The organism is Pseudomonas moorei, assembly GCF_042846945.1.
GTDB lineage: Bacteria > Pseudomonadota > Gammaproteobacteria > Pseudomonadales > Pseudomonadaceae > Aquipseudomonas > Aquipseudomonas moorei.
This window is the reverse complement of sequence record NZ_AP035776.1, coordinates 1082476-1306450: the sequence shown is the minus strand read 5'-3', so window position 1 is coordinate 1306450 and position 223975 is coordinate 1082476. Positions and strand designations below refer to the sequence as shown.

Here is a 223975-nt window from a genome sequence, read left to right as displayed (position 1 = left end):
GGTATTCACCGCCCCGGCCCGTTGGGCCCGCGCCGTCAGGCTGTCGGCGAGACGAAAAGCCTCTTCCTTGAACGGCACAGTGACATTCGCCCCACGACCTTCGAGGAAAAACGCCCGGGCACAGCCGGAAAAATCGTCGAGCGGCACCAGCGAGGTGCTGTAGTCGAGTTTCTGGGCGGTCTGCTCGGCAAACAGGCGATGGATCAGCGGCGACTTGCTGTGACCAATCGGGTTGCCGAATACGACATAACGGTCCATCAGGATTCCTCGTTCAGGCCTTGGCCAACCAATCGCGATCTTGCAGGAAGTATTCGGTCAGGCGCGCTTCTTCGCTGCCCGGTTCGGCCTTCCAGTCATAGCCCCAGCGCACTTGCGGCGGCAGGGACATGAGGATCGACTCGGTACGCCCACCCGATTGCAGGCCGAACAAGGTGCCACGGTCGTAAACCAGGTTGAACTCGACGTAGCGCCCACGGCGGAACTCCTGGAATTCGCGCTGTTTGGCGGTGAACGCATCGTTCTTGCGGCGTTGCACGATCGGCAGATAAGCCTCGATATAGGCATCGCCGATGGCGCGCATGAAGGCGAAACTGGTGTCGAAGTCCCACTCGTTCAGGTCATCGAAAAACAGGCCGCCGATGCCCCGTGGCTCGTGGCGATGCTTGATGTGGAAGTAGCTGTCGCACCAGGCCTTGTAGCGCGAGTAGACATCCGGACCGAACGGCGCGCAGGCCTGCTCGGCGATACGATGCCAGTGCACGCAGTCTTCTTCATTGCCGTAGTAAGGGGTCAGGTCGAAGCCGCCGCCGAACCACCAGACCGGCTCTTCGCCTTCTTTTTCGGCGATGAAAAAGCGCACGTTGGCGTGGGAAGTTGGCACATGCGGGTTGTGCGGGTGGATCACCAGGGACACGCCCAGGGCTTCGAAACCGCGCCCGGCCAGTTCCGGCCGATGGGCACTGGCGGACGGTGGCAGACCGCTGCCGAAGACGTGGGAAAAATTGACGCCGCCCTTTTCGATCACCGCGCCGTTTTCGATCACCCGCGTACGTCCACCGCCACCGGCGGGCCGGGTCCAGGCGTCTTCGACGAAGCGCGTGCCACCGTCTTCGGCTTCCAGGGCAGCGCAAATGCGGTCTTGCAGGTCGAGCAGGTAGGCTTTTACGGCCTCGGTGCGGGTAGTCATGGCATCACCTTGGATCGGGCAAAGCTACGCGGCGCTCCATTGGAGCTCAGCCGGCGCAAATGGGCGCGTAGCATACCACCGCCGATGCGCTCGTCGCAGTTGACGAAGATCAAGCTTAGGAGTCCGATAGGACGCTTTGGTAGAAACGATCTCAGGAGAGTGCAGATGGCAAAGCGTATCCAGTTCCGTGCCCACGGTGGCCCCGAAGTGCTCGAGTATGTGGATTACCAACCCGCCGAGCCCGGCCCGCAACAGGTCCGCGTAAGCAACAAGGCCATCGGCCTGAACTTCATCGATACCTATTACCGCAGCGGCCTCTATTCGCCGCCGTCCCTGCCATCGGGCGTGGGTGCCGAAGGGGCGGGCGTGGTCGAGGCGGTCGGCAGCGAAGTCACCCGATTCAAGGTCGGTGATCGCGTGGCCTATGGCAGCGGGCCATTAGGCGCCTACAGTGACGTGCATGTATTGCCCGCGGCCAACCTGGTGCATCTGCCGGACGCCATCAGCTTCGAACAAGCCGCCGGGGTCATGCTCAAAGGCCTGACCGTGCAATACCTGTTGCGTCAGACCTACGAACTCAAGGGCGGCGAAACCATCTTGTTCCACGCGGCGGCCGGTGGCGTGGGTTCACTGGCTTGCCAATGGGCCAAGGCACTGGGTGTGAAGTTGATCGGCACTGTGAGTTCAGCGGAGAAAGCCGCGCTGGCCAAGGCCAACGGCGCTTGGGCGACCATCGACTACAGCCATGAAAACGTCGCACAGCGCGTACTGGAATTGACTGACGGCAAAAAGGTCCCGGTGGTGTATGACGGCGTCGGCAAGGACACCTGGCTGACTTCGCTCGACAGCGTGGCGCCCCGGGGGCTGGTGGTGAGTTTCGGCAATGCGTCCGGTGCGGTAGACGGGGTGAACCTGGGGATTCTGGCGGCAAAGGGTTCGCTGTACGTGACCCGCCCGACACTGGCGACCTACGCCAACAACGCCGAAAACCTGCAAAGAATGGCCGATGAACTGTTCGAGATGATCATCAGCGGCAAGCTGAAGGTCGATATCAGCCAGCGTTACCCACTGGCTGAAGCGGCGAAGGCCCAGACCGAGTTGTCGGCGCGGCGCACAACGGGGTCAGTGGTGTTGTTGCCTTAACATTTTCAGCGCCTGCCTCGGCCTCATCGCGAGCAAGCCCGCTCCCACAAGGACTGGCTGTGAACACATATTTTGTGAACACCAGGAGCCACTGTGGTAACGGGCTTGCCCGCGATTGAGGTCACCTCGGTCTTAACCCGCGCGCATCACCTGACCGGTCGCCAGATCGCGAATCACGCTCGGATTCTTGCGCCCGCCCAGATTCCCGCCCAGCACCAGATCAAGCTGCCCACGGAAATACTGCTCCACGCGAATCCGCGTGCGCGCCGCCGGCCGGCCCTGTGGGTTGGCGGACGTCGATACCAGCGGCCCGACCAACGAGCACAAGTCCCGCACCAGCGGGTGATCGCTGACCCGCAGGGCCACGGTTTCATGCACGCCGGTAATCCACTGCGGCAACATGTTCTGATGCGGCACCAGCCAGGTGTTCGGCCCCGGCCAGGTACTGGCCATGCGATCCATCCACAACTCCGGGAAGTCGTCGAAAAGGAAGTCGAACTGACGGATGTTGTCGGCGACCAGAATCAGGCCTTTATCCACAGACCGGCCCTTGAGCAGCAACAGCCGCTCCACGGCCTCTTCGTCCCACGGGTCGCAACCCAGACCCCAGACAGCTTCGGTTGGGTAGGCAATCACCGCCCCGGCGCGAATTGCTTGCGCGGCTTGTTGCACACGCCAACTGTTGACCATGAAAAACACTCCAGAATAAGGCTCTGCGCAGTTTACCGATCTTGTTTATAAAACCTAGCTCACCCGTGCAAACCAGCGGCCGTTTTCGCAGACTGCGCGGCCCTCCATCTCCAGTTCCGTCAACGCCCCCAACACTTTGGGCAAGGCCCAGCCGCTGGCATCGGCCAGTGCTTCACTGGAGAGCGGCGCGGCGTGAAGCAGGGTCAGCAATGGGTGGGGCGCCGCCATCTCGGGCGCTTCTGTGGAAAACGGCAGCTGTTGCCAGCCGCGCAGGGCTTCGAGGATATGCTCGATGGTTTCCACCAGCACGGCGCCGTCGCGGATCAGCTGATGGCAACCGCGGGCGCCGGGATGATGGATCGATCCCGGAATCGCATACACCTCGCGCCCCTGTTCCGCCGCCAGCCTCGCGGTGATCAACGAACCGCTGGCAACGCTGGCCTCCACCACCAGCACACCGAGGGACAAACCGCTGATGATCCGGTTGCGTCGCGGAAAGTTGCTGGCGGTCGGTCCGGCGTCCAGCGGGAACTCCGAAAGTACCGCGCTACCCGAGGCGATCATCGTGTCGGCCAGTCGTCGATTGCGCTGTGGATAAAATTTTTCAAGACCCGTGCCAAGTACCCCGACCGTTTGCCCGCCAATGTCCAACGCCGCCTGATGAGCGGCCGCGTCGATGCCCAGGGCCAGACCGCTGGTAACGACAAACCCGGCGCCGGCCAGGCTGCGGGAAAAAGCCGCGGCGGTGTCCATGCCCGGCCTTGATGCACGCCGACTGCCCACCATCGCCAACTGCGGTTTTTCCAGAATGCCGGGGTCGCCGGCGACAAATAACAGCGGCGGCGCATCGCTGATTTGCGCCAGCAGTGAAGGGTAGTCGGGTTGGTCCCACATCAGTAAATGCTGGCCAGGACGCTCTAGCCAAGCCAAAGCGTGGCTGGCGCCATCGCGGATTTCAGCGCATCGCCTGGCCTCGGAACAGGCCAGCGGCAAACCCAGCGCACGCCAGGCACTGGCGGGTGCGCTGATGGCTTTGGACGCCGAACCGAAAGCCTCCAGCAGTTTCTTGAAACGCGCCGGACCCAATTCAGGTAGACGGTGCAGACGTAAACGAGCTTCCAGTTCCGCAGGGGAAACCGGTGTAAAGGCAGGCATCGACATGGATCATCCTTGATCGTTATGAGCACCCGTACAAACGGGAATAAGCTGTGGATAACTCTGTTGGTAACTTGTGAAGCACGCTTACGGATTTCGTACCTTGTCCATCACCGCCAGCGAGCGCGATGCCTTGAGTACCAGCCCGTAGCTGAGCTTGTCGTAGGTGCGGAAGACCATCAGCAGTCCGGCGCGTTCATCGGGGATTTTCAGTGGCTGGCCGGTGATCCGGTCGCGCACGGTTTCGCCGGTCTTCATCACTTCCAGGACATTGCCTTCGGCCAAGCCATCGCGTTGGCCCTTGTTCAGGGTGACCACGTCGAGCGCACCGATCTGGGTGACGCCGCGCGGCACATCGATAATCAAGCCGTTGATTTCGTTTTTGGGGGCACTGGGCATGAAGGTCGAATTGATCGGGCGTTCCTCACCGCTGAACAAACGATCACCGAGGCGCACCTCCTGGGTCGTCTGTTGCAGCGCCAGCGTGGCGACGTCGCCTTCAATGGCGAGGATTTCGCCGCTGCCGATGTCATCGGCGTTGATCCCCAGAAACGCCTGGGTCAGCGGATCGGTGTAGACCTTGCCCTGGCGGAAGATGCCGTAGACCGACTGCGCCGGGTCGAATTGCCCGCGAGCAAAGATGCGATCGCCAACGCCGCTGAGCACCCGCTCGGCGTCCCCGGCCACGATGTAGGGTGCCTGGTCGAAATCCTCGACCTTGTCGACGATACGGTTGCTCAGCAGAAAGCTGTTGATCGACTTTAGAGGAATGCTCGGAATGGCCTCTGCGAACGGGCTGCTGCGCACCCGTGGCGAAAGCTTGATGGTGCCTCGGGAAGGACCGCGATTGAGGGTCAACCGTGGCTGGCCGTCGACGTAGACGAGCGATAGCAAGTCGCCGGGATAAATCAGATCGGGATTTTCGATCCGGGGATTGGCCTGCCAGAGGCCGGGCCACTGCCATGGCTCACGGAGGAATTTTGCCGAGATATCCCAGAGCGTGTCCCCTGCAACCACTGTGTATTGCTGTGGAAAACCTTCCCTGAGCTGCACTTGCCCATGCGCCCAACCTGCCAAGGCCAGAAGGAGCAAGGCGAGTAGTGATTTCCTCATGCGGTGAATCCCTTTATTATGTGCGTTCGCGTGAAACGCCAGAGCCGTCAGTGGCTCGCTCCCGGCTTGCTTATGAAAAGAAGGGAGCTACGTTTTACATAGATAGCCTGCATCTTCTGACTCGCCAGGCCATCGACCCGACCTTACTTCACACGTGCAGTCATCAAGCTTATGGCCATTTTAAACATCCTCGAATTCCCTGATCCGCGCCTGCGCACTATCGCCAAACCAGTGGCCGTAGTGGACGACGAAGTGCGTCAGTTGGTCGATGACATGTTTGAAACAATGTATGAAGCACCGGGCATCGGCCTCGCCGCGACCCAGGTCAACGTGCACAAACGTATCGTCGTGATGGACCTCTCCGAAGATCGCACCGAACCGCGCGTGTTCATCAACCCTGAGCTCGAGCCCCTGACCGACGACATCGGTCAATATCAGGAAGGCTGCCTATCGGTGCCGGGCTTCTACGAAAACGTCGATCGTCCGCAACGGGTCAAGGTCAAGGCCCTGGACCGCGACGGCCAACCTTACGAACTGATCGCCGAAGAACTGCTCGCGGTGTGCATCCAGCACGAATGCGACCACCTGAACGGCAAATTGTTCGTTGACTACCTGTCGACGCTCAAACGCGACCGGATCAAGAAGAAGCTGGAAAAGCTCCACCGCCAGAACGCTTGATGCCCTCCTTCAAAGGCTTGCTGCGGCAAGCCTTTTTCTTTTCAAGATGCTTTGCACTAGAGAGCCCTTCATGACTGAGCCACTGCGCATCGTCTTTGCCGGCACCCCGGAATTCGCCGCTGAACACCTCAAGGCCCTGTTGAACAGCCCTTACGAGATCGTTGCGGTCTACACCCAACCGGATCGTCCGGCAGGTCGTGGACAGAAGCTGATGCCGAGCCCGGTCAAGCAGCTTGCTCTGGAAAACAATCTCCCGGTGCTGCAACCGCCCACGCTGCGCAACGAAGACGCCCAGGCTGAACTGGCCGCACTGAAACCGGACCTGATGGTGGTGGTGGCCTACGGCCTGATCCTGCCGCAAGTGGTGCTGGATATTCCGCGCCTGGGCTGCATCAACAGCCACGCCTCGCTGCTGCCACGCTGGCGCGGTGCGGCGCCGATCCAGCGCGCCGTGCAAGCGGGCGACGCCGAAAGCGGCGTGACCGTGATGCGCATGGAAGCGGGGCTCGACACCGGGCCGATGTTGCTCAAGGTCATCACGCCGATCAGCGCCGAAGACACCGGCGGCAGCCTGCACGATCGCCTGGCCGAAATGGGGCCGCCTGCGGTGATTCAAGCCATTGCCGGCCTCGCTGCCGGCACGCTGGAAGGCGAAGTGCAGGACGACAGCCTGGCCACCTATGCACACAAATTGAACAAGGACGAAGCCCGCATTGACTGGACCCGCCCGGCGATTGAGCTGGAACGCCTGGTCCGGGCCTTCAACCCATGGCCGATCACCCACAGCACCTTGAACGGCGAAGCGCTGAAAGTGTTGGCCGCGAGCCTCGCGCAAGGGAAGGGCACACCGGGTGAAATCCTTAGCGCCAGCAAGGACGGGCTGATCGTCGCCTGTGGTGAGCAGGCGCTGTGCCTGACACGCCTGCAATTGCCCGGCGGCAAAGCACTGAACTTCAGCGACTTGTTCAACAGCCGTCGTGAGAAATTCGCGGTGGGCACCGTCCTCGGTCATACGGCGGACGCTCAATGAACCCGCGTCTGGCCGCCGCCAAGGCACTGGCTGCTGTTCTCAGCGGCAAAGCCTCACTCAACAGTTCGCTGCCCACGCAAATGGACAAGGTCGAAGATCGCGATCGCGGTTTCACCCAGGACCTGGCGTTCGGCACCGCGCGCTGGCAGCCGCGGTTGTCGGCACTGGCGGCCAAACTGTTGCAGAAGCCTTTCAAGGCAGCGGACGCCGATGTTGAAGCCTTGTTGCTGGTCGGCCTCTACCAGTTGCTCTACACCCGTGTGCCGGCCCACGCCGCCATCGGTGAGACCGTCGGTTGCGCCGACAAGCTGAAAAAACCCTGGGCCAAAGCCTTGCTCAACGCCGTGCTACGCCGCGCCCAACGGGAAAGCGAAGCGCTGCTGGCGGAGCTGGAACACGACCCGGTGGTGCGCACCGCTCACCCGCGCTGGCTGCAAAAGTCCCTGAAGGCGTTCTGGCCGGAACAATGGGAAGCCATTTGCGCAGCGAACAACGCGCACCCGCCGATGATCCTTCGCGTGAATCGTCGCCATCACACCCGCGACGCCTACCTCGGCTTGCTGAGCGAGGCCGGCATTGCCGCCAGTGCGTGCCTTTACAGCCGTGACGGCATCATCCTCGACGCCGCCACCGACGTGCGCAGCCTGCCCGGTTTCGCCGAAGGCTGGATCAGCGTGCAGGATGAAGCGGCGCAACTGGCCGCCGATCTGCTTGACCTCGCACCCGGTCAGCGGGTGCTGGACGCCTGCTGTGCACCGGGGGGCAAAACCTGCCACATCCTCGAAGCCGAGCCGGCATTGGCAGGCGTGGTGGCCGTGGATCTGGAAGCCAAACGCCTGGTCCGCGTGCGTGAAAACCTCGAACGCCTTGGCCTGAGCGCCGAGCTGATCGCTGCGGACGGTCGCGACACCGCCACCTGGTGGGATGGCAAGCCGTTCCAGCGCATCCTGCTCGACGCCCCGTGCTCGGCCACTGGCGTGATTCGTCGTCATCCGGACATCAAGCTCACCCGCCAACCCGATGACATCACCGCGCTGGCACTGCTGCAAGGCGAGCTGCTGGATGCCCTGTGGAAAACCCTGGAGGTCGGCGGCATTTTGCTCTACGCCACCTGCTCCACACTGCCGACCGAGAACACCGAAGTCATCGAAGCGTTCCTTGCCCGCACGCCGGGCGCCCGTGAACTGGACCTCGCGACCGCGGCCGGGATAAAGCAACCTCATGGTCGCCAATTGCTCGCTCAGGAAGGCGGACACGACGGCTTCTATTACGCCAAGCTGATCAAGATCGCCGCCGCGCGCGGTTAACCGGATTCAATGGAGTGACTGGATGAAAATCATCATCCTCGGTGCGGGGCAGGTCGGCGGTTCGCTGGCGGAACATCTGGCCAGCGAAGCCAACGACATCACGGTGGTCGACACCGACGGCGAGCGTCTGCGCGATCTCGGTGATCGCCTGGACATCCGCACGGTCCAGGGTCGCGGCTCACTGCCGACGGTACTGCGCCAGGCTGGAGCGGACGACGCCGACATGCTGGTGGCCGTGACCAACAGTGACGAGACCAATATGGTCGCCTGCCAGGTCGCCCACACCCTGTTCCACACCCCCACCAAAATCGCCCGCGTGCGCGAAGCGGCGTACCTCACGCGCTCCGAACTGTTCGATAACGACGCGATTCCGGTGGACGTGCTGATCAGCCCGGAACAAGTGGTCACCAACTACATCAAACGCCTGATCCAGCACCCGGGTGCTTTGCAGGTGATCGACTTCGCCGAAGGCAAGGCACAACTGGTCGCGGTGCGGGCCTATTACGGCGGGCCACTGGTGGGTCAACAACTGCGGCAATTGCGCGAGCACATGCCGAATGTCGAAACCCGCGTGGCGGCCATTTTCCGTCGCGATCGCCCGATCCTGCCCCAAGGCGACACGGTGATCGAAGCGGACGACGAAGTGTTTTTCATCGCGGCCAAAGCGAACATTCGCGCGGTGATGAGTGAAATGCGCCGTCTGGACGAGACCTACAAACGCATCGTCATCGCCGGCGGCGGGCAGATCGGTGAGCGACTGGCCGAAGCCATCGAAAGCCGTTACCAGGTGAAGATCATCGAGATGAATCCGGCACGCTGCCGCCATCTCTCGGACACCCTCGACAGCACCGTCGTGCTGCAGGGCAGCGCCTCCGACCGCGACCTGTTGATGGAAGAAAACATTGCTGATGCGGACATTTTCCTGGCCCTGACCAACGACGACGAAGCCAACATCATGTCGTCACTACTGGCCAAACGCCTGGGCGCGAAGAAGGTGATGACCATCATCAACAACCCGGCGTATGTGGATCTGATCCAGGGTGGCGATATCGACATCGCCATCAGTCCGCAACTGGCAACCATTGGCACCTTGCTGGCCCACGTGCGGCGCGGCGACATCGTCAGCGTGCACTCGCTACGCCGGGGCGCGGCCGAAGCCATCGAGGCGATTGCCCACGGCGATGCGAAATCGAGCAAGGTCATCGGCAAAGCCATCGAGAACATCGGCCTGCCGCCGGGCGCTACCATCGGGGCGATCATCCGCGACGAGGAAGTGATCATTGCCCACGATGACACGGTGATCGCGGCGGGGGACCATGTGATTTTGTTCCTTGTGGATAAGAAGCATATTCGTGATGTGGAAAAACTGTTCCATGTGGGGCTGAGCTTTTTCTGAGGTTTGCAGCGGCTGTACGGGCCCCGATCGATGGCAAGCCAGCCAAAATTTTTTCGATTGTTCACAAACGTCATGTACATCTGAGAACCCTGTGGGAGCTGGCTTGCCAGCGATGGCGGTTTCAAAGATACAAATAACGTCCCCTGACACTCCTCATGCAAGGAATCCACCCATGATCGAATCCCTGGAAAAAATGCTCGCCAAGGGTGTGGATAACTCATTGCTGCGCTTCGGCCTGGGCAAGGGTTACCTGGATCTGGGGGAGAACGCCAAGGCTGTGGAACATTTCCAGCGTTGCGTCGAGATTGATCCGAAGTATTCGGCAGCGTGGAAGTTATTGGGCAAGGCCCACCTGGCGCTGGAGAACCATCCCGCCGCGCGTCGGGCCTGGGAGCAGGGCCTGGAAGCCGCCAAAGCCCATGGCGACAAACAGGCCGAGAAGGAAATGACGGTGTTCCTGAAAAAGCTCGATCGTCACGCGCACTGATCAGAGATAACGCAAACCAATGCCTTCGGCATCCACTTGTACCACTTCCATGCGCACACGCGGCGCGCCTGTGGGCAAGTCCTGCACCTGCCCGTAAACCACCGCGCCCCTGGGTAGAGCCGACAATGCCGGATGCTTGACGTAGACACCCGTGGTCGACAGGTTGCGCGTCTGGCCCAGGCATTCACCAACGGTTTCGTGACTGATCTTGATGCGAAATGATTTACGGTGTTCGGACATCTACTGCGCCCTTATGAACGTGTTGTGGATAACCTGTAGGAGCGAGCCTGCTCGCGATGGTCGTGAACGATGACGCGGAAAGTCTGATTCCCCGTGGTGCCCTCAGGTCCATCGCGAGCAGGCTCGCTCCTACAGTTATCCACAGATTGTGCCAATTGTTTCAATACCAGCGCTCTTCACCTGGCGGGCGCTTCTTGAAGCGTTTCATGCTCCACATGTACTGGCTCGGATACGCCCGCACATAGCGCTCAACCACCTTGCTCATGGCGGCACAGGACTCCTCGGTGTCGGTGCTGTACATGGCTTCCGGCGCGGCTTCGAGGATCACTTTGTAGCCCGAACCGTCTGGCAGGCGCAGGGCGTGCAGGAACACGCCGACCGCTTTGCCGCCCGCGAGCATGTTCGGCACGAATTTGCTGGTCAAAGCCTGGGTGGCGAAGAACGGCACGAAGATCCCGGCGGATTCGGCCGGTTCCGGGTCGGCGGGGATGCCCACTGCACCACCTTTGCGCACTTCCTTGATAACGCTGAGGATGCCTTCCTTGGTGGAAGCGGCCACTTTGTTGCCCAGTTGCACCCGCTGCTTTTGCAGTAATTCATCCACCGCCTTCAATTTCGGCGGGCGGTAGAAAATGATCGGTTTGCACTGGCTGCAATAAAAGTGGTTGAGCACTTCCCAGTTGCCCAGATGGCTGGTGATGCCGACCACGCCTTTGCCGGAGGCCAGGGCGTCTTTCAAAATATCGAGGCCTTCAACTTCGCGCACCAGATCGATGGAGCGCTGGGCTGGCCAGATCCAGGCGCAGGCGCTTTCTGTCAGGGACTTGCCGATGTCTTTCAGACTCTGGCCCACCAGACGCTCACGTTCGGCGGGGTCCATTTCCGGAAAACATTTGGCCAGGTTGATCCGCACCACGTCGCGTGAACGGTTAGGGGTTTTCCACATCACCCAGCCAATCGCCGAGCCGACAGCCTGCACCGCCCGCCACGGGAGCAGGGCAAACAGCCGCAGAGCGCCTACCAGCAAGGCGCCTTTAAACTTATCCACAGGTCACTCCTGATCTTGTGCTGTGCGCGAGGCGGCTATTCTAACCGCCGTTCGCCAGCTGCGCGTAGCGGTCGCAATCGCGGGTGTGATCCATGACCATGCCCGAAGCCTGCATCAGCGCGTAGCAAATGGTCGGGCCTACGAAGGTGAAGCCGGCCTTTTTCAGGCCTTTGCTCATCTCCACCGCCTCGGGTGTGATGGCCGGGACTTCGGTGCGATCCTTGAAATGATTGACCTTCGGAACACCGCCGACATATGACCAGAGAAGCTCGACAGGGTCTTCCAGCGCCAGCCAGGCCTGGGCGTTGCGCCGGGCCGCGTTGAGCTTGAGGCGATTGCGAATGATGCCCGGATCGAGCATCAGATCATCGATTTCAGCATCACTCATCTGGGCCACGCGCTGCACGTCAAAGCCATACAGCACCCGGCGATAGTGTTCGCGTTTGCGCAATACGGTGATCCAGGAAAGCCCGGCCTGGAACCCTTCGAGCAAAAGCAACTCGAACAATCCCTGCGCATCGCGTAGCGGCGTGCCCCACTCCTGATCGTGATAAGCCATGTACAGCGGATCTTCGGAACACCAAAAGCAGCGTGGCATAAGGCTCCAGGGGGCGTGCGCAGCAACGAATCGGGTATACTCCCGCTCTTTAAATCGCAGCCCAAGAAACAGGTGAATTTCGTGAGCCAGCCTACGCCAGCCGTGCGTACCTTCCAAGACTTGATCCTCGCCCTCCAGCAATACTGGGCCGAGCAAGGTTGTGTGGTACTTCAGCCCTACGATATGGAAGTAGGCGCCGGCACTTTCCACACCGCAACATTCCTGCGCGCCATTGGCCCGGAAACCTGGAACGCCGCCTATGTGCAGCCAAGCCGTCGCCCGACTGACGGCCGCTATGGCGAAAACCCGAACCGTCTGCAGCACTACTACCAGTTCCAGGTAGTCCTGAAGCCGAACCCGGACAACTTCCAGGAGCTGTACCTGGGCTCCCTCAAGCACGTGGGCCTGGACCCATTGGTGCACGACATCCGCTTCGTCGAAGATAACTGGGAATCGCCGACCCTCGGCGCCTGGGGTCTGGGCTGGGAAGTCTGGCTCAACGGCATGGAAGTGACGCAGTTCACTTACTTCCAGCAAGCGGGCGGCATCGAGTGCTACCCGGTGACGGGCGAGATCACTTACGGCCTGGAACGTCTGGCCATGTACCTGCAAGGCGTGGACTCGGTCTACGACCTGGTCTGGGCTGACGGTCCGTTCGGCAAAGTGACCTACGGCGACGTGTTCCACCAGAACGAAGTGGAGCAGTCGACCTACAACTTCGAACACGCCAACGTCGAGAAGCTGTTCGAGCTATTCGATTTCTATGAAAGCGAAGCCAAGCGCCTGATCGAACTCGACCAGCCGCTGCCGTTGCCGAGCTACGAAATGGTGTTGAAGGCCTCCCATACCTTCAACCTGCTGGATGCGCGCCGGGCAATCTCGGTAACCGCGCGTCAGCAATACATTCTGCGTGTGCGCACCCTGGCGCGTTCCGTGGCGCAAGCCTACCTGCTGGCTCGCGCCAAGCTGGGCTTCCCGATGGCAACCCCGGACCTGCGTGATGAAGTACTGGCCAAGCTGGAGGCAGCACAATGAGTGCTCTGGATTTTCTGGTTGAACTGGGCACTGAAGAACTGCCACCCAAAGCCCTGAACACCCTGGCCGAAGCGTTTCTGGCCGGTATCGACAAGGGCCTGCAAGCGGCCGGCCTGAACTACGAGACCAAAACCGTTTATGCCGCGCCGCGTCGTCTGGCCGTGCTGATCACCTCGCTGGCCACTCAGCAGCCCGATCGCAGCATCAACCTCGATGGCCCGCCACGTCAGGCCGCGTTCGATGCCGAAGGCAATCCGACCCAAGCGGCACTGGGCTTTGCCAAGAAGTGCGGCGTCGACCTGAGCGAAATCGATCAGAGCGGCCCGAAACTGCGCTACAGCCAAAACATCGCCGGCAAGCCGACCGCGAGCCTGCTGCCGACCATCGTCGAAGATTCCCTGAATGACCTGCCGATTCCCAAGCGCATGCGCTGGGGTGCTCGCAAGGAAGAATTCGTTCGCCCGACCCAATGGCTGGTAATGCTGCTCGGTGACCAGGTCATCGACTGCACCATCCTCGCCCAGAAGGCCGGCCGCGACTCCCGTGGTCACCGCTTCCATCACCCGCAAAACGTGCGCATCGGTTCGCCGTCCAGCTACCTGGCTGACCTGCGCGCCGCTTACGTCCTGGCTGACGCAAACGAGCGTCGCGACATCATCAGCAAGCGCACCGAAGAGCTGGCAACCCGTCAGGAAGGCACCGCGATCGTGCCGCCGGACCTGCTCGACGAAGTGACCGCGCTGGTTGAATGGCCGGTGCCGCTGGTGTGCTCGTTCGAAGAGCGCTTCCTTGAAGTGCCGCAAGAAGCCTTGATCACCACCATGCAGGACAACCAGAAGTATTTCTGCCTGCTGGATGCCGACGGCAAGTTGCTGCCACGCTTCATTACCGTGGCCAACATCGAGAGCAAGGACCCGCAGCAGATCATCGCCGGTAACGAGAAAGTGGTTCGTCCACGCCTGACCGACGCCGAGTTCTTCTTCAAGCAAGACAAGAAGCAGCAACTCGAAGACTTCAACCTGCGCCTGCAAAACGTGGTGTTCCAGGAAAAACTCGGCAGCGTCTATGACAAGGCCGAACGTGTTTCCAAACTGGCTGCGTTCATCGCTCAGCGCATCGGCGGCAACGCCGCGTGGGCTGCCCGCGCAGGCCTGCTGTCCAAGTGCGACCTGGCGACCGAAATGGTCGGCGAGTTCCCGGAGATGCAGGGTGTCGCCGGCTACTATTACGCCCTCAACGATGGCGAGCCGGAAGACGTTGCACTGGCGCTGAACGAGCAATACATGCCTCGCGGTGCCGGCGCCGAGCTGCCGACCACCCTGACCGGTGCGGCCGTGGCCATCGCTGACAAACTGGATACCCTGGTCGGTATTTTCGGCATCGGCATGCTGCCAACCGGCAGTAAAGATCCGTATGCCTTGCGCCGTGCCGCATTGGGCGTATTGCGCATCCTGATCGACAAGAAACTCGACCTCGACCTGACCGACGCCGTGGCTTTCGCCGTGAATGCGTTCGGTGCCAAGGTCAAGGCTAGCGGCCTGAACGACGTGGTACTGGAGTTCATCTTCGACCGTCTGCGTGCTCGTTATGAAGACGAAGGTGTCGACGTCGCGACCTACCTGTCGGTGCGCGCCCTGAAGCCGGGTTCGGCCCTGGACTTCGACCAGCGCGTACAAGCAGTGGAAGCCTTCCGCAAGTTACCGGAAGCCGCTGCCCTGGCCGCGGTGAACAAACGCGTTTCGAATCTGCTGAGCAAAGTGGAAGGCTCCGTGCCGACCGTCGTGGAAGCCAAGTACTTCGACAATGCCAACGAGTTCTCCCTGTACTCGGCGATCCAGCAGGCAGACCAGGCTGTTCAACCGATGGCTGCAGCGCGTCAGTACAGCGAATCCCTGGCACGCCTGGCCGCCTTGCGCGAGCCGGTGGATGCGTTCTTCGAAGCGGTGATGGTCAACGCGGAAGACGCGAAAGTTCGCGCCAACCGTTATGCGTTGCTGGCGCGTCTGCGGGGACTGTTCCTCGGCGTCGCCGATATTTCATTGCTGGGCTGAGGGACTGCTGTTGAAACTGCTGATACTCGATCGGGACGGGGTGATCAATTACGACTCCGACGCTTACATCAAGTCAGTGGAGGAGTGGATACCGCTCCCCGGTTCGATCGAAGCCATCGCGCAGTTGAGCAAGGCCGGCTGGACGGTAGCGGTGGCTACCAACCAGTCCGGCATCGCTCGCGGCTATTACGACATCGCTACCCTGGACGCCATGCACGAGCGCTTGCGCTCGCTGGTGGCGGAGCAGGGCGGCGAAGTCGGCTTGATCGTCTACTGCCCGCATGGGCCGGACGAAGGCTGCGATTGCCGCAAGCCAAAACCCGGGATGTTGAAAAACATCGCCGCACATTACAACGTATCGCTGACTAATCTATGGTTCGTCGGCGATAGTCTCGGTGACCTGGAAGCCGCCAAAGCCGTCGATTCTCAGCCAGTTTTAGTTAAGACCGGAAAGGGCGAAAAGACTTTGGGCAAGAGCCTGCCGGTGGGCACTTTGATTTTCGACGATCTGGCGGCGATTGCCGCAGAACTTATCAACAATTAGAGCGCTCTCGAACTCCTGACCAGGGAATGTTCGGGAGTGCGCTTGAACAGTCGGGCAGTGCCCGTAACGGTAAACGTCGCCATGTCGATACTGCAGGCCATCAGAACCTTCCTCTTTTACCTGCTGCTGGGCACCAGCTCCTTGCTGTGGTGCAGCCTGAGCTTTTTTATCGCGCCATTTCTGCCGTTCAAGGCGCGCTATCGCTTCATCAACGTTTATTGGTGTCGCTGCGCCTTGTGGCTGAGCAAGGTGTTTCTGGGTATCAGCTACGAGGTGAAGGGCGCCGAGAACGTACCAGACCGGCCCTGCGTGATTCAGTCGAACCACCAGAGCACCTGGGAGACGTTCTTTCTCTCGGCCTACTTCGAACCTTTGAGCCAGGTGCTCAAGCGTGAGTTGCTCTATGTGCCGTTCTTCGGCTGGGCCATGGCCATGCTGCGTCCGATTGCCATCGACCGGGACAACCCGAAAGCCGCCCTCAAGCATGTAGCGAAGAAAGGCGACGAGCTGCTCAAGGACAATGTCTGGGTGCTGATCTTTCCCGAAGGTACACGCGTCCCTTACGGCACCATCGGCAAATTCTCCCGCGGCGGATCCGCTTTGGCGGTGAATGCTGATCTGCCAGTGCTACCCATTGCGCACAATGCCGGCAAGTTCTGGCCGAAAACCGGTTGGGCGAAAAAGCAGGGTGTCATCACCGTAATCATCGGAGCCCCCATGTATGCAGAAGGCAATGGACCTCGATCCATTGCCGATTTGAATGATCGGGTCCAGGCCTGGAACGAGCAGATGCAACGGGAAATGGGCTCGCTGCCACCCGCTCCACAAGCGCCACTGGCCAATGACCAGGTGGCTGTCTGAGCTTCTGTGGATAACCTGTGTACCGTTTGTTCAAAAAGCGTCGAATATTGTTTTTAACTTACTGATTTATATAGATATTTTAAAAACACAAAAAAAACCGAAAAACGTGCATAAGTTTTTTTCGGGCGCAAAAAAACCGGCTGATATAGCCGGTTTTTTTATGCCTGCGAGATGGCTGTTTCAATCATTTGGTTCTGCAACAAAAAAGGCCAACGCATGACGTTGGCCTTTTTCGTTTGACGAGTTAAACGAGGAATCAGAAGTCCAGGTTGGAAACCGCCAGGGCGTTGCTTTCGATGAAGTCACGGCGAGGTTCGACCGCATCACCCATCAGGGTGTTGAAGATCTGATCTGCACCAATGGCGTCTTCGATCGTGACTTTGAGCATACGGCGCGAGCTTGGGTCCATGGTGGTTTCCCACAGCTGATCCGGGTTCATCTCGCCCAGACCTTTGTATCGCTGGATGGTGTGGCGCTTGGTGCTTTCGGCCATCAACCACTCAAGGGCTTCCTTGAACTCGGTAACCTGCTTCTTGCGCTCACCACGCTGGATGTACGCGCCCTCGTCCAGCAAGGTGCTCAGTTGGGCCCCCAGGGAAACAACGGTCTTGTAGTCGTTGCTGCCGAAGAAGTCGCGGTTGAAGGTGACGTAGTTCGACAGGCCGTGGGAGATCAGCTCGACCTCAGGCAGCCATACGTTACGCTCACGGTCTTCGCGCAGGCTGGCCTTGTAGACCAGGCCGGACTTCTCGACGGTACGCAGACGCACTTCGTACTGGGCCAGCCAATCCTGCATCGCTGCGTGATCGGACAGTTGCTCCAGGCTGACGGCAGGCAGGTAGATGAAGTGCTCGGTCAGTTCCTGTGGATACAGACGCGAGAGACGCTTGAGGGTCTTCATCACCAGGCGGAAGTCGTTCACCAGGCGCTCAAGGGCTTCGCCGGAGATACCCGGCGCTTCCTCGTTCAAGTGCAGGCTCGCATCTTCCAGGGCCGACTGCGTCATGTACTCTTCCATGGCGTCGTCGTCTTTGATGTATTGCTCTTGCTTGCCTTTCTTGACCTTGTACAACGGTGGCTGAGCGATGTAGATGTAGCCACGCTCGATCAGCTCCGGCAACTGACGGAAGAAGAAGGTCAGCAGCAGGGTACGGATGTGCGAACCGTCGACGTCAGCGTCGGTCATGATGATGATGTTGTGATAGCGCAGCTTGTCGATGTTGTACTCATCGCGACCGATGCCGCAACCCAGCGCAGTGATCAAGGTGCCCACTTCCTGGGAAGAGATCATCTTGTCGAAACGCGCTTTTTCGACGTTCAGGATCTTGCCCTTCAGGGGCAGAATCGCCTGGGTCTTGCGGTTACGACCCTGCTTGGCGGAACCGCCAGCAGAGTCACCTTCCACGAGGTACAGTTCAGACAGGGCAGGGTCCTTTTCCTGGCAGTCAGCCAGTTTGCCCGGCAGGCCCGCGATATCCAGCGCGCCTTTACGACGGGTCATCTCACGAGCCTTGCGCGCCGCTTCACGGGCACGGGCGGCGTCGATCATCTTGCCGACCACGAGTTTGGCTTCGTTCGGGTTTTCCAGCAGGAAGTCGGAGAAGTACTTGCCCATTTCCTGTTCGACCGCTGTCTTCACTTCGGAAGACACCAGCTTGTCTTTGGTCTGGGAGCTGAACTTCGGATCAGGCACTTTCACCGAAATGATCGCGGTCAGGCCTTCACGGGCATCGTCGCCAGTGGTGGCAACTTTATGCTTCTTCGCCAGGCCTTCGGCTTCAATGTAGGTGTTCAGGTTACGCGTCAGTGCGGAACGGAAACCCACCAGGTGAGTACCGCCATCGCGCTGTGGAATGTTGTTGGTGAAGCACAACAGGTTCTCGTTGAAGCTGTCGTTCCACTGCAGGGCGATTTCCACGCCAATGCCGTCTTCACGCTGGATGTTGAAGTGGAACACCTGGTTGACCGGCGTCTTGTTGGTGTTCAGGTATTCAACGAACGCCCGCAGACCACCTTCGTACTTGAACAGTTCTTCCTTGCCGCTGCGCTCATCCTTGAGGACGATGCCGACACCGGAGTTGAGGAAGGACAGTTCACGAATCCGCTTGGCCAGGATGTCCCAGCTGAAGTGGATGTTCTTGAAGGTTTCGCTGGAAGCCTTGAAGTGGATCTGGGTACCGGTGGTTTCACTGTCACCGACGATTTTCATCGGTTCCTGCGGAACGCCATGCACGTAAGTCTGTTCCCAGATCTTGCCGCTGCGACGTACCGTCAGGACCAGCTGTTCGGACAATGCGTTTACAACCGACACACCTACACCGTGCAGACCGCCGGATACTTTGTAGGAGTTGTCATCAAACTTACCGCCGGCGTGCAGCACGGTCATGATGACCTCGGCTGCCGAAACGCCTTCTTCTTTGTGCACGTCTACCGGGATGCCACGGCCGTTGTCACGAACGGTGATGGATTCATCCGGGTGGATGATGATACTGATGTCGTCGCAGTGGCCGGCCAGCGCTTCGTCGATCGAGTTATCGACCACCTCGAACACCATGTGGTGCAGACCGCTGCCATCGTCGGTGTCACCAATGTACATACCGGGACGTTTGCGTACGGCATCCAGGCCTTTCAGCACTTTAATGCTCGTTGAGTCGTACGTATTTTCTTCGCTCAATGCCTTCACTCCCGATGGTCGTGGGTCTGGGTGATACGGCCCTGTTCCACGTGGAACAGAGCGACTGGCGTTTCCGTCTGCCAGCCTTCCCTCAATAATTCGTGATCTACACAGGTGATAAACACCTGGCAGCGTAAGTCTTCCAGCAAGCGGCAAAGCGCGCGGCGGTGTTGCTCGTCCAGTTCGGACGGCAAGTCATCCACCAGATAAATACACTGACCGCGACGGGCCTGGCTGACCAGGTGCCCTTGGGCAATCCGCAATGCACAGACAACCAGCTTTTGCTGGCCGCGGGACAATATATCCGCGGCATTATGAGCGCCCAATCTGAGGCGCAAATCAGCGCGTTGTGGTCCGGCCTGGGTATGCCCTATTTGCTGATCCCGCTGAAGGGACCCGGCAAGCACAGCGCTCAGCTCACGGTCCTTATCCCAACCTCGGTAATAGCTGAGCGTTAAGCCCTCGAGATCAACCAGTTCGCTCAAGGTCTGTTCAAAGACTGGTTTCAAGGCTTTGATGTAAGCGCGGCGGTATTCATCAATTTCAGCGCTGGCCTGGCACAGTTCCCTGTCCCAAACCGCTTGCGAAACGGCGTCAAGTGTACCATGCCGCAGCCAAGAGTTTCTCTGGCGCAGGGCCTTCTGCAAGCGCTGCCAGGTGGACATGAAACGAGGTTCCACGTGGAACACGCCCCAGTCGAGAAACTGTCGACGAATCTTAGGCGCGCCTTCCAGCAAGCGAAAACTGTCGGGGTTGATCAACTGCAAAGGCAGGATCTCTGCCAGTTGCGCCGCGCTACGGGCATTCTGGCCGTCGATGCGGATCTGGAACTCCCCTTGGCGATCGCGAGAGATACCCAATGCGCTGTGCCCACCCTCGGCAAGCTCTACCTGCCCGAACACCGTGCAAGCCAATTGCTCGTACTGAATGACTGGTAACAGACGGGTGCTGCGAAACGAACGGGCAAGCCCCAGCAGGTGTATGGCTTCCAGAACACTGGTTTTGCCGCTGCCGTTGGCGCCGTAAAGAATGTTGATTCGGGGGGAGGGGGAGAAGGTCACCGGGTGCAGATTACGCACCGCGGTGACCGAGACGCGACTTAAGGACATCTAGCTTCTGCTGAGCATGATTACAGACGCATCGGCATGACAACGTAGGCCGAATCGTCGTTGTCGGACTCTTGCACCAGCGCGCTGCTGTTGGAGTCGGACAGGATCAGACGAACCTGCTCGGTGGTCATCACGCCCAGTACGTCGAGCAAGTAGCTGACGTTGAAGCCGATCTCAAGGGAGCCGCCGTTGTATTCAACGCCGACTTCTTCCTCCGCCTCTTCCTGCTCCGGGTTGTTCGCCTGGATCTTCAGTTGACCATTGGCCAGTTGCAGGCGGATGCCGCGGTATTTCTCGTTGGACAGAATCGCGGTACGGCTGAAGGCTTCGCGCAATGCCTGGCGGTCGCCGAGTACCAGCTTGTCACCGCCTTTCGGCAGAACGCGCTCGTAATCCGGGAATTTACCGTCGACCAGTTTGGAGGTGAAGGTGAACTCGCCAGTGGTGGCACGAATGTGATGCTGACCCAGGACAATGCTGACGATGCCGTCCGGCTCGGTCAGGAGGCGGGCAAGTTCAAGAATACCTTTGCGCGGTACGATGACCTGATGGCGATCCGGCTGACCGATATCGGCCTGCATCGAGCACATGGCCAGACGATGGCCGTCAGTGGCGACAGCGCGAATGACACCGGCAGAAACTTCAAGCAGCATGCCGTTCAGGTAGTAACGCACGTCCTGCTGGGCCATGGCGAAACTGGTGCGCTCGATGAGGCGACGCAGTTTGCTTTGCTCCAGGCTGCAGGTCAGCGAACCCGGGCCTTCTTCAACCGTCGGGAAATCATTGGCCGGCAGGGTCGACAGGGTAAAGCGGCTACGTCCGGCCTTTACCACCAGCTTCTGCTCGTCGACCTTGATATCGATCAGCGCATCGTTCGGCAGGCTTTTGCAAATATCCATCAGTTTGCGCGCAGGCACGGTGATGGAACCTGGTTCGGCAGGCTCTTCGAGTTGAACACGACCGACCAGCTCGACTTCCAGGTCGGTACCGGTCAGCGACAGTTGCTGGCCTTCGACAACCAGCAGCACGTTGGAGAGCACCGGCAAGGTCTGGCGGCGCTCGACGACGCCTGCGACCAGTTGCAGGGGTTTCAACAGGGCTTCGCGTTGAATGGTGAAATGCATGGTCTAGTCCCTTGCCTTAATAAGCTGCGCTGGTGTTCATCAAGTGGTCAGTGTACGCAGCAGGTTCTTGTAGTCCTCGCGGATGTCCGCGTCGGATTCCTTAAGTTCGTTGATCTTGCGGCAGGCGTGCAACACCGTCGTGTGATCGCGACCGCCAAACACATCGCCAATTTCCGGCAGGCTGTGGTTGGTCAGCTCCTTGGACAACGCCATCGCGACCTGACGCGGACGGGCGACCGAACGCGAACGGCGTTTGGACAGCAAGTCAGAGATCTTGATCTTGTAGTACTCGGCGACAGTGCGCTGAATGTTATCCACAGAGACCAGTTTATCTTGCAGCGCCAGCAAGTCTTTCAGGGATTCACGAATCAACTCGATGGTGATGTCGCGCCCCATGAAGTGCGAGTGGGCAATCACGCGTTTTAGCGCGCCTTCCAGCTCCCGGACGTTCGAGCGAATACGCTGGGCAATGAAGAACGCCGCATCATGGGGCAGTTCGACCTTGGCCTGGTCGGCCTTTTTCATCAGGATCGCCACACGGGTTTCCAGCTCGGGAGGCTCGACGGCTACCGTCAGGCCCCAGCCGAAGCGGGATTTCAGGCGCTCTTCAAGGCCTTCGATTTCCTTCGGGTAGCGGTCACTGGTGAGAATGACCTGCTGACCACCTTCAAGCAGTGCGTTGAAGGTATGGAAAAACTCTTCCTGGGAACGTTCCTTGCGGGCGAAGAACTGAATGTCGTCGATCAGCAAGGCGTCCACCGAACGGTAGAAACGCTTGAACTCGTTGATCGCGTTCAGTTGCAGGGCCTTGACCATGTCGGCCACGAAGCGTTCGGAATGCAGATACACGACCTTGGCATTCGGGTTCTTCTTTAATAGATGGTTACCCACAGCGTGCATCAAGTGGGTTTTACCCAAACCCACACCACCATAAAGGAAGAGCGGGTTGTAACCGTGCTTGGGGTTGTCCGCCACTTGCCAGGCCGCAGCCCGGGCCAGTTGGTTGGATTTGCCCTCAACGAAGTTTTCGAAGGTGAAGGTACGGTTCAGGTAGCTGGTGTGCTTGAGCGCGCCTTCAACCTGCACGGTGCGTTGTTCAGAACGAACCGGTGCCTGCTGGGAGCTGGCGCCAGCCATCGGATCGAAACTGTCGCGCGAAGGCTCTTCTTCAGTGACCTCGGCCACTTTTTGCGTGGCACGCTTGGTTGGAGCCGCCGCCGGTGGTGGTGCGCTGGCCGGTGCAGCCGCAGCCTGAGCCTGGGAGGCCGCAGCCGCCAGCGGAGCATTCGGCGCGGCACGCGGCGCCGAGCTGCGTTTGCTGCCTATTAATAAGGAAAGCGCTGGCGCCATGCCATTGCCATGCTCGTCCAGCAACTCCAGGACGCGGCTCAGGTACTTTTCGTTGACCCAGTCCAGCACAAAACGATTGGGTGCATAGACACGCAACTCGTCGCCTTCAGCTTCGACCTGTAGTGGACGGATCCAAGTGTTGAATTGTTGGGCAGGCAGCTCATCGCGCAAAAGCTCCACGCACTGCTGCCAAAGTTCCACTGACACGGATATCCCCTAAGTTGAAAGCCGGTGAGGCAAAAACAAGCGGCCATTGTAGCGACCAGACGCCGACTTATCCACATGAAGGTTGATCACCAGCCAAGAAGAATCAACGTTTTATACGCAAAAAAGACGACCAATGGTCTGTGAATAAGCTCTGTGGATAACCGGGTCTGAGCTCATTGCACAACTGGGGGTGAAAGTCGGTGGATAACCTGCCTGTGGATAAGGCACTCTTTCGCCCACAGGTTATCCGACAGTGCAGCACAGGCTGAACACGGTTTTCCACTGTAGTTGTCATTCTCTGTACATCACGTGTTAAAAGGCCTGAAGCCAGTTATCCACAGATGACCGCGACCCTAGCTTTTATAAGCTTTACAGAAAAGCTTTAAATACTTTCCTTCTTTAATTTTATGTTTGGCGAAGGAAGGTCGCGCTGCAAAACGTCCGAAGATCTATTTATAAGAAACGTTGGTTGGAAATTGACCTAGAGGCTTGCTTTCTCTAGAATCCCCGGTCTCTTAAAACGGGGGCCATTCCGGCCCGTTGTGGACGAACCAGGTAACACGACAATGAAACGTACTTTCCAACCAAGCACTATCAAACGCGCTCGTACCCACGGTTTCCGTGCTCGCATGGCTACCAAGAACGGTCGTGCCGTCCTGTCGCGTCGTCGCGCCAAAGGTCGTGCGCGTCTGGCAGTTTGATAATCCGGCACTGGAGGTGAGTCAGGACTTCAGTCGGGAAAAGCGTCTGCTTACTCCCCGGCATTTCAAGGCAGTCTTTGACTCCCCTACCGGCAAGGTTCCGGGGAAAAATCTCCTGCTCCTTGCGCGCAACAACGATCTTGATCACCCCCGTCTCGGGCTGGTTATCGGGAAAAAGAGCGTAAAGCTCTCCGTCGAGCGCAATCGCCTCAAACGTCTGATGCGCGAATCGTTTCGCCTGCACCAGGATTCACTGGTCGGTTGGGACATTGTTATCGTCGCGCGCAAAGGTTTAGGTGACGTAGAAAACCCCGAATTGATTCAGCATTTCGGCAAGCTCTGGAAACGACTGGCACGCAGCACGCCGGTACCAGCAGTGAAAACCGAAACTGTAGGGGTAGACAGTCCAGATGCGTAAACTGGCACTCGTTCCGATCCAGTTTTACCGCTATGCCATTAGTCCCCTGATGGCCAATCACTGTCGTTTCTACCCCAGTTGTTCCTGCTACGCGTTAGAAGCCATCGAAAATCATGGCCTCCTGCGCGGTGGCTGGCTGACCTTTCGTCGTTTAGGTCGCTGTCATCCGTGGAATCCCGGTGGTTATGACCCGGTTCCACCTATCCCTACCTCCCGTTCTTCTTCGATGGCCGAGTAATCATGGATATCAAACGCACGATCCTGATCGTCGCCCTGGCAATCGTGTCCTACGTTATGGTTCTTAAATGGAACCAGGACTATGGCCAGGCTGCCCTGCCGACTCAGAATGTTGCTTCCAGTACTTCCGCACCGGGCCTCCCGGATACGGCAACTGGCAATAAAGCGTCCGTCAGTGACGACATTCCACGCGCCGCAAACGATACCAGCGCACCTGCCGAAACTCCGGTAGCGGCAAGCACCGACCTCATCCAGATCAAAACGGATGTGCTCGATCTGGCTATCGATCCACAAGGTGGTGATGTTGCGCAGCTGAAATTGCCGCTGTATCCACGTCGCCAGGACCATCCGGAAATCCCATTCCAGCTGTTCGATAACGGCAACGAGCGGACTTATCTGGCTCAGAGTGGCTTGATCGGAAGCAACGGCCCGGACGCAAGTCCTGCCGGTCGTCCGGTTTACTCCTCGGAGAAGAAGATCTATCAACTGGCTGATGGTCAGGACCAATTGGTCGTGGACCTGAAGTTCAGCAAGGACGGCGTCAATTACATCAAGCGTTTCACCCTGAAGCGTGGCCTGTATGACGTCACCGTTTCCTACCTGATCGACAACGAAAGCACTCAGCCGTGGTCCGGTGCAATGTTCGCGCAATTGAAGCGTGACGCCAGCGCCGATCCGTCTTCCAGCACCGCCACCGGTACCGCGACTTACCTGGGTGCTGCCCTGTGGACAAGTTCCGAGCCGTACAAGAAAGTGTCCATGAAGGACATGGACAAAGGACAGCTGAAAGAAAACGTTACCGGCGGTTGGGTAGCCTGGCTGCAACACTACTTCGTGACTGCCTGGATTCCGGCCAAGGGCGAAAACAACGTCGTCCAGACCCGTAAAGACAGCAAAGGCAACTACATCATTGGCTACACCGGTCCATCCTTGACCGTTGCGCCAGGTGCCAAGGCTGAAACCAGCGCTGTTTTGTACGCAGGTCCGAAAAGCCAGGCTGTGCTGAAACAGTTGTCCCCAGGTCTGGAGCTGACCGTTGACTACGGCATTCTGTGGTTCATCGCTCAACCGATTTTCTGGCTGCTGCAACATATCCACGCCATTGTGGGTAACTGGGGCTTCTCGATCATTTTCCTGACCATGCTGATCAAGGGGCTTTTCTTCCCGTTGTCGGCCGCCAGCTACAAATCCATGGCGCGCATGCGTGCAGTGGCCCCAAGACTGGCCGCGCTGAAAGAGCAACATGGCGATGACCGGCAGAAAATGTCGCAGGCCATGATGGAGCTGTACAAGAAAGAGAAGATCAATCCGCTGGGTGGTTGCTTGCCAATCCTCGTGCAGATGCCGGTTTTCCTATCGCTGTACTGGGTTCTGCTGGAAAGCGTCGAAATGCGTCAGGCTCCGTTCATCCTGTGGATTACAGACCTGTCGATCAAGGATCCGTTCTTCATTCTGCCGATCATCATGGGTGCAACCATGTTCATCCAGCAGCAGTTGAACCCGACACCGCCGGATCCGATGCAGGCCAAAGTGATGAAGCTGATGCCAATCATCTTCACCTTCTTCTTCCTTTGGTTCCCGGCTGGTCTGGTGCTGTACTGGGTAGTGAACAACTGCCTGTCCATCGCCCAACAGTGGTACATCACTCGTAAGATCGAAGCAGCTACCAAAGCGGCTGCCTGACTTACACTGTGGATAACCACTCAAGACGCCCCCTAGTGGGGCGTTTTGCTATCTGTCACTTTTGTCTGGATACCGGTTTATGAGCGCTCCTCGTGAAACCATCGCCGCCGTCGCCACCGCCCAAGGTCGCGGAGGCGTTGGCATCGTCCGCATTTCCGGGCCGTTGGCCAGTGCTGCGGCAAAGGCCTTCAGTGGTCGTGAGCTCAAGCCAAGATTTGCTCATTACGGGCCATTCCTCGGCGCCAACGATGAGGTGCTGGACCAAGGCATCGTGCTGTATTTCCCGGGCCCCAACTCGTTCACCGGCGAAGATGTCCTGGAATTGCAGGGGCACGGTGGCCCTATTGTTCTGGATATGCTGCTCAAGCGCTGCCTGGAATTGGGCTGTCGCCTCGCCCGGCCGGGTGAATTCAGCGAGCGCGCTTTCCTGAACGACAAACTCGACCTGGCCCAGGCCGAAGCGATTGCTGACTTGATCGAAGCCAGTTCGGCCCAGGCGGCCCGAAATGCGCTGCGTTCCCTGCAGGGGGCATTCTCGGCGCGTGTGCATAACCTCACGGAACAACTGATCGGCTTGCGGATTTATGTCGAAGCCGCCATCGACTTCCCTGAAGAAGAAATCGATTTCCTCGCCGATGGCCACGTATTGAGCATGCTCGACAAGGTACGCGACGAGTTATCCACCGTAATGCGCGAAGCCGGGCAGGGCGCGTTGTTACGTGATGGCATGACCGTTGTCATTGCCGGCCGACCGAATGCCGGCAAATCCAGTCTGCTCAACGCCCTGGCTGGTCGTGAAGCGGCAATCGTGACTGAAATTGCCGGCACTACCCGCGACGTACTGCGCGAACATATCCACATCGATGGCATGCCCCTGCATGTCGTCGACACGGCGGGACTGCGTGACACCGATGATCATGTGGAAAAGATCGGTGTAGAGCGGGCATTGAAAGCCATTGGCGAGGCAGATCGCGTATTGCTGGTCGTCGATGCCACGGCCCCCGAAGCAGTGGATCCCTTCGCACTGTGGCCGGAATTCCTCGAAACCCGCCCCGATCCGGCAAAGGTCACGCTGATCCGCAACAAGGCAGACCTCACGGGTGAAGCGATCGCCATGGATGTCAGTGACGATGGCCATGTCACCATCAGCCTGAGCGCCAAGTCCGCAGGCGCAGGGCTGGAGCTGCTGCGCGATCACCTCAAGGCCTGCATGGGTTATGAACAGACCTCGGAAAGCAGCTTCAGCGCGCGCCGGCGTCATCTTGAGGCATTGCGACATGCCAGCGCTTCCCTTGAGCACGGTCGCGCTCAACTGACATTGGCGGGTGCTGGAGAATTGCTCGCCGAAGATTTGCGCCTGGCTCAGCAATTTTTGGGCGAAATCACCGGCGCCTTCAGCTCCGATGACTTGTTGGGCCGGATCTTCTCCAGCTTCTGCATCGGTAAATAACCCCCCCTCGTTGTCCACAGACAGGCCATTCGTGCCTGTCTGTTCTCCCTTTTTTCCACACCAGCCTGCTATGCCGAGCGGAGTTTTTCCGCGCTGGCGGATTTTCTGTGCCCTGGATTTGCTCAATCAGCTGTTTTCTGTGGATTAAGCCCTGTGAATAACCGCCGCTAAGGGCAGTTGATAACAAGGCCCGAAAACTGAAGATAACCGCCTCTGTGGATAACCACTACTTTAATCCACAGGCTTACACCGGTTATCCAAGGACCTCCTTGGCACATGACCACAGGGTTTTGAATCGCTGTACACATCGAAAATAAAGGGCTACGTCGATCTATCCACAGAAAGGCAGGTCAGTAGAAATAAACATAAAAACAAAGATTTAATAAATTTCTCTCTTTTTAATTTCTATAACTCCGACTTCTCCACAGCTGGTTAATTTTTGTGCAAAGGGTTCTTTAGGAAGGGGGAAGTCCCTATACTTGTCGACCAGGTCCAAAAACCTGAGCTCAAACTATTCCTGAATTACCTACTTAAGCAGGCACGAGGTGCGTGGTGGATTTCCCTTCCCGTTTTGAAGTGATCGTCATCGGCGGCGGTCATGCCGGTACCGAGGCAGCACTGGCCTCAGCACGAATGGGGGTGAAAACCCTGTTGCTGACGCATAACGTGGAAACCCTCGGTGCCATGAGCTGCAACCCCGCTATTGGCGGCATTGGCAAAAGCCATCTGGTCAAGGAAATCGACGCCCTGGGCGGTGCGATGGCCCTGGCCACCGATAAAGGTGGTATTCAATTTCGCGTATTGAACAGCCGCAAAGGCCCAGCCGTGCGCGCCACTCGCGCTCAGGCCGATCGGATTCTCTACAAGGCTGCTGTCCGAGAAATTCTGGAAAACCAGCCGAACCTGTGGATATTTCAACAGGCAGCAGACGATCTGATCGTCGAGCAGGAGCAAGTACGCGGCGTAGTGACCCAGATGGGCCTGCGTTTCCTGGCGGATTCAGTGGTTTTGACCACGGGTACGTTCCTGGGTGGACTTATCCACATCGGTCTGCAGAATTTTTCTGGTGGTCGCGCCGGTGATCCACCGTCCATTGCCCTGGCTCACCGTCTGCGTGAACTGCCGCTGCGCGTCGGTCGCCTGAAAACCGGTACGCCGCCGCGTATTGACGCCCGCTCTGTGGATTTCTCGGTGATGACCGAGCAAGCCGGCGATACGCCAATCCCGGTGATGTCGTTCATGGGCAACAAGGAACAGCATCCACGCCAAGTCAGTTGCTGGATTACCCACACAAACGCCCGCACCCACGAAATCATTGCCGCGAACCTCGACCGTTCGCCGATGTATTCCGCTGCCGGTGAGATCGAAGGCATCGGCCCGCGTTATTGCCCGTCGATCGAAGACAAGATCCATCGCTTTGCCGATAAGGAAAGCCATCAGGTTTTCATCGAACCGGAAGGTCTGACGACAAACGAGCTGTACCCGAACGGGATATCCACATCCTTGCCGTTCGACGTCCAGCTGCAAATCGTGCAATCGATCCGTGGCATGGAAAACGCGCATATCGTGCGTCCGGGCTACGCCATCGAATACGACTACTTCGATCCGCGGGACCTGAAATACAGCCTGGAAACCAAGGTGATCGGCGGTCTCTTCTTCGCCGGACAGATCAATGGCACCACCGGTTACGAAGAAGCCGGCGCCCAGGGTTTGTTGGCCGGGACCAACGCAGCACTGCGTGCGCAGGGCAAAGATGCCTGGTGCCCGCGTCGCGATGAAGCCTACATCGGCGTGTTGGTCGACGACCTGATTACCCTCGGTACTCAAGAACCGTATCGGATGTTCACTTCTCGTGCTGAATACCGTTTGATCTTGCGCGAAGACAACGCCGACCTGCGTTTGACCGAAAAAGGTCGCGAACTGGGTCTGGTGGATGACATCCGCTGGGCGGCTTTCTGCAAAAAGCGCGAAAGCATCGAACTGGAAGAGCAGCGCCTGAAAAGCACCTGGGTACGCCCGGGCACTGAGCAAGGTGATGCGATTGCAGAGAAATTCGGTACGCCGCTGACCCACGAATACAACTTGCTGAATCTCTTGAGCCGTCCGGAAATCGACTACGCTGGTCTGATCGCAGTGACCGGTGGGGGCGCAGACGATCCACAGGTCGCCGAACAGGTCGAAATCAAGACCAAGTACGCCGGTTACATCGATCGCCAACAGGATGAAATCGCTCGTCTGCGGGCCAGTGAAGACACCAAACTGCCTGTGGATATCGATTACACGAACATTTCCGGTCTCTCCAAAGAGATCCAGAGCAAGCTCGGTGCGACTCGCCCGGAAACCCTGGGTCAGGCTTCGCGTATTCCGGGCGTTACGCCGGCAGCCATTTCGCTGTTGATGATTCATTTGAAAAAACGCGGCGCGGGCCGTCAGTTGGAGCAAAGCGCTTGAGTTCGTTGGTCACCTCGCAACATGCAGAAGAGTTATCCACAGGTGCTCGCCAGCTCGGTGTTGCTCTGACCGAAACCCAGCATGCGCAGTTGCTGGGTTATCTGGCCCTGTTGATCAAATGGAACAAGGCTTACAACCTGACCGCCGTGCGCGATCCGGACGAGATGGTGTCCCGTCACTTGCTCGATAGTCTGAGCGTGATGTCGTTCATCGAAAACGGTCGCTGGCTCGACGTGGGCAGCGGCGGCGGCATGCCGGGGATTCCATTGGCGATCCTGTTTCCAGAGTCCCAGGTGACCTGCCTGGACAGCAACGGCAAGAAAACCCGCTTCCTGACCCAGGTCAAACTCGAACTCAAACTGGATAACCTGCAAGTTATCCACAGTCGTGTCGAAGCCTTCCAGCCTGCTCAGCCATTCAACGGGATCATTTCCCGGGCGTTCAGCAGCATGGAGAACTTCACCAACTGGACTCGCCACCTCGGCGACACCGATACACGTTGGCTGGCAATGAAGGGCGTTCATCCCGCCGATGAGCTGGTAGCATTGCCGGCAGACTTCCACCTCGATAGCGAACACGCCCTGGCCGTACCCGGTTGCCAAGGCCAACGCCATCTGCTGATACTGCGCCGCACGGCATGATTGGGAACACAAGCAAGAATGGCTAAGGTATTCGCGATAGCGAACCAAAAGGGTGGTGTGGGCAAGACCACCACCTGCATCAACCTCGCAGCATCCCTGGTAGCCACCAAGCGCCGGGTGTTGCTGATCGATCTCGATCCACAGGGCAACGCCACCATGGGGAGCGGTGTGGATAAACACGGTCTGGAAAACTCGGTCTACGACCTGTTGATCGGCGAATGCGACCTGGCTCAGGCCATGCACTTCTCCGAACACGGTGGTTACCAATTGTTGCCGGCCAACCGCGACCTGACGGCCGCTGAAGTGGTTCTGCTGGAAATGCAGATGAAGGAAAGCCGCCTGCGCAGTGCGTTGGCGCCGATTCGCGAGAATTACGATTACATTTTGATCGACTGTCCGCCGTCGCTGTCGATGCTGACGCTGAATGCGCTCGTCGCGGCCGATGGGGTCATTATCCCCATGCAGTGCGAGTACTTCGCACTGGAAGGGTTGAGCGACCTTGTGGATAACATCAAGCGTATCGCCGAATTGCTGAACCCTGACCTCAAGGTCGAAGGTCTGCTGCGCACGATGTACGACCCGCGCCTGAGCCTGATGAACGACGTGTCGGCGCAGCTCAAGGAACACTTCGGTGAGCAACTCTACGACACCGTCATTCCACGCAACATCCGTCTGGCCGAAGCTCCGAGCTACGGCATGCCGGCGCTGGCGTACGACAAATCGTCCCGTGGCGCTGTTGCCTACCTGGCTCTGGCCGGCGAGATGGTTCGTCGTCAACGCAAAAACTCACGTATCGCCGCTGCCCAGCCAACTTAAGGAATCCCCATGGCCGTCAAGAAACGAGGTCTCGGACGTGGACTGGATGCACTGCTGAGTGGTCCGACCGTCAGCGCGCTGGAAGAACAAGCGATACAAGCCGATCAGCGCGAGCTGCAACATCTGCCGCTGGATTTGCTCCAGCGCGGCAAGTACCAGCCTCGCCGCGATATGGATGCTCAGGCGCTCGAGGAGCTGGCGCAGTCGATCAAGGCCCAGGGCGTCATGCAGCCGATTGTGGTTCGTCCGATCGGTGGTGGCCGCTTCGAAATCATCGCCGGTGAACGCCGTTGGCGCGCGAGCCAACAGGCCGGTCAGGAAACGATCCCGGCAATGGTCCGCGATGTACCGGATGAAACCGCGATTGCCATCGCGCTGATCGAGAACATCCAGCGCGAAGACCTTAACCCGATCGAAGAAGCGGTGGCCCTGCAGCGTTTGCAGCAGGAATTCCAGCTGACCCAGCAACAAGTGGCCGAAGCTGTGGGTAAGTCCCGAGTGACGGTGGCCAATTTATTGCGCCTGATTTCATTGCCGGAAGTTATCAAGACGATGCTTTCTCACGGCGACCTGGAAATGGGTCATGCCCGTGCTTTGCTCGGTTTGCCGGATAATCAACAAGTTGAGGGGGCGCGACATGTTGTCGCACGCGGGCTCACTGTGCGCCAAACTGAGGCACTGGTTCGCCAGTGGTTGAGTGGTAAACCGGAGCCTGTTGAACCGGTAAAACCAGACCCGGATATCGCTCGACTGGAGCAGCGTCTGGCCGAGCGCCTAGGCTCTGCGGTGCAGATCCGCCACGGTAAGAAGGGTAAAGGGCAGTTGGTAATTGGCTACAACTCCCTGGATGAGCTACAAGGTGTACTCGCTCATATTCGCTGAAACATTTCCTCATGTAGCGCGCAGTCGGAAATCACTACCTGATAGTTGAATAGGGGCTGAACCGCCCCTATACTCTGCGCGCATTTTGTCGGCACAAATTATGCCAAGTTGTTGCATTTCGGCAGCCGACCATTGGAGAGCAATAGTGATGGAAACCCGCACGCCAAACCGCTTGCCGTTCCATCGTCTGGCAGTATTTCCGGTGTTAATGGCTCAATTTGTCATTTTGCTGATTGCCGCTTTGGCGCTCTGGCAATGGTATGGAGTCGTTGCCGGGTACTCGGGACTTTGCGGAGGCCTGATAGCCTTGCTGCCCAATGTTTATTTCGCTCACAGGGCATTTCGGTTTTCCGGTGCCCGAGCAGCTCAAGCCATCGTCCGGTCTTTTTATGCCGGCGAGGCGGGCAAACTGATTTTGACGGCAGTGCTCTTTGCATTGACGTTTGCAGGTGTGAAGCCATTGGCGCCGCTAGCTGTATTCGGCGTCTTCGTGTTGACCCAACTGGTCAGCTGGTTCGCGCCCCTGCTGATGAGAACAAGACTTTCGAGACCTTAGGGCGTTTGAGGCAACCATGGCAGAAACAACCGCTTCGGGCTATATCCAGCACCACTTGCAGAACCTGACTTTCGGTCAGCACCCTACCGGCGGCTGGGGCTTTGCCCACACCGCAGCAGAAGCCAAGGAAATGGGCTTCTGGGCTTTCCACGTCGATACTCTCGGCTGGTCGGTCGCACTGGGTCTGATTTTCGTTCTTCTTTTCCGCATGGCGGCAAAGAAAGCGACTTCCGGGCAACCAGGGGCTTTGCAAAACTTCGTTGAAGTATTGGTCGAATTCGTCGATGGCAGCGTGAAAGACAGCTTCCATGGCCGTAGCCCGGTGATTGCGCCGCTGGCACTGACCATCTTCGTCTGGGTGTTCCTGATGAACGCCGTCGACCTGGTACCGGTCGACTGGATTCCTCAGCTGGCCATCCTGATCTCCGGCGACCACCACATCCCGTTCCGCGCCGTGTCGACCACCGACCCGAACGCGACCCTGGGTATGGCGTTCTCGGTTTTCGCACTGATCATTTTCTATAGCATCAAGGTCAAGGGCCTCGGCGGCTTCATCGGCGAGCTGACCCTGCACCCGTTCGGCAGCAAGAACATCTTCGTTCAAGCCCTGCTGATCCCGGTGAACTTCCTGCTGGAATTCGTGACCCTGATCGCAAAACCGATCTCCCTGGCTCTGCGTCTGTTCGGCAACATGTACGCCGGCGAGCTGGTGTTCATTTTGATCGCCGTGATGTTCGGCAGCGGTCTGCTCTGGCTTAGTGGCCTGGGCGTAGTTCTGCAGTGGGCGTGGGCTGTGTTCCACATCCTGATCATCACCCTGCAGGCGTTCATCTTCATGATGCTGACCATCGTTTACCTGTCGATGGCGCACGAAGAAAACCATTAAGACCAGTCTCGACTAGTCTGATGTCCCTCCCGGTCAAACGGGAGGGTGCTCCTCACGGGGCATCTGAAACGATTTGTTTTACCGCTTTAATCTAAAAAACCTAAACCATACGACGTAAAAGTCGGGAGGAAAGATGGAAACTGTAGTTGGTCTAACCGCTATCGCTGTTGCACTGTTGATCGGCCTGGGCGCACTGGGTACCGCAATTGGTTTCGGCCTGCTGGGCGGCAAGTTCCTGGAAGGCGCAGCGCGTCAGCCAGAAATGGTTCCAATGCTGCAAGTTAAAATGTTCATCGTTGCCGGTCTGCTCGACGCCGTAACCATGATCGGTGTTGGTATCGCTCTGTTCTTCACCTTTGCGAACCCGTTCGTTGGTCAGATCGCTGGCTAATTACTCGGATCTTCCGAGTAATTTGATGTGATGGACAACGTAACTGCGAGGTGTTGGCGTGAACATTAATGCGACCCTGATTGGCCAGTCCGTTGCGTTCCTGATTTTTGTACTGTTCTGCATGAAGTTCGTATGGCCTCCGGTCATCACGGCGCTGCACGAACGTCAAAAGAAGATCGCGGATGGACTGGACGCTGCCAGCCGAGCAGCTCGCGACCTGGAGTTGGCCCAAGAGAAAGCGGGTCAACAACTGCGCGAAGCGAAAGCTCAGGCAGCTGAAATCATCGAGCAAGCCAAGAAGCGCGGTTCTCAGATCGTCGACGAAGCCCGTGAACAGGCTCGCGTCGAAGCTGACCGTGTGAAGGCTCAGGCTCAGGCCGAGATCGAACAGGAACTGAATAGCGTCAAAGACGCGCTGCGCGCCCAAGTGGGTAGCCTGGCCGTTGGCGGTGCCGCGAAGATCCTGGGTGCCACAATCGATCAAAACGCGCACGCAGAGCTGGTTAACCAACTGGCTGCTGAAATCTAAGCGAGGGCGATCATGGCAGAACTGACCACGTTGGCCCGACCTTACGCTAAGGCGGCCTTCGAGCACGCTCAGGCCCACCAGCAACTGGCCAATTGGTCAGCCATGCTCGGCCTGGCAGCAGCGGTGTCGCAAGACGACACCATGCTGCGCGTGCTCAAGGCCCCGCGACTGACGAGCGCAGAAAAGGCCGCCACGTTCATTGACGTGTGCGGCGACAAGTTCGATGCCAAGGCACAGAATTTCATCCACGTCGTTGCCGAAAACGACCGTCTCCCGCTGTTGCCGGAGATTGCCGCCCTGTTTGACCTGTACAAGGCCGAGCAGGAGAAGTCGGTAGATGTGGAAGTGACCAGTGCATTTGCATTGAACCAAGAACAGCAAGACAAACTCGCCAAGGTTCTCAGTGCACGACTCAACCGGGAAGTGCGCCTGCAAGTCGAGGAAGACAGTTCCCTTATTGGGGGTGTTGTCATCCGCGCCGGCGACCTGGTTATCGATGGCTCGATTCGCGGCAAAATCGCGAAACTTGCCGAAGCATTGAAATCTTGAGTTTGAAGGGGCAGCAGAGCAATGCAGCAACTCAATCCTTCCGAAATAAGTGAAATTATCAAGGGCCGCATCGACAAACTCGATGTGACCTCCCAAGCCCGTAACGAAGGCACTGTCGTCAGCGTATCTGACGGTATCGTGCGGATTCACGGTCTGGCCGACGTTATGTCTGGCGAGATGATCGAGTTTCCGGGCGGCGTCTACGGTATGGCCCTCAACCTGGAGCAAGACTCTGTAGGTGCCGTTATTTTGGGCGCGTACCAGTCTCTGGCTGAAGGCATGAGCGCCAAGTGCACAGGCCGCATCCTGGAAGTCCCGGTTGGTAAGGAACTGCTGGGTCGCGTAGTCGATGCACTGGGTAACCCGGTTGACGGCAAAGGTCCGCTGAACAACACCCAGACCGATGCGGTCGAGAAAGTTGCTCCAGGCGTGATCTGGCGTAAGTCGGTAGACCAGCCTGTACAGACTGGCTACAAGGCTGTCGATGCCATGATCCCTGTCGGCCGTGGCCAGCGTGAGCTGATCATCGGTGACCGTCAGATCGGTAAAACCGCTCTGGCGATCGACGCGATCATCAACCAGAAAGACAGCGGCATTTTCTGCGTCTACGTAGCCATCGGTCAGAAGCAATCGACCATCGCCAACGTGGTTCGCAAGCTGGAAGAAAACGGCGCACTGAAAAACACGATCATCGTGGCTGCAAGTGCTTCGGAATCTCCTGCGCTGCAATACCTGGCACCGTACGCCGGTTGCACCATGGGTGAATTCTTCCGCGACCGCGGTGAAGACGCGCTGATCGTTTATGACGATCTGTCCAAGCAGGCAGTGGCTTACCGCCAGATCTCCCTGCTGCTGCGCCGTCCACCAGGCCGTGAAGCTTACCCAGGCGACGTGTTCTATCTCCACTCCCGTCTGCTGGAGCGCGCATCCCGCGTTTCGGAAGAGTATGTAGAGAAGTTCACCAACGGCGCAGTGACCGGCAAAACCGGTTCCCTGACCGCACTGCCGATCATCGAAACCCAGGCTGGCGACGTTTCCGCGTTCGTTCCGACCAACGTGATTTCCATCACCGACGGTCAGATCTTCCTGGAATCGGCCATGTTCAACTCGGGCATCCGTCCTGCAGTGAACGCCGGTGTTTCGGTATCCCGTGTGGGTGGTGCCGCTCAGACCAAGATCATCAAGAAGCTGTCCGGTGGTATCCGTACCGCTCTGGCTCAGTACCGTGAACTGGCGGCATTCGCCCAGTTTGCTTCTGACCTGGACGAAGCGACCCGTAAGCAACTTGAGCATGGTCAGCGCGTTACCGAGCTGATGAAGCAGAAGCAATACGCGCCAATGTCGATCGCCGACATGTCGCTGTCGCTGTATGCCGCTGAGCGTGGGTTCCTGACTGACGTAGAAATCACCAAAGTCGGCAGCTTCGAGCAAGCGCTGATTGCTTACTTCAACCGCGATCACGCCGACCTCATGGCGAAGATCAACGTGAAGGGTGACTTCAATGACGAAATCGATAGCGGCCTGAAAGCCGGTATCGAGAAGTTCAAGGCCACCCAAACCTGGTAAGCCGCAGCGGGAGCCGCAAGGCTCCCGCTTGCTAACCTGATAGGTGTTACATGGCAGGCGCAAAAGAGATTCGCAGTAAGATTGCGAGCATCAAAAGCACGCAAAAAATTACCAGCGCCATGGAAAAAGTGGCGGTCAGCAAAATGCGCAGGGCACAAATGCGCATGGCTGCTACCCGTCCTTATGCGGAGCGCATCCGCCAGGTTATTGGTCATCTGGCCAACGCTAACCCGGAGTATCGCCACCCGTTCATGATCGACCGTGAAGTAAAGCGCGTTGGTTATGTCGTCGTGAGCAGTGACCGTGGTCTGTGTGGTGGCTTGAACACCAACCTGTTCAAGGCTTTGGTCAAGGACATGGCGGTAAACCGCGAAAACGGTGTCGAGATCGATCTGTGCGTGATTGGTAGCAAGGGTGCGGCTTTCTTCCGCAACTTCGGCGGTAACGTCGTTGCAGCTATCAGCCACTTGGGTGAAGAGCCGTCGATCAATGATCTGATCGGCAGCGTCAAGGTGATGCTGGATGCCTATCTGGACGGCCGTATTGACCGTTTGTCCGTGGTATCCAACAAGTTCATCAACACCATGACACAACACCCTACCGTGGAGCAGTTGGTTCCGCTGGTGGCAACCCCGGATCAAGCACTCAAGCACCACTGGGACTATCTCTACGAACCTGATGCCAAAGAGCTGCTTGACGGCTTGATGGTGCGTTACGTGGAGGCGCAGGTGTACCAGGCGGTGGTCGAGAACAACGCAGCTGAGCAAGCTGCGCGGATGATCGCGATGAAGAACGCTACCGACAACGCCGGTGATTTGATCAGCGAATTGCAGCTGGTCTACAACAAGGCGCGTCAGGCTGCGATCACCCAAGAGATCTCGGAAATCGTCGGCGGCGCTGCCGCGGTTTAACGGTTCAAATTTTCAGAGGATCCAGCTATGAGTAGCGGACGTATCGTTCAAATCATCGGCGCCGTTATCGACGTGGAATTTCCACGCGACAGCGTACCGAGCATCTACAACGCGCTGAAAGTACAAGGCGCGGAAACTACCCTGGAAGTCCAGCAGCAGCTGGGTGACGGCGTAGTTCGTACCATTGCGATGGGTACCACCGAAGGCTTGAAGCGCGGTCTAAACGTTGTCGATTCCGGCGCTGCCATCTCCGTACCGGTCGGTAAAGCGACCCTGGGCCGGATCATGGACGTTCTGGGTAACCCGATCGACGAAGCTGGCCCGATCGACACCGAAGAGCGCTGGGGTATTCACCGCGCTGCTCCATCCTTCGCGGAACAAGCAGGCGGCAACGACCTGCTGGAAACCGGTATCAAGGTTATCGACCTGGTTTGCCCGTTCGCCAAGGGCGGTAAAGTCGGTCTGTTCGGTGGTGCCGGTGTAGGCAAGACGGTAAACATGATGGAACTGATCCGTAACATCGCCATCGAGCACAGCGGTTATTCCGTGTTCGCCGGTGTGGGTGAGCGTACTCGTGAGGGTAACGACTTCTACCACGAGATGAAGGATTCCAACGTTCTGGACAAAGTGGCACTGGTTTACGGTCAGATGAACGAGCCGCCGGGAAACCGTCTGCGCGTAGCACTGACCGGCCTGACCATGGCCGAGAAGTTCCGTGACGAAGGTAACGACGTTCTGCTGTTCGTCGACAACATCTATCGTTACACCCTGGCCGGTACTGAAGTATCCGCACTGCTGGGCCGTATGCCTTCCGCAGTAGGTTACCAGCCGACCCTGGCTGAAGAGATGGGCGTGCTGCAAGAGCGCATCACTTCGACCAAGCAAGGTTCGATTACGTCGATCCAGGCCGTATACGTACCAGCGGACGACTTGACTGACCCGTCGCCAGCGACCACCTTCGCCCACTTGGACGCCACCGTCGTTCTGTCCCGTGACATCGCTTCCCTGGGTATCTACCCAGCGGTAGACCCACTGGATTCGACTTCGCGCCAGCTGGACCCGAACGTGATCGGCAACGATCACTACGAAACCGCTCGCGGTGTACAGTATGTTCTTCAGCGCTACAAAGAACTGAAGGACATCATCGCGATCCTGGGTATGGACGAGCTGTCGGAAGCCGACAAGCAGTTGGTAAACCGTGCTCGTAAGATCCAGCGTTTCTTGTCGCAGCCGTTCTTCGTGGCTGAAGTCTTCACCGGTGCTTCGGGTAAATACGTTTCCCTGAAAGACACCATTGCTGGCTTCAAAGGCATCCTCAACGGTGACTACGACCACCTGCCAGAACAAGCGTTCTACATGGTTGGCGGCATCGAAGAAGCGATCGAGAAAGCCAAGAAACTGTAATCCCGGCGCCCGGCAACGGGCGCTAATTTAGGTTGAGGCAATCAGATGGCTATGACAGTCCATTGCGATATCGTCAGCGCGGAAGGGGAAATTTTTTCCGGTCTGGTCGAGATGGTGATTGCGCACGGTGCACTGGGTGATCTTGGTATCGCTCTGGGTCACGCGCCGCTGATCACTAACCTGAAACCAGGCCCGATCCGCCTGGTCAAGCAGGGCGGGGAAGAGGAGGTGTATTACATCTCCGGTGGTTTCCTCGAGGTTCAGCCGAACATGGTCAAGGTCCTTGCCGATACTGTGCAACGCGCTGCCGACCTGGACGAAGCCTCCGCTAAGGAAGCCGTTAAGGCTGCCGAGAAGGCATTGCATGAGCGTGGCGCGGAATTCGATTACGGTTCTGCTTCCGTACGTCTGGCCGAGGCTACAGCTCAGCTGCGCACCGTCCAGCAGATCCGCAAGAAGTTCGGCCGCTAAGGCAGCGCTTGTTGTGTGATTGATTAAAAAGGGTAGCCTCGGCTACCCTTTTTTCTTTTCTGATGTCCACCACTATGGTCGCAGCCGCTGACCACCCAGGATTAGTAGCCAGTCATGTCTCTTGAAATCGTTATTCTCGCTGCCGGTCAAGGCACGCGCATGCGTTCGGCCTTGCCGAAAGTCCTGCACCCGATCGCTGGCAATTCGATGCTCGGTCATGTTATCCACAGCGCCCGACAACTTGATCCACAGCGCATTCACGTGGTCATTGGTCATGGTGCCGATGCTGTTCGTGAGCGTCTGGCGGCCGATGATCTGAATTTTGTCCTTCAGGACAAACAACTGGGCACCGGACATGCCGTGGCCCAGGCCGTACCCTTCATCAAATCCGACACGGTGCTGATTCTTTATGGGGACGTGCCACTGATTGAAGTGGAAACCCTGCAACGCCTGCTCAAGAAAGTTGCGCCACAGCAGTTGGGTCTGCTGACCGTTAATCTTGACGATCCGACCGGTTATGGCCGCATCGTGCGTGACGCCGCGGGCAATGTCACCGCTATCGTCGAGCAAAAAGACGCCAACGAAGCCGAGCGCGCAATCACCGAAGGCAATACCGGTATTCTGGCCCTGCCATTCCAGAGCCTTGGCGGCTGGATGAGCCGGCTCTCCAACAATAATGCCCAAGGCGAGTATTACCTGACTGACGTGATTGCCATGGCGGTGAGCGACGGCTTGGTGGTGGCAACCGAACAACCCCATGACGCGATGGAAGTGCAGGGCGCCAACGACCGCAAGCAGCTATCGGAACTTGAGCGTCACTATCAATTGCGTGCCGGTCGCCGTTTGATGGCGCAGGGCGTGACGCTGCGTGACCCGGCTCGTTTCGATGTCCGTGGTGAAGTTAAGGTTGGCCGAGACGTGTTGATCGATATCAACGTCATCCTCGAAGGCAAGGTCGTCATTGAAGATGACGTTGTCATCGGTCCTAACTGCGTGATCAAGGACAGTACCTTGCGCAAAGGCGTGGTGGTCAAGGCCAACAGCCACATCGAAGGCGCCATTCTGGGTGAAGGCAGCGATGCCGGGCCGTTCGCACGTTTGCGTCCAGGTACGGTGCTGGAGGCTCGCGCGCATGTGGGTAACTTTGTTGAGCTGAAAAATGCCCACTTGGGCGAAGGTGCCAAGGCTGGTCATCTGACTTACCTGGGAGACGCCGAAGTGGGCGCTCGTACCAACATTGGCGCCGGCACCATCACCTGCAATTACGATGGTGTGAATAAATGGAAAACGATATTGGGTGAAGATGTGTTCATCGGCTCCAACAATTCGTTGGTGGCACCTGTGGATATCTCTTCCGGAGCAACCACTGCGGCTGGTTCGACCATTACCCTGAATGTGGATAAGGCGCAGTTGGCTGTGGGTCGTGCCCGCCAAAAGAATATCGATGGCTGGAAACGGCCTGAGAAAATCAAGAAGAGCTGAGTTATCCACATTGATGATCGTCTGAAGTTATTCACAGGCAATCAGTCGCGTTGTGGGCAAGTCTCGCTCCCGCCGGAGCGGGATTTGCCGCGCTGCTTTTATCCACAGCACCTCTTTATCACACCAGGGTTGACGAAGTTTCGTTAATAGGTTTTTATTGGTTTCGTTATCTTTCGAAACGAAACTTAATCAGTCATGTCGAAACGCAACACACCTCAACGTCGCCACAACATTCTTGCCTTGCTCAATGAGCAGGGTGAAGTCAGTGTGGATGAGTTGGCCAAGCGCTTCGAAACCTCTGAAGTTACGATTCGCAAGGATCTGGCAGCCCTTGAAAGCAACGGCCTGCTGCTTCGTCGTTATGGTGGCGCAATCACCATGCCCCAGGAACTGGTGGCCGATCACGGTCAGTCGGTCTCCAAGTACAAGCAGGCCATTGCCCGCGCTGCAGTGGTGCGGATTCGCGAACATGCGCGAATCATCGTCGACAGCGGTAGCACCACTGCGGCAATGATCCCGGAGCTCGGTCAACAACCGGGCCTTGTGGTGATGACCAACTCCCTGCATGTCGCCAACGCCTTGAGCGAACTAGAACATGAGCCGGTGCTGTTGATGACGGGCGGCACCTGGGATCCGCACTCCGAATCCTTTCAGGGTCAGGTGGCCGAGCAGGTACTACGCTCTTACGACTTTGATCAGCTGTTTATTGGTGCCGATGGCATCGATCTGGTCCGCGGTACAACCACCTTCAATGAATTGCTTGGGCTGAGCCGGGTCATGGCAGAAGTGGCCCGCGAAGTGGTCGTTATGGTGGAGGCCGATAAAATTGGCCGCAAGATCCCAAACCTGGAACTGCCCTGGAGCAGCGTCCATACCCTCATTACCGATGATCGCCTGCCACTTGAGGCACGAAATCAGATACAGGCGCGTGGAATCACATTGATCTGCGCGACTGTCAGTCAGGAGAAATAGCATGTGTGGAATTGTCGGCGCCGTCGCAGAACGTAACATCACCGCCATCCTGGTCGAAGGCCTGAAGCGTCTGGAATACCGTGGGTATGACAGCGCCGGTGTGGCGGTCTACACCAATGACGCAAAACTGGAACGCCTGCGTCGCCCGGGCAAAGTCAGTGAGCTGGATCTGGCCCTGGCCGAAGCGCCGCTGGTTGGTCGTTTGGGTATCGCCCACACACGTTGGGCGACTCATGGCGCCCCGTGTGAGCGTAATGCGCACCCGCATTTTTCCGGCGACCTGGCGGTGGTGCACAACGGCATCATCGAAAACCACGAAGCCCTGCGTGAACAGCTCAAAGCCTTGGGTTACACCTTCACTTCGGACACCGACACCGAGGTCATCGCCCACCTGCTGGACCACAAACTCAAGGACCTGGAAGACCTGACCGCAGCCCTCAAGGCAACGGTCAAAGAGTTGCACGGTGCGTACGGCCTGGCAGTGATCAGTGCTCGGCAGCCAGATCGCCTGGTCGCTGCCCGTAGTGGCAGCCCATTGGTGATCGGTCTGGGTCTGGGTGAAAACTTCCTCGCGTCCGACCAGTTGGCGTTACGCCAGGTCACCGACCGCTTCATGTACCTGGAAGAAGGCGATATCGCCGAAATTCGTCGCGACAGCGTGCATATCTGGGACGTTGACGGCAAGGCGGTCGAGCGCGAAGCCGTGCAGTACCGTGATGGCGCAGAAGCGGCCGATAAGGGTGAGTTCCGTCATTTCATGCTCAAGGAAATCCATGAGCAACCGTCTGTAGTACAGCGAACCCTGGAAGGGCGCCTGAGCCAGACTCAAGTCCTGGTGCAGGCCTTCGGTCCACAAGCGGCCGAGCTGTTCGCCAAAGTACGCAACGTACAGATCGTCGCCTGCGGCACCAGCTATCACGCAGGCATGGTCGCTCGTTACTGGCTGGAAGAGCTGGCTGGCATTCCGTGCCAGGTCGAAGTTGCCAGTGAATTCCGCTACCGCAAGGTAGTGGTACAGCCGGACACACTGTTCGTGACCATCTCCCAATCCGGCGAAACCGCCGACACTCTGGCCGCGCTGCGCAACGCCAAGGAATTGGGATTCCTCGCCAGCCTGGCAATCTGTAACGTCGGCATCAGCTCGCTGGTGCGAGAATCCGATCTGACCTTGCTGACCCAGGCCGGTCGCGAAATCGGCGTGGCCTCGACCAAAGCTTTCACCACGCAATTGGTTGGATTGCTGTTGCTGACCCTGTCTCTGGGCCAGGTGCGCGGCACGCTGAGCAAAAGCGTTGAAGCAACGCTGGTCGAAGAGTTGCGTCGCTTGCCAACCCGCCTCGGTGAAGCGCTGGCCATGGACAGCACCGTGGAGAAAATCGCTGAGTTGTTCGCCGAAAAAAATCACACCCTGTTCCTCGGACGTGGTGCGCAATTCCCGGTAGCGATGGAAGGGGCGCTCAAGCTCAAGGAGATTTCCTACATTCACGCCGAGGCTTATCCGGCTGGCGAGCTGAAGCACGGTCCGTTGGCGCTTGTGGATAACGACATGCCAGTCGTCACCGTGGCGCCGAACAACGAGTTGCTGGAAAAACTGAAGTCCAACCTTCAGGAAGTCCGCGCCCGTGGTGGCGAGCTGATCGTCTTCGCCGATGAACAGGCTGGCATGATCAATGGTGAAGGCACGCATGTTGTGCATATGCCGCACATCCACGACATCCTGTCGCCGATCCTCTACACCATCCCGCTGCAGCTGCTGTCGTACTACGTGGCTGTGCTGAAAGGCACCGACGTTGACCAGCCACGCAACCTGGCGAAATCGGTGACTGTGGAATAAGTTATCCACAGCTGATCCAACCCTCTAAAAATCGCAGCCAATGGTTGCGATTTTTTTATCCGAATCGAGGACATGCCCATGGACCGCTTTCAGGAAATGCAGGTCTTCGCCGCCGTGGCTCAGGACCAGGGGTTTTCGGCGGCGGCGCGGCGTCTGGGCATGTCGGCAGCCAGTGTCACCCGCGCGGTGGCGGCTTTGGAGAAGCGTATTGGTACGCAGTTGCTGACGCGCACCACGCGCAGCGTGCACCTGAGCGAGGCAGGCCAGCGTTATCTTGAAGATTGTCGGAGAATTCTCGCTGAGGTCCAGGAAGCCGAGGATTCGGCGGCGGGCAGTCATGCCCAACCCCGTGGGCAATTGACGCTGACGGCGCCGGTGTTGTTTGGTGAGCTGTTCATCACACCGCTGATGGTGAATTTTCTGACGCAATTTCCCGACGTCACGATCAATGCGTTGTTAGTCGATCGGATAGTGAGTGTGGTGGAGGAGGGCATCGATGTGGCCGTGCGCATCGGTGAGCTACCCGACAGCAATCAGCACGCCATTCGAGTCGGTGAGGTGCGACGAGTGATTTGCGCGTCACCGCAGTTTCTTGCCATTCACGGAAGGCCAAGACATCCGCAAGACCTGGCGAAAGCGCCAATCATCGCCACATCGTCGATAGGCCAACAAAGAAGCTGGCCATTCCTGGTCGATGGCGAGGCGCTGAATGTCCGTCCTGAACCACGGCTGGTGGTGACGGCGAATCAGGCGGCCATTACCGCTGCGAGCCTTGGCCTGGGCTTCACTCGGGTTTTGTCTTATCAGGTGGCGGGCAAGGTCGCGGCTGGAGAGCTGGAGATCATCCTGGCCGACTTCGAAATGCCGGCTTTGCCCATTCATGTGATGTATCAGGGAGGGCGCAATGCCCCGGCACGCGTCCGCAGCTTTGTGGACTTTACCGTGAAGGCGCTCAGGGAAAACCCCGCACTGAGCGGCTGATGGTTTATTGCGCTGGTTGAAATAATGGATTGCGTTTGCTGGTTATTCTGTTGTTTTGGTGACTGGTAGAAGATGACTGCCTCCTGCGCTGATCCACCGAACAGCGCTCTTCACCCTGCGGAGTCGACCATGCAAGCCATCAAACTCTACAACTTTCCCCGTTCCGGCCACGCGCACCGTGTGGAGCTGATGCTTTCGCTACTGCAATTACCAACCGAGTTGATCTTCGTCGACCTGGCCAAGGGCGAACACAAGCAACCGCAATACCTGGCACTCAATGCTTTTGGTCAGGTGCCGGTGCTGGATGACCAAGGCGTGGTATTGGCCGATTCCAACGCGATCCTGGTTTATCTGGCACAGAAATACGGCAAGGGTCGTTGGTTGCCAACCGATCCGGTGGGTGCCGCCAAGGTGCAGCGTTGGTTGTCGGTGGCTGCCGGGCCGATTGCTTTTGGTCCGGCCAGGGCCAGGTTGATCACGGTATTTGGCGCACCTTACAACGCTGAAGAAACGATCGCGTACGCCCATACCGTGCTGAAGGTGATCGATCATGAATTGGCCAATACGCCTTGGCTGGCTGGCAGCGAGCCGACCATCGCTGACGTGGCAGCCTACAGCTACCTCGCCCATGCACCTGAAGGCAATGTCTCGCTGGACGACTACGCCAACATCCGCGCCTGGCTGGCACGGGTAGAAGCCTTGCCAGGATTTGTCGGCATGCCGCGCACCGTTGCGGGCCTGCAAAAAACTGCCTGATGCTAGCGGCCCGACACTGTCGGGCCCTTCACGCTGCGCCGAGAGTGCAGGGGAGTAGCCGTAATGGACCGTTCACCGTGGCATGCTGGCGAAAAAGAGTTGCAGGCTCATGTGGGTGTCGCTGAGCGAATGGAGGTGTTGGGGCGTCGGGTAATTCGCACCGAGATGCCCGACCAGCACCGTACGTTCTATCAGCAACTGCCGTTCATGCTTTACGGCGCGGTGGATGCAAATGGCAATCCGTGGGCCAGCGTGCTGGAAGGAGCACCGGGCTTCGCCCATTCACCTGAACCAGGGCTGTTGCAATTCAGCAGCTTGCCGGCTGCCGATGATCCGGCGCAATTGGCTGATGGAGCGGCGATCGGTCTGCTTGGGATCGAACTACACACCCGGCGTCGCAACCGTATCAATGGTCGTATCGGCGCAATGTCCTCGAACGGCTTTAACGTGACGGTGCAGCAGTCTTACGGCAACTGTCCGCAATACATTCAACTACGGCAGTTTCGATCCGTGCCATTGGCAGATCCGGCAACCCGACTCGCGCAGCATTACAGCGAGCTGGATGAGGCGGCCAAGGCGATGATTGCCGAGGCAGACACCTTCTTTGTCGCCAGTTATGTGGACGTCGAGGGTGAGCGTTCGGTGGATGTTTCCCATCGCGGCGGTCAATCCGGTTTTGTGCAGGTAGAGGTCAATCGCCTGACCATCCCGGATTTCGCCGGCAATCTTTTTTTCAACACATTGGGCAATCTTCTGGCCAATCCCAAGGCCGGTTTGTTGTTCATCGATTTCAATTCCGGTGACCTGCTGCAACTCAGCGGTCGCACCGAAATCATCCTTGAAGGTCCACAGGTCGAAGCCTTTCAGGGTGCCGAGCGCTTGTGGACGTTCCACGTGGAACATGTGGTGCGTCGACCCGCCGGCTTGGCTTTGCGCTGGCGTTTCGACGGTGTTTCACCCACCAGTTTGCTGACGGGTACTTGGGCACAGGCCGAGGCCCGCCTGCAAGCTCGGGCCCTTGGCGATAGCTGGCGGCCGTTGCGGGTAGTGAAGATCGAACCGGAAAGCCACGACATTCGTTCGATCTATCTGGAGCCCGCCGATGATGCCGGTTTGCCGTTGTTCCACGCCGGGCAGCATCTGCCCTTGCGGTTCAACATTGATGGCGAAGTGCATATCCGCACGTATAGCCTGTCGAGCGCACCGTCCGATGATTTCTTCCGCATCAGTGTCAAACGTGACGGACGTGTGTCTTCACACCTGCACGAACAGGTTCACGTCGGTGATCTTTTGGAAGCGCGTGCACCTCAAGGGCATTTCACCGTAGCCCCTCATGAGCGCCGTCCGCTGGTGTTGATGGCCGCCGGAGTTGGCATTACGCCGCTTTTGTCGATGCTGCGTGAGGTGGTTTATCAAGGTTTGCGCACCCGCCGTATTCGGCCGACCTGGTTCTTGCAGAGTTCGCGTACGTTGGGCGATCAAGTGTTTCGTCGTGAACTGGACCGCTTGCTTGATGACGCTGGTGATGCCGTCAGGGTAGTGCGGCTGCTCAGTCAACCAGAGCCCTCGGCGCGTGAGGGTGAAGATTTCGACCTGACCGGACGAATTGACGTCGCGCTACTCAAGGATCTGCTTGAGGTCGAGGACTACGATCTTCTGGATTTCGTCCTGTGCGGACCGGGAAGTTTTACCCAGGCGATGTACGACGGATTGCGCGAGCTGGACATCCGCGATGCAAGGATTCACGCCGAAACCTTCGGGCCCTCCACATTGCGTCGGCAACCAGACCCTGACGCCGTGGTTATCGAACAACCGCCAGCCGCCACCACGTCGGTGCCGGTGGTGTTCCAGCGATCCGCCAAAGAGGCTCGCTGGCAACCCGATGGCAGCAGTCTTCTGGAACTGGCGGAAAGTCGCGGACTACGCCCGGAATTCAGCTGCCGAGGGGGTTCCTGCGGGACCTGCAAGACTCGCCTGATCAGCGGCCAGGTGCATTATCCACAGCCACCCGCCGAAGTACCGGAGCAAGGACAGGTGCTGATTTGTTGTGCAATTCCGGCTCAGGGCGAGCAGCCTCTGGTGCTGGATATCTGAAGAATCGTCATAAGCCATCATTGCCCGGAGAGCGATGGCTCAGTAGGGTAGAGCGCAGAACGAAAGGGCCGTCACTGGCCCTTTCTGCATTTTCAGGGATAGGCGCCTTAATGGTTTTTCTTGCTCGCTGGATCGTCCTGCTGACATCGCTGGCGCTGTTCAGCGGTTGCGAAGAACAGGATGCTCCGCCACTCGATCAGCAGCTCTATGTCTGGCAACGACAATGGACACCTGATCATGACGTCGCTCTGATGGACAGCCGCGCAGACTTTTCCACTTTGCGGGTGTTGGCGCTACAAGCCTTTCCCCAGGCCGGCTGGAGTCGGGCACGGATTGATCCTGCATTGCTCAAGCGAGACGGGCGGCCACTGATTGCGGTGATTCGCCTTGATGGTCAGCTCAAGTCGTTGGATCAGGATGAGGTCACGACACAGATTCAACAGGTGATCAGCGATTGGCAGGCGTTGGGACTGAGCCTCTCCGGTGTGGAAATCGACCACGATGCAGGTAACGCCCGGCTACCGGCGTACCGTGAGTTTCTGCAGCATTTGCGCGCCAATCTGCCAGCCTCTTTGCCGCTGAGCATCACCGCGTTGCCGGCGTGGCTCGACAGTCGCGAATTGCCTGCATTGTTATCCACAGTTGATAGCAGCGTGCTGCAAGTGCATGCCGTCAGCGACCCGCGTCGTGGTCTGTTCGATCCGGCGCAGGCCCGGCACTGGGCGAAAGAATGGAGCCGTATCACTTCGAAGCCCTTCTATTTAGCGTTGCCGGCCTACGGCGTGGCGTTGTTGCCAAGTGCTGACGGTGCGCCAATCGTGGAAAGTGAGATACGCCTCGAACGTGAGGGCAAGCGTCAGGAATTGCTGGCCGACCCACGGCAACTCAGACAGCTTGGCGCCGAATTGCGTGCCGATCCGCCGGCACATCTGGCGGGCCTGATCTGGTTTCGCCTGCCTCTGGCCAACGACCGTCGCGCCTGGAGCCTGACGACCTTGCGCGCTGTAGTACGCGGTGACGCGCTGAACAGTCGGTTGGCGCTGAAACTCTCGGCTCAGGAAGGCCTCTATGACATCGGCATCAGCAACGAGGGCAACCTCGATACAGCCTGGCCTGAGCGTGTGACATTGGCGGTTCGAGGGTGTGAGGGGGCGGATGCGCTGGCCGGTTATGCGTTGCAACAAGGCCCGGATCTGCTTACCTTCACTCGCCTGCATGACGGTCGAATAGCGGCTGGCGGACAGCGTGCCATGGGTTGGGCTCGCTGCGCACATATTGATCAAGGAGGTTCGAATGTTTACCCGTAACTGGTCCCGCCATCTACTTTGCCTGAGTCTCAGCCTGCCGCTGGGTTCGGCGTTGGCGTGCGGGCCGGATTTCCCCATGCGCCTGCTCGACAATCGTAACCAGTCGCTGGCGGAACTGCCTGAGGGTAACTTCAATTTCGAGGTCAATCGCCTGGGGCATGCCATTGCCGGGTTGAAACACGTCACTCAAGCCGTCAACAGCATGGAAACAACCGACTATGCAGAACAGCGAAGTCAGGCCGAGCAGGCAGGTTTGACGGCCGATCAGCAGGCGCTGGTGCAACAGTTGCGTGCGTTGACCGATGCCCACCAGGTTGAGGTTGAGGGCGAAAAGCTGCCGGCTGAGCTCAAGTTCTATCTGGCCGGTGCCGTGGCATTTGCTGGCGGTGATTTTGGATTGGCGGCGAAATATTTTCAGAAGGTATTGGCGCTGCCGGCCGATCAACGATCGTTGCGCAGCACATGGGCTGCATACTCGCTGGGCCGGGCGTTGTTTGCCATCAGCTCGGAAGCGGGCGCCGATCCCGACGTGCTGGCGCAGTCGCGCCAGGCTTTCGAGCAAACCCGGCAACTGAGCATCGATGGTTTCAGCGATCCGCTGGAGTTGGGCGTTGCGAGTCTGGGTGAACAAGCCCGCGTTGCCCGGAAGGAGGGCGACTGGAACAGCGCCATCGAATTGTATGCCACGCAAAACCTCCAGGGTTCGGCGGTTGGCTACACCTCGCTGAAGCTGTTGATGGCTGATCTTGCAGCGATGCCGGACGATCAACTGGCCGAACTGCTCAAGGGCAAAGCGGTACAACAACTGATCACGGCGTCCTTGATCAGTCGACTGGGTTGGTCATTCGGCGATCAGCCGCCCAACGAACAGAAATTGATCAAGCTCCTTCAAAGCAGCACGCGCGGTACGCTCGATAACGCCGATCGCCTGGCGGCGGTCAATTATCAACAGGGTGACTACGCCAGCGCCAAGGCCTTCCTGGAACACGCCGGCGATGGCGGCCTGGCTTGGTGGCTGCGGGCCAAACTGGCGGTGCGCGAGGGTGATAAAAATGCTGCGGCTGCCGCTTATGCGAAGGCGGCCCAGGCTTTCCCGCAGAATGAATCCTGGGGTGAGCGCAGAACGCCGGACTACGATTACGAAACGCTCCAGCCCAAGTGTCGGGTCGAAGGCGAAAGCGCGATTCTGGCCTTGCAGCGCGGGGATTACCTGCAGGCTTTTGATCAGCTTTATCGAAGCAACGACATTTACTGGTTCGATGCGGCTACAGTCGCCGAGCGCGTGCTGACCGTCGATGAGCTCAAACATTACGTCGACACTCAGGTTCCGGCGCCACCGGCACTCAGTCAGCAGGATCGCGATAACTATGTACCGCTGCCGGTGGCCGCCAAGCTGCGCAATTTGCTCGGGCGGCGCTTGTTGCGTGAAGCACGTTACGAAGAGGCACCGGCCTACTTCGACAGCGTGGATTTACAGAATAAGGCAACGTGGTATGGGCAGTTGCGCCAGGACGCTGAATCAAAATGGTGGCCGAGCAAGCGTGCATTTGCCTATTTCCACGCCGCAACGCTGGCCCGATTCGACGGAATGGAACTCTTGGGTTACGAGATGGCCCCGGACTACGCCACATTGGCTGGCAATTACAGTCTCGAAAGCAACGAACTCAAAGTTGGTCCATGGGTGGCCGAACAGGAAGTCATCCGCCAGCGTGTCAGTGCTGCCCAACCCGATCGGCGTTATCACTACCGTTATGTCGCCAATGCATTGGCCAGTCGTGCCGCCGATTACTTGCCTCATACCAGTCAGGCATTCGCGGCTGTGCTGTGTGCGGCGACCGGGTGGAATACCGATCCTGATGAAAAACGCGCTTTCTATCAGCGCTACGTCAAGGAAGGACCTTATGTTGATTGGGCCGTATTTTTCGGCGAGCGCTGCCCTTATCCGGAAATCGAGAATGCTGATAAGCGTTACGTGACCCAAGCTATGGCCCCCATCCGTGCAACACTTCGGCCCTACAAAAAGTGGCTGGAGATGGGGGGTGTCGTGGTGTTTACAGCGATCGCCCTGTTGCTGATCAACCGTCACAAGCGCAAGAAGCGGGCGTAATTACGCCTGCTGAACAAAGGTCAGCCGCACGGCGAAACCGATCAACAGACTGCCAAACAGCCACTGCTGCAGGCGTTGGGCGGATGGACTGCGTTGCAGCCATCGGCCCAAGGCCGCACCGACCAGCGCATAGGCACTGTCGAACAGCAAACCGACGGCCACCAACACCACGCCCAACGTCGCGAATTGTGCGAGCACCGGCCCGGCGTGCGGATTGATGAACTGTGGCAACAGCACGGAGCAGAACAACAACGCCTTGGGATTAAGCAGGTTGGTCAGCAGGCCGCGCTGTATCGCCTGCGCCCAGCGCGGTTTCCCCGTGGTTTGATGGGCGCCATTGAGGTTCGGCAGCAGGGTCGTGCGCAGGCACTGAACACCGATCCACAACAGGTACGCGGCACCGGCCAGACGCACCACGTCGAAGGTCCAGGGCGCCGCCTTGAACAGTGCCGCCAAACCCAATGCCGCCAGCGCCACATGGCAGGCCCGGGCGATGGCCAGGCCCACCGCCGCGGCCAGCGCAGCGCCTTTGCCCTGGCGAGCACCGGTCTGCAACAGCAGGATCATGTCGGGACCGGGCAATAAATACACCACCGCCAATGCCATGAAAAACAGCCACAGTCCCGCCATGTTGCACCCCCATTCGTTGTCGATTCGGTAGGGCCAGTCTAGGGTGCAAGGGCCGGGCAGGTGGTTGCGTAGTTCGCTTCTAAAACGGCCAGCCTTGGCATAATCTGCCAGCTTGTGAGCCATTCACCATCGGAATCTGCCAAACCATGAAACTGGATGCCTACGACCGCAAGATTCTCGCCGCACTGCAACGGGACGGTCGCTTGAGCAATGTGCAATTGGCTGACGAAATCGGACTGTCTGCGTCGCCCTGTTTACGGCGGGTGCGGATGCTCGAAGAGGCCGGGGTGATTCGTGGCTATCAGGCCAATCTGGATCGCGATGAAGTCGGGCTTGGCTTGACCGTGTTCGTGGGGGTCAAGGTCGAGCGCCATAACGACGAGCAGGCAGAAGCCTTTCGACTGGCGGTGACGGCACTGCCCGAAGTGATTTCGGCGTTTCTGGTGTCAGGGGAATCGGATTTTCTGTTACAGGTGGTGGTGCCGGATTTGCGTGCGTATGACCGGTTTCTCACGGGATGCTTGTTGAAATTGCCGGGCGTGAGCGATATCCGCAGCAACTTTGCCATTCACACGGTGAAGACGCCGGGGGCGTTGCCCTTGGGGCATTTGCCGCTTTAGCCAAGGCGATCTTTTCGCGAGCAGACTCACCCCCACAGATGGATGCATTTCAATGTGGGAGCGCGAGCCTGCTCGCGAAAGCAATGGACCCGCCACAGGAAGCTCAGGCGCGTTACATCTGCGTCGCCATCCCCTCCACATTCATCGCGGCCTGGCGCAACGCCTCGGAGCGCGTCGGGTGCGGGTGACAGGTCAGGGCGATGTCTTCGGCGGACGCGCTGAACTCCATGGCCACGCAATATTCGCCAATCATTTCACTGACGCTCGGGCCCACCAGGTGCACGCCGAGGATTTCGTCCGTGCGCTCATCGGCCAGTACTTTGGCAAAGCCTTCGGTTTCGTGATTGATCTTCGCCCGGCTGTTGGCGGTGAAGGGGAATTTGCCGACTTTGAATGCACGACCTTCGGCCTTCAGTTGTTCTTCGGTCTTGCCGACGCTGGCCAGTTCGGGTTTGGTATAGATCACGTTGGGGATCAAGTCGTAATTGACCTCGCCGGCCTTGCCAACGATCTGCTCGACGCAGGCCATGGCTTCGTCTTCGGCCTTGTGCGCGAGCATCGGGCCGGAGGTGACATCGCCAATCACCCAGACGCCGGCGGCTTCGGTGCGGTGGCCCTTGTTGGCGAGCATGCCGCGTTTGTCTGTACTGAGGCCGACGTTCTCCAGCCCCAGACCTTGTGTATAAGGTCGGCGTCCGATGGCCACCAGCACGTAATCGGCTTCAATCGACTCTGCGGTGCCACCTGCGGCGGGCTCGACGCTGAGTTGAACGCCAGCGGCGGAAGTGGTGGCGCGGGTCACTTTTGAACTCAACTTGAAACTGATCCCTTGTTTGCTCAATGAACGCTGCAGGGTTTTGCCTGCCTCGCCGTCCACGCCCGGGCAGATCCGATCCAGGTATTCGACCACGGTCACTCGAGCCCCCAGGCGCCGCCAGACCGAACCCAGCTCCAAACCAATCACTCCGGCGCCGATCACCACCAGGTGTTTCGGGACTTCCGTCAGTGACAGTGCGCCAGTGGAATCGAGAATGCGTTGGTTATCGATATCCACACCGGGCAGGGGAGTGGGTTCCGAACCGGTGGCGATGATGATGTCTTTGGCGCTCAGTTCGGTCTTGCCACCGCTGCTATCCGTTACCGTGACTTTGCCCGGCCCGTCGATATGGCCCCATCCCTTGATCCAGTCGACCTTGTTTTTGCGAAAGAGAAACTCGATGCCTTTGGTCAGACCGGCCACGCTCTCGTCTTTCTGTTTCATCATCTGAGCCAGATTGAGCGTGGGTTTGACTTCGATCCCCAGGTTGGCGAATTCCGCACCCATCGCCGCGTCGTACAGTTCGGAGGCGTGCAGCAACGCCTTCGATGGCATGCAGCCAACGTTCAGGCAGGTGCCGCCCAGGGTGGCGCGTCCTTCTACGCACGCTGCTTTCAAACCCAGTTGGCCCGCGCGGATGGCTGCGTTGTAGCCACCGGGGCCACCGCCAAGTATCACGACGTCATAAGTGCTCATGGATTACTCCTGGATTGAAAGCAGATGGTGGAGGGGAAAAGCAGTTTTGAAAAAATTACGACCGTAATATGAGCGTTTTAGTGCATTTCGGTCAAGGCTTCAGCCTAGGGACAGGTTGGGCATTTTTAGATAGAGCAAATATGTACGGAAATTTTGCCCGTTGCGTTATATCGTAACGAAATATGACGTGAGCAACGTAAACACTGGGGTGGTATGCAAGTCGATCTCGATGATGAAGGAGCGCAGGCAGCCGGGCTGCCGCGCTTTCAGCAGGCTGTTTTTCAGGGGCGACGATTGCGCCTGACCGCCATCGGTCTGGGTGCGCTCGTGGCGATGGGCCTGGTATCAGGTTTTTTTGTCGGGCTGTTTGCGCCGCAATCCCTTTGGCCGGCCCTGCTGTTCAATCAGAGCGCTGCTTTGCTGGTGCTGGTTGCAGGCTTGCAATCCGCCTGGTGGGTGACCCAATGGCGCGTGTGCGCGATGAGTCCGCTGGCGCCGTTGGTGGCTGCCTCTGAAGAGACAGAGGCACCATTGGGCTGGTACTCGCGGCTGCGGGAACGGATCAGTCAGCAGTGGATGAATGTGCTCAGGCAAATCGGTGCTCCGACGCTGTGGTTGGGAGGTTGGGCATTGCTGGCATTGCTCAGCGTCGAACAAGCATGGAACCTTGATTTGGCGCCAGCCGCTCTGGGATTGTCCGCCACCGTCGGCGCTGCCCTGGCGCTGTTGCTGGCCTTCGGCTTGCTGGTGCTGGAGCGCGAACTGACACAGGAAGGCAGTGCCCAATGGCCCGAAGCAGGCGCATTGGCGCAACTCACCCGTGTGGCAATCATCAGTCTGATACTCGGTGCGTTATGCCTGTTGTTTGGCAATGAAACCTCGGTCTGGCCGGTGCGCCTGGCCGTACTGATCGGCCTGCTGCCGGGGCTCGTGGCCTTCGAATTGTTGCTGCGTGCCGTGTTGTCATTGTTCAGTCCTCGTCGGGATCGACTCGAACCTGCATTGCTGGCGCGTAGCTTTGTTGCCGACTTGCTGCGCTGGCCACCGCAACCCTTGCTGGCCTTGCAGCACGAATTGCACAACCGCTTCGGCATCGACCTGCGACAGATCTGGGCCTTCACTTACATGCGTCGGGCGTTTTTGCCGGTGCTGGGTGTTGTCGCCATCGTCGGTTGGTCGCTGACCGGTGTTCACGAAATACCGTTGCAAGGGCGGGGGATCTACGAGCGTTTCGGCAAACCCGTGGCGGTGTTCGGCCCTGGATTACATGCAGGTTTACCCTGGCCGTTGGGCAGGGTGATAAGTGTCGAAAACGGCGTGGTTCATGAATTGGCCACCAGCGTGGGCGAAACGTCGGCCCCTGTGCAGGCCGACCCCGCTGAAGGTCCGGCGCCGATAACGGCCAACCGGTTATGGGACGCCAGCCATGTGAATGACAAATCCCAGGTGATTGCCAGCAGCCGTGCCGACAAACAGAGCTTCCAGATCGTCAACATGGACGTCCGTTTTGTTTATCGCATCGGTCTGGATGATCAGTCGGCGTTGGCGGCGACTTACAACAGCGCGGATGTGCCAACGCTGATCCGCAGCACCGCCAGCCGCATTCTGGTCCACGACTTCGCCTCGCGAACCCTTGACGGTTTGCTCGGTGAGGACCGGGTAGGGCTCGCCGAAGACATTGGCCGGGCGGTGCAGGCCGACCTGAAGAAACTCGACAGCGGCGTGGAAATTCTCGCCACGGTGGTCGAGGCGATTCATCCACCGGCAGGGGCGGCCAATGCTTATCACGGCGTACAAGCGGCGCAGGTCGGCGCGCAAGCCCTGATCGCCCGTGAACGCGGCGCCGCCGCCGAAGCCACCAATCAGGCCCAGTTACAGGCCAGCATGGCCCGCGATCAAGCCACGGCGAATGCCCGGGAAATCAATGCGACGGCCAAGGCTGCCGACCTGAAATTCGCCGCCGAGAAAAAGGCTTATGCCAGTGCGGGCCAGGCCTTCGTGCTTGAGCAATACCTCGGTCAACTTTCCCAAGGCCTGGCCAATGCCAGGTTGCTGGTCCTCGATCATCGCCTGGGCGGCAGCAGTAATGCGCCGACCATCGATCTCCGTACGTTCACGTTGCCGGCTGACCCTGCGTCGTCGCGTCAATCCTCTCAGCCAGGAGCCGCCCATTGAGCCAGTCACATACCCACGATCACGATGACCACAGTGGCCACGATCACGGTCATGGCGGGCATCACCACCACGGTCATCACCATCACCACCACGGCGATCCGCAAGAGGCCGGTCCATTCCCTTGGCGACGCATGGGGTGGGCTGCATTGCTGGTGGCGTTTGCGGTGGCGGCCGCGAGCCTGGTGCAAGTACGTTCGGGTGAAGCGACGGTGATTACCCGTTTCGGCAACCCGTCGCGGGTCTTGCTTGAACCCGGTCTGGGGTGGCGTTGGCCGGCCCCGTTCGAAGCGGCGATCCCGGTTGATCTGCGTCTGCGCACCACGTCCAGCGGTTTGCAGGATGTCGGCACGCGCGACGGATTGCGCATCATTATCCAGGCCTACGTGGCCTGGCAGGTGCAGGGTGACCCTGACAATGTGCAGCGCTTTATGCGCGCGGTGCAAAATCAGCCCGACGAAGCGGCGCGACAGATCCGTACTTTTGTCGGCTCGGCACTGGAGACCACGGCCAGCAGTTTTGATCTCGCCAATCTGGTGAACACCGACGCCAGTCAAGTTCACATCGCTGATTTCGAGGCGCAACTGCGTAAGCAAATCGATCAGCAGTTGCTGACCACCTATGGCGTGCGGGTACTGCAAGTGGGTATCGAACGCCTGACCTTACCTTCGGTGACCCTGAGCGCGACGGTCGATCGCATGCGAGCCGAGCGTGAAACCATCGCCACCGAACGCACGGCCATCGGCAAGCGCGAAGCCGCGCAAATCCGCTCCGCAGCGGAACGTGATGCGCGAATCGTCCAGGCCGATGCGACCGTGAAAGCGGCTGACATCGAGGCGCAATCCCGAGTCGAAGCCGCGCAGATTTATGGCCGCGCCTATGCCGGTTCACCACAGCTGTACAACCTGCTGCGTTCGCTCGATACCTTGGGCACCGTGGTCACGCCGGGTACGAAGCTGATTCTGCGCACCGATGCCGCGCCGTTTCGGGTATTGGTTGATGGTCCGCCAACGCTCGATAACAAGTCCGGATCGCAGCCATGAGTTGGGTTCCACGTGGAACAAATGAGTTGAGCAGCCCCTGGATACAGGCCGGGCGCTTGGCATTTCTCGCGCTTTACGCGGTAACGGTTCTGGCCGCTCTGGCGTGGGCGTTCTCCAACGTGCGGCAAATAGATCCACAAAATCGAGCGGTGGTTTTGCACTTCGGCGCGCTGGATCGCATCCAGAATGCCGGCTTGCTGTTGGCCTGGCCTCGACCGATTGAGCAGGTGATTTTGCTGCCGGCGGCGGACCGGGTGATCGAGCGTCGCGTGGAAAATCTGCTGCGCACGGACGCCGCATTGCAGGCTGATCGCGTGGCCAGTTTCGCAACGCCGATCAGCGATGCGCTGGCAGGTTCCGGTTACCTGCTGACGGGTGATGCCGGTGTGGTGCAACTGGATGTGCGGGTGTTCTACAAGGTCATTGAGCCGTATGCCTTCGTGCTTCAAGGCGAGCATATACTGCCGGCGCTGGACCGCGTCGTGACCCGCAGCGCGGTGGCGCTTGCCGCTGCACGTGACCTGGACACTATTCTGGTCGCCCGCCCGGAATTGATCGGTGCGGATAATCAGGCCGCCGAGAGGCGTGAACGTCTGCGCGGTGATCTGGTGCAAGGTATCAATCAACGCCTGGCTGAATTGTCGGCGACGGGGCAGGGACTGGGGATCGAGGTATCGCGGGTCGATGTGCAATCGAGTCTGCCGGACCCTGCGGTCAATGCCTTCAACGCCGTACTGACGGCCAGTCAACAAGCCGACAAAGCCGTGGCCAACGCGCGCACTGACGCCGAGAAGCTGACCCAGACCGCCAACGAACAAGCCGACCGCACACTGCAGGTCGCCCACGCTCAGGCGAGCGAACGACTGGCAAAAGCCTCGGCGGATACGGCCACGGTGATGAGCCTGACCACCGCGCAACAACAGGGCACCGACCCGCAAATGTTGATGCGGATCTACCGCGAACGGATACCGAAGATTCTTGGCCAGGCAGGCTCGGTCACCACGGTTGATCCGAAAGACGATTCCCGCCTGATCATTCAGGGAGCTGCACAATGACCGCTCAAACTGCTGCGCCGAGCATGTTGTCCTCGGCAGAACAGCGCAGCGCTGCCCGCCAATTGACCCTCGCCATGCTTGCTCTCGGCTTGCTTGCGCTGGGACTCTTGTGGCGCTGGTTGTCGCCGCAACAGATCGGTGTCAGCCAGTTACTCCTGGGTTTTGCTTCCGTGCTGGTGGCCGTGCCCGTCATGCGTTCGGCCTGGTACAGCCTGAGGTATCCGAGTTTGCACGGGATCACCGATCAATTGATCGCCCTGGCCATGCTGGGTGCCTGGGCGACAGGCGATCTGCTGACGGCGGCGTTGCTTCCGATCATCATGATCTTCGGCCACGTATTGGAAGAACGCAGCGTCATTGGCTCGCAAGAAGCCATTCACGCCCTGGGCAAACTGACTCGCAGCCATGCACGCAAGGTTCAGGCGGATGGCTCCATCGTCGAGGTGGACAACGGTTCGCTGAAGGCGGGCGATCGGGTGGAGGTTCGTGCCGGTGACCGGGTGCCGGCGGATGGTCTCGTGTTGTCCGGTCAGGCGAGTCTGGACACCGCGTCCATCACCGGTGAATCGGTGCCGATCGAGGCCGGCGTCGGCATGCCGGTGTTCGGTGGTGCGATTAATCTCGATGGCTTGCTGCGCATCGAAGTGACCCGAACCGGGCGCGAATCGACTCTGGGCAAAGTCATCGCGCTGATGCAAAACGCCGAACGCTCCAAGCCGCCGATCACCCGGTTGCTGGAGCGTTATGCCGGAAGCTACATGGTGCTGGTATTGCTACTGGCCGCAGTGACCTGGTTCATCACCAACGACGCTCAAGCCATGCTGGCGGTGCTGGTGGCAGCCTGTCCTTGTGCGCTGGTGTTGTCGGCGCCGGCAACGGCAATTGCCGGGGTGGCGGTGGCGGCGCGGCACGGCATTCTGATTCGCAGTTCGGCGTTCCTTGAGGAGCTGGCCGACCTGACATCCCTGGTGGTCGACAAGACCGGAACCCTGACTTTCGGCACCTTGCGCCTGCAAGCCATCGACAGTCCGCTGGAGGACCGCAGCCACGTCTTGAAACTCGCCGCCAGCCTCGGCTCCGCCAGCAGCCACCCGGTCAGTCGGGCGCTGGCCGGGCTGGTGACGCAAGATCATTTTTTGCTGCTGTCGAACATTCACGAGCGTCAGGGCTTGGGTGTGGTGGCCATGACGGAGCAAGGCGAAGCCGCACTGGGGCGACCGGAGTTGTTCGCCCAATTGGGCATCGCCACCTCAAGCGTTCCAGACCACGACGGTCCGATTGCCGGGCTGGCGCTCAACGGTGAATTCCTCGCCTGGCTGTTGTTGGCCGACAGCGTTAAACCGGAAGCGAAATTTGCCTTGAATGAGTTGCGCGAACTTGGATTGGGTCGGCAGCTGTTGCTGACCGGTGACCGTCAAAGTGTCGCTCATACACTCGCTCGGGATGTCGGCATCAGTGATGTCGAAGCGCAGGCCTTGCCCGAGGACAAACTGAATCGCGTGCTCAAGGAGATCGGCAACGGTTTCCGGCCGATGGTGGTGGGGGACGGCATCAACGATTCGCTGGCACTCAAGGCTGGCGTAGTGGGTATTGCGATGGGCGCAGGCGGGGCGGATATCGCGTTGGCGTCGGCTGATGTTGTGCTGATCGGCAGCGACCTGCGTCGCCTCGGTACCTGCGTGCGCTTGAGTCGGCAATGCCGACAGACTTTGCAGGTCAACGTGATCATCGGCCTGGGTTGGACCCTGGCGATTGTGGCCTTTGCCGCGTTCGGCTGGCTCGGTGCGGCGGGCGCGATGATTGCGGCGTTGTTGCATAACCTCAGTACATTGTTGGTGCTGGGCAATGCAGGGCGGCTGCTGCGCTTTCAAGAACCGCTGCTCAAGTTAAAGGATGAGGAGTGAGTTCCATTGGGCGGCGGCTCTAGCACGCGGGATGCTCGGTGGAAAGATTTCAGAACTGTGTGCGCTGTTCGCAGTCATTTAAAGTGAGGGCTCGGCATTTTGTGCATTCGCGGCAAGCGGTCTTTTGCCGCGAATCATAGAAAGCGGCTATTAGTTCGATAGCCAGCTATTTTTCCAAGATGGTCTACCCTCTGATCAGACGTCTGAAACAAGGGGGATTATCCATGCTCGCGCAACTTCCACCGGCCTTACAGAATCTGCAGTTACCGCTACGCCTGCGACTCTGGGACGGCCATGAATTCAATCTGGGGCCGACGCCCAGCGTCACGATTGTGGTCAAGGACCCACAAATGGTTACCCAGTTCACTCATCCAAGCCTGGACGCGCTCGGAGCAGCGTTTGTCGAGGGCAAACTGGAGCTGGAGGGTTCCATCAGCGACGTGATTCGCGTGTGCGATGAATGGAGTCAGGCGCTGATAGCAGAGGACGATGGCAGTCAGCCTGTACGTACCGTCCACGACAAGGAAACCGACGCCAAGGCGATTTCCTATCACTACGATCTGTCCAATGCGTTTTATCAGCTGTGGCTTGATAGCGACATGGCCTATTCCTGCGCTTATTTCGAGACCGGCAGCGAGAGTCTTGAGCAAGCCCAACAAGCAAAATTCCGCCATCTGTGCCGCAAGTTACGCCTGCAACCGGGTGAATATTTGCTGGATGTCGGCTGCGGCTGGGGCGGGCTGGCGCGGTATGCGGCTCGCGAATTCGGCGCGAAAGTGTTCGGCATCACGCTGAGCAAGGAGCAACTGGCCCTGGCCCGTGAGCGCGTAAAAGAGGAAGGGCTGGAGGACCTGGTCGAACTGCAATTGCTCGACTACCGCGATTTGCCGCAAGACGGTCGTTTCGACAAGGTTGTCAGCGTCGGTATGTTCGAACACGTGGGTCACGCCAACCTGGCCGAGTACTGCAAAACCTTGTTCGGAGCGGTGAAGGAGGGTGGCCTGGTAATGAACCACGGGATCACGGCCAAGCACACCGATGGTCGTCCGGTGGGACGTGGCGCTGGGGATTTCATTGAGAAATACGTATTCCCCAATGGCGAACTGCCGCACCTGTCGATGATCTCTGCCGAGATCAGCGAGGCAGGACTCGAGATTGTTGATGTCGAGAGCTTGCGTCTGCACTACGCGCGCACCCTTGACCATTGGAGCGAACGCCTGGAAGACAACCTTGAAGCCGCCGCCAAACAGGTGCCGGATCAAGCGTTGCGGATTTGGCGGTTGTACCTGGCCGGCTGCGCCTACGCGTTCGCCAGGGGCTGGATCAACCTGCATCAGATCCTTGCGGTGAAGACCCATCCGGATGGCAGCCATGAACTGCCATGGACCCGTGACGACATCTACACGCCTTAAAGAATCGGCGAAATAAGCCGGGCAACCCGCATGCCGACCTGTTGCAGGCGGTGGGTTTCCCGGCTTTCTTCTTTGGCGATTTCGTGAGCCTGGGCGAAGTCATCGTTGAGCATCCGCTCCACCTCGGCAGCAAAGGCGCTATCGACCGTCAGTAGCATCACTTCGAAATTCAGCCGGAACGAACGGTTGTCCAGGTTGGCGCTGCCTATGGCGCTGATTTCGCTGTCGATCAAGACCACCTTCTGATGCAGGAAACCGGGTTGGTAGCGGAACACGCGCACCCCGGCACGCACGGCTTCGAAGGCATACAGGCTGGAGGCTGCGTAGACGATTCGGTGATCAGGTCGTGACGGCAGCAGAAGCCGCACATCCACCCCACGCAATACCGCCAGGCGCAAGGCGGCGAACACCGCTTCGTCCGGAATGAAATACGGGCTGGTGATCCACACCCGTTCGGTTGCCGCATGGATGGCTTCGACGAAGAATAACGAACAGGTCTCGTAGGAATCCGCCGGCCCGCTGGCCAGCAATTGGCAGAGTACCCCGTCGTCCGGGTACACATCGGGCAGGATCAGGGGCGGTAGTTCGCGCGCAGCCCAGAACCAGTCTTCGGCAAAGGATTCCTGCATGCACGCCACCACCGGGCCGCGCACTTGCACATGGGTATCGCGCCAAGGCGCCAGGGGTGGTTTCTCGCCCATGTATTCGTCGCCGACGTTGTGCCCGCCGACGAAGCCCAGCACCCCGTCAACGACGACAATCTTGCGATGATTACGAAAGTTGACCTGAAAGCGGTTAAGCCAGCCGCTGCGGGTAGCGAAGGCTTTGACCTCGACGCCCCCCTCACGCAGCGACTGCACATAACTGTGGGGCAGGGTGTGACTGCCAATCCGGTCGTACAGCAAGTGAATCGCCACGCCTTCGGCGGCCTTCTGCAGCAGCAAATCACGCAGACGTTGCCCGAGGCGGTCGTCGTGAACGATGAAGAACTGGATCAGTACGGCTTCTTTCGCCTGACTGATGGCGTCGAATATCGCATCGAAAGTGGCGCGGCCGTTGATCAACAGTCGCACTTCATTGTTGGCCAGGCACGGCATGCGGCCCAGCCTTGGCATTGCTCTTAAAGAGGCGTAGGCGATTGAGGCGCGAGCGGTGAGTGCTTCTTCTATCCATGGCCGCCAGTTGAGCTCGGAGATGGCCTTGCGCATCTCTTCGTTGGCCTGGCGCCGGGCTTTGATGTAACCATCGAAAGTACTGCGGCCAAATACCAGATAAGGAACAAGCGTCAGGTAGGGTATAAAAACCAGGGACAGGGCCCATGCGATCGATCCCTGGGCGGTGCGTACGGTCAACACCGCGTGTATTGCCGCGATCATGCCCAGAAAATGCAGCAGGGCGATTGTGTAGCCAAAAATATGAGGGCCAAAATAATCCATGGGGGCAGCCTTGCTCCTGAAGATTCAATGCGTAACAGACCATGTTCCGGGCAGAATGTCGCTAATTAATTGACCCATGAACCGAAGACCGTGTCTGACGTCTAACGGCCACTATTGATCAGGAGTTTCACGATGAACGTTCGTCTGCTGGGTTTGGCCTTGGCACTGGGTTTGGCACTTCCTGTGGCCGCTCAGGCGCAAATGCTTCAGCCAGGCTTGTGGGAGTTGACCTCAAGCAATATGAAAGTCGATGACCAGAACCTGCCGGATCTGCAATTGATCCTCGGTCAGCTTCAAAGTCAAATGACCCCTGAACAGCGCGCGCAGCTGGAAAAGCAGGGCATCACCATGGGCGGTAAGGGAATCCGCGCGTGCTTGACCCCGGAGCAGGTCAAGACTGACAACATTCCACTCACGGACCCGCAGTCGGGCTGCAAGCAGGAAATCACTGATCGCAATGGCAACCAGTGGAAATTCCGCTTCAGTTGCCCGAAGGCTCAAGGTGCGGGTGTCGCTACTTTCGTCAGTGATCGTGAGTTCACGACCAAGGTCAACGGTACCTTCAATGCCACCGGTATTCAGCAGAAGGGCAGTCTCGATACCCGCGCCGTATGGTTGGGGCAGGATTGCGGAACCGTGAAGCCAAGGGCCTAAAAGCTTCGCGGGCCAGCCTTGTTCCTGCAGACGTCACCGACTGACAGGAATGAGGCTGGCTTGCGAAGGGATTGCGTTCACACAAGCCCACTTCCCGGTTGCCTTAACCATTCACAAGCTACTTCAACCTTCATCCTGCCAAAATCCTCACCGCTGCGACTGCGCACACTGACAAACCCACCGGCCTGCTCTTTCTCGCCAATCACGACCAGGTAGGGCACCGTTTGGCTGTGCTGGCGAATCTTGTAACCGACTTTTTCATGTCGCAGATCCGCCAAGGCGCGCACGCCCGTGCGTCGCAAGGTTTCGGTGACCGATTGTGCATAACTGGCCTGACTTTCATCGATGCTCACCACCATCACATGAGGGGGCAGGCGCCACTGTTGCAACTCTTGGTGACTGGACCAACACGTACCGTAGATCCTTTGCTGCAAGGTCCCGCTGATGTGATCAAGGGCGAATGCCTGCAAGACCTTGGTGGTGGGCACATGCGGGCCGGTCGTCAAATACTCGGAGTCACCCAGTCGGTAGACCGACAAGTGCTCAGGGTGCAGGGATGGAGAGGGTGTGTCACGGCGTCGTATCGAGTGGTTGGTCGCGGCCAGTGACTGCATGCGCGCTTCGATCAGGGGCAGATCGGTCGACGTCAGGGGGCGCTCAACGGCGAACTCGCAAAAGAATCCGTCACCCAGCACCGAGCCCGTCCGCATCTGTGCATGGGAATGGAGTTGCTTGACCGCCATCGCCAGCATCAACGAACAGGATCGTCGGAGGATCTCCAGCCCGTCGGGCTCCTGCGGCGTGACAATACTGACCCTGGCGTTCGCCTTGATCATGAATTCGCAGTCCACCAACGCACCGTCGACCCGACCTGCTACTGCCGCATTGGCCAGCCCGGGACCAATACTCGCAGCAACCTCATGGACGGAAAGCGGTTGATCGTATTCACGCAACGAACCATCGGGCAGGGTGATCTTGATCATGGTTTATTGTTCTCAAATGCTTCGATCACACGCGTAAACATTAGAGGCAAACGTTGTCGTTTGTCATGTAGACATTTGTCGGACCAGATCAGAGTGCCCGATGACCATGCTCAGAACGCGTTCTGCACGGTCATGGCTTGCTCAATGCGTTGTAGAGGGTATTGAGGTTGTGCTCGAACAAACCGGTAAACGTACTGGCCGGGCCGCTCGATGCGAGCGCATCGGAGTACAGGGTGCCGCCAATCTGCGCACCACTTTCGTCGGCGATCTGCTTGAGCAGGCGGGCGTCCTTGATGTTTTCCATGAACACCGCCTTGACCTTGGCCTGACGAATCTGGGTGATCAGCGCAGCGACTTCGCTGGCCGAAGGTTCGCGTTCGGTCGACAGGCCCTGAGGCGCGAGGAAGTCGATTCCATAAGCCTGACCGAGATAGCCGAAGGCGTCATGGGACGTGACGATCTTGCGATTGCCTGGAGGAAGCGAGCCGAGCTTGGCTTTGGCGTCGGCCAGCAATGCGTAGATCTGCTTCAGGTAGGCTTGGCTGCTGCGTCGGTAGTCGGCTTCGTTCGCGGGATCGGCGGCGATCAGCGCTTGGGTGATGTTACTGATGTACAGCTCGGTGTTCGCCAGGTTGTGCCAGGCATGGGGGTCTGGAATGGTTTTGCCGTCCTCATCCAGTGAGCGCGGAATGACGCCGTGGCTGGCGCTGATCACCGGTGCTTTGGTTTCAGTGCTGGCCACCAGGCGATCCAGCCATGGTTCGAAACCCAAGCCATTCTTGATAATGAGTCTGGCCTTCAACAGCGCTTGCGCGTCATCTGGTGACGGTTCGTACGTGTGGGCATCGGCGTCCGGGCCGACCATGTTGGTGATCTGGATATGCTCGCCACCGACCTGATGGGTCATGTCGGCGAGGATGCTGAAACTGGTGACCACCTGAAGTTTTTCCGCGGCGGACAGCGACATCGACAGCATCAAACTGAACAGCACGAGTAAAGCGCGCATCGGGTAATACCTCATTGGGATGTGAGCAAAGGCGGGCGGCGCAGCAATCCGTGCACCGGTCCGAACACCACGGACACCAGATAGAAACCACCCGCCACCAGCACAATGGCGGGACCACTGGGGAGTGAGTCGTGGAACGACAGCAGCAGACCGAGCCACACCGAAAGGCTGCCGAGCAGCGCGGCAATGGCAATCAATACCGGCAGTCGACGGCTCCAGAAGCGCGAAGCGGCGGCGGGCAGCATCATCAAGCCAACCACCATCAAGGCCCCGATCGCCTGGAAACCAATGACCAGGTTCAGCACCACCAGCGTCAGGAAGACGCCATGGGCCAAGGGGCCGAGACGGCTGACGGTTCGCAGGAAAAGCGGATCGAGGGTGTCCAGCACCAGCGGACGGTAGATCAGCAGCATGGCGATCAGGCTGGAACCGCAGACCCACAACATGCCGGTTAAAGTCGGGGCATCGACCGCTAGCGCCGAACCAAAGAGCAGATGCAGCAGGTCCAGACGTTTACCGGCGATACCCAGGATCAATACGCCGCTGGCCAGGGAGATCGGGTAGATAGCGGCGAGGCTGGCGTCTTCGCGCAGACCGGTGCGGCGGGTGATCCATGCGGCGAGGCCCGCCATGCCAAGCCCTGCGGTGAGACCGCCGATGGTCAACGCGCCGAGGCTCAAACCGGCGAGCCAGAAGCCCAGTGCAGCGCCGGGCAAGATGCCATGGGCCACCGCATCACCAATCAGACTCATGCGTCGCCAGATCAGAAATACGCCCAGCGGGGCCGTGCTGCACGCCAGCGCCAATCCACCGAGCAATGCACGGCGCATGAAGACGAACTCGTGAAACGGTTGCCAAAGATCTGCGGCGATGAGCATCAGGCCACCTGCATTTGGGGTTGTTGATGAATCAAGTCCAAACTCGGCCCGAGGACGCATCCACTGCTTTTGATCAGCAGGGTTTGTGGCATGTGTTGGCGAACAGCGGCCAGGTCGTGGCACACGACGACCAAGGTTCGGCCCTCGGTATGCCAGGCATGAATGTGTTCCCAGAGAAGCGCCTGACCCGATTCATCGAGGGCAGCGTGAGGCTCATCGAGCAGCAGCAAGGGTGCGTCCGTGAGGCTCAAACGAGCAAGCAGGGCACGCTGCAGTTCGCCGCCGGACAGGGCCATCAATGGGCGCTGTTCCAAACCGACCAGGTGCCAACTTTCAAGTACGGCTTCGAGGCGTTGCCTGCGTGTCTCTGGCGATTGCTTGCTGCCCCAGAAACCCGCGGCCACCAGGGCCTGGAGGCTGATGGGAAATTGCCGGTCCAGGTGTTGTTGCTGTGGCAAAAAAGAAAGTGCGCCTCGACGTTTAACCCCCAGCACCACATTGCCGGCCAGCGGCTTTTGCAAGCCAGCGATGACTTTCAGCAGACTGCTTTTACCTGAGCCGTTAGCCCCGGTAACGGCGGTCAGGCTGCCCGAGGCTAACTCGAAATCCATCGGCGGCGTCAGCGGTTGACCGGGAGCCCCCCATTGCAAGGCTTGGCAACGGATCATGCGACCTCCCAATTCCAGCGACTTTCGGCGACGGCATCGTGGGCGTGCAGGCTTTCTGCATGGACGACTCTAATGTGAAAGGCATTGATGCCCGAAGCGCGTTTCAAGGCCTGATTCAATCGTCGCGCAGCGTCTTCACAGAACATCAGGTTCTGACCGTTGGCCAAGGCGAACGCCTGCTCGTCTGCGCGCTTGACCGCGGTTTGCACGGCGGTACCGAGGGCTGCTTCGGCGTCGTTGATGATTGCAATCAGTGGCAGCTCATCCAGGAAGTCATCCAGACGAAGATGCAATTGGGCGATGCTGCGTTGGCTGTGCGGCGTCGCCACGATGCCTTTTGTTGACCCGAGCCAAGCCAAAACATCGGCGTGTTGCAGGGAGGTGTTGGCGAAATCAGAGATGAACTGTTGCTGAATCAATTGCCGGGACAGTGCTGCTGAACAGGGACAGGTTGAGGAATAAGGCACGTCGATTTTTAGTTCCACGTGGAACATTGCGTTCTTCAAATGCGCTTCGATGGTCACGGGGTAGGTTTTCCAGCCGGCCAGCGGGCTAATCAACGCGGGTCTTTTAAGCAGTAGATCCGTGTGAATTTTTACGGATGCGCGGCTGGAAATCCCTGGGTGGCTGTCGAGGAAGCGCTGTAACACTCGTCGTAGAACAGGCGGCGAGAGCGTTTCCTGTTCCAGTTGTTCCAGCGCCAGATAAAGACGCGACATGTGGATGCCGCGTGCTTCTCCATCGTCCAGGCTCACTCCGGCATCAGCCTTTGCCACCAGGCGTTGGCCATCGAACAAAACAGGAAGAGCAATGCCACACATGCCCACCCACTCCAGGGGCAGGGCTTGGCGTGAGGCCTGCACGGCGATATCCGGCAGAGTCAGCGCATTCATAAGCAGGTCCATCGTGGGAGTTGAAACGACATGTTATATTATAACAATAAATTCGACGATGCCTTTTTCACGAGCGGGCTTTCACCATGCACAGACGTCACTTGCTCAATCTGATTCTGGCCAGCGCGGCCTTTGCTTTGCCCTTCGGTGTGTCGGCCACACAAATTCGCAACGCGCGGCTTTGGCGTTCGGATGGCAACTTGAGATTGGTCTTTGATCTGAGCGGGCCGGTGCACTACAAGACATTCACCTTGAGCGCGCCGGAACGGCTGATCATCGATGTGACAGGTGCCGACCTCATCGGCGACTTCAGTCAATTGGCGTTTGCCGGCAGCTTCATTCGTTCGATTCGTTCAGGGCGCTTCGGACAGGGTGATACCCGAATCGTCCTGGACCTCGGCAATCCGGTGCAGCTCAACAGTTTTCTTCTACCACCCCAGGACGGGCAGGGGCATCGCCTGGTGCTCGATCTGAAGACCGCCGTGCCCTTGCAGATCGCGCAGGCCCCCGACGGGATCATCGCCAAGCCTCACCCCAAGCGCGACATCATAGTGGTCGTTGATCCTGGTCACGGAGGCAAGGACCCTGGCGCCGTTGGGTCCAAGGGGGAACGTGAAAAAGACGTGGTGCTGTCCATCGCTCAGTTGTTGGCCAAACGACTGAAGCGGGAAAAAGGCTTCGATGTGAAGCTGGTACGGAACGACGACGTCTTCGTCCCGTTACGCAAGCGTGTGGAGATTGCCCGCAAGCACAACGCCGACATGTTCATCTCGGTGCATGCCGATGCGGCACCGCGCCTCACGGCTTCAGGCGCTTCGGTGTATTGCCTGTCCGAGGGCGGCGCGACCTCGGCCACGGCGCGCTTCATGGCGCAACGGGAAAACGGCGCTGACCTGCTGGGTGCGACCCGTCTGCTCAATCTCAAGGACAAAGACCCGATGCTCGCCGGAGTGATTCTCGACATGTCGATGAACGCCACCCTCGCTGCCAGTTTGCAGTTGGGCAGCACGGTCCTGGGCAGTTTGGCGGGCATCACAACGTTGCACCAAAAGCGTGTGGAACAAGCCGGGTTCGCAGTGCTGAAGTCACCGGACGTGCCGTCGATCCTGGTGGAAACCGGCTTCATTTCCAATCCCCGCGATAGCCAGCGATTGGTGACGGCCCGCCATCAGCAGGCGGTGGCGGACGGCTTGTTTGAAGGTCTGCAGCGCTACTTTCAGAAGAATCCACCGGCCAATAGCTACATCGCCTGGCAGCAGGCGCAGAAAACGTCCTACGCCTGACTAGCAGCCAGCCACACGGCTGCAAGTGAACCTGGCACTGCTGCCGCCGGAGCTGGAAAACCGGTTGACCGTGGTCCAGCCGACGCGGCGGTTATAGCCGACCCAGGTTTCGCCGTCAGAGGCGATGCCGGTGAAAAAGGTCAGTTGGCCGTAACGACTGTTGGTCTGCGCCCAGTAGCGTTTTCCAGCCACTTCGAACCCGCGCAGATAAATCGTACTGCCGGCCGTATTGACGCTGTAGGCATTGCCATCGGCGTCCACGCAAGCCAGCAAGTTGGCGCTGCGGGTGCAGGTAGCCAGGGTCGGAATTTGCCCCCAGGCATCGACAGCGACCAACAAGGCAGCGCTTGTCAGCGCCAATTTCAGGGCATATCGCATGGCGTTTCTCTTGGTTGGAAGGGGCTCCAGCATTCTGCCCGTTGTCATCGCAGGCAAAAAGGGAGTGGTTCGATTAATTAGTTATATTATAACATTAAGTAAGGCCCGACGATTTGACCGGGCATCCCTTGTGAGGAGCACCAGATGCCTGATCGTCTTCCCGTCACCGTGTTGTCCGGCTTTCTCGGCGCCGGAAAAAGTACACTTCTTAATTACATACTACGTAATCGCGAAAACCTTCGGGTCGCTGTCATCGTCAACGATATGAGCGAAATCAACATCGATGGTAGCGAGGTGCAACGGGATGTGCGCCTTAATCGTGCCGAAGAAAAACTCGTGGAAATGAGCAACGGCTGCATTTGCTGCACCTTGCGCGAAGACTTGCTCGAGGAGGTGAGCAAACTCGCGATGGACGGTCGTTTTGATTACTTGTTGATCGAGTCCACGGGCATCTCCGAACCGCTGCCCGTTGCGGAAACCTTCACCTTCTGCGACGAAAGCGGCCAAAGCCTCAACGACATCGCCCGGCTCGACACCATGGTCACCGTGGTCGATGGCATGAACTTCCTGCTCGACTACCAGGCGGCCGACAGCCTCGACTCTCGTGGTGAGACCCTTGGCGAAGAGGATGAACGTTCGATCACCGACCTGTTGATCGAGCAGATCGAATTCGCCGACGTCATCCTGATCAGCAAAATTGACCTGATCAGCAGCCGCGAACGGCAAGAATTGATGGCAATCCTCAAGCGGCTTAACGCCCGCGCGGAAATCATTGCGATGGTCATGGGGGAAGTGCCGCTGAAAAAAATCCTCAACACGGGTCGGTTCGACTTCGAAAAAGCCGCCGAGGCGCCGGGCTGGCTGCAGGCGTTGCGGGGTGAACACCTGCCGGAAACCGAAGAATACGGCATCGCTTCTACAGTTTATCGTGCGCGCCGACCCTTCCATCCGCAGCGGTTCTTCAACTTTATCGATCGTCCGTGGGTAAACGGAAAACTGCTGCGTTCCAAGGGTTTCTTCTGGCTGGCAAGCAAACACAAGGATGCGGGCAGTTGGTCCCAGGCCGGGGGGCTGATGCGACACGGGTTTGCCGGACGTTGGTGGCGTTTCGTGCCGAAAGACCAATGGCCGCAGGAGGAAGAAAGCACGGCCGGCATCATGGAACACTGGACTGCTTCCACGGGAGATTGCCGGCAGGAGCTGGTGTTCATCGGCCAGAACATCGACTTCGCGAAACTCACCGGCGAGCTCGACGGCTGCCTGCTGACCGATGAAGAAATGGCCCTCGGTGTCGAGGGTTGGCAACGGCTGCCAGATCCATTCGGCCCATGGCATGAAGAGGCGGCCTGATGCTGACGCTGACCCCCGTAGTCGCGAACCCGGCCGCGACGCGCGCCATCCATCAGCATCAGGCTGCTACTCCGCAGTCCCTGGCCCGCATCTTGGACGATGATGTGAACCTCGCCGTCTGGAATCGCCAGCTCCCGGCCCATATTGCGGATTTCGCCACCCTGCTGCTGTCCCTGAACGAGCCGCTGGCCGAGTCATTGTCTCTGGAAATGCCCGATGACGAAGCCGAGCCCGATCTCTACGGATTGGCCTCACGCTTCAGTGATCTGCAGGGCTATGAAGGTTTCGTCGCCGACCTGTCGTGGCTGGTCCGTGCGTTCGCTTGTTTGCTCGGCGCCAGGGGCATCGGCCTGCGTCTGCGGGTTTTGGACAAAGCGATGTGCCCGCGTTTTCACGTCGATCATGTACCGGTGCGGCTGATTACCACCTATGCCGGGATCGGCAGCCAGTGGCTGATGGAAGGCGCGATGGATCGCCGACAATTGGGTAAGCCTGACGCTGAACCCCAGGACAACTCGCTGATCGGGCAGATCGCCAGCGGCGACGTGGCCTTGCTCAAGGGGGAGAAATGGCACGGCAACGAAGGTTTCGGGTTGATTCACCGCTCGCCGCAACTCGCTGCTGGCGAGCGCCGTTTGATCCTCACCCTCGACTGGTTGAGCTAGTGACTCAGGGATTGAGCCAGGTGCCCTGGCTCTGCGCCTCGCAAAACGGCTTCAGATACGCCGCATCGGTGGCCACGCCGTAATAGTGAATATCCTGCCGGTAAGGCATATTGGCGACTTGAGCGTTGCTGCAAACGCCGAATGCTCCCGCAGGGCACTGGTCGAGGTACTGCACCTCGACTGTCTGCCCGGCCAGATTCGGTTGGCAGAAGCCGTCGGCGAACAGTTTTTCCGGGATGTTGCGGTTCTGCTGGCAGACTTTCACATCGAGCCTTTCAGCCTGACTGTGGACGACGCAGGCTTGAGCCAGCGCCTCGCTGCATACCACCGTCAGGAGCAACGACAATCCCCTCAACCGCATCCTTACCTCCGCAGAAAATCTCGATCATGTTGCAGAACATTCCCACCCACGTCATCGCCGGGCCATTGGGTGCCGGCAAGACCAGTCTGATCAAGCACCTGCTGGCGCAGCGCCCGGCTGGAGAGCGTTGGGCAGTGTTGATCAATGAGTTCGGCCAGATCGGCCTCGACGCCGCGCTGCTGACGCAGGACGCCGATGGTATCGCACTGGGTGAAGTCGCCGGGGGGTGTTTGTGTTGCGTCAATGGCGCGCCGTTTCAGATCGGACTCGGCCGACTGCTGCGCAAGGCGCGACCGGATCGCTTGTTCATCGAGACGTCCGGACTGGGGCATCCGGCGCAGTTGCTCAGGCAGTTGAGCGAGGCGCCGTGGGTCGGCGTGTTGGCGGTGCAGCCCTGTGTGATGGTGCTTGATGCACAAGCCCTGGCCAGCGGCAAAGCGTTGCCCGAGTCGCAACAGGACGCGTTGAGCAGTGCCGGTTTGCTGTTACTGAACAAGGCCGACGGTCTGGGCGCCAATGCTCGCCAGCGAATCGCTGCGCAGTTGCCTGCTCGTCCATTGTATTGGACGCAACAAGGGCGCTTGCCGCTGAGCGAATTGCCGGGACTGGCGGCTCAGGGAACGGCGGGTGTGGATAACTTTGTGATGCCCAGGGGGCTGGCACGGATACCGGCCATCTGGAGCGATCCAGCGTTACCGATTTGTTTGAGTCAGGAACAGGAGGAGGGGTGGAGCATTGGCTGGCGCTGGCATCCCGGCCAGGTATTCGATGTGGCGCGCGTCACCCATTGGCTCGCGAGCCTCGGCTGGCGACGCGCGAAGCTGGTTATCCACAGTGTCGAGGGGTGGGTCTCGGCGAATGCGCTGGAAAGTGCCGAGTTGCAATGGCAGGCGAGTGAGTGGCGGCAGGATTCGCGGATCGAATTGATTTTCAGTGCGCCACAGGATGTCGACTTATTGCAGCAGAGCCTCGCCGAGTGCCGGTTGAGCGCGCATTAGCTTGCTCGCGCTCAAGGCCGCCACTTGTTGTGTTCTTGCCGCCAGTGGCTCAGCTGGATCACTTCGGCGCTGGGTCTTGCGACATCAACCACGGGGGGCGTGTCGTCGAAAGGTGCCGGGTAGGGTGCCAACTCGATTTGCGCACTGTGGGCGCCGAACTGGGTAATGGTGCCGCTGTGGCGAGTTTCGCCGGTCACGGTGAATTCGAAGTTATACACACGGGCCAGCCGTCGGCGACCACTGGCATCCTTGATGAAGCCGATTTTTTTCAACGCCACGTTGCCATCCAGCAACTCGATCCCGAGCTTGCCGCAATGCTGTTTGACCCGCTCCAGCGCACGTTCGCGCAGGCCATGGTTGTGCCAAAGCCAAGCGCCCGCCGTGGCGAACAACATCAGCACGAAAATATTTCCAAGGGTCAGCATCGACAGGGTGCTCCAACAAGATAGTGTCAGCTTAACTGCGTCGCCGGTCTGTCGTACAGGCTGCGTTTAGTCGCATACTGCGTGGCTCGAATTTCAATCGTTTTACGGATAACTCACCGCATGAAACGTACACCCCATCTGCTCGCTATCCAGTCCCACGTGGTATTCGGCCACGCTGGCAACAGTGCCGCGGTTTTCCCGATGCAGCGGGTCGGGGTGAACGTCTGGCCGCTCAACACCGTGCAATTCTCCAATCACACCCAGTACGGCCAATGGACCGGCGAAGTGCTGGCGCCTCACCACATTCCCGACCTGGTTGAAGGTATCGCGGCGATTGGCGAACTGGGCAATTGTGATGCGGTGCTGTCGGGCTACCTCGGCAGTGCGGCCCAGGGCCGGGCCATCCTCACGGGTGTGGCGCGGATCAAGTCGATGAATCCCAAGGCGCTGTACCTGTGTGACCCGGTGATGGGGCATCCGGAGAAAGGTTGCAGTGTGCCGGCGGAAGTCAGCGATTTCCTGCTGGAAGAGGCCGCCGCCGTGGCGGACTTCATGTGCCCGAATCAACTGGAACTCGACAGCTTCTCGGGGCGCAAGCCGCAGTCGCTTTTCGATTGCCTGGCGATGGCGCGAGCGTTGCTGGCGCGTGGTCCGAAAGCGGTACTGGTCAAGCATCTGGATTATCCCGGCAAAACGCCGGATGTCTTCGAAATGCTGCTGGTGACCGCCGAAGGCAGCTGGCATTTGCAGCGTCCGCTGCTGGCGTTCCCGCGTCAGCCGGTGGGTGTTGGCGACCTGACCTCCGGGCTGTTCCTGGCCCGCGTCCTGCTGGGCGACAGCCTGGTGGCGGCTTTCGAATTCGCCGCGTCGGCGGTGCATGAGGTGTTGCTGGAAACCCAGGCCTGCGCCAGTTATGAACTGGAACTGGTCCGGGCGCAGGACCGGATTGCCCATCCGCGGGTGCGGTTTGAAGCAACTTCGATCAGCTTGTAAGCAGATCGCGGCAAAAAAGGATCGCAGCCTGCGGCAGCTGCGATCTTTTACTTTAAGCGTCGCCCTTGATTTCCTGATAACGCTTTTCCAGCTCCTGCCGGATCTGCCGGCGCTGCTGAGCCTGCATGTAGCGACGCTTGTCTTCACTGTTCTGCGGTTGCAGGGGCGGCACGGCGGCAGGTTTGCGCTGATCATCCACCGCGACCATGGTGAAGAAGCAGCTATTGGTGTGGCGCACCGAGCGTTCACGAATGTTTTCGGTCACGACCTTGATGCCCACCTCCATCGAGGTGTTGCCGGTGTAGTTGACCGACGCCAGGAAGGTCACCAGTTCGCCGACATGAATCGGCTCACGGAAAATCACCTGGTCCACCGACAGGGTCACCACGTAGCGGCCGGCATAACGGCTGGCGCAAGCGTAGGCCACTTCGTCGAGGTACTTGAGCAAGGTCCCGCCGTGAACATTGCCAGAGAAGTTGGCCATGTCGGGGGTCATCAATACCGTCATCGACAGCTGGGCGTTTCCGGGTTCCATAGCATTCTCACGGGTCAAGGCAAGGTCTGAGGGGACGCACCTCTGCGGGTGCCGGTACGGTTTTTTCAAACCAACGTTATCGGGACGCCGCAGGGGGCGCCGCCGTCACGCCGGATCGATCTGTTTCCATATATTGCACCGCCTTTCTGCCGGAAGTCGCGGTGTTACCCTTCAAAAGCCTGTCTCCAAGGGCAATTCCTGAACGAAAAGCGGATTTATTACCCTGCTTGATCAGACTTTTCCTGTGTCCGATAGAGCGATGTCAGTCAAGGAGCCTCACACCATGCATGCCATCAGTTTCATTCAGGATTTGGCAGTGATCATGTTGGTCGCAGGTGTGGTGACTGTGCTTTTTCATCGGTTCAAACAACCGGTAGTTCTGGGTTATATCGTCGCCGGCTTCATCATTGGCCCACACACCCCGCCGTTCGGCTTGATCCACGATGAAGAAACCATCAAGACCCTGGCGGAGCTCGGGGTGATTTTCCTGATGTTCTGCCTGGGCCTGGAATTCAGTCTGCGCAAGTTGTTCAAGGTGGGCGCCACGGCGTTTATCGCGGCGTTCCTGGAAATCGTGCTGATGATCTGGATCGGTTACGAGATAGGCCGCTGGTTCGACTGGAACACCATGGATTCGCTGTTCCTGGGCGCGATACTGGCGATCTCCTCGACCACCATCATCGTCAAGGCGCTCAACGATCTGAAGATGAAGAACGAGCGCTTTGCGCAGTTGATTTTCGGAGTGCTGATCGTCGAGGACATTCTGGGCATTGGCATCATCGCGTTGCTGTCGAGCATCGCGGTCAGCGGCACGGTCAGCTCCGGCGAAGTGTTCTCCACGGTCGGCAAACTCTCGTTGTTCATGATCGTCGCGCTGGTCATCGGCATCTTGCTGGTACCGCGATTGCTGGCCTATGTGGCCAGATTCGAGAGCAATGAAATGCTGCTGATCACGGTGCTGGGCCTGTGTTTCGGCTTTTGCCTGCTGGTAGTCAAGCTTGAATACAGCATGGTGCTGGGCGCGTTCCTGATCGGGGCGATCATGGCCGAGTCCCGACAGTTGCTGAAGATCGAGCGCCTGATCGAACCGGTTCGCGATTTGTTCAGCGCGATTTTCTTCGTCGCCATCGGGCTGATGCTGGACCCGATGATCCTGCTGCAATATGCCTGGCCGATTGCGGTGATCACCGTCGCCGTGGTGCTCGGCAAGATGCTGTCCTGCGGTCTCGGCGCCTTTATCGCCGGCAATGACGGACGCACCTCACTGCGCGTGGGGATGGGGCTGTCGCAGATTGGCGAATTTTCTTTCATTATCGCTGCCCTGGGCATGACCCTGCAGGTCACCAGCAACTTCCTGTATCCAGTGGCGGTGGCGGTATCGGTGATCACCACGCTGCTGACCCCCTATTTGATTCGAGCGGCCGATCCTTTGTCGATCAAGCTGGCCGCCGTGATGCCGCAGCGCCTGGGGCGAGTGCTGGGGATGTATGGCGAATGGCTTCGCAGCATCCAGCCTCAGGGCGAGGGTGCGTTGCTGGCATCGATGATCCGACGAATTCTGCTGCAAGTCGGGGTCAATCTGGCATTGGTAATCGCGATTTTCTTCTCTGGCGCTTATTTCGCCGAACGTATGGCTGTCTATGTGCAAGATTTGATCAGCGATCCGAGCTGGCAGAAGGCGCTGATCTGGGGTGGGGCGCTACTGTTGTCGCTGCCCTTCCTGATTGCCGCTTATCGCAAGCTCAAGGCACTGTCGATGTTGCTGGCGGAAATGGGCGTGAAGCCGGAGATGGCCGGGCGCCACACGCAGCGAGTGCGTCGGGTGATTGCAGAAGTCATCCCGATCCTCTCGCTGTTGGTGATCTTCCTGCTGTTGGCGGCCTTGTCGGCCAGTATTCTGCCGACCAACAAGTTGCTGATGCTGATCATCGTGGTCGCGGCCGCTGTGGCGGCGCTGCTGTGGCGCTGGTTTATCCGCGTTCACACGAGGATGCAAGTCGCACTGCTGGATACCCTGGACAATCACAAGGATTCATCCGGGCATTGAGCCATGAAGCGTCAGCTCACTCAGCTTTCCAGCCAGACGTCCCGCGCCCAATGCCAAACCGATTCCCAGGTCTCTTCGGCAATCAGCTCGTCTTCGGCCAGCCAAAGCACGACGGTGCCGTCCTCTTCGACCAGGTAGTAGTTATCACCATCCTGGCAGATTGGAATCATGCTGCGATCAACGCCAGCGTCCCAAGCATTGGCGGCAACGTCCGGCAGGTAGGTATGGGATTGTGGGTCGGTGACGGTCACAGGCTCCAGACTGCCGTAGACCACATCGCTGACGGTCAGCAGAAACTCTTTGAAGACGAACGGAATGTCGATGAACAGCTGTTCTTCGATTTCCACCAGTAGATCTTCGTCTGGCAATTCCAAGGGGACCGGTACCGGTTCGTTGGCTTCACGCAGTTGTTCGATGATTTCTTCCACGTCCGGGATCCTCTTGCTTGAATGGCGCGGTTTATATGGGGCGGTTTATACAGTAGCTCGCTATAGATGCAACCGCGAAATAGAAAACCCCGGACAAGTCCGGGGTTTTGATTGCAGCACGTGAACGCGAGGAGTGATCAGCCGTTCTGGCGGATACCAGCCACCAGCCAAGGCTGGTTTTCGCCCTGGGCACGTTCCATGTTCCAGCTTTCGCTGAACACTTCGCCCTGGTCGAAACGCGAGGTTTTCGACACGCCGCTGAAGGTCAGGGTGGCGATGGTCTTGTCGGCGCGATCATCCACACCGTCCAGTTGCACAACGAGGTTATCGATGTAGGTGGACTGGAAGCCGTCACCCAGATCAGCACGTTCGCGCTTGAGGAAGTCCAGCATTTGCGGGGTCACGAACTCGGCGATCTTGTCCATTTCGTTGGCATCCCAGTGTTGCTGCAGGGACTGGAAATGGTTGCGGGCCGCTTCTACGAAGTTCTGTTCATTGAACCAGGCAGGCGCATTGATGACCGGACGTGCGGCGACCGGTGCGGCCGAACCGCCGAAGATCGAGCCGCCAGCAGGCTTCTGCTCGAACACTTCACGCTGCATTGGCGCGTAGCCTGCCGGAGCCATGTGCTCCTGCTGCTTGCGACGACGAGCGGCAATGAAGCGGAAGATCAGGAAGGCGATGACCGCCATGATCAGGATGTCGAAGATCTGCATGCCCTGGAAGCCGCCGCCCATGAACATGGACGCCAGCAGACCACCAGCGGCGATACCGGCCAGAGGGCCGAGCCAGCGCGAAGCACCGCCGGCTTTGGCTGCAGCGCCAGCAGCGCCGGCAGCACCTGCGGTCGCAGCTGCGCCGCCCATGCCTAGAGAAGAAGGTGCCATCTGGCTGGTTTGGTGCGTCGGCGCCGCGCCGGCGCTTTTGCCACCACCGAAGCGCTTGGCGGCATTGACGTCGAGACTCATCGTCAGGCCAATGCACAGCGCCATGGCGATGCTAAGAAAACGTTTCATAAAGGGAATTCCCATTTGTGGAGGGCACGCGCGCCATGTTGCACAGCTGAAGTGTCACTGGCTAGCGGCAGAGTGTTTCGGGCTTTTGCTTGACAGGGTTCGTTCAGCTTTTGTCAATGCAATAAGGCCTGTTAACTTTGGTCTGTAGGATGAGTGGATAAGTTCTGTAGGGAAGATCTCTAACGTCGCAACGCCAGCATGACCACCCCGGCCGTGATCAGACCGATTCCGCCCCATTGGCGCAGGTCGAGTTTTTCGCCCAGCAGGATTGCGCCGAGCACCGCGACCAGCACCACGCTGAGTTTGTCCACCGGAGCGACCAGTGAAGCAGGGCCGACCTTGAGTGCGCGGAAGTAGCAAATCCACGATGCGCCAGTGGCCAGCCCCGACAGCAGCAGAAACAGATAGCTCCTGGCAGAAATCGATCCCAGTGACTGATATTGGCCCGTCGCGTACAAAATCAAGGCCAGACTGACGAGGACCACGATGGTGCGCAACAGGGTGGCAAAGTCGGAATTGACGTTTTCGACGCCGACTTTCGCGAAAATCGCGGTCATCGCCGCAAATACAGCGGACAACAGGGCCCAGAATGTCCAGGAAGAAAAGAAGCCTGAGCCCATCTCATCGCACCTTTAAGTTCAGATATCGGCCTTCATCCTGTGGGAACGAGTTTGCTCGCGATGACGGACTGACAGCCAGAGATAATGTCGACTGATCTACCGCTATCGCGAGCAAGCTCGCTCCTGCACAAAAGCTAGATCGCTTCCAGCTTCGCATACCCCAGCATCAGCCACTTGCTGCCTTCGCTGAAGTTCACCTGTACGCGGGCCTGAGCCCCTGCGCCTTCGAAGTTGAGGATTACGCCATCGCCAAACACTGAGTGGCGTACGGTCTGCCCCAGGCTGAAGCCGGTTTGAGGGATCTCGCTTCCGCTGAACAGGTTGCTGCCACTCATCGACTGGTTGCCACCGAACGGACGGCTGACGCTGTTGGAAAGGCGCACTTCCTGAATCAGGCCTTTCGGTACCTCGCGTACGAAACGTGAGACTTTGTTATAGGTCTCACTGCCGTACAGGCGTCGGGTTTCAGCATAAGTCATCACCAGGTTCTGCATGGCCCGGGTAATGCCGACGTAGGCCAGACGACGTTCCTCTTCCAGACGGCCAGGCTCTTCCAGGCTCATCTTGTGCGGGAACAGGCCTTCCTCCATGCCCACCAGGAACACATAAGGGAATTCCAGGCCCTTGGCGCTGTGCAGGGTCATCAACTGAATGCTGTCTTCGTGCTCGTCCGCCTGGGTATCCCCGGCTTCCAGCGATGCATGACCGAGGAATGCCGCCAGTGGTGTCAGGTCTTCGTCTTCTTCGCTGTTCTCGAAGTTACGCGCAGCGCTGACCAGTTCCTCAAGGTTTTCTACCCGAGCCTGGCCTTTCTCGCCTTTTTCCGCTTCGTGATACGCAATCAGCCCGGACTGCTCGATGACGGTCTGGGTCATCAGGTGCAGCGGCATCTCCATGCATTTGGCAGCGAGGTTTTCGATCAGCTCGACAAACGCGCCCAGAGCGCTGGCCGCGCGCCCGGTCAGGCCTTTGTTGGCCACGAGCTGACGCATGGCTTCCCACATCGACACATCGCTGTGGCGCGCATGGTCGCGAATCGCTTCGACGGTTTTCTCGCCAATGCCACGGGCCGGGACGTTGATCACCCGTTCCAGCGCAGCATCGTTGCCTCGACCTTCAAGCAAGCGCAGGTAGGCCATGGCGTTCTTGATTTCGGCCCGTTCGAAGAAGCGCTGCCCGCCATAGATGCGGTACGGGATGCGCTCGCGCAGCAAGGCTTCTTCCAAAACGCGCGATTGGGCGTTGGAGCGATACAAAATGGCAATATCGCTACGCGCCAGGCCGGTTTTCAGCGCGCTTTCGATCGTTTCGACAACGTAGCGGGCTTCGTCGTGCTCGTTGAAAGCAGCGTATAGATTGATGGCTTCGCCTTCGCCGCCGTCTGTCCACAGTTCTTTGCCCAGGCGCCCGGTGTTGTTGGCGATCAAGGCGTTGGCGGCCTTGAGAATCCCGGCGGTGGAGCGGTAGTTCTGCTCCAGGCGAATGGTTTCGGCGTCCGGGAAGTCTTCGGTGTACTGATAGATGTTCTCGATTTTCGCGCCACGCCAGCCGTAAATCGACTGATCGTCATCGCCAACCACCATCAGGCTGTCGCCACCCTTGGCCAGCAAGCGCAACCAGGCGTATTGAACGGCGTTGGTGTCCTGGAACTCATCCACCAGAATGTGGCGGAAACGCTTTTGATAATGCGCCAGCAGCCCCGGGTGATCGCGCCACAAGTCCAGTGCGCGCAACAGCAGTTCGGAGAAATCGATGACACCCGCACGCAGGCACGCGGCCTCATAGGCTTCATAGATGCTGCGCATGGTGGCCAGGAACAAATCACCGCTGGCTTGAATGTGTTGCGGGCGCAGACCTTCGTCTTTCTGCCCGTTGATGAACCATTGGGCCTGACGGGCCGGCCAGCGTTGCTCGTCCAGGCCGAGCTCGCGGATTACCCGCTTGACCAGCCGCTGCTGATCGTCGCTGTCGAGAATCTGGAAGGTCTGGCTCAGCCCGGCTTCCTGCCAATGCGCCCGCAACAAGCGGTGCGCCAGGCCGTGGAAGGTGCCGACCCACATGCCGGCCGGGTTGATACCCATCAACTGCTCGATGCGATGGCGCATCTCGGCAGCAGCCTTGTTGGTGAACGTCACCGACAGGATGGAGTGGGGCGAAGCGTTTTCGACCTGGATCAACCAGGCGATACGGTGCACCAGCACTCGGGTTTTACCGGAACCAGCACCGGCCAGGACCAACTGACGACCAACGGGGGCTGCTACGGCCTGCCGTTGGGCATCGTTGAGGGAGTTCAGCAGAAGGGAGAGATCATCGCGCATCGGGGCATTCTAGGGGGCTGCGTCACACCGGGCAAACCCCGCTTTGTTTTAGCCGATGAAAGATACGCGCAGGACGACCGGTCAGTCATTGTCCGCAGGCGTTGGCCGGCTTTGCCCAGCGGCTCTTGTTCCTGAGACGGGTGGTCGTAATTTTGACTGTTTTTTGAGCTGTAGCTGTTTGGTCCGGGCATTTGCTTGTGTATGCTCCGTCCACGTTTCGGGCCTGTGCTCGTCATTTATAAGAACAAGAATATTGCCTATGACCTTCAGCTCCGACCTGTCGGGCCCCTCCGTGGAGCCACGGGTTATCCGTAAACAATACGCCATGGAAATGGCGGTCGAACGCACGCGTCTGCTATATCAGGGCTCTTTGCTGCCCACACTGTTCATGTTGATCAATGGTCTGGTCTGCGCCGGATTGCTCTGGAGTCCGCAGCGATATTTCCTGGTCAGCGTCTGGCTGGTGTGGTTGCTGTCCCTGGTGGCGTTGCGGGTGATCCAGGTCGCCGCCTTCGATTCGGCGATTCCCAACCGTCAGGCCCAGCCGATCTGGCTGCGCATGTTTTTGCTGGGCTCCGGTCTCACCGGCCTGACCCTTGCTGCCGCTGGCATCGCGCTGGTTCCCGCCGATAATTTCATTCAGCAAGCCTGGGTTTTCGGGCTGATCGGCGCCGCGGCGCTCTCGGCCAGTGTCGCCTACGCGGTCAGCCTGCCGGCGTTCCTGTCGTTCACCTTGCCCTGTTTGTTGCCGGCCATCGCCTATCTGTTCTGGGGCGGCGATGAACAGGCACATGGCTGGGGCTGGTTCGGCCTGATTTTGCTGGGCGCGCTGAGTGTGGTGGCCTGGCAGGTCAACGGCCTGATCAATCGGGAGTTATTGCGACGTTTCCAGAATCAAGCATTGATCGAGCATTTGCAGCAAGCGCAAAACTGCAGCGACCAGCTCAATCAAAAACTGGCCAGGGAAATTGAGCAGCGCCGCCGTGCCGAAGACGAACTGCGCGAAATTCAGGCCGACCTTGAAAGCCGTGTTGCACAACGCAGCCTGGAACTGGACGCTGCCAACCACGCGCTGAGCAAGAGTGAGGCGCGACTGGCGTTGGCGTTGAAGGCCAGTGAATTGGGGTTGTGGGACTGGAACCTGCAAACCGATGAGGTCCATCACACCCACATTCAGGAGCTGTTCGGCCTGGAGCCCGAATACGTGACGGCCATGCTGCGTCATCTCAAACCACGCCTGCACCCCGACGATCTTCCTGCACTGAGAAGGGCGTTGGTCGAGCATTTGAAGGGGCGCACCGAGGATTACCTGATCGAATACCGTGTGCGTCATGCCGACGGCCACTGGGTGTGGATCGAAGACCGCGGGCGAGCGGTAGAGCGCGCTGAAAGCGGCCGGGTTATTCGCATGGTCGGCACCCGTCGTGACATCAGCACCAGCAGGGCTCTCGAAGAACAACAGCAACTGGCGGCGACCGTATTCGAGGCGGCCAGCGAAGGTATCGTGATTTTTGACCCGAACTACGCCCTGATCGCGATCAATCAGGCCTTCAGCCGCGTGACTGGCTATGAGATTGAAGACATGCTCGGGCGCAATGTCGTCGAATTGCCCTGCAGTCGCGACGCGCGCCGACACTATGGCGCGATTCATCAGGCGTTGGAGCAATACGGCAGCTGGCAGGGCGAACTGGTGGAAACCCGCAAGAACGGTGAGATGTACCCGCAATGGCTGCAATTGAACGTTGTGCGCGATACGCGGGGAAAGGTAAGCCATATTGTCGGCTTCTTCTCCGATCTTTCGGCGCGGCGAGAATCCGAAGAGCGCATGCGCTATCTGACTCATTACGACGAACTGACGGGCCTGGCCAACCGGGCAATGTTCCGCGAACGGCTCAGCGAAGCGCATCAGCGGGTGCGCCAGGGCGGCTATCGCAGCCTGGCGCTGCTGCACATCAATCTGGATCGCTTCAAACAGCTCAACGATAGCCTTGGTCATGAAGTCGCCGACCAGTTGCTGCAGAAAATGGCGCGGCGCCTGGTCAATGCACTGCCCGAGGCGGACACCATTGCGCGTTTGTCTGGCGACGAGTTCGCCGTGTTGTTCAATTCCTACGGCAACCTCTCGAGTCTGGCGCGGGTGGCGACGCGCTTGTCGACCAAGTTGCGTTTGCCGGTGACCATCGATGGCCATGAACTGGTGGTCAGTTCATCCATGGGCATCAGCTTGTTGCCGGATAACGCGCGGGAAATTTCGGCGTTGGTCAGCCAGTCGAACATGGCCATGCAGCATGCCAAGCATTTGGGCGGCAATAATTTCCAGTTCTACACCGACAGCCTGCAAGCCAGCACGCTGGAGCGCCTGCAACTGGAAAACCAGCTGCGCAAAGCGATTGAAGAGAAGCAACTGATGGTGTTCTACCAGCCGAAGTTGTGTCTCGCCACGGGCAAGCTGAACGCTGCCGAAGCCTTGGTGCGCTGGGACCATCCCACCATGGGCCGCGTGCCGCCGGGGGACTTCATCGGCCTGGCCGAGGAAACCGGGCTGATCGGCCCAATCGGCGAGTTCGTGTTGCGTCAGGCCTGCTGGCAAGCCTGTGAGTGGCAGCGACAGGGGCTCGAGCCGATTCGGGTGTCGGTCAATCTGTCGGTGCATCAACTGCGTCAGGGCAAGCTGGTCAGCCTGGTTCGTCAGGTGCTGGAAGAAACCGGTCTGGCGCCGCATTACCTGGAGCTGGAGCTCACCGAAAGCCAGTTGCTGGACAGCGTCGAGCACATCATCGCGACGTTCCAGCAGTTACGTGATTTGGGCGTGAAGCTGGCGATCGATGATTTCGGCACCGGCTATTCGTCACTGAGCTATCTCAAACGCATCCCGGTGGATTACGTGAAAATCGATCAGGCGTTCATTCGCGGCCTGGGGGAAGGCACCGAGGATGCGGCGATCACCCGAGCGATCATCGCCATGGCTCACGGTTTGTCGTTGAAGGTGGTGGCGGAAGGGGTAGAGCGGCAGGAGCAGCTTGAGTTCCTCCAGCAAGAACACTGCGACGAGGTGCAAGGGTATCTGATCAGTCGGCCAATCGAGGCACAGGGCCTGGCGGTTATGCTGCGGGAGCAATCCATTGACTGAATAGGGGTATTTCCCGTCGGATACGTTTGAATGCCGACGGGAAATCAGGAAGTTGGTGTGTTCTTAGTGGGTTATCAGAACTTTATCGATATGATGAATTAATTTGCCATCGTGGAAAATACTTACGCCAGTGACATGGGAGTCGCCAGGCACTTTATATTCGACATGTTTGTCGGTCTCGACTTGCAAAGAAATTTGATTGGACGTTTCAAGTTTCAAATTCAGGCGAAGGTCGAAGGATTTGTCCTGTATCGGACTTCGTTCAAGCTTGGGTGTGATGCCCGTATGGGCAACGGTTACAGTGCCGTAGGTGCGGAAAGAGTTGGCGCCAGGCATGCGATCGATTTGTGCGGTCCAGTCTTTGGTTTTAATGCTCATGATAAATAATCCCTTTGGTTAGTTGTTATTGCTTCCTGCGGAATTAATATATCTAGCCGAGTTTGGTTGTGGTTAATAAATATAAGTTGTAATTGTAAGGTTGTGTTTGTTGGTTCTATTGTTCGGGCAAATCAGAGTGAGAAATCAATTAACTGTCTGAAGGTCGCCGTAACCGCCTGGAAGGGCGGGAAGGGCCGCTTCAGGCATCAGGCAGGACTGCTACATGAAGCGCGGGCACCTGAAATCGAGGGATCCGGTTACTCATTGAGCAGGCAAAAAGCCGATTCATGTAGTATAACTACAAGCGTGCTACATCCCCGGCGCCAGCCCATAACAAAGAGTCCAGCCCTTTGAATCTGCTGCAACACATCGCCCAGTCTCGCCACCTGTTACGCAAGTCGGAGCTCAAGGTCGCCGACCACGTGCTGCTTGATCCTGCGGCCGTGATGCACAGTTCCATGGCCGACCTGGCCCACAGCGTCGGCATCAGCGAACCGACCATCGTGCGTTTTTGCCGCGCCATCGGTTGTTCCGGATTTCAGGACCTGAAGCTGAAGCTGGCCCAGAGCCTGGCGGCAGGCGCGAGTTTCGGGCAGTTCGCGATCCACGAAGACGATTCGGTCGCTGATTACAGCCTGAAGATCTTCGACACCACCTTGCACACCTTGATGGAGGTTCGCGAGAAGCTCGATCCCCTGGAGTTGCAGCGAGCCGTGACGCTGATGTCACAGGCTCAGCGCGTGGAGTTCTATGGTTTCGGTGCTTCGGGTGCCGTCGCGGCAGATGCCCAGCACAAGTTCTTCCGTTTGCTGCTCACTGCAGCGGCCTATTCCGACCCGCACATGCAGGCGATGTCGGCGGTGACCCTGAAACCGACCGACGTGGCGATCTGTATTTCCCAGTCCGGACGTTCCAAGGATCTGCTGATCACCGCCAACCTGGTGCGTGAAAGCGGTGCGTCATTGATCACGCTTTGCCCAAGTCAGACACCGTTGGCCGAACTGTCGACCGTCAACCTGGCCATCGATGTGCACGAGGACACCGAGATCTACACGCCGCTCACCTCGCGTATCGCTCACCTGGTGGTGATCGACGTGCTGGCGATGGGGGTGGCCATGGCCCGTGGTCCGAGCCTGGTCAATCACCTCAAGAGCGTCAAACGCAGCCTTCGCAGCTTGCGCTTGTCGCCCAAGTCGGTGAAAGCGCTGGACGATTGAATTCAAGGTTGGCGCGGACTTTGTGGCGAGGGAGCAGCAGCGACCAACAAGCTTTCATCAGTCTGTAACTTCAGAGCCGCCAAACCGTCATCCCTCGCGCCTATCTTGAAACTCCCGTACTCGCCTTGGGAGACTCGAAATGGCCCTGCCTTACGAAGAACGCAACAGCGCTGTCAGAACCCGTCGCCAGCAAGAAGATCAGCGCCGCATGGAGTTCCGCCGCGCCATTGAAGACCGCTGCGAACGCCGTCAGCTTCTGGCCGAGATCGGTGATTTTCCTGAAGATCTGGAACTCAACTTTTGGCAGGCTGCATCGCCAGTTTCCCGTCGAAACGCTCAACCAGCGCGCTGATCTGCACGCGTTCGCTGCGAATGAACGCAAGGAATGCGTGAGCTACCGGTGACAGCCGTTTAGCCTTGGCCTGCACCAGGCACCAGCTGCGATAGAGCGGCAGCTCGTCGACCGGCAACTCGATCAATCCGCCGGTCGCCAGTTCAAGGTTCAGGGCGTGACGCGTCAACAGCGCCACGCCCAGACCCGCCAGCACACATTCACGCTGGGCTTCGGCCGACGAGACTTCCTGGGTCTGGTTGAAGTGCACGCGCTTCTCTTTGAAATACTCTTCACAAGCCAGTCGCGTCCCCGAGCCGGATTCGCGCATCAGCAGTGTGTAGGGCTCAAGATCCTGCAATCGCAGCGGCCCCATGTGGCACAGCGGATGATCCGGCGGCGCCACGGCGACGATGGGGTTGTTAAGGAACGGCAAGAACTCCAGGCCCATGTCCTGCGGCACCATCGACATGATCACCAGGTCATCGCGGTTGTCCGACAGGCGTCGGATCACCTGTCCGCGGTTGACCACCGTCAGTTGCAGGTTCACTTCCGGGTGCTGGCGCTTGAATGCGGCAAACAGGTGCGGTACGAAATATTTGGCGCTGGATTCCACCGCCAGCTTGAGTTGGCCCTGCAACGAACCCTGCATGTCCGAGAGCTGCATATCGAGGTTTTCCAGGCGCCCGAAAATGTCCCGGCTGGCGCGTTGGAGGGCTTCGGCCGCTTCCGTCATGTAGAGTTTCTTGCCGACGTAGTCGAACAACGGTTGACCAATCAGCTCCTCAAGTTGCCGAATCTGTAGGCTGACGGCCGGTTGTGTGAGCGACATTTCGTCGGCTGCGCGGCTGTAGGACCTCAGATCACAGACTTCATTGAAAATCTGCAGTTGACGCAATGTCATACGCATCAATGACTTACGCATTTTAGGGTCGCTCTCGTCGCCGGCTGATGTTTCAACTATAAGTCTTTACTTATGCATGACCCAATAATTATTCATTTTTGTTAATTCCTTGTGAGCGCTAGTGTGGGGCCGCGACCAAATTGAAACATTTGGTCACGCGTCGACCTGGTCTAGCAGGTCGTGGGTACCACCGGCTCAAGGGAACCTCCAAGTGATAAAAAAGATCCTGATCGCCAACCGTGGTGAGATTGCCGTACGAATCGTGCGTGCTTGCGCCGAAATGGGCATTCGCTCGGTCGCGATCTATTCCGACGCCGACCGCCATGCCTTGCATGTGAAGCGTGCCGACGAAGCCCACAGCATTGGTGCCGAGCCGCTGGCCGGTTACCTGAACCCGCGCAAGCTGGTGAACCTGGCTGTGGAAACCGGTTGCGATGCGCTGCACCCCGGCTACGGATTCCTTTCGGAAAACGCTGAATTGGCAGACATCTGCGCCGAACGCGGGATCAAATTCATTGGTCCATCGGCTGAAGTCATTCGCCGCATGGGCGACAAGACCGAAGCCCGCCGCAGCATGATCAAGGCTGGCGTGCCAGTGACTCCTGGTACCGAAGGCAACGTGTCGGGCATCGAAGAGGCCCTGACCGAAGGCGATCGCATCGGTTACCCGGTGATGCTCAAGGCCACGTCCGGTGGTGGAGGTCGCGGCATTCGTCGTTGCAACAGCCGCGAAGAACTCGAACAAGCCTTCCCGCGCGTCATTTCCGAAGCCACCAAGGCTTTCGGTTCTGCGGAAGTGTTTCTGGAAAAGTGCATCGTCAACCCGAAGCACATCGAAGCGCAGATCCTCGGCGACAGCTTTGGCAACGTGGTTCACCTGTTCGAGCGTGATTGCTCGATCCAGCGTCGTAACCAAAAGCTGATCGAGATCGCCCCGAGCCCGCAACTGACCCCCGAACAACGCGCCTACATCGGCGACTTGTCGGTGCGCGCAGCCAAGGCCGTGGGTTACGAGAACGCCGGCACCGTGGAGTTCCTGCTCGCCGAGGGCGAGGTGTACTTCATGGAAATGAACACCCGGGTGCAGGTGGAACACACCATCACCGAAGAAATCACTGGTATCGACATTGTTCGCGAGCAGATCCGCATCGCCTCCGGACTGCCGCTTTCGGTAAAGCAGGAAGATATCCAGCACCGTGGTTTCGCCCTGCAGTTCCGGATCAACGCTGAAGACCCGAAGAACAACTTCCTGCCGAGCTTCGGCAAGATCACTCGCTACTACGCTCCCGGCGGCCCGGGCGTGCGGACCGACACGGCGATCTACACCGGTTACACCATTCCGCCGTTCTACGATTCCATGTGCCTGAAACTGGTGGTGTGGGCGTTGACCTGGGAAGAAGCGATGGACCGTGGCTTGCGTGCCCTCGACGACATGCGTCTGCAAGGGGTCAAGACCACCGCCGCGTACTACCAGGAAATCCTGCGTAACCCGGAATTCCGTAGCGGCCAGTTCAACACCAGCTTCGTTGAAAGCCATCCTGAACTGACCAACTACTCGATCAAGCGCAAACCCGAAGAGCTGGCCCTGGCCATCGCCGCCGCCATCGCCGCCCACGCAGGCCTGTGAGGAATAGAACAATGAGCAAGAAAATACACGTTACCGACACGATCCTGCGCGACGCTCACCAATCGCTGCTCGCCACCCGCATGCGCACCGAAGACATGCTGCCGATCTGCGACAAGCTCGACAAAGTCGGCTATTGGTCGCTGGAATGCTGGGGCGGCGCGACCTTCGACGCCTGCGTGCGCTTCCTGAAAGAAGACCCGTGGGAGCGTCTGCGTCAACTGCGCGCCGCGTTGCCTAACACCCGTCTGCAAATGCTTCTGCGCGGCCAGAACCTGTTGGGCTATCGCCACTACAGCGACGACGTGGTCAAGGCGTTCGTGGCCAAGGCGGCGGTCAATGGCATCGACGTGTTCCGCATCTTCGACGCCATGAACGACGTGCGTAACCTGCGCGTGGCCATCGAAGCGGTGAAAGCTGCCGGCAAACACGCCCAGGGCACCATCGCCTACACCACCAGCCCGGTGCACACCATCGACGCGTTCGTGGCGCAAGCCAAGCAGATGGAAGCCATGGGTTGCGACTCGGTGGCGATCAAGGACATGGCTGGCCTGCTGACGCCGTACGCCACCGGTGAATTGGTCAAGGCATTGAAATCCGAGCAGTCGCTGCCAGTGTTCATCCACTCGCACGACACCGCGGGCCTGGCCGCGATGTGCCAACTCAAGGCAATCGAAAACGGCGCCGACCACATCGACACCGCGATCTCCAGCTTCGCCTCTGGCACCAGCCACCCGGGCACAGAGTCGATGGTTGCCGCCCTGAAAGGCACCGAGTTCGACACCGGCCTGAATCTGGAACTGCTGCAAGAGATTGGTCTGTACTTCTACGCCGTGCGCAAGAAATACCACCAGTTCGAAAGCGAATTCACCGCCGTCGACACCCGCGTTCAAGTCAACCAGGTTCCGGGCGGGATGATTTCCAACCTGGCCAACCAGTTGAAAGAGCAGGGCGCCCTGAACCGTATGGCCGAAGTGCTGGCTGAGATCCCGCGCGTTCGTGAAGACCTCGGCTTCCCGCCGCTGGTGACCCCGACTTCGCAGATCGTCGGCACCCAGGCGTTCTTCAACGTGCTCGCCGGTGAGCGTTACAAGACCATCACCAACGAAGTGAAGCTCTACCTGCAAGGTGGCTACGGAAAGGCGCCGGGCACCGTGAACGAGCAACTGCGTCGTCAGGCCATCGGCAGCGAAGAGGTGATCGACGTTCGTCCGGCCGATTTGCTCAAGCCGGAAATGGCCAAGCTGCGTGCCGACATCGGTGCCCTGGCCAAGTCTGAAGAGGACGTGCTGACCTTCGCCATGTTCCCGGACATTGGCCGCAAGTTCCTGGAAGAGCGCGCCGCGGGCACCCTGACGCCGGAAGTGCTGTTGCCGATCCCGGAAGCCGGCCGCGTGGCCTCGGCGGGTGGCGAAGGCGTGCCGACCGAGTTCGTCATCGACGTACACGGCGAAACCTACCGCGTCGACATCACCGGCGTTGGCGTGAAGGCCGAAGGCAAGCGTCACTTCTACCTGTCTATCGACGGCATGCCGGAAGAAGTGGTGTTCGAACCGCTGAACGAATTCGTCAGCGGTGGCAGCAGCAAGCGCAAGCAAGCCACTGCGCCAGGCCATGTCAGCACCACCATGCCAGGCAACATCGTCGACGTATTGGTCAAGGAGGGCGACACCGTCAAGGCTGGCCAGGCTGTGTTGATCACCGAAGCGATGAAAATGGAAACCGAAGTGCAGGCCGCCATCGCCGGCAAGGTCACTGCCATCCATGTGGCCAAGGGTGACCGGGTGAATCCGGGCGAGATCCTGATCGAGATCGAAGGCTGATTTAACAGCCTCGATAAAACGCTTTAAACCTCGGGGGGGCATGTGCTCCCCTTTTTTTTCCGCGTAAAACGCTTGCCCAATGTGAGAGCGAGCTTGCCCGCGATAGCGTGGTGTCAGTCAACGCGTGTGTTGAAGGTTACTCCGCCATCGCGAGCAAGCTCGCTTGTATTGGTTCGAAGTCCCGTTGGGCTCTTATTCCCGACATTGCGCCAATGTCTTTAACTGCCCCGATTCCGTCTGGTTCTCATCGTTCAACCAGCGCTCAAATCCCGCTCCAATCGCCGGCCATTCCGAATCGAGGATCGAGTACCACGCTGTGTCACGGTTCTGTCCCTTGACCACCATGTGCTGGCGAAACACGCCTTCAAAACTGAACCCCAGGCGCTCGGCTGCGTATTTGGAGCGGGCGTTGGCGTTATTGCATTTCCATTCCAGACGTCGGTAACCCAGGGCGAACGATTCCTTGGCCAACAGGTAAACCGCCTCGGTACTCTTTGGCGAGCGTTGCATCGGCGCGCCGAAGGTCACATGGCCGATTTCGATGCGACCCTGGGCCGGCACGATCGACATCAGGCTGAGAATGCCTTGAACCTCGCCAGTGGCTTTATCGATCACGCTGAAGAAGTACGGGTCGCTATTGGCCGCGTGGTTGTTCAACCAGTCGTTGAACGCGCCGCGCTCGGGGAAGGGGCCGTAAGGCAAGTAGTCCCAGAGCTTGAGATCGGCGCCCGAGCCTTGCAGGGCTTCGAACAGGTCGTCGCCGTGGCGCGCAGGGTCGAGTTTTTCCAGGCGGATGAAACGCCCTTCGATGAGTTGGACCGAAGGTGCCGGGACGCCTTTCCAGTCCGCGAGTGAAGTCGACATGCTGTTCTCCTTGAACCTTAAATGGCTTTGCGAAACTGAATGAAACCGGGGCGTTCGGCGATGCGCTCATAGAGCTGGATCGCGGTGGCGTTGGTTTCGTGGGTCAGCCAATGCACCTTGCAGCAACCGTCGGCCCTGGCTGTGGTGTAGACGAATTCGATCAACTGGCGGCCCACGCCCGTGCCACGGGTTTCTGGCACTACCAGCAAATCTTGCAGGTAGCAGGAGTTTTCGATGCTCCAGTTCGAACGATGGTAGATGAAGTGAACCATACCCACGGCTTTGCCATCGGCCCACGCGAGGGCTGCATGGGTCGGTTCGCCTGGATCAAGCAGGCGCTGCCAGGTGCTGTCGCTGACCGCCTCGGGCAATTCGGTGTTGTAGAAATTCAGGTAGGCCTGCCACAACGGCAACCACGCGGCGTGATCACCGGCGGTGACTTGGCGAATCTCGATTTGACTCATGGTGATTTCCTTAGCGCATCAATTGGGCGAGGGCCTGGTCGTTGACTTCCGGGCTGGCGGCCAGGCCTTCACGTACGCCAGCGATGTCGGCGGCGCTGCGGTTCTGGCTGAGTTTGCGCTTGCCCTCCAGGCGGTCGATGGGAATGGCGAAACCGACGATGGCCTTGAGCATGCCGTCGATGTAATCGGCGGGGGCATCGGCCACTGACCACGGTTGAGTACGGCCAGCTTCATGACGGTCGGTGAGGGTGCTGACGATGTCCAGCAGCCGCCCGCCATCGCTGAAGGTTTCGGCTCGGCCATAGGCGTGTACGGCGACGTAGTTCCAGGTTGGCACGACTTTGCCGTGTTCGGCCTTGCTCGGGTAGAAGCCAGGGCTGACGTAGGCGTCGGCACCGGCAAAAATCAGCAGGGCTTCGGCACCGTCGCGCAGGTCTTTCCACTGTGGGTTGGCTTTGGCCAGATGCCCATACAGCGTGCCGTTCGAGCCTTGTTCGCAATGCAACAGCACCGGCACATGACTGGCTTGCAGGCCGCTCTCGCCCTGGGTAACCAAGATGGCGAGACGGGTGGCGAGGATCAGTTCATGCAGTTGGGACAACTCGTCGATGGCAAAAGCGCGTGGCGTGTACATGGAGATATTTTCCTTGGCGAATGCCTGCATCCTAGGCAGGCTATTGGTCTGTTGTAAGAGCCATTAACGACCAATTTCATAGGTCCATTGCCATGACGGACGCGCCGCTTTCCCTGTCGTTCAACCCCGCCGGTATCGAACTCGACCGTCGCCAGGGGCTGAGCCGCCAGCTCTATCAGGCTCTGCGCCTTCGCGTCCTCGACGGACGATTGGCCAGCGGTACGCGACTGCCGGCCAGTCGTGATCTGGCCGCGGCGTTGGCGATTTCCCGTAACAGCGTGGTGCGTGCCTACGATCAACTCTATGCCGAAGGATTTATCGAAGGGCGGGTTGGCGACGGGACCTATGTGGCGCAATTGCCGCAAAGTGCATTACCGGTAAAAAAACTATCCACAAAAGTATCCACAGGGTTTTCAACAGGCTTACCCACAGCTTTATCCACAAATCGGGTGGATTTACCTGTGGTTTCATCCAGCAAAGTTACCCACAGTGGCGCGTTGGGGCGTGTTGAAAAGAACCATTTAGCGATGCCGCCCAGTGGTCCGCCACGGGCTTTTCGAGTCGGCGTTCCGGCGTTCGATCTGTTTCCTTTCGAGGTCTGGGCCAAGCTGAATGCGGCTTTCTGGCGTAAACCCGATTTGCAGCAGCTGTGTTACGGCGACCCGGCAGGTGATGCCCGATTACGCGGGTTGATCGCAGCCTACTTGCGCAGTTCGCGAGGCATGCAGTGCACCGCTGAGCAAATAGTGATCACCAGTGGTGCGCAGCAGGGGATCAGCCTTTGTGCACAGTTGCTGGTGGAGCCGGGCGACGGGGTGGCGATTGAGAATCCTGGATATCGCGCGGCGGGTCATGCATTCGCCGTCGCCGGTGCGCGGTTGCACGGGGTCGCCGTGGATAGCGAGGGCATCGACTGCGGCGAGCTGGCCGGGCTCAGTGATTGCCGGCTGACCTACGTCACGCCCTCGCATCAGTACCCGACAGGGGTAGTCATGAGTCTGGCGCGTCGTCTGGAGTTGCTGGCCTGGGCCGAGCGCACGCAAGGCTGGATCGTCGAGGATGATTACGATGGCGAGTACCGCTACAGCGGCGCCCCGCTGGCCCCCCTGGCGGCATTGGATAGGCAAGGCCGGGTGCTTTACGTCGGCACGTTCGGCAAGGTGGCGTTTCCCGCCTTGCGCCTGGGTTACCTGGTGTTGCCTGCGGGTCTGGTGCAAGCCTTTGCCCAGCGTCGTGCGGTGGATGTTCGCCATTCGGAAGTCAGTACCCAGGCGGTGATGGCCGAGTTCATGGCGGCGGGACACTTCCAGCGACATATCCGCCGGATGCGTCGCGCAGCGCTGAGTCGGCGCAATACGTTGCTGGGTGGTTGGCCGCTGGACATGCCCGGCGTCGGCCCGTTACCCACGGTCGCCGCCGGGCTGCACATGACCGTGCCGGTCGATAGCGTGGCGCGAGAGCAGGAGCTGATCGAATTGGCACGGGGTGTCGATGTCGAGATCAATGGCTTGAGCAGTTATTGGCTGCCGGACTCCAGCACCCCGATCGATCAACGCGCCGGGCTGGTGCTGGGCTTTGCCGCGGTGCCCGAGCAAGCGATCAGGGCGGCGCTGGAGCGATTACGTTCGGTATGGCGTGTTCGCTGAGCTGGCTGTTCAGTCATCGCCAATGTCCTTCTTGACGTTCAAGGCTTTTGAAAAGAACAGTGAACCGGCCAGTTGCGGGCTGATTTCGCTGCGATAGACCGCGATCACCTGACTGCTGGAGGCCGAACTCAGGTCGAATGCCCCGGCCATCAGTCGTTGATCACGCCGTTTCAGGTGGGCAGCGGTAAACGCTTCGGTGGGCGTGTTGGGGCCGGCATAGTGGAAGTGGGCGTACCACAGGGGTTGCCCGGTGCCTCGCTCGCGAATCTCGTATTCCTGCAGGTAATCCTTGCGCGGGCCTTTGAGTCGACGCCGTTCACCATTAGGCACGATATCGATTTCATTCTTGCTCGATAGCCATTCGACGCGCGCGGCCGTGGGCGGCTGTTGCTTGATCATGTCGACCCGAATCCGGTAGCCCTCGGCGTAGAGTCGATCGCGTGCTGCGCGCAATTGTGTAGCCAGTGTTGTCGACGAGGCCGTTGTATTCGAACCGGTCGGGATTTGTTCCAGTGCCTTGGCGCTTTTATCGAGTTGCTCGGCTTTCTGTTGGAACAACTCCTCGATTTCCACCGGAATACGGCCAGGTTTTTTTGCGCTCGTTTCAGTTTGCCGGATGAAGCTTTCCACGCTGTCGAGCAGCGTCTGACCTTGAGCGACTTGCGTCTCCAGGTCTGGTACCTGCGCCGACGGGCGTTGACGTCTGGGCTTTACTCGCTCGACCCAGACGCCCGGTGTTTTTTCGTGAAAGGTGGCGATCACCTTGCCGGTCATGGGTGCTTTGACGTCGAGCAGTATCGGTTGGCCTGATGTCGAGGGACGTACTTCGCCCACCACAGTGCCCTTGAAGCGAGTCTTGATCACCCGTTTGCGCGATGCAGGTTCGGGCCTTGAGGCGCCGGGCCGCGGCTCCATTGGCCGTTGCTCTCGCAGCAACTGCGCCAGAAAGGCTTCGGTGTCCCGCTGGAAATCGCTGATCCGTGTGCGCAGGTGCCTGAACGGTTGATCAAGCACGGCGTCCTTGTGGCTGAGGGCGAAATCTTCGAATGACTGATCAATGGCGGAAAATTGTTCGAGCATCCCGTTGAGGCCTTCGATGCGTTCCGCTGCAAGCCAGGCGCCTCCTTCCAGCATCAACTCCTGCGATGTCTGGATAACTAGGTTGGCGGTGTCGAGCAGGCGTGCGAATTCGCTGTAGGCCTGCTTCAGCGCAACAGTGTTTCCCTCCTTCAGGCAGGCGTCGCGGGCCAGCGAGACCTGAAGCGCCTTGAGATCGTTAAGGCTGAAAGCCGGTAATTTTGCCCGGTAGGTGTTGGCTACTTCGGCGGCACTTCTGCCGAGTCGGCTCAGCGCCTGGAACTGCGATTGTGCAAACTCGATTTTCCCGATCATACCCTCAGTCAGGTCGACCATTTTCCGGTAGGTGGCGCGGTCGCCGGCCCCCCCAGACGTTTCTTCAGCGTCCAGCAGCGCCAGCGTTTCCCTCAGGGTTTGAGCGAAAGTTGCATTGCGTTGGTCGAGCCAGGTCTGGTTGAAGAACAATTGGGTGCCGAGCATCTCGATCATGACGGCCCGGTAGTTGGGCACCGTTTCCAGCAGGTTCAGCGATTTCAACTGTTCGATGGGGACTGCGTATTCCTGGGTGCGTCGTTCGAGCTTCTCCAGGAATTGTGTTTGTGCGGTCAGCAGAGCCTCGTCGCCGACCGAATTTTTCATGGCGTTGTGGGCGTCCGTCAGCTCTGTACGTGCCCGCTCGCGTTCGTTGTCAAACTCGACCAATTGCTTTTTGAGCTCGGCGATGCGCTCGCGGTTTTGCTGTTTCATTGCCTTGCGCCGGCTCGACAGACCACCGCCCCGCAGGCGCAGGCGTGTGTCGACAAACCACTCGCCGCGTTTATTGCTGATCAGTGCCGGGCCGCTGCGTGTGGGCTGCTGACGAGAGTCGATGATTGACACTTCGCCGGTGTCCTCGACGGCAACCTCAAACCAGCGCTCGCCTACTGGTGCGTAACAGGCGTTTCCCTTTCGATAGAGGTAGCGATACAGGTCGTTGCCACCGTCGGGCGCTGTCAGCGGTTCGGGTGGCGTGATGTTGTAGCGATCCAGTGTTTTGGTCAGGTCCAGGACAGCATCGGTCGCCACTGACGGGCGATGTAGCACAGGAAGATGCTCGCTGGCGATGTCGGGCAATTGCACGACGCTCACAGTTTGCAGGGCCGGTTTTTCCGGGGGCTCGCCCGCTGTTGCAATCGGCTTTTCCTGGATCCTGCGCACGGGCGGATTACGGGTACTGGCGTGATGGACAAGCACCATGGACAGGGTCAGCAACAGATCGGTCATGGCTGAGTTGCGCTGCTGTTGATCGCCATTGTCGGCAGCGTCGAGCGTTTGCTGCACGTCATCCAGCACTTGCCAGATCCACGCGGTCGTCCCGATGGTTTGGCCGAGAAAGGGCAGTGTGGCATTAAGCAGCGCCCAGGCGACGCGCTTGAAAGTCGCCCAGCGATATTGCGCATTGGACAGCGATTGCCGTTGCGCCAATTCAACCAGCGCATTGACGTTGGATTTATACAAGGTGGCCAGGTAGTCGCCGCTGAGGACACGCTGGCCAAGGGCGATGGGGCCGCTCATTTGCAGGGAGGTCAGCGGGTCGGCCAGCAGTTGCGAAATGCTCCAGACCGAAGGCCTATCGCCGGTGAACGCATAGTTGGCGTAGTTGGCGCGGGCGTCATCCGGCAGCCAGGCGAGTACGGATTGGCGCAATGTCGGCGAGTGCTTGATGGTGTAGACCAGGTTGGCCGGTGTCGGATACTGGCTCAGCGAGTGCTCAAGCATGGGCCGGTAAAGCAGGCATGGCCCCTTGTCCATCTGCCGGGGCCCGATCACGAACATGTTGGTCACTTCATCGCTGGCCCCCCCGACGCGCCAGCCAGGCGTGAAGGCCAGTGGGCGAATCACGATCTCCTGGCCATCCACCCAGCGATTGGCGTCGAGCACTTGGACCACTGCGGCGACATAGCGATAACCCGTCTCATCGATACCGTTCTGTTTGCGAATCTTCAACTGCAAGGCCAGCAACGGCAATTCGACGCGCAAATGGCTGGTGAACAGGTTCTGCCGTCGCAGGCTTTCAACGGGATCGCCGAGCAGCTCGCTTTTGATCAGCGCCGGGTAGTTCTGGCCGATGTCGACGCGAACGATCAGTTCCTCCAGGTAACTCACAGTCATCCATTTCGGCAGCGCGGCGGCGCTGGTGCTGCGCACGGATTTGTTGCCCTGCGGCAGGGCAATCAGGTTTTGCAGTGCCAGGTCGACCAGGCTCAGGGTCGTGCGCTCGGGCTCTACCATTGGCACAAAGCTGCCCCAGACCACCACGCTGTCGACCGTGATCTCGATGTCCGCCAGGTTCAGTCCTGTCGCATCGGCATGATCTTTGAACATGCCCTCGCGCAGTTGATCCAGCGCAAACTCGCGGATCGGTTTGATCCCGTCCTGAAAGGACTTCCCGGCGTTCTGATTGCGCACCGTCACCAGATCCATGAGATGACGACTGTAAGCGGTGAGGTCGCTGGAAGACGCATCGGCCATCCAGTCTGGCAGCGATTGCTCGACCCGATTGAAACGCGAGGAAGACTGCTTGTCCGTCGGGTCGAGCTCGCTGGTAGCGCGGGTGATGTGGGGCGCAACGTCCGGGTGGCTCGCTGCAGGTTCGTTGGCCAACGCACCGATTGCGTCGGCTTGCAGGGCTATCAGATTGCACGCCAGGCGGTCGAAGTAATTGCCCTGGGGTTCGATCAGGCGCCAATGCAGAACGTTGCCCTGAACTTGCCCATTGGCGTCCGTCAACAACGACGCGCCCAGTTCCTGCAGGGAGTCGAACGCCTGGAAACCGCGGGTGATGGTGTGAGTAATGACCAGGGTTCGAGTGCCCAGTGTTCCGACCAGTACCGCCATGTCGAGGATGTTGACGTGGGTCGAGTCAGCACCGCTCATGGCGTCCAGGTCGATCAGGCAGGCGCGTGACTGATAGGGGTCATGGGAATGGCGAACGCTTTTGTCCGGGTAGGTGAACAGTTTGCCGGCCATGGCGTGTTGATCGGTGTCCCAGTCCGGGTTTGCCTCGACGCTCCACAGATCGCGCAAGGATCTGGACAGTTCCTGCCAGCGGGGAGTCGATGCGCGAGTGAACTGATTCCAGTAATCGACCTGCTGTTCCTGAAACGCGACAAACAGCAGCGGTGCCAGCTCATTGAGCAGACGTCCGATGGCTTCGATGCTGACCGGCAGTTGTGCCGGTGTCTGTTTCAGGGGGTGCAGCGTCAGGTAGTGCTCGCCGTCGAGGTAGACCACAGGCGTTCCCGCTACGCCATGGCGCACCAGTGCGTCTGTCAGCGATTCGAAGTGCCGTGGTCCGGGTTCGACGCGCTGTTCGTGGAGAGTCCAGGTGGGCGTGACCACCATGGCTAGCCGAGGGTCGATTTGCAGGTTCGGGTACAGCGTTTTCAAGGCAGGTTGTAGCGCACGGGTGGCGACTTCCCTGATCGAGGGGCCGGTGACCAATTGAGTGAGCAGGGCAACCTGGTCGGTGGAAAGGCCGGGTAAAACGGAAGGGCTGGTAGTGTCGGGCATGGTCACATCCTTTGTGGAGGGGCGCGCAGGTATCGCAAAACGTTCGGCGCGCGATCCGTTGCAAGGTAGTGACGGGCAGGCAGGTGAGGGCGGTAAATAAATATCACGGGCAAAAAAAGACCTGCGCGCGCGCAGGTCTGGGTCAGCGGCTTAAGCGATACGTGTCAGGTGCCTGACTTGATTTTGGTCCAGGCCCGGGTCCGCGCACGTTCGGCATCACGCGGCAGTGGTTGCAGGGTGTAGAGCGTGCCCATCGCCGTTTCGGTCGGGTACAGGTTCGGGTTGTTGCGGATCGCCGGGTCGACCATCTCCGTGGCGTCCTTGTTCGGGTTCGGGTAACCGACGAAGTCGCTGACCGGTGCAATGACCTGGGGTTGCAGCAGGTAGTTGATGAAGGTGTAGGCGTCTTCCGGGTTCTTCGCACCCTTTGGAATGGCGAGCATATCGAACCAGATCGGCGCGCCTTCTTTTGGCAGGCGCATGTCGACGACGACACCGTTCTTGGCTTCCTTGGCGCGGTTGGCGGCCTGGGAGAAACTGCCGGAATAACCGACGGCGACGCAGATGTCACCGTTGGCGATATCGGCCATGTACTTGGACGAGTGGAAATAGGTGATGTACGGGCGGATCTTCATCAGCAACGCTTCAGCCTTGTCGTAGTCCGCAGGCTTCTTGCTGTTGGGGTCCAGGCCAAGGTGTTGCAGGGCCAGCGGCAGGATCTCCGACGGCGAGTCGAGCAGGGCGACGCCGCACTGCTTGAGCTTGCTGATGTTCTCTTCCTTGAAGATCAGGTCCCAGCTGTCGACCGGCGCGTCATCGCCCAGTACTGCCTTGACCTTGGCCGGGTTGAAGCCGATCAGGATGGTGCCGTACATGTAGGGCACCGCGAACTTGTTGCCCGGGTCATTGGCTTCGATCAGCTTCATCAGCTTGGGATCGAGATGGTTCCAGTTCGGCAGTTTGCTGCGGTCAAGCGGCTGGAAAACTCCGGCCTCGATCTGCTTGGCGAGAAACACGTTGGACGGGACCACCACGTCGTAACCGGAGTTGCCGGTCAGCAGCTTGGCTTCGAGGGCTTCGTTGGTATCGAAGATGTCATAGACCAGTTTGGTCTGAGTGTTCTGCGCCTTGAAATCCTCCAGGGCTTTGGGGGTGATGTAATCGAACCAGTTGTAGACGCGCAACGTTCGTTCTTCGGCGTGCACGGCACCGCTGAGCACCATGGCACTCAGGGCTGGCACGATAAAACGCTTGAGCCTTTTCATTGTTTTAATTCCTCACTGAGCGCTTTCAAAACCTTCAAGGACGTTCACCGCGTTGATGCCGATTTCCTCGACCGCGTAACCACCCTCCATCACGAACAGCGTCGGTTTGCCGAGGCCGGCGATGCGCTTGCCCATGGCCAGGTAATCCGGGCTGTCGAGCTTGAATTGCGAGATCGGATCGTCCTTGAAGGTGTCGACCCCCAGTGACACAACGATGATGTCCGCGCCGTAGCTTTCGATCTCTTTGCAGGCCTGTTCCAGGGCGGCGCTCCAGGTGTCCCAGCCGCTTCCGGCGGGCAACGGGTAGTTGAAGTTGAAACCCTCACCCGCGCCTTCGCCGTGTTCATCTTCATAGCCGAGGAAGAACGGGAATTCGGCTTCCGGATGGCCATGGATCGAGGTGAACAGCACGTCGCTGCGTTCGTAGAAAATCGATTGGGTACCGTTGCCGTGGTGGTAGTCCACGTCGAGGATGGCGACTTTTTTGTGGCCCTGATCGAGGAAGGCCTGGGCGGCGATGGCGGCGTTGTTGAGGTAGCAGTAACCGCCCATCAAGTCGCCTGCGGCGTGGTGTCCTGGTGGACGGCACAAGGCAAAGGCACTGCGTGCGCCAGCCTGGATTTCCGCCTGGGCGGTCAATGCCACTTGCGCTGCGCTGTACGCGGCTTGCCAGGTACCGGCAGTGATCGGTGCACCGCCGTCGAAGCTGTAATAACCGAGCTGGCCGTGCAGGCTGGCCGGTTTGATTTGGCGCAGGGTACGGGCCGGCCAGGTGTAGGGCAGCAGGTCACCGTCGGTGTTGAACTCGGTCCAGCGCGCCCAGGCGCCCTTGAAGAAATCGAGGTAGTCGCGGCTGTGCACGCGCTCGATGGGGCCGAGGCCGAAATCCTTGGGCGCTTCCACCGGGCCCAGGTTCTGGTTTTGCACGCGGGCCAGGACGTGGTCGGCTCGCGAAGGCATTTCGAAGCAAGGCTTGAGTTGCCCGTCTATCAATTCACAACGGCCGTGGTGCAGATGGTGATCGTTCGAGTAGATCGTCAGCATTTCTTGTTCTCCGCAAGCTGATTCGGGTTGAACACAGTCTTGCGGGGCGCACGATTTTGGAGAATGGCAGGAAAGGCCAAAAGGGGATCTATATGGCCAAAAGATCTGACCGAAATTCGCCCCTTTTTAATGCGCCAAGCCCTGGCATGGCGCGTGGAATGCAGACTCTGTGGAAGCGGGCTCGCCTGCGAAGGTGGCATTACAGCCGCTGTGGATGTGCCGGATGCACTGGCCTCTTCGCTGGCAAGCGCCTACGAGGGCCGGTGCTGCGGGCGGAACTGGCTCGGCGCTACACCACTCCAGCGCACGAAGGCATGGCGAAAGCTGGCGGTCTCGCTGAAACCCAGGGCCTCGGCGATCTGATAGATCGGCAACTGATCCTCGCACAGCATTTGCTTGGCCAGCTCGAAGCGCAATTCATCGAGCAATTCCTGATAGCTGCAGCCCAGGTCCTTGAGGTGCCGACGCAAGGTTCGCGCCGAACAATTCATTTGCTCGGCCAGTCCCTCCAGCCCAGGCGCGGCATTCAGTTGCGCGCTGAGCAGTTGCCGAATTCGCCCCAGCCACGCCTGGCGTCCGGTGAACTCGACGTTCTGTTTGCGGCAGCGTTCGGCCATGGCTTGATGGGTTATCAGGTCGGCCAATGGCAGGGGCTGGTCGAGCCAGCGCCTGTCGAAGGCGAAGGCGTTGTCCCGTGCCCCGAAATGCAGCGGGCAGTCGAAGTGTTCGGCGTAGGTCGCTTCGTAGTCGGGTGCGGCGTGTTCGAAGCGAGCAGCGAGCAGTGGCAGCTGATGACCGAGCAGGTCGTCGCAGATGACCTTGAGCGAAACCAGGCAGAACTCGGCGTTGAACACCGCCATCGCCGGGCTCTCGCGATAATCGGCCGCGACGAACCAGACACGCTCGCCATCCTCCTCCAGGCTCAATTCGAAAAGTGTTCCCAGCAGCGCCGGATATCGCATCGCCAGACGCAAAGCGTCACCGAAGGTGGCACTGGTGAGCAGTGCATAGCCGAGTATGCCGTAGCAGGACACGTGCATCCGCCGACCCAGCTCCAGGCCGATGTCACGCTTGAGTGCGACTGCGTTGGCGCAGACTTGCATCTCTTGATTGGTGGTGATGCGCGTGTCGGCACGGTTCAGATCCGCGGCACTGATGCCGCTGCCGGCCAATAGCGCCTCACTGGACAAGCCTTCGGCCTTGAAGGTGTTGAGGATCAGCGAGACGGCGTTGAGGGTCGTGAGGTGGGAGTGGAGCATGGCGACTTCCAGTCTTGGGTTGCTGGAATGGGAGCAAGTTGTGTGCCGGGACCGGACCAATGGGGTTTCGGCACGCCCGGTGAAGTCGGCGGTTACAGACGCCATACCCGGATACCGCCCCCCGTGTCTGCGAGGTTTTTATCTTGGTCACGGTCGCCGCGCACCTATGCGTTGGCTGTTGTTACGACATTTCATGTATCCAGGGATGGACCTCAATCATGACATCTTCAAACGTTACCCCAACCATCACCCACCCGCCGCATCGGCTTCGGCCGGACGCTGACGTCGTTTCACAGGCCTTGAGCGTTTTGCACTTGTTTGCCGATCGCCCGACCTTGCGAGAAACGGCACGATATTCTCGAGCCTCGGTGGAGTGAAACGCCGGGAGGCTCAAGCTTTGCTGGTTATCAAAGCTATGGACTGCCAGATCTTTTGCTCGAAAGTTACTGGCAGGGCAGTTGTAAAGTATTCAGTGACAAGAGCGTTCTCTCACGGCATTCCAACGTAGCAACTCCGCTGGCCATTGACGTCGATTTGAGCGAAATCCAGGAGGTCCTCGATGAGTGGGGGCCGCAGTTACTGGAGTGCTATCAACATGATCTGGCAGCCTTCTGGAGCCAATCGAACGAGGACGATGGCAGCGCCTGGCAACAACTTCGCGAACTGTTCCGGGAGCAACTGTTCATAGCCTCTCAGGCACTTGCCGGTGATCCATTTTTGACGGTCCAGAGCGTACTTGATTACCCCGACAGTACCCAGCGCGAAACAGTCCAGGGCGAAGCTGCGACCGAGACTGCCGTGACATATGTGTACGAGGACGTCAGCACCTCGACGCCGGATGATGTGATTGTCCTGTCGATGATTCGCAAGGTGGAAGGGCGAACCATTGCATTGCTGTACACATTGTCCGGCGGAATCGAAGTGTTCAGCTCCGAGCAAGCCATGGTGCAATCATGGTTTGGCGCCCGCCAGCAGCTGTCGCTAAGAAACTACTGGGCGGAACATGACATTTTCGAGGCGTTGACCCTGAGCCTTCTCGAGCGTCAGCTGCAGGTGATTGCGACGATCAAGCCCGCAGCCTTCGTCGACTTGCCTGGCCTTGAGCGACGATTGGACCAGCTCAGTAGCCCGACGATGTTGCTCGGTGCCTTTCGTTCTGGCCATGAAGCCAGGTTGTCGACCCTGGAAGATTTATTGCCGTCATGGCTCAAGCAGGCTTATCCGGCGGAGCGCGCTACTTACAGCCGGTTGCTGGCCATGCTGGCGGCCCGGAATCGAACCGGTGCCTCATACCTGTCGGACATCGCCCCGATTCATGAATATGCCGAGCAGGCATTGAAGGCACTGATGGTCGAGGACGATGAGGCCCGCAAGTCTATCAATGTGGGCGATATCGAGGTGACGCTGCAGCGATTGGAGAACACGACATTCGAAATCATCGACCCGCCATTCCCCGAGCCTCGCTACCAGACCACCCGCTCGACCTTTGCGCAACTGGCGGTGAAAAACATCGGCGCCTTGCCCCTGGTTCCAGCGCAGATTCATTATCGCAACGGTGAACCACCGCCGTGGCTGACGTATGACTACCTGCGGGAACTGACCACTCGCGCCGACATCGGCCAGCGTTATCCCGACATGTTGCAGCGTAAATTGCTGGACGACCCTTCTGAGTGTAACCAGCGACGACAACAGTTTCGCGCGAGCATGCACATTCAGCTGCCGCTGTTGGCCCTGGAGTTGAAAATCCGTCAGCGCTTGTCGGATACGGCCTATTGCCAGGTAGTCGCCGCCCTGCAATCGGAGATGGTCGATCGCCAGGTCGAGGGACATGCCATGGTGGTCAGACCGCTGGGGTTCCAGGTTGGAACCGCCTCCAGTGCTGACTACGTCTTGAACATGTTTGTGATCGGCCCGCAGGAGCTTGGACGTGGGCCACATGTTCTTTACCGGCCTGCTTCGGACGAGCCAATGCTCGAGTTTGCCTCATGGGAAGCTCTATTGATTGCCATTCAGGAGAATGAATCATTGCAGCGCAGCGTGCTTGCCGGGCTGGCACCCTCGATTCGCCACGTCTATGCCAACGGCGGCTTCGTGGAGCCCCACGAGGGACGGGTAGTGTTCGGTGACTTCGACGCGCTCCAGTCGCAACGTGTTTCGCTCGCCAGCGGGCCGCTGGCAATTGATGTGTTCAGCACGCTGTACCGGTCTTGTGCCCAAGCGCTCATTGAGCAGGCCAAAGGTGATTCCGTATCGAACTCAGAGGCCCGTTGGGATCAAGTAAAGGACTTCGGGTGGGCATTGTTCAATTTGCTACAGCCACTGTTGGACGGTCCATTGGCAGCCATCGGCCTTTTGGTCCAGCTCACCAAGAGCATTGAAGTGTTTGTTCAACGTGAAAATGCCGAGAATCGATTGGAAGCAGCGGCAGATGTGTTGATGAACCTGGCCTTGATACTGGTGCATACGGGTTCGCCCGTACTTGCTATTGCGCACACCGAAGCGTCTGGCGTCGTCGGCGAAACCGCGCTCGATCAGCGCATCCCGCTCGACAATAAAATCGACAGGCGGCCTGTCGGCCCTTTCGGCGGGGAACCGAAGCTTTCTCATGGCTGGAACACTGCGCGAGGCCAGTTATCAGCTCGTCAGCTGGCCGATCTCAACTCATTCAAGCTCTCGCAGCCGTTGCGCGCAGATGCGGTGGTCGAATCCGGCGAGTTTCGCGGGCTATATCAGCAAGGCGAGTACTGGTATGCCCGTGTCGAAGATGACTGGTTTCGGGTGTCGCCCACATTGGACGGGGTCGTGATCACGGATCCGCAGGGGGGCGTCGCGCAGGGGGCCTTGGCTGAAAAGTGACGGGCAGGGTCGCTGGAACTTCGATTTCCGCCTGCGTCTGCTGGGAGGCGCAGGGCTTAGTGTCCGGGCTAAAAGGAAGCTCAAGCAGCTGGAGAAAAAAGCGCAGGATCTATTGGCCGGATACCAAGGGCAGTTGGCTGAGGCCGGACGGATGTCCAAATCTGATCGCCCGCCGGCCGACGTAGAGACGCTCATTATGAATCAGGCTGACCCGTTGGAAGCCGTAGCCGACGATATCGAGCAATTGACCCGGCCAGTGGGTGAAGTGTCATTAAAGCCAATCGTAGATGACTTGAGGGATACAGCCATGCATCTTCGGAAACTGGCACAGCAAACACGGATTGAAATGTACAAATCGCGGAAGCCGACTGCGGGAGCAGTGGATTATCTATGGGAGAAAGAAGAGATACGCATCCAGAAGATCGGCGAGCGAACCGACAGCTCAGCAGGCAAAGGCACTGATTTTTTGCAGGAGTACCAGATTCGCGACACCGCCAACAACAATGTGCTGTGGTATGCACATTTTCATTACTCGACAAAGGAGGCTGCGCCAGCATCCTTCACCAAGGCCCATCTGAAAACAGTCGCGCAGCGTCGCCAGGGTCTGAATTTTCAGAAGGATCAACAAGCGGCTGGCCAAGCAGTGACCCGCATATGGCGTGAAAATATCAGTCCTGCGCTGGCCAGGAAGGTGTTTTTACATCCATAGACTGAAGTGACAGGGCAAGCCTTCCTGGCGGCGACGGTCAGGAAGGCTTGCAAGGCTGCAAGCCAGTCCTGTTTACCTCAGACCAGTTCGCCACAGAGGTCGAGTTCGACCAGTCGTCGCACTTCAGCGATTTCCAGCCCCGCCCCCAACAACCCGTGCAATTTGCCGAATGCCGCTTCGCGAGTCATGCCGCCCCCGGACAACACACCGGCACCGCGCAAGCGACTGCCGGCCTCATAGACATCCAGCTCGACGCCACCTTCATGGCACTGCGTGACCGCCACCACCACCACGCCTTTGTCCCGCGCTCGCCCCAGGCTGGCGAGAAACCCGGGGTTGTCGCTCGGCCCGGTGCCACTGCCATAGCACTCCAGCACCAGCCCCTGAATACCGCTGGCGAGCAAGCCATCCAGTACCTCGGCGCCGATGCCGGGAAACAGCGGCAGTACCGCAACATTCGCCAGTTGTTTGGGCTGGTTGTAATGCAGCTGCGGCGCAATCGAAAGTGCCTTCACACCACCGCCCTGACGCTCCAGGCGTTTGAAGGGATGACGGCCAAAGCTGCGCACTTTCGCGCAGCGGGTCGGCGCCAACAGCTCGCCGTGGAAGTACAGGTGCACACCCGGTGCCAGACCTTGGCCCAAGGCAACCAGTGCGCCGCTGAGGTTTTCCCAGGCATCGCTGTCGGTGACGCCGGCCGGCAGCATGGACCCGGTGAAACACACACGGGCCTGCAGGCCAAGCAACTGGAAGCTCATCGCCGCAGCGCTGTAGGCCAGGGTGTCGGTGCCATGCAGGATCAGCACGCTGTCGCAGCCTTGCACATCCACGGCGTCGACCACGGCTTCACGCAGTTGCTGCCAGTAGGCCGGGGTCATGTTGGCGCTGTCGATCAGGGGCGACATCTCGCGAAAGCGCCACTGCGGCACCACCAGTTCCGGTTGGCTTTGCAGGTACTCGCGCATCCGCGCTTCGAAACCGGATGCGGGTGCCAGGCCATGGGCACTGGCTTGCATGCCGATGGTGCCGCCGGTGTAGAGCACCATGACGTGCTGGGCGGGAGGGCAGGAATTGGGGATCATCTGGAGGTCTCCACAAGAGATGACATGTGGGAGCGAGCCTGCTCGCGATAGCTGTTATTCCGCCAACATCAATGTTGAATGATTAACCGCTATCGCGAGCAGGCGCGCTCCCACAGGTAATGCACTTTAACTGACGGGCGCATGGGATGCGCCCGTCATTTACCGGTCAGCGTTGCGCTGCGGGTACGCCTTGCGGCTCAGCCTGTGCCTGAGGGGCGGCGGCCGGCGGATTGGCTGGCCAGGCCTTGCGGTCCAGATCCAGGTCCGGGAACTTGGCGGAGTCGAACACTGGCGTCTTGATCCCGGCGGTGCGTTGGTCGTCGTAATCTCGCAGGATGCGCATGCCGACCTTGAACAGCAGGAACAGCGCGATCAGGTTGACGAACGCCAGCATGGTCATGGTGATGTCGGCGAAGGCGAACACGGTGCCGAGGTTCTCGATGGCGCCCCAGAAGATCAATACCAGTACCAGCGCGCGGTAGCCCATCAGCGCCTTGCGGTTTTCACCGATCAGGAAGCGCAGGTTGCTCTCGCCCAGGTAGTAGTTGTAGAGGATCGAAGTGAACACGAACAACGCCAGCGCCACGGAAATGAACATCCGGCCCCAGTCACCGACCACGGCGGCCAGGGAGTTCTGGGTCAGCGCGATGCCGTCACCTTCGAAGCCGGGGGTGTAGAAGCCCGAGAGCAGGATCAGCAACGCGGTGCAGGTGCAGATCACGAACGTATCGAGGAACACGCTGAATGCCTGCACCACACCTTGCGCCACCGGGTGCTCGACCGACGCGACAGCGGCCACGTTGGGCGCGCTGCCCAGGCCCGCTTCGTTGGCGAACACGCCACGCTTCACGCCCATGACGATGGCGCTGCCGATCAGGCCGCCAAAGGCCTGATCCAGGCCGAAGGCGCTTTTGACGATGGTCATCAGCATGCCTGGCACCTGGTCGAACTGCAGCACGATCACATAGACGGTCACGCCGATGTACACCAGGGTTTTGACCGGCACCAGCAGGTCAGCGACCTTGGCGATGCGCTTGATCCCGCCGATGAACACCAGGCCCAGCAGCACGGCCAGGCCGATGCCGGTGTAAGTCGTGTCCAGACCAAAGGCATTGTTCAGCGAGTGGGTCACGGCGTGGGCTTGCAGGCCGTTGAAGGCGAAGCCGAACGTCACCAGCAGCAGGAATGCCATGAGCATGCCGAGCCAGCGTTTTTGCAAACCGTGCTGGATGTAGTAGGACGGGCCGCCACGGTAGGTGCCGTCGGCATCGGCACGTTTGTAGAGCTGGCCAAGGGAGCATTCGAAGAAGCTGCTGGACATGCCGACCAGCGCGGTCACCCACATCCAGAACACCGCGCCTGGCCCACCAAGGGTCACGGCGATGCCGACACCGGCGATGTTGCCCGCACCGACACGGCCGGCAAGGCTGAGCATCAGGGCCTGGAACGAGCTGAGTTGCCCGGCGCTGCTTTTGAGGCTGTCGCGGAACACCGCGAACATGTGGAAGAAGTGACGCAATTGAACGAAACGCGAGCGGATCGTGAAGTAGCTACCGAGCCCGACAATGAGCACGATCAGTACTTTCCCTGAGAGGAAGTCGTTAATGACTTCGAGCATGGATTATTCCTCGCTGTTTTTTGTGTAGGCAAATGCTGGCCGGATCGAAACATCGCGTTACACCCGTTGGCGCACGGCACAACAGGCGGGTCGATGTTCGTCCCGGTTTCATATCGCGGGTTTGTTATTAGTTCGGGTTTCGCATGGGTTGTGGTCTCGCTACCGACGGCCGCCCCTGCGAAGAGGGGCGGCACTATACCGATGACGGTGCCGTCCGTCTGCACGGTTTTGATGCATTCGTCTCCTGCAGGAGCGAGCCCGCTCTCACCAAAAAGCAAAAAAAAGGGCCTGGAGACTGATCTCCAAGCCCTCAAAAGGTGAGAGGTGTCTAGTCCCTCGACCTGGTGAGCGGTGCTACAGGTAACGCGTCGGATCAGGCTTTAAGCGGAACCAGACGCGGAGCAATCATGTTTTCCGGGCGCAGGATGTCGGCGAGCATGGCGTCGTCGAGCAAGCCTTCTTCGCGCACCAGTTCCAGCACGCCGCGGCCGCTTTCGAGCGCGATACGGGCGATACGGGTGGCGTTTTCATAGCCGATGTACGGGTTCAGTGCGGTGACCAGGCCGATCGAGTGCTCGACCAGTTCACGGCAGCGCTCTTCGTTGGCAGTGATGCCGACGATGCAGTGCTCGCGCAGCATGTCCATGGCGCGTTGCAGCAGGCGGATCGAGTCGAAGATCTTGAAGGCGATCAGCGGCTCCATCACGTTCAGTTGCAGCTGGCCGCCTTCGGCCGCGATGGTCAGCGCCAGGTCGTTACCGATGATCTGGAACGCTACCTGGTTAACGGCTTCCGGAATAACCGGGTTGACCTTGCCTGGCATGATCGAGCTGCCCGGCTGACGCGCTGGCAGGTTGATTTCGTTGATGCCGGTGCGTGGGCCGCTGGACAGCAGACGCAGGTCGTTGCAGATCTTCGACAGCTTGACCGCGGTGCGCTTGAGCATGCCGGAGAACAGCACGAAGGCGCCCATGTCGGAAGTGGCTTCGATCAGGTCGGCTGCCGGAACCAGCGGTTGACCGCTGATCAGGGCCAGGCGTTGAACGGCCAGGTGCTGGTAACGCGGGTCGGCGTTGATGCCGGTACCGATCGCGGTGCCGCCCAGGTTCACTTCGGTCAGGACTTCCGGAGCCAGGGTCTTCAGACGCGCCAGGTCTTCGCCCAGGGTGGTGGCGAAGGCGCGGAATTCCTGGCCCAGGGTCATCGGCACGGCGTCTTGCAGCTGGGTACGACCCATCTTCAGGACGTGGCTGAATTCTTCACCCTTGGCGGCGAAGGCCTGGATCAGGCTGTCGAGGCTGGCGAGCAGGGCGTCGTGACCCAACAGCAGACCCAGGCGGATGGCCGTCGGATAAGCGTCGTTGGTCGACTGCGCCATGTTCACGTCGTTGTTCGGGTGCAGGTACTGGTATTCGCCTTTCTGGTGACCCATGGCCTCCAGTGCGATGTTGGCGATCACTTCGTTGGCATTCATGTTGGTCGAAGTGCCAGCGCCGCCTTGAATCATGTCCACCACGAACTCTTCGTGGAAGTCGCCGCGGATCAGACGTGCACAGGCTTCGCTGATGGCCGCGTGTTTGGCTTCACTGAGGTGACCCAGTTCACGGTTGGCGTCAGCGGCGGCTTGTTTGACCATGGCCAGGCCGACAACCAGCTTCGGGTAATGCGAAATCGGAACGCCGGAGAGACGGAAGTTGTTCACCGCTCGCAGGGTCTGGATGCCGTAATACGCTTGAGCCGGTACTTCGAGTACGCCAAGCAGGTCTTTTTCTGTGCGGAATGATGCAGCGGAGGACATGATAGAAATCATCTCAATATGGACCCGGTCTGTGCCGGAACACTGCAAATGCTAGGCTTGTGGAGAAATTTGGGCCAATGCTGTTAAACACTGGCCTATGCACATTCGGCATAATGCCTGTGTGACGCCGTGTGTCCGGCGAGCGTGTGACCTAAATTGGTGCGTGTCCGGGAGGACGTGATGAATCTGGAAAGCAAATGGCTGGAGGACTTTAGTGCCCTGGCCGCCACCCGCAGTTTCTCCCAGGCGGCGGAGCGACGTTTCGTGACCCAGCCGGCGTTCAGTCGGCGGATCCGCAGCCTGGAGGCCGCGCTGGGGCTGACGCTGGTCAACCGTTCGCGTACGCCTGTGGAATTGACGGCGGCGGGGCAGTTGTTCCTCGTTACTGCGCGAACCGTAGTCGAGCAACTCGGTGAAGTGCTGCGCCATTTGCATCATCTGGAAGGCGGGCAGGGTGAAGTGATGCAGATCGCTGCCGCTCACTCGCTGGCGCTGGGGTTCTTTCCGCGCTGGATCGCCCAGCTGCGCAATGAAGGCCTGAACATCGCCACGCGATTGGTGGCGACCAACGTTGGTGATGCGGTGCATGCCTTGCGTGAAGGGGGCTGCGATTTGATGCTGGCGTTCTATGACCCGGATGCCGCGATGCAGATGGACCCGGAAATCTTCCCCTCGCTGCACCTGGGCCAAACCGAGATGTTGCCGGTCTGCGCGGCGGATGCAGAGGGCAAGCCGCTGTTCGATCTGGAAGGCGAAGGCAGCGTGCCGTTGCTGGCCTACAGCGCCGGTGCGTTTCTTGGTCGCTCGGTGAACATGTTGCTGCGCCAGCGAGCATTGCGCTTCACCACCATCTACGAAACCGCCATGGCCGACAGTCTCAAGAGCATGGCGCTGGAGGGCCTGGGCATCGCCTGGGTACCGCAACTCAGTGTGCGCGCCGAACTGGCGCGCGGTGAACTGGTGGTCTGCGGCGGACCGCAATGGCACGTGCCGCTGGAGATTCGTTTGTACCGCTGCGCCCTGGTGCGCAAGGCCAATGTGCGGTTGCTGTGGCGCAAGCTGGAGGGTGGGGCGGCGAGCGGTAACAGCTGATTCGGGAAAAATTGGAAGTTTAATTGACCTCTGCCGATGAGATAAAACTTCAAGCTTTGCTGTTCAGGAAGTTTTTTATGTTTTCTCGGTTGGCTGGGCTATAGGTATAACAATTTGATTTCATGGAGTCTCCCTGTGGGGTCATATAAGTCTCACACCACCAGCCGTTGTACTGGACTTCCGAGTCTTCATGTTTGGCACCAAGTAAGTGCCCGATTTCATGGCCGACTGTTGCGTAGCTGGACAGCGAGGCGATAGCAAAGGTTCCGATTTGAGAGGGTTGGCGAACAAGTGCGGCGCCTAGAGTTTTCTCGTTCAGACTATCATTGGTGAGCAGCACTACCAGGGGGATTTCATCAAAGGTATGACCTTGTTCTTCCAGCTTATTTATATACCTGTAGCAATGGAATTCCCATTTTTATAGAGTTTTCAATGTATCGCTACCCTTGTAGTCGAAGTTGCTATAAGGGTCGCCTTTACCAAAAATGACGTGGAATTTTCGCCCGGTGAAACTTTCCAGTTCCGTTATAAATGGATAAAAGTAATCTGCATAAATCGTTTTCCGTGCGGATGCCGTTACATCGTCGTGAATGATGGCGATAATGATGATGGGTTTTTTCTTTTGCTCAATGGTGTTCGTCATTCTTAAGTCCTTTTAAGAAAAGGTTGTTTCGGCTGTTTGTTTATTGATCGTGGAGTTGGTTAATTTATGTCTGTTGCTCCGGGGTTGCGAATAAATCTATGTTTCTTTCAATTGCATAGTTTCGGTTTTTTGCAAATTATTTGGTGTTGAAGTTGGTGCTTTTATCTATATGAGCCGTGCATCTGGAATAGCTGTACCGGCTGACTTTAAAGTCAGTAAATGTTCATGCCGCCTCAGATGACAGATGGTCGCAACAGGGGCTGTTTATCTGTCGTATTGCGGTATACTGCGCGGCCTTCGGCCGGTTCGCCCGGCCATAATTCGTACAATCAAGCCACGCATTCTGCGTGGCTTGTTGTTTTTTGACGCGCCTGCGGGCGCCCAGAGAGAAGAGGCACGACGATGAGTGCACTGGTTGGCGTGATCATGGGCTCCAAGTCCGATTGGTCCACCCTTAGCCACACCGCCGATATGCTGGAAAAGCTCGGCATCCCTTACGAGGTGAAAGTGGTCTCTGCCCACCGCACCCCGGACCTGCTGTTCCAGTACGCTGAAGAAGCCGAGGCGCGTGGTATCGAGGTGATCATCGCCGGTGCCGGTGGCGCGGCCCACTTGCCTGGTATGTGTGCGGCCAAGACCCACCTGCCGGTACTGGGCGTTCCGGTGCAGTCGTCGATGCTCTCGGGCGTCGATTCCCTGCTCTCCATTGTGCAGATGCCAGCGGGCATTCCGGTCGCCACCCTGGCCATCGGCAAGGCCGGCGCGATCAACGCCGCGCTGCTGTCGGCGAGTATCCTTGGCGCCAAGCACCCGCAGTTCCATGAAGTGCTGAAAACCTTCCGTGCTGAGCAGACAGACAGCGTCCTGGATAATCCAGACCCACGCATTGCCTGAGGTTGTTGACGATGAAGATCGGTGTAATCGGTGGCGGCCAGTTGGGTCGCATGTTGGCGCTGGCGGGTACTCCGCTGGGCATGAACTTCGCTTTCCTGGACCCGGCGCCGGACGCCTGCGCGGCGGCATTGGGTGAACACCTGCGCGCCGACTACGGCGACCAGGATCACCTGCGTCAGTTGGCCGATGAAGTCGATCTGGTGACCTTCGAGTTCGAGAGCGTCCCGGCCGAAACCGTGGCGTTCCTGTCGCAATTCGTTCCGGTGTATCCGAGTGCCGAAGCCCTGCGCATTGCCCGCGATCGCTGGTTCGAGAAGAGCATGTTCAAGGACCTGGGGATTCCAACCCCGGCGTTTGCCGACATCCAGTCGCAAGCCGATCTCGACGCCGCTGTGGCGTCCATCGGTCTGCCGGCCGTGCTCAAGACCCGCACCCTGGGTTACGACGGCAAAGGCCAGAAAGTGCTGCGCACCCCTGAAGACGTGGTCGGCACGTTCGCCGAACTGGGCAGCGTCGCCTGCCTGCTGGAAGGCTTCGTGCCGTTCACCGGTGAAGTTTCATTGATCGCTGTGCGTGCGCGCGACGGTGAAACCCGGTTCTACCCGCTGGTGCACAACACTCACGACAGCGGCATCCTCAAGCTGTCCGTGGCCAGCACCAATCACCCGCTGCAAGCGCTGGCCGAAGACTATTCCAGTCGCGTGCTCAAGCAGCTGGATTATGTAGGCGTCATGGCATTCGAGTTCTTTGAAGTCGACGGTGGCCTCAAGGCCAACGAAATCGCCCCGCGTGTACACAACTCCGGACACTGGACCACCGAAGGCGCCGAATGCAGCCAGTTCGAAAACCACCTGCGCGCCGTGGCCGGCCTGCCGTTGGGTTCGACGGCCAAGGTTGGTGAGAGCGCGATGCTCAACTTCATCGGCAAAGTGCCGGAGACCGAGAAAGTCCTGGCCATCGCCGATTGCCACCTGCATCACTATGGCAAGGCCTTCAAGGTGGGGCGCAAGGTCGGTCACGCCAACCTGCGTTGTGCGGACCGCGACACGCTAGCCGCGCAGATCCTCAAGGTCGAAGCGCTCATTGCCGAATAGTTTCATGTGGCAGCGGCGGAACCATTAAGGGGTCGCCGTTCTCTCATGGCAGGATGCGAAAGTCTGGCTAGGCTTTCGCATGACTATCCATTCAGAGGGAAATGCCATGGGAATTATCGGAACCATCTTTATCGGCCTGATCGTCGGCCTGCTGGCGCGGTTCCTGAAACCGGGCGATGACAGCATGGGCTGGATCATGACCATCCTGCTCGGTATTGGCGGTTCGCTGGCAGCCACGTATGGCGGTCAGGCGTTAGGCATTTACCAGGCCGGGCAAGGTGCAGGCTTCATTGGTGCCCTGGTTGGCGCCATTGTGTTGCTGGTGATCTACGGCCTGATCAAAAAGAGCTGATTCGTACGACAAAGTCCTCTCGGCCGCGCAACCCGAGAGGGCTAAAATGCCCGGCGAATCACCGTCCTTCCTTTTACCGAGCACCTTCATGCGCCGTCTTTTGTTGACACTTCTTTTCCTGGGTACGGGCTTTGCCCACGCCGGCGAACTGCCGGAAACCGACTGGCTCGAACTGATGCCCAAGTCGGATCAGAAAGCCCTTGAGGCCATGCCTGAAATCGACCACAACTCCCCCGAGGCCAATGGCACCTTTACCCAAAAGGGTGGCATGAAGCAGAGCAAAGGCCTGCCTGCGGTGATGTATTCGACCAAAACCGTTGCGTCGATGAACGACAAGGACATCCGTATCGGTGGCTATCCAGTGCCGTTGGAAACAGACGAGAAAGGGCGCAGCACCCTGTTTTTCCTGGTGCCGTACCCAGGCGCCTGCATCCACGTGCCGCCACCGCCACCGAATCAACTGGTGCTGGTGCGGTATCCAAAAGGTTTGAAACTGAACGATATCTACACGCCGTTGTGGGTGACCGGCACGCTGAAGATCGAGAAGGTTAGCAATGACCTGGCCGATGCGGCGTATGCGCTGGATGCGGAGAAGGTGCGGGTGGTGAAAGAGTCCGATCTGTAGAGATTCAAATGTGGGAGCGAGCCTGCTCGCGATAGCAACCTGACAGCCAACGATGATGTTGGATGGGGTGACCTCATCGCGAGCAGGCTCGCTCCCACACTGTTTTTAGCGCAGCTTAGAGCGGCTTGCTGTCGATGCTGACGCCCAACGTATGGCTCGCACCCGGCGCCAGCGAAACCACGTCACCCATCACATTCGCCGTTTCGATGCACAGCATGCGCTGCCAGCCATCGTTGGCCATGTCGCTGAACGCAGCGGCGCGATCGATCCAGGGGTTCCAGATCACCGCAGAGCGTGAGCCAGAGCTGGTCAGCTCGATGCGTCGCTCCCAGGCTGGATCGACGATGCTCAGGGTCGCCGGGGTGTTCAGGTAGATGCGATCGGTCTCGCCGGCAAATCGCAGGTCGCCGGACTGAGTCACGGTTTTCCAGTCGTCCAGTGTCTCGATATAGTCCAGGCCATCCAGTCCTTCGACCTGCACGTTGCGCACATCGCTGACGGCGAAATAGCTGTGCAGCGCCTGGCTGATCGTGACGTTTTCAGCGCCCCGGTTGAGGCTGGTCAAACGGATGTGCAGTTGCTCATCCAGGCGAATGTTCAGCTTCAAGTCCACCTGGTGTGGCCAGCCCGGCAAACCGCCTTCGGGATAGGGCAGGAGGAATTCGACGTTGAGGCTTTCGCCCTCGGTTTCGATGCCACCCAGTTCCCAGTCCATCGCACGCACCAGACCATGAGCCGTCGCCGGTTCGTGGCTGACGCGCATGGCCTGAACGCTCTGCGGATTGCGCGCCAGGTTACCGAACCACGGCCAGCAAACCGGCACACCGGCGCGAATGCTCTTGCCCGTCTTGAACACCGCCTCGTCGTTGAGCCAGATCAGTGGTGGCTGGCCGGCCAGTTGATAACTGAGGATCTGCGCGCCTTGCTGGGCGACCAGCAATTCGGCCTGGCCGTGGCGGATGCGCCAGCAGTTCAGCTCATCCAGTTTCACGGCTTCAACGTTGGGCGTGTTCATGGGGCAACTCTCGATCAGGAACAATGACGACTACAGACTGCAAAAAGATCGCCGGGTTTAACGAACCTTTTTTTAACGAGCTCTGGGCGGCACCGAACGGGTGCGGCCGCTGCCATCGATGGCGACGAACACGAATACCGCTTCGGTGACTTTGCGCCATTCACTGGACAGCGGATCGTCGCTCCAGACCTCGACCATCATCTTGATCGAGCTACGGCCGATTTCCAGTGCCTGCGTATAGAAGGAGAGCTGAGCGCCCACCGCCACCGGAACCAGGAACGCCATACGGTCGATCGCCACCGTGGCCACGCGTCCACCGGCAACCTTGCTGGCCATAGCGGTGCCAGCCAAGTCCATTTGCGAAACCAGCCAGCCGCCGAAAATATCGCCAAAGCCGTTGGTTTCGCGAGGAAGCGCGGTGATTTGCAGGGCCAGGTCGCCTTGCGGAATCGGATCTTCTTGTTCGAGCTCTATCATGCCGGGGGTGCCTCTGACCCGTGACTCTTCGTTGGTATTGCTGGTGGTAGCCGTCTTCGGGAAAAACGATCCAAGCACCGAACATACTACGTTCGTCACGTTTTTCTTCAGGCGCCTAAAGGGAAACTCTGCGAAATCGCCTATGAACCTGACAGGCGTTTTCGCACAGCAACCCTTTCAATCTTCCGCAAGATTGCGAGTATATCGGTCGGTAGACTCCTAGACGACCGTCCGGTTCTCATTTTGACCGTCAAAAACGCACCTCTATGTGCTTTTTCGAACAATTTGTTATGGTGCCGGTCCTGCCCGAGCCCTTGCCAGCGTTGTTGGGGCGGCAGATTTGACTATAAGAGAAGCCCTTGCCATGACCACCGCGCCCTCGAGTATCGCGCAGCCAAGCCAGCCTGCACGCCCGCTGACCCGCAACGACTACAAGACCCTATCGCTGTCGGCCCTGGGCGGCGCGCTGGAATTCTACGACTTCATCATTTTCGTGTTCTTTGCCACGGTGGTGGGCAAGCTGTTCTTCCCGGCGGACATGCCAGAGTGGCTGCGCTTGATGCAGACCTTCGGCATCTTTGCTGCCGGCTACCTGGCGCGCCCGCTGGGCGGCATCGTGATGGCGCACTTCGGCGACCTGCTGGGGCGCAAGAAGATGTTCACCCTGAGCATTTTCATGATGGCGGTACCGACCCTGATCATGGGCTTGTTGCCGACTTATGCGCAGATCGGCCTGTGGGCGCCGATCCTGTTGCTGCTGATGCGGGTGATTCAGGGCGCGGCGATTGGCGGCGAAGTGCCGGGCGCCTGGGTCTTCGTTTCCGAACACGTTCCGCAGCGGCACATTGGCTACGCCTGCGGCACCCTGACCAGCGGTTTGACGGCAGGTATCCTCCTGGGATCGCTGGTTGCAACGGCGATCAACAGCCTTTACACCCCGGTGGAGGTGTCGGATTACGCCTGGCGGATTCCGTTTCTGTTGGGCGGTGTGTTTGGCCTGTTCTCGGTGTACCTGCGCCGCTGGCTGCACGAAACCCCGGTGTTCGCCGAACTGCAATTGCGCAAGGCCCTGGCCGAGGAAGTGCCGCTGCGTGCAGTGCTGCGTGACCACCGTGGCGCCATCGCGATTTCCATGTTGCTGACCTGGCTGCTGTCCGCGGCCATCGTGGTATTGATCCTGATGACCCCGACTGTGTTGCAAACGGTCTACCACTTCTCGCCGACCACATCCCTGCAGGCGAACAGTGTGGCGATCGTTTTCCTTAGCGTTGGTTGCGTCATTGCCGGCGCATTGGCCGATCGCTTTGGCGCGGGTCGAGTGTTCGTGTTCGGCTGTGCCGCCTTGCTGGCCAGCTCCTGGACCTTCTATCACGGCCTGGCCGACCATCCTGACTGGCTGTTCCCGATGTACGCCCTGACCGGCCTGTTGGTCGGCACCATCGGTGCGGTGCCGTACGTCATGGTCAAGGCGTTCCCACCGGTTGTGCGCTTCAGTGGTTTGTCCTTTTCCTACAACGTGGCCTATGCCATTTTCGGTGGCCTGACGCCGATGATCGTCAGTCTGCTGCTCAAGGAAAGCCCGATGGGGCCGGCTTACTACGTCGCGATCCTGTGCGGGGTGGGGATTCTGGTGGGTGGGTATCTCTGGAAGAAGGGGCGATAAACCAAGCCCCTTCATCGATTGAACGGGCCTCATCGCGAGCAGGCTCGCTCTCACAGAAGTCTGTGGTGAACGCAGAATCGATGTGGGAGCCTGCTCGCGATGGGGCTGCGCGGATTATCGCGTAACCCCAAATACTGGCCTTTCATCCAATTGTCATATTTCAGCCATAGAGTGTTCACACGGCCTGCTGATACTTGGCCCCGACTTAACACACCCTATCTGCTAGGAGTAAGGCATGAAACTGAAGCGTTTGATGGCGGCAATGACTTTTGTCGCTGCTGGCGTTGCGACTGCCCACGCGGTAGCCGCTGGCGTTGACCCGGCAATTCCGGCTTACACCAAGGTCACCGGTGTATCGGGCAACTTGTCCAGCGTTGGTTCCGACACCCTGGCCAACCTCATGACCCTGTGGGCTGAGAACTACAAAAAAGAATACCCGAACGTAAACATCCAGATTCAGGCCGCTGGCTCTGCCACCGCGCCACCTGCGCTGACTGAAGGCACCTCCAACCTGGGCCCGATGAGCCGCAAGATGAAGGACACCGAACTGGCTGCCTTCGAACAGAAGTACGGCTACAAGCCAACCGCTATTCCGGTTGCCGTGGACGCCCTGGCGGTGTTCGTGCACAAAGACAACCCGATCCAGCACCTGACCATGGAACAAGTCGACGCGATCTTCTCGTCCACTCGTCTGTGCGGCGCCAAGACCGAAGTCAAAACCTGGGGTGACCTGGGCGTGACCGGCGACCTGGCCAACAAGCCGGTTCAACTGTTCGGTCGTAACTCGGTATCCGGCACCTACGGCTACTTCAAAGAAGAAGCCCTGTGCAAAGGCGATTACAAACCGAACGTCAACGAACAACCAGGTTCGGCTTCGGTCGTGCAGTCGATCAGCTCCTCGCTGAACGGCATCGGTTACTCGGGCATCGGTTACAAGACCGCTAGCGTGAAAACTGTAGCCCTGGCCAAGAAAGGCAGCACCGACTTCATCGAAGACTCGGAAGAAAACGCCCTGAACGGCAAGTACCCGCTGTCCCGCTTCCTGTACGTGTACGTCAACAAGGCCCCGAACAAGCCTCTGGCCCCGCTGGAAGCCGAGTTCGTGAAACTGGTTCTGTCGAAGCAGGGTCAGGAAGTTGTAGTGAAAGACGGTTACATCCCACTGCCAGCCAAAGTTGCCGCAAAAGCACTGGCTGACCTGGGTCTGTCCGAAGGCGGCGCTGAAGTCGCAAAAAAGTAACAAATTGAGTCCGAAGTGAACCCCCTTCGGACTTTTATGGGGGCGGCAGGAGCCGCCCCCATACACTTCTAATCCTCTATCCACTGCTGGCTAACGCTAGCGGCGGATTTGTCGCGTCACTGTGCTGTCATCTTTCTGTCATACAGGATCGCTAGGGTGTGCGAATGAATGATCTGGCCAATTCCAACATGACTACAAATCCCCCCAAGCGAATTGATTTCAATACGCCTGAGCTGCAACGCAAGCGCCGCATCCGCGCGCTCAAGGATCGTCTGACCCGCTGGTACGTCCTCGTGGGCGGCCTGGCTGTCCTGGGCGCGATCACGTTGATCTTTTTCTTCCTTGCCTACGTCGTCGCGCCCCTGTTCCAGGGTGCCAGCCTGACCGCCAAGGACGCCATCACGCCAGCCTGGATGCAAGACGCCGGCAAGCCGCTGATGATCTCCCTGGAAGAACAGAACCAGGTGGCCATGCGGGTTTCCGACAAGGGCCAGGCGCTGTTCTTCGATATCGACAGTGGCGCCGAACTCAAGCGCGTCGATTTGCCTGTCCCGGCCGGTGTCACCGTGACCTCCATTGCTGAAGACCAGCCAGGTCACCCGCTGGCGGCTGTGGGCCTGTCCAACGGCCAGGCGCTGGTATTCCGTCACACCTACAAGGTCAGCTACCCGGACGGCAAGAAAACCATTTCGCCAGCGGTCGAATACCCGTACGGCGAAACGCCGATCGTGGTGAACGAGACGGGCGGTGCGCTGGAGCACGTCAGCCTCAACGCCAACGATACGACCCTGATGCTGGTCGGTGCCACCGGTTCGCAACTCAATGTTTTGTCGCTGACCAGCGAAGAAAACATGATGACCGGCGAAATCACCAACGAGCAGAAGCGTATCGATCTGCCGCAAATGACAGAACCGGTGAAAAACATCTTCGTCGATCCGCGTCAGCAGTGGTTGTACGTGGTCAACGGACGCGCCCAGGCCGACGTATTCAGCCTGCGCGACAAGAGCCTCAACGGTCGCTACAAACTGCTTGAAGACGGGGAAGCCCAAGTCACTGCCAGCACTCAACTGGTTGGCGGTATCTCGCTGATCATCGGCGACTCCAAAGGTGGCCTGGCCCAATGGTTCATGGCGCGCGATCATGACGGCGAACAGCGCCTGAAGCAGATCCGCACCTTCCAGATGGGCACCACGCCTATCGTTGAAATCACGGCCGAAGAGCGCCGCAAGGGCTTCGTCGCCCTCGACGCCTCCGGCAAGCTCGGCGTGTTCCACAGTACGGCCCACCGCACCTTGCTGGTGAATCAGGTGGTCGAAGGCCAGGGCCTGTTCGGCCTGTCGCCACGGGCCAACCGCGTGATCGTGGAAGCCGGCGGCAAGCTGCAACCGTTGTTGCTCGACAACCCGCACCCGGAAGTCTCGTGGAGCGCGTTGTGGAGCAAGGTCTGGTACGAGAACTACGACGAGCCTAAGTACGTCTGGCAATCGACCGCCGCCAACACCGATTTCGAACCCAAGCTGAGCCTGTCGCCGCTGACCTTCGGTACCCTCAAGGCCGCGTTCTACGCCATGCTGCTGGCGGCGCCACTGGCCGTCGCTGCTGCGATCTACACCGCGTACTTCATGGCGCCGGGCATGCGCCGCAAGGTCAAGCCGGTGATCGAACTGATGGAAGCGATGCCGACGGTGATCCTCGGTTTCTTCGCCGGTCTGTTCCTGGCGCCGTATGTAGAAGGGCACCTGCCGGGTATCTTCAGCCTGCTGATGCTCTTGCCGATCGGCATTCTGGTCGCCGGTTTCATCTTCAGCCGCCTGCCTGAATCCATCCGCCTGAAAGTGCCGGACGGCTGGGAAAGCGCGATTCTGATCCCGGTGATCCTCTTCGTTGGCTGGCTCTCGCTGTACATGAGCCCGTTCATGGAGAACTGGTTCTTCGGCGGCGACATGCGCATGTGGATCTCCCACGACCTGGGCATCACCTACGACCAGCGCAACGCACTGGTGGTCGGCCTGGCCATGGGCTTTGCGGTCATCCCGAACATCTATTCCATCGCCGAAGACGCCGTGTTCAGCGTGCCTCGCGGCCTGACCCTCGGCTCCCTGGCCCTCGGTGCTACGCCGTGGCAGACCATGACTCGGGTGGTGATCCTCACCGCCAGCCCGGGCATCTTCTCGGCGCTGATGATCGGCATGGGCCGTGCGGTCGGTGAAACCATGATCGTGTTGATGGCCACCGGTAACACCCCGGTCATGGAAATGAACCTGTTCGAAGGCCTGCGCACCCTGGCCGCCAACGTCGCGGTGGAAATGCCCGAATCGGAAGTCGGCGGCAGCCACTACCGCGTGCTGTTCCTCTCGGCGCTGGTGCTGCTGTTGTTCACCTTCATCATGAACACCCTCGCGGAGCTGATTCGTCAGCGTCTGCGCAAGAAATACTCGTCGCTTTAAGAAAGGTAGAAGTCTGTGAAACAGAACTCCCTGAATGGATGGTTCAAGAGCGGCGCCCCCGGCGTCTGGATCAGCGGTGGCGCGGTGTCCATCGCGGTCATCATGACCATTGGCCTGCTGGCGGTGATCGCCGTGCGCGGTCTGGGTCACTTCTGGCCGGCGGATCTGATCCACGCCAATTACGACGTGCCAGGCCAGGCCAATCACCTGGTCATCGGCGAAGTGGTACAGAAGGAAGAAGTGCCCCGCGCACGTCTGAAGTCCGCTGGTTTGCCGGTGCCGGATCAAGGCCCGGAATTCATGACCCGCGAGCTGATCAAGGTCGGCAACCGCGACCTCAACGGCAACGACTTCACCTGGGTGGTCGGCGAGTGGCTGAGCAACCAGACCACGCCGCTGGAGCTGATGACCATCGAGCGTCGTGAGTGGGGCAACTTCTACGGCTACCTGGTCAACGTCAAACAGGACGGCAAGGTCATCGCTGAAGGCGAAGCCGCATGGCCTGAGTTGCAGGCCCGCGTGGATCGCGTCAACAAGCTGGCTGCCCAGCTCAAGAGCCTGGAAAAAACCGACATTGGCGCGATCAACTCCGGTCTCGAGCGTATCCGCTTGCACGGTCGCAAGCTGGAGCTGGAAGGCAAACTCGACCCTGCCGCGCAAGCGGACATGGAATCCGAGCGCGCCGAGCTGAACGCTCGCTATCAAGAGGTCGAAGCACGTCTGGCCGATCTGCACGCGCAGTTCAACCGCGACAGCCTGACGGCCCGCGATGCCAACGGCAAGGAAGTGGAAATCGGTATCGGCAAAGTGGTTCATGCCTATCAGCCGAACGCCATGAGCACCATGACCAAGATGGGCTTCTACTTCAGCAAGGTCTGGGAGTTCCTGAGCGACGACCCGCGTGAAGCGAACACCGAAGGCGGGATTTTCCCGGCGATCTTCGGCACCGTGATGATGACCCTGATCATGGCGATGATCGTCACCCCGTTCGGCGTACTGGCGGCGGTGTACCTGCGTGAATACGCCAAGCAAAACACCCTGACCCGCGTGATCCGTATCGCGGTGAACAACCTGGCGGGCGTTCCGGCCATCGTGTACGGCGTGTTTGGTCTGGGCTTCTTCGTCTATGTGCTGGGTGGTTCGGTCGACCGGTTGTTCTTCCCGGAAGCCTTGCCGGCACCGACCTTCGGTACACCGGGCCTGCTCTGGGCTTCGCTGACCCTGGCGCTGCTGGCGGTGCCGGTGGTGATCGTGGCCACCGAAGAAGGTCTGGCGCGGATTCCTCGCACCGTTCGCGAAGGCTCGTTGGCCCTCGGCGCGACCAAGGCTGAAACCTTGTGGAAGATCGTGCTGCCAATGGCCAGCCCGGCGATGATGACCGGCATGATCCTCGCCGTGGCGCGCGCCGCCGGTGAAGTGGCACCGCTGATGCTGGTGGGTGTGGTGAAACTGGCGCCGTCGCTGCCGGTGGACGGCAACTACCCGTACCTGCACCTGGACCAGAAGATCATGCACCTGGGCTTCCACATCTATGACGTCGGCTTCCAGAGCCCGAACGTCGAGGCCGCGCGGCCGCTGGTGTACGCCACGGCGCTGCTGCTGGTGCTGGTGATCGCGACATTGAACCTGTCGGCCGTATGGATCCGTAACCACCTGCGCGAGAAGTACAAGGCTTTGGACAGTTAAGACAAACCCTGTGGGAGCTGGCTTGCCAGCGATGGCATCACCGCGGTGCTGCTGGCAGACCGAGTCGCCTGCATCGCTGGCAAGCCAACTCCCACAGGAATCAGCGTCAGACACAGATTTTGAGTAAACCATTGGCCAGGCCAGTGGTTCAAAAAACCGAATTTGTTAGCACAGGGAGCCTCCCATGCAGCACGAAGCACATACCCACGGCATCAACATGTCGGCCCTGGGTCGCGATAAACAGAGCCTGAGCCTCGAGCAGGAAACCGTGGCCATCGAAGTGCCGGGCCTGAGCCTGTTCTACGGCGAGAAACAAGCCCTGTACGACGTCAGCATGAACATTCCGAAACAGCGCGTGACTGCCTTCATCGGCCCGTCCGGCTGCGGCAAGTCCACGTTGCTGCGTACCTTCAACCGCATGAACGATCTGGTGGACGGTTGCCGCGTCGAAGGCGCGATCAACCTGTACGGCAACAACATCTATCGCAAGGGCGAAGACGTGGCCGAGCTGCGTCGTCGTGTCGGCATGGTGTTCCAGAAGCCCAACCCGTTCCCGAAAACCATCTACGAGAACGTGGTCTACGGCCTGCGGATCCAGGGCATCAACAAGAAGCGCATCCTCGACGAAGCGGTCGAGTGGGCGTTGAAAGGCGCTGCCTTGTGGGACGAAGTCAAAGACCGTCTGCATGAATCGGCACTGGGCCTGTCCGGTGGTCAGCAGCAACGTCTGGTCATCGCTCGCACCATCGCCGTGGAACCGGAAGTGCTGCTGCTCGACGAACCGTGCTCGGCACTTGACCCGATCTCGACACTGAAAGTCGAAGAGCTGATCTACGAGCTGAAGTCCAAGTTCACCATCGTCATCGTGACCCACAACATGCAACAGGCCGCTCGGGTGTCCGACTACACGGCGTTCATGTACATGGGCAAGCTGGTGGAATTCGGCGATACCGATACCCTGTTTACCAATCCGGCGAAGAAGCAGACCGAAGACTACATCACCGGTCGTTACGGCTAGGAAGTTGTAGTTGCTCACTGAACTGACGCTGCGGTCCACCGCACCTTACCGGACGCTCCAAGGACGCCAACATGATTAGCAAAGAAGGCCTTACCCACCACATCTCCCAGCAGTTCAACGCCGAGCTGGAGGAAGTACGCAGCCACCTCCTGGCCATGGGCGGGCTGGTGGAGAAGCAGGTCAACGACGCGGTGACCGCGCTGATCGAGGCCGACTCCGGCCTGGCTCAGCAAGTCCGCGAGATCGATGACCAGATCAACCAGATGGAACGCAATATCGACGAAGAATGCCTGCGCATTCTGGCCCGTCGTCAGCCGGCAGCCTCCGACTTGCGTCTGATCATCAGCATCTCCAAGTCGGTGATCGACCTGGAGCGCATCGGTGACGAAGCGACCAAGATCGCCCGCCGTGCCATCCAGTTGTGTGAAGAAGGCGAAGCGCCGCGCGGTTACGTTGAAGTGCGCCACATCGGCGACCAGGTGCGCAACATGGTGCGCGATGCCCTGGACGCTTTTGCCCGTTTCGACGCCGACCTGGCGTTGTCGGTGGCGCAATACGACAAAGTCATCGACCGCGAATACAAGACCGCCCTGCGTGAGCTGGCGACCTACATGATGGAAGACCCGCGCTCTATCTCGCGGGTCTTGAGCATTATCTGGGTGTTGCGTTCGCTGGAGCGCATCGGCGACCACGCGCGCAATATCTCGGAGTTGGTGATTTATCTGGTGCGCGGTACCGACGTGCGTCACCTGGGCCTCAAGCGCATGAAGGAAGAAGTTCAGGGCACAAGTGCTGAAACCGCTAATGTTCCGGGTGAAGCTGACGATAAGTAAGATTGCCCAAGTAAAGCGCCCGGCCCTTTGGCCGGGCGTTTTTGTTTGTGGTTCACGAATTCGAAAGGCAGCACCCGTGAACGAAAAGTCCCGGCGTGACTGAAGGTTTTTGGCAAAGTGCCATCATCAAAGCGGTATGCTTGCCGGGGTTTTTTAAGGGGTTATGGATGAGTAAGGTCAGTGTGTTGGTCGTGGACGATGCCTCGTTCATTCGTGACCTGGTGAAAAAGTGCCTGCGTAACTACTTCCCGGGCATGCGCATCGAAGATGCAATCAACGGTAGAAAGGCTCAGGCACTGCTGGCACGGGAAACGTTCGACCTGGTGCTGTGCGACTGGGAAATGCCGGAAATGTCCGGCCTGGAGCTGCTGACCTGGTGCCGTGAGCAGGACAATCTCAAAGCCATGCCCTTTGTGATGGTGACCAGCCGTGGCGACAAGGAAAACGTCGTGCAGGCGATTCAGGCCGGGGTTTCCGGCTACGTCAGCAAGCCGTTCACCAACGAGCAACTGATCAACAAGGTCAAGCAGGCGCTGCACAAGGTCGGCAAACTCGACACGTTGATGAGCGTCGCGGCGACCAAAACCAGCTCGGCGTTCGGCAACGATTCGCTCAATGCATTGACCGGCGGCAAGGCCGCCGTCGTCGCGCCATCGCCTTCTGCTCCTGCACCTGCCGCCGCACCGTCTCGCGGTTTGCTCAATAGCCCGCCGGTCAAGGCACCTGCCTCTGCGGCGACCGGAGGGCGTGGCCAGGGTCAATTGCGTCTGCCGAACGGTATTCAGCAGTGCGTGATCAAGGCACTGAGCCTCAAGGAAGCGCTGTTGGTGGTAAAGCGCTCCGAAACACTGCCACAAGTGCTGGATAGCGCGGTGCTCGACCTGGAGCAGGGCGACAACGCCGAAACCGCCCGTCTGAATGGCTATTTGCACGCCGTCGTCGCCCATGAACCCAAGCCCGATAGCGACTGGTTGCAACTGACCTTTCGCTTTGTCGATCAGGACGCGCAGAAACTCGACTACCTCTCCCGCCTGATCGCCCGCGGCACCGCGCAGAAGCACTTCATTCCGGGGGCGTAAGTCAGGCGTCGCCTGTCAGGTAGCCATCGCGGGCAGGCCCGTTCCCACAGGTGCAGCGCAGAACCTGTGGAGCGGGCTTGCCCGCGATGACGCTGGAACAATCTCAAAACATCAGTCTGACCATCCACTTTGAAACATCTGTCGACAACACGGGTCCATTCCGACTGCTAGGCTCATTCCAGGCCTCACACGACAGAATCCTGCCCATGCTCGCGCGCCTGCTGTTTTTATGTGGTCTGTTCATGGCTGCCTCCCCGGTCATGGCCGTGACGATCTACAAGTCCACCGACGCCAATGGCGTGGTCTCCTACAGCGACCGCCCCACGAAAGGCTCCAAGGTGTTCACCTTCCGCGATCGCATGGAAGAGCATCTTGAGCGTCAGGTGTACCTGGTGATCATGAAGAAGGACGGCGTGGACAGCGTGTACGTGCGTAACGACCTGTATGCGCCGGTAGAGATCGAATTGAGTTTCGATGGCTTGAAGAACGTCAGTGGCGCGCCAAGCCGGCCAATTCGTCGGGTGATGCCGTCACGCAGCAGCATTCGTCTGGCGATGCTCACGGCCACTGAATCCGCAAGACCGATCGCCTATATCCCCAGGTTCGAATACTCCCTGGGCGACCCTGCAGGCGCCTCCGTGGCCTATCGATACCCGTTGCCCTGGCGTGGCGGGCCGTTTCGGGTGACCCAGGGCGCCGAGGGTCAATACAGCCACTTTGGGCCGAAGAACCGTTACGCCATCGACATCGCCATGCCCGAAGGCACACCGATCATTGCCGCACGTGGCGGGGTCGTGGTGAAGATTGAAAACGGGCAGACCGGACGCGGCACCAATCCATCGGGCAATTTCGTGCGGGTGTTGCACGATGACGGGACCATGGGCGTGTACCTGCACCTGAAAAAAGGCTCGGTCAGCGTTCGCGAGGGGCAAAGGGTGATGGTGGGCACCGCACTCGCGCTGTCGGGCAATACCGGCAACAGCAGCGGGCCGCACCTGCATTTCGTGGTGCAGCGCAACACCGGGATGGGCCTGGTGTCGATTCCGTATCAGTTCAATCAGCCGGTGGGGATGTTGCCCAACTTTGCGTTGGGCAAGCAATAACGAGAGCTTGCGAAAACTTATTGTGGCGAGGGAGCTTGCTCCCGCTGGGCTGCGAAGCAGCCCGAAGTCCTGCCGCCGCGATTATTCAGATTAACCGCATTCACCGGTTTACGACTGCTGCGCAGCCGAGCGGGAGCAAGCTCCCTCGCCACAAGAGCCGGTCGCTGCACTCAGTCGAGCAACAACACCTTGGCCAGAATGATCTTCGGTCCTTTCATCTTCTTGATGATGATGCGCAGGCCTTCGACTTCCAGCACTTCTTCCTCTTCCGGCACGCGTTTGAGGGTTTCGTAGACGAGCCCTGCGAGGGTTTCGGCTTCAACGTGGTCCAGGTCGATACCCAGCAGTCGTTCGACCTTGAACAGCGGCGTATCGCCTCGAACCAGCAGCTTGCCCGGCTGGTAGGCGAGGATCCCGCGTTCGGCCTTGCGGTGTTCGTCCTGAATGTCGCCGACCAGCACTTCCAGCACGTCTTCCATGGTCAGGTAGCCGATGATGTTGCCGTCAGCCTCTTCAACCACGGCGAAGTGCGAGCCGCCCTTGCGGAACTGTTCCAGTAACTGCGACAGCGGCATGTGTCGGGACACACGCTCCAGCGGACGGGTCAGTTCGGCCAGGTTGAACGACTCGGGAATGTGATCCAGGGCCGCCAGTTCAAGCAGCAGGTCCTTGATGTGCAGCAGGCCGACGAACTCCTGGCGCTCGCTGTCATACACCGGATAACGGCTGAACTTGTGGCGACGGAACATCGCCAGGATTTCCTTGAGCGGCGCGTTGAATTCCAGGGTCACCAGGTCTTCGCGGGAATTGGCCCAGTCGACCACTTCCAGTTCGCCCATTTCCACCGCCGAGGCCAGTACGCGCATGCCCTGGTCGCTCGGGTCCTGGCCACGGCTGGAGTGCAGGATCAGTTTCAGTTCCTCGCGGCTGTAGTGGTGCTCGTGATGCGGGCCGGGCTCACCCTGGCCGGCAATGCGCAGGATCGTGTTGGCACTGGCGTTGAGCAAGTAGATCGCCGGGTACATGGCCCAGTAGAACAGGTACAGCGGCACGGCGGTCCACAGCGACAGCAGCTCGGGTTTGCGAATGGCCCAGGATTTCGGAGCCAGTTCGCCGACCACGATGTGCAGGTACGAGATGACAAAAAACGCGGCGAAGAACGAAACACCCTTGATCACTTCGGCCGACTGCACGCCGACGGCGTCGAGCAGCGGTTCGAGGATGTGGGCGAACGCCGGTTCACCGACCCAGCCGAGGCCCAGGGAGGCGAGGGTGATACCCAGTTGGCACGCCGACAGGTAGGCATCGAGCTGACTGTGCACGGTACGCAGGATGTGCCCGCGCCAGCCGTGTTTTTCAGCGATGGCTTCGACCCGGGTCGAGCGCAGTTTGACCATGGCAAATTCCGCCGCAACGAAAAATCCGTTGAGCAACACCAGGATCAGAGCAAAAAGAATCATGCCGAAGTCGGCGAATAGTGTGGCGAGGGTCAAACCAGGGGAAGGGTCCATGATGGAGTTTTGCGGGTTCCGTGTATTCGAAAGGAAAGAAAAAAGTGGGCCTGAAAGGCAGGCACAAGTCAGCCAATGTAGCGGCTGACTCAGCGATTGCCTAGTGCCGCTATCAGTCCGCTGGGCTGATGACCCGGGATTTGCTGACCTGGGCAGGGGCGAAATGGCAGGTAAAGGTGCTGCCGTGCCCCGGTACGCTGCTGATTTCCATCCGTGCGCGGTGCCGCAGCAGCACATGTTTGACGATTGCCAGCCCCAACCCGGTGCCACCGGTATTGGAGTTGCGACTGGAGTCGACGCGATAGAAGCGTTCGGTCAGGCGCGGCAGGTGTTTGCTGTCGATGCCGATCCCGGAGTCCTGCACGCTCAGATGCGCGCCTTGTTCATCGCCCCACCAGCGAATGCGGATGTTGCCTTCGGCCGGGGTGTACTTGACCGCGTTGAACACCAGGTTGGAAAACGCGCTGCGCAGTTCGGCTTCACTGCCTTTGAGCAAAATCGTCGGGTCGGCTTCCAGGGTGATGCGCTGGTTCTTCTGACCGGAAAGCTGTTGAGCGTCACTCTTGATCGACTGCAACAGGCCATCGATGGCCACTGGCTGGTTATCCGATGGGTAGTCGGTGGCTTCGAGCTTGGCCAGCAGCAGCAAGTCGTTGAGCAGCGTCTGCATGCGCTCGCCTTGTTGCTGCATCTGCTGCAGGGCGCGATTCCAGCGTGGGTTCACGTCCTCGACGTTGTCGAGCAGGGTTTCCAGGTAGCCGCAAATCACCGTCAGTGGCGTGCGTAATTCATGGGAAACGTTGGCGATGAAGTCTTTGCGCATCTGTTCTAGCTGATGGATGCGTGTCACGTCGCGCACCAGCATCAGATGCTCGTTGTTGCCGTAACGGGTGATGTACAGCTGAATACGCATCCGGTCGTTGGTCGGCGAAGGGATTTCCAGCGGCTCGGCGTAGCTGTCCTGCTCGAAGTATTCCTTGAAGCGCGGGTGACGCACCAGGTTGGTCACCGGCTGGCCGCTGTCCTGTGGCGTCTTGAGGCCCAGCAGTGTTTCGGCGGCACGGTTCCACCATTCCAGGTTGCCGTCGCTGTCGAGCATGACCACCGCGTCTTTCAAGGCGGCGGTGGATTCCTGTACCCGGTCGATCACGGCTTGCAACCGCCCGCGCACTCGCTGATCGCGACGTTGCAGGTGGTAGATGCTGTCGAACACTTCGCCCCACAGGCCATAGCCATCGGGCGGGGCTTCATCGGGTTGATGCAGGCGCAACCACTCGTGCAGGCGCAGCAGTTGCTTGAGGGTCCAGGTCAGGTAAAGGCCCAGTCCCGCGGCGAGGCTCCAGCCGTAGTAGCCGGTGATCAAACCGATCACCAGGCAGGCGGTGACCAGCAGCAGCATGTGGCGAATCAGGGTGCCATGCCAGTTTTGGTTCACGAAAAATATGCGTCCTTGTCAGCGAGTCTGGCGGCTGGCTCAGGCCTTGGTGGAGAACCGGTAGCCGGTGCCGCGCACGGTTTGTACCAGGTTTTCGTAGGCGTCGCCGAGGGCTTTGCGCAGGCGACGGATGTGCACATCGACGGTGCGCTCTTCAACATAGACGTTGCCGCCCCAGACCTGATCCAGCAATTGCCCGCGCGTGTAGGCGCGCTCCTGGTGGGTCATGAAGAACTGCAGCAGGCGGTATTCGGTCGGCCCCATTTCGGCCGGTTTGCCATCGATGGTCACGCGGTGGCCGATCGGGTCCAGCAGCAGGCCACCGACTTCAATCGGCGCTTCGCCATCGGTAGGACCGGCACGGCGCAGCACGGCTTTGAGGCGTGCGACCAGTTCACGGGGAGAAAAGGGTTTGGTGATGTAATCGTCGGCGCCGACTTCCAGGCCCTGGATCTTGTTGTCTTCTTCGCCCTTGGCGGTGAGCATGATGATCGGGATATCACCGGTCAGTTCATCGCGCTTGAGGCGGCGGGCCAGCTCGATGCCAGAGGTGCCGGGCAGCATCCAGTCGAGCAGGATCAGGTCCGGTTTGCGGTCGACAATAATGGCGTGGGCCTGCTGGGAGTTCTCGGCCTCCAGGCAGTCATAGCCGGCCATTTCCAACGCAACGGCGATCATTTCGCGAATAGGCGCTTCGTCGTCGACGATCAGAATGCTCCTGCCAACCATGCCTTAATCCTCTTGTCATTTAACTGTCTTGCGCCGCATTAGATAACGGAATTATTGCAGTCGTGTGACAGTATTTTAGCCGTCCGGCGATTGTCGCGAACCTGGACTAAGCTCTAAGTCCGAATCCTGACAACCGCAAAAGGAAGGTTTCCATGAATTACATCGCTCAATCCTGGAAGGCTTTGCTGGTAACGGCCGTGTTAACGCTGCCGACCCTGGCGCTCGCCGCCGACCCGGCAATGATGAAAGACGGCATGATGGTCGACCATAAAGGCATGACCGTGTACACGTTCGACAAAGACTCGGGCGGCAAGTCGATGTGTAATGGTGACTGCGCGAAGAATTGGCCACCCATGATGGCTCCGGCCGGCGCCAAGCCCGAAGGCAAATTCACGCCCATCAAGCGCGATGACGGCACGATGCAGTGGGCGTATGACGGTAAACCGCTGTACACCTTCATGAAGGACGAAAAGCCTGGAGAAATGAAGGGCGACGGCATGAAAGACGTCTGGCATGTCGTTCACGAGTCGCAGAAGTAACCGACTCGATCCGCCTCCGCATGATTGCTATGCGGGGGCGATATCATTCCTGTCTCAGCGCAACCCGTAATCCAGCACGATCCCGACGAAAATCGCCAGTCCGGCCCAGTGATTGTGCAAAAACGCCTTGAAACAGCGCATCCGCTCCTTGTCGCGGGTGTACCAGAATTCCCAGGCAAAGCAGCCCGCCGCCACCGCCAGCCCGAGGTGGAACCAGGCGCCGAGTTCGAATTTCGAACCCGCCAGCAGCAAGCATCCCAGCGCCAACCCTTGCAGGGTCAGGATGATCACCCGGTCCGCCTCGCCGAACAGAATCGCCGTGGATTTCACGCCTATCTTCAGATCGTCGTCGCGGTCGGTCATCGCGTAATAGGTGTCGTAGCCCACCGTCCAAAGCAGATTGCCGATGTACAGCAACCAGGCCGCCGCCGGCAGTTCACCGGTTTCGGCGGTGAACGCCATCGGCATCCCCCAGGAAAACGCCGCGCCCAACACCACCTGCGGGTAATAGGTGTAGCGCTTCATGAACGGGTAAGTGAATGCCAGCGCCAGGCCGCCCAGTGACAACCAGATCGTGGTCGCATTGGTGCACAGCACCAGCAGGAAACTCACGCCCATCAGTAGTGCAAAGAACACCAACGCTTCTTTGGAGCTGATCTTGCCACTCGCCAGTGGCCGTTGTGCGGTGCGTTTCACATGGCCATCGACCTTGCGGTCGGCCCAGTCGTTGATCACACAGCCGCCGGCGCGGGTCAGTACCACACCGAGGACAAAAATCACGATGTTGGCCAGCGACGGCGAGCCCTTGCCGGCAATCCATAGCGCCCACAGTGTTGGCCACAGCAACAGATAGATGCCAATCGGCTTGTCCATGCGCGTCAGCTGAATGAAGTCCCAGGCCCGAGGGTTCAAGCGGTTCAGGGACTTGAGCAGGCTCTGGTACATCAGCAGTTCTCCGGATGCGCGCGGGCGGCGTTCCACAGTGTCGGCAGGAAAATTTCGGCCACCAGTACGCTCAAGGCGCCGCGGTCGAAACGCGAACGGCGGCCCCATAATTCAGGCGACTGGACCTCGTTCGGCAGCCACGCTTGAGGATAGTGACAAACTTCGATGGCCCGGCGCTGGAAGGCGTGATCGCAAAACAGCAATTCGCCCAGGGAGCGGCTGCCCAATTCATCCATGTGCAAGCCGTCGCCCTGCAAGGCGCTACGCGAGGCAACGCTGCGGGCAAACACCCACGCTTCGCCATGACCGCGCAGATACACCTCGCGAACCCAGCCCTCACTGCCATCGGCCAGATCCAGCGCGGCGCATTCGTCGGCGCGCAGGGTCTGCCAGCCTTCGAACAGCGGCGTGACGCTGAAGCCGTCATTCGACAAACGGGTCAGGCGGCGGGTCAGCGAACCTTCGTCGAATAGCCAGTCGAGGGTAGACGTATCAGGGAGGGGCGTCAGTTGGCTTTGAGGAAGCCAGAGCGGGGCCGGGCAAGGGGATTTTGAGTGCGGCACAGTGAGTCATTATTGGCAGCAAAGGAGGCGGCGAGCTTAACATGTCAGCTCATCAATTTGAGTGATCTGGCCGCCCGTTGCGCCGAACAGGCTTGCATCTGCCCGGCCCGATCAGTAAAAAACGCTTTTGAGCGCGATGGCAGCGCAGCAGCCGTTGACCGTCCGCGCCGGCAAAAGCCTGAACCCTGAGGATGTACCTGAATGAAAAAGTGGCAATGTATCGTCTGCGGCCTGATCTACAACGAAGCCGATGGTTGGCCGGATGACGGCATCGCGCCCGGCACTCGCTGGGAAGACGTGCCGGCAGACTGGCTGTGCCCTGACTGCGGTGTGGGCAAAATGGACTTCGAAATGATCGAAATCGCTGCTTGAACAATTGAGGAGTCATGCATGAATGCACCTGTCGTAATCGTCGGCACCGGGTTGGCGGGTTACAACGTGGCCCGCGAATTTCGCAAGCTCGATAGCGAAACATCATTGCTGCTGATTACCGCAGATGACGGTCGCTCCTACTCCAAGCCAATGCTCTCCACCGGTTTTGGCAAAAACAAAGACGCCGACGGCCTGAGCATGGCCGAGCCCGGCACCATGGCCGAGCAGTTGAAAGCCGAAGTGCGCACCCACACGCGCATCAGTGGTATCGACCCGGGCCACAAGCGCCTGTGGATCGGCGAAGAAGCGGTGTACTACCGTGACCTGATCCTGGCGTGGGGCGCAGAAACCGTGCGCGTGCCCATCGAAGGTGATGCGGCGGACTGCGTATTCCCGATCAACGACCTGGAAGACTACGCACGTTTTCGCGCGGCAGCGGCCGGCAAGCGCCGTGTGCTATTGCTCGGCGCGGGCCTGATCGGCTGCGAGTTCGCCAACGACCTCAGCCTCGGCGGCTACGAGGTGCAACTGGTGGCGCCGTGTGAACAAGTCATGCCGACCCTCCTGCACCCGGCGGCGGCTGCGGCGGTGCAGGCCGGGCTGGAAAGTCTCGGCGCACGCTTCCACCTCGGGCCGGTGCTCAATCGCCTGCAGCGCGTCGCTGATGGCCTGGAGGCGCATCTGTCCGATGGTCAGGTGATCCCGTGCGACGTGGTGGTGTCGGCCATTGGCCTGCGTCCACGCATCGACCTGGCTGCCGCTGCCGGCGTGCAAGTCAATCGCGGCGTGGTGGTCAACCGTCAGCTGCAAACCTCCCACGCCAACATCTACGCCCTGGGTGACTGTGCCGAGGTCGATGGGCTGAACCTGCTGTATGTGATGCCCCTGATGAGCTGTGCCAGAGCTCTGGCCCAGACCCTCGCCGGTAACCCGACGGCGGTCACCTATGGGCCGATGCCCATCACCGTCAAAACCCCGGTGTGCCCATTGGTGGTGTCCCCGCCGCCACGCGGTGCGGAGGGCGTCTGGACCGTCGAAGGGCAGGGTGCCGACATCAAGGTATTATGCCGCGATGCCAGCGGCAGACTGCTCGGATACGCCCTGACAGGCGCGGCGGTGATGGAAAAACTGGCCCTGAACAAAGAGCTTCCGGCGCTGCTGGCGTAAATACCGGTCGTTCTGTCGGAATCACCCCCCTTTTGCCCATACATTGGCCGCGCCGACACTGGCGCGGCTCCTCGCTGCGTGCCATCCTCACTCCCGTCTGCCGCAGAGTAGAGCACCTGCGGCGCTTTGGGCGCTGCTTCGCAGAGAGCAGCACGGACATAACAACAAAAAACCGTCAAAGGGGCTTCACTAATATGCGTAAACCAGAACTCGCCGCAGCAATTGCTGAAAAAGCAGACCTCACCAAAGAGCAGGCCAATCGCGTTCTCAACGCCGTTCTCGAAGAAATCACCGGCGCCCTGCACCGCAAAGACAGCGTCACGCTGGTAGGTTTCGGCACCTTCCTGCAACGCCACCGCGGTGCCCGCACCGGCAAAAACCCGCAAACCGGTGAGCCCGTTAAAATCAAGGCCAGCAACACTGTCGCCTTCAAGCCAGGCAAATCGTTGAAAGACAGCGTCAATCCGTAATCCGTCGCCATACCCTGCGTAGCAGGGACGCGGAAAAAAGAATGGGCACGCCAACCAGGTTGGGTGCCCATTTTTTTGGTTTTCGCGCCATCCCGGAAGCTAATTACGCAACACCCTTAGGAGCCAGCCTCGCTGGCGATGGTCGTTGACGATACCGCGTGTGGGCTGGATTAACGCGGCGCACTTGAGGTCATCGCTCGCAAGCTGGCTACAGAATGTGTTTCGGTTGGTGTAGGAGTGCATGGCGAGTGGTCTGTCAGAAGGCTTTAAAAATTGTGACTTGGCGGTCATCGTGCGGCTAATGGTTATGATCTCCTCCTAATGCAACCCGATACTGGCGTTATGGCTTGAAGCCGTTAAACTGCCCCGGCCGTTCATTTTCTTTTTGAGGCTTGCGCATGAAATTTCGTTTTCTGCTGTGGATGCTGGGTTTGTTGATGGGTAAGGCCAGTCGGACCAATCCTGCGTTTCAGCAGCAGTTGGGCGACAAGGACCTGGTGTTTCAGCTGCAGACCCTGGACGGGAAGGTGGCGCGGCACTTTCGTGTGAAGGATCAGCGCATTACCAGCAAGGCGGGCGTGTATGCCGAACCTGCGTTTGCCATCGCCTTTAAAGACGCTGCGTATGGCTTTGCCACGATGCAGGCGAAGAACAAGCAGTTGGCGTTCATGACGGGGATTCAGGACAAGTTGATTCAGATCAAGGGCAACCCCGCGTTGGTAATCTGGTTCCAGGGGTTGACCAAGTATTTGAAGCCGAAGAAAAAGTCTGCCGTAGCTCGTTGATAGGCGTTCTATCAGAAGGGGGCTCGGCTTTAATTACTTCCAATTCTGAAAATAAAAATTAAAAAGACTGTCATTTATGACAGGTCACAACTGCCTTTTCGCGTGCTCCACTGTGCTGGGTTCAACAAGGTTTTCATTCCTTACTCACCACAATGGAGCAAGAACATGAGCAAGGTAAAAGAAGCGGCAGCGGGGACTCTCGATCCATCCTTTGGCGATAATGGAGTAGTGGATCTGGAGTCCGACGGGAACCTGAGTGTTCCTCAGTCAATTTTTGCGCTATCCGATGGAAAATTGCTTTATGCCAATGGCGATCATAGGGATAGCCAAAATACACTCAGGCTCAGGCGCTTGCACGCCAACGGATTCTTTGACTCGTCGTTCGGTGAAAACGGATCAGTGATTCTGCCTCTTGGTTGGAACACGGCGCCTAGATTCGGATTATTTTCATATCAGGCTGACAGGCTCTTGGTGAAGGGTACACACCTGACTGAAAATGGTCAGAGCGATATGGTACTCGCGCGACTAGACCTGGATGGTCGCATGGATGCCACATTTGGTACTGATGGCATTGTGAAGATCGACCCCTATGATCTGGTTTACCCGCGTAATACCAAGCCGAATCACGAAAGCACCGTCCAAAATCTAACCCCTGCGTTCAATTACATCGGTAGGTCTGTGTGCGTGCAGCCAGATGGCAAGATTCTGGTGGCGCACAGCGGAATTCGCGATGACGAGTACCGAAGTAGCGGGCTGGTTTTTCGTCTGTTGCCGAACGGGTCGATTGACAAGACGTTTAACGGAACGGGTGTATTGCTTATCGAGCTGAATATCGATGGCGCTGAGGATAACGAAGCCATAAGTATCGCCCTGCAGAAAGATGGAAAAATTCTGGTGTGCGGTAGTTACTTGGCTGAGTCAACCGTAAGTGGCTATATCATTCGTTACGAAGAAAACGGTGAATTAGATACCACCTTCAACAATGGCAGGCAGGTGGTAATCACCAACCCGAATTTCAAAATAATTGCAGCTGGCACCATTTCGGTGAGAGAAAGCGACAATACAATTCTTGTGGTGGGCACCGCCTATGAGGCGTTTAGCCCGATACCATCTGTCAGTACGCCATGGATTGCAGTTCTTGACGCCGATGGCTCGTTCAATATTTTGTTCAATAACAGCAAGCCATTGTTCGCGAGGGTAGTGCCTGGCGATGGATCATGGCGTAATTCTGCTTGGCAGGAAGATGGCAGCGCGATTCTTGTCTCCGGATCGGTCGTAGCGCGCTATCTTACAAGCGGTTTGCTGGATCCGTCATTCAATGATACGGGCTGGAACTCCCACAAAGGTAGCTATAAGGACATGTTGGTAACAAGCGACAGGAAACTCGTCGTTATCGGACAGAGGAGTTTGTTGCGCTACCTCACATGAGCAGTTGAGTAGAAGCGCTGAGGGCTAGCCTGGCTAGTCAGGTTTCAAGCGGATTCATCGCGGGCAGGCCACGCACCCACAGGGATCATTTAAATCCTGTGGGAGCGGGCTTGCCCGCGATGCCTTTCAGCCCTGAGTGAATTGCGAAGCGAGTTCGCGCAGCAATACTTCGGCTTCAAGCACTTTGCTGACCACGTCTTCAGCCTTGGCGCGGGTCAGGCCGAGGCGTTCGAGCAGGGCGTCGGGGATGTCTTCGTCGGGGCCGGAACCAATGCCACGGCTGCGCAGCAAACGCACGCTCAGGCATACGAGGTTCGGGTACTCGGCGTAGTCGCCGTCGTAATGTGGGTCGTGCTGGAAACGCAACGCGGTGGCCAGTTCATCGGGCATGTCCCAGTAGCGCATCAGCCAGGCGCCGATCTGTTCGCGGCTGATGCCCAGCAGGTGTTGCTCGATGTAGCTGTGGCACAGGTGCGGGTTGACCTCCAGGTGGCGGCAGATCAGCGAGAAGTGCGGCGGGAAAACGTGGGCCAACAGCAGGTAGCCGAAGTTGTGCAGCAGGCCGGCCAGGTAGGTCAGGCCGGCTTCCGGGCGCTGGGTGCGCGGCATGGCGCGGGTCAGGCCTTCAATGACGGCGGCGGTGTAGATCGATTGCTGCCAGTACGGCGTGCTGTGTTGCGGGTGGTCCTTGGGCAGGCTCAGGGTTTTGCCCAGGGCCAGGCCCAGCGCCAGGTTGATCACCAGGTCGAAACCCAGCACCCGAACGATGGCATCTTCCACCGAGCGGATCTTGCCCGGCGACGCGTAGTAAGGCGACGCCGCCCAGCTCACCACTTGCGCCGCCAGCGCCGGGTCGGTTTCGACCACGCCGGTGATGTCGTCGATGGTGGCGTTGGGGTCGACGCGCAGCTTGATGATCTTCTGCGCGGTCTCGGCCAGCGGCGGAATCTCGATGGTCGCTTCCAGGCGCTGCTGGATACGTCGTGCGGTGAACGCTTGAACGGCCTGGGTGATTTCCTCGCGGTCATCGTCGGGGCGGTCGAGGTTCGGGCGGATGCTGGCCAGCACTTCGCCGAAATTGGCGGCGCTGGCTTTATTCAGCATGGATTTGAAGGCTTCGCTGCTGATTTCCAGCAACACGCCAGGCTCGCCCGAGTTGACCAGCAACATCGGTTCGCGCAGCAGGCTTTCCTCGTACAGGCACGGCGAGCTGGTGAGTGACGGCAGACCTGGCAACAGGCTCAGGTTGTGCTTGCCGAGCATCTTCTCCAGGCGCTCGGTCGGCACCGCGGTGAGGCGGCGGCCGGTGAGTTCGGTGAGGCGATTGAGGTCCAGCAACTGGCTCTGAGGGAACAGCACCATCAGTGCGCCAACGGCATCGTCGAGCAGCACGGCCTGGACCTTGCGCGCCGGATTCAGGCCGTGATGGTCGAGAACTTCTTCGTAGGCAATGCCCAGTTTGCCCAGCATCAGCCGAATGACCGACGGCGCGTGCGGGGTAGCGGGTGCGAGGGCAACTTCGGTCATGGTCTGTATCCGTTCGAAAACAATTGCAGGAGTATAACCAGCTTGCTCAAACCCATCTCTCAGAAACTGCGACGGTGCTCACACTTGGCCGTATTGCTGCCCATGGCGCAACCATCGGTCGAGCAGTGGGCTGACGTGGTCGGGCCAGCGTTCGAGCAAAGCTTGAGCCGCGTCTCGCACGGCGGGTAGCAGGTCGGCGTCGCGCATCAGGTCGGCGACCTTGAATTGAAGCAGACCCGTCTGGCGTGTGCCGAGCATTTCGCCGGGGCCGCGCAGTTCGAGGTCTTTTTCGGCGATGACAAAGCCGTCGTTGGTTTCGCGCATGATGCCCAGACGCTGTCGACCGATCTGCGACAGCGGCGGATGGTAGAGCAACACGCAATGGCTGACGGCACTGCCTCGCCCGACGCGACCGCGCAGCTGGTGCAGTTGCGCGAGGCCAAGGCGTTCCGGGTTTTCGATGATCATCAGGCTGGCGTTGGGCACGTCGACACCCACTTCGATCACGGTGGTGGCGACCAGCAGCTGCAAGTTGCCGGCCTTGAATTCGGCCATCACGGCGGCTTTCTCGGCCGGCTTCATGCGCCCGTGGATCAGCCCGACCTTCAACTCGCCGAGGGCGGCGGTGAGGTCTTCATAGGTGGTTTCGGCGGCCTGGCAGGTCAGCTCTTCCGACTCTTCAATCAGCGTGCACACCCAGTAGGCCTGACGACCCTCGGCACAGGCGCCGCGCACCCGTTCGATGACTTCGACCCGCCGGGTGTCGGTGATCAGCACCGTGTTCACAGGCGTTCGGCCTGGCGGCAATTCGTCGAGGATCGAGGTGTCGAGGTCGGCGTAGGCACTCATGGCCAGGGTTCGCGGGATGGGCGTCGCAGTCATGATCAGTTGATGTGGGCACATGCGCCCACCGACCCCTTTCTGCCGTAACGCCAGGCGCTGTTGCACACCGAAGCGGTGCTGTTCGTCGATGATCACCAGCGCCAGGTTCTTGAACTGCACCTCGTCCTGGAACAGCGCGTGGGTGCCGACCACCATCGGTGTGCCATTGGCAATCTGCTCCAGTGCGGCCACGCGGTTTTTGCCCTTGAGCTTGCCGGCCAGCCACGCGACTTCGATACCCAGTGGTTCGAGCCAGCGTTTGAAGGTGATGAAGTGCTGTTCGGCGAGAATTTCGGTGGGCGCCATCAGGGCGACCTGATAGCCGGCCTCCAGCGCTTGCAACGCAGCCAGCGCGGCGACCACGGTCTTGCCCGCGCCGACGTCGCCCTGAATCAAGCGCAGCATCGGCTCGTGTTGACTGAGGTCGTAGGCGATTTCGTTGCCGACCCGCTGCTGTGCACCCGTAGGGCTGAAGCCGAGGTTGGCCAGGTATCTGGCCGGTAGCTTCGAGGCTTTGGGCATGGCCGGTGCGCGCAGCGAGCGCATGCTTTCACGCAAGCGTTGCTGGGACAGTTGATGGGTCAGCAGTTCTTCGAAGGCCAGGCGGTGCTGGGCCCAGTGGTGGCCGAGGGCGAGCTCGTCGACATCGGCGTCAGCCGGAGGATGGTGCAGGTAGCGGATCGCATCGGCCAGCGGTGCCAATTGATAATCACGGGCCAGTTCGGTCGGCAGCCAGTCGGGCAGGCTGGTGGGGCCGAGCAAGGTCAGGGTCTGCATGCACAGTTGGCGCAAGCGTTGCTGCGTCAGGCCTTCGGTAAGCGGATACACCGGGGTCAGGGTTTCGTCCACCGGCGGCGGCTCGTCGCCGGTAATGGCGCGGTATTCCGGGTGGTAGATTTCCAGCCCCGACGCACCGGGTCGCGCTTCGCCGTAGCAGCGAATTCGCGTGCCGCGCTTGAGGCCTTCTTTCTGTGCGTTGCTGAAATGGTAGAAGCGCAGGCTGAGCCCGCCGGTGCCGTCCTGCAGGCGCACCACCAGGCTGCGGCGTCGGCCCATGACCACGTCGGCACCGCTGACGGTCCCTTCGATCACGGCATCCTGACCCGGGCGCAACGCCCCGATCGGGACCACGCGAGTGCGGTCCTGGTAGCGCAGCGGCAGGTGAAACAGGACGTCCTGGAGATTTTCCAGACCCACCTTGGCCAGTTTCTCGGCCATGGCTTCGCCGACACCCTTGAGTGCCGTCACCGACACTTGCGACAACTCGGTCATGACGCGTGCTTAGCCGGCCACCACCGGTGCCGATGGCTTGGCCACCGAACACAGGCGAATGGAGTCAGCGAGGATTTCAATCGCTTTCGGACGCGGGAAGCTCGCACGCCAGGCGATGGCCACGGTGCGAAACGGCACCGGCGCCGACAACGGCCGAACTTCGATCACGCCAGGGGCGTAGTGGTGGCTGTCGACGGCCGACAGCGGCAGGATCGAAACCCCGAGGCCGGAGGCAACCATGTGGCGGATGGTTTCCAGCGAACTGGATTCCACCGTGGTGTGTTTGGCGCCGTCGTTGCCTTTGGTCAGGGTCGGGCAGGCTTCCAGTACCTGATCGCGGAAGCAGTGGCCTTCGCCGAGCAACAGCAGGCTCTTGTCATTGAGCAGGCTGGCGTCGATGGATTCTTTTTGTGTCCAAGGGTGCTGCGCCGGCATCAGGACGTAGAACGGCTCATCGTAGAGCTGCAGGGTCAGGACGTCGGCTTCATTGAACGGCAGGGCGATGATGATCGCGTCGAGCTCGCCGTTGCGCAGCTTGTCACGCAGGATGTGGGTGAAGTTTTCTTCGATGTACAACGGCATCTGCGGGGCAACCCGGTGCAGTTGCGGGATCAGGTGCGGGAACAGGTACGGGCCGACGGTGTAGATCGCGCCGACTTTCAGCGGGGCGGTCAGTTGGTTCTTGCCGGCTTGGGCCAATTCGCGAATGCCTTGGGCCTGCTCCAGGACTTTCTGTGCCTGGGCCACGATGCCTTCGCCAACCGGGGTCAGGCGCACGGCGCTTTTGCTGCGCTCGAAAATCAGCACACCGAGTTCGTCTTCAAGCTTTTTCACGCCCACCGAAAGGGTCGGTTGGCTGACGTGGCAACGCTCGGCTGCATGGCCGAAGTGCTGCTCTTGGGCGAGGGTAACGATGTAGCGTAATTCTGTGAGGGTCATAGCAAGCGTCCATGAAGTTGCGAGCCAAGCATACCGGCTGCAATCGATAGACGCACGTTATCAGACTGTGTGTATCGGGTGACACCGGACAATGCCGGTTTGCCGCTGGCAGATACGTAAAAGGCACCTTTCGATGCCTTTGGTGGATCGCTGCAGAATCTGTAGAAGCGAGCTTGCTCGCGATAGCGCTCCAACAGTCAACGATGATGTTGGACGTCAGGCAGCAATCGCGAGCAAGCTCGCTCCCCTATTGATCAGCGCCGGGCTTTATCCAGCGAGTAGACAAAGGGCGCAACAATCTCGATGGAGCCGTTGCTCAACATGTCAGCCGGGGGCTTGGGCAGCGGTTGGGCGCGACGGATCATCTCCAGCGTGGCCCGGTCAAGATCGGCCGTACCAGAGGCGCCGACCAGTTCGAACGACAACACCTTGCCTTCAGCGTCCACCACGAACCGCAGGCGGTTCATGCCTTGTTTGCCCCGTGCCTGTGCACTGGCCGGGTACTTTTTGTACTTGGCCAAATGTGCGAGCAGGGCGCCTTGCCAACTGGCCTTGGCCGCCACTTGAGCCGCCGATGGGCCAGGGGCTGGCTGAGCGGATTGCTCCGTCGGTGCCGGCGTCGGTGGCGCTTCGCTCGGCTTTGCCTCGGATGGCTTTTCCTTGGGCGGCTCGGGCTTTTTCTCCACAGGCTTGGGCGGTTGAGGCTTGGGCTTGGGTTTGACCGGTTTCGGCACCGCAATCTCGGCCTTGGGGGCTTCGGCGAGCTTCGGGATCGGCAGTTCTTCAACCGGAGCCGGCGGCTGCGGCGGTGTGACGACCTTCGGCGGCGCAGGCGGTGGCGGGGCGGGAAGCGGTGCCAGCTCGACCATCATTGCCTGGGGTGGCAATTCGATGGGCGGGCGAGCCGTCCAGTTTACGGCCAGCGCAACGGCCAGCGCGTGAACACCCAGCACCACGGCCAGGCTCGCGCCGTATCGCGTCAGCTTATGGCGCGTCGTGATCATTTCTTGGCTGCCGACTCGAGACCGACCAGACCCACCTTCAGGTAGCCGGCGGAGCGCAGGGTGTCCATCACGCTCATGAGGTCACCGTAGTCCACGCCCTTGTCGGCCTGGAAGAAGATCGTCGTGTCTTTCTTGCCATGGGTCTTGGCGTCGAGTGTGGCGCCGAGTGTTTCGGCCTTCACTTCGTCTTCGCCGAGGAACAGGCGCTGGTCAGCCTTGACGCTGAGGAATACCGGTTTTTCGGGGCGTGGCGCCGGTTTGGCGGTGGACGCCGGCAGGTCGACCTTGATGTCCACGGTGGCCAGCGGTGCTGCGACCATGAAGATGATCAGCAGCACGAGCATGACGTCGATGAACGGCGTGACGTTGATTTCGTGATTCTCGGCCAGATCGTCGTCCGCGCCTTCTTTCAAATGCAGGCCCATGGCCGATTACCCCACTTTCACCATGTGCGGTGGCGAGCTGCGCTCAGGCTGGTGGTCGAGGTCGCGGCTGACCAGCAGCAGGACCTGCGCCGAAGCGTCGGACACCTGCGCCTTGTAACCGGCGATGGAACGGGCGAATACGTTGTAGATAACGACCGCAGGAATCGCGGCAACCAGCCCCAGTGCCGTCGCCAGCAGGGCTTCGGCGATGCCGGGAGCCACCACGGCGAGGTTGGTGGTCTGGGTCTTTGCGATGCCGATGAAGCTGTTCATGATGCCCCATACGGTACCGAACAGGCCTACGAACGGCGCCGTGGAACCGATGGTGGCGAGCACGCCGGTACCGCTGCTCATGTTGCGACCGCAGGCAGCGACCAGGCGTTCGAGGCGGAAGCTGACGCGTTCCTTGATACCTTCCTTCTCGCGGCTATTGACCGACAGGCGCATTTCTTCGAGGGCGTCGTGCACCAGCAGGTTAGCGAGGGTGCCAGCCTTTGCCGCAGTGACGCTGGCTTCCTTGAGCGAGGCAGATTTTTTCAGCTGGGCGATTTCGTCACGCAGACGGCGCTTGGCGCCCATCAGTTCCAGGCCTTTGGCGATCCAGAGGGTCCAGGTGATGATCGAGGCGATGGCCAGACCGATCATGACGATTTTCACGATGATGTCGGCGTTCTGGTACATGCCCCACGGCGACAGGTCGTGGGCCATGCCCAGGGAATTATCGGCTTCGAGGACTTCGGGCGCGTCTTCGCTGGCGACGGCTTGGGTCTGTGCCGGGTCGGCGGCGACCGGAGTGACAGCCGGGGCAGTGTGATCGGCTGGAGCGGGGGCGGTGGCGACGGTCGGAGTGGCTGGTGCTTGGGCGTCGGCGAATGCGGCAACTGGTGCCAGCAGTACGCTGAACAGCAGGGCGGTCAGCGTGCTCCAGATGCGAGGTCGTTTGGTAGGCGAAGCGGAGAGTGGATTGCGTGTCATGCTGGCCGGACCTGAGAGGAAAATTCGATTAATGTTCTTCCAGGCCTCGTGGGGGCCGAGAACAAAGTGGCGTGCATTATTGCAATTAATTCTTGTTAACAAAAGTAATAGAGTCTCTTTTTTTCTTGCATTGCTAACCGCTTGTCCACTGTCGGCGCTAGCTTATCCGTTCCCGAGAGGAGTTTTTTGATGTCCGCACCTTCTGTTCTGATCGCCGGTTGTGGTGATGTCGGTGGTCGTCTGGCCACGCAATTGTTGGCGTTGGGGTGGGAAGTTCATGGCCTGCGGCGTGACATTTCGCGACTGCCCGAGGGTGTCATCGGCGTGGCGGGCGACTTGTTCAATGAAGACTGTCCGGCCACCTGGCCAATCGGTGCCGTGGACTACCTGGTGTATTGCGCGGCGGCTACCGATCACGATGAGGCCGGTTACCGCGCTGCTTACGTGCAGGGCTTGCAACACGTGCTGGGCTGGTTGAACGACTACGGGCAGGTGCCCGAACGTTTGTTGTTCGTTTCCAGCAGCAGTGTTTACGGGCAGCAGCAGGGCGAGTGGGTCGACGAGACTTCGCCGGCCGTGGCGGCTGGCTACTCCGGGCGTGTGATGCTCGAAGCCGAGCAGATTGCGCTCAATAGCGGCATTCCGGCCAGCATTGTGCGGTTGACCGGTATTTATGGTCCAGGCCGCGAGTGGTTACTGACTCAGGTGCGCCGGGGGTATCGCGTGGCGGTCGATCCTCCGCTTTATGCCAATCGGATTCATGCCGATGACGCCGCAGGGTTGATGGCATTTCTCCTTGAGGCCGCTCGACGTGGCGTGGCGTTGGAGGATGTTTATATCGGCGTCGATGATGCACCCGCTGCGTTGGCGGATGTGGTGGGTTGGTTGCGCGAGTACCTGGGGGTGACCGAGTGGGCAGATGACGCCAGCGTACGCCGCACCGGAAGCAAGCGTTGCAGCAACGCGCGGGCGAAGGCCTTGGGCTGGACGCCTAAGTATCCGAGTTTTCGTGAGGGGTATGCGGCGATTCTCGAAGGGCGCTGCTGACGTTCAGGCGCCATAAACACCTGTAGGAGTGAGCAAGCTCGCTCCTACGGGTGTTTATGTATTGCTTACTGCTTCTCGAGCAGCCACTTGCGATCGCCTGGCGTGAACGAAGGCATCTCGTCAGCCTGTGCGGTGTTAACGGTCTGGAAAATTTCCAGTTCTTTGCCTTTGCGGGTAAAGATCCACGCGTTCCCTTGGCCGTTGAGTTGCAGCCACATGTTGTCGTTGCCGCCGCTCATCGACGCACAATCGCCAGCCAGGCACAGCGCGTAGCGATCAGTGTTCGGCAGGCCGCTGACCTGGCCGTCGGCCTGGAACTGCACAGTGTTGCCTTCGCCCGGGCCGCTGACGATTTTCCAGTTACCGCCCATGTAGGCTGAGTAGAGTGCCCGTTCGAAGCTGGCGCCGATCGGCGCGCCATCCGGTACGGGGATCAATGCGCGGTCGAAGACTTGTGCCGGTTCGTTCTCGGTCGAGGCCTGGCTCAATTGCTTGCCATCGCGCTTCAACTCACTGCTGGAACTGCCATAAAAGTCGACTTTCCAGGCGTTGGACTCTTCGCCCAGCAGCTTGCCTTCGACATTTTCAAAACCATTGGTGTAGCGGGCCTGAGCAGCCTTGGTGTTGACGTTCCATTCCAGGTTCGGACCATAGGCCTGGAGCGCTTCACGCAGGGGAACGCCTTTGGATGCCGCGTCAATCGCCACCTGGTTGATCCAGGTGCCGCTGATATCACGGTCGGCAGGGTTGCTGGCACATCCGCCCAAAAAAAGGGCGAGCAGCGAGAGAGCAAGCGCTTTGCGCATGGTGGAATCCTTTCAAACTTTCTTTACAGCTGAGCAGTCGGCGCAGCCTCAGGCTGCGCCAGACGCATTACTCGATGACCAGGATGGCATCCATTTCAACTTGCGAACCCTTTGGCAGGGCCGCTACGCCGATGGCGGCGCGGGCAGGGTAAGGCTGGTCGAAGTACTTGCCCATGATCTCGTTGACCTTGGCGAAGTGGCTCAGGTCGGTGAGGAAGATGTTCAGTTTGACGATGTCCTTGAACGAGCCACCGGCAGCTTCAGCCACGGCCTTGAGGTTCTCGAAGACCTGGACGGTCTGGGCTTCGAAGCCTTCAACCAGTTCCATGGTTTTTGGGTCCAGAGGAATTTGACCCGACATGTAAACGGTGTTGCCAGCCTTGATCGCCTGAGAGTAAGTACCGATGGCGGCCGGGGCCTTGTCGCTGGTGATAACGGTCTTGGTCATGAATGACTCCTTGTAAGGGTTGGATGGCTACGCACGCATGCGGGTGATGCGGATCACCCCGGTCAGGGCGCGCAGTTTCTTGATCACGCGGGCCAGGTGCACGCGGTCGTGCACGCTGACCACCAGTTGGACCACGCTGATGCGACCATCGCGTTCGTCCATGCTGATTTTTTCGATGTTGCCGTCGGCCGCATTGACGCTGCTGGCCAGCAGGGCGATCAGGCCACGCTGGTGTTCCAGCTCGACACGCAGTTCGACATTGAATTCGCCGGTGACATCCTTGGCCCACGAGAGCTGGATACATTTTTCCGGGTTGTGGCGGATTTCGCTGATGTTACGGCAGTTGTCCAGGTGCACGACCATGCCTTTGCCCGCGGACAGGTGGCCGACAATCGGGTCGCCCGGGATCGGTGTGCAGCACTTGGCGTAGCTCAGCACCAGGCCTTCGGTGCCGCGAATGGCCAGCGGACCTTCCGGGCTCGGTAGCTGTTCACCTTCGCCGAGCAGGCGCCGGGCGACAACGTAGGCCATGCGATTGCCCAGGCCAATGTCTTCCAGCAGGTCTTCGATCAGCTCGAGGCGGTACTCGGTGAGCATGGCCTTGACGCGCTCGGCCGGAATTTTTTCCAGCGAGCTGTCGAAGCCGTTGAGGACTTTGTTCAGCAGGCGTTCGCCCAGGCTGATGGACTCGGAGCGGCGTTGCAGCTTCAGCGCATGGCGGATGTGCGTACGCGCCTTGCCGGTGACCACGAAGTTGAGCCACGCCGGGTTCGGCCGCGCACCCGGAGCGCTGACGATCTCGACCGTAGAGCCGCTTTGCAGAGGTTCGGACAGTGGCGCGAGTCGACGGTTGATCCGGCAGGCGATGCAGCTGTTGCCCACGTCGGTATGTACCGCATAAGCGAAGTCGACCGCCGTGGAGCCCTTGGGCAACTCCATGATCCGGCCTTTGGGCGTGAACACGTAGACCTCGTCCGGGAACAGGTCGATCTTCACGCTTTCGATGAATTCCAGCGAGTTGCCGGCGCGCTGCTGCATTTCCAGCACGCCTTTGACCCATTGGCGCGCGCGGGCGTGAGTGCCTTTTGGCTGCTCATCGCCGCTGGATTTATACAGCCAATGGGCGGCGATGCCGTTGTTGGCCATCTCTTCCATTTCGCGGGTGCGGATCTGGATTTCGATCGGAACGCCATGCATGCCGAACAGCGTCGTGTGCAGTGACTGATAGCCGTTGGCCTTGGGGATCGCGATGTAATCCTTGAAACGACCCGGCAACGGCTTGTACAAATTATGCACGGCACCCAGGACGCGGTAGCAGGTATCGACCTTGTCGACGATGATCCGGAACGCGTAGACGTCCATGATCTCGTTGAAGGCCCGACGCTTGCCGCGCATTTTCTTGTAGATGCCGTAGAGGTGTTTCTGTCGACCGCTGACCTCGCCCTGAATGCCGTCGATGGCCAGACAGTGGCTGAGGGATTCCTCGATCTTGTTGACGATTTCCTTGCGGTTGCCCCGGGCGCGCTTGACCGCTTGGTAGATTCGCGCGGAACGCATCGGGTGCATGGCCTTGAAGCCGAGGTCTTCGAATTCAATGCGGATGGCGTGCATGCCCAGCCGGTTGGCGATGGGCGCATAGATTTCCAGGGTTTCCTTGGCGATGCGCCGACGTTTTTCGCCGGACAGCACTTCCAGCGTGCGCATGTTGTGCAGGCGGTCGGCCAGCTTGACCAGGATCACGCGAATGTCACGTGCCATGGCCATGGCCATTTTCTGGAAGTTTTCAGCCTGGGCTTCGGCCTTGGTCTCGAAGTTCATCTGGGTCAGTTTGCTGACCCCGTCGACCAGTTCGGCCACGGTTTCGCCGAACTGCGCCTGCAGCGCTTCCTTGGCAATACCGGTGTCTTCGATCACGTCATGCAGCATGGCCGCCATCAAACTCTGATGGTCCATGTGCATGTCGGCAAGAATATTCGCCACCGCGAGCGGGTGCGTGACGTACGCCTCGCCACTGCGGCGGCGTTGGCCGTCGTGGGCTTGTTCGGCGTAGAAATACGCTCGGCGGACCAGATTGACCTGGTCCTTGCCGAGGTAGGTCGATATGCGATCGGCGAGGGCGTCTATGCTCGGCATGATGACTCCTGCCGTAAGCTGTGATCCCGCGCCGTGCTACGTCGACCAGGCATAGGCTTAGACGGCCTCGTTGGACTCGTCCTCGAATGCAGCAAAAAGCGGTTCATCTTCAACGATTTCGGCTTCGGCGATAGCTGCGTAGTCGATCAGGCCTTCAGCGATTTCACGCAGGGCGACGACGGTAGGCTTGTCGTTTTCCCATGCTACTTTCGGCTCTTTGCCGCCGGTGGCCAGTTGACGGGCACGCTTGGTAGAGAGCATGACCAGCTCAAAGCGGTTATCCACGTGTTCTAGGCAGTCTTCAACGGTTACGCGGGCCATGGTCTTCCTCGTAGCAAATGCAATATGCGCGCTGCCCGGATGGGCGAGCGGACTCAACAGTTTAAAAAATCACCAGCGATTAGGGAAGCGCTGATTTTTTGATCAAGCCCTTCAACGCGCTGCAAGTGCCAATGTAAAGCCCTCGCAGCGGTTTTGGGAAGAGCTGTTTAACCGAGCAATTCAGCCAGCAATTTGCCGAAACGCTGTTGTTGGCGTTTCTGTTGCAGCTGATTGGCGCGGAAAATTGCCTTCAGGTCGTGCAGCGCGTGGGCGAAATCGTCGTTGATGATCAGGTAGTCGTAGTCGACATAATGGCTCATTTCGCTGACGGCTTCGCGCATGCGGCCGTCAATGATCTCGTCGCTGTCCTGGCCACGGTTGGTCAGACGTTGGTGCAGGGCCTGAAGCGATGGCGGCAGAATGAAGATCGAGCGGGCCTTGGGCATCAGTTGACGCACTTGCTCGGCACCCTGCCAGTCGATTTCCAGGATCAGGTCGTGGCCTTCGTCGAGGGTCTGCTGCAGGTGGCTTTGCGAGGTGCCGTAGAGATTGCCGAAAACCTCGGCGCGCTCGAGGAAATCCCCGTGCTCGATCATCTTCACGAACTCGCTGCGTTCGACGAAGTGGTAGTTCACGCCGTTCACTTCACCGGGGCGCATGGCGCGGGTGGTGTGGGAAATCGAGACGCGGATCTCGGGATCGGCGTCGGTCAGGGCCTTGACCAGGCTGCTTTTGCCCGCGCCCGATGGGGCGGAAATAATGTACAGGGTGCCGGTGCTGTGGGTCATGTCGGGAATGCCTTACTCAATATTCTGCACTTGTTCGCGCATCTGCTCGATCAACACCTTGAGGTTGACCGCAGCCTGGGTGCTGCGCGGGTCGAAGGCTTTGGAGCCCAGTGTGTTGGCTTCGCGGTTGAGCTCCTGCATCAGGAAATCCAGGCGCCGCCCGGCAGCGCCACCGGACTTGAGTACCCGGCGAACTTCAATGATGTGAGTGCTCAGGCGATCCAGTTCTTCGGCGACGTCGCTCTTTTGCGCGAGCATGACCATTTCCTGCTCCAGGCGCTGCGGGTCCATCTCGGCCTTCATGTCGGCGAAACGGTCGAGGACCTTCTGACGCTGGGTGGCGAGCATCTGCGGGACCAATTCGCGCAAGGTCACCACGTCTTCTTCAATGGAGGTCAGGCGCTCGTTGATCAACCGCGCCAGCTCCGCGCCTTCGCGCTCGCGGCCGGACTTGAGTTCCTTCAGTCCCTGGTTGAACAGCGCCAGTGCTTCGGCGTTCAGCGCTTGCGGGTCGGTGGCATCGCCTACCAGCACGCCGGGCCAGGCGAGGACTTCGAGGGGGTTCAGCGCTGCCGGATTTTTGATCAGGCTGGCGATCGTCTCGGCGGCGGCGACCAATTGCGCGGCGCGCGCCTGGTCGACTTGCAGCGGTTTGCCCGTGTTTTCTTCGGTGAAGCGCAGGGTGCATTCGAGCTTGCCCCGGGACACGCCCTGGCGCAGGGCTTCGCGCACGGCACCTTCAAGGTCGCGAAAAGACTCGGGCAGACGCAAGTGGGGTTCCAGGTACCGGCTGTTGACCGAGCGCAGTTCCCAGCTCAGGGTGCCCTGAACGCCGGCTTTCTCGACGCGGGCGAAGGCGGTCATGCTGTGCACCATGGCGGTACCTCGCAATGCAGATCGGCCGGAACAGCGATTCCGGTCATCCGATATCAATGAATTTAAGCCGACTGGCAGCAAAGGCGCAGGATTGTAGCGCAGTGGTACGTATGCGCCCAAACACAGGCTGTCACAAACGGCTGCAAAGCTTCGGCGACGGGCTGTTCAGAGCCTTCGGTCGTCGGAGGATTTTTTTAGAAGTGCCCAGCGATGGCCGTCGGCTCTATAATGCTCCGCAGTTTTCCGTCCCCGTACAGGTATCCCTTATGAAACGTCCAAGTGGTCGCGCTGCCGATCAGCTCCGCTCGATCCGCATTACCCGCAACTACACCAAACACGCCGAGGGATCTGTACTGGTCGAGTTCGGTGATACCAAAGTCATCTGCACCGTCAGCGTCGAGAATGGCGTGCCGCGTTTTCTCAAAGGTCAGGGCCAGGGCTGGCTGACGGCCGAATACGGCATGCTGCCGCGCGCCACCGGTGAGCGTAACCAGCGTGAAGCAAGCCGCGGCAAGCAAGGCGGTCGCACTCTGGAGATCCAGCGCCTGATCGGCCGTTCCCTGCGCGCTTCGCTGGACATGTCCAAGCTGGGCGACGTTACCCTGTACGTCGACTGCGACGTGATCCAGGCCGACGGCGGCACCCGTACCGCATCCATCACTGGTGCCATGGTTGCGCTGGTCGATGCCTTGAAAGTGATCAAGAAGCGCGGCGGCCTCAAGGGCGGCGACCCGCTAAAGCAAATGATCGGTGCCGTTTCGGTGGGCATGTATCAGGGCGAGCCAGTGCTGGACCTCGATTACCTGGAAGACTCCGCTGCCGAGACCGACCTGAACGTGGTGATGACCAGTACCGGTGGTTTCATCGAAGTCCAGGGTACTGCCGAAGGCGCACCGTTCCAGCCTGAAGAGCTGAACGCCATGCTGGAACTGGCGAAGAAAGGCATGAACGAGATCTTCGACCTGCAAAAGGCTGCACTGGCTGACTAACCGGAATGGTCCAGGCAAGGAGGGCGCCATGAGTGACGAACAGCAGCTGCTTCCCACCCCGAGCAAAGAGGTTCGGCAGTGGGCGATGTTTTGTCACCTGTCCGCCTTGCTGGGGATCTGGATTCCATTCGGTACCTTGATCGGCCCATTGATTCTCTGGCAGATGAAGCGTGAGATGGACCCGTTTGTCGATGCGCAGGGCAAGGAAGCACTGAACTTTCAGCTCACTGTCGCCATAGCTTCTGCCATTTGTTTTTTGCTGATGGTGGTGATCGTCGGATTCTTCCTGTTTGGTCTGATCGCGATTGGTGCGTTGGTACTGACCATTATTGCTGGAGTGAAAGCCAATGAAGGGGTGCCTTATCGGTATCCGTTCACCTGGCGGCTGATCAAATAAGCAATCCGTGCCCTGTCGGCATGAGTTTATTGGCCAGAAAAGACGACATTACTCGCTTATCTTTTTCGATTTAAAACAAATGCCCCGATTTCGGGGCATTTGCTCTTCTAAAACAGTTGAGTGTTTCAAGTTGTGTGAAGCGCTTGTCACTGCAAAATTCAGGCGCTGTAGAAATTTTCTCATACACATATATACAATCGTCTTACACGTTTAGTCACAACTGCAACGCTTTAACACGGCCTATCTGCTTGGCAATGAGACTTGGTGGTTGATAAGGTTGCGCCAAGTAATATTTATCTAGAAATATTTCGATATATTCAAACCATTGACGGTCCTTGAATCTCAATTAATCAGTGTTGAGTGATCAACCTGTTCAAGAGGCGAGTCCAGGTAAAAAGTTCGCCCCTGAATATATATCAATGAATTATTCCAATGCTTCAGCTTGATTTTTACGGAACACTTGTGGCTGCCTCCCTGGTGCTGTTACTGGGACGAGGGCTTGTCACGCGTGTCGGCTTTTTACGTACTTACAATATCCCTGAGCCTGTAGCAGGAGGACTGCTGGTTGCTCTGGCTCTCCTGGCCCTGCGAGGCCTGGACATTGAAGTTCGATTTGATACTTCACTGCAGACACCTTTGATGTTGGCGTTTTTTGCCACCATTGGCTTGAGTGCAGATTTCGCCAGCTTGAAGAAAGGCGGGCGCATAGTGGGGATTTTTCTACTGGCGGTCATCGGGCTTCTGGTGGTCCAGAATGCCATGGGCATCGGTCTCGCAACGGCGTTGGGGCTCGATCCCTTGATGGGCCTGCTGACAGGCTCCGTTACGTTGGCGGGTGGGCACGGTACAGGCGCGGCGTGGAGCGCGACGTTCAGCGAGAAGTATGGCCTGGCCTCTGCTTCCGAGCTGGCGATGGCTTCTGCAACCTTTGGCCTGGTCCTGGGCGGATTGATTGGTGGGCCGGTCGCTCGCCTGCTCATCAACCGTGTTCAGGTGCCCGGCCTTGAGCAGGCAAAGCCAGGGATGCCCAGGGGCTTTGAGCAACCGAACAAAGAGCGCTCGATCACGCCATTTTCGTTCATCGAGACGCTCGCGCTGATTGCGGTCAGCTTGCTGGCAGGTTCTCTCCTGAATGGTCTGTTGAAGGACACCGCCTTTGAGCTGCCGACGTTCGTTTGCGTCTTGTTCGTGGGTGTGGTTTTGCGCAACGGTCTTTCCGCACTTGGCTTGTATCAGGTGTTTGAACGTGAAGTTTCAGTGCTGGGTAATGTCAGCTTGTCGCTGTTTCTGGCGATTGCGCTAATGTCACTCAAACTTTGGGACCTGGCTGCACTGGCGTTGCCTATCTTCATTATCCTGACTGCGCAAACCCTGGTCATGGCGCTATTCGCGATGTTCGTGACTTTCAGGGTCATGGGCAGCAACTACGATGCGGCAGTGCTGGCGGCAGGACACTGCGGTTTCGGGCTGGGTGCCACGCCAACGGCGATCGCTAACATGCAAGCGGTGACTCAGCGTTATGGGCCTTCGCAGATAGCATTTCTGGTGGTGCCGATGGTAGGGGCGTTCTTCATCGACATCATTAATGTGATCGTGATCAAGTTGTACCTTGCGTTGCCGATCTTCGCCGCTACCTGAAGATCCGAACACTGCTGATGATCCAAAAAAAATGCCCGTATCTTGCGATACAGGCATTTTTCATTCGATACAACGCTTAGATGGTCAGCGTCCAGTCGTAGTCCACGATCAGCGGCGCGTGTTGCGAGAACCGCGGCTGGCGTGGCAAGCGTGCGCTGCGTACGAAGCGACGCAGACCCGGGGTCAGCAGTTGATAGTCGAAACGCCAACCGAGGTTGAGCATTTCGGCTTGTTCATTATCCGGCCACCAGCTGTACTGATCGCCTTCACGGCTGACTTCGCGCAGGGCATCGACATAGCCCATGTTGCCGACAATCTCGTCCATCCAGGCACGTTCAGGTGCCAGGAAGCCCGGGGATTGCTGGCTGTCACGCCAGTTCTTGATATCCAGCTTCTGTTGCGCCACGTACAGCGAGCCACAGTAAATGTACTCGCGACGTTTGCGTCGCTGTTTATCCAGGTAACGGGCGAAGTCGTCCATTAGCTTGAACTTCTGGTTCAAGTCTTCATCGCCGTTCTGCCCCGAAGGGAGCAGCAAGGTCGCGATGCTGACCTTGTCGAAATCGGCTTGCAGGTAGCGCCCGTAGCGGTCGGCCGTCTCGAAACCGAGACCGCTGATGACAGCCTTCGGTTGCAGCCGCGAATACAAAGCCACGCCACCTTGGGCGGGGACTTCGGCATCGCAGGCATAAAGGAAGTATCCATCCAGTTGGAAGGCTGGATCGTCCAGTTCAAAGGCGGAGGCGCGGGTGTCCTGCAGGCAGATGACGTCGGCATTCTGTGCTTGCAGCCAACTGAGCAAACCACGCTCGACTGCAGCCTGAATACCATTGACGTTCACACTGATGATCCGCATAAATGGCCCCAAAAATCGCGTGCGTGTATGATACACGGCGTCAAGCTAATTAGCTAAATCCGTGGTATTTGGGGTTTTTCCATGCAAGCGTATCAGCGCGATTTCATTCGTTTTGCCATCGATCGCGGCGTTTTGCGCTTCGGTGAGTTCACCCTGAAGTCCGGACGTACCAGTCCTTACTTCTTCAATGCGGGCCTGTTCAATACAGGTTCGGCCCTGGCGCAGCTGGGGCGTTTCTATGCCGCAGCCATTGCCGAGAGCGGTATTTCCTTCGATGTGCTGTTCGGTCCGGCCTACAAAGGCATCCCGTTGGCGGCGACCACTGCGGTGGCATTGGCCGAGCATCACAACCGTGACCTGCCCTGGTGCTTCAACCGCAAGGAAGCCAAGGCACACGGCGAAGGCGGCAGCCTGGTCGGCGCACCATTGACAGGCAACGTGTTGATCATCGACGACGTGATCACTGCTGGCACCGCCATTCGCGAGGTGATGCAAATCATCGCGTCCCAGGACGGCGCCAAGGCCGCTGGCGTGCTAATCGCCCTGAACCGTCAGGAGCGTGGCAACGGCGAGCTGTCGGCGATCCAGGAAGTGGAGCGCGATTTCGGTATCCCGGTGATCAGCATCGTTTCGCTGAACCAGGTGCTGGAGTTCCTGGCGGACGATCCGCAGCTCAAGCAGCACTTGCCGGCTGTAGAAGCGTACCGCGCTCAGTTCGGCGTCTAAGCGCAATCCCATGTGTGAGCGAGCCCGCTCGCGATGGACATCAGAGCACTGCTTTTCGTCAGGTACCCCGCGTTATCGTTGACGATTTTCGCGAGCAGGCTCGCTCCTACAAGGATCGCAGGCAAAAAAGACCCCGCGCAGCCAGGCTGAGCGGGGTCTTTTTGTTTGCGTCATCAGTGCAGCCTCCGCCATTTTCCTGTCAGTTTCAGTGACAGTCCCCAGTTGAACAGCGCAAAAACCAGCAGTGCCATGACGACCAGCACGTAAAGCGTGCGGTCCACATCGAAATTCCACAGATCCAGCCTGCTGCTACGCATGATTCCAACGGCGGCCGGCAGGTTGATATAAAACAGTGCTGTAAAGGCGCATGCCAGGGGCAGAGCGCAACCGAAAAGAACACCAGAAATCATCTCTCGACTACGCTTCCTGGCCAGTGGACCTGGTTGCTTTTCATCCAGCCGCAACGCCTCATGCAGCTTGGGCCATGCCAGGTTGAACATGAAGGTGGTCAGGGTCAGCAGTAAGCCGCTGACCGCGACTACGTCACTGAACGGCATTCAGGCCCAGTGTCTGGCACAACAGCGCGTGGGAATCCTCACTGATTTCGAACTGACCTGCACTGCCTTTGCGTTTGATGATGGGTTTGAAGGTCGGCTCGTTCTGTGTGATCAACATATTCAGTTCATCGCGGATGACATCCGAACTGATCACGACCAAATACACCGTCTGAGCATGCTCCGCAGACTCGATCACGGCTCGCATGCTGTGTTGCAGAATCTCGTCCAGTTGATTCCGAAAGCGTGACACAGTGTTTTTCAGCAGCGTTTTGCTTTGGCTCTGGGTCAGCTGGAAAATCGTCGATATCTGCGATTCCGTCGGCAGTGTCTGCCCGAAGTAACTTTGAATCAGGTACAGCAAACGGTCATGTTTGGCTTCATCGGCCCGGCTTGGCATGCCGCCTTCAACCAGCATTTTCAAGTATTCGGTCAGACTTGCCTTGGCGATACGCTGTAAGGCGTGAGCAATTTCCGTGTCTGAAATCTTCAGGGTTTTTTTGACCGGTTCCTTCTGCTCTTGCTCGAAAGCCTGGGCATCGATCGTGAACGAGATCTGCATGGCTCAGTGCCTCCGTGGCTACTTTTTACTAACAGGGCTGGTTGTCTCGGCCTGATTGATATCGACGGTTTTTTCGGTTTTTTGCGGGTAGGGATCAATGACCGCGTCACCCTGGCCGGTGAGAACTTTCCAGCCATTTTGCGTGTGCGTCGATTTCTTATATTGAGGGCAAGGAGGAATCGAGGTTTTTGCCTGATTCGAATACTGATGTCCGCAGTCCACACACTCAAAAGTGCCGGATGAAACATCGCTACCGTAAAGAACGTAGTTTTTTTGCATGAGGTAGTTCTCCTGTGGATACAGGGAAGATCCTATGCGGACAAATGCTGGTGGGATGTCGGACGTTTCGCTAATTCGGGTAGGGCATTTCTTGTGCGCATAAAAAAGATCGCAGATCTCATCAGATCCTACGGAATATTCATACATCCGTAGGTACCGATGAAGGCTGCGATCTATCGGTATTCGTGAATCAGTGACGCTTGCGATTGCTGATCAAGGTACCCACACCGGTATCGGTGAAGATTTCCAGCAGGATCGCATTCGGCACGCGACCGTCGATGATCAGCGAGCTGCCCACACCGCCTTGAACCGCTTCCAGCGCGCAACGGATCTTCGGCAACATGCCGCCGTAGATGGTGCCATCGGCGATCAGATCGTCGACCTGCTGAGTGCTCAGACCGGTCAGGACCTTGCCCGACTTGTCCATCAGGCCGGCAATGTTGGTCAGCAGCATCAGCTTCTCGGCTTTCAGCGCTTCGGCAACTTTACCGGCCACCAGGTCAGCGTTGATGTTGTACGACTCGCCGTTCTCACCGACGCCGATGGGCGCGATCACCGGGATGAAATTGCCTTTGACCAGCAGGTTCAGCAGTTCGGTGTTGATCCCGACCACTTCGCCTACCTGACCGATGTCGATGATTTCCGGTTGGGTCATCTCCGGCGTCTGACGAGTGACGGTGAGCTTTTTCGCGCGAATCAGCCCGGCGTCTTTACCGGTCAGGCCGATGGCGCTGCCGCCATGACGGTTGATCAGGTTGACGATGTCCTTGTTGACCTGGCCACCGAGGACCATTTCCACGACGTCCATGGTCGCAGCGTCGGTGACGCGCATGCCATCGACGAAATGGCTTTCGATCGACAGGCGCTTGAGCAAATCACCGATTTGCGGGCCGCCACCGTGAACGACTACCGGGTTGATGCCCACGGCTTTCATCAGCACGATGTCGCGGGCGAAGCCGGTTTTCAGCTCCTCGCTTTCCATCGCGTTGCCGCCGTATTTGATCACCAGCGTCTTGCCGACATAACGGCGAATGTAGGGCAGTGCTTCGGACAGGACCTTGGCGGTGTTGGCGGCGGCTTCGCGTTCGAGGGTCATTCAGGGCTCCGGTGCTTCAATAAATCAAAACGGTAGTTGGAGATCAGGTGCAACACGCTTCAGTTGAACGTGGAATACGTCCTTGATGCGCTGCAATTCAGCCTCGTCATCGGCCTCGAAACGCAGCACCAGCACCGGTGTGGTGTTGGACGCGCGAACCAGGCCCCAGCCTTTGGCATAATCGACTCGCACGCCGTCAATGGTAGTCAGGTCAGCGCCTGAGCCCCACTGCGCGTCGTGCAGTGCATCAATGATGCTGAATTTGCTCTCTTCGGTCACATGGATATTGATTTCCGGCGTAGAAATATCATTCGGGAAGGTCGCGAACAGCTCTTCGGCCGATGATTTTTCCTTGCTGAGGATCTCCAGCAGTCGCGCGGCGCTGTAAATGCCATCGTCGAAACCGAACCAGCGCTCCTTGAAGAAGATGTGCCCGCTCATTTCGCCGGCCAGCAGGGCGCCGGATTGTTTCATTTTCTTCTTGATCAGCGAGTGACCGGTCTTCCACATCAACGGACGGCCACCGTATTCCTTGATCAGCGGGATCAGGCGACGGGTGCATTTGACGTCGAAGATGATTTCCGCGTCCGGGTTGCGCGCCACCACGTCGCGGGCGAACAGCATCAGCAGACGGTCCGGATAGACGATGCTGCCCGTGTTGGTCACCACGCCGACACGGTCACCGTCACCGTCGAAGGCCAGGCCGATGTCAGCGTTGGTTTCCTTGACCTTGGCGATCAGGTCGACGAGGTTTTCAGGCTTGCCCGGATCCGGATGGTGGTTCGGGAAGTTGCCGTCGACTTCGCAGAACAACGGAATGACTTCGCAGTTCAGCGCTTCGATCAGCTGCGGAGCGATCACACCGGCGGCGCCATTGCCGCAGTCCACGACCACTTTCAGGCGGCGGGCCAGTTTGATGTCCTGGACGATTTCGGTGGTGTAGCGATCGAGGATCTCGACCCGGGTGATGCTGCCTTGGCCGCTGCTCAGGTTGTTGGTCTTGAGACGTTCATGCAGTGCCTGGATCTGTTCGTTGGCCAAGGTATCGCCAGCAATGACGATTTTGAAGCCGTTGTAGTTCGATGGGTTGTGGCTGCCGGTCAGCATGACCCCGGATTTGCCGGCCAAAATGTTGGCGGCGTAGTACAGCGCTGGCGTTGGCACCAGGCCGATGTCGCTGACGTGGCAGCCGCTTTCAGCCAGGCCCTGAATCAGTTTTTCCACCAGCTCCGGGCCGGACAGGCGACCATCACGGCCAACGGATACATTGGGTTCGCCCTGCGCGAGGCTTTGTGCACCGATGGCGCGACCGAGCCAGTAGGCCGTTTCTGCGTTCAGAAATTCCGGGACGGTGCCGCGAATGTCATAGGCGCGGAAAATGCTGTCTGGGAACTTGGGGGCAATTTTGGCCGGGGTGCTCATCTGGGGGAAACTCCATCTCGAATGTGGCTGGACCTGCCTGCGTGTGACTCGGCAGACTCAAACTGAAGGGTATGACGGCGTTTTCCACAGAGAGTTCGTGGTGCGAAAAGGCCATCCTGGCGAAATTAGCGACTAATTGGTTGGCTAATGCCTTGATTTGGGCGGCCACCCTTCCCGTTGAGGCCGCTCAAAATGTATGGCGAGGATGCGTGGTCCCTCGCCTCGGGGACAGCCTATGAGATCAGTGGCTGCCTGAGTGACCGAAGCCACCCGTGCCACGTTGGGTTTCGACGAACTCTTCGACCATCTCGAAATGTGCCTGCACCACCGGTACCAGCACCAGTTGCGCCAGGCGTTCGCCCACGGCCATGGTGAAGTCGGTCTGGCCACGGTTCCAGCACGAAACCATCAGCGGACCCTGGTAATCAGAGTCGATCAGCCCCACCAGGTTGCCCAGCACGATACCGTGCTTATGGCCCAGGCCGGAGCGCGGCAGGATCAGTGCGGCGAGGTTCGGGTCGCCGATGTAGACCGACAGGCCGGTAGGGATCAGCACGGTTTCACCCGGCTTGATCACGATGTCCTGCTCCAGCATGGCGCGCAGGTCGAGGCCGGCGGAGCCCGGTGTGGCGTATTGCGGCAACGGGAATTCGGTACCGATGCGGGGGTCGAGGATCTTGGCTTGCAAAGCGTGCATGTAAATTAAACCTGGTTCAGACGTTCGGCGATAAAAGTGATCAGCTGGCGAGCAATCTTGCTCTTGCTGGTCTGGGCGAAAAGTGTGGCGTGAAGCTCGCGGTCGATCACGCTGCAGGCGTTTTCTTCGCTGTTGAAGCCAATGCTCGGGTTGGCGACGTCGTTGGCAACGATCAAATCGAGGTTCTTGTCCTTCAACTTGCGGGCAGCGTAGTCGAGCAGGTGTTCGGTTTCAGCGGCGAAACCGACACTGAACGGACGGTCGGGGCGTGTCGCGATGCTGGCCAGGATGTCCGGGTTACGCACCATTTGCAGCAACAAGCCGTCGCCGTTCGTAGGATCTTTCTTGAGTTTTTGTGGGGCGACTACTTCAGGGCGGTAATCCGCGACCGCCGCAGAGGCGATGAACAGGTCGCAGGGAATCGCGGCTTCGCAGGCGGCCAGCATGTCGCGGGCACTGACGACATCGATGCGTGTGACACGGTCCGGGGTCGGCAGATGCACGGGGCCGGTGATCAGCGTCACCCGAGCGCCGGCTTCAACAGCCGCTTCAGCCAGGGCGAAACCCATTTTTCCGGAGCTGTGATTGGTGATGTAGCGCACCGGGTCGATGTTTTCCTGGGTCGGGCCGGCGGTGATCAGCACGTGCTTGCCGGTCAGCGCCTGGCGCTGGAAGCAGTCGGCGGCGCACTGGGCCAGATCGGTGGCTTCGAGCATTCGGCCCAGACCGACGTCGCCGCAGGCCTGGCTGCCAGACGCCGGGCCAAAGACTTTCAAGTCGCGACTTTCGAGGGTTTGCAGGTTGGCCTGGGTTGCCGGATCGCGCCACATGGCCTGGTTCATCGCCGGGGCGACAGCGACGACTGCGTCGGTAGCCAGCACCAGGGTGGTCAGCAAATCATCGGCAATGCCTTGGGCCAGGCGGGCGATCAAGTCTGCGGTAGCGGGCGCGATCAGTACCAGATCGGCCCATTTCGCCAGCTCGATGTGGCCCATGGCGGCTTCGGCTGCCGGGTCCAGCAGATCCAGATGGACCGGATGCCCGGACAGGGCCTGCATGGTCAGCGGGGTGATGAACTCGGCGCCGCCACGGGTCATGACCACGCGCACTTCAGCACCCTGATCCATCAGGCGGCGAACCAGGTCGGCGCTCTTATAGGCAGCAATGCCGCCGCCGACGCCCAGAACAATGCGTTTCCGATACAGCCGCTGCATAGGCCTGCCTTTCAATTCGTTGATGACTGCTGGGCGATACCCCCTCCCCAGGAGTGAAATCGCCCGCAAAAAAGATGGGCTACGATATCACAGCGACCGCTATGGAACAGCGGCGCCCACAGACAGGGAGGTGCTATGAGTATTCGCAATTGGCCGGCGGCGGAACGGCCGCGGGAGAGATTACTGACGCTGGGAGCGGCGAGTCTTTCAGACGCCGAGTTGCTGGCGATTTTTTTACGAACTGGCGTATCCGGCAAAAGCGCGGTGGATCTGGCGCGGCATCTGCTGAGCCAGTTTGGCAGCTTGCGTGCATTGCTCGAGGCCGATCTGGTCACGTTCAGCCTGCATTTGGGACTTGGGCCCGCGAAATTCGCTCAGTTGCAGGCAGCGCAGGAAATGAGCAGGCGCCATTTGGCCGAGCGTGCGCGGCAAAAACCGGCACTGGAAAGCCCGCACGCCGTTCGCGAATATCTGAAATCGATGTTGCGCCACGAGCCGCATGAGGTGTTCGGCTGCCTGTTTCTGGATTCCAAACATCAGGTGCTGAGTTTCGAAGCGCTGTTTCGCGGTTCCATCGACAATACCAGTGTGCATCCGCGGGAGGTGGTCAAGCGTGCGCTGGCAAACAACGCCGCGGCGTTGATCCTCTGTCACAACCACCCGTCGGGCAATAGCGACCCCAGTCAGGCTGACCGGGTGCTGACCAGGCGCCTGCAAAAGGCGCTGGAGTTGATCGATGTACGAGTGCTTGATCACTTCATCATCGGTGATGGCGATCCACTGTCCATGGCCGAGTACGGTTGGATGTAAATGAGTGCGTAACACTGTAGGAGCGAGCTTGCTCGCGATGAACCCGTGAACGCCGCGGGGTGTCAGGTTGCCCGCTTTATCCTTGACGATCATCGCGAGCAAGCTTGCTCCTACAATTTGACCTTCGAAAAGTCCTGACGCCCAAACGGGCTGACCGAATAACCCTCAATCTCTTTGCGCGTCAGTGCGAACGCGGTCGGGTGGGCCAGCGGCAGCCAGAGTGCCTGTTGCTGGATCTGCGTCTGGGCCTGTTCATAGAGTTTGCTGCGTACACCTTGCTCGCCGGTGGTTTTGCCGGCACTGATCAGCTTGTCCAGATCCGCATTGCAATAGCGGGAGAAATTGGTGCCGGACTTCACCGCAGCGCAGGAAAACTGAGGTGTGAGGAAGTTGTCCGGGTCGCCGTTGTCGCCAGCCCAACCCATGAACAGCAGGTCGTGCTCACCGGCCTTGGCGCGGCGGATCAGTTCGCCCCATTCGATCACGCGGATCTCGGCCTGAATGCCGATTTCCGCGAGGTCAGATTGCAGCAGCTGAGCGCCGAGGCTCGGGTTCGGGTTCAGCAGGCTGCCGGTAGGGCGGGTCCAGATGGTGGTCTGGAAACCGTCCTTGAGCCCGGCCTTGGCCATCAATGCCTTGGCTTTCTCGACGTCATGCGGGTAGCCCGGCAGGTTTTTCGCGTAGCTCCAGGTATTGGGTGGGTACGGGCCGTTGGCTGCTTCGGCGGTGTCCTCGAACACGGCTTTGACGTAGTTGGCCTTGTCGAACGCAAGGTTGATCGCCTGGCGTACTTCCGGCTTGTCCAGCGGTGGATGTTGGCTGTTGATGCCGACGAATGCGGTCATGAACGCGTCAGTCTTTTCCACCTTCAGGGTCGGCTCTTTCAGCGCGGCCTGCACGTCCAGAGGTTTGGGCGACAGGGCGATCTGGCACTCATTGCGTCGCAGCTTCTGCAAGCGCACGTTGGCATCCGGGGTAATGGCGAAGATCAACGGGTCCACTGACGGCTTGCCGCCAAAGTAGTCCGGGTTGGCTTTGTAGCGAACCGAAGCATCCTTCTGGAAGCGTGTGAAAACGAACGGGCCGGTGCCGATTGGCTGGCTGTTGAGCTTGTCTGTGGTGCCGGCCTTCAACAATTTGTCGGCGTATTCGGCCGAGTAAATCGAGGCGAAACCCATGCTCAGGGTCGCGAGGAATGTCGAGTCCGGATGGTCCAGGGTGAAGCGCACGGTCAGCGGATCGAGGGCATCGATCTTCTTGATCAGTGCTGGCAATTGCATCGATTGCGCATGAGGAAAGCCACTCTGGGCAACCTGGTGCCACGGGTTGGCCGGGTCGAGCATGCGGTCGAAGCTGAATTTCACGTCTTCGGCGGTCAGCTCGCGGGTCGGGCTGAAATACTCGGTGCGGTGGAATTTCACCTGTGGGTGCAGCTTGAAGACGTAGATCAGGCCATCGGGGCTGACTTCCCAGCTGTCCGCCAGGCTGGCGACCACTTTGCCGCTGGCGGTATCGAAGTCCACCAGCCGGTTCATCAGTACGTCGGCCGAGGCATTGGTGGTGGTCAGCGAGTTGTATTGCACCACGTCGAACCCTTCCGGGCTGGCCTCGGTGCAGACGCTCAGGGCGGCGGCGAAGGCCTGTGGGCTCAGCAAAAACGGGGCGAGCAACAACGGTAGGGCAGCGAGGCGCATGGTCGGATTCCTTTACAGATCGAAGGCCCATCTGCAAGTGCAGTCTGGAAAAGGCTTACCCTAGTGGGCTCGATTGCAAATGACTATCCCCTTTTTGATTTTGAGGGGACCATAGGCGATTGATTTTGGTGGGCATCGGGCGCCAAACGGCAAGATGGGTGGGTTGGGCGGATTCTCTGCGACGAGCGGTCAAAATCGACGACAGCCTTTATCCAAGGCGGCTGGCGCCGGAAAAATGGGGTTTTTATCAACTCATCGCACACCGAATGTTGTTGCTCTCCAGTCTTTCTGGTATAAAGCAGCGCTCTTTTCTAGGGGCCCGGTTCCTTCGTTTGTAGGTGTAGCCGGTAAGACCCCTAAAGAAACGCGGCGCCTGGCGCCAAATGACTGAGAGATTAAGCGGCCAACCCATGCCGGGTTGGGCATGTGGTTTTAGAGGGCTGAGGCATGTCTAGAGTCTGTCAAGTTACCGGTAAGGGTCCGGTGACTGGGAATAACATTTCCCACGCAAACAACAAAACCCGTCGTCGTTTCCTGCCGAACCTGCAGCATCACCGCTTCTGGGTTGAAGAAGAGAAACGTTTCGTGCGTCTGCGCGTATCTGCCAAAGGCATGCGTATCATCGACAAGCGTGGCATCACTGCCGTGCTGGCCGAAATCCGCAAAGCTGGCAAGATCTAAGGGAGCTAATCATGCGTGAATTGATTCGTTTGATTTCGAGCGCCGGTACTGGTCACTTCTACACTACCGACAAGAACAAGCGTACTACCCCGGACAAAATCGAGATCAAGAAATTTGATCCAGTTGTTCGCAAGCACGTGATCTACAAAGAAGGCAAAATCAAGTAATTGATTTTCTCCTCTTACGAAAAAGGCCCATATCGCGAGATACGGGCCTTTTTTGTTGCCTGAGTTTTGTGGTGCTTGTCAGGGCCTTCGTACGGAGCAAGTCCGCTTCCACAGGTTCTGCGAACGACGCAGATCTCTGTGGGAGCGTGGCTTGCCCGCGATAGTGCCGGTCCAGACTATGGACGTCTTCAGGCCTTCTGTTCAAACGCCACATAAATCTTGCGGCACGGCTCCAGCACTTCCCAGGTGCCCCGGAACCCGGCCGGGATCACGAAGCGATCACCCGCGCGGACGGTTTTGCTGTTGCCATCGTTATCGCGCAGCACGGAAACGCCCTGAACGATTTCGCAGTATTCATGCTCGGTGAAGTTCACCAGCCACTGGCCAACGGCACCTTCCCACACGCCAGCATTCAATTGTCCGCAAGGGCTGTTGTAGTGGTTGTAGACCACTTGCTCGGGATCGCCCTTGAGCACTCTTGCCGGGTCTGGTCGATAGCGCTCGGGCTCGGTGGTGGCCTGGCCAAAGTCGACGATGTTCTGGATGCTCATTGTTGTATTCCCCAGTCATTGTTGGTATTGCCAAAGTCTATGTTTATTAAAATGAACATCGCAAGGCCGTTTGCCGGTGTTATGTCAAATATATTGAAACTTCACCTGCCGCTGGTTTAGGGTGGCGGTTGCCTTGGGCCGAAAGCAGGCTGGCCGGGCAGAATTCCTGACAGCGCCCGCGAAGATCGCGGGTGTCGTATTCAATAAGAGGAGGACACTCGCATGACCACCCTGACTCGTGCCGATTGGGAGCAGCGGGCTCGCGATCTGAAGATCGAAGGCCGCGCCTACATCAATGGCGAATACACCGATGCCGTCTCCAGCGAGACCTTCGAGTGCATCAGCCCGGTCGATGGCCGTCTGCTGGGCAAGATTGCCAGCTGTGATGCCGCCGATGCCCAGCGCGCTGTTGAAAACGCCCGTGCCACCTTCAATTCCGGTGTCTGGTCGCGCCTGGCGCCGACCAAACGCAAAGCCACCATGATCCGTTTTGCCGGCCTGCTGAAACAGCACGCCGAAGAGCTGGCCTTGCTTGAAACCCTGGACATGGGCAAGCCGATCAGCGACTCCCTGTACATCGACGTTCCCGGCGCGGCGCAAGCCCTCAGCTGGAGCGGCGAAGCCATCGACAAGATCTACGACGAAGTCGCGGCAACCCCGCACGATCAACTGGGCCTGGTGACTCGCGAGCCTGTCGGTGTTGTCGGCGCCATCGTGCCGTGGAACTTCCCGCTGATGATGGCGTGCTGGAAGCTCGGTCCGGCGCTGTCCACCGGTAACTCGGTGATCCTCAAACCGTCGGAAAAATCGCCGCTGACCGCCATCCGCATCGCTGCTTTGGCCGTCGAAGCCGGGATTCCGAAAGGCGTGCTCAACGTCCTGCCGGGTTACGGTCATACCGTCGGCAAGGCCCTGGCCCTGCATAACGACGTCGACACCTTGGTGTTCACCGGCTCGACCAAGATCGCCAAGCAACTGCTGATCTACTCCGGCGAATCGAACATGAAGCGCGTCTGGCTCGAAGCCGGCGGCAAGAGCCCGAACATCGTGTTCGCCGACGCGCCAAACCTGCAGGAGGCAGCTGAAGCCGCTGCGGGTGCTATCGCCTTCAACCAGGGCGAAGTCTGCACCGCCGGTTCGCGCCTGCTGGTGGAGCGTTCGATCAAGGACAAATTCCTGCCGCTGGTGATCGAAGCCCTGAAAACCTGGAAGCCGGGCAATCCGCTGGATCCGGCGACCAACGTCGGTGCACTGGTGGATACCCAGCAGATGAACACCGTGCTGTCCTACATCGAGTCCGGTCACACCGACGGCGCCAAACTGGTGGCCGGTGGTAAACGTATCCTCCAGGAAACCGGTGGTACCTACGTTGAGCCGACGATTTTCGACGGCGTGAGCAACGCGATGAAAATCGCCCAGGAAGAAATCTTCGGCCCGGTACTGTCGGTCATCACCTTCGACAGCGCCGAAGAAGCCGTCGCGATCGCCAACGACACTCCGTACGGTCTGGCCGCTGCAGTATGGACTTCCGACATTTCCAAGGCGCACCTGACCGCCCGTGCACTGCGTGCCGGTAGTGTGTGGGTCAACCAGTACGATGGCGGCGACATGACCGCACCGTTCGGTGGCTTCAAGCAGTCCGGCAACGGTCGCGACAAGTCGCTGCACGCGTTCGACAAGTACACCGAGCTGAAGGCGACCTGGATCAAGTTGTAAGTCGTTACAGGCGGCCTGTTGCAGAGCAGGCCTCCTGAACGAAGCAGATCCCTTGTGGGAGCGAGCCTGCTCGCGATAGCGGTGTGACAGTCGACGAACAAGTTGAATGTTGCTCCGTTAATCGCGAGCAGGCTCGCTCCCACAGTGTTTTGTGCCGTACATAAAAATTATCCACAGGAGCGTGGAACATGCGTTGGGCGACGTATTTCGCCGTGTTGGCGTCTGTCTTGAGTGTCGGTCTGGCCCTGGGTGTCAGCATGCCACTGGTGTCGTTTCGCGTGGAAAGCTGGGGTTACGGCTCGTTTGCCATTGGTGTGATGGCGGCGATGCCGGCCATCGGTGTACTGGTCGGGGCGAAAATTTCCAGTCGTCTGGCGGCGCGCTTCGGCACGGCCAACCTGATGCGCCTGTGCCTGTGGGCTGGAGCTTTTTCCATCGGCTTGCTGGCACTGTTGCCGAGCTACCCGATCTGGCTGGTACTGCGGCTGATGATCGGGGTGATCCTGACCCTCGTGTTCATCATCGGTGAAAGCTGGATCAACCAACTGGTGGTCGAGCAATGGCGTGGCCGTTTGGTAGCGCTGTATGGCAGCAGTTATGCGTTGAGTCAGCTGGCCGGACCGGTGTTGTTGGGCTTTCTTGGCACCGAGCACGATTATGGTTTTTGGGTCGGCGTCAGTCTGCTGATGGCGGCGCCGTTTCTGTTATTGGGCCGCAGCGGTGCCCCGAGCAGCGAGTCCAGCAGCGTGACTTTGAGGGATTTGCTCGAGTTCTGTCGGGGTCTGCCGGCGATTGCCTGGGCGGTGTCGCTGTTTGCTGCGTTCGAAGCAATGATCCTGACGCTGCTGCCGGTCTACTGCTTGCGCCAGGGTTTCACCACGGAAATCGCCCTGGCGATGGTCAGTACGGTGGTGGTCGGTGATGCCGTGCTGCAATTACCGATTGGTGCATTGGCCGATCGTCTGTCGCGGCGCGCGTTGTTCACCGGGTGCGCGGTGGTGCTGCTGGGGTCGAGTCTGGCCATCCCGTTGCTGATCGATACGCTGCTGATCTGGCCGTTGTGGGTATTGTTCGGCGCCAGCGCGGGCGGCTTGTTCACCTTGTCGCTGATTCTGATCGGCGAGCGTTATCGCGACGACGCGCTGGTCAGGGCCAACGCGCACATAGCGCAGTTATGGGGGATCGGCTGCCTGATCGGACCATTGTTGGCCGGTGCCGGCAGCCAGTGGATCAGCGGGCACGCCTTGCCGTTGCTGATGGCGGTGGGGGCGTTGGGCGTTTTGATCGTCGTTTCGCGCCAAGGGGCATTTGGCTCGGTTGCCGAGCCGGCCTAAACCCTGTGGGAGCAAGCTCCCGCAGGGTTACAACATCCGTTCCAGGCCAACCGTATTACTGAGCCAGGCATTGAAGTGTCGCCACCAACTGCCCGGCTCCCTGGTCAGGGTGTGCAGTTTGCCATTGTCTTCGGTGACCCAGACGAGCTGGTTTTTTTCCAGTTCAACTTTGTAGCTCAGGGGCGGCGCCATGCCTTGCAGCGCCAGTTCGCGCGCGTGTGCCGCGAGTTCCGGGCTGTCCACCAGTACCCCGACTTCGGTGTTCCACAACACCGAGCGCGGATCGAAGTTGAACGAGCCGATGAAGGCTTTCTGCTGGTCGAAAATGATCGCCTTGCTGTGCAGGCTGGAATCGGAGCCGCGATAGGATCGGCTGTAGAACAGTTTGGGGCCGCTGCCGCCTTCGCCCGGCTGGCGGCGCAACTCGAACAATTGCACGCCATGTTCCAGCAACGCCTTGCGATACGGTGCATAACCGCCATGCACCGCCGGTACGTCCGTCGCTTCCAGGGAGTTGGTCAGCAGTCGTACTGAAACCCCGGCATCGGCGCGCCCGGTCAAGTAGACCAGCCCTGGCTGACCCGGCACGAAATAAGCCGAGACCATGATCAACTCTTTGCTGACGCCATTGAGTTCGGGCGCCAATTGCGTGGTCAGCAGCAATTGAGGGTCTGGTTCACCATCCGCCAGCACCTTGCTTGGTGCATCCCACAACGCCTGGTTCCAGGCCCATACCAACTCTTTGCGCCAAATGTCCAGGCGCGGTTTGGTGGCGTAAGTCATCAGATGTTTATAGAGGGCGTGGTTCTCCTTTCGGGTTGCCTCCAGGGATTCTTCGAGCCGGGTCCGGGTGTTTTCCAGGTCCTTGGCGGTCGGTTTGCTGTATAGAAACCCATCGATCGGCTTGCTCAGGGCGCTGTTCCAGTACTGGTCGAAACTGTGGCCCAACTGCTCGGCGACCGGGCCCACGCCGAGCATGTCGATGTCGGTGAAGTTCAGGTTGGGTTCGGCATCGAAATACTCGTCACCCAGATTGCGGCCGCCCACGATGGCCATGCTGTTGTCGGCCAGCCACAGTTTGTTATGCATGCGCCGATGTTGCTGCGACAGGTTGAACAAGCGGCCCATGGTTCGCGTCACGCCAGTGCTGCGGCCCAGATTCAGCGGGTTGAACACGCGAATCTGGATCTGTGGATGCGCCGCCAGCGTGGCGATGGTGAAGTCCAGGCCGTCACTGGTGGTGTCGTCGATCAGAATACGCACGCGCACGCCACGGTCAGCGGCCTTGAGCAGTTCATTGGCCAGCATTCGTGTACTGATGCCGTCGTGAACGATGTAGTACTGCAAATCGAGGCTTCGTTGCGCGTTGCGGATCAGCTCGGCGCGCGCGGTGAAGGCTTCGGTGCTGTCGGAAAGCAGGCGAAAACCGGACTGCCCTTGATGGGGCGCTGCCTGGGCCAGGACCGAGCGACCAAATGCCGAGTCACTCGCTGGCAGCGCCTGGCTCGGTTCGCGCTGTACGTCGAGGCTGGCGCAACCACCGAGAAACGAGGCCAATACAAGAGCAAGCAGGGGCTTTGTGACTCTCACGTGGGATCGTTCCGATTGGCGGCAGGTCTTGGCATATGGACGTTGGTATCCGCAGAAAGGTCAGTCGTTGAGATTGCTGGTTTCGGCCAGCAATTGGATGGCCGCCGCACCGACCTTGCGTACCGCATCTTCGATCTGTGCTGTTGGTTTGGCAGCGTAGTTCATCCGCAGGCAATTGCGGTATTTGCCAGAGGCGGAAAAGATGCTGCCGACGGCAATCTGTACGCCCTGGTCGTGTAAGGCGCGATTCAGTTTCAGGGTGTCGAACCCTTCCGGCAGTTCAACCCACAGCATGAAGCTGCCTTGCGGACGACTGGCGCGCGTGCCGGCCGGAAAGTAGCGGGTGACCCAGTCGATCATGGCGTCGCGATTGCGCTGGTATTGCGTCCGCATCCGCCGCAAATGCGGTTCGAAATGGCCGCCCTTGAGGAATTCGGCGATGGCAATCTGTGGCTGTGGCGCCGTGGAGCCAGTGCTGATGTATTTCATGTGCAGCACCCGTTCCAGGTAACGACCGGGTGCCACCCAGCCGATGCGCAGGCCAGGTGCCAACGTCTTGGAAAATGAACTGCACAGTAAGACGCGACCGTCCTCGTCGAAGGATTTGATCGTACGCGGACGCGGATAGGTGTAGGACAGTTCGCCATACACATCATCCTCGATGATCGCCACGTCGAAACGCTGTGCGAGCGTCAACAGCCCGCGTTTTCGCGACTCCGGCATGATGTAGCCCAGCGGGTTGTTGCAGTTGGGGGTCAACTGTATGGCCTTGATCGGCCATTGTTCCAATGCCAGTTCCAGCGCTTCCAGGCTGATGCCGGTGAGCGGGTCAGTGGGGATTTCCAGGGCTTTCATGCCCAGGCCCTTGAGGGTCTGCATGGCGCCGTGGAAGCTGGGTGAGTCGACCGCCACGATGTCGCCCGGCTCGCAGATCGCCCGAATGCTGGTAGACAGCGCTTCATGGCAACCGGTTGTGACCACCAGATCGCCCGGGCTCAATTGGCAGCCGGAATCGAGCATCAGGCGTGCAATCTGTTCGCGCAGCTCGATATTGCCGTGGATGTTGTCGTAATACAGGCCGGGCATGTCCTGCCGCCGACTGATCCGCGCCAGATCACGCAACAACGGTTTCATGGTCGGGCTGGTGATGTCCGGCATGCCGCGACCCAGTTGCACCACATCCTTTCGCGGTACCGCGCGGATCAGTTCCAGCACCTGATCCCATTGGGAGATATCCACAGGGCGTTGAGCCGGGCGACCAATCGCCGGCAGTTCCGGCAACTCGCGACTGACCGGCACGAAATACCCGGATTTGGGTTTTGGCGTGGCCAGTCCGTTGTCTTCCAGCATGCGATAGGCCTGCTGCACCGTGCTCAGGCTGACCCCGTGCTCAATGCTCAGTGCCCGCACCGATGGCAGCCGGTCACCCGGGCGATAGAAGCCCTGTTCGATACGCGTGCCGAGCAATTCAGCGAGGTTCACATAAAGGGTCATGGCACTGCCTCGGTGCGGGTGATTCGGTAGACCAGTACAGATGCGGTAAAAATCGACAATTCAGTGCTTCGAACGGCAAATCTGTATGGAAATAATACATCAGTGTTGAATCTGTAATGCTTTTGCTCGCCCACGCATCATGGAATCTCTGGCTACCCAAGTAAACAGGAGCAATGAAAATGAACGGCTTGAGCGATGTGCGGCTGACGTTACACAGTCAGGAACTGGCGGCAGGGCAGAATAACGGTGCGCACAGGTCAGTCATGCGCAATGCACCGATGGGCCTGAGTCGCTGGGCTCTGTTCTGGCAGCGCCTGCACACACGCCAGGCGCTGCTGAGGCTGACACCCGAGCAGCTCAAGGATGTCGGGCTGACGCGTGAACAGGCGCGGGAGGAGGGGCTCAAGCCTTTCTGGCGGATCTGAGTTTTGCAGTGTTTTCTCCGGGCCTCTTCGCTGGCTTGCCAGCGAAGGCGCCAGGGATGACACCAAAGCCATATCAGACCCACTCTTTGAACCGATGCCACAACATCCCCAACGCCAGTAACGGCGAACGCAGATGCTTGCCGCCGGGGAAGGTGATGTGTGGCACCTTGGCGAACAGATCGAACCCACCGCTGTGCTGGCCGCTGATCGCTTCGGCCAGCAACTTGCCCGCCAGGTGCGTGGCATTCACGCCATGGCCGGAATAGGCCTGGGCGTAATACACATTCGGTTGGTCGTTGAGTCGACCGATTTGCGGCAAGCGGTTGGCGCCGATGCCGATCATGCCGCCCCATTGGTAATCGATTTTCACGTCGGCCAGCTGAGGGAATACATCCAGCATCTTTGGTCGCATGTAGGCGGCGATATCTTTCGGGTCTCGACCTGAGTAATGGCAGGCGCCGCCGAACAGCAAGCGTCGATCCGCCGAGAGCCGGTAGTAATCCAGCGCCACTCGCTGATCACAGGCCGCCATGTTCTGCGGCAGCAGGGCGTGCGCCTGCTCCTCGCTCAACGGTTCGGTGGCGATGATGTAACTGCCGGCGGGCAGCACTTTGCCGCTGAGGTGCGGGTTGAGTTGATTGAGGTATGCATTGCAGCCCAGCACCAATGTCCTGGCGCGGACCGAGCCTTGGGCGGAATGAACCTTGATCTCGGGGCCGTAATCGATTCGGGTAACTGCGGACTGTTCGAATAGTTTGACGCCCAATCGCAGGGCGGCAGCCGCTTCGCCCAGTGCCAGGTTCAACGGGTGCAGGTGCCCGGAACCCATGTCGACAAGACCGCCGACGTAGCGGTCGGAGCCCACCACCGTGTGCATTTCATGGGGTTGTACCAGGCGGGTTTCGTAGCGATAACCGAGGCTGCGCAGTTCTTCGGCGTCTTCGGCGAAGCCTTCGAGGTCGCGGGGTTTGTTGGCCAGGTCGCAGTAACCCCAGGTCAGGTCGCAGGGGATCTGAAATCGCTCGATGCGCTGTCGGACGATTTCCACCGCTTCCAGGCCCATGAGTTTCATCTGACGCACACCGTCCGCACCGATCACATTGGCGAATTGATCGAGGCCGTGCCCGACGCCGCGAATCAACTGCCCGCCATTGCGTCCGCTGGCGCCCCAGCCGATCTTGTGCGCTTCGAGCAACACCACGCTGAAGCCGCGTTCGGCCAGTTCAAGCGCCGTGTTCAATCCCGAGAACCCGCCACCGACCACGCACACGTCGGCCAGCACTTCGCCCTTGAGCAGCGGATACTCCGGCTGCGGCAAGCTGCTGGCGGCATAGTAGGAGGCGGTGTGCTGGTGGTTCGAGACAGGTTGCCGAGCACGAGCAGTCATCTACGTGATCCTGATACTTGTGTTTATAAAATTTGACGGAGCATAAGCCGGACCTTCGCAGACGGGCAACATTGGTCGGTTGCTGCTGTCTGGATCGGGGCTTTTACGTCAGAATCCCGCTCTATTCCGATATCGGTCACCGCTTCGATGAGCTGCAACAGTCAGAAAATCCGTACCCTTCGCCAGCAGATTCCCTCATTCGAGTGCGTCTCCGGCTGCCATGACTGCTGTGGCCCGGTGACAACCTCCCCGGAAGAAATGTCGCGCCTGCCGCGCAAGACCCGGGCCGAGCAGGACGCGGCGATGGAGGAACTCAACTGTGTGCACCTGGGACCGAACGGTTGCACGGTGTATGACGAGCGGCCGCTGATCTGCCGATTGTTCGGCACGACCAAGAGCTTGCCGTGCCCCAACGGGCGGGGGCCGGTGGAGCTGATTCATCCGCGGGTGGAGAAGCAGGTGTTCGAATACATGGCCAGTACACGGCAGGTGTTGGTTTAAACGGCGGTGTACTTCAGCGGAACTGAGCCGACCCTGTCGCGGGCAGACCCGCTTCCACAGGTCAGCGCAACACCTGTGGGAGCGGGCCTGAACAAACTGTAAGTTTCAATCCGGAATCGGCAAACTCAAGCTCTCTTTCACCTCTTCCATCACGATGTAACTCTTGGATTCGCGCACATGGGGCAGCTTGAGCAGGATGTCGCCCAGCAGCTTGCGGTACGAGGCCATCTCGGAAATCCGCGCTTTCACCAGATAGTCGAAATCCCCTGACACCAGATGGCATTCCAGCACGTGGGGCAGCTTCAGCACTGCGCGTCGGAACTCTTCGAAAGTGTCGCCGGATTTGTAGTCGAGACTGATCTCGACGAACACCAGAAGACTTCCCTTGAGGTGTTGCGGATTGAGCCGCGCGTTGTAGCCCATGATGATCCCTTCGCGCTCCAGGCGCCGCACCCGTTCGGTACAGGGCGTGGTCGAGAGCCCGACCTTCTCCCCCAACTCGGTGAAGGAAATACGTCCGTCCGCTTGCAGGATCCGCAGAATGTTGCGGTCGATCTTGTCCAGCTCACGTTTGGTTTGAGTGTTGGTACGCATAGGGGATGCGCCTCCGTGAAAAGGGTTTTTGCCGAGAATTGTCGCCAAATATAGGCGCTTATATAGTGAAAATCACTGGCTATTCTTTTTTACACTGCGCACATCTAAAGCTCTGAACAACAAACGTCAGCGGTTAGCCGCGATGAGGGATATGAAAATGCGCGTTATGGTCTTGGGTAGCGGCGTCATCGGCACCACCAGTGCTTACTATCTGGCCCGTGCCGGGTTTGAAGTGGTGGTCGTCGACCGGCAGCCAGCTGCCGCGATGGAGACCAGTTTCGCCAACGCCGGCCAGGTTTCGCCCGGTTATGCCTCGCCGTGGGCCGCACCGGGCGTGCCGCTCAAAGCCATCAAGTGGCTGTTGCAGCGCCACGCGCCGCTGGCGATCAAAGCCACTGGCGACATCGATCAATACCTGTGGATGGCGCAAATGCTGCGCAACTGCACCGCCAGCCGTTACGCGGTGAACAAGGAGCGCATGGTCCGTCTGTCCGAGTACAGCCGTGACTGCCTCGACGAACTGCGCGCCGAAACCGGCATTGCCTACGAAGGCCGCAGCCTCGGCACGACTCAATTGTTCCGCACCCAGGCCCAGCTCGACGGCGCAGCGAAAGACATCGCCGTGTTGAAAGAGTCTGGCGTGCCGTTCGAACTGCTCGACCGCGCAGGCATTGCCCGCGTTGAGCCGGCCCTGGCGAGTGTCACCGACATCCTCGCCGGTGCCTTGCGCCTGCCGAACGACCAGACCGGCGACTGCCAGATGTTCACCACCAAGCTTGCAGAGATGGCCGCGAACCTCGGCGTGCAATTCCGCTTCGGTCAGGACATCCAGCGCCTGGACTTCGCCGGCGATCGCATCAACGGTGTATGGATCGACGGCAAGCTGGAAACCGCTGACCGTTACGTCCTGGCACTCGGCAGCTACTCGCCGCAATTGCTCAAGCCTCTGGGCATCAAGGCCCCGGTGTATCCGCTCAAGGGTTACTCCCTGACCGTGCCGATCACCAACCCGGCCATGGCCCCGACCTCGACCATTCTCGACGAGACCTACAAGGTCGCGATCACCCGTTTCGACAACCGCATCCGCGTCGGCGGCATGGCTGAAATCGCCGGTTTTGACCTGTCGCTGAACCCGCGTCGGCGCGAAACCCTGGAGATGATCGTCAACGACCTCTATCCTCAGGGCGGCAATCTGGCCGAGGCCAGCTTCTGGACCGGCCTGCGTCCGACCACTCCGGATGGCACGCCAATTGTTGGTGCCACGCCGTTCAAGAATCTGTTCCTGAACACCGGTCACGGCACCCTGGGCTGGACCATGGCTTGTGGCTCCGGCCGCTTGCTGGCTGATCTGATGGCGAAGAAAAAGCCGCAAATCAGCGCCGAAGGCCTCGATATTTCCCGTTATGGCAACAAAACTCAGGAGTCCGCAAAGCATGTCAATCCAGCGCCAGCTCACCAATGAGCGCATGAGTCAGATCGTCACCCACAACGGCACGGTGTATCTGGCCGGACAGGTTGGCGACGACATAAACGCCGGGATTGAACAGCAGACCCGTGAAGCCCTCGCCAACATCGAGCGTTTGCTCGATCTGGCCGGGACCGACAAAAACCGTCTGCTGTCGGTGACGATTTACCTGAAAGACATCGATGCACACTTCGCCGGCATGAATGCCGTCTGGGACCAGTGGTTGCCCAAAGGCGTCGCACCGGCCCGCGCCACCGTTGAAGCGAAGCTGTGCGAACCGGAAATCCTGGTGGAGCTGTCGGTTGTAGCCGCTCTGCCATAAGCAACTCAGAAAGATCCCTCTCCCGGCGCGACTGGCGGCTAACGTCATCAGCCTGCGCCGGTTTTTCTTCCAAACGACCGACCAGAAGTCTGCCGCCATGCGCCCTGCCCGTGCCCTGATCGACCTTCAAGCCCTGCGTCACAACTACCAAATCGCCCGTGAAGTCACGGGTGCCAAGGCCCTCGCGGTCATCAAGGCCGATGCTTACGGCCATGGCGCGGTGCGTTGCGCCCAGGCGCTGGAAGCCGAGGCAGACGGTTTTGCCGTGGCCTGCATTGAAGAAGCCCTGGAGCTTCGGGCCGCAGGCATTCGTGCGCCGGTGTTGTTGCTGGAAGGTTTTTTTGAGGCCGATGAGCTTTCGCTGATCGTCGAGCACGATTTCTGGTGCGTGGTGCATTCGCTGTGGCAACTCGAGGCGATCGAGAAGGCCGCGTTGAGCAAACCGATTGTGGTCTGGCTCAAACTCGATTCGGGCATGCACCGGGTGGGCCTGCATCCGAAGGATTACCAGGCGGCCTATCAACGCTTGCTGGCCACTGGCAAGGTCGCGAAGATCGTGCTGATGAGCCACTTCGCCCGAGCCGATGAGTTGCACAGTCAAGCGAGCGTCGAGCAAGTCGCGGTGTTTGAAGCGGCGCGTCAGGGGTTGTCGGCCGAGGTCAGCCTTCGCAATTCGCCGGCGGTGCTCGGCTGGCCGCAGGTACCGAGTGACTGGGTGCGTCCAGGCATCATGCTCTACGGTGCCACGCCGTTTGAAGAAGCCAACGCCGTGGCTGCACGCCTGCAGCCGGTGATGACCCTTGAATCGAAAGTGATCAGCGTGCGTGAACTGCCGGCCGGCGAGCCGATTGGTTATGGCGCCAAATTCATTACCCAGAAACCGATGCGCGTGGGCGTGGTGGCCATGGGGTACGCCGACGGCTACCCGCGCCTGGCACCGACCGGCACCCCAGTGTTGGTCGCGGGGCAACGTAGCCAGTTGATCGGCCGTGTGTCGATGGACATGCTGTGCATCGACCTGACCGATGTGCCGCAAGCGGGTCTGGGCTCCACCGTGGAGTTGTGGGGCAAGAACATTCTGGCCAGCGACGTGGCCATTGCGGCTGGCACGATTCCGTACCAGATCTTCTGCAACCTGCGCCGGGTGCCACTGCTCTATTCCGGGAGCTAGGGCCAGACAGGCCGGACCGGAAGTTGTCTCGCCGAACAGGATTCAGGTCAAAGTGTTGTAAATACTGAACGCTGTCGCCATGATAACGCTCATTATTCCAACAACCTGAATTCCTGGAGGCTCCAGCATTGGACGTCGGTGAGCGACTGCAATCAATCCGTAAGCTCAAAGGACTTTCCCAGCGTGAGCTCGCCAAACGTGCGGGCGTCACCAACAGCACCATTTCGATGATCGAGAAGAACAGCGTCAGCCCCTCGATCAGCTCGCTGCGCAAAGTGTTGGGCGGGATTCCCATGTCCATGGTCGAGTTCTTTTCCGAAGAAATCCTGCAGGAAAAACCGGCTCAGATCGTCTACAAAGCTAACGAACTGATCGATATTTCCGATGGTGCAGTGACCATGAAACTGGTCGGCCGGGCACACCCGAGTCGGGCTATCACGTTCCTCACTGAAATCTACCCGCCAGGCGCCGATACCGGTGAAGAGATGCTCACCCATGAGGGCGAGGAAACCGGCATTTTGGTGGAAGGGCGTCTGGAACTGGTGGTCGGACTCGAAACATTTGTGCTCGAAGCGGGCGATAGCTACTACTTTGAAAGTACCAAGCCGCATCGTTTCCGTAATCCGTTCGATGCGCCGGCGCGACTAATCAGCGCAGCTACACCGGCGAATTTTTAAGCAAAGAGGCGCCCTGCCAGCACGGCCGAGGCACCCGAGCTGTTTTACCGTTGCGCAACAAGACCCCTTCGACTTTGGGGTTGTTTCAGTGTCGCGGGCTTACCGCTATACTTGCGCCCGCCTGCGAACCGTGGCCGTAGGCGTGACTAGCCACCATTGAGGGTGAACGCGTGAATCTAATTATGAAAATGCTGGCCGTACCAGCAACCGTATTGGCCCTCTGGGCTGTCAGCGCTCAAGCTGCGACCAACGACGAAATTGCCAAGCGCCTTGAGCCAGTCGGCCAGGTTTGCGTACAGGGTAAAGAGTGCAAGGGCATGGAAGTCGCCGCCTCTGCCGGCGGCGGTGGCGGTGCCAAGACGCCTGATGAAGTGATTGCAAAACATTGCAACGCTTGCCACGGTACCGGCCTGCTGGGCTCGCCAAAAATCGGTGATACCGCCGCCTGGAAAGACCGTGCCGATCACCAGGGCGGCCTGGACGGCATCCTGGCCAAAGCCATTACCGGTATCAACTCGATGCCGCCTAAAGGCACCTGCGCCGATTGCTCCGACGCCGAGCTCAAAGGCGCGATCCAGAAGATGTCCGGCCTGAAATAAGGCGCCGCATCTTTCGCAAAAAACCGTCTCAGGACGGTTTTTTTGTGCCCGCAGATCGCCGCCACCCCCTGTAGGAGCGAGCTTGCTCGCGAAGGTTTCGAAGGTGCCGAGGCGTGTCAGGTTCACCAGGTCATCGTTGACGACCATCGCGAGCGAGCTCGCTCCTACAGGGTTTTGTGTTTCTAGCGGGCTGTTCATTGCAGCCAAGACCCGGCAAGCTCAGTCCAACCCCACGTCATGGAATGTAAGGGAGGTTCGGATGGTTCAGCTGTGTTCTATCGAGCAAGCGGTTGATGACGTGTTGGCGCGGTTGCCGGCGCATATTCACATGGGCCTGCCTTTGGGCCTGGGCAAGCCCAATCACTTCGTTAACGCGTTGTACCAACGTGTCGCGCAATTGCCGGAGCGGCGCCTGACGATCTACACCGCGCTGTGCCTGGGACGTCCTGCGTTGGGCGATGGATTGCAAAAGCGCTTCCTCGAACCTTTCACCGAACGGGTTTTCGGCGACTATCCGGAACTGGATTTTCTTGCCGATCTGCGTCGCGACAGGCTGCCGGGAAACATCCATATCCAGCAGTTCTTCATGCAGCCCGGCAGCCTGCTACACAGTGCGTGTGCGCAACAGGACTATGTCAGCAGCAACTACAGCCATGCCGCGCGGGACATCAACGCCGCCGGGTTGAACCTGGTTGCACAGTTGGTGGCCAGTCATGCCGAGCACCCGGACCGTTTGAGCCTGAGCTGCAACCCGGACATCACCCTCGACCTGTTGCCGATGATCGCCGAGCGCCGGGCTGCCGGGGAAACGATCCTGATGCTCGGCCAGGTGCACAACGATTTGCCCTACATGCCCGGTGATGCCGAAGTCGCCATCGATACGTTTGACCTGTTGATCGACGCGAAGGACAGCACCACGCTGTTCTCCACGCCGAACATGCCAGTGGGGTTCCAGGATCACTTCATCGGTTTGCACGCCAGCACGCTGGTCCGCGATGGCGGCACCTTGCAGATCGGCATCGGCGCCATGGGCGATGCGCTGACCGCTGCGCTGCTGGCGCGGCAGGCCGATAACAGCGGCTACAAGGCGCTGTTGGCGGATCTGAATCTGAGCCAGTGGGGACAATTGATCGATCGCGAAGGCGGCACCGAGCCGTTCGCCAAAGGCCTTTACGGTTGTAGCGAAATGTTCGTCAACGGCCTGCTGGTGCTGGCGGATGCCGGGATCGTGCGGCGCAAGGTCTACCCGGATGTGCCGACTCAGCAACAGGCGAATGCCGGCACCCTGGACGAAGCGGCACAGACTGACGGCATCTCGGTGCATGGCGGCTTCTTTCTCGGGCCGCGCAGTTTCTATGAACGCTTGCGTGAATTGCCACAAGGCAAGCGGCTCGAATTCAACATGACCCGCATCAGCTACATCAACGAACTCTACGGCCAGGAAGAATTGAAGCGCTTGCAGCGCCTCGATGCACGGTTCATCAACACCGCATTCACCATGACCTTGCTAGGTGCGGGCGTGGCGGATCAACTGGAGGACGGGCGTGTGCTCAGCGGGGTGGGCGGGCAGTACAACTTCGTTGCCCAGGGCCATGCGCTGCAGGGGGCGCGCTCGATACTGTTGCTGCGCAGCTGGCGCGAGTCGGGTGGCGAGGTCGGTTCCAACATGGTTTGGGAGTATGGTCACTGCACGATTCCACGGCATTTGCGCGACATTGTCGTCACCGAGTACGGCATCGCCGATCTGCGGGGCAAGACCGATGCGGCAGTGATTGAAGCGTTGTTGAATATCAGCGACTCACGTTTCCAGCCGGGGCTGATCGAGCAAGCGCAGAAGGTCGGCAAATTACCGAAGGATTTCCGCCTTGATCCGCGTTTCACCGACAACCGTCCGCAACGTTTGCAGGCGATTCAGGCGCGGCATCCGCATTTGTTTCCGGAGTATCCGTTGGGCTGTGATTTCACTGACGTGGAGCGGGATGTGTTGCGGGCGCTGAATTGGCTCAAGAGCAAATTCAAACTGAGCGAGATTCTGGAGCTGGGCAAGGCTGCGCTGGATGCGCCAGAGCCTGCGGCGTTTCCTGAGCATCTGGAACGCATGCTGCTGACCAACCCAGAAGGGTTGAAAGAGGATTTGTATCAGCGGTTGTTGCTCGCGGGCCTCAAGGCCACCGCTTCGCTGTAGGCGCTGGCTTGCCAGCGAAGGCGGTATGACAAGCAACATGGACGTTGGAATCAGGACCTCTTCGCTGGCAAGCCAGCTCCACAGGGGGTTGCGGTATGACAGGTTACTCGATGAAGGTCACGACGCCGCCGGCCAGGGATTTCACGCGAGCCAGGGACTCGACGCGATAACCCTGCGCATCCAGCTCTGCACGACCGCCCTGGAACGATTTCTCGATCACGATACCCAAGCCTGCGACGGTGGCGCCGGCCTGCTTGATGATCGAAATCAGCGCCTGGGACGCCTTACCGTTGGCCAGGAAGTCATCGATGATCAGTACGCGGTCGCTGCTGGTCAGGTGGCGCGGGGAGATCGCCACGGTGCTTTCGGTCTGCTTGGTGAACGAGTACACGGTCGCCGACAGCAGGTTTTCGGTCAGGGTCAGGGACTGGTGCTTGCGGGCGAAAATCACCGGTACGCCAAGGTTCAGGCCCGTCATGATCGCCGGGGCGATGCCCGAGGCTTCGATGGTGACGATCTTGGTAATGCCCGAGTCCTTGAACAGCGTGGCGAATTCGTCGCCGATCAGCTTCATCAGGGCGGGGTCGATCTGGTGGTTCAGAAAGGCGTCGACCTTCAGAACCTGGTCGGAAAGCACAATGCCTTGTTCGCGAATTTTCTGGTGCAGTGCTTCCATGAAGCTGTCCTCTATTGGCGTATTTTGCGCCGAAGTTCTAGATAAAGTGGTCAATTCTAGCGCTTTAACATGGCGCGTATATCCGCCAGTGCGCTATTGCCGCGAACGGCTTTGACTTCGGTCGGGGTGTCGTCGTTGCCTTCCCAGGCCAGGTCGTCCGGCGGCAGTTCATCGAGGAAGCGGCTCGGTGCGCAGTCGATGATCTCGCCGTATTGCTTGCGCTTGGCGGCGAAAGTGAAGGCCAAGGTCTGACGTGCGCGGGTAATACCCACGTAGGCCAGGCGACGTTCTTCTTCGATGGTGTCGGCTTCGATGCTAGAGCGGTGCGGGAGGATTTCCTCTTCCATGCCCATGATGAACACGTAGGGGAATTCCAGGCCCTTGGAGGCGTGCAAGGTCATCATCTGCACACCTTCGGCACCGTCTTCCTCTTCCTGCTGACGCTCCAGCATGTCGCGCAGCACCAGTTTGCCGATGGCGTCTTCGACGGTCATTTCGCCGTCTTCGTCTTTTTCCAGGGTGTTCTTCAGCGCCTCGATCAGGAACCAGACGTTACCCATGCGGTAATCAGCGGCCTTGTCGCTGGAGCTGTTGGTGCGCAGCCAGTTCTCGTAGTCGATGTCCATGACCATGCTGCGCAGGGCCGAAATCGGGTCCTCGCCGGCGCATTGTTCGCGCACCTTGTCCATGAAGCGCTTGAAGCGCGACAGGCGATCGGTGAAGCGCGAATCCAGGTGCTCGCCCAGGCCGATTTCGTCGGTGGCGGCGTACATCGAGATTTTTCGCTCGGTGGCGTAGTTGCCCAGCTTCTCCAACGTCGTCGAACCGATTTCCCGACGTGGAACGTTGATCACTCGCAGGAAGGCGTTGTCGTCGTCCGGGTTCACGATCAGGCGGAAATAGGCCATCAGGTCTTTCACTTCCTGGCGTCCGAAAAAACTGTTGCCGCCAGACAGGCGATACGGCACCTGGTGGTGCTGCAACTTCAGCTCGATCAGCTTGGCCTGGTAGTTACCGCGATACAGGATGGCGAAATCGCTGTAAGGGCGGTCGGTGCGCAAGTGCAGGCTGAGGATTTCCACGGCCACGCGCTCGGCTTCGGCGTCTTCGTTGCGGCAGCGGATCACGCGGATCTCGTCGCCGTGGCCCATTTCACTCCACAGCTGCTTTTCGAATTCGTGGGGGTTGTTGGAAATCAGCACGTTGGCGCAGCGCAAGATGCGGCTGGTGGAGCGATAGTTCTGCTCCAGCATCACCACTTTCAACGACGGGTAGTCGTCCTTGAGCAGCATCAGGTTTTCCGGGCGCGCGCCGCGCCAGGCATAGATCGACTGGTCGTCGTCACCCACCACGGTGAACTGGTTGCGCTTGCCGATGAGCATTTTCACCAGCAGGTACTGGCTGGCGTTGGTGTCCTGGTATTCGTCCACCAGCAGATAGCGCACCTTGTTCTGCCACTTTTCCAGGATGTCGGCGTGTTCTTCGAACAGCTTCACCGGCAGCAGGATCAAATCGTCGAAATCCACCGCGTTGAACGCCTTGAGCGTGCGCTGGTAGTGGGTGTAGACGATAGCGGCGGTCTGTTCCTTGGGGTTGCGCGCGTTTTCCAGGGCCTGGGGCGGCAGGATCAGGTCGTTCTTCCAGGCACCGATCATGTTCTTGATCTCGTCGACGCCGTCGTCGCCCGAGTATTCCTTCTGCATGATGTCGGTCATCAGGGCCTTGACGTCAGCCTCGTCGAAGATCGAGAAGCCCGGTTTATAGCCCAGCCGCACGTGTTCCTTGCGGATGATGTTCAGGCCCAGGTTGTGGAAGGTACAGACCGTCAGGCCGCGGCCTTCACCAGCGCGCAGCAGCGTGCCGACCCGTTCCTTCATCTCGCGCGCCGCCTTGTTGGTAAAGGTCATGGCGACGATGTACTGGGCGCGGATGCCACAGTTCTGGATCAAGTGTGCGATCTTGCGCGTGATCACACTGGTCTTGCCGGAGCCAGCGCCGGCGAGCACCAAAAGAGGGCCGCCGACGTAGCTCACGGCTTCTTGCTGCCGGGGATTGAGTCGGGACATACGTAAATTCAGGAGTCAGGACGAAATGGGCCGGCATTTTAACAGGCTCAGCGATTTGTGCTGCTCTCTCCGACTTGTGACGTATAACGCGATCTCTATTTGCCGGTTTTGTTACTTTCACGCAGGATGCGCGAGGAAATTGCGTCTAATGTTCGTAATTCCGGATACAAAGGCCTCGTTTTGATAACTGATGTCATTGGTCATTAGTTATCGGCACGGCATAATGCCCATCGCCTACATCTTTGCAGAGTCTAGGGAGCTAGCTTGTCTACGCCTGTCGAACCCTTGCGTTTGCTGCTACTGGCCGAAGAGCCAGCGTGGGCAGCGTTGTTGCGCGAGTGTCTGGCTCCGATGGGGAGCTCGGCCGTGCTCATCAGCGCGCCGAGTTGGGAGTCGGTCAGCAGTCTGTTCGACGACAACCGCAGCGCGGTGTTGTTGACGATCCCGGCTCTTCAGCCGGCGCCTGGCCGTTGCTGTCTGCCGACGGTGTTGCTGCTTGAGCATGAACCGCTGACGCCACCCGACGGTGTGAGTGACTGGCTGGTACGCGACCATCTCGACCCGGGCATGCTGCGTCGGTGCCTGCGGCATGTTCGCGAGCGCGGGGTGCTGGAAAACACTCTGCAGCGCCTCGCCGAACAAGACCCTTTGACCGGCATTGCCAATCGTCAGGGCTTCCAGACATTGTTGACGGCCCGATTGGCCGAAAACGAAGGGCGTGGCCTGGCGCTGGGCCACCTCGATCTCGACAACTTCCGTCACGCCAACGATGCCCTTGGCCACCAGGCCGGTGACCGGTTGATTCTGCAAGTGGTCGCGCGGCTCAAAAGCCAGCTTGAGGCCGGCGATCAACTGGCACGGCTGGGCAGTGATGAATTCGCCTTGCTGATCGACACCCGTCGCGCCCCTCAGCGCGCCGAGTGGATGGCCGAGCGCATCACCGAAGCGCTGGCCGAGCCGTATTGGGTCGATGGCGAAAGCCTGTTGATCGGCTCCAGCCTGGGTATCGCCCACGCTCGGGCCCAGGCCGGTGCCGACCCATTGATGTGGCACGCACACATCGCCATGCAGCAGGCCAAGAGCACACAGGGCTGCACCTTTCATATCTTCAACGAGCGCATCAACCGCAATGCCCGCAGCATCGCCGACCTCGAAAGCGAACTGCGCCGGGCATTGCGCCGCGATGAGCTGGAACTGCATTACCAGCCACGCCTGAACCTTGAGGACGGGCAGATCGTCGGCCTCGAGGCATTGGTGCGCTGGCGTCATGGCGAGCGTGGCTTGCTGCCGCCGAGTGAATTCGTGCCGCTGGCCGAGCAAAGCGGCTTGATCGTGCCACTGGGTTACTGGGTGATTTCCCGGGCCTTGCGTGACATGCAGGCCCTGCGTGAGCGCGGCTTGCCGCCTTTGCACATGGCGATCAATCTGTCGTTCCGGCAGTTTCAGGACAGCCAGTTGCTCTCGACCCTGAGCCGGCTGATTGCCGAGCGTGGCGTCGAGGCGCAGTGGCTGGAGTTCGAATTGACCGAAACCGCGGTCATGCGCCGCAGTGATCTGGTCAAGCAGACCATGGACGCCCTGGGGCGCCTGGGGGTGCGTTTCTCCCTCGACGATTTCGGTACCGGGTTCTCGTCGTTCGTACACCTCAACAGCCTGCCGATTACCTTGCTCAAGATCGACAAGAGCTTCGTCGGCGGCATGGAGCAGCGGGAAGAGAATCGCAAACTGGTCCACGCCATGATCAACCTGGCGCACAACCTCAACCTCGAAGTCGTCGCCGAAGGGGTGGAAACCCCGGAGCAACTGGAGCTGTTGCGCGGGTTTGATTGCGATCAGGTGCAGGGTTATCTGATCAGCAAGCCGTTGGCCCTGGCGGATCTGGTGGACTACCTGACGTTTGATTCCAGCCAGCAGGCGATGCTGGAAGTGGTGAGCTGACCGCGAATAATAGGCTGCCACGGAGCCCCGCAGGAGCAGGCTCGCTCGCGATGAACGACAACGATAATGCCGGTTGGCAGGTGCCCCGCGGCGTTCTCAGGTTTATCGCGAGCAAGCTCACTCCCAAAAGGGATCTCAGTCAGTCTGAGCAAACCCGTAGCGCTGCTCTGGCGACGTGTCCTGCCGAATCATTCGCTTCATCTTCCACTCGAACGCCAGCGTCAAACTCACCGCCGAGCACGCCAGGCCCAGCGCCAGGCCCCACCAGACGCCCGTCGGCCCCCATTGCAAGTCGAACGCCATCCACCACGCCGCAGGCGCACCGATCAGCCAATAGCAAGCCAGACCGACCAGGAATGTGGTCTTGGCGTCCTTGAGTCCACGAATGCAGCCCATGGCGATGGTTTGCGTACCGTCGAACAGTTCGAACCAGGCTGCGACCGCCAACAGGCTCACCGCCAGGTGGATGACGTCGCGAAACGCCGGGTCGTTGTGGTCAAGAAACAGGCCCACCAACTGGTTCGGCAACAGCCAGAACACCATCGCGAAACACAGCATCGCCGCGGCACCGAAAGCGAGGCCGACCCGGCCAGCCAGTCGTGCATCGAGCAGTTGCCCGGCACCGTAGTGCTGGCCGATGCGCATGGTGATCGCGTAGGAAATCCCCGCCGGTACCATGAACGCCACCGAGACGATCTGCAGGGCGATCTGGTGTGCGCCCAGTTGCGTGCTGCCCATGGTGCCCATGCACAGTGCCGCGAAGGCAAACAGCCCGACCTCCACCGCGTAAGTGCCGCCAATCGGCAGGCCCAGGCGCCACAGCTCTTTCAGGTACTGTCGGTTGAGCCGCAGCAGGCCCTGACGCAGCGGATAGGCGTCGTAAGCCGGGTGCCGGCGAATATGCAGCGCCAATGCCAGGGCCATGAGGTTGGCGACAATCGCCGTGACCAGGCCGATACCCATGAGCCCCAGTTTCGGCAGGCCAAACATGCCGGTAATCAAGGCGTAGTTGAGCAGGAAGTTCGCCACCGTACCGCCCAGGCTGATCACCATCACTGGCGTCGCACGGCCGATGGCACTGGTGAAGCCACGCAGGGCCATGAAGCTCAGATAGCCGGGCAGGGCGAACGGCAGAAAGATCAGAAACTGGCCGGCCGACTGGACGTTGCTTTCAGTCTGGCCGAACAGCAGCAACACCGGTTTCAGATTCCACAACAGCAGCCCGGCGACCAATGCCATCAGCCACGCCAGCCACAAACCGGCCTGGGTCAACCGGGTCGCGCCGAGGATGTCGCCGGCACCCTGACGGATCGCCACCAGGGTGCCGACTGCCGCAATCACGCCAATGCAGAAAATCGACACGAACGAATAGGTCGCCGCGCCGAGCCCGCCGCCGGCCAGTGCCTCGGGACTCAGGCGCGCCATCATCAAGGTGTCGGTGAGGACCATCAACATGTGCGCCAACTGCGAGGCAATCAACGGCCCCGCCAGCCGCAGGATGGCCCAGAGTTCAATACGCGCTGGATGCTGCATGGTCATCACGCTCGTTTATCAAAGAGGACAGGAAAGCGTCGATTCTCGGCGCTCTGGACGGAATGCACAAAGGGATAAAAAGGATGGGTGGCATGATTCAAACTCATGCTGGAGAGTTTCTGCTAGGGTGGCCAAATCCCGCTGTAGGAGCTTTCCCAATGTCACGTCGTCTCCCTCCCTTGTATGCCTTGCGCGCATTCGAAGCTGCGGCGCGGCACAGTTCGTTCACACGAGCGGCCGAAGAACTGTCGATCACGCAGAGTGCGGTCAGCCGGCACATTCGTACGCTCGAAGAGCACTTCGCCTGTCGCTTGTTTCATCGCAGTGGCCGTCATCTGCAACTGACCGAATCGGCGCGCTTGCTATTGCCTGGCATCCGCGAGGGCTTCACCGCCCTGGAGCGCGCCTGTAACACCCTGCGCGCCGAAGACGACATCCTGCGCATGAAAGCCCCGTCGACCCTGACCATGCGCTGGTTGCTGGCGCGCCTGAGTCGCTTCCGCCATTTGCAACCGGGCAACGAGGTGCAATTGACCAGCGCCTGGATGGATGTCGATTCTGTGGATTTCAACGAGGAGCCGTTCGACTGCGCGGTATTGCTGAGCAACGGGCACTTCCCGCCGGATTGGGAGGCGAGTTACCTGTTTCCCGAGGAGCTGATTCCAGTGGGCGCGCCCAACCTGCCGAATGATCAGCCTTGGGATGCGGCGCGCCTGGCAAACACCGAGTTGCTGCACCCGACACCGGACCGCCGCGACTGGCGTAACTGGCTGGAGCGCATGGGCCTGGCCGATCAAGTGTCGCTCAAGGGTGGCCAGGTGTTCGATACGCTGGAACTGGGCATGATCGCGGCCGCCCGCGGCTACGGCGTGTCCATGGGCGATCTGCTGATGGTGGCGGAAGATGTGGCACAGGGACGCTTGAGCCTGCCATGGCCAACCGCTGTCGCAAGCGGCGAGCGTTATTACCTGGTCTGGCCGAAAACCCGCCCCGGTGGCGAGCGCATGCGTCGGCTCAGCGACTTCTTGCAAAGTGAGGTCCGGGCGATGGAGTTGCCGGATGTCGAGCACTTGAGCTGAATCGATAGAGCCTCAACACCGACGGGCTTGAGCTATATCCGGGTCAAACGCTCAAGTATTCCCGTTCACCGCCGAATAGGTGCACATGGGACCTTCGTGCAGGTTCGACGCTTTCCCATCATCAGAAACTTTTACTGAGTGCGCCGCGATCAGGATGATCCGCTCGCTCGGCCAGGAGCTGTCATGCCTCAACCTCGTGCCCGGATCGCCTCACAGCTGGGTCTTGCGCTCGCCTTGATTCTGGTGACAGTCATCAGCGCAAGCACCTTGTTCGCCCTGCGTTCGCTAGATGCCGCCAACCTCGCTACCCGCGAAGAGCACCTGACCAGCGAGGCCCGGTTGCTGGCCGATCAGTTGAGCACTTTCCACGGCACGTTGCGTGAAAGCACCCAGCGCCTGGCGGGTCTGTTCGAGAAGCGTTTCAGTGCCGGCTTGAGCGTGCACCCGGATGAGCCGGTGACGGTGGCGGGCACGCAGACCCCGGGCCTGCACCTGGGCAGCGAAGTGTTAAACAACGACTTCAAGGAAGTGGACGAGTTCAAGCAGATGACTGCCGGTGCGGCCACGGTGTTCGTGCGTAGCGGTGAAGACTTTATCCGGGTCAGTACGTCCCTGAGCAAACAGGACGGCAGCCGGGCCATCGGCACGATGCTTGATCACGCCCACCCGGCTTACGCACGCCTGATGGCGGGGCAGAGCTATGTCGGGCGTGCCTTGCTGTTCGAACGCTCCTACATGACGCAATACACCCCGGTACGTGACAGCAGCGGCAAGGTGATTGCCGTGTTGTTCGTGGGCTTCGATTACACCGACGCGCAAAATGCTCAGTTCGAAAACCTCAAGCGTTTCCGCATCGGCCAGACCGGTTCCCTGGCACTGCTGGACGAGCAGAACAAATGGCTGGTGCCGATTGCCGGTGTGCAAGCGCTGGATCAGGCCGTCCCGGCGGTCATGGCGCTGATCAAGACGCCAGGCAAAGGCCGGTTCTGGAGCGACAAGTCCGAAGACTTCTACAGCATTGCCGTACCGTTTGAAGGCGGGCCGTGGTCGGTGGTGGCAAGCATGCCGAAAACCGAAATCAGCGCTGTGACCTGGAGCGTCGGTATCCAGTTGGCTATCGGCAGTCTGTTGGCGATGTTGTTGGCGGTCGGCGCAGCGGTCTGGCTGTTGCGCAGCAAACTGGCGCCGCTGGGTGATCTGGTGCGTCAGGCCGAAGCCTTGGGTGCCGGTGATTTGAGCGTGCGTCTGAGCGTGTCGAGCAATGATGAAATCGGCCAGTTGGCTCGCGCCTTCAACCAGATGAGTCAGGCGTTGTCGACCATGGTCGAACACATCCGCAACGCCTCGATGGAGGTCAACAGCCGCGCCCAGGCCTTGTCCGGGTTGTCCGGCGGAGCCTATGAAGGGATGGAGCAGCAATCGGGCGAGATCACCAGCATGGCCGGGGCCGTGGAAGAGTTCAGTGCCACCTCCCTGAACATCGCCGACAACATGGGCAGCACCCAGCGTCTGGCACTGGAAAACGCTCGGCAAACGCAAATCGGTCGTACATCGATGGACGAAGCGTCCTCGTCGCTTGAGCAAATTGCCGGCGCATTGAACAGCACGGCGACGGTGATCAATACCTTGGGACAGCGCTCCCAGGAAATCGGCGGCATCGTTGGCGTCATCACCTCGATTGCCGAACAAACCAACTTGTTGGCGCTCAACGCTGCGATCGAAGCGGCGCGTGCCGGTGAGCAGGGGCGTGGCTTTGCCGTGGTGGCCGACGAAGTACGTAACCTCGCCTCGCGCACCCGTCAGGCCACGGAGGAAATCTCCGTGATGATCCAGAGCATTCAGCAGGAAACCGGCAACGCCATCAGCACCATGGAGCAGGGTAATGTGCTGATGCAGGAAGGCTTGTCGCGCAACGCCAACGTGGCCTCCGCACTGGCGCATATCGATGAGCAAAGTCGTTCAGCCGGTCAGCAATTCGCCGCGATTACCACGGCGACCCAGGAACAGAGCAGTACGGCGACGTTGCTCAGCAGCAACTTGCAAAGCATTGCGCTGGCCAACAGCGAGCAGCGGGAAGTAGTGTCGAACCTGGCGGTCACCGCTAAAGAGCTGGAGAAGCTGGCGGCGGATTTGCGGTCGGAGGTTGACCGGTTTCGCTGATGTGCCTTTGAAATAGTCATCGAGAGCAGGCACTCATTGCGTTGCCGGCCGATACTGCAATGCCTCCGCCAGATGCTCCCGCTTGATCCCGTCGACCTGTTCCAGATCCGCCAGGGTTCGCGCCACCTTCAGCAACCGATGCGCCGACCGCAACGACAACGTCAGCCGTTCACAGGCCGTTTCCAGCCAGTTCTCATCGACTGTGGATAACTTGCAATGCCGACGCAGCCCCGGCAGATCAAGAAAGGCGTTGGCGCACCCCTGACGCTTTTGCTGGCGTTCACGGGCGTCAGCGACCAGCACCGCCGCGCTGGCGCTGTCCTCTCCGGGTTTCACCGTCGGATTCAACGCCGTGGCCTCCCGCGCCACCGTCAGGTGCAAATCGATCCGATCCAGCAAGGGCCCGGACAGTTTGTTGCGATAGCGCTGAACCATGTCCGGCGTGCAGGAGCAGCGGCCAGTGGGTTCGCCAAGATATCCACAAGGGCACGGATTCATTGCCGCCACCAACTGAAAACGTGCCGGAAACCGCACGCGATCCTTGGCCCGGGAAATCACGATATGGCCTGACTCCAGTGGCTCTCTCAAAACCTCGAGCACTTTGCGGTCGAACTCTGGAAGCTCATCGAGAAACAAAACACCGTGGTGGGCGAGGGTGATTTCACCGGGCTGTGGTTTCGAGCCGCCACCGACCAGCGCCGGGCCAGAAGCCGAGTGGTGCGGTTGTCTGAAGGGGCGCTGCGGCCAATGGCTCAACGGGACGCAACTGGTGACGGACTGAATGGCGGCCACTTCCAGTGCTTCGCACTCTGCCAGTGGGGGCAGCAGCCCTGGCAGGCGACTCGCCAGAAGCGTCTTGCCCGTTCCGGGAGGTCCGCTGAAGAGGAGGTTATGCGCACCCGCCGCTGCAATCAGCAACGCCCGTTTGGCTGCTTGCTGACCCTGCACTTCGTTCAGGTCGGGGTAGGGTTTGCTGGCGTGGATCAATCCATCGGACACATAGGGCTCAACCGGCGTGTGCCCGTTGAAATGCGCCACGGCCTGCAGCAGATGATCCACCGCAATCACCTTCAACCCCGACGCCAGGCACGCTTCTTCGGCATTCGCACGCGGCACCATCAACGAGCGTCCGGCCTTGCGCGCGGCCAACGCCGCCGGCAACACGCCCCGCACCGCACGCACTGCGCCTGACAGGGCCAGCTCGCCCAGACACTCCACATCATCGAGCGTCAATGTCGGCACCTGCACACTGGCCGAAAGAATCCCCAAGGCAATTGCCAGATCGAACCGTCCGCCATCCTTGGGCAAATCCGCCGGGGCCAGATCCAGGGTGATTCGCCGAGCCGGAAACTGCAGCCCGGAATTGATGATCGCACTGCGCACCCGATCCTTGCTCTCCTTCACCGCCGCTTCGGGCAGGCCGACCATGGTCAGCGACGGCAAGCCATTGGCCAGATGAACTTCGACGGTGACGGCGGGGGCATCCACGCCAATCTGGGCGCGGCTGTGGACGATGGAGAGGGACATGGTCGTTCCTTGAGTTGTACGGGGGCCGCCTCCTGCGGGTTTTTGCAAGGGTAGACGGCAGTGCTGTTTCCGCGGTGCATGGCAGGCAAGGAATTTTCGCAAGATGTTGCGCGGCTCCACGGGCAGCGCATTGATTCTGTGGCGAGGGGGAGCGCTCCCCCGCCGCAAACGATTCCAATCTTTAATCTCTTTGAAGAGCGATTAAAGTGCGATGCGCCAGCGTTAGTGGAAAGTGATCAGTTATTGCATTGCTGCGTGTGGAAAGATATGGGTGGCCAACTAAGTTGGCTCAGGATCGCTCGCTCGGTTGAGGCGGCTTAGAGGAAGACTGTTCGTCGTCAGGCAGATTGCTATCACTATTTAGAATTTTTAGTATAAAGCTTTCTATGTCGACCTTCTCTTTGCCTTCTGCGACATGCGTCAAATAGTTAAAGTCTAAAGCTATCAATTCATTAAGTCTGGATTCGTAGTCGCTCGGGTAGTCTGCTTGTTCTATTCGAGGTAAGCCTTTGTAATGGTCAAGGACGCTTTGGAAGAATTTGGTCAGTTTTCCTGTGGTGTTGTATTCATGCTCTGCCTCGGCAACGACTTTTTGCCTCCATGCGAATTCTTGTTTGTCTGACTCTTCCAGCGCTGCCCGTCTTTCATTAACGGTAAACGTGCCGCTGTCATCGTTATTGATCCAGTCAGGGCTAGACTGCTTTTCACTACAGGATTGCTTGTTGAGTTAATCATCACTGCAACTCCTTTGTTTTTATAAGTCAGATAGGATCTGCCGAAAAAATTACCTGTTGGCAAGGGGAAGGTCTTTCAAGGCCCGCGACGTTATTTACTTCATCGTGATTTCTACTGACCAAGCAAAGGTGGATAGGTTGGTTCTGGTTGCTCTTATGGTGCAGGTAGCACCGCCGCTGGGAGTGGCTGTGTTATTCCACTTTGGGATTTTGCTTCCATCTGGGCCGGGGGGCGTCACAAATATAGACAGATATACACAGCTTTTTGCGGTGTTACTCCTTGTGATGTTAGGAATATTCCATTGGTATCAATAACTAATATTCACTGCGGGCTAGATTTTTTTCGTGCTGATGCAGTGCTCGCGTTCAAATGACTCATTTGAGAGGAGAGCTTAGAAAGGGGGGATTTGCGGCGCAATCAGACGGCGGATGAGAGTTTCGTAGGATGTTGCCGGGACTCTTGCGGGCTTGAAGACCGCAGTCTCGGCAATTCCTACAGATAAATCTGACAGTCGTTACGACCTTGTCGCGAGCAGGCTCGCGTACACGGTGGAATGGGGCTAACCATTAGGGATTGGGGCGTTATTCTGCAGGCGGATTGAGCCTCGCTTCCATCTCCGCGACCTTCGTTTCAAGTGCTTCCAACCGTGCTCGCGTCCGCGCCAGCACGACCATCTGGCTATCAAACTCTTCCCGGCTCACCAGATCCAGCTTGCTGAAGCCACTCTGCAGCAGGGCCTTGAATTGGCTTTCGATTTCGCTTTTCGGCAATGGGGTGTCGCCGCTGAAGAGACGGGAGGCGGTGCCAGTCAGGGCGTCGAGGAAGTCTTTGGGCGCGAGCATGGGAAAGGTCCTGATAACAATGGCAGGCAGTGTATCACGCAGTGTCTATAGTCATTTCGCGGGCGGTCGATGCACGCTTTTCGCGCATGGGGACGGACGGCATCGCACCGTTGTTGTGCGTAACGCATGGAGTGTTGTTGCGAAGTTGCTGGCATCTACTGGTAAAGGCTTGAAAACAGTAGGTTTTGTGGAGATGGCAAGCTTTCTGCTTAGTCCATGGTGACCCATGCACTGATGCAGTCGCTGTGACGAATGCAGTGCGCCAAGCGAAACGCGGGGAGTGTTTCGTGAGGAGCGGGTAGCTGGCGTCGGACGGGCAGGTAAGGCCGACGATGCGTTACAAAGCCAGGCACTGCGCTTAGACTTGAGACGGGTTTGTTTTCCTGGGGCAAGTCCACCAATTCGGGAGAGAGTTTTCATGAAGCTAGTCACTGCCATCATCAAGCCGTTCAAGTTGGACGACGTGCGCGAATCGTTGTCCGAGATCGGCGTGCAGGGCATTACCGTCACCGAAGTCAAAGGCTTCGGTCGGCAGAAGGGGCACACCGAGCTGTATCGCGGCGCGGAATACGTGGTCGATTTCCTGCCAAAGGTGAAGATTGATGTCGCCATTGACGACAAGGATCTCGACCGGGTTATCGAGGCGATAACCAAGGCCGCCAACACCGGCAAGATCGGTGACGGCAAGATCTTCGTGGTCAATCTGGAACAGGCGATTCGCATCCGTACCGGCGAAACCGATACCGACGCAATCTAAGCCGCCACAAACCCAACGCCCCAGGAGAAAACAATATGACTCTGCGTAAATTCGCAGGGCTAGGAGCCCTGTTGTCCATCGTAATGCCCGGCCTGGCCATGGCGGCAGATCCGGTGGCGACTCCAGTCCTCAACTCCGGCGATACCGCCTGGATGTTGACCTCGACTGCCCTCGTGCTGTTCATGACCATTCCCGGTCTCGCGCTGTTCTACGGCGGCATGGTTCGTTCGAAAAATATTCTTTCCGTGATGATGCAGTGCTTCGCCATTACGGGGCTGGTTACCATCCTGTGGTTCATTTATGGCTACAGCATGGCGTTTGACACGACTGGCATGGAAGCAGGCGTGGTCAACTACAACTCCTTTGTCGGCAGCCTTGCCAAGGCCTTCCTCGCCGGCATCACACCGGCCAGCATTACCGGCCCTGCGGCGCTGTTCCCTGAAGCGGTATTTGTTACCTATCAGATGACTTTCGCCATCATTACTCCAGCGCTGATCGTCGGTGCGTTCGCTGAGCGGATGAAGTTCTCTGCAATGCTGGTCTTCATGGGCGTGTGGTTCACTCTGGTATATGCGCCGATTGCGCACATGGTCTGGAGCGGTCCGGGTTCTCTGTTGGGCGACTGGGGCGTACTGGATTTCGCCGGTGGCACCGTGGTGCACATCAACGCCGGTATTGCAGGTCTTGTAGCCTGCCTGGTGCTGGGCAAGCGAAAAGGCTTCCCTACGACTCCAATGGCTCCGCATAACCTTGGTTACACCCTGGTAGGCGCGGCCATGCTGTGGGTCGGCTGGTTTGGTTTCAACGCCGGTTCCGCAGCTGCGGCCAACGGTACTGCCGGCATGGCGATGCTGGTGACCCAGATCGCAACCGCCGCCGCCGCGCTGGGCTGGATGTTCGCCGAGTGGATCACCCACGGCAAACCTAGCGCACTGGGTATCGCATCGGGTGTGGTTGCCGGCCTGGTCGCCATTACCCCGGCCGCCGGTACTGTAGGCCCAATGGGCTCACTGATAATCGGCCTGGCCGCGGGCGTGGTGTGCTTCTTCTGTGCCACCACCCTGAAACGCAAGCTCGGCTATGACGACTCCCTGGACGCCTTCGGCGTGCACGGTATCGGCGGTATCCTCGGCGCGATCCTGACCGGTGTATTCGCTGCACCGTCCCTGGGTGGCTTCGGCACCGTCACCGACATTGCCGCTCAAGTCTGGATTCAGTGCAAAGGCGTGGGCTTCACGGTGATCTACACCGCGATCGTCACCTTCATCATTCTCAAGGTACTGGACGCCATCATGGGTCTGCGTATCACCGAAGAAGAAGAAGCCGTCGGTATCGACCTGGCGCTTCACAACGAACGCGGCTACAACTTGTAAGCACGCGCATGAGAAAACTTGCCCGGCTTGCCGGGCATTTTTTTGTCCGGAATTTGTCATCGTGGGCTGCGCTGAAAGGTTTTTTCTTACAGCTTTTGCGACGTTTAGGACGCGGGTTTTTGTGCCGCTGATGGCTTACAGGAATGAAGGAATATTAGGGCCTTTGTTTTTTCCCAGAGCGCGCTAGAATGCGCCCCGAACGTGCGGAGAACTGTATGTGGCAGCAGACTCTGATTACCCTGCGGGCGAGGCCCCGGGGCTTTCATCTGGTAACGGACGAGTTACTCGCCGGCTTGCCTGAACTCAGGGCGTGTCGGGTTGGTCTGCTGCATTTGTGGCTACAGCATACCTCGGCGTCGTTGACCATCAACGAGAACGCCGATCCGGCGGTACGTCGCGACTTCGAACGATTTTTCAATCGTCTGATCCCACAAGGAACAGACGGCTATGAGCATAACGACGAAGGCCTGGACGACCTCCCGGCGCACTTCAAGGCCAGCGTGCTTGGCTGTCAGCTCAGTTTGCCGGTTTCGGCGGGCCGACTGGCGCTAGGGACCTGGCAAGGCGTTTATCTGGGCGAGCACCGTGATCATGGCGGTGCCCGTAAAGTCCTCGCCACCTTGCACGGTGAAGGGGCATAACCGCTGGTCAGCAGCGGCTGTTGATTTTTTTCCGGCAGCCTTCGACAGAGGGCAAAGCTGGGCTATAACTAATCTGCTTTTCGCAAGTCATGAGGTAGAACATGAGCGACGATGATCTGGAAAACGACGACCTCGAAGTAGGCGACGACGACGAAACCGAAGAAGGTCTGGAAGCAGCGGCGGAAGACGTCGCTGAAGATGACGGCGGTGATGCGCCGGTTCCGACCGCCAAAGGCAAAGCCAAGGCAGCGGTATCAATCGATGAGCTGCCGAGTGTCGAAGCCAAGAACAAGGAGCGCGACGCCCTGGCCAAGGCCATGGAAGAGTTCCTGGCTCGTGGCGGCAAGGTGCAGGAAGTGGAGGCCAACGTGGTCGCCGATCCGCCCAAGAAGCCTGATAACAAGTACGGCAGCCGGCCTATCTAAGCCTGTTTCCTTGCTTGCTGAAAAAGCCCGCCGTCGCTGCGGGCTTTTTCATGCCTGAAACAAAAAATATGAAAGCTGCGGTGTTATCTAAGGGAGCGAGCTTGTCAGCTCGAGGCCTTGTTCCAACTCGCCAACAACGCCGGCAACTCGGTCAGGCTACGGATCTCGGCATCCGGCAATCGCTCGGCTTCCCAGTCCTTGCCGGCCGGGTTGAACCAGATCGCCCGCAGTCCCGCTTGCTGGGCGCCGGCAATATCGTCGCCCGGGTGGTCACCGATGTGCACCGCTGTCTCGGCCGTGGCACCGCCACGCTGCAGCGCCTCATGGAACAATCGAGAATCAGGTTTGGCGATGCCGATGTCTTCGGCGCATAACGCAAACTTGAAGTAGTCCGCGAGCCCCAGGCGTCGTACGTCGGCATTGCCGTTGGTCACCACGCCGAGGGTGTAATGGTTGGCCAGCACTTCCAGGGTCGGTTGTACTTCAGGGAAGATTTCCAGCTGATGCCGGGCATGCAGAAACACTTCGAAGCTCTGATCGGCCAGGTCGGACGCTTCTGTATGGGCGTAACCGGCTTCTTCCAGCGCCTGGAACAGCACCCGGCGGCGCAGGGCGCTGATGCGATGCTTGAGGTTCGGCTCGATGCTCAGGATGCGTTCGCGAATGGCCCACAAGTGCTCCACCGGCACCGCGCCCAGATTCGGTGCGTGTTCAGCCAGCCATTCACGGAGGATGGCTTCGGCGCTGACGATCACCGGAGCGGTGTCCCACAGAGTGTCGTCGAGGTCGAAGGTGATCAGTTGGAGAGTCATGAATCATCGCCTTTAATGCGTTTGGCCCGTGGATGAGCACTGTCATAGACCGTGGCCAGGTGCTGGAAGTCCAGGTGGGTATAAATCTGCGTGGTCTTGATGTCCGAATGGCCGAGCAGCTCCTGCACCGCCCGCAGGTCCTGGGAGGACTCCAGCAAGTGGCTGGCGAAGGAGTGGCGCAACATGTGCGGGTGCAGGTTTTGCCCGAGCTCACGTTCGCCAGCGGCTTTTACCCGTAGCTGAATCGCCCGTGGGCCGAGCCGCCGGCCTTGCTGGCTGACAAATACCGCGTCGTCCGCCGGATTGGCCAATGCCCGCAATGGCAACCAGAGTTCCAAGGCTTCGCGCGCCATTTTGCCCACCGGCAGCAGACGGGTTTTGCTGCCCTTGCCGAGCACCTGGACCATGCCATCCGCCAAATCAAGCTGATCAAGATTCAGTCCGGTCAGCTCCGACAGGCGCAGCCCGGAAGAGTAGAACAGCTCAAGTATCGCCTGATCGCGACGTGCCAGAAAATCATCCTCCACACCGCCTTCAAGCAGTTGCAGCGCGCGGTCAGTGTCGAGGGTTTTCGGCAGGCGGCGTTCGCCCTTGGGTGGCGTCAGGCCGTTGGCCGGATCGTGGTCGCACAGGCCTTCACGGTTCAGGTAGTGATAGAGCCCTCGCACCGCCGACAACAACCGCGCCAGACTGCGGGAGGACTGGCCTTGTGCATGCAGGCGAGCGATCAGGCTGCGCAGGCGCTGGATGTCCAGCGCTGCCCAACTGCCGATGTTCTGTTTGACGCACCAGCCCAGCACCTTGTCGAGGTCGCGACGATAGGCCGAAAGGGTGTGTGGGGACACCTGCCGCTCACTGCGCAGGTGTTCGCAGTAAGCGTCCAGTTGCCGTTCCATGTTCAGCGTACCGAGCGCAGGGAGTTGTTGACCCGTGGCAGCACGCGGCCCATGACTTCGGCGATGTAGCTCAGGAACAAGGTGCCCACCGAGCTTTTGTAGTGCTGCGGATCACGGCTGGCGATGGCCAGGATGCCGTGGATGCCCTGGTGGCTGATGGCGACGACGGCGGTGGAACCGATCTGCTTGCGCTGCTCTTCGCCGAACAGGAAGTCCAGCTCGTGCTCGCGCAGGCTGCCGCTGACGCTTTTTTCTTCCTGCAACAAGCCGCCAATAGCCACTTGCGCCTCGGCGTGGGTCACCCAGCGGCCGACCGGCATGGCATTGTCGCCAAGCAGAATGAGGCTGACAAAAGGCACCTGAAAGTCCTGGCGCAGGCTGTCTTCGACAGACATCACCACGTCTTCCAGGCTGGCGGCGTCCATCAGTGCGAGGATCAGGCGGCGGGTCTTGTCGAACAACCGGTCGTTGTCGCGGGCCACGTCCATCAAGTGCGAGAGACGGTGCCGCAACTCGATGTTGCGATCACGCAGGATGGTCATCTGGCGTTCCACCAGCGACACGGTGTCGCCGCGCCGGTGGGGAATGCGCAAGGCCGGCAGCAATTCTTCGTGCTGGACGAAGAAGTCCGGATGAGCCTCCAGGTACGCGGCAATCGCCGCCGCCTCCAGGCTCTCGGACGGGGATTCGTCGGACTGTCGGGCGGGTACCTGAGGCTTATCGGTCATGGCTTTGGCTCACTCAAAGACGCACTTGTCCTTCATATACACGGACTGCCGGGCCGGTCATCAATACCGGGTGGCCAGGGCCTGCCCACTCAATGGACAGACGCCCGCCAGGCAGGTCGATCAATAGCGGCGAATCCATCCACCCCTGGCTGATCGCGGCCACTGCGGCGGCACAGGCGCCGGTACCGCAAGCCTGGGTTTCCCCGGCCCCGCGCTCCCAGACGCGCAATTGCGCGCGGCCCCGGTCGATGACCTGGAGAAAACCGACATTGACCCGTGCCGGAAAGCGCGGGTGATGTTCGATTTTCGGCCCCAGTTCATGTACCGGCGCATTGTTGATATCGCTGACCCGCAGAACCGCATGGGGATTGCCCATGGACACGGCGGCCAGTTCCACGGGTGTGCCATCGACGTCGACCTGATAGCTCAGGGCCTGCTCAGGTGCCAGGAACGGGATGTCGGCCGGTACCAGGCGCGGGGCGCCCATGTTCACGCCGATCTGCCCGTCGTTGCGCACGTCCAGCTCGATGATGCCACTTTTGGTTTCGACGCGGATCTGCCGTTTTGCGGTCAGGCGCTTGTCGAGCACGAAGCGGGCGAAACAGCGCGCACCATTGCCGCACTGTTCCACTTCAGAGCCGTCGGAGTTGAAGATCCGATAACGGAAGTCCACGTCCGGGTTGCTGGGCGCTTCGACGATCAGCAGCTGGTCGAAACCGATGCCGGTGTGCCGGTCACCCCAAAGCTTGGCGTGCTTGGGCAGAATATGCGCGTGCTGGCTGACGAGGTCGAGGACCATGAAGTCGTTGCCCAGGCCGTGCATTTTGGTAAAACGCAGCAGCATGGTTTTACTCCGGCAGCAGGCTTTCGCCAGCAAACAACTCGGCTACCGTTTCACGGCGACGCACTTCAAATGCCTGATCACCGTCCACCAACACTTCAGCGGCACGGCCACGGGTGTTGTAGTTGGAGCTCATGACAAACCCATAGGCGCCAGCCGAATGCACGGCCAGCAGATCGCCTTCTTCCAGGGCCAATTCACGATCCTTGGCCAGGAAGTCGCCGGTCTCGCAGATCGGGCCGACGATGTCGTAGGCGCGACCGGCCGTGTTGCGCGGGCGCACGGCAGTGACGTCCATCCAGGCTTGGTACAGCGCCGGGCGGATCAGGTCGTTCATGGCCGCGTCGACGATGGCGAAATCCTTGTGTTCGGTGTGCTTGAGGTACTCGACCTGAGTCAGCAGCACGCCGGCATTGGCCACGATGAAGCGGCCCGGCTCGAACACCAGCGCCAGGTCGCGACCGTCAAGACGTTCGCGCACGGCCTTGATGTAGTCGGCAGCCAATGGCGGCTCTTCGTCGCGATAACGCACGCCCAGGCCGCCACCGAGATCGATGTGGCGCAGGTAAATGCCGCAATCGCCGAGACGGTCGACCAGGCCCAGCAGGCGGTCGAGGGCGTCGATGAAGGGCGGCAGGGTGGTCAGTTGCGAGCCGATATGGCAGTCGACGCCGACCACTTCCAGGTTCGGCAGCTGCGCGGCGCGCACGTACACGTCCTCGGCGTCGGCAATGGCGATGCCGAACTTGTTCTCTTTGAGACCGGTGGAAATGTACGGGTGAGTGCCGGCATCGACATCCGGATTCACGCGCAGCGAGATCGGCGCGCGAACACCCAGTTCAGCGGCAACCACTTGCAGGCGTTCCAGCTCGTCGGTGGATTCGACGTTGAAGCAGTGCACGCCGACTTCCAGGGCGCGACGCATGTCGTCACGGGTCTTGCCGACACCGGAGAACACGATCTTGTCGGCGCTGCCGCCGGCGGCGAGTACGCGTTCCAGCTCGCCACGGGAGACGATGTCGAAACCGGCGCCCAGGCGCGCCAGGACATTCAGTACACCCAGGTTGGAGTTGGCCTTGACCGCGAAGCAGACCAGATGTGGCATGCCCGCCAGTGCATCGGCGTAAGCCAGGTATTGGGCTTCGATGTGGGCACGGGAGTAAACGTAAGTCGGTGTACCAAAGCGATCGGCGATGGCAGACAGGGCAACACCTTCCGCGAACAGTTCACCGTCACGGTAGTTAAAAGCGTCCATGAGGTTCCCTTATTGGTAGACGTCGTGCTTGTGTGCCTTGGAGGCAGGCTTTTGCGAGGACTGGGCTTGCGCCGCAGGATCCTGGTTGTCGTCAGGCAGGTACAGCGGGCCTTTTTGACCGCAGGCCGACACAAGGCAGGCAACCGCGAGGAGCGCAGCAAGGGAGGAGATCAGGCGCTTCATGGCGAAATCCTTGAAAATGCATTAATTGCGCCGGAGTATACCGGCCACCCGGCAGCTTGCCTATGCGACGGGGCTCCCGTCTGGCGGGCCTTGGACCGATGCCGGTCGGTATCATGCAATCCTTGTGGGAGCGAGACTGCTCGCGATAGCGGTGTTTCCGTTGACCATAATGTTAAATGTGCCGGCGCCATCGCGAGCAGGCTCGCACACAGATTGGGGTTGCTGGGCGTTATCCTTTGCAATCGGGAGGCCTCGGTCGTATCTTGCGGCGCTTGAGCCTGATCAGACACTTTTTGAGGTTGCCGTAATGAGTTTGTCCGAAGCGCGTTTCCATGACCTGGTCGATGCCACCCAGCAGACGTTGGAGGACATCTTTGACGACAGCGACCTGGATATCGATCTGGAAAGCTCGGCCGGTGTGCTCACCGTCAAGTTCGAAAACGGAACCCAGTTGATTTTCAGTCGGCAAGAGCCATTGCGTCAGTTGTGGCTGGCGGCAGTGTCCGGTGGCTTCCACTTCGATTACGACGAAGAGAGCGAGCGCTGGATGTGCGACAAGAGCGAAGAGCAACTGGGCGAGATGCTTGAGCGCATCGTCAAGGCGCAAGCTGACGTCGAACTCGATTTCGAAGGCCTGTAACGCCGTGACACAATCAGCGCCCATGCGTCCGCCCAAGCCGCTCTACAGCAACGTCAGCCCGGCGGTGCCATCGCCGTGCAGCGGCGTGTGTCGGCTGGACGCGCAAAAAGTCTGCCTGGGATGTTTTCGCCACGTCGAAGACATCCGCGAATGGCGCTCGGCGGATGACGAACGTCGCCGGGTGATTTGCGAGCAGGCTCTGCAACGCCGATCCCTGTAGGGAGGGCGATGACCGCCCGGTGGCGACTTGTATATTTTTTGAGCTGTGTTAGTGTCCGGATACGCCTCAACTCATCGAGGCTCGTGAAAACCCCGCCTTTTTCTGGCGGGGTTTTGCTTTTTTCGCGCAGAAGAAAGGAGTCTGCCCTGATCATGACCGCACCTTCCATCACCCTTACCCGTCTGGACGTACAGCGTCTGGAGCGTCTGATCGACAGCCTGGATGAAACGCTGCCGGGCGTTATCGCGTTGCAAACCGAGCTGGACCGCGCCGATACATTGGTCAGTCACGAAGAAGTGCCGGCCGATGTCGTGACCATGAATTCGCGCGTGCATTGCCGTGAAGAGAGCAGTGGCAAGGATTACCACCTGACCCTGGTTTATCCAAAGGATGCCAACGCCGACGAAGGCCGGATCTCCATCCTGGCCCCCGTGGGCAGCGCGTTGCTCGGCCTGAAGGTTGGCCAGCACATCGACTGGCCGGCGCCGGGTGGCAAGACGCTGAAACTGACCCTGCTGGAAGTCGAATCGCAGCCTGCCAATGGCGGCGCCTTCCCCGAGTGACAACCTGTCAGACCTGTTCGAGCGCCCCGTTCAGTGCGTGCTCCAGGTCGGCCTTGTAGCGCAGGTACAAATTGCTTGAACTCTGCCCATCACCGAGCAGGCCTGTCAGGTCAAGGTCGGTGATGTAGCAGCGATATCGCTCGGTTTCCCGGCGCTGTTCGATGATTTCCCGGGCGACCACGCTGAATAGTTGGTCGCCATGCTCCAGCTCTGAAAACTCCCGCTGATTGCAATACAGGGTGACCTGTACCTTGCCCGGTGCCGCTTTGCCGATGATCGCCTGCACGTCATAGAACGGTTTGTTGGCCGGTGTTTGCGGTGCCGGCCGGGCTTCGACCTGGCGCGCGCGCCCCGCCCCCGAGGGCAGAAGCTGATAAAACAACGTATCCAGGCTCAGGGGGTGGGCCGCGTCCATGGGCAGCAAGGCGTCGCGCCGGTACTGGATCGACTGCAGGAACCGTTGCAGCGGCACCAGCAGGCTTTGCTCGTCATGCCACGGCAAGCGCTGCTGCCACAAGGCATTGAATTCATCGAGTACGTACAGTTCGGCCTGGTCTTCCTTGACCCGGTAAAACACCTGGAGGCAGTCGGGCTGCCCCATGGGCAGGAGCATTGCCAGATCGTGGTTTTCCAGTGCCTTGTGATCAAGGTGCAGCGGGCTGTAACGGGTCAGGTCTTCGCTCAGGTAATCGAACAGCTCAGGCAGTGTGGTCAGGGTGACGTGATTGACCTGGCCGGGTATCAGCTCAAGTACGTGGTAATGCTGCTGGACCTGAATCAGGTAGCGGTAATTGAGTTTGCTCAGCAGCAGGTTCTGCGCCGTTTCGAGGATCTCTTCGACGCGCTGGGCAATGAATTGCGCGCGGTTGTGGCAGAAGCACCGCACCCGCAGCCTGGGCTGCTGCGGTCCGTTGGGCAGATTGTTGAGGTAGTCGCGCAGGCAGTCGAGCAGGGCGTGGGGGCCGTCGAAGCGATTGACCAATACTTCGTTCCAGCTATTGAGCGTGACTTGATCCAGGGTCAGCACCAGGTTTTCCCTGACGCCGGCATAGCTCAGGGAGTCGGTGCGCTCGGTGGTCATCAGGATGTTCAGGTCGCGATGGTGCTTGAGCGGGTCGACGCCGACGTTCACCAGGATCAGCACCTCGCTGGGCACGCTGGCGCGCAACAACGGTTCTTCGGCGACGGTCTGCAGCGGCAGGCGAATGCTCTGTTGCAGGCTGCCCAGCAGGTTGAACAGTTCGAATTCGCTCAGGTCGCTGCTTCCGGGGTGCAAAGCCAGGCGGGTGCTGCTGTCGATCACGCCGTTGCGGTGGCACCAGGTCAGCAGTTCAAGCAACTGACGGCTGCGCTTGATCGGGGCGAAGTGCTCCCACTCAAGGGCGGTCAGGCTGCCGTTGTACAAGGCCCACTGGCTCGGTTCCGATTCCTTTTTGCTCGAAGCATGTACCAGTGTCAGGGTGTCTTCGGCCAGGTCCGGCGCGATGCCCGGGTTGATGAATTCGACCTTGTCCGCCTTGCGCTCGAAGGCGGCATACAGGCGTCGGCCCAGCACACTGAGGTCGCGTTTGTTGATCAGACTGGCGGTTTGGTCGTTACGGGCAAATTGGGTCAGGAAGCGGTAGCTGTAGTTCAGCTCATTGACCAGGGCCCGGCGCTCCGAGCTGACCTGGCGGACTTTCCACTGACTGCGGCTGTCGAGCAGAGCCAATTGCCGTGGGTCCCATTGCCATTCGTGGGCCAGCCGTTCCAGCAGCGAACGTTGCCAGCCCTGGCTTCGACCGCTGCTGCCGGTGAGCTTGCGATTGACCTTCAGGTAAAGCGCGCGACGCACCAGTTCCAGGCGCTCCGGCTCGTTGCGGGCAATGAGGTATTCCTCGATGCGCCGGTAGACCACGACGTACGGGTCCAGCTCGTCGAGGTCGAGCCGGTTGGCGAACACGGCTTGCTTGAAACGCAGGCTCAGGCACTGGACCCTGGGGTGTTCGCTGGCGTAAACCTCGGTCAGCAGCAGCTTGAGCACCGATTTGTATGGCGACTCGATGCCCTTGAACAGTTGCCAGAGTCCGGCACCGATAAATTCACCGGGCGGAATGTAGGCCAGATGCCCCAGGTCGAGGGTTTCGTCAGCGCGGATGAAGCGCTTGGAAATCAGCGTGTGGGTATAGCGGTCGTAACTCGCTTCTTCATAGACGGGCACCAGCCACCAGATCGGCGTGCGCCCGGCCAGCCAGATCGCGGTACGGTAAAACTCGTCCAGCAGTAAGTAGTGCTGGGTGGTACCGCAGTCTTCCGAACTCAATTGGCTATCGCGTTCGCCGCGTACGAAGCGAACCGGGTCGATCAGGAAAAAGTGCGCTTCGGCTCCCTGGCTGTCGGCCCATGCTTCGAGCAATTGGCATTTCTTGCGCAGCTCGGCGAGTTCCTGCTCGGTTAAATCCGGGCTGTGGCAGACCCACACGTCCATATCGCTCTGATCGGCCTGGGCCAGCGTGCCGAGGCTGCCCATCAGGAACAGGCCGTGAATCGGCCGCGGCGGATTGCTGCCGTGGCGCGGCTTATAGGAAAACGAGCGGGTCAGGCGTTGAGCTTCGGCCAGGGCGTTGGCATCCGGCTCGAAATTCGAAAGCCCGGCCGGTGTGCTACCGGAAACGTAACCGGGCAGCAGCGGATGATTGACATGAAAAAACAATGGCAGAAGGTTCAGCACCCCTTGCTGGCGGGTCGACAAACCCTCCATGGCGCGAGCCATGCGGCCATCGTTGAGCTTCAGAAAGCGCGCGCGCAGTTGGCTGAGAACCTTGCGGTCGATTCCCTCGTCCAGATCGGGGCGGATTTCATGGGTGCGGGTCATGTCAGCTCAAACCGGCTCACAGGGCTCGGATGTGGGGCTCTCGGTTGAGGGGCAGTTTAGCGCCTTGGCGCGGAGGCATTTAAGCTGATTTTGTTTTTCTGGCGTCAGATTTTTATCGCGTGGCGATTACAGGTCACAGAGTTTGCCCGCGGAAATCCCGTGGTGGAGGTTTCCGTGGGCAATGCGATGGAATTCAGGCTGTTTCTTTTACGCTCAGAATGGTCAGCAAGGTTTGCACATTTTGCGCGGCGTCACGACCCAGGCTGGTCAGGTAGCCGCCATCGGGTTGGTCGATCAGATCTTTTTCATACAGGCGACGGGCAGCGGCAATGGCTTTGGGGGCAGCGGTCTGATGAATTTTCAAACCTTCCTGGGAACTGTCCAGGTTGAAGAGTGCGAGGATTTCCAGTTCGGCAACCAACTCAGGGGTAAGCGACATAGGGACTCCAGACTTTCTAGGAATTAGACGACAGCGCCCCTAAGGTGATCCCACTCGTGCGGCATGTCCAGCCCTCGCGACAGGGTTTTTTCATCATGGTGAGCTTTCCCCGTTTCCGGGGCTCGCAGGAGCGGGCTCGCTCCTGCAGGGGGAAGGGGTTATTTCTTTTCCGGGGGCAACTCGGGCAGCGCGCGCAATGCCGCTTCGTACCATTCGGTGTCGAACGCGCGGTCTTCTTCGAGGATTGCGTCGATTTCTACGGCCAAAACATGGGCCATCAGGTTGAGGATTTCTTCCTTCTCGTAGCCCACCAGTGTCAGCTTGTTGAAGGTTGCCTTGGCGGCCGGCGGATTTTCGCTTTCGATCTGGTTTTCGATGGCTTCGATCAGGGTGTTTTCGGTGAATTCTTCTTCGTCGCTATCGATGTCTGTAGGCTCGCTCATGGCAGGCTCCTCAAGTTAAGGCGGCCAGTTTACCCGCATTCAGCAGCGTGATGCTGCTGGCAAGAAAGCCTCGAGCAATCTATAAACAGGCACTGCCCACCCCGCACGGCCTGGAGGCTCTGTGATGATCAAGCTTTATGGATTTTCCGTCAGCAACTACTACAACATGGTCAAACTGGCGTTGCTGGAAAAAGGCCTGGCCTTCGAGGAAGTGCCGTTTTACGGCGGCACCAGCGCCGAGGCGCTGGCCATCAGTCCGCGCGGCAAGGTGCCGGTGTTGCAGGTCGAGCAGGGCTTCATCAACGAAACCAGCGTGATTCTCGAGTATATCGAGCAGAGCCAGCAAGGCAGGCCCCTGCTGCCAAGCGATCCATTCCAGCGCGCGCAGGTGTTGGCGCTGGCCAGGGAAATCGAGTTGTACATCGAACTGCCGGCGCGCGCCTGTTTCGCCGAAGCGTTTTTCGGCATGACAGTGCCCGATGCGATCAAGGAAAAGACCAGGGCCGAGTTGCTGCTGGGAGTGGCGGCCCTGGGCCGGCACGGCAAGTTCGCCCCCTATGTAGCGGGCGACAGCTTGAGCGTGGCGGATTTGTATTTCCTGTACAGCGTGCCGCTGGCGTGTGGCGTGGCGCACAAACTGTTCGGGATGGATCTGTTGGCTGAAGTGCCACAGGCCAAGGCGCTGCTGGAACGATTGGGAGAGAACCCGAACGTGCAGCGAGTGGCGGCAGATCGGGAAGCGGCGATGCCGGCGTTCATGGCAATGGTTGCGGCGAAGAAGTAGGAATCTTCAGCACTCTTGCGAATGCCATCGCGGGCAAGCCCGCTCCCACAGGTTTTGTGTCGTGGCGCCTTCGGGCGAACGCCACAAAACCTGTGACAGCGAGCGGGCGGCGTGCAGCCTGCTCGCCAAGCTTTTTAGCGGCTGGCGAGCAACGCCTGACCGCGAACCACGGCGGCCTTCACCTGCGCCGGCGCTGTGCCGCCGATGTGATTACGGGCGTTGACCGAGCCTTCCAGGGTCAGTACTGCGAAAACGTCCTGATCGATCTGGTCGCTGAACTTGCGCAGTTCTTCCAGGCTCATCTCCGCCAGGTCCTTGCCGCTTTCCACGCCGTACTTCACCGCATGGCCAACGATTTCATGGCAGTCACGGAACGGCAGACCACGGCGGACCAGGTAGTCAGCCAGGTCAGTGGCGGTAGAGAAGCCGCGCAGTGCCGCTTCGCGCATCATCGCGTGCTTGGGTTTGATCGCCGGGATCATGTCGGCGAAGGCCCGTAGCGAGTCGCGCAGGGTATCGGCGGCGTCGAACAGCGGTTCCTTGTCTTCCTGGTTGTCCTTGTTGTAAGCCAGAGGCTGGCCTTTCATCAGGGTCAGCAGGCCCATCAAGGCGCCGAACACGCGGCCGCTCTTGCCACGCACCAGTTCCGGCACGTCCGGGTTTTTCTTTTGCGGCATGATCGAACTGCCGGTGCAGAAACGGTCTGGCAGATCGATGAACTGGAATTGCGCACTGGTCCACAGCACCAGTTCTTCGGAGAAGCGTGACAGGTGCATCATCGCGATGCTGGCGGCCGAGCAGAATTCGATAGCGAAGTCACGATCGGACACGTTGTCCAGCGAGTTGCCACCCACTGCGTCGAAACCCAGCAATTGGGCGGTGTATTCACGGTCGATCGGGTACGTGGTCCCGGCCAGGGCGGCGCTGCCCAGAGGCATACGGTTGGTGCGCTTGCGGCAGTCGACAAGACGCTCGTAGTCGCGGCTGAGCATTTCGAACCAGGCCAGCATGTGGTGCCCGAAGGTGACGGGCTGTGCGGTCTGCAGGTGGGTGAAGCCTGGCATGATGCTGCCCGCTTCGCGTTCGGCCTGTTCCAGCAAGCCTTTTTGCAGGCGGGTGATTTCGCCCAGAATCAGGTCGATTTCGTCGCGAAGCCAAAGGCGGATATCGGTGGCGACCTGGTCGTTACGACTGCGTCCGGTGTGCAACTTCTTACCGGTCACGCCGATGCGGTCGGTCAGGCGCGCCTCGATGTTCATGTGTACGTCTTCGAGGTCGATGCGCCAGTCGAACTGGCCGGCCTCGATTTCACCCTGGATGGTCTTCAGGCCATCGATGATGCTGTCGCGCTCGGCATCGGTGAGCACGCCGACCTTGGCCAGCATGGTGGCGTGGGCGATCGAGCCCATGATGTCGTGGCGATACAGGCGCTGGTCGAAGGTGACGGAGGCGGTGAAGCGGGCGACGAAGGCGTCGACGGGTTCACTGAAGCGGCCGCCCCAGGACTGATTGGTCTTGTCAGTGCTCATGAATTCGCTCGTATCGGCTGAAGAAAGATGGCGTTGAAAGCTGCCGCGGATAATAACAGGGTTGCCATTGCTGTCGCTGACACTGGTCGCCTGGTTTTTTCATGGCCAGCGCCTGTCCCAGGCAAGTCCTGTGCAATTGGCTCAACGATATTTTTCATTTGGGCAATATCGTCCCGGCAACCGTCTACAGTTGGACAGTAGGATCAGTGCACTTCTCGGTGCGCAAGCGGACTATAAGAAGAGGGGGTGTTCAGATTGCGTATCAGCAAACCCTGTGGCGCTGTGTCGCCAATGCGAGCCTGGGCCGCCAATTGCCCGGCGGATGAAAATTTAGCCGTCGGTCTCGCGGCACTTTTTGACGCTCGCGCTAGTCTTAGCGTGGATCGCGGTGACGGACGTCACTTACCCTGTCTACGCTATCCTTGTGCGAGACTCACGCAGGAATCCAGCGCAATATGAATGTCCTGATCGTTGATGACGACCCCCTAGCCCGCGAGCGCCTGAGCCGAATGGTTGGCGAACTCGAGGGATACAGTGTCCTGGAGCCCAGCGCCACGAACGGCGAAGAAGCGTTGGCACTGATCGACAGCCACAAGCCGGATATCGTGCTACTCGATATCCGCATGCCAGGCCTTGATGGCCTGCAAGTGGCCGCGCGATTGTGCGAACGCGAAACCCCGCCCGCCGTGGTGTTCTGCACAGGGCCCGATGAATTTGCCGTGGAAGCCTTACAGGCCAGCGCCGTAGGCTATCTGGTGAAACCTGTGCGAACCGAACATTTACATGACGCATTAAAGAAAGCCGAGCGACCCAATCGTGTTCAACTCTCGGCCCTGACCCGCCCGGCCGCCGAAAGCGGCAATGGTCCACGCAGCCACATCAGTGCCCGAACCCGAAAGGGGATCGAGCTGATTCCGCTGGATCAAGTGGTCTACTTCATTGCCGATCACAAATACGTGACCTTGCGCCACGAGAGCGGCGAAGTGCTTCTGGATGAGCCGCTCAAGGCCCTCGAGGACGAGTTCGGTGACCGCTTTGTGCGGATCCACCGCAACGCACTGGTCGCTCGTGATCGCATCGAACGGCTGCAACGAACGCCACTCGGGCACTTCCAGCTGTTCCTCAAAGGCCTGAACGGTGACGCCTTGATCGTCAGTCGACGCCACGTGGCGGGCGTTAGGAAAATGATGCAACAGCTTTAATTCGCCGGTTACAGGCGTATTTCACACCCGAATGCCGGAAATCCGGGGCCAGGGAGGCCGAGTAGTATCTGATACAAGTCAAAGTGGATTTGGCTGAGCTGTTATTATCCGCCGTATCTATTCAGTACGGATTGATCCATGTCCTCTCGCGAAATCCGCATCGCCACGCGTAAAAGTGCTCTCGCCCTGTGGCAGGCCGAATATGTCAAAGCCCGTCTTGAAGAGGCCCATCCCGGTCTGCTCGTGACGCTGGTCCCGATGGTCAGTCGCGGCGACAAGCTGCTTGACTCGCCGCTGTCGAAAATCGGTGGCAAGGGGCTGTTCGTCAAAGAGCTGGAAACCGCGTTGCTGGAAAACGAAGCCGACATCGCCGTGCATTCCATGAAAGACGTGCCGATGGACTTCCCCGAAGGCCTGGGGCTGTTCTGTATCTGCGAGCGCGAAGACCCGCGCGATGCATTCGTCTCCAATACCTATGCCAGCCTGGATGAGCTGCCCGAAGGCAGCATCGTCGGCACGTCGAGCCTGCGTCGCCAGGCCCAATTGCTGACCCGTCGTCCGGACCTGGAAATCCGCTTCCTGCGCGGCAACGTCAACACTCGTCTGGCCAAGCTCGATGCCGGTGAATACGACGCCATCATCCTTGCATCCGCCGGTTTGATTCGCCTGGGCTTCGAAGATCGCATTACGTCGGCCATCAGTGTCGACGACAGCCTGCCCGCCGGTGGCCAGGGTGCCGTGGGCATCGAATGCCGCAGTGCAGACAGTGAAATTCACGCACTGCTGGCGCCGCTGCATCACCAGGACACCGCCACCCGCGTGACGGCCGAACGCTCCCTCAATAAACACCTCAATGGCGGCTGCCAGGTGCCGATTGCCTGCTATGCCGTGCTTGAAGGCGAGCAGATCTGGTTGCGTGGTCTGGTGGGGGATCCGAGCGGCGGTCTGCTGCTGAATGCCGAAGCTCGCGCGCCGCGTGATCAGGCCGAGGCCTTGGGTGTGCAAGTGGCCGAAGACCTTTTGAGCCAGGGCGCCAACGAGATTCTCAAAGCGGTCTATGGCGAGGCAGGTCACGAGTGACGGGCTGGCGCCTGCTGCTGACGCGTCCGGCGGATGAGTCGGCGGCGCTGAGCGATCTGCTGGCCGAACAGGGGATTTTCAGCAGTAGCTTGCCGCTTTTGGACATAGCGCCGATCCCTGCCTCTGACACAATGCGCCAGGTGATGCAGGAACTGGATCGCTACAGCGCCGTGATCGTGGTCAGCAAGCCAGCCGCCCGGATTGCCCTTGAGTTGCTTGACCGGTTTTGTTCGTCAGCGCCCCATGTGCAGTGGTTCAGTGTCGGCGCGGCGACGGCGCAGATCCTTGCCGATCATGGCCTGGACGTGAGCTTTCCGGCGCAGGGCGACGACAGCGAAGCCTTGCTTGAACTCGCGTCGTTGCGCGAGGCTATCGCCGGGCCTGATCCGCGCGTGCTGATCCTGCGTGGAGAGGGCGGTCGCGAGTTGCTGGCAGAGCGCCTGCGCGAGCGAGGTGCTAGTGTCGAGTATCTGGAGCTGTACCGTCGTGAACTGCCGCACTACCTGCCGGCAGCGTTGCCACGGCAGATCGAAGCGGAACGCCTGAACGGGCTGGTGGTCAGCAGTGGGCAGGGTTTTGAGCACCTGCATCAATTGGCCGCAGATGCCTGGCCACGGTTGGCACGATTGCCGTTGTTTGTACCAAGCCCCAGGGTCGCCGAGCTGGCACGTGCCGCCGGAGCCCTGACAGTTGTGGATTGCCGCGGCGCCAGTGCCGCGGCTTTGCTGACGGCGTTACGGGAGCACCCCGTGCCCGTTCTCTAATGCAAAGGATGGATACGTGAGCGAAACAGCCTTGCCTAAAGAAGACGTCCGGCCAGTGCTCGATGCACCGGTTGAAACTCCACCACCCGCTGCAGAGCAGCGCCGAGGCAATGGGCTGGCAATCGTCGCGCTGCTGTTGGGCGCTGCCGGTGTCGCGGTGGGGGGCTGGGGAGTCTGGCAGGTGCGTCACCTGCAAGCGACTAACCAGCAACAGCTGAGTCAGGTGCAGGCTTTGAGTGATGAGTCGCAAAGCCTGAAGCTCAATGAGCAGCGCCTGAGTGCGCGCCTTGAGCAACTTCCCGGCGCCGATGTGCTGGAAGAGCGCAGCCGCCTGGTAATTCAGTTGCAGGGCGATCAGCAGCGCCTGAACCAGCGTCTGGAAACCGTTCTCGGCGCCAGCCGCAAGGACTGGCGTCTGGCCGAGGCCGAGCACCTGCTGCGTCTGGCCAGCCTGCGTCTTTCCGCCTTGCAGGACATCAGCAGTGCCCAGGCCCTGGTGCAGGGCGCCGATGAAATTCTGCGCGAACAAAATGATCCCGGTGCCTTCGCCGCCCGCGAGCAAGTGGCCAAAACCCTGGTGGCCTTGCGCAGCACCGAGCAACCGGATCGCACCGGACTGTTCCTGCGACTGGGAGCATTGCGTGAGCAGGTGGTCGGCCTGACCGAGCTGGCGCCCGAGTACAAGGATCGTGGCGAATCGCTGCTCGGCCTCACCGCCGATGGCGACGGTGCGAGCCGTTGGGCCCAATGGTGGGATCAGATTTCGCGCTACATCCGCATCGATTTCAATGCCGATAAAAATGTCCGCCCGTTACTGGCCGGGCAGAGCCTGAGCCAGGTGCGACTGGCCCTGAGCCTGACGCTCGAGCAAGCGCAATGGGCCGCGCTCAATGGGCAGGCGGCAGTGTACTCCCAGGCACTGGACGAAGCGCGCGATGTGCTCAAGGGCAACTTCAACCCGGACAACCCGCAGAGCAAAGTGATGCTTGAACAGGTGGCCGAGTTGAGCAAGCAGCCTGTCACCGTGGTCACTCCGGATCTGACCGGCACGCTGAGTGCGGTTCAGGCTTATCTGGAGCGGCGTAACGTGAATGCCGAAGACTCGGTCAAGCCCATGGCCAAACCTGCCGCGAACACGGCGCAGGAGGCCACGCCATGAAGCGCCTGTATGTGATCGTGTTCCTGGTCATCGCCGCGACCGCCGCGCTGGGCTTGGCGATAGCGGAGCACTCCGGCTACGTGCTGATCGCCTACAAGACCTTTCGCTACGAATCGAGCCTGTGGGCAACGTTGGCCCTGGTGGCTGTCCTTTGGCTGGTGTTCTGGGGGATCAAGGCGTTGGTCGAGTTGGTGGCGACTTCCAGTGGCGTGGTCAACCCATGGTCACGGCGCAATCGCAGTCGTCGGGTGCAGGTTGCGATCGAGCATGGTCAGCTGGATCTGGCTGAAGGTCGCTGGGCCAGCGCGCAGCGTCATCTGGCCCGGGCGGCGGAAGCCGAACGCCAGCCGCTACTGTATTACCTCGGTGCTGCCCGTGCCGCGAACGAACAAGGTCATTACGAGGAAAGCGACAACTTGCTGGAGCGTGCGTTGGAGCGTCAGCCCCAGGCCGAGCTGGCAATCGCCTTGAGCCACGCGCAATTGCAGACCGATCGCGGTGACACCGATGGCGCCCTCGCGACCCTGCAAGCAATGCACGAGCGCCACCCTCATAACGTCCAGACCCTTCGCCAGTTGCAGCGCCTGCATCAGCAGCGGGGCGACTGGCCGGCGTTGATCCGGTTGCTGCCGGAGTTGCGCAAGGACAAGGTCCTGCCCGCGGCTGAACTGGCCGAGCTGGAGCGCCGTGCCTGGGGAGAGAACTTGTCCCTGGCGGCACATCAGGAAGCAGACGGACCCGTCGGCTTGCAGACGCTCAATCGTGCCTGGCAGCAGCTGAGTTCGGCCCAGCGTCAGGAGCCTCAACTGGTGCTCGCCTATGCCGAACAACTGCGCCAACTGGGGGCTCAGGTCGAGGCCGAAGACGTCTTGAGGACAGCGCTCAAGCGCAACTACGACAGTCACCTGGCGCGGCTCTACGGTTTGGTTCGTGGCAGTGATCCGGCGCGTCAGCTGCAACTGGCTGAAGGTTGGCTCAAGGAGCATCCAGCCGACCCGAGCCTGCTTTTGACCCTGGGGCGCCTTTGCCTGCAAAGCAGCTTGTGGGGCAAGGCGCGGGATTATCTGGAAAGCAGTCTGCGCGTGCAGCGCAACCCGGAAGCCTGTGCCGAACTGGCTCGGCTGCTGGCGCAGATGGGGGATACCGAGCGCAGTAATCAGCTGTTCCAGGAAGGTTTGGGCTTGCTGGACGAGCGTTTGTTGGCAGCACCACTGCCGGTGCCGTCTCACGCTTGAGAGTGAGTGAAGGGTCGCCCGAAGGGGCGATCCGATGGTGCAAATTTTTGTCGGAATTTTCCTTTCGTGATGGGGCTTCAGCAGAATCCTACAAGCGACTACATCTGATCCTCTGTTTTCTGTCGGGAATTCCCTACACTCTTGCTGAAGTGTCCCTGCCAACCTGCCTTGAAAGGCTGTCGCGCTTTCCTCTACCGCAGCCGTCGGTCCTCACTGTTACGGAAAAGCCATGCCTATGGCCTGCTCACGTTCTCTGTTTTTCATGGTCTTCATTGCGGGCACCCTGGTCCTGGGCGTGTCCTATTACCTTGAATACGTCGTCGGCCTAAAGCCATGTGGCTTGTGCTTGTTGCAACGGTTTTGCCTGGCACTGCTGACAGGCTTCTGCCTGATGGCTTCAGTGCATGGTCCCGGTCGCTTCGGTTCTTTCCTGTATTGGCTGCTCGGACTGATCAGTAGCCTGGTCGGCACTGTCCTGGCATGGCGACAGGTGTTGCTGCAAAGTGATCCGGCGCAGCAATTGTCGACCTGTGCGCCCAATTTGAGTGACCTGTTCGCCAGCGCGCCCTGGACGTGCATCTTGCAGCAGATGTTCAAAGGCACCATCGACTGCGCACAAATCTCCTGGACGCTGTTTGACTTGAGCATCCCGGAGTGGAGTCTGCTGTTCTTCGTCGCGATGATGATTCTGGCGGGTTATCAACTGCTGCATCATGTCTGGACCGCCGTTCGGCGACCGCTCAGCGACGAGTCGTCGCACCAGGCCCTGGTGGGTGATTAAACACTTGTATGAACTTTATCGCCTGCGTACCTTGAAGCCACAGTCGTGCGGGCATAATCTGGCCCGCACGTGTCATTGGAATTATGTTGCTCGATGACGCTCTGCCTGGCCGATTCTTGACCTTCAAGAGTATGACGGGTGTAGGGCAGCATGACCCACAAGGGAAGAGAGATCGCCATGCTCGAAAGTTGTCAGAATGCTCAGGAACGTTGGGGTGGAGTACATCTGCTGATCGATCGTTGGTTGCAGGAACGTCACGAACTGGTTCGTGCCTATGATGCGCTCGGTGCCAGGCCCGAGGCTCTGGGGGAAAACCGCAAACCTTTGCAGGAATTCTGCGGTGTGCTGGTTGATTACGTGTCCGCCGGGCATTTCGAGATCTACGAACAGCTGACCGGTGAAGCCAAGGCTTTCAATGACAAGCGTGGTCTGGAGCTGGCTGAGACCCTCTACCCGCGCATCGACGTCATCACCGAGAAACTGCTCGCGTTCAACGACCTGTGCGATGCAGGCAAGTGCGTTGCAGAGAAATTCAAGGAGCTGGGTGGTCTGTTGCATGAGCGCTTCGAACTGGAAGATTGCCTGATCGAAGTTCTGCACACCGCTCACAAGGCAGAAGACTCGGTTCAAGCCTGAAGTCTCTCCTCGCAATACCAAAAACGGTGCGCTTTGCGCACCGTTTTTCGTTTCTGCCATTCAGCCAGTGGCACCACGCAGTTCGACTTCGAACACCAGCGGTGTAAACGGCGCGATCAAGTCGCCGGCACCATCGGCGCCATAGGCTTGCGCCGATGGAATCACCAGGCGCCATTTCGCACCGACCGGCATTTGCTGCAGCGCACTGCGCCATCCGCTGATCACGCTATCGAGACTGAACCATTGTGGCTGGCTGTTCTGGTCGAACACCGTGCCGTCGGGAAGGCGACCGATATACAGCACCTGCACCTTGCCGTTGGGCCCGGCCTTGGCGCCAGTGCCTGGCGTCAGTTCTGTCAGCAGTATTCCATCTGCCAGTTCACGAACACCGGGCTTGGCTTTTTCCTCGGCGAGAAAGCGCTGCTCTTTTTCCAGGGCCACTTCGCTTCGGGGCGCAGGCGTTTGCATGGCGACCCGGGCTTCGTGCTCATTCAGGATCTGTTCGATCTGCTCGTCTTTCAAAGCCAGAGGCTTGCCTTGATAGGCTTGCTGCAAACCTTCGACGAGCGCCTGCAGTTGCAGATCGGGGACCTCCTGGCGCAGGCGTTCGCCGAGGCTCGCACCCAGACTGTAAGCCAGATCGTGAGCGTCATTTTCCTGGGTTTTTTCGGCCGCGTGGGCAGTGGAAAAAATCACGCACAGCGATAAAAAAAAGTAGCGCGACATGGGCACCCTCCAACCTGAGATGCGGGCGATTATGCCAGTGCGAATGCATTCAACGGTGAACTGCTTTTACGCAAGAGCAGAACATTTTCGATTCGTTGCAACGCAACGCTCTGGATACTGTCAAGATGCCCTAGCGGCGGTAGCAGCAGAGGTCTAGTATGAGCCGCACCCACGTCAGCCAGGAGGTAAACCATGTCGGCCACCAAGAAGCCTGTAAATACCCCGTTGCACTTACTTCAACAACTCTCGGGCAGCTTGCTCGAGCATCTGGAAACCGCTTGTTCCGAAGCACTGGCTGATGCTGAAAAACTGCTCGCCAAGCTGGAAAAGCAGCGCGGAAAAGCGCAGGAAAAATTGCACAACGCCCGCACCAAATTGCAGGACGCTGCATCGGCCGGCAAGGCCAAGGCACAAGCCAAAGCGAAGGACGCCGTGAAGGAACTCGAGGACCTGCTTGATGCCCTCAAGGAGCGTCAGTCGGACACTCGCGGCTACATCCTGCAACTCAAGCGCGACGCTCAAGAAAGCCTGAAACTGGCCCAGGGCGTTGGTCGTGTTCAAGAGGCTGTCGGCAAGGCATTGTCCCTGCGTGCGGCCAAGTCTGCTGCGGCCCCTGCGAAGAAAGCCGCTGCCAAACCGGTTGCTGCAAAAGCACCGGCCAAGCCTGCCGCCAAACCGGTTGCCAAGGCACCGGTGAAAGCCGCAGCCAAGCCTGCTGCAAAACCTGCGGCGAAAAAAACCGTCGCGGCCAGCGCTGCCAAACCGGCAGCTAAAACAACCGCCGCCAAACCGGCTGCGGCCAAACCGGCTGCTGCAAAAACAGCTGCTGCCAAACCAGCCGTAGCGAAAACTGCTGCAGCGAAACCAGCGGCAAAACCAGCGGCAAAAACCGCCGCTAAACCTGCAGCCAAAACCGCAGCGGCGAAACCTGCTGCCAAGCCAGCCGCTAAACCTGTCGCAGCTAAACCCGCTGCCAAGCCAGCGGCAAAACCTGCTGCAAAAACGACGGCTAAACCAGCCGCCAAACCTGCTGCGGCGAAACCTGCCGCTGCCGCCAAACCTGCCACGGCCAGTGCAGCAAAACCCGCCGCAGCAAAACCCGCTGCCAAGCCAGCTGCAGCCAAGCCTGCCGCTAAGCCAGCCGCCAAACCTGCTGCCAAACCAGCCGTGAAAAAACCGGTTGCCGCCAAGCCGGCCGCCGCGCCAGTTGCCAAGCCAGCCGTCCCGGCTGCAGCCGCCACACCTGCTCCGGCAGCCACCCCCTCGACAGTCGCGCCAGCGCCAACGCCGGCCGCTGCTCCGAGCGCAACCACCTCCAGCCCAACCAGCGCTTCCTAAGTGCCGGATACCGCGACGCGCAGCTGATGCAGCGCGTCGCGGTCCAGGTGAGCGGCGCCCGCCGTGACACCTTCGAGCCAGACCGACAGATCGGTCACTTCTTCCTGCGGCCAACCTTGTGCCGATCGCTCCAGTCGTAGCAACAGATGTCGCTCGGCTTCCAGCTCCAGGGTCTTCACCTGTTCGCGCAGTGCATTCAGTTCAGCGTCATTCATGGCGATGGCTTTCCATTGCATGCGTAATGCCCGCAGCGGTTGCACGACATCGCTGTCCCACGGCTCAACCACGCTGCGTAGTTGCTGCAGGCGTTGCCCATTGCAGGCGACCCCTCGCCGTCCCAGCCAGGCCGCGCAGAGCAGCAGGCACACGTTGACACCCGCCGACTGCAATTGCAGGCACGCCTGTTCAACGCCCGGACGGGCATAAGTGCTCAGGGAAAAGCTCCACAGGTCAGAGGACATAGTGCTACTCGCGCCAGTTGCGAGCGAAGCTGGTAGACTCCGCCGCCATTATGATTCGACTTCAGAACCTGACTTTACAGCGTGGCCCGCAACGTCTGCTAGAAGACGCCGAGTTGACGCTGCACGCCGGCCAGAAAGCCGGCCTCATCGGTGCCAACGGCGCCGGCAAATCGAGCCTGTTCGCCTTGCTTCGGGGTGAGCTGCACCCGGACTCGGGTGATTGCTTCCTGCCGGCCGACTGGCGTATCGCCCACATGCGCCAGGAAGTCGATACGCTCGAACGCCTGGCGGTCGACTACGTGCTCGATGGCGACCTGCGCCTGCGTCAGGTGCAACGCGACCTCGCTGCAGCCGAAGCGGCCCATGACGGTGCCGCTCAGGCCCGTCTACACTCGGAACTCGACAGTGCCGACGGCTACACCGCCGATGCCCGTGCCCGCAAGCTGCTGGCGGGCCTTGGATTCACCAACGAGCAAATGGACCGGCAAGTCGGTGATTTCTCCGGTGGCTGGCGGATGCGTCTGAACCTGGCGCAGGCATTGATGTGCCCCTCGGACCTGTTGCTGCTCGACGAACCGACCAACCACTTGGACCTCGACGCCATCATCTGGCTGGAAGAGTGGCTCAAAAGCTATCCCGGCACCTTGATGCTGATTTCCCACGACCGGGATTTCCTCGATGCCGTGGTCGATCACGTGGCTCACGTCGATCAACGCAAGATCACCCTGTATCGCGGTGGCTACAGCGCCTTCGAACGCGCTCGCGCCGAACGCCTGGCCCAGCAACAACAGGCTTACGAGAAGCAGCAGGCGCAACGTGCGCACATGGAAAGCTACATCGCCCGTTTCAAGGCCCAGGCCACCAAGGCCCGCCAGGCCCAGAGCCGGATCAAGGCGCTGGAACGGATGGAAGAGCTGACCGCGGCCCACGTCGACTCGCCGTTCGACTTCGTCTTCCGCGAATCGCAGAAAATCTCCAGCCCGCTGATCAACCTGTCCGATGCCCGACTGGGTTATGGCGAGAAGGCGGTGCTGGAGAAGGTCAAGCTGCAACTGACGCCTGGCGCACGGATCGGCCTGCTTGGCCCCAATGGCGCCGGCAAATCGACCCTGATCAAGAACCTTGCGGGTGAGCTCACGCCGCTGGCCGGTCGCTTGACCCGTGGCGAGAACACGGTTGTCGGTTACTTCGCCCAGCATCAGTTGGATTCCCTGGACTCGAAGGCCAGCCCGTTGCTGCACTTGCAGCGCCTGGCACCGACCGAGCGCGAGCAGACCCTGCGTGACTTCCTCGGCGGCTTCGACTTCCGTGGTGCGCGGATCGATGAGCCCGTGCTGAATTTCTCCGGTGGCGAGAAGGCGCGTCTGGCGTTGGCGCTGATCGCCTGGGACCGACCGAACCTGTTGCTGCTCGACGAACCAACCAACCACCTGGATCTGGAAATGCGCCTGGCGCTGACCATGGCCCTGCAGGAGTTCAGTGGCGCGGTACTGGTGGTTTCCCACGACCGTCATTTGCTCAAAAGCACCACCGACAATTTCTATCTGGTCGCCGATGGCAAGGTCGAAGAATTCGACGGTGATCTGGAGGACTACACCCGTTGGCTGGTGGAGTACCGTCAGCGCAATGCCCCGGTCAGCAACACGCCGGTCAATCCGGACAAGACCGACAAGAAAGCCCAGCGTCAGGCTGCGGCGGCGTTGCGTCAGCAACTGGCACCGCACAAGCGCGAGGCCGACAAGCTCGAAGCCGAACTGGGCAAGCTCCACGAGAAACTGGCGAAGATCGATGCCAGTCTCGGTGACAGCGATATCTACGAACCGGCGCGCAAGAACGAATTGCGTGATCTGTTGGCCGAACAGGCCAAGTTGAAGGTGCGTGAGGCCGAGCTGGAAGAAGCCTGGATGGAAGCCCTGGAACTGTTGGAAAGCATGCAGGCGGAGCTGGAGGCGCTGTCCTGATGGACGCCCTCAAGTTACCGTTGCCGGCAGTGTGGGTCGAGCCGATCTGGCTCGGTGCGCAAATCCTGTTGATCCTGCTGGCCGGTTACTTCACCCAGCGCTTCGTCGCGAAATGCCTGAACCGTCTCGGTGAGCGCTACCCGTTTCCGCCACAATTGCTGATGCCGCTGCGCGGCGGCCTGCGCTGGCTGATCATGGGCAGCGCGCTGATTTTCGTGCTGGAGCGTCTCGGGGTTTCGGCCACGGTGCTCTGGACCGCGCTGTCCGGATTCGTCGCGGTGGCAGCGGTGGCGTTTTTCGCCATGTGGAGCGTGCTCTCCAACCTGCTCTGCGCGATTCTGATCTTCACGGTCGGCCCCTTCCGCCTCGGCGATGTGGTCGAGCTGGTGGACACCACCGACAAGCCCGGGGTCAAAGGCCGGGTAGTAGCGATCAATTTGCTTTACACCACATTGATCGAGGCCGAAGAGCTCGGAACCGGCAGTGCCATGGTGCAAGTGCCCAACAGCCTGTTTTTCCAGCGTTCGGTTCGACGCTGGCGCGGCAGTGATGTCTTTCCTTCGAGCGGTTTCGAAAAGTAGCCGAGACACCGGCCGCGCTGGTCGGCAGTCGTCATGTCCTACAAAAAATCGGTGGTCATCGGGCCAAAGCCGCATTAGCTTAGACGTCTGTTACGAGTCTGAGTCGAGGTGTGCGATGGAGCTTCAAACATGGTTGGCGTTTTTCGCCGCCTGCTGGGTGATCAGCCTGTCTCCTGGTGCGGGCGCCATTGCGTCGATGTCCAGCGGCCTGCAATACGGTTTCTGGCGCGGGTACTGGAATGCTCTTGGCCTGCAATTGGGGCTGGCGCTGCAGATCGCGATTGTCGGCGCCGGTGTGGGCGCGATTCTCACGGCGTCGGCGACCGCGTTCTACGCAATCAAATGGTTCGGTGTGGCGTATCTGGTCTATCTCGCGATCAAACAATGGCGTGCGTTGCCCAGCGACATGAGCGATAACGCCGCCGTGCGCCCGATCGGCAAACCGCTGGTGCTGATATTCCGTGGGTTCCTGGTCAACATCAGCAACCCCAAGGCGTTGGTGTTCATGTTGGCGGTGCTGCCGCAGTTCATCGACCCCCACGCGCCGCTGCTGGCGCAGTACCTGATCATTGGTGTAACCATGATCTGCGTCGACCTGATCGTCATGGCCGGTTACACCGGGTTGGCATCCAGGGTGCTGCGAATGTTGCGCACGCCCAAGCAGCAGAAACGCATGAACAGGACCTTTGCCGGCTTGTTCATTGGAGCGGCGGCCTTCATGGCGACCCTGCGCAAAGCCGTCGTTTAACCCCACGTTGACAAAAAAGGCGACCTTTGCAGGTCGCCTTTTTTATTGCCGCAAGGGTTGGATCAACGCGCCCGATTGGCCTGACGACCCATGGCTGCGGGTCGGCGAACGGTCGATGGGGGCGCCGACTCCTTGTTTCGCTCTGACGCTGGCAGAGCAGACAACACTTGAGTGAAAGTCATTGAGAGTGAACAATATATTACTTCGTATTTCCAATTGAGACTCATTCATGATTGCCCCGTCCCGTTTCCTGGCCTGGCTGTTTGTGCCGTTGCTGGCCTTATGCAGCTCCCATCTGCTGGCCGACACGGTGGAAGGCGCGCCGAAAGCGCTGCACCTGCTCGACTACATCGGTGCGGATTACCCGGCAACGGTGCAGGCAGGCAAGGTCACTGACGAGTCTGAATACCGCGAGCAGCTCGAATTCACCCGGGTGCTGCAAGGGCTGGTCGCCGCCATGCCGGACAAGCCGGAAAAAGCCGGGCTGGAGCAGGGCATCAGTGCGCTGCATGCGGCGATCACGGCGCGTCAGGACGGCGCGGATGTCGCCCGTCAGGCCCGGCAACTGGGCGCGAAACTGGCCGTGGCCTACGAGGTCAGCCAGGCCCCTGTCATAACCCCGGACCCAACTCGTGGCGCACCGCTGTACGCCCAGCATTGTTCGGTGTGCCACGGCGATGCGGGCGCTGGCGACGGCCCTGCGGGTGTCGGCCTGACCCCGCCACCGGCCAATCTGCGGGATGCCGCACGCCTGGATCACCTGAGCCTCTACGGGATCTACAGCACCCTGGGACTCGGCGTCGAAGGCACCGACATGCCGGCCTTCGCCGATCAGCTGGACGATCGTCAGCGCTGGGATCTGGCCACTTACGTCGCCAGCTTCAGTGCCGATCCGGCGGCGGCCAGCAGCGACAAGGTCTACAACATTGCCGATCTGGCCCGTCAGATGCCATCCGAAGTTCAGGTGGCGGAAGGCCCGCAAGCGGCTGCGACGTTCCGTGCCCAGCGGGCGCAACCACCGCAGGTCAAGCGCGGCCCGGCGCAGTTGCTCGACTACACCGCCGCCACGCTGGACAAGAGCATCGCGGCCTATCGCGCCGGTGAAAACGATCAGGCCTATGACTTGTCGGTGGCGGCGTATCTGGAAGGCTTCGAGCTGGTCGAAAGCTCGCTGGATAACGTCGATGCCAACGTGCGCAAAGACACTGAAAAATCGCTGATGGCCTACCGTCAGTCATTGCAGGATGGCTTGCCGTTAGAGCAGGTCGAGCAGCGCCTGGAGGCCGCCAAGGCCAAGTTGAAAGTGTCCGCCGGGTTGTTGGGCAGTGATGGTTTGAGCTGGTCCCTGAGCTTCATCTCTGGTCTGCTGATTCTGTTGCGCGAAGGTCTGGAAGCCATCCTGGTGCTGGCGGCAATCCTCGCCTTCTTGCGTAACACCGGTCAGCAATCGGCGGTGCGCAGTGTCAACGTCGGTTGGGGGCTGGCGCTGTTGGCCGGTCTGGGGACATGGGCGCTGGCGGCGTATGTGATCGATGTCAGCGGCTCCCAGCGGGAACTGTTGGAAGGCGCGACGGCGCTGTTTGCCAGCGTCATGGTGCTGTGGCTCGGCGTGTGGATGCACGACCGTCGTCATGCCGCGGCCTGGCAGGATTACATCAAGAGCAGCCTGGTGGGCGGGGGCGGGCGTTTCGGCTTTGCGATCCTGGCGTTTTTCTCGGTTTATCGGGAGCTGTTCGAAGTGATCCTGTTTTATGAAACCCTGTGGCTGCAGGCCGGCCCTGCCGGTCACGATGCGGTACTGGCCGGTGGGGCAACGGCGCTGGTGCTGTTGGTCGGCCTGGCATGGGTCATCCTGCGTGGTTCGGCGAAACTGCCGCTGGCGCTGTTCTTCAGCATCAACGCTGCTCTGCTGTGCGCGCTGTCGGTGGTGTTCGCCGGGCATGGCGTGAAGGCGCTGCAGGAAGCCGGGATCTTCGGTACGCGGCCGGTGCCGTTCTTTGAATTCGACTGGCTGGGAATTCATGCCGATGCGTATTCGCTGAGTGCTCAGGCGGTGGCGATAGTTGCGATTGTTGTGTTGTATGGTCGGAGCTGGATGGCTGAGAAGCGTCGGGTAGCTGTTTCTTAACGCATTCGCTTTGCTCACATTCGCGAGCAGGCTCGTTCCCACAGGATTAGCGCTAACCTTGTGGGAGCGAGCCTGCTCGCGATGCTTTTTGGAAGAGGAAAAACTGATGCGTGTCTGGATCGATGCCGACGCCTG

At 59.4% G+C, this 223975-nt stretch carries 209 protein-coding genes and 2 pseudogenes (2 of these 211 running past the window's edge); 119 read left to right on the top strand and 92 right to left on the bottom strand.

From position 1 onward, the window contains the following. Together aroE and hemF are read right to left on the bottom strand one after the other, a co-directional pair. On the bottom strand, positions 1-258 hold the 5' portion of the coding sequence (gene aroE, locus ACGJAX_RS06205) for a shikimate dehydrogenase (RefSeq protein WP_390957899.1). The gene continues 564 nt to the left of window position 1, outside the view; only the first 258 of its 822 coding nucleotides appear in the window; the start codon lies at positions 256-258; its stop codon lies off the left edge, out of view. 13 nt (positions 259-271) lie between these two features. Then, the gene (hemF, locus tag ACGJAX_RS06200) at positions 272-1186 is read right to left on the bottom strand and encodes an oxygen-dependent coproporphyrinogen oxidase (protein ID WP_247255199.1); all 915 of its coding nucleotides are present in this window, start codon (positions 1184-1186) and stop codon (positions 272-274) included. A 165-nt stretch (positions 1187-1351) separates the two neighbouring features. On the opposite strand from hemF, the gene ACGJAX_RS06195 reads away from it, so the two are divergent. Beyond that, complete coding sequence (locus ACGJAX_RS06195) at positions 1352-2329, top strand: NADPH:quinone reductase (protein WP_390957897.1); 978 nt, start codon at positions 1352-1354, stop codon at positions 2327-2329. Positions 2330-2461: 132 nt separating this feature from the next. On the opposite strand, the gene ACGJAX_RS06190 is transcribed toward ACGJAX_RS06195, so the two are convergent. From ACGJAX_RS06190 to ACGJAX_RS06180, 3 genes are all read right to left on the bottom strand, one after another. Next, positions 2462-3019, bottom strand: coding sequence for an L-threonylcarbamoyladenylate synthase (locus ACGJAX_RS06190; RefSeq protein WP_090326999.1), 558 nt, complete (start codon positions 3017-3019; stop codon positions 2462-2464). 54 nt (positions 3020-3073) lie between these two features. Beyond that, the gene (gene dprA / locus ACGJAX_RS06185; RefSeq protein ID WP_390957894.1) at positions 3074-4180 is read right to left on the bottom strand and encodes a DNA-processing protein DprA; all 1107 of its coding nucleotides are present in this window, start codon (positions 4178-4180) and stop codon (positions 3074-3076) included. 81 nt (positions 4181-4261) lie between these two features. Next, positions 4262-5287 (bottom strand): LysM peptidoglycan-binding domain-containing protein, encoded by a 1026-nt coding sequence (locus ACGJAX_RS06180; protein WP_390957892.1) that lies wholly within the window; start codon positions 5285-5287, stop codon positions 4262-4264. Positions 5288-5458: 171 nt separating this feature from the next. Between ACGJAX_RS06180 and def the strand changes: the two genes are divergently transcribed. The 5 genes from def (at position 5459) to ACGJAX_RS06155 (ending at position 10185) form a co-directional block, all read left to right on the top strand. After that, positions 5459-5965, top strand: a complete 507-nt coding sequence (gene def, locus ACGJAX_RS06175; RefSeq protein WP_390957890.1) for a peptide deformylase — start codon at positions 5459-5461, stop codon at positions 5963-5965. A 70-nt stretch (positions 5966-6035) separates the two neighbouring features. Beyond that, entirely contained in the window at positions 6036-6995 is a 960-nt protein-coding gene (gene fmt / locus ACGJAX_RS06170) for a methionyl-tRNA formyltransferase (RefSeq protein WP_390957888.1), read from the top strand. Beyond that, positions 6992-8302, top strand: a complete 1311-nt coding sequence (gene rsmB, locus ACGJAX_RS06165) for a 16S rRNA (cytosine(967)-C(5))-methyltransferase RsmB (RefSeq protein WP_390957886.1) — start codon at positions 6992-6994, stop codon at positions 8300-8302. The genes fmt and rsmB overlap by 4 nt, the downstream gene beginning before the upstream one ends. A 22-nt stretch (positions 8303-8324) precedes the next feature. Beyond that, positions 8325-9698: a Trk system potassium transporter TrkA gene (gene trkA, locus ACGJAX_RS06160; RefSeq protein ID WP_247255205.1), complete on the top strand. Its 1374-nt coding sequence runs from the start codon at positions 8325-8327 to the stop codon at positions 9696-9698. A gap of 172 nt (positions 9699-9870) precedes the next feature. Beyond that, positions 9871-10185 (top strand): tetratricopeptide repeat protein, encoded by a 315-nt coding sequence (locus ACGJAX_RS06155; RefSeq protein WP_247255206.1) that lies wholly within the window; start codon positions 9871-9873, stop codon positions 10183-10185. Here the strand turns inward: ACGJAX_RS06155 and ACGJAX_RS06150 are convergent, their stop codons facing one another. Beyond that, positions 10186-10425, bottom strand: a complete 240-nt coding sequence (locus tag ACGJAX_RS06150) for a PilZ domain-containing protein (protein ID WP_090326978.1) — start codon at positions 10423-10425, stop codon at positions 10186-10188. Between the two features lie 56 nt (positions 10426-10481). Between ACGJAX_RS06150 and ACGJAX_RS06145 the strand changes: the two are divergent. After that, a pseudogene (locus tag ACGJAX_RS06145) lies at positions 10482-10562 on the top strand (outer membrane lipoprotein carrier protein LolA); the annotation flags it as partial. A 23-nt stretch (positions 10563-10585) separates the two neighbouring features. Here ACGJAX_RS06145 and ACGJAX_RS06140 read toward each other — a convergent pair. Continuing rightward, positions 10586-11473, bottom strand: coding sequence for a lysophospholipid acyltransferase (locus ACGJAX_RS06140; protein ID WP_247255207.1), 888 nt, complete (start codon positions 11471-11473; stop codon positions 10586-10588). Between the two features lie 40 nt (positions 11474-11513). Further along, positions 11514-12071 (bottom strand): DNA-3-methyladenine glycosylase I, encoded by a 558-nt coding sequence (gene tag, locus ACGJAX_RS06135; RefSeq protein ID WP_090326974.1) that lies wholly within the window; start codon positions 12069-12071, stop codon positions 11514-11516. Positions 12072-12152: 81 nt separating this feature from the next. Between tag and glyQ the strand changes: the two genes are divergently transcribed. The 4 genes from glyQ (at position 12153) to ACGJAX_RS06115 (ending at position 16562) form a co-directional block, all read left to right on the top strand. Beyond that, positions 12153-13106 (top strand): glycine--tRNA ligase subunit alpha, encoded by a 954-nt coding sequence (gene glyQ / locus ACGJAX_RS06130; RefSeq protein WP_003213601.1) that lies wholly within the window; start codon positions 12153-12155, stop codon positions 13104-13106. Beyond that, positions 13103-15157, top strand: coding sequence for a glycine--tRNA ligase subunit beta (gene glyS / locus ACGJAX_RS06125; RefSeq protein WP_390957882.1), 2055 nt, complete (start codon positions 13103-13105; stop codon positions 15155-15157). The genes glyQ and glyS overlap by 4 nt, the downstream gene beginning before the upstream one ends. Positions 15158-15161: 4 nt before the next feature. Continuing rightward, positions 15162-15701, top strand: coding sequence for a D-glycero-beta-D-manno-heptose 1,7-bisphosphate 7-phosphatase (gene gmhB / locus ACGJAX_RS06120; protein ID WP_162842401.1), 540 nt, complete (start codon positions 15162-15164; stop codon positions 15699-15701). An 81-nt stretch (positions 15702-15782) separates the two neighbouring features. Further along, positions 15783-16562 carry a 1-acyl-sn-glycerol-3-phosphate acyltransferase gene (locus ACGJAX_RS06115; protein WP_247255210.1) on the top strand — a complete coding sequence of 260 codons (780 nt, stop codon included), beginning with the start codon at positions 15783-15785 and terminating at the stop codon, positions 16560-16562. A gap of 256 nt (positions 16563-16818) precedes the next feature. On the opposite strand, the gene gyrB is transcribed toward ACGJAX_RS06115, so the two are convergent. The 4 genes from gyrB to dnaA are packed head-to-tail and all read right to left on the bottom strand — an operon-like array spanning position 16819 to position 23026. After that, positions 16819-19236 carry a DNA topoisomerase (ATP-hydrolyzing) subunit B gene (gene gyrB, locus ACGJAX_RS06110; RefSeq protein ID WP_090327618.1) on the bottom strand — a complete coding sequence of 806 codons (2418 nt, stop codon included), beginning with the start codon at positions 19234-19236 and terminating at the stop codon, positions 16819-16821. Between the two features lie 5 nt (positions 19237-19241). Next, the gene (recF, locus tag ACGJAX_RS06105; protein ID WP_248914603.1) at positions 19242-20345 is read right to left on the bottom strand and encodes a DNA replication/repair protein RecF; all 1104 of its coding nucleotides are present in this window, start codon (positions 20343-20345) and stop codon (positions 19242-19244) included. A 20-nt stretch (positions 20346-20365) separates the two neighbouring features. Continuing rightward, complete coding sequence (gene dnaN / locus ACGJAX_RS06100; protein WP_090326964.1) at positions 20366-21469, bottom strand: DNA polymerase III subunit beta; 1104 nt, start codon at positions 21467-21469, stop codon at positions 20366-20368. 39 nt (positions 21470-21508) lie between these two features. Further along, entirely contained in the window at positions 21509-23026 is a 1518-nt protein-coding gene (gene dnaA / locus ACGJAX_RS06095) for a chromosomal replication initiator protein DnaA (protein WP_390957879.1), read from the bottom strand. Positions 23027-23592: 566 nt separating this feature from the next. On the opposite strand from dnaA, the gene rpmH reads away from it, so the two are divergent. The 26 genes from rpmH (at position 23593) to ACGJAX_RS05965 (ending at position 51101) form a co-directional block, all read left to right on the top strand. Further along, entirely contained in the window at positions 23593-23727 is a 135-nt protein-coding gene (rpmH, locus tag ACGJAX_RS06090) for a 50S ribosomal protein L34 (protein ID WP_003213577.1), read from the top strand. A 16-nt stretch (positions 23728-23743) separates the two neighbouring features. After that, complete coding sequence (rnpA, locus tag ACGJAX_RS06085) at positions 23744-24145, top strand: ribonuclease P protein component (protein ID WP_027926203.1); 402 nt, start codon at positions 23744-23746, stop codon at positions 24143-24145. After that, positions 24138-24383: a membrane protein insertion efficiency factor YidD gene (gene yidD, locus ACGJAX_RS06080; RefSeq protein WP_003213574.1), complete on the top strand. Its 246-nt coding sequence runs from the start codon at positions 24138-24140 to the stop codon at positions 24381-24383. The genes rnpA and yidD overlap by 8 nt, the downstream gene beginning before the upstream one ends. A 2-nt stretch (positions 24384-24385) precedes the next feature. Next, entirely contained in the window at positions 24386-26065 is a 1680-nt protein-coding gene (yidC, locus tag ACGJAX_RS06075) for a membrane protein insertase YidC (RefSeq protein WP_247255213.1), read from the top strand. Positions 26066-26144: 79 nt separating this feature from the next. Beyond that, positions 26145-27515, top strand: coding sequence for a tRNA uridine-5-carboxymethylaminomethyl(34) synthesis GTPase MnmE (gene mnmE, locus ACGJAX_RS06070; protein WP_390957874.1), 1371 nt, complete (start codon positions 26145-26147; stop codon positions 27513-27515). 552 nt (positions 27516-28067) lie between these two features. Then, on the top strand, positions 28068-29966 hold the full coding sequence (gene mnmG / locus ACGJAX_RS06065; protein ID WP_390957872.1) for a tRNA uridine-5-carboxymethylaminomethyl(34) synthesis enzyme MnmG: 1899 nt from the start codon (positions 28068-28070) through the stop codon (positions 29964-29966). Then, positions 29963-30607 carry a 16S rRNA (guanine(527)-N(7))-methyltransferase RsmG gene (rsmG, locus tag ACGJAX_RS06060; RefSeq protein WP_090326944.1) on the top strand — a complete coding sequence of 215 codons (645 nt, stop codon included), beginning with the start codon at positions 29963-29965 and terminating at the stop codon, positions 30605-30607. The genes mnmG and rsmG overlap by 4 nt, the downstream gene beginning before the upstream one ends. Before the next feature lie 18 nt (positions 30608-30625). Beyond that, on the top strand, positions 30626-31423 hold the full coding sequence (locus tag ACGJAX_RS06055) for a ParA family protein (RefSeq protein ID WP_090326941.1): 798 nt from the start codon (positions 30626-30628) through the stop codon (positions 31421-31423). Positions 31424-31432: 9 nt separating this feature from the next. Next, the gene (locus ACGJAX_RS06050; protein ID WP_047535612.1) at positions 31433-32305 is read left to right on the top strand and encodes a ParB/RepB/Spo0J family partition protein; all 873 of its coding nucleotides are present in this window, start codon (positions 31433-31435) and stop codon (positions 32303-32305) included. A 148-nt stretch (positions 32306-32453) separates the two neighbouring features. Continuing rightward, on the top strand, positions 32454-32861 hold the full coding sequence (locus ACGJAX_RS06045; RefSeq protein WP_047535609.1) for a F0F1 ATP synthase subunit I: 408 nt from the start codon (positions 32454-32456) through the stop codon (positions 32859-32861). Positions 32862-32877: 16 nt separating this feature from the next. Then, positions 32878-33747: a F0F1 ATP synthase subunit A gene (gene atpB, locus ACGJAX_RS06040; RefSeq protein ID WP_007969902.1), complete on the top strand. Its 870-nt coding sequence runs from the start codon at positions 32878-32880 to the stop codon at positions 33745-33747. Positions 33748-33880: 133 nt separating this feature from the next. Next, positions 33881-34138 carry a F0F1 ATP synthase subunit C gene (gene atpE / locus ACGJAX_RS06035; protein ID WP_003097235.1) on the top strand — a complete coding sequence of 86 codons (258 nt, stop codon included), beginning with the start codon at positions 33881-33883 and terminating at the stop codon, positions 34136-34138. Between the two features lie 58 nt (positions 34139-34196). Beyond that, the gene (locus ACGJAX_RS06030) at positions 34197-34667 is read left to right on the top strand and encodes a F0F1 ATP synthase subunit B (protein ID WP_090326939.1); all 471 of its coding nucleotides are present in this window, start codon (positions 34197-34199) and stop codon (positions 34665-34667) included. 12 nt (positions 34668-34679) lie between these two features. Beyond that, positions 34680-35216, top strand: a complete 537-nt coding sequence (locus ACGJAX_RS06025) for a F0F1 ATP synthase subunit delta (protein WP_090326933.1) — start codon at positions 34680-34682, stop codon at positions 35214-35216. Between the two features lie 21 nt (positions 35217-35237). Continuing rightward, the gene (gene atpA, locus ACGJAX_RS06020) at positions 35238-36782 is read left to right on the top strand and encodes a F0F1 ATP synthase subunit alpha (RefSeq protein ID WP_090326931.1); all 1545 of its coding nucleotides are present in this window, start codon (positions 35238-35240) and stop codon (positions 36780-36782) included. A 50-nt stretch (positions 36783-36832) separates the two neighbouring features. Continuing rightward, on the top strand, positions 36833-37693 hold the full coding sequence (atpG, locus tag ACGJAX_RS06015) for a F0F1 ATP synthase subunit gamma (protein WP_090326929.1): 861 nt from the start codon (positions 36833-36835) through the stop codon (positions 37691-37693). Between the two features lie 27 nt (positions 37694-37720). Continuing rightward, entirely contained in the window at positions 37721-39097 is a 1377-nt protein-coding gene (atpD, locus tag ACGJAX_RS06010; RefSeq protein WP_090326926.1) for a F0F1 ATP synthase subunit beta, read from the top strand. Positions 39098-39142: 45 nt separating this feature from the next. After that, positions 39143-39568, top strand: coding sequence for a F0F1 ATP synthase subunit epsilon (locus tag ACGJAX_RS06005; protein ID WP_090326923.1), 426 nt, complete (start codon positions 39143-39145; stop codon positions 39566-39568). Between the two features lie 114 nt (positions 39569-39682). Beyond that, the gene (glmU, locus tag ACGJAX_RS06000) at positions 39683-41050 is read left to right on the top strand and encodes a bifunctional UDP-N-acetylglucosamine diphosphorylase/glucosamine-1-phosphate N-acetyltransferase GlmU (protein ID WP_390957867.1); all 1368 of its coding nucleotides are present in this window, start codon (positions 39683-39685) and stop codon (positions 41048-41050) included. Between the two features lie 195 nt (positions 41051-41245). Next, positions 41246-42022 carry a DeoR family transcriptional regulator gene (locus ACGJAX_RS05995; protein ID WP_390957865.1) on the top strand — a complete coding sequence of 259 codons (777 nt, stop codon included), beginning with the start codon at positions 41246-41248 and terminating at the stop codon, positions 42020-42022. Between the two features lies 1 nt (position 42023). Then, a complete protein-coding gene (gene glmS, locus ACGJAX_RS05990) occupies positions 42024-43856 on the top strand; it encodes a glutamine--fructose-6-phosphate transaminase (isomerizing) (RefSeq protein ID WP_247255219.1) in 1833 nt (610 codons plus the stop codon). A 78-nt stretch (positions 43857-43934) separates the two neighbouring features. Continuing rightward, positions 43935-44837 (top strand): LysR substrate-binding domain-containing protein, encoded by a 903-nt coding sequence (locus ACGJAX_RS05985; protein WP_390957863.1) that lies wholly within the window; start codon positions 43935-43937, stop codon positions 44835-44837. A 129-nt stretch (positions 44838-44966) separates the two neighbouring features. Further along, positions 44967-45593, top strand: coding sequence for a glutathione S-transferase family protein (locus ACGJAX_RS05980; RefSeq protein WP_390957861.1), 627 nt, complete (start codon positions 44967-44969; stop codon positions 45591-45593). Between the two features lie 63 nt (positions 45594-45656). After that, the gene (locus ACGJAX_RS05975) at positions 45657-47687 is read left to right on the top strand and encodes a pyridoxamine 5'-phosphate oxidase family protein (RefSeq protein ID WP_390957859.1); all 2031 of its coding nucleotides are present in this window, start codon (positions 45657-45659) and stop codon (positions 47685-47687) included. A 110-nt stretch (positions 47688-47797) separates the two neighbouring features. After that, on the top strand, positions 47798-48994 hold the full coding sequence (locus ACGJAX_RS05970) for a DUF3142 domain-containing protein (protein ID WP_390957857.1): 1197 nt from the start codon (positions 47798-47800) through the stop codon (positions 48992-48994). Beyond that, positions 48981-51101 carry a hypothetical protein gene (locus ACGJAX_RS05965; protein ID WP_390957855.1) on the top strand — a complete coding sequence of 707 codons (2121 nt, stop codon included), beginning with the start codon at positions 48981-48983 and terminating at the stop codon, positions 51099-51101. The genes ACGJAX_RS05970 and ACGJAX_RS05965 overlap by 14 nt, the downstream gene beginning before the upstream one ends. Here the strand turns inward: ACGJAX_RS05965 and ACGJAX_RS05960 are convergent, their stop codons facing one another. Continuing rightward, the gene (locus ACGJAX_RS05960) at positions 51102-51731 is read right to left on the bottom strand and encodes a LysE family transporter (protein ID WP_390957853.1); all 630 of its coding nucleotides are present in this window, start codon (positions 51729-51731) and stop codon (positions 51102-51104) included. It abuts the gene before it with no gap. Positions 51732-51877: 146 nt separating this feature from the next. Here ACGJAX_RS05960 and ACGJAX_RS05955 point away from each other — a divergent pair, with 146 nt between their 5' ends. Next, positions 51878-52351 (top strand): Lrp/AsnC family transcriptional regulator, encoded by a 474-nt coding sequence (locus tag ACGJAX_RS05955; protein WP_090326856.1) that lies wholly within the window; start codon positions 51878-51880, stop codon positions 52349-52351. Positions 52352-52463: 112 nt separating this feature from the next. Here the strand turns inward: ACGJAX_RS05955 and lpdA are convergent, their stop codons facing one another. Next, positions 52464-53864: a dihydrolipoyl dehydrogenase gene (lpdA, locus tag ACGJAX_RS05950; protein ID WP_390957851.1), complete on the bottom strand. Its 1401-nt coding sequence runs from the start codon at positions 53862-53864 to the stop codon at positions 52464-52466. A gap of 213 nt (positions 53865-54077) precedes the next feature. Between lpdA and hflK (ACGJAX_RS05945) the strand changes: the two genes are divergently transcribed. From hflK (ACGJAX_RS05945) to cfaB, 5 genes are all read left to right on the top strand, one after another. After that, entirely contained in the window at positions 54078-56039 is a 1962-nt protein-coding gene (hflK, locus tag ACGJAX_RS05945; protein ID WP_390957849.1) for an SPFH domain-containing protein, read from the top strand. After that, entirely contained in the window at positions 56036-57079 is a 1044-nt protein-coding gene (gene hflC, locus ACGJAX_RS05940) for a protease modulator HflC (protein WP_090326848.1), read from the top strand. Before hflK (ACGJAX_RS05945) ends, hflC begins: the two co-directional genes overlap by 4 nt. Then, a complete protein-coding gene (gene hflK, locus ACGJAX_RS05935) occupies positions 57076-58134 on the top strand; it encodes an SPFH domain-containing protein (protein WP_390957847.1) in 1059 nt (352 codons plus the stop codon). The genes hflC and hflK (ACGJAX_RS05935) overlap by 4 nt, the downstream gene beginning before the upstream one ends. Further along, entirely contained in the window at positions 58131-60038 is a 1908-nt protein-coding gene (locus ACGJAX_RS05930; protein ID WP_247255228.1) for a cation-translocating P-type ATPase, read from the top strand. The genes hflK (ACGJAX_RS05935) and ACGJAX_RS05930 overlap by 4 nt, the downstream gene beginning before the upstream one ends. A gap of 224 nt (positions 60039-60262) precedes the next feature. Beyond that, entirely contained in the window at positions 60263-61450 is a 1188-nt protein-coding gene (cfaB, locus tag ACGJAX_RS05925) for a C17 cyclopropane fatty acid synthase CfaB (protein ID WP_247255229.1), read from the top strand. Here the strand turns inward: cfaB and cls are convergent. Further along, positions 61447-62886: a cardiolipin synthase gene (cls, locus tag ACGJAX_RS05920; protein WP_390957844.1), complete on the bottom strand. Its 1440-nt coding sequence runs from the start codon at positions 62884-62886 to the stop codon at positions 61447-61449. The two genes, cfaB and cls, sit on opposite strands and share 4 nt — an antisense overlap. 132 nt (positions 62887-63018) lie before the next feature. Here cls and ACGJAX_RS05915 point away from each other — a divergent pair, with 132 nt between their 5' ends. Continuing rightward, on the top strand, positions 63019-63540 hold the full coding sequence (locus ACGJAX_RS05915; protein ID WP_390957842.1) for a DUF3617 family protein: 522 nt from the start codon (positions 63019-63021) through the stop codon (positions 63538-63540). Between the two features lie 77 nt (positions 63541-63617). On the opposite strand, the gene ACGJAX_RS05910 is transcribed toward ACGJAX_RS05915, so the two are convergent. The 5 genes from ACGJAX_RS05910 to folE2 all read right to left on the bottom strand — a co-directional run bounded on the left by ACGJAX_RS05910 (position 63618) and on the right by folE2 (position 67968). Beyond that, on the bottom strand, positions 63618-64523 hold the full coding sequence (locus ACGJAX_RS05910) for a His/Gly/Thr/Pro-type tRNA ligase C-terminal domain-containing protein (RefSeq protein WP_390957840.1): 906 nt from the start codon (positions 64521-64523) through the stop codon (positions 63618-63620). A 130-nt stretch (positions 64524-64653) separates the two neighbouring features. Continuing rightward, complete coding sequence (locus ACGJAX_RS05905; protein ID WP_390957838.1) at positions 64654-65529, bottom strand: metal ABC transporter solute-binding protein, Zn/Mn family; 876 nt, start codon at positions 65527-65529, stop codon at positions 64654-64656. An 11-nt stretch (positions 65530-65540) separates the two neighbouring features. Beyond that, a complete protein-coding gene (locus ACGJAX_RS05900) occupies positions 65541-66407 on the bottom strand; it encodes a metal ABC transporter permease (protein WP_390957836.1) in 867 nt (288 codons plus the stop codon). Beyond that, a complete protein-coding gene (locus ACGJAX_RS05895; RefSeq protein WP_247255234.1) occupies positions 66407-67075 on the bottom strand; it encodes a metal ABC transporter ATP-binding protein in 669 nt (222 codons plus the stop codon). Before ACGJAX_RS05895 ends, ACGJAX_RS05900 begins: the two co-directional genes overlap by 1 nt. Next, a complete protein-coding gene (folE2, locus tag ACGJAX_RS05890; RefSeq protein ID WP_390957833.1) occupies positions 67072-67968 on the bottom strand; it encodes a GTP cyclohydrolase FolE2 in 897 nt (298 codons plus the stop codon). Before folE2 ends, ACGJAX_RS05895 begins: the two co-directional genes overlap by 4 nt. Positions 67969-68054: 86 nt before the next feature. On the opposite strand from folE2, the gene ACGJAX_RS05885 reads away from it, so the two are divergent. After that, entirely contained in the window at positions 68055-69251 is a 1197-nt protein-coding gene (locus ACGJAX_RS05885; protein ID WP_390957831.1) for an N-acetylmuramoyl-L-alanine amidase, read from the top strand. Here ACGJAX_RS05885 and ACGJAX_RS05880 read toward each other — a convergent pair whose 3' ends face one another. Continuing rightward, positions 69252-69629, bottom strand: a complete 378-nt coding sequence (locus ACGJAX_RS05880) for a glutamine synthetase (protein WP_248914583.1) — start codon at positions 69627-69629, stop codon at positions 69252-69254. A 144-nt stretch (positions 69630-69773) separates the two neighbouring features. On the opposite strand from ACGJAX_RS05880, the gene zigA reads away from it, so the two are divergent. Together zigA and ACGJAX_RS05870 are read left to right on the top strand one after the other, a co-directional pair. Then, positions 69774-70979 carry a zinc metallochaperone GTPase ZigA gene (gene zigA / locus ACGJAX_RS05875; protein ID WP_390957829.1) on the top strand — a complete coding sequence of 402 codons (1206 nt, stop codon included), beginning with the start codon at positions 69774-69776 and terminating at the stop codon, positions 70977-70979. Continuing rightward, entirely contained in the window at positions 70979-71644 is a 666-nt protein-coding gene (locus ACGJAX_RS05870) for a DUF1826 domain-containing protein (RefSeq protein WP_390957827.1), read from the top strand. Before zigA ends, ACGJAX_RS05870 begins: the two co-directional genes overlap by 1 nt. A 4-nt stretch (positions 71645-71648) precedes the next feature. Here ACGJAX_RS05870 and ACGJAX_RS05865 read toward each other — a convergent pair whose 3' ends face one another. Beyond that, positions 71649-72005, bottom strand: a complete 357-nt coding sequence (locus tag ACGJAX_RS05865) for an NADH:ubiquinone oxidoreductase (RefSeq protein ID WP_390957825.1) — start codon at positions 72003-72005, stop codon at positions 71649-71651. Positions 72006-72031: 26 nt separating this feature from the next. Here ACGJAX_RS05865 and ACGJAX_RS05860 point away from each other — a divergent pair, with 26 nt between their 5' ends. Further along, entirely contained in the window at positions 72032-73003 is a 972-nt protein-coding gene (locus tag ACGJAX_RS05860; RefSeq protein WP_390957823.1) for a GTP-binding protein, read from the top strand. Positions 73004-73014: 11 nt separating this feature from the next. Here the strand turns inward: ACGJAX_RS05860 and ACGJAX_RS05855 are convergent, their stop codons facing one another. Then, a complete protein-coding gene (locus tag ACGJAX_RS05855) occupies positions 73015-73428 on the bottom strand; it encodes a DUF3301 domain-containing protein (protein ID WP_390957821.1) in 414 nt (137 codons plus the stop codon). 120 nt (positions 73429-73548) lie between these two features. Between ACGJAX_RS05855 and pdxY the strand changes: the two genes are divergently transcribed. Continuing rightward, a complete protein-coding gene (gene pdxY, locus ACGJAX_RS05850; protein WP_247255243.1) occupies positions 73549-74421 on the top strand; it encodes a pyridoxal kinase PdxY in 873 nt (290 codons plus the stop codon). A 52-nt stretch (positions 74422-74473) separates the two neighbouring features. Here the strand turns inward: pdxY and ACGJAX_RS05845 are convergent, their stop codons facing one another. Next, positions 74474-74956, bottom strand: a complete 483-nt coding sequence (locus tag ACGJAX_RS05845) for an acyl-CoA thioesterase (protein WP_003229693.1) — start codon at positions 74954-74956, stop codon at positions 74474-74476. A gap of 283 nt (positions 74957-75239) precedes the next feature. Here ACGJAX_RS05845 and ACGJAX_RS05840 point away from each other — a divergent pair, with 283 nt between their 5' ends. Further along, positions 75240-77003 (top strand): cation:proton antiporter, encoded by a 1764-nt coding sequence (locus ACGJAX_RS05840; RefSeq protein WP_090326794.1) that lies wholly within the window; start codon positions 75240-75242, stop codon positions 77001-77003. Between the two features lie 20 nt (positions 77004-77023). On the opposite strand, the gene ACGJAX_RS05835 is transcribed toward ACGJAX_RS05840, so the two are convergent. The 4 genes from ACGJAX_RS05835 to uvrD all read right to left on the bottom strand — a co-directional run bounded on the left by ACGJAX_RS05835 (position 77024) and on the right by uvrD (position 81385). After that, a complete protein-coding gene (locus ACGJAX_RS05835) occupies positions 77024-77431 on the bottom strand; it encodes an SMI1/KNR4 family protein (RefSeq protein ID WP_090326791.1) in 408 nt (135 codons plus the stop codon). A gap of 137 nt (positions 77432-77568) precedes the next feature. Then, a complete protein-coding gene (locus tag ACGJAX_RS05830; protein ID WP_390957818.1) occupies positions 77569-78447 on the bottom strand; it encodes a TIM44-like domain-containing protein in 879 nt (292 codons plus the stop codon). A 179-nt stretch (positions 78448-78626) separates the two neighbouring features. Continuing rightward, positions 78627-79067 (bottom strand): EamA family transporter, encoded by a 441-nt coding sequence (locus ACGJAX_RS05825; protein WP_390957816.1) that lies wholly within the window; start codon positions 79065-79067, stop codon positions 78627-78629. Between the two features lie 134 nt (positions 79068-79201). After that, entirely contained in the window at positions 79202-81385 is a 2184-nt protein-coding gene (gene uvrD / locus ACGJAX_RS05820; RefSeq protein ID WP_390957814.1) for a DNA helicase II, read from the bottom strand. A gap of 259 nt (positions 81386-81644) precedes the next feature. Here uvrD and ACGJAX_RS05815 point away from each other — a divergent pair, with 259 nt between their 5' ends. Next, positions 81645-84515, top strand: a complete 2871-nt coding sequence (locus ACGJAX_RS05815; protein WP_390957812.1) for an EAL domain-containing protein — start codon at positions 81645-81647, stop codon at positions 84513-84515. A 63-nt stretch (positions 84516-84578) separates the two neighbouring features. Here the strand turns inward: ACGJAX_RS05815 and ACGJAX_RS05810 are convergent, their stop codons facing one another. Further along, complete coding sequence (locus ACGJAX_RS05810) at positions 84579-84893, bottom strand: hypothetical protein (RefSeq protein WP_247255248.1); 315 nt, start codon at positions 84891-84893, stop codon at positions 84579-84581. A 350-nt stretch (positions 84894-85243) separates the two neighbouring features. Between ACGJAX_RS05810 and hexR the strand changes: the two genes are divergently transcribed. After that, positions 85244-86110, top strand: a complete 867-nt coding sequence (gene hexR / locus ACGJAX_RS05805; protein ID WP_007954250.1) for a transcriptional regulator HexR — start codon at positions 85244-85246, stop codon at positions 86108-86110. A 139-nt stretch (positions 86111-86249) separates the two neighbouring features. Beyond that, a complete protein-coding gene (locus tag ACGJAX_RS05800; RefSeq protein ID WP_247255249.1) occupies positions 86250-86462 on the top strand; it encodes a PA3496 family putative envelope integrity protein in 213 nt (70 codons plus the stop codon). Here the strand turns inward: ACGJAX_RS05800 and ACGJAX_RS05795 are convergent. Then, positions 86404-87366, bottom strand: coding sequence for a LysR family transcriptional regulator (locus ACGJAX_RS05795; protein ID WP_247255250.1), 963 nt, complete (start codon positions 87364-87366; stop codon positions 86404-86406). The two genes, ACGJAX_RS05800 and ACGJAX_RS05795, sit on opposite strands and share 59 nt — an antisense overlap. A gap of 190 nt (positions 87367-87556) precedes the next feature. Here ACGJAX_RS05795 and ACGJAX_RS05790 point away from each other — a divergent pair, with 190 nt between their 5' ends. Both ACGJAX_RS05790 and oadA read left to right on the top strand, forming a co-directional pair. After that, entirely contained in the window at positions 87557-88972 is a 1416-nt protein-coding gene (locus tag ACGJAX_RS05790; protein WP_007896523.1) for an acetyl-CoA carboxylase biotin carboxylase subunit, read from the top strand. Between the two features lie 11 nt (positions 88973-88983). Next, positions 88984-90792, top strand: a complete 1809-nt coding sequence (gene oadA, locus ACGJAX_RS05785; RefSeq protein WP_390957808.1) for a sodium-extruding oxaloacetate decarboxylase subunit alpha — start codon at positions 88984-88986, stop codon at positions 90790-90792. A gap of 192 nt (positions 90793-90984) precedes the next feature. On the opposite strand, the gene ACGJAX_RS05780 is transcribed toward oadA, so the two are convergent. Genes ACGJAX_RS05780 through ACGJAX_RS05770 form a run of 3 tightly spaced genes read right to left on the bottom strand, consistent with a single transcriptional unit; the run spans position 90985 to position 92754 of the window. After that, positions 90985-91656, bottom strand: a complete 672-nt coding sequence (locus ACGJAX_RS05780; protein WP_390957806.1) for a GNAT family N-acetyltransferase — start codon at positions 91654-91656, stop codon at positions 90985-90987. 17 nt (positions 91657-91673) lie between these two features. Further along, positions 91674-92120, bottom strand: a complete 447-nt coding sequence (locus ACGJAX_RS05775; RefSeq protein ID WP_247255253.1) for a GNAT family N-acetyltransferase — start codon at positions 92118-92120, stop codon at positions 91674-91676. A 10-nt stretch (positions 92121-92130) separates the two neighbouring features. After that, positions 92131-92754 carry an FMN-binding negative transcriptional regulator gene (locus ACGJAX_RS05770; protein ID WP_090326763.1) on the bottom strand — a complete coding sequence of 208 codons (624 nt, stop codon included), beginning with the start codon at positions 92752-92754 and terminating at the stop codon, positions 92131-92133. Between the two features lie 92 nt (positions 92755-92846). Here ACGJAX_RS05770 and ACGJAX_RS05765 point away from each other — a divergent pair, with 92 nt between their 5' ends. Beyond that, positions 92847-94400: an aminotransferase class I/II-fold pyridoxal phosphate-dependent enzyme gene (locus tag ACGJAX_RS05765; protein ID WP_390957805.1), complete on the top strand. Its 1554-nt coding sequence runs from the start codon at positions 92847-92849 to the stop codon at positions 94398-94400. Between the two features lie 9 nt (positions 94401-94409). Here ACGJAX_RS05765 and ACGJAX_RS05760 read toward each other — a convergent pair whose 3' ends face one another. The 4 genes from ACGJAX_RS05760 to ACGJAX_RS05745 form a co-directional block, all read right to left on the bottom strand. After that, positions 94410-99029, bottom strand: a complete 4620-nt coding sequence (locus ACGJAX_RS05760; protein WP_390957804.1) for a hypothetical protein — start codon at positions 99027-99029, stop codon at positions 94410-94412. A gap of 164 nt (positions 99030-99193) precedes the next feature. Continuing rightward, positions 99194-100294 (bottom strand): polyamine ABC transporter substrate-binding protein, encoded by a 1101-nt coding sequence (locus tag ACGJAX_RS05755; RefSeq protein WP_090326756.1) that lies wholly within the window; start codon positions 100292-100294, stop codon positions 99194-99196. 12 nt (positions 100295-100306) lie between these two features. Then, positions 100307-101338, bottom strand: a complete 1032-nt coding sequence (locus tag ACGJAX_RS05750) for a histone deacetylase family protein (protein WP_247255257.1) — start codon at positions 101336-101338, stop codon at positions 100307-100309. A gap of 251 nt (positions 101339-101589) precedes the next feature. Further along, positions 101590-102597, bottom strand: a complete 1008-nt coding sequence (locus ACGJAX_RS05745; RefSeq protein ID WP_390957800.1) for an AraC family transcriptional regulator ligand-binding domain-containing protein — start codon at positions 102595-102597, stop codon at positions 101590-101592. A gap of 432 nt (positions 102598-103029) precedes the next feature. Here ACGJAX_RS05745 and ACGJAX_RS05740 point away from each other — a divergent pair, with 432 nt between their 5' ends. Then, entirely contained in the window at positions 103030-105453 is a 2424-nt protein-coding gene (locus ACGJAX_RS05740; protein WP_390957798.1) for a dermonecrotic toxin domain-containing protein, read from the top strand. A 151-nt stretch (positions 105454-105604) separates the two neighbouring features. Then, positions 105605-106162, top strand: coding sequence for a hypothetical protein (locus ACGJAX_RS05735; RefSeq protein ID WP_390957796.1), 558 nt, complete (start codon positions 105605-105607; stop codon positions 106160-106162). Positions 106163-106239: 77 nt separating this feature from the next. Here ACGJAX_RS05735 and ACGJAX_RS05730 read toward each other — a convergent pair whose 3' ends face one another. From ACGJAX_RS05730 to aspA, 3 genes are all read right to left on the bottom strand, one after another. Then, the gene (locus ACGJAX_RS05730) at positions 106240-107244 is read right to left on the bottom strand and encodes an asparaginase domain-containing protein (protein WP_390957794.1); all 1005 of its coding nucleotides are present in this window, start codon (positions 107242-107244) and stop codon (positions 106240-106242) included. 166 nt (positions 107245-107410) lie between these two features. After that, positions 107411-108862 carry an amino acid carrier protein gene (locus ACGJAX_RS05725; RefSeq protein ID WP_390957792.1) on the bottom strand — a complete coding sequence of 484 codons (1452 nt, stop codon included), beginning with the start codon at positions 108860-108862 and terminating at the stop codon, positions 107411-107413. Positions 108863-109235: 373 nt separating this feature from the next. Next, a complete protein-coding gene (gene aspA, locus ACGJAX_RS05720; RefSeq protein WP_090326741.1) occupies positions 109236-110660 on the bottom strand; it encodes an aspartate ammonia-lyase in 1425 nt (474 codons plus the stop codon). A gap of 180 nt (positions 110661-110840) precedes the next feature. On the opposite strand from aspA, the gene ACGJAX_RS05715 reads away from it, so the two are divergent. Further along, the gene (locus tag ACGJAX_RS05715) at positions 110841-111752 is read left to right on the top strand and encodes a LysR substrate-binding domain-containing protein (protein WP_390957790.1); all 912 of its coding nucleotides are present in this window, start codon (positions 110841-110843) and stop codon (positions 111750-111752) included. A 49-nt stretch (positions 111753-111801) separates the two neighbouring features. Here ACGJAX_RS05715 and ACGJAX_RS05710 read toward each other — a convergent pair whose 3' ends face one another. Together ACGJAX_RS05710 and ACGJAX_RS05705 are read right to left on the bottom strand one after the other, a co-directional pair. Then, a complete protein-coding gene (locus tag ACGJAX_RS05710; protein WP_390957788.1) occupies positions 111802-112092 on the bottom strand; it encodes a reprolysin-like metallopeptidase in 291 nt (96 codons plus the stop codon). A gap of 78 nt (positions 112093-112170) precedes the next feature. Further along, on the bottom strand, positions 112171-112395 hold the full coding sequence (locus ACGJAX_RS05705; RefSeq protein ID WP_390957786.1) for a hypothetical protein: 225 nt from the start codon (positions 112393-112395) through the stop codon (positions 112171-112173). 402 nt (positions 112396-112797) lie between these two features. On the opposite strand from ACGJAX_RS05705, the gene purE reads away from it, so the two are divergent. The 4 genes from purE to ACGJAX_RS05685 all read left to right on the top strand — a co-directional run bounded on the left by purE (position 112798) and on the right by ACGJAX_RS05685 (position 115360). Further along, positions 112798-113289: a 5-(carboxyamino)imidazole ribonucleotide mutase gene (purE, locus tag ACGJAX_RS05700; RefSeq protein WP_090326730.1), complete on the top strand. Its 492-nt coding sequence runs from the start codon at positions 112798-112800 to the stop codon at positions 113287-113289. 11 nt (positions 113290-113300) lie between these two features. Continuing rightward, positions 113301-114383, top strand: coding sequence for a 5-(carboxyamino)imidazole ribonucleotide synthase (locus ACGJAX_RS05695; protein ID WP_390957784.1), 1083 nt, complete (start codon positions 113301-113303; stop codon positions 114381-114383). A gap of 106 nt (positions 114384-114489) precedes the next feature. Next, entirely contained in the window at positions 114490-114735 is a 246-nt protein-coding gene (locus tag ACGJAX_RS05690) for a GlsB/YeaQ/YmgE family stress response membrane protein (RefSeq protein WP_259497681.1), read from the top strand. 88 nt (positions 114736-114823) lie between these two features. After that, positions 114824-115360, top strand: a complete 537-nt coding sequence (locus tag ACGJAX_RS05685) for a DUF3299 domain-containing protein (RefSeq protein ID WP_247255266.1) — start codon at positions 114824-114826, stop codon at positions 115358-115360. A 115-nt stretch (positions 115361-115475) separates the two neighbouring features. On the opposite strand, the gene ACGJAX_RS05680 is transcribed toward ACGJAX_RS05685, so the two are convergent. Further along, positions 115476-116375, bottom strand: a complete 900-nt coding sequence (locus ACGJAX_RS05680; RefSeq protein ID WP_390957781.1) for a D-hexose-6-phosphate mutarotase — start codon at positions 116373-116375, stop codon at positions 115476-115478. Between the two features lie 72 nt (positions 116376-116447). Then, positions 116448-116852, bottom strand: coding sequence for an acyl-CoA thioesterase (locus tag ACGJAX_RS05675; protein WP_047535207.1), 405 nt, complete (start codon positions 116850-116852; stop codon positions 116448-116450). Between the two features lie 364 nt (positions 116853-117216). Here ACGJAX_RS05675 and ACGJAX_RS05670 point away from each other — a divergent pair, with 364 nt between their 5' ends. The 8 genes from ACGJAX_RS05670 to ACGJAX_RS05635 all read left to right on the top strand — a co-directional run bounded on the left by ACGJAX_RS05670 (position 117217) and on the right by ACGJAX_RS05635 (position 127921). Continuing rightward, entirely contained in the window at positions 117217-118515 is a 1299-nt protein-coding gene (locus ACGJAX_RS05670; protein ID WP_390957779.1) for an MFS transporter, read from the top strand. Between the two features lie 235 nt (positions 118516-118750). Next, positions 118751-119755: a phosphate ABC transporter substrate-binding protein PstS gene (locus ACGJAX_RS05665; RefSeq protein ID WP_090326711.1), complete on the top strand. Its 1005-nt coding sequence runs from the start codon at positions 118751-118753 to the stop codon at positions 119753-119755. A gap of 164 nt (positions 119756-119919) precedes the next feature. Then, complete coding sequence (locus tag ACGJAX_RS05660) at positions 119920-122202, top strand: phosphate ABC transporter permease (RefSeq protein ID WP_390957777.1); 2283 nt, start codon at positions 119920-119922, stop codon at positions 122200-122202. Between the two features lie 15 nt (positions 122203-122217). Then, entirely contained in the window at positions 122218-123888 is a 1671-nt protein-coding gene (pstA, locus tag ACGJAX_RS05655) for a phosphate ABC transporter permease PstA (protein WP_090326702.1), read from the top strand. Positions 123889-124072: 184 nt separating this feature from the next. Further along, positions 124073-124906, top strand: a complete 834-nt coding sequence (pstB, locus tag ACGJAX_RS05650) for a phosphate ABC transporter ATP-binding protein PstB (protein ID WP_007934504.1) — start codon at positions 124073-124075, stop codon at positions 124904-124906. Positions 124907-124977: 71 nt separating this feature from the next. Beyond that, positions 124978-125739, top strand: a complete 762-nt coding sequence (phoU, locus tag ACGJAX_RS05645) for a phosphate signaling complex protein PhoU (RefSeq protein WP_090326700.1) — start codon at positions 124978-124980, stop codon at positions 125737-125739. Positions 125740-125906: 167 nt separating this feature from the next. Beyond that, on the top strand, positions 125907-126818 hold the full coding sequence (locus ACGJAX_RS05640) for a response regulator (protein WP_247255271.1): 912 nt from the start codon (positions 125907-125909) through the stop codon (positions 126816-126818). Between the two features lie 206 nt (positions 126819-127024). After that, on the top strand, positions 127025-127921 hold the full coding sequence (locus ACGJAX_RS05635; RefSeq protein ID WP_390957774.1) for a peptidoglycan DD-metalloendopeptidase family protein: 897 nt from the start codon (positions 127025-127027) through the stop codon (positions 127919-127921). Positions 127922-128091: 170 nt separating this feature from the next. Here the strand turns inward: ACGJAX_RS05635 and ACGJAX_RS05630 are convergent, their stop codons facing one another. From ACGJAX_RS05630 to phoB, 3 genes are all read right to left on the bottom strand, one after another. After that, a complete protein-coding gene (locus ACGJAX_RS05630; RefSeq protein ID WP_090326691.1) occupies positions 128092-129432 on the bottom strand; it encodes a hemolysin family protein in 1341 nt (446 codons plus the stop codon). 112 nt (positions 129433-129544) lie between these two features. After that, the gene (gene phoR, locus ACGJAX_RS05625; RefSeq protein ID WP_245706757.1) at positions 129545-130831 is read right to left on the bottom strand and encodes a phosphate regulon sensor histidine kinase PhoR; all 1287 of its coding nucleotides are present in this window, start codon (positions 130829-130831) and stop codon (positions 129545-129547) included. Between the two features lie 75 nt (positions 130832-130906). Then, positions 130907-131596, bottom strand: coding sequence for a phosphate regulon transcriptional regulator PhoB (phoB, locus tag ACGJAX_RS05620; protein WP_034149326.1), 690 nt, complete (start codon positions 131594-131596; stop codon positions 130907-130909). A 152-nt stretch (positions 131597-131748) separates the two neighbouring features. Between phoB and ACGJAX_RS05615 the strand changes: the two genes are divergently transcribed. Beyond that, positions 131749-132135, top strand: coding sequence for a hypothetical protein (locus ACGJAX_RS05615; protein ID WP_390957771.1), 387 nt, complete (start codon positions 131749-131751; stop codon positions 132133-132135). A 54-nt stretch (positions 132136-132189) separates the two neighbouring features. On the opposite strand, the gene ubiA is transcribed toward ACGJAX_RS05615, so the two are convergent. Both ubiA and ACGJAX_RS05605 read right to left on the bottom strand, forming a co-directional pair. Further along, on the bottom strand, positions 132190-133080 hold the full coding sequence (gene ubiA / locus ACGJAX_RS05610; RefSeq protein WP_090326680.1) for a 4-hydroxybenzoate octaprenyltransferase: 891 nt from the start codon (positions 133078-133080) through the stop codon (positions 132190-132192). Beyond that, a complete protein-coding gene (locus ACGJAX_RS05605) occupies positions 133080-133643 on the bottom strand; it encodes a chorismate lyase (RefSeq protein WP_390957769.1) in 564 nt (187 codons plus the stop codon). The genes ubiA and ACGJAX_RS05605 overlap by 1 nt, the downstream gene beginning before the upstream one ends. Before the next feature lie 201 nt (positions 133644-133844). Between ACGJAX_RS05605 and ACGJAX_RS05600 the strand changes: the two genes are divergently transcribed. The 5 genes from ACGJAX_RS05600 to ACGJAX_RS05580 all read left to right on the top strand — a co-directional run bounded on the left by ACGJAX_RS05600 (position 133845) and on the right by ACGJAX_RS05580 (position 137865). Further along, a complete protein-coding gene (locus ACGJAX_RS05600; RefSeq protein WP_007995385.1) occupies positions 133845-134015 on the top strand; it encodes a rubredoxin in 171 nt (56 codons plus the stop codon). Positions 134016-134033: 18 nt separating this feature from the next. Continuing rightward, the gene (locus tag ACGJAX_RS05595; RefSeq protein ID WP_090326675.1) at positions 134034-135182 is read left to right on the top strand and encodes an NAD(P)/FAD-dependent oxidoreductase; all 1149 of its coding nucleotides are present in this window, start codon (positions 134034-134036) and stop codon (positions 135180-135182) included. A gap of 194 nt (positions 135183-135376) precedes the next feature. Further along, positions 135377-135652: an HU family DNA-binding protein gene (locus tag ACGJAX_RS05590; protein WP_003213368.1), complete on the top strand. Its 276-nt coding sequence runs from the start codon at positions 135377-135379 to the stop codon at positions 135650-135652. Positions 135653-136050: 398 nt separating this feature from the next. Next, positions 136051-136437 carry a helicase gene (locus tag ACGJAX_RS05585; RefSeq protein ID WP_390957766.1) on the top strand — a complete coding sequence of 129 codons (387 nt, stop codon included), beginning with the start codon at positions 136051-136053 and terminating at the stop codon, positions 136435-136437. A 165-nt stretch (positions 136438-136602) separates the two neighbouring features. Next, complete coding sequence (locus ACGJAX_RS05580; protein WP_390957764.1) at positions 136603-137865, top strand: hypothetical protein; 1263 nt, start codon at positions 136603-136605, stop codon at positions 137863-137865. A gap of 126 nt (positions 137866-137991) precedes the next feature. Here ACGJAX_RS05580 and ACGJAX_RS05575 read toward each other — a convergent pair whose 3' ends face one another. The 6 genes from ACGJAX_RS05575 to exbB all read right to left on the bottom strand — a co-directional run bounded on the left by ACGJAX_RS05575 (position 137992) and on the right by exbB (position 144889). Further along, the gene (locus ACGJAX_RS05575) at positions 137992-139392 is read right to left on the bottom strand and encodes an aminoacyl-tRNA deacylase and HDOD domain-containing protein (protein ID WP_247255276.1); all 1401 of its coding nucleotides are present in this window, start codon (positions 139390-139392) and stop codon (positions 137992-137994) included. 78 nt (positions 139393-139470) lie between these two features. After that, positions 139471-141546, bottom strand: a complete 2076-nt coding sequence (gene recG, locus ACGJAX_RS05570; RefSeq protein WP_390957762.1) for an ATP-dependent DNA helicase RecG — start codon at positions 141544-141546, stop codon at positions 139471-139473. 9 nt (positions 141547-141555) lie between these two features. Beyond that, positions 141556-142485: a hydrogen peroxide-inducible genes activator gene (locus ACGJAX_RS05565; RefSeq protein ID WP_090326662.1), complete on the bottom strand. Its 930-nt coding sequence runs from the start codon at positions 142483-142485 to the stop codon at positions 141556-141558. Positions 142486-142739: 254 nt separating this feature from the next. After that, positions 142740-143489, bottom strand: coding sequence for an energy transducer TonB (locus tag ACGJAX_RS05560; RefSeq protein WP_390957760.1), 750 nt, complete (start codon positions 143487-143489; stop codon positions 142740-142742). After that, positions 143486-143914 carry a TonB system transport protein ExbD gene (exbD, locus tag ACGJAX_RS05555; RefSeq protein WP_090326656.1) on the bottom strand — a complete coding sequence of 143 codons (429 nt, stop codon included), beginning with the start codon at positions 143912-143914 and terminating at the stop codon, positions 143486-143488. Before exbD ends, ACGJAX_RS05560 begins: the two co-directional genes overlap by 4 nt. Positions 143915-143920: 6 nt before the next feature. Further along, a complete protein-coding gene (gene exbB / locus ACGJAX_RS05550) occupies positions 143921-144889 on the bottom strand; it encodes a tonB-system energizer ExbB (protein WP_390957758.1) in 969 nt (322 codons plus the stop codon). Between the two features lie 189 nt (positions 144890-145078). On the opposite strand from exbB, the gene ACGJAX_RS05545 reads away from it, so the two are divergent. Then, positions 145079-145936, top strand: coding sequence for an SDR family oxidoreductase (locus ACGJAX_RS05545; protein ID WP_090326650.1), 858 nt, complete (start codon positions 145079-145081; stop codon positions 145934-145936). A gap of 65 nt (positions 145937-146001) precedes the next feature. On the opposite strand, the gene ACGJAX_RS05540 is transcribed toward ACGJAX_RS05545, so the two are convergent. The 6 genes from ACGJAX_RS05540 to ACGJAX_RS05515 form a co-directional block, all read right to left on the bottom strand. After that, a complete protein-coding gene (locus tag ACGJAX_RS05540; protein ID WP_390957756.1) occupies positions 146002-146742 on the bottom strand; it encodes a hypothetical protein in 741 nt (246 codons plus the stop codon). A 67-nt stretch (positions 146743-146809) separates the two neighbouring features. After that, complete coding sequence (locus ACGJAX_RS05535; protein WP_003229509.1) at positions 146810-147190, bottom strand: RidA family protein; 381 nt, start codon at positions 147188-147190, stop codon at positions 146810-146812. Between the two features lie 27 nt (positions 147191-147217). Beyond that, the gene (gene spoT / locus ACGJAX_RS05530) at positions 147218-149323 is read right to left on the bottom strand and encodes a bifunctional GTP diphosphokinase/guanosine-3',5'-bis pyrophosphate 3'-pyrophosphohydrolase (protein WP_090326644.1); all 2106 of its coding nucleotides are present in this window, start codon (positions 149321-149323) and stop codon (positions 147218-147220) included. A 57-nt stretch (positions 149324-149380) separates the two neighbouring features. Next, on the bottom strand, positions 149381-149644 hold the full coding sequence (gene rpoZ / locus ACGJAX_RS05525) for a DNA-directed RNA polymerase subunit omega (RefSeq protein WP_007921129.1): 264 nt from the start codon (positions 149642-149644) through the stop codon (positions 149381-149383). A gap of 167 nt (positions 149645-149811) precedes the next feature. Continuing rightward, positions 149812-150432, bottom strand: a complete 621-nt coding sequence (gmk, locus tag ACGJAX_RS05520) for a guanylate kinase (RefSeq protein WP_090326641.1) — start codon at positions 150430-150432, stop codon at positions 149812-149814. A 12-nt stretch (positions 150433-150444) separates the two neighbouring features. Continuing rightward, positions 150445-151308 (bottom strand): YicC/YloC family endoribonuclease, encoded by an 864-nt coding sequence (locus ACGJAX_RS05515; protein ID WP_090326638.1) that lies wholly within the window; start codon positions 151306-151308, stop codon positions 150445-150447. A gap of 266 nt (positions 151309-151574) precedes the next feature. Between ACGJAX_RS05515 and rph the strand changes: the two genes are divergently transcribed. The 3 genes from rph to gltS all read left to right on the top strand — a co-directional run bounded on the left by rph (position 151575) and on the right by gltS (position 154332). Next, positions 151575-152297: a ribonuclease PH gene (rph, locus tag ACGJAX_RS05510; RefSeq protein ID WP_090326635.1), complete on the top strand. Its 723-nt coding sequence runs from the start codon at positions 151575-151577 to the stop codon at positions 152295-152297. A 28-nt stretch (positions 152298-152325) separates the two neighbouring features. Next, entirely contained in the window at positions 152326-152694 is a 369-nt protein-coding gene (locus ACGJAX_RS05505) for a DUF4870 domain-containing protein (protein WP_090326632.1), read from the top strand. A gap of 432 nt (positions 152695-153126) precedes the next feature. Further along, positions 153127-154332, top strand: a complete 1206-nt coding sequence (gene gltS / locus ACGJAX_RS05500; protein ID WP_390957752.1) for a sodium/glutamate symporter — start codon at positions 153127-153129, stop codon at positions 154330-154332. Between the two features lie 76 nt (positions 154333-154408). Here gltS and ACGJAX_RS05495 read toward each other — a convergent pair whose 3' ends face one another. Then, the gene (locus tag ACGJAX_RS05495) at positions 154409-155188 is read right to left on the bottom strand and encodes an exodeoxyribonuclease III (protein WP_003176915.1); all 780 of its coding nucleotides are present in this window, start codon (positions 155186-155188) and stop codon (positions 154409-154411) included. A gap of 81 nt (positions 155189-155269) precedes the next feature. On the opposite strand from ACGJAX_RS05495, the gene pyrE reads away from it, so the two are divergent. Continuing rightward, a complete protein-coding gene (pyrE, locus tag ACGJAX_RS05490) occupies positions 155270-155914 on the top strand; it encodes an orotate phosphoribosyltransferase (protein WP_090326626.1) in 645 nt (214 codons plus the stop codon). A 173-nt stretch (positions 155915-156087) separates the two neighbouring features. On the opposite strand, the gene ACGJAX_RS05485 is transcribed toward pyrE, so the two are convergent. The 7 genes and pseudogenes from ACGJAX_RS05485 to coaBC form a co-directional block, all read right to left on the bottom strand. Next, positions 156088-156471, bottom strand: coding sequence for a hypothetical protein (locus tag ACGJAX_RS05485; RefSeq protein WP_390957749.1), 384 nt, complete (start codon positions 156469-156471; stop codon positions 156088-156090). Continuing rightward, positions 156458-157030 carry a hypothetical protein gene (locus ACGJAX_RS05480; RefSeq protein ID WP_390957748.1) on the bottom strand — a complete coding sequence of 191 codons (573 nt, stop codon included), beginning with the start codon at positions 157028-157030 and terminating at the stop codon, positions 156458-156460. Before ACGJAX_RS05480 ends, ACGJAX_RS05485 begins: the two co-directional genes overlap by 14 nt. 18 nt (positions 157031-157048) lie before the next feature. Beyond that, positions 157049-157309 carry a hypothetical protein gene (locus ACGJAX_RS05475; RefSeq protein WP_390957746.1) on the bottom strand — a complete coding sequence of 87 codons (261 nt, stop codon included), beginning with the start codon at positions 157307-157309 and terminating at the stop codon, positions 157049-157051. A 190-nt stretch (positions 157310-157499) separates the two neighbouring features. Then, positions 157500-158405 carry an acetylglutamate kinase gene (argB, locus tag ACGJAX_RS05470; RefSeq protein ID WP_047535093.1) on the bottom strand — a complete coding sequence of 302 codons (906 nt, stop codon included), beginning with the start codon at positions 158403-158405 and terminating at the stop codon, positions 157500-157502. Between the two features lie 24 nt (positions 158406-158429). Then, positions 158430-159833 (bottom strand): annotated as a pseudogene (locus ACGJAX_RS05465) (phosphomannomutase/phosphoglucomutase); the annotation flags it as partial. A gap of 235 nt (positions 159834-160068) precedes the next feature. Further along, positions 160069-160524, bottom strand: a complete 456-nt coding sequence (gene dut / locus ACGJAX_RS05460) for a dUTP diphosphatase (RefSeq protein WP_047535088.1) — start codon at positions 160522-160524, stop codon at positions 160069-160071. A gap of 5 nt (positions 160525-160529) precedes the next feature. Further along, entirely contained in the window at positions 160530-161738 is a 1209-nt protein-coding gene (gene coaBC, locus ACGJAX_RS05455; protein ID WP_090326620.1) for a bifunctional phosphopantothenoylcysteine decarboxylase/phosphopantothenate--cysteine ligase CoaBC, read from the bottom strand. A 135-nt stretch (positions 161739-161873) separates the two neighbouring features. Between coaBC and radC the strand changes: the two genes are divergently transcribed. After that, positions 161874-162548, top strand: a complete 675-nt coding sequence (gene radC, locus ACGJAX_RS05450) for a DNA repair protein RadC (RefSeq protein ID WP_247255282.1) — start codon at positions 161874-161876, stop codon at positions 162546-162548. Positions 162549-162658: 110 nt separating this feature from the next. Here radC and ACGJAX_RS05445 read toward each other — a convergent pair whose 3' ends face one another. Next, a complete protein-coding gene (locus ACGJAX_RS05445) occupies positions 162659-164242 on the bottom strand; it encodes an ABC transporter substrate-binding protein (RefSeq protein WP_390957743.1) in 1584 nt (527 codons plus the stop codon). Positions 164243-164689: 447 nt separating this feature from the next. Between ACGJAX_RS05445 and rpmB the strand changes: the two genes are divergently transcribed. Continuing rightward, positions 164690-164923: a 50S ribosomal protein L28 gene (gene rpmB, locus ACGJAX_RS05440; protein ID WP_034147715.1), complete on the top strand. Its 234-nt coding sequence runs from the start codon at positions 164690-164692 to the stop codon at positions 164921-164923. Positions 164924-164934: 11 nt separating this feature from the next. Beyond that, positions 164935-165090, top strand: coding sequence for a 50S ribosomal protein L33 (gene rpmG / locus ACGJAX_RS05435; protein WP_007894709.1), 156 nt, complete (start codon positions 164935-164937; stop codon positions 165088-165090). Between the two features lie 188 nt (positions 165091-165278). On the opposite strand, the gene ACGJAX_RS05430 is transcribed toward rpmG, so the two are convergent. Continuing rightward, positions 165279-165641 (bottom strand): cupin domain-containing protein, encoded by a 363-nt coding sequence (locus ACGJAX_RS05430; protein WP_390957740.1) that lies wholly within the window; start codon positions 165639-165641, stop codon positions 165279-165281. Between the two features lie 222 nt (positions 165642-165863). Between ACGJAX_RS05430 and ACGJAX_RS05425 the strand changes: the two genes are divergently transcribed. Continuing rightward, on the top strand, positions 165864-167357 hold the full coding sequence (locus tag ACGJAX_RS05425; RefSeq protein ID WP_247255285.1) for an aldehyde dehydrogenase: 1494 nt from the start codon (positions 165864-165866) through the stop codon (positions 167355-167357). A gap of 188 nt (positions 167358-167545) precedes the next feature. Continuing rightward, positions 167546-168691: an MFS transporter gene (locus ACGJAX_RS05420; protein ID WP_390957738.1), complete on the top strand. Its 1146-nt coding sequence runs from the start codon at positions 167546-167548 to the stop codon at positions 168689-168691. A gap of 27 nt (positions 168692-168718) precedes the next feature. Here ACGJAX_RS05420 and ACGJAX_RS05415 read toward each other — a convergent pair whose 3' ends face one another. Together ACGJAX_RS05415 and ACGJAX_RS05410 are read right to left on the bottom strand one after the other, a co-directional pair. Further along, entirely contained in the window at positions 168719-170281 is a 1563-nt protein-coding gene (locus tag ACGJAX_RS05415) for a phospholipase D family protein (RefSeq protein WP_090326601.1), read from the bottom strand. 60 nt (positions 170282-170341) lie between these two features. After that, positions 170342-171775, bottom strand: a complete 1434-nt coding sequence (locus ACGJAX_RS05410; RefSeq protein WP_090326599.1) for a PLP-dependent aminotransferase family protein — start codon at positions 171773-171775, stop codon at positions 170342-170344. A gap of 179 nt (positions 171776-171954) precedes the next feature. On the opposite strand from ACGJAX_RS05410, the gene ACGJAX_RS05405 reads away from it, so the two are divergent. Next, complete coding sequence (locus tag ACGJAX_RS05405; protein WP_090326597.1) at positions 171955-172200, top strand: DUF1127 domain-containing protein; 246 nt, start codon at positions 171955-171957, stop codon at positions 172198-172200. Between the two features lie 73 nt (positions 172201-172273). On the opposite strand, the gene ACGJAX_RS05400 is transcribed toward ACGJAX_RS05405, so the two are convergent. Next, entirely contained in the window at positions 172274-173587 is a 1314-nt protein-coding gene (locus ACGJAX_RS05400) for an FAD-dependent oxidoreductase (protein ID WP_390957735.1), read from the bottom strand. Between the two features lie 147 nt (positions 173588-173734). Here ACGJAX_RS05400 and ACGJAX_RS05395 point away from each other — a divergent pair, with 147 nt between their 5' ends. Further along, a complete protein-coding gene (locus ACGJAX_RS05395) occupies positions 173735-174088 on the top strand; it encodes a YkgJ family cysteine cluster protein (RefSeq protein ID WP_390957733.1) in 354 nt (117 codons plus the stop codon). 105 nt (positions 174089-174193) lie between these two features. Here the strand turns inward: ACGJAX_RS05395 and ACGJAX_RS05390 are convergent, their stop codons facing one another. Then, positions 174194-174682: an Lrp/AsnC ligand binding domain-containing protein gene (locus tag ACGJAX_RS05390; RefSeq protein ID WP_003177284.1), complete on the bottom strand. Its 489-nt coding sequence runs from the start codon at positions 174680-174682 to the stop codon at positions 174194-174196. A gap of 157 nt (positions 174683-174839) precedes the next feature. Here ACGJAX_RS05390 and dadA point away from each other — a divergent pair, with 157 nt between their 5' ends. The 6 genes from dadA to ACGJAX_RS05360 all read left to right on the top strand — a co-directional run bounded on the left by dadA (position 174840) and on the right by ACGJAX_RS05360 (position 181101). Further along, positions 174840-176144 (top strand): D-amino acid dehydrogenase, encoded by a 1305-nt coding sequence (gene dadA / locus ACGJAX_RS05385; RefSeq protein WP_090327608.1) that lies wholly within the window; start codon positions 174840-174842, stop codon positions 176142-176144. Continuing rightward, positions 176116-176469, top strand: a complete 354-nt coding sequence (locus ACGJAX_RS05380) for a Rid family hydrolase (protein ID WP_390957731.1) — start codon at positions 176116-176118, stop codon at positions 176467-176469. The genes dadA and ACGJAX_RS05380 overlap by 29 nt, the downstream gene beginning before the upstream one ends. A gap of 97 nt (positions 176470-176566) precedes the next feature. Then, positions 176567-177640, top strand: coding sequence for an alanine racemase (alr, locus tag ACGJAX_RS05375; protein WP_090326587.1), 1074 nt, complete (start codon positions 176567-176569; stop codon positions 177638-177640). A gap of 128 nt (positions 177641-177768) precedes the next feature. Next, positions 177769-178317, top strand: coding sequence for a cupin domain-containing protein (locus ACGJAX_RS05370; RefSeq protein ID WP_090326586.1), 549 nt, complete (start codon positions 177769-177771; stop codon positions 178315-178317). A gap of 182 nt (positions 178318-178499) precedes the next feature. After that, entirely contained in the window at positions 178500-178916 is a 417-nt protein-coding gene (locus ACGJAX_RS05365) for a cytochrome c5 family protein (protein WP_090326582.1), read from the top strand. Positions 178917-179175: 259 nt separating this feature from the next. After that, a complete protein-coding gene (locus tag ACGJAX_RS05360) occupies positions 179176-181101 on the top strand; it encodes an acetyl-CoA hydrolase/transferase C-terminal domain-containing protein (RefSeq protein ID WP_390957729.1) in 1926 nt (641 codons plus the stop codon). Positions 181102-181204: 103 nt separating this feature from the next. Here the strand turns inward: ACGJAX_RS05360 and ACGJAX_RS05355 are convergent, their stop codons facing one another. Continuing rightward, positions 181205-181777 (bottom strand): xanthine phosphoribosyltransferase, encoded by a 573-nt coding sequence (locus ACGJAX_RS05355; protein ID WP_090326577.1) that lies wholly within the window; start codon positions 181775-181777, stop codon positions 181205-181207. 56 nt (positions 181778-181833) lie between these two features. Next, positions 181834-183843, bottom strand: coding sequence for a DNA helicase Rep (rep, locus tag ACGJAX_RS05350; protein WP_090326575.1), 2010 nt, complete (start codon positions 183841-183843; stop codon positions 181834-181836). A gap of 264 nt (positions 183844-184107) precedes the next feature. On the opposite strand from rep, the gene ACGJAX_RS05345 reads away from it, so the two are divergent. Next, the gene (locus ACGJAX_RS05345; RefSeq protein ID WP_090326572.1) at positions 184108-185781 is read left to right on the top strand and encodes a bifunctional diguanylate cyclase/phosphodiesterase; all 1674 of its coding nucleotides are present in this window, start codon (positions 184108-184110) and stop codon (positions 185779-185781) included. A 135-nt stretch (positions 185782-185916) separates the two neighbouring features. Here the strand turns inward: ACGJAX_RS05345 and ACGJAX_RS05340 are convergent, their stop codons facing one another. Beyond that, complete coding sequence (locus ACGJAX_RS05340; RefSeq protein ID WP_390957726.1) at positions 185917-187314, bottom strand: NorM family multidrug efflux MATE transporter; 1398 nt, start codon at positions 187312-187314, stop codon at positions 185917-185919. A 158-nt stretch (positions 187315-187472) separates the two neighbouring features. On the opposite strand from ACGJAX_RS05340, the gene ACGJAX_RS05335 reads away from it, so the two are divergent. Together ACGJAX_RS05335 and ACGJAX_RS05330 are read left to right on the top strand one after the other, a co-directional pair. Further along, a complete protein-coding gene (locus tag ACGJAX_RS05335) occupies positions 187473-188393 on the top strand; it encodes a LysR substrate-binding domain-containing protein (protein WP_090326571.1) in 921 nt (306 codons plus the stop codon). Positions 188394-188576: 183 nt separating this feature from the next. Beyond that, positions 188577-190553 (top strand): Cache 3/Cache 2 fusion domain-containing protein, encoded by a 1977-nt coding sequence (locus tag ACGJAX_RS05330; RefSeq protein ID WP_390957724.1) that lies wholly within the window; start codon positions 188577-188579, stop codon positions 190551-190553. A 33-nt stretch (positions 190554-190586) separates the two neighbouring features. Here ACGJAX_RS05330 and ACGJAX_RS05325 read toward each other — a convergent pair whose 3' ends face one another. Both ACGJAX_RS05325 and ACGJAX_RS05320 read right to left on the bottom strand, forming a co-directional pair. Further along, a complete protein-coding gene (locus ACGJAX_RS05325; protein WP_390957722.1) occupies positions 190587-192080 on the bottom strand; it encodes a YifB family Mg chelatase-like AAA ATPase in 1494 nt (497 codons plus the stop codon). 1316 nt (positions 192081-193396) lie between these two features. After that, positions 193397-193657 carry an accessory factor UbiK family protein gene (locus tag ACGJAX_RS05320; protein ID WP_090326561.1) on the bottom strand — a complete coding sequence of 87 codons (261 nt, stop codon included), beginning with the start codon at positions 193655-193657 and terminating at the stop codon, positions 193397-193399. A 418-nt stretch (positions 193658-194075) separates the two neighbouring features. Between ACGJAX_RS05320 and glnK the strand changes: the two genes are divergently transcribed. The 4 genes from glnK to sutA all read left to right on the top strand — a co-directional run bounded on the left by glnK (position 194076) and on the right by sutA (position 196853). Beyond that, positions 194076-194414 (top strand): P-II family nitrogen regulator, encoded by a 339-nt coding sequence (gene glnK / locus ACGJAX_RS05315; protein WP_002555808.1) that lies wholly within the window; start codon positions 194076-194078, stop codon positions 194412-194414. 35 nt (positions 194415-194449) lie between these two features. Then, complete coding sequence (locus ACGJAX_RS05310) at positions 194450-195787, top strand: ammonium transporter (protein ID WP_090326559.1); 1338 nt, start codon at positions 194450-194452, stop codon at positions 195785-195787. Between the two features lie 215 nt (positions 195788-196002). Next, on the top strand, positions 196003-196428 hold the full coding sequence (locus tag ACGJAX_RS05305; protein WP_247255298.1) for a secondary thiamine-phosphate synthase enzyme YjbQ: 426 nt from the start codon (positions 196003-196005) through the stop codon (positions 196426-196428). 101 nt (positions 196429-196529) lie between these two features. Further along, a complete protein-coding gene (sutA, locus tag ACGJAX_RS05300; protein WP_090326552.1) occupies positions 196530-196853 on the top strand; it encodes a transcriptional regulator SutA in 324 nt (107 codons plus the stop codon). Between the two features lie 104 nt (positions 196854-196957). On the opposite strand, the gene ACGJAX_RS05295 is transcribed toward sutA, so the two are convergent. The 6 genes from ACGJAX_RS05295 to ACGJAX_RS05270 are packed head-to-tail and all read right to left on the bottom strand — an operon-like array spanning position 196958 to position 201568. Then, a complete protein-coding gene (locus tag ACGJAX_RS05295; protein WP_248914534.1) occupies positions 196958-197665 on the bottom strand; it encodes an HAD family hydrolase in 708 nt (235 codons plus the stop codon). After that, entirely contained in the window at positions 197662-198561 is a 900-nt protein-coding gene (gene xerC / locus ACGJAX_RS05290; RefSeq protein WP_247255300.1) for a tyrosine recombinase XerC, read from the bottom strand. The genes ACGJAX_RS05295 and xerC overlap by 4 nt, the downstream gene beginning before the upstream one ends. A gap of 2 nt (positions 198562-198563) precedes the next feature. Then, entirely contained in the window at positions 198564-199289 is a 726-nt protein-coding gene (locus tag ACGJAX_RS05285; protein WP_390957716.1) for a DUF484 family protein, read from the bottom strand. 13 nt (positions 199290-199302) lie between these two features. Next, complete coding sequence (gene dapF / locus ACGJAX_RS05280) at positions 199303-200133, bottom strand: diaminopimelate epimerase (protein ID WP_248914533.1); 831 nt, start codon at positions 200131-200133, stop codon at positions 199303-199305. A 4-nt stretch (positions 200134-200137) separates the two neighbouring features. Then, positions 200138-201385, bottom strand: coding sequence for a diaminopimelate decarboxylase (gene lysA, locus ACGJAX_RS05275; protein WP_090326539.1), 1248 nt, complete (start codon positions 201383-201385; stop codon positions 200138-200140). Between the two features lie 9 nt (positions 201386-201394). Beyond that, the gene (locus ACGJAX_RS05270; protein ID WP_090326537.1) at positions 201395-201568 is read right to left on the bottom strand and encodes an LPS translocon maturation chaperone LptM; all 174 of its coding nucleotides are present in this window, start codon (positions 201566-201568) and stop codon (positions 201395-201397) included. 307 nt (positions 201569-201875) lie between these two features. Here ACGJAX_RS05270 and cyaY point away from each other — a divergent pair, with 307 nt between their 5' ends. The 3 genes from cyaY (at position 201876) to rnk (ending at position 202991) form a co-directional block, all read left to right on the top strand. After that, the gene (gene cyaY, locus ACGJAX_RS05265) at positions 201876-202208 is read left to right on the top strand and encodes an iron donor protein CyaY (protein ID WP_090326534.1); all 333 of its coding nucleotides are present in this window, start codon (positions 201876-201878) and stop codon (positions 202206-202208) included. Positions 202209-202212: 4 nt separating this feature from the next. Then, entirely contained in the window at positions 202213-202428 is a 216-nt protein-coding gene (locus tag ACGJAX_RS05260; protein ID WP_390957713.1) for a DUF1289 domain-containing protein, read from the top strand. 152 nt (positions 202429-202580) lie between these two features. After that, on the top strand, positions 202581-202991 hold the full coding sequence (rnk, locus tag ACGJAX_RS05255; RefSeq protein WP_390957711.1) for a nucleoside diphosphate kinase regulator: 411 nt from the start codon (positions 202581-202583) through the stop codon (positions 202989-202991). 7 nt (positions 202992-202998) lie between these two features. Here rnk and ACGJAX_RS05250 read toward each other — a convergent pair whose 3' ends face one another. The 3 genes from ACGJAX_RS05250 to ACGJAX_RS05240 all read right to left on the bottom strand — a co-directional run bounded on the left by ACGJAX_RS05250 (position 202999) and on the right by ACGJAX_RS05240 (position 206727). Further along, on the bottom strand, positions 202999-205845 hold the full coding sequence (locus ACGJAX_RS05250; protein ID WP_390957709.1) for a class I adenylate cyclase: 2847 nt from the start codon (positions 205843-205845) through the stop codon (positions 202999-203001). 193 nt (positions 205846-206038) lie between these two features. Further along, positions 206039-206284 carry a TIGR02647 family protein gene (locus ACGJAX_RS05245; RefSeq protein WP_247255303.1) on the bottom strand — a complete coding sequence of 82 codons (246 nt, stop codon included), beginning with the start codon at positions 206282-206284 and terminating at the stop codon, positions 206039-206041. A 158-nt stretch (positions 206285-206442) separates the two neighbouring features. Beyond that, on the bottom strand, positions 206443-206727 hold the full coding sequence (locus ACGJAX_RS05240; protein WP_090326520.1) for a hypothetical protein: 285 nt from the start codon (positions 206725-206727) through the stop codon (positions 206443-206445). 124 nt (positions 206728-206851) lie between these two features. Here ACGJAX_RS05240 and ACGJAX_RS05235 point away from each other — a divergent pair, with 124 nt between their 5' ends. Then, the gene (locus ACGJAX_RS05235; RefSeq protein ID WP_390957707.1) at positions 206852-207511 is read left to right on the top strand and encodes a glutathione S-transferase N-terminal domain-containing protein; all 660 of its coding nucleotides are present in this window, start codon (positions 206852-206854) and stop codon (positions 207509-207511) included. A 134-nt stretch (positions 207512-207645) separates the two neighbouring features. On the opposite strand, the gene argH is transcribed toward ACGJAX_RS05235, so the two are convergent. Continuing rightward, entirely contained in the window at positions 207646-209040 is a 1395-nt protein-coding gene (gene argH, locus ACGJAX_RS05230; protein ID WP_047534921.1) for an argininosuccinate lyase, read from the bottom strand. A 455-nt stretch (positions 209041-209495) separates the two neighbouring features. Between argH and ACGJAX_RS05225 the strand changes: the two genes are divergently transcribed. From ACGJAX_RS05225 to rsd, 7 genes are all read left to right on the top strand, one after another. Beyond that, positions 209496-210242 carry a LytTR family DNA-binding domain-containing protein gene (locus ACGJAX_RS05225; protein WP_090326516.1) on the top strand — a complete coding sequence of 249 codons (747 nt, stop codon included), beginning with the start codon at positions 209496-209498 and terminating at the stop codon, positions 210240-210242. Positions 210243-210380: 138 nt separating this feature from the next. Further along, entirely contained in the window at positions 210381-211322 is a 942-nt protein-coding gene (hemC, locus tag ACGJAX_RS05220; RefSeq protein ID WP_390957704.1) for a hydroxymethylbilane synthase, read from the top strand. Further along, on the top strand, positions 211319-212086 hold the full coding sequence (locus ACGJAX_RS05215) for a uroporphyrinogen-III synthase (protein ID WP_390957702.1): 768 nt from the start codon (positions 211319-211321) through the stop codon (positions 212084-212086). The genes hemC and ACGJAX_RS05215 overlap by 4 nt, the downstream gene beginning before the upstream one ends. 16 nt (positions 212087-212102) lie before the next feature. Next, positions 212103-213245: a uroporphyrinogen-III C-methyltransferase gene (locus ACGJAX_RS05210; RefSeq protein ID WP_390957700.1), complete on the top strand. Its 1143-nt coding sequence runs from the start codon at positions 212103-212105 to the stop codon at positions 213243-213245. After that, positions 213242-214480, top strand: a complete 1239-nt coding sequence (locus ACGJAX_RS05205; protein WP_390957698.1) for a heme biosynthesis HemY N-terminal domain-containing protein — start codon at positions 213242-213244, stop codon at positions 214478-214480. Before ACGJAX_RS05210 ends, ACGJAX_RS05205 begins: the two co-directional genes overlap by 4 nt. A 229-nt stretch (positions 214481-214709) precedes the next feature. Next, a complete protein-coding gene (locus ACGJAX_RS05200) occupies positions 214710-215261 on the top strand; it encodes a disulfide bond formation protein B (RefSeq protein WP_247255309.1) in 552 nt (183 codons plus the stop codon). Between the two features lie 177 nt (positions 215262-215438). Continuing rightward, positions 215439-215897, top strand: coding sequence for a sigma D regulator (gene rsd, locus ACGJAX_RS05195; RefSeq protein ID WP_090326498.1), 459 nt, complete (start codon positions 215439-215441; stop codon positions 215895-215897). Positions 215898-215957: 60 nt separating this feature from the next. On the opposite strand, the gene ACGJAX_RS05190 is transcribed toward rsd, so the two are convergent. Then, positions 215958-216623 carry an FKBP-type peptidyl-prolyl cis-trans isomerase gene (locus ACGJAX_RS05190; protein ID WP_090326496.1) on the bottom strand — a complete coding sequence of 222 codons (666 nt, stop codon included), beginning with the start codon at positions 216621-216623 and terminating at the stop codon, positions 215958-215960. A gap of 192 nt (positions 216624-216815) precedes the next feature. Here ACGJAX_RS05190 and ACGJAX_RS05185 point away from each other — a divergent pair, with 192 nt between their 5' ends. Beyond that, complete coding sequence (locus ACGJAX_RS05185) at positions 216816-217961, top strand: AlgP family protein (protein ID WP_390957695.1); 1146 nt, start codon at positions 216816-216818, stop codon at positions 217959-217961. Here the strand turns inward: ACGJAX_RS05185 and ACGJAX_RS05180 are convergent. Continuing rightward, positions 217958-218422: a TIGR02444 family protein gene (locus tag ACGJAX_RS05180; RefSeq protein WP_390957693.1), complete on the bottom strand. Its 465-nt coding sequence runs from the start codon at positions 218420-218422 to the stop codon at positions 217958-217960. The two genes, ACGJAX_RS05185 and ACGJAX_RS05180, sit on opposite strands and share 4 nt — an antisense overlap. Before the next feature lie 50 nt (positions 218423-218472). Between ACGJAX_RS05180 and ACGJAX_RS05175 the strand changes: the two genes are divergently transcribed. The 5 genes from ACGJAX_RS05175 to ACGJAX_RS05155 form a co-directional block, all read left to right on the top strand. Then, on the top strand, positions 218473-220383 hold the full coding sequence (locus tag ACGJAX_RS05175; RefSeq protein ID WP_390957691.1) for an ATP-binding cassette domain-containing protein: 1911 nt from the start codon (positions 218473-218475) through the stop codon (positions 220381-220383). Then, positions 220383-220964, top strand: coding sequence for a mechanosensitive ion channel family protein (locus ACGJAX_RS05170; RefSeq protein ID WP_090326486.1), 582 nt, complete (start codon positions 220383-220385; stop codon positions 220962-220964). Before ACGJAX_RS05175 ends, ACGJAX_RS05170 begins: the two co-directional genes overlap by 1 nt. Positions 220965-221079: 115 nt before the next feature. Continuing rightward, positions 221080-221712 (top strand): homoserine/homoserine lactone efflux protein, encoded by a 633-nt coding sequence (gene rhtB / locus ACGJAX_RS05165; RefSeq protein ID WP_247255313.1) that lies wholly within the window; start codon positions 221080-221082, stop codon positions 221710-221712. A gap of 229 nt (positions 221713-221941) precedes the next feature. Then, the gene (locus tag ACGJAX_RS05160; RefSeq protein WP_390957688.1) at positions 221942-223840 is read left to right on the top strand and encodes an FTR1 family protein; all 1899 of its coding nucleotides are present in this window, start codon (positions 221942-221944) and stop codon (positions 223838-223840) included. A 106-nt stretch (positions 223841-223946) separates the two neighbouring features. After that, a protein-coding gene (locus tag ACGJAX_RS05155) for a YaiI/YqxD family protein (protein WP_390957686.1) crosses the window boundary here: on the top strand, positions 223947-223975 show its start. Its footprint extends 427 nt past the window's final position; only the first 29 of its 456 coding nucleotides appear in the window; the start codon lies at positions 223947-223949; its stop codon lies beyond the right edge, outside the window.

What these genes read in the sequence shown, in the direction of transcription:
- ACGJAX_RS06195 (WP_390957897.1), top strand. Translation starts at nt 1,352, where the DNA reads ATGGCAAAGCGTATCCAGTTCCGTGCCCACGGTGGCCCCGAAGTGCTC.
- ACGJAX_RS05675 (WP_047535207.1), bottom strand. Translation starts at nt 116,852, where the DNA reads ATGATAGAGCTCGAACAAGAAGATCCGATTCCGCAAGGCGACCTGGCC.
- ACGJAX_RS05245 (WP_247255303.1), bottom strand. Translation starts at nt 206,284, where the DNA reads ATGTCGCTTACCCCTGAGTTGGTTGCCGAACTGGAAATCCTCGCACTC.
- ACGJAX_RS05590 (WP_003213368.1), top strand. Translation starts at nt 135,377, where the DNA reads ATGCGTAAACCAGAACTCGCCGCAGCAATTGCTGAAAAAGCAGACCTC.
- ACGJAX_RS05715 (WP_390957790.1), top strand. Translation starts at nt 110,841, where the DNA reads ATGAATCTGGAAAGCAAATGGCTGGAGGACTTTAGTGCCCTGGCCGCC.
- spoT (WP_090326644.1), bottom strand. Translation starts at nt 149,323, where the DNA reads ATGCCGAGCATAGACGCCCTCGCCGATCGCATATCGACCTACCTCGGC.
- dadA (WP_090327608.1), top strand. Translation starts at nt 174,840, where the DNA reads ATGCGCGTTATGGTCTTGGGTAGCGGCGTCATCGGCACCACCAGTGCT.
- ACGJAX_RS05310 (WP_090326559.1), top strand. Translation starts at nt 194,450, where the DNA reads ATGACTCTGCGTAAATTCGCAGGGCTAGGAGCCCTGTTGTCCATCGTA.
- rep (WP_090326575.1), bottom strand. Translation starts at nt 183,843, where the DNA reads ATGTCCCGACTCAATCCCCGGCAGCAAGAAGCCGTGAGCTACGTCGGC.
- ACGJAX_RS05775 (WP_247255253.1), bottom strand. Translation starts at nt 92,120, where the DNA reads ATGAGTCAAATCGAGATTCGCCAAGTCACCGCCGGTGATCACGCCGCG.
- ACGJAX_RS05965 (WP_390957855.1), top strand. Translation starts at nt 48,981, where the DNA reads ATGTTTACCCGTAACTGGTCCCGCCATCTACTTTGCCTGAGTCTCAGC.
- ACGJAX_RS05285 (WP_390957716.1), bottom strand. Translation starts at nt 199,289, where the DNA reads ATGACCGATAAGCCTCAGGTACCCGCCCGACAGTCCGACGAATCCCCG.
- ACGJAX_RS05750 (WP_247255257.1), bottom strand. Translation starts at nt 101,338, where the DNA reads ATGCTGACGATCTACTCGAACGATCACCATCTGCACCACGGCCGTTGT.
- ACGJAX_RS05910 (WP_390957840.1), bottom strand. Translation starts at nt 64,523, where the DNA reads ATGATCAAGATCACCCTGCCCGATGGTTCGTTGCGTGAATACGATCAA.
- alr (WP_090326587.1), top strand. Translation starts at nt 176,567, where the DNA reads ATGCGCCCTGCCCGTGCCCTGATCGACCTTCAAGCCCTGCGTCACAAC.
- ACGJAX_RS05545 (WP_090326650.1), top strand. Translation starts at nt 145,079, where the DNA reads ATGTCCGCACCTTCTGTTCTGATCGCCGGTTGTGGTGATGTCGGTGGT.
- ACGJAX_RS05395 (WP_390957733.1), top strand. Translation starts at nt 173,735, where the DNA reads ATGAGCTGCAACAGTCAGAAAATCCGTACCCTTCGCCAGCAGATTCCC.
- yidC (WP_247255213.1), top strand. Translation starts at nt 24,386, where the DNA reads ATGGATATCAAACGCACGATCCTGATCGTCGCCCTGGCAATCGTGTCC.
- ACGJAX_RS06190 (WP_090326999.1), bottom strand. Translation starts at nt 3,019, where the DNA reads ATGGTCAACAGTTGGCGTGTGCAACAAGCCGCGCAAGCAATTCGCGCC.
- yidD (WP_003213574.1), top strand. Translation starts at nt 24,138, where the DNA reads ATGCGTAAACTGGCACTCGTTCCGATCCAGTTTTACCGCTATGCCATT.
- ACGJAX_RS05580 (WP_390957764.1), top strand. Translation starts at nt 136,603, where the DNA reads ATGAGCAAGGTAAAAGAAGCGGCAGCGGGGACTCTCGATCCATCCTTT.
- atpA (WP_090326931.1), top strand. Translation starts at nt 35,238, where the DNA reads ATGCAGCAACTCAATCCTTCCGAAATAAGTGAAATTATCAAGGGCCGC.
- ACGJAX_RS05600 (WP_007995385.1), top strand. Translation starts at nt 133,845, where the DNA reads ATGAAAAAGTGGCAATGTATCGTCTGCGGCCTGATCTACAACGAAGCC.
- ACGJAX_RS05865 (WP_390957825.1), bottom strand. Translation starts at nt 72,005, where the DNA reads ATGCGGTTGAGGGGATTGTCGTTGCTCCTGACGGTGGTATGCAGCGAG.
- ACGJAX_RS05270 (WP_090326537.1), bottom strand. Translation starts at nt 201,568, where the DNA reads ATGAAGCGCCTGATCTCCTCCCTTGCTGCGCTCCTCGCGGTTGCCTGC.
- ACGJAX_RS05670 (WP_390957779.1), top strand. Translation starts at nt 117,217, where the DNA reads ATGACCACCGCGCCCTCGAGTATCGCGCAGCCAAGCCAGCCTGCACGC.
- purE (WP_090326730.1), top strand. Translation starts at nt 112,798, where the DNA reads ATGAGTGCACTGGTTGGCGTGATCATGGGCTCCAAGTCCGATTGGTCC.
- ACGJAX_RS05985 (WP_390957863.1), top strand. Translation starts at nt 43,935, where the DNA reads ATGGACCGCTTTCAGGAAATGCAGGTCTTCGCCGCCGTGGCTCAGGAC.
- ACGJAX_RS05895 (WP_247255234.1), bottom strand. Translation starts at nt 67,075, where the DNA reads ATGATCCGTTGCCAAGCCTTGCAATGGGGGGCTCCCGGTCAACCGCTG.
- ACGJAX_RS05595 (WP_090326675.1), top strand. Translation starts at nt 134,034, where the DNA reads ATGAATGCACCTGTCGTAATCGTCGGCACCGGGTTGGCGGGTTACAAC.
- ACGJAX_RS05535 (WP_003229509.1), bottom strand. Translation starts at nt 147,190, where the DNA reads ATGACCAAGACCGTTATCACCAGCGACAAGGCCCCGGCCGCCATCGGT.
- ACGJAX_RS05995 (WP_390957865.1), top strand. Translation starts at nt 41,246, where the DNA reads ATGTCGAAACGCAACACACCTCAACGTCGCCACAACATTCTTGCCTTG.
- ACGJAX_RS05495 (WP_003176915.1), bottom strand. Translation starts at nt 155,188, where the DNA reads ATGCGGATCATCAGTGTGAACGTCAATGGTATTCAGGCTGCAGTCGAG.
- recG (WP_390957762.1), bottom strand. Translation starts at nt 141,546, where the DNA reads ATGACCGAGTTGTCGCAAGTGTCGGTGACGGCACTCAAGGGTGTCGGC.
- ACGJAX_RS05660 (WP_390957777.1), top strand. Translation starts at nt 119,920, where the DNA reads ATGAATGATCTGGCCAATTCCAACATGACTACAAATCCCCCCAAGCGA.
- ACGJAX_RS05900 (WP_390957836.1), bottom strand. Translation starts at nt 66,407, where the DNA reads ATGCTCATCGCCGCAGATCTTTGGCAACCGTTTCACGAGTTCGTCTTC.
- ACGJAX_RS05735 (WP_390957796.1), top strand. Translation starts at nt 105,605, where the DNA reads ATGTCCAAATCTGATCGCCCGCCGGCCGACGTAGAGACGCTCATTATG.
- phoU (WP_090326700.1), top strand. Translation starts at nt 124,978, where the DNA reads ATGATTAGCAAAGAAGGCCTTACCCACCACATCTCCCAGCAGTTCAAC.
- ACGJAX_RS05800 (WP_247255249.1), top strand. Translation starts at nt 86,250, where the DNA reads ATGGCCCTGCCTTACGAAGAACGCAACAGCGCTGTCAGAACCCGTCGC.
- ACGJAX_RS05980 (WP_390957861.1), top strand. Translation starts at nt 44,967, where the DNA reads ATGCAAGCCATCAAACTCTACAACTTTCCCCGTTCCGGCCACGCGCAC.
- ubiA (WP_090326680.1), bottom strand. Translation starts at nt 133,080, where the DNA reads ATGTACCAGAGCCTGCTCAAGTCCCTGAACCGCTTGAACCCTCGGGCC.
- ACGJAX_RS05235 (WP_390957707.1), top strand. Translation starts at nt 206,852, where the DNA reads ATGATCAAGCTTTATGGATTTTCCGTCAGCAACTACTACAACATGGTC.
- ACGJAX_RS05400 (WP_390957735.1), bottom strand. Translation starts at nt 173,587, where the DNA reads ATGACTGCTCGTGCTCGGCAACCTGTCTCGAACCACCAGCACACCGCC.
- phoR (WP_245706757.1), bottom strand. Translation starts at nt 130,831, where the DNA reads ATGCTGCTGCTGGTCACCGCCTGCCTGGTGATCGGTTTGATCACCGGC.
- ACGJAX_RS05295 (WP_248914534.1), bottom strand. Translation starts at nt 197,665, where the DNA reads ATGACTCTCCAACTGATCACCTTCGACCTCGACGACACTCTGTGGGAC.
- dnaN (WP_090326964.1), bottom strand. Translation starts at nt 21,469, where the DNA reads ATGCATTTCACCATTCAACGCGAAGCCCTGTTGAAACCCCTGCAACTG.
- ACGJAX_RS05765 (WP_390957805.1), top strand. Translation starts at nt 92,847, where the DNA reads ATGACGGACGCGCCGCTTTCCCTGTCGTTCAACCCCGCCGGTATCGAA.
- ACGJAX_RS05815 (WP_390957812.1), top strand. Translation starts at nt 81,645, where the DNA reads ATGACCTTCAGCTCCGACCTGTCGGGCCCCTCCGTGGAGCCACGGGTT.
- ACGJAX_RS05690 (WP_259497681.1), top strand. Translation starts at nt 114,490, where the DNA reads ATGGGAATTATCGGAACCATCTTTATCGGCCTGATCGTCGGCCTGCTG.
- ACGJAX_RS05360 (WP_390957729.1), top strand. Translation starts at nt 179,176, where the DNA reads ATGGTTCAGCTGTGTTCTATCGAGCAAGCGGTTGATGACGTGTTGGCG.
- pyrE (WP_090326626.1), top strand. Translation starts at nt 155,270, where the DNA reads ATGCAAGCGTATCAGCGCGATTTCATTCGTTTTGCCATCGATCGCGGC.
- rsd (WP_090326498.1), top strand. Translation starts at nt 215,439, where the DNA reads ATGCTCGAAAGTTGTCAGAATGCTCAGGAACGTTGGGGTGGAGTACAT.
- ACGJAX_RS05170 (WP_090326486.1), top strand. Translation starts at nt 220,383, where the DNA reads ATGGACGCCCTCAAGTTACCGTTGCCGGCAGTGTGGGTCGAGCCGATC.
- xerC (WP_247255300.1), bottom strand. Translation starts at nt 198,561, where the DNA reads ATGGAACGGCAACTGGACGCTTACTGCGAACACCTGCGCAGTGAGCGG.
- ACGJAX_RS05725 (WP_390957792.1), bottom strand. Translation starts at nt 108,862, where the DNA reads ATGCTCGAAGTCATTAACGACTTCCTCTCAGGGAAAGTACTGATCGTG.
- ACGJAX_RS05745 (WP_390957800.1), bottom strand. Translation starts at nt 102,597, where the DNA reads ATGCTCCACTCCCACCTCACGACCCTCAACGCCGTCTCGCTGATCCTC.
- mnmE (WP_390957874.1), top strand. Translation starts at nt 26,145, where the DNA reads ATGAGCGCTCCTCGTGAAACCATCGCCGCCGTCGCCACCGCCCAAGGT.
- ACGJAX_RS05760 (WP_390957804.1), bottom strand. Translation starts at nt 99,029, where the DNA reads ATGCCCGACACTACCAGCCCTTCCGTTTTACCCGGCCTTTCCACCGAC.
- uvrD (WP_390957814.1), bottom strand. Translation starts at nt 81,385, where the DNA reads ATGCGCGATGATCTCTCCCTTCTGCTGAACTCCCTCAACGATGCCCAA.
- ACGJAX_RS05250 (WP_390957709.1), bottom strand. Translation starts at nt 205,845, where the DNA reads ATGACCCGCACCCATGAAATCCGCCCCGATCTGGACGAGGGAATCGAC.
- ACGJAX_RS05930 (WP_247255228.1), top strand. Translation starts at nt 58,131, where the DNA reads ATGACCGCTCAAACTGCTGCGCCGAGCATGTTGTCCTCGGCAGAACAG.
- ACGJAX_RS05420 (WP_390957738.1), top strand. Translation starts at nt 167,546, where the DNA reads ATGCGTTGGGCGACGTATTTCGCCGTGTTGGCGTCTGTCTTGAGTGTC.
- dut (WP_047535088.1), bottom strand. Translation starts at nt 160,524, where the DNA reads ATGCACGCTTTGCAAGCCAAGATCCTCGACCCCCGCATCGGTACCGAA.
- ACGJAX_RS05475 (WP_390957746.1), bottom strand. Translation starts at nt 157,309, where the DNA reads ATGCAAAAAAACTACGTTCTTTACGGTAGCGATGTTTCATCCGGCACT.
- hemF (WP_247255199.1), bottom strand. Translation starts at nt 1,186, where the DNA reads ATGACTACCCGCACCGAGGCCGTAAAAGCCTACCTGCTCGACCTGCAA.
- atpG (WP_090326929.1), top strand. Translation starts at nt 36,833, where the DNA reads ATGGCAGGCGCAAAAGAGATTCGCAGTAAGATTGCGAGCATCAAAAGC.
- pdxY (WP_247255243.1), top strand. Translation starts at nt 73,549, where the DNA reads ATGAAACGTACACCCCATCTGCTCGCTATCCAGTCCCACGTGGTATTC.
- radC (WP_247255282.1), top strand. Translation starts at nt 161,874, where the DNA reads ATGAGTATTCGCAATTGGCCGGCGGCGGAACGGCCGCGGGAGAGATTA.
- ACGJAX_RS05635 (WP_390957774.1), top strand. Translation starts at nt 127,025, where the DNA reads ATGCTCGCGCGCCTGCTGTTTTTATGTGGTCTGTTCATGGCTGCCTCC.
- ACGJAX_RS05840 (WP_090326794.1), top strand. Translation starts at nt 75,240, where the DNA reads ATGCATGCCATCAGTTTCATTCAGGATTTGGCAGTGATCATGTTGGTC.
- ACGJAX_RS05695 (WP_390957784.1), top strand. Translation starts at nt 113,301, where the DNA reads ATGAAGATCGGTGTAATCGGTGGCGGCCAGTTGGGTCGCATGTTGGCG.
- ACGJAX_RS05410 (WP_090326599.1), bottom strand. Translation starts at nt 171,775, where the DNA reads ATGACCCTTTATGTGAACCTCGCTGAATTGCTCGGCACGCGTATCGAA.
- ACGJAX_RS06115 (WP_247255210.1), top strand. Translation starts at nt 15,783, where the DNA reads ATGTCGATACTGCAGGCCATCAGAACCTTCCTCTTTTACCTGCTGCTG.
- rpoZ (WP_007921129.1), bottom strand. Translation starts at nt 149,644, where the DNA reads ATGGCCCGCGTAACCGTTGAAGACTGCCTAGAACACGTGGATAACCGC.
- ACGJAX_RS05685 (WP_247255266.1), top strand. Translation starts at nt 114,824, where the DNA reads ATGCGCCGTCTTTTGTTGACACTTCTTTTCCTGGGTACGGGCTTTGCC.
- ACGJAX_RS05305 (WP_247255298.1), top strand. Translation starts at nt 196,003, where the DNA reads ATGTGGCAGCAGACTCTGATTACCCTGCGGGCGAGGCCCCGGGGCTTT.
- ACGJAX_RS05885 (WP_390957831.1), top strand. Translation starts at nt 68,055, where the DNA reads ATGCACAGACGTCACTTGCTCAATCTGATTCTGGCCAGCGCGGCCTTT.
- ACGJAX_RS05585 (WP_390957766.1), top strand. Translation starts at nt 136,051, where the DNA reads ATGAAATTTCGTTTTCTGCTGTGGATGCTGGGTTTGTTGATGGGTAAG.
- ACGJAX_RS05205 (WP_390957698.1), top strand. Translation starts at nt 213,242, where the DNA reads ATGAAGCGCCTGTATGTGATCGTGTTCCTGGTCATCGCCGCGACCGCC.
- ACGJAX_RS05160 (WP_390957688.1), top strand. Translation starts at nt 221,942, where the DNA reads ATGATTGCCCCGTCCCGTTTCCTGGCCTGGCTGTTTGTGCCGTTGCTG.
- ACGJAX_RS05855 (WP_390957821.1), bottom strand. Translation starts at nt 73,428, where the DNA reads ATGCTGACCCTTGGAAATATTTTCGTGCTGATGTTGTTCGCCACGGCG.
- ACGJAX_RS05330 (WP_390957724.1), top strand. Translation starts at nt 188,577, where the DNA reads ATGCCTCAACCTCGTGCCCGGATCGCCTCACAGCTGGGTCTTGCGCTC.
- rpmB (WP_034147715.1), top strand. Translation starts at nt 164,690, where the DNA reads ATGTCTAGAGTCTGTCAAGTTACCGGTAAGGGTCCGGTGACTGGGAAT.
- atpB (WP_007969902.1), top strand. Translation starts at nt 32,878, where the DNA reads ATGGCAGAAACAACCGCTTCGGGCTATATCCAGCACCACTTGCAGAAC.
- ACGJAX_RS06025 (WP_090326933.1), top strand. Translation starts at nt 34,680, where the DNA reads ATGGCAGAACTGACCACGTTGGCCCGACCTTACGCTAAGGCGGCCTTC.
- exbB (WP_390957758.1), bottom strand. Translation starts at nt 144,889, where the DNA reads ATGACACGCAATCCACTCTCCGCTTCGCCTACCAAACGACCTCGCATC.
- lysA (WP_090326539.1), bottom strand. Translation starts at nt 201,385, where the DNA reads ATGGACGCTTTTAACTACCGTGACGGTGAACTGTTCGCGGAAGGTGTT.
- lpdA (WP_390957851.1), bottom strand. Translation starts at nt 53,864, where the DNA reads ATGAGCACTTATGACGTCGTGATACTTGGCGGTGGCCCCGGTGGCTAC.
- ACGJAX_RS05680 (WP_390957781.1), bottom strand. Translation starts at nt 116,375, where the DNA reads ATGAACACGCCCAACGTTGAAGCCGTGAAACTGGATGAGCTGAACTGC.
- rph (WP_090326635.1), top strand. Translation starts at nt 151,575, where the DNA reads ATGAAACGTCCAAGTGGTCGCGCTGCCGATCAGCTCCGCTCGATCCGC.
- ACGJAX_RS05380 (WP_390957731.1), top strand. Translation starts at nt 176,116, where the DNA reads ATGTCAATCCAGCGCCAGCTCACCAATGAGCGCATGAGTCAGATCGTC.
- ACGJAX_RS05175 (WP_390957691.1), top strand. Translation starts at nt 218,473, where the DNA reads ATGATTCGACTTCAGAACCTGACTTTACAGCGTGGCCCGCAACGTCTG.
- ACGJAX_RS05780 (WP_390957806.1), bottom strand. Translation starts at nt 91,656, where the DNA reads ATGTCGACTTCACTCGCGGACTGGAAAGGCGTCCCGGCACCTTCGGTC.
- ACGJAX_RS05810 (WP_247255248.1), bottom strand. Translation starts at nt 84,893, where the DNA reads ATGAGCATTAAAACCAAAGACTGGACCGCACAAATCGATCGCATGCCT.
- argH (WP_047534921.1), bottom strand. Translation starts at nt 209,040, where the DNA reads ATGAGCACTGACAAGACCAATCAGTCCTGGGGCGGCCGCTTCAGTGAA.
- ACGJAX_RS05480 (WP_390957748.1), bottom strand. Translation starts at nt 157,030, where the DNA reads ATGCAGATCTCGTTCACGATCGATGCCCAGGCTTTCGAGCAAGAGCAG.
- rhtB (WP_247255313.1), top strand. Translation starts at nt 221,080, where the DNA reads ATGGAGCTTCAAACATGGTTGGCGTTTTTCGCCGCCTGCTGGGTGATC.
- ACGJAX_RS05960 (WP_390957853.1), bottom strand. Translation starts at nt 51,731, where the DNA reads ATGGCGGGACTGTGGCTGTTTTTCATGGCATTGGCGGTGGTGTATTTA.
- rpmH (WP_003213577.1), top strand. Translation starts at nt 23,593, where the DNA reads ATGAAACGTACTTTCCAACCAAGCACTATCAAACGCGCTCGTACCCAC.
- ACGJAX_RS05355 (WP_090326577.1), bottom strand. Translation starts at nt 181,777, where the DNA reads ATGGAAGCACTGCACCAGAAAATTCGCGAACAAGGCATTGTGCTTTCC.
- ACGJAX_RS05630 (WP_090326691.1), bottom strand. Translation starts at nt 129,432, where the DNA reads ATGGACCCTTCCCCTGGTTTGACCCTCGCCACACTATTCGCCGACTTC.
- hflK (WP_390957849.1), top strand. Translation starts at nt 54,078, where the DNA reads ATGCAAGTCGATCTCGATGATGAAGGAGCGCAGGCAGCCGGGCTGCCG.
- ACGJAX_RS05320 (WP_090326561.1), bottom strand. Translation starts at nt 193,657, where the DNA reads ATGCTCGCGCCCAAAGACTTCCTCGACGCCCTGACTGGCACCGCCTCC.
- ACGJAX_RS05955 (WP_090326856.1), top strand. Translation starts at nt 51,878, where the DNA reads ATGAAACTGGATGCCTACGACCGCAAGATTCTCGCCGCACTGCAACGG.
- atpE (WP_003097235.1), top strand. Translation starts at nt 33,881, where the DNA reads ATGGAAACTGTAGTTGGTCTAACCGCTATCGCTGTTGCACTGTTGATC.
- ACGJAX_RS05565 (WP_090326662.1), bottom strand. Translation starts at nt 142,485, where the DNA reads ATGACCCTCACAGAATTACGCTACATCGTTACCCTCGCCCAAGAGCAG.
- argB (WP_047535093.1), bottom strand. Translation starts at nt 158,405, where the DNA reads ATGACCCTCGAACGCGAAGCCGCCGCCAACACCGCCAAGGTCCTGTCC.
- rnk (WP_390957711.1), top strand. Translation starts at nt 202,581, where the DNA reads ATGACCGCACCTTCCATCACCCTTACCCGTCTGGACGTACAGCGTCTG.
- ACGJAX_RS05755 (WP_090326756.1), bottom strand. Translation starts at nt 100,294, where the DNA reads ATGAAAAGGCTCAAGCGTTTTATCGTGCCAGCCCTGAGTGCCATGGTG.
- ACGJAX_RS06155 (WP_247255206.1), top strand. Translation starts at nt 9,871, where the DNA reads ATGATCGAATCCCTGGAAAAAATGCTCGCCAAGGGTGTGGATAACTCA.
- cfaB (WP_247255229.1), top strand. Translation starts at nt 60,263, where the DNA reads ATGCTCGCGCAACTTCCACCGGCCTTACAGAATCTGCAGTTACCGCTA.
- ACGJAX_RS05340 (WP_390957726.1), bottom strand. Translation starts at nt 187,314, where the DNA reads ATGCAGCATCCAGCGCGTATTGAACTCTGGGCCATCCTGCGGCTGGCG.
- def (WP_390957890.1), top strand. Translation starts at nt 5,459, where the DNA reads ATGGCCATTTTAAACATCCTCGAATTCCCTGATCCGCGCCTGCGCACT.
- ACGJAX_RS05240 (WP_090326520.1), bottom strand. Translation starts at nt 206,727, where the DNA reads ATGAGCGAGCCTACAGACATCGATAGCGACGAAGAAGAATTCACCGAA.
- aspA (WP_090326741.1), bottom strand. Translation starts at nt 110,660, where the DNA reads ATGTCCTCCGCTGCATCATTCCGCACAGAAAAAGACCTGCTTGGCGTA.
- ACGJAX_RS05665 (WP_090326711.1), top strand. Translation starts at nt 118,751, where the DNA reads ATGAAACTGAAGCGTTTGATGGCGGCAATGACTTTTGTCGCTGCTGGC.
- ACGJAX_RS05860 (WP_390957823.1), top strand. Translation starts at nt 72,032, where the DNA reads ATGTTGCAGAACATTCCCACCCACGTCATCGCCGGGCCATTGGGTGCC.
- ACGJAX_RS05870 (WP_390957827.1), top strand. Translation starts at nt 70,979, where the DNA reads ATGCTGACGCTGACCCCCGTAGTCGCGAACCCGGCCGCGACGCGCGCC.
- ACGJAX_RS06180 (WP_390957892.1), bottom strand. Translation starts at nt 5,287, where the DNA reads ATGAGGAAATCACTACTCGCCTTGCTCCTTCTGGCCTTGGCAGGTTGG.
- ACGJAX_RS05505 (WP_090326632.1), top strand. Translation starts at nt 152,326, where the DNA reads ATGAGTGACGAACAGCAGCTGCTTCCCACCCCGAGCAAAGAGGTTCGG.
- ACGJAX_RS05915 (WP_390957842.1), top strand. Translation starts at nt 63,019, where the DNA reads ATGAACGTTCGTCTGCTGGGTTTGGCCTTGGCACTGGGTTTGGCACTT.
- glyS (WP_390957882.1), top strand. Translation starts at nt 13,103, where the DNA reads ATGAGTGCTCTGGATTTTCTGGTTGAACTGGGCACTGAAGAACTGCCA.
- ACGJAX_RS05880 (WP_248914583.1), bottom strand. Translation starts at nt 69,629, where the DNA reads ATGCGATATGCCCTGAAATTGGCGCTGACAAGCGCTGCCTTGTTGGTC.
- cyaY (WP_090326534.1), top strand. Translation starts at nt 201,876, where the DNA reads ATGAGTTTGTCCGAAGCGCGTTTCCATGACCTGGTCGATGCCACCCAG.
- ACGJAX_RS06045 (WP_047535609.1), top strand. Translation starts at nt 32,454, where the DNA reads ATGGAAACCCGCACGCCAAACCGCTTGCCGTTCCATCGTCTGGCAGTA.
- dapF (WP_248914533.1), bottom strand. Translation starts at nt 200,133, where the DNA reads ATGCTGCTGCGTTTTACCAAAATGCACGGCCTGGGCAACGACTTCATG.
- ACGJAX_RS05445 (WP_390957743.1), bottom strand. Translation starts at nt 164,242, where the DNA reads ATGCGCCTCGCTGCCCTACCGTTGTTGCTCGCCCCGTTTTTGCTGAGC.
- pstB (WP_007934504.1), top strand. Translation starts at nt 124,073, where the DNA reads ATGCAGCACGAAGCACATACCCACGGCATCAACATGTCGGCCCTGGGT.
- glmU (WP_390957867.1), top strand. Translation starts at nt 39,683, where the DNA reads ATGTCTCTTGAAATCGTTATTCTCGCTGCCGGTCAAGGCACGCGCATG.
- ACGJAX_RS05705 (WP_390957786.1), bottom strand. Translation starts at nt 112,395, where the DNA reads ATGACGAACACCATTGAGCAAAAGAAAAAACCCATCATCATTATCGCC.
- hflK (WP_390957847.1), top strand. Translation starts at nt 57,076, where the DNA reads ATGAGTTGGGTTCCACGTGGAACAAATGAGTTGAGCAGCCCCTGGATA.
- fmt (WP_390957888.1), top strand. Translation starts at nt 6,036, where the DNA reads ATGACTGAGCCACTGCGCATCGTCTTTGCCGGCACCCCGGAATTCGCC.
- coaBC (WP_090326620.1), bottom strand. Translation starts at nt 161,738, where the DNA reads ATGCAGCGGCTGTATCGGAAACGCATTGTTCTGGGCGTCGGCGGCGGC.
- atpD (WP_090326926.1), top strand. Translation starts at nt 37,721, where the DNA reads ATGAGTAGCGGACGTATCGTTCAAATCATCGGCGCCGTTATCGACGTG.
- glmS (WP_247255219.1), top strand. Translation starts at nt 42,024, where the DNA reads ATGTGTGGAATTGTCGGCGCCGTCGCAGAACGTAACATCACCGCCATC.
- trkA (WP_247255205.1), top strand. Translation starts at nt 8,325, where the DNA reads ATGAAAATCATCATCCTCGGTGCGGGGCAGGTCGGCGGTTCGCTGGCG.
- ACGJAX_RS05485 (WP_390957749.1), bottom strand. Translation starts at nt 156,471, where the DNA reads ATGCCGTTCAGTGACGTAGTCGCGGTCAGCGGCTTACTGCTGACCCTG.
- ACGJAX_RS05335 (WP_090326571.1), top strand. Translation starts at nt 187,473, where the DNA reads ATGTCACGTCGTCTCCCTCCCTTGTATGCCTTGCGCGCATTCGAAGCT.
- ACGJAX_RS05180 (WP_390957693.1), bottom strand. Translation starts at nt 218,422, where the DNA reads ATGTCCTCTGACCTGTGGAGCTTTTCCCTGAGCACTTATGCCCGTCCG.
- ACGJAX_RS05975 (WP_390957859.1), top strand. Translation starts at nt 45,657, where the DNA reads ATGGACCGTTCACCGTGGCATGCTGGCGAAAAAGAGTTGCAGGCTCAT.
- ACGJAX_RS05905 (WP_390957838.1), bottom strand. Translation starts at nt 65,529, where the DNA reads ATGCGCGCTTTACTCGTGCTGTTCAGTTTGATGCTGTCGATGTCGCTG.
- ACGJAX_RS05640 (WP_247255271.1), top strand. Translation starts at nt 125,907, where the DNA reads ATGAGTAAGGTCAGTGTGTTGGTCGTGGACGATGCCTCGTTCATTCGT.
- rsmB (WP_390957886.1), top strand. Translation starts at nt 6,992, where the DNA reads ATGAACCCGCGTCTGGCCGCCGCCAAGGCACTGGCTGCTGTTCTCAGC.
- folE2 (WP_390957833.1), bottom strand. Translation starts at nt 67,968, where the DNA reads ATGAATGCGCTGACTCTGCCGGATATCGCCGTGCAGGCCTCACGCCAA.
- ACGJAX_RS05365 (WP_090326582.1), top strand. Translation starts at nt 178,500, where the DNA reads ATGAAAATGCTGGCCGTACCAGCAACCGTATTGGCCCTCTGGGCTGTC.
- ACGJAX_RS05825 (WP_390957816.1), bottom strand. Translation starts at nt 79,067, where the DNA reads ATGGGCTCAGGCTTCTTTTCTTCCTGGACATTCTGGGCCCTGTTGTCC.
- ACGJAX_RS05540 (WP_390957756.1), bottom strand. Translation starts at nt 146,742, where the DNA reads ATGCGCAAAGCGCTTGCTCTCTCGCTGCTCGCCCTTTTTTTGGGCGGA.
- oadA (WP_390957808.1), top strand. Translation starts at nt 88,984, where the DNA reads ATGAGCAAGAAAATACACGTTACCGACACGATCCTGCGCGACGCTCAC.
- ACGJAX_RS05560 (WP_390957760.1), bottom strand. Translation starts at nt 143,489, where the DNA reads ATGATCACGACGCGCCATAAGCTGACGCGATACGGCGCGAGCCTGGCC.
- ACGJAX_RS05830 (WP_390957818.1), bottom strand. Translation starts at nt 78,447, where the DNA reads ATGAAACGTTTTCTTAGCATCGCCATGGCGCTGTGCATTGGCCTGACG.
- ACGJAX_RS06050 (WP_047535612.1), top strand. Translation starts at nt 31,433, where the DNA reads ATGGCCGTCAAGAAACGAGGTCTCGGACGTGGACTGGATGCACTGCTG.
- sutA (WP_090326552.1), top strand. Translation starts at nt 196,530, where the DNA reads ATGAGCGACGATGATCTGGAAAACGACGACCTCGAAGTAGGCGACGAC.
- tag (WP_090326974.1), bottom strand. Translation starts at nt 12,071, where the DNA reads ATGCCACGCTGCTTTTGGTGTTCCGAAGATCCGCTGTACATGGCTTAT.
- ACGJAX_RS05730 (WP_390957794.1), bottom strand. Translation starts at nt 107,244, where the DNA reads ATGATCCCCAATTCCTGCCCTCCCGCCCAGCACGTCATGGTGCTCTAC.
- ACGJAX_RS05970 (WP_390957857.1), top strand. Translation starts at nt 47,798, where the DNA reads ATGGTTTTTCTTGCTCGCTGGATCGTCCTGCTGACATCGCTGGCGCTG.
- glnK (WP_002555808.1), top strand. Translation starts at nt 194,076, where the DNA reads ATGAAGCTAGTCACTGCCATCATCAAGCCGTTCAAGTTGGACGACGTG.
- ACGJAX_RS05425 (WP_247255285.1), top strand. Translation starts at nt 165,864, where the DNA reads ATGACCACCCTGACTCGTGCCGATTGGGAGCAGCGGGCTCGCGATCTG.
- dprA (WP_390957894.1), bottom strand. Translation starts at nt 4,180, where the DNA reads ATGTCGATGCCTGCCTTTACACCGGTTTCCCCTGCGGAACTGGAAGCT.
- ACGJAX_RS05225 (WP_090326516.1), top strand. Translation starts at nt 209,496, where the DNA reads ATGAATGTCCTGATCGTTGATGACGACCCCCTAGCCCGCGAGCGCCTG.
- zigA (WP_390957829.1), top strand. Translation starts at nt 69,774, where the DNA reads ATGCCTGATCGTCTTCCCGTCACCGTGTTGTCCGGCTTTCTCGGCGCC.
- ACGJAX_RS05185 (WP_390957695.1), top strand. Translation starts at nt 216,816, where the DNA reads ATGTCGGCCACCAAGAAGCCTGTAAATACCCCGTTGCACTTACTTCAA.
- gmk (WP_090326641.1), bottom strand. Translation starts at nt 150,432, where the DNA reads ATGACCCACAGCACCGGCACCCTGTACATTATTTCCGCCCCATCGGGC.
- ACGJAX_RS06005 (WP_090326923.1), top strand. Translation starts at nt 39,143, where the DNA reads ATGGCTATGACAGTCCATTGCGATATCGTCAGCGCGGAAGGGGAAATT.
- ACGJAX_RS05615 (WP_390957771.1), top strand. Translation starts at nt 131,749, where the DNA reads ATGAATTACATCGCTCAATCCTGGAAGGCTTTGCTGGTAACGGCCGTG.
- ACGJAX_RS06150 (WP_090326978.1), bottom strand. Translation starts at nt 10,425, where the DNA reads ATGTCCGAACACCGTAAATCATTTCGCATCAAGATCAGTCACGAAACC.
- ACGJAX_RS05795 (WP_247255250.1), bottom strand. Translation starts at nt 87,366, where the DNA reads ATGCGTAAGTCATTGATGCGTATGACATTGCGTCAACTGCAGATTTTC.
- cls (WP_390957844.1), bottom strand. Translation starts at nt 62,886, where the DNA reads ATGGATTATTTTGGCCCTCATATTTTTGGCTACACAATCGCCCTGCTG.
- ACGJAX_RS05575 (WP_247255276.1), bottom strand. Translation starts at nt 139,392, where the DNA reads ATGACCGAAGTTGCCCTCGCACCCGCTACCCCGCACGCGCCGTCGGTC.
- phoB (WP_034149326.1), bottom strand. Translation starts at nt 131,596, where the DNA reads ATGGTTGGCAGGAGCATTCTGATCGTCGACGACGAAGCGCCTATTCGC.
- ACGJAX_RS05390 (WP_003177284.1), bottom strand. Translation starts at nt 174,682, where the DNA reads ATGCGTACCAACACTCAAACCAAACGTGAGCTGGACAAGATCGACCGC.
- ACGJAX_RS05770 (WP_090326763.1), bottom strand. Translation starts at nt 92,754, where the DNA reads ATGTACACGCCACGCGCTTTTGCCATCGACGAGTTGTCCCAACTGCAT.
- hemC (WP_390957704.1), top strand. Translation starts at nt 210,381, where the DNA reads ATGTCCTCTCGCGAAATCCGCATCGCCACGCGTAAAAGTGCTCTCGCC.
- gltS (WP_390957752.1), top strand. Translation starts at nt 153,127, where the DNA reads ATGCTTCAGCTTGATTTTTACGGAACACTTGTGGCTGCCTCCCTGGTG.
- ACGJAX_RS06055 (WP_090326941.1), top strand. Translation starts at nt 30,626, where the DNA reads ATGGCTAAGGTATTCGCGATAGCGAACCAAAAGGGTGGTGTGGGCAAG.
- ACGJAX_RS05845 (WP_003229693.1), bottom strand. Translation starts at nt 74,956, where the DNA reads ATGGAACCCGGAAACGCCCAGCTGTCGATGACGGTATTGATGACCCCC.
- ACGJAX_RS05515 (WP_090326638.1), bottom strand. Translation starts at nt 151,308, where the DNA reads ATGGTGCACAGCATGACCGCCTTCGCCCGCGTCGAGAAAGCCGGCGTT.
- ACGJAX_RS05200 (WP_247255309.1), top strand. Translation starts at nt 214,710, where the DNA reads ATGCCTATGGCCTGCTCACGTTCTCTGTTTTTCATGGTCTTCATTGCG.
- ACGJAX_RS05325 (WP_390957722.1), bottom strand. Translation starts at nt 192,080, where the DNA reads ATGTCCCTCTCCATCGTCCACAGCCGCGCCCAGATTGGCGTGGATGCC.
- ACGJAX_RS05430 (WP_390957740.1), bottom strand. Translation starts at nt 165,641, where the DNA reads ATGAGCATCCAGAACATCGTCGACTTTGGCCAGGCCACCACCGAGCCC.
- ACGJAX_RS05190 (WP_090326496.1), bottom strand. Translation starts at nt 216,623, where the DNA reads ATGTCGCGCTACTTTTTTTTATCGCTGTGCGTGATTTTTTCCACTGCC.
- exbD (WP_090326656.1), bottom strand. Translation starts at nt 143,914, where the DNA reads ATGGGCCTGCATTTGAAAGAAGGCGCGGACGACGATCTGGCCGAGAAT.
- recF (WP_248914603.1), bottom strand. Translation starts at nt 20,345, where the DNA reads ATGTCCTTAAGTCGCGTCTCGGTCACCGCGGTGCGTAATCTGCACCCG.
- rpmG (WP_007894709.1), top strand. Translation starts at nt 164,935, where the DNA reads ATGCGTGAATTGATTCGTTTGATTTCGAGCGCCGGTACTGGTCACTTC.
- ACGJAX_RS05405 (WP_090326597.1), top strand. Translation starts at nt 171,955, where the DNA reads ATGAACGGCTTGAGCGATGTGCGGCTGACGTTACACAGTCAGGAACTG.